190 protein-coding genes, 6 tRNA genes, 1 other RNA gene and 3 pseudogenes (1 of these 200 cut by a window edge) are annotated in these 230,686 nt (G+C 67.6%); 73 read left to right on the forward strand and 127 right to left on the reverse strand.

Annotation, left to right across the window (positions count from 1 at the left end; translation table 11 throughout):
* From GGR71_RS12620 to GGR71_RS12630, 3 genes are all read right to left on the reverse strand, one after another.
* Positions 1-4,103: non-ribosomal peptide synthetase (locus tag GGR71_RS12620; RefSeq protein ID WP_184452011.1), on the reverse strand; the 4,103-nt coding region annotated here is incomplete at its 3' end.
* Positions 4,100-4,384, reverse strand: a complete 285-nt coding sequence (locus tag GGR71_RS12625; protein ID WP_160963385.1) for an acyl carrier protein — start codon at positions 4,382-4,384, stop codon at positions 4,100-4,102. The genes GGR71_RS12620 and GGR71_RS12625, both read right to left, overlap by 4 nt.
* Positions 4,385-4,501: 117 nt before the next feature.
* Entirely contained in the window at positions 4,502-6,247 is a 1,746-nt protein-coding gene (locus GGR71_RS12630; RefSeq protein WP_160963384.1) for a fatty acyl-AMP ligase, read from the reverse strand.
* Positions 6,248-6,524: 277 nt separating this feature from the next.
* Between GGR71_RS12630 and GGR71_RS12635 the strand changes: the two genes are divergently transcribed.
* Together GGR71_RS12635 and GGR71_RS12640 are read left to right on the forward strand one after the other, a co-directional pair.
* Positions 6,525-9,065: a penicillin acylase family protein gene (locus GGR71_RS12635; RefSeq protein ID WP_160963383.1), complete on the forward strand. Its 2,541-nt coding sequence runs from the start codon at positions 6,525-6,527 to the stop codon at positions 9,063-9,065.
* 41 nt (positions 9,066-9,106) lie between these two features.
* Positions 9,107-10,843: a cyclic peptide export ABC transporter gene (locus GGR71_RS12640; RefSeq protein WP_160963382.1), complete on the forward strand. Its 1,737-nt coding sequence runs from the start codon at positions 9,107-9,109 to the stop codon at positions 10,841-10,843.
* 126 nt (positions 10,844-10,969) lie between these two features.
* On the opposite strand, the gene GGR71_RS12645 is transcribed toward GGR71_RS12640, so the two are convergent.
* From GGR71_RS12645 to GGR71_RS12695, 11 genes are all read right to left on the reverse strand, one after another.
* The gene (locus GGR71_RS12645) at positions 10,970-12,187 is read right to left on the reverse strand and encodes an ABC transporter permease (protein ID WP_160963381.1); all 1,218 of its coding nucleotides are present in this window, start codon (positions 12,185-12,187) and stop codon (positions 10,970-10,972) included.
* Between the two features lie 96 nt (positions 12,188-12,283).
* Positions 12,284-13,600 (reverse strand): ABC transporter permease, encoded by a 1,317-nt coding sequence (locus GGR71_RS12650; protein ID WP_160963380.1) that lies wholly within the window; start codon positions 13,598-13,600, stop codon positions 12,284-12,286.
* Between the two features lie 86 nt (positions 13,601-13,686).
* The gene (locus GGR71_RS12655) at positions 13,687-14,403 is read right to left on the reverse strand and encodes an ABC transporter ATP-binding protein (protein ID WP_160963379.1); all 717 of its coding nucleotides are present in this window, start codon (positions 14,401-14,403) and stop codon (positions 13,687-13,689) included.
* A gap of 1,218 nt (positions 14,404-15,621) precedes the next feature.
* Positions 15,622-16,803, reverse strand: a complete 1,182-nt coding sequence (locus GGR71_RS12660) for a vWA domain-containing protein (RefSeq protein ID WP_160963378.1) — start codon at positions 16,801-16,803, stop codon at positions 15,622-15,624.
* Entirely contained in the window at positions 16,800-19,115 is a 2,316-nt protein-coding gene (locus GGR71_RS12665; RefSeq protein WP_160963376.1) for a DUF5682 family protein, read from the reverse strand. The genes GGR71_RS12660 and GGR71_RS12665 overlap by 4 nt, the downstream gene beginning before the upstream one ends.
* Positions 19,116-19,129: 14 nt before the next feature.
* Positions 19,130-20,212: an ATP-binding protein gene (locus GGR71_RS12670; RefSeq protein WP_160963374.1), complete on the reverse strand. Its 1,083-nt coding sequence runs from the start codon at positions 20,210-20,212 to the stop codon at positions 19,130-19,132.
* Between the two features lie 26 nt (positions 20,213-20,238).
* Positions 20,239-21,765, reverse strand: a complete 1,527-nt coding sequence (locus tag GGR71_RS12675) for a DUF5691 domain-containing protein (protein ID WP_160963372.1) — start codon at positions 21,763-21,765, stop codon at positions 20,239-20,241.
* Complete coding sequence (locus tag GGR71_RS12680) at positions 21,762-23,105, reverse strand: SWIM zinc finger family protein (protein ID WP_237474604.1); 1,344 nt, start codon at positions 23,103-23,105, stop codon at positions 21,762-21,764. The genes GGR71_RS12675 and GGR71_RS12680 overlap by 4 nt, the downstream gene beginning before the upstream one ends.
* Before the next feature lie 226 nt (positions 23,106-23,331).
* Positions 23,332-23,532 (reverse strand): hypothetical protein, encoded by a 201-nt coding sequence (locus GGR71_RS12685; RefSeq protein WP_160963388.1) that lies wholly within the window; start codon positions 23,530-23,532, stop codon positions 23,332-23,334.
* A gap of 142 nt (positions 23,533-23,674) precedes the next feature.
* Positions 23,675-24,925, reverse strand: coding sequence for a sensor histidine kinase (locus GGR71_RS12690; RefSeq protein ID WP_160963370.1), 1,251 nt, complete (start codon positions 24,923-24,925; stop codon positions 23,675-23,677).
* Positions 24,922-25,611, reverse strand: a complete 690-nt coding sequence (locus GGR71_RS12695) for a response regulator (RefSeq protein ID WP_048489730.1) — start codon at positions 25,609-25,611, stop codon at positions 24,922-24,924. Before GGR71_RS12695 ends, GGR71_RS12690 begins: the two co-directional genes overlap by 4 nt.
* A 73-nt stretch (positions 25,612-25,684) precedes the next feature.
* Here GGR71_RS12695 and GGR71_RS12700 point away from each other — a divergent pair, with 73 nt between their 5' ends.
* From GGR71_RS12700 to GGR71_RS12720, 5 genes are read left to right on the forward strand one after another with little or no spacing between them, the layout of a single operon-like run.
* A complete protein-coding gene (locus tag GGR71_RS12700) occupies positions 25,685-27,181 on the forward strand; it encodes an efflux transporter outer membrane subunit (protein WP_160963368.1) in 1,497 nt (498 codons plus the stop codon).
* Between the two features lie 28 nt (positions 27,182-27,209).
* Complete coding sequence (locus tag GGR71_RS12705; protein WP_160963366.1) at positions 27,210-28,028, forward strand: MipA/OmpV family protein; 819 nt, start codon at positions 27,210-27,212, stop codon at positions 28,026-28,028.
* Positions 28,029-28,051: 23 nt separating this feature from the next.
* The gene (locus tag GGR71_RS12710) at positions 28,052-29,170 is read left to right on the forward strand and encodes an efflux RND transporter periplasmic adaptor subunit (RefSeq protein WP_160963364.1); all 1,119 of its coding nucleotides are present in this window, start codon (positions 28,052-28,054) and stop codon (positions 29,168-29,170) included.
* A complete protein-coding gene (locus tag GGR71_RS12715; RefSeq protein WP_160963362.1) occupies positions 29,167-32,241 on the forward strand; it encodes an efflux RND transporter permease subunit in 3,075 nt (1,024 codons plus the stop codon). Before GGR71_RS12710 ends, GGR71_RS12715 begins: the two co-directional genes overlap by 4 nt.
* Positions 32,238-34,109, forward strand: coding sequence for a lipase family alpha/beta hydrolase (locus GGR71_RS12720; RefSeq protein ID WP_160963360.1), 1,872 nt, complete (start codon positions 32,238-32,240; stop codon positions 34,107-34,109). Before GGR71_RS12715 ends, GGR71_RS12720 begins: the two co-directional genes overlap by 4 nt.
* 271 nt (positions 34,110-34,380) lie before the next feature.
* Here GGR71_RS12720 and GGR71_RS12725 read toward each other — a convergent pair.
* The 4 genes from GGR71_RS12725 to GGR71_RS12740 all read right to left on the reverse strand — a co-directional run bounded on the left by GGR71_RS12725 (position 34,381) and on the right by GGR71_RS12740 (position 34,888).
* Positions 34,381-34,456 (reverse strand) — tRNA-Glu (locus GGR71_RS12725).
* Between the two features lie 44 nt (positions 34,457-34,500).
* Positions 34,501-34,576, reverse strand: a tRNA-Ala gene (locus tag GGR71_RS12730).
* 114 nt (positions 34,577-34,690) lie between these two features.
* Positions 34,691-34,766 (reverse strand) — tRNA-Glu (locus tag GGR71_RS12735).
* Positions 34,767-34,812: 46 nt separating this feature from the next.
* Positions 34,813-34,888 (reverse strand) — tRNA-Ala (locus GGR71_RS12740).
* A gap of 431 nt (positions 34,889-35,319) precedes the next feature.
* Here GGR71_RS12740 and GGR71_RS12745 point away from each other — a divergent pair.
* The 3 genes from GGR71_RS12745 to GGR71_RS12755 all read left to right on the forward strand — a co-directional run bounded on the left by GGR71_RS12745 (position 35,320) and on the right by GGR71_RS12755 (position 39,917).
* Positions 35,320-35,406, forward strand: a tRNA-Leu gene (locus tag GGR71_RS12745).
* A 169-nt stretch (positions 35,407-35,575) separates the two neighbouring features.
* Positions 35,576-35,956: a response regulator gene (locus GGR71_RS12750; RefSeq protein ID WP_160963358.1), complete on the forward strand. Its 381-nt coding sequence runs from the start codon at positions 35,576-35,578 to the stop codon at positions 35,954-35,956.
* 157 nt (positions 35,957-36,113) lie between these two features.
* Positions 36,114-39,917, forward strand: coding sequence for a PAS domain-containing protein (locus GGR71_RS12755; RefSeq protein WP_237474597.1), 3,804 nt, complete (start codon positions 36,114-36,116; stop codon positions 39,915-39,917).
* Positions 39,918-39,996: 79 nt separating this feature from the next.
* On the opposite strand, the gene GGR71_RS12760 is transcribed toward GGR71_RS12755, so the two are convergent.
* From GGR71_RS12760 to GGR71_RS12770, 3 genes are all read right to left on the reverse strand, one after another.
* Positions 39,997-42,366: a Tex family protein gene (locus GGR71_RS12760; RefSeq protein ID WP_184452013.1), complete on the reverse strand. Its 2,370-nt coding sequence runs from the start codon at positions 42,364-42,366 to the stop codon at positions 39,997-39,999.
* Between the two features lie 95 nt (positions 42,367-42,461).
* Positions 42,462-44,096: a hybrid sensor histidine kinase/response regulator gene (locus GGR71_RS12765; protein WP_160963352.1), complete on the reverse strand. Its 1,635-nt coding sequence runs from the start codon at positions 44,094-44,096 to the stop codon at positions 42,462-42,464.
* A 75-nt stretch (positions 44,097-44,171) separates the two neighbouring features.
* Positions 44,172-44,387: a hypothetical protein gene (locus GGR71_RS12770; RefSeq protein WP_160963350.1), complete on the reverse strand. Its 216-nt coding sequence runs from the start codon at positions 44,385-44,387 to the stop codon at positions 44,172-44,174.
* Positions 44,388-44,565: 178 nt separating this feature from the next.
* On the opposite strand from GGR71_RS12770, the gene GGR71_RS12775 reads away from it, so the two are divergent.
* Entirely contained in the window at positions 44,566-45,777 is a 1,212-nt protein-coding gene (locus GGR71_RS12775; protein ID WP_160963348.1) for an NAD(P)/FAD-dependent oxidoreductase, read from the forward strand.
* Between the two features lie 150 nt (positions 45,778-45,927).
* On the opposite strand, the gene GGR71_RS12780 is transcribed toward GGR71_RS12775, so the two are convergent.
* From GGR71_RS12780 to GGR71_RS12800, 5 genes are all read right to left on the reverse strand, one after another.
* On the reverse strand, positions 45,928-46,383 hold the full coding sequence (locus tag GGR71_RS12780) for a hypothetical protein (RefSeq protein WP_160963346.1): 456 nt from the start codon (positions 46,381-46,383) through the stop codon (positions 45,928-45,930).
* Entirely contained in the window at positions 46,380-46,580 is a 201-nt protein-coding gene (locus GGR71_RS12785; RefSeq protein WP_048489719.1) for a PspC domain-containing protein, read from the reverse strand. The genes GGR71_RS12780 and GGR71_RS12785 overlap by 4 nt, the downstream gene beginning before the upstream one ends.
* 81 nt (positions 46,581-46,661) lie before the next feature.
* Entirely contained in the window at positions 46,662-47,738 is a 1,077-nt protein-coding gene (locus GGR71_RS12790; RefSeq protein WP_160963344.1) for a class III poly(R)-hydroxyalkanoic acid synthase subunit PhaC, read from the reverse strand.
* Positions 47,735-48,859 carry a class III poly(R)-hydroxyalkanoic acid synthase subunit PhaE gene (gene phaE / locus GGR71_RS12795; RefSeq protein WP_160963342.1) on the reverse strand — a complete coding sequence of 375 codons (1,125 nt, stop codon included), beginning with the start codon at positions 48,857-48,859 and terminating at the stop codon, positions 47,735-47,737. Before phaE ends, GGR71_RS12790 begins: the two co-directional genes overlap by 4 nt.
* A gap of 45 nt (positions 48,860-48,904) precedes the next feature.
* Positions 48,905-49,519: a CDP-alcohol phosphatidyltransferase family protein gene (locus GGR71_RS12800; protein WP_160963387.1), complete on the reverse strand. Its 615-nt coding sequence runs from the start codon at positions 49,517-49,519 to the stop codon at positions 48,905-48,907.
* A 141-nt stretch (positions 49,520-49,660) separates the two neighbouring features.
* Between GGR71_RS12800 and GGR71_RS12805 the strand changes: the two genes are divergently transcribed.
* Complete coding sequence (locus GGR71_RS12805) at positions 49,661-50,419, forward strand: 3-hydroxybutyrate dehydrogenase (protein WP_160963340.1); 759 nt, start codon at positions 49,661-49,663, stop codon at positions 50,417-50,419.
* Positions 50,420-50,918: 499 nt separating this feature from the next.
* On the opposite strand, the gene GGR71_RS12810 is transcribed toward GGR71_RS12805, so the two are convergent.
* The 3 genes from GGR71_RS12810 to ppsR all read right to left on the reverse strand — a co-directional run bounded on the left by GGR71_RS12810 (position 50,919) and on the right by ppsR (position 52,938).
* Positions 50,919-51,407 (reverse strand): NUDIX hydrolase, encoded by a 489-nt coding sequence (locus tag GGR71_RS12810; RefSeq protein ID WP_160963338.1) that lies wholly within the window; start codon positions 51,405-51,407, stop codon positions 50,919-50,921.
* 77 nt (positions 51,408-51,484) lie between these two features.
* Positions 51,485-51,991: a DUF1249 domain-containing protein gene (locus GGR71_RS12815; RefSeq protein WP_160963336.1), complete on the reverse strand. Its 507-nt coding sequence runs from the start codon at positions 51,989-51,991 to the stop codon at positions 51,485-51,487.
* A gap of 125 nt (positions 51,992-52,116) precedes the next feature.
* Positions 52,117-52,938, reverse strand: coding sequence for a posphoenolpyruvate synthetase regulatory kinase/phosphorylase PpsR (ppsR, locus tag GGR71_RS12820; protein WP_184447884.1), 822 nt, complete (start codon positions 52,936-52,938; stop codon positions 52,117-52,119).
* Between the two features lie 145 nt (positions 52,939-53,083).
* Between ppsR and ppsA the strand changes: the two genes are divergently transcribed.
* Both ppsA and GGR71_RS12830 read left to right on the forward strand, forming a co-directional pair.
* Positions 53,084-55,459, forward strand: a complete 2,376-nt coding sequence (gene ppsA / locus GGR71_RS12825) for a phosphoenolpyruvate synthase (RefSeq protein ID WP_160963332.1) — start codon at positions 53,084-53,086, stop codon at positions 55,457-55,459.
* 5 nt (positions 55,460-55,464) lie between these two features.
* Positions 55,465-56,415, forward strand: a complete 951-nt coding sequence (locus tag GGR71_RS12830; protein WP_160963330.1) for a mechanosensitive ion channel family protein — start codon at positions 55,465-55,467, stop codon at positions 56,413-56,415.
* A gap of 99 nt (positions 56,416-56,514) precedes the next feature.
* On the opposite strand, the gene orn is transcribed toward GGR71_RS12830, so the two are convergent.
* The 3 genes from orn to mntR form a co-directional block, all read right to left on the reverse strand.
* On the reverse strand, positions 56,515-57,087 hold the full coding sequence (gene orn, locus GGR71_RS12835; RefSeq protein WP_160963328.1) for an oligoribonuclease: 573 nt from the start codon (positions 57,085-57,087) through the stop codon (positions 56,515-56,517).
* A 99-nt stretch (positions 57,088-57,186) separates the two neighbouring features.
* Positions 57,187-57,687: a tRNA adenosine(34) deaminase TadA gene (gene tadA / locus GGR71_RS12840; RefSeq protein ID WP_160963326.1), complete on the reverse strand. Its 501-nt coding sequence runs from the start codon at positions 57,685-57,687 to the stop codon at positions 57,187-57,189.
* The gene (mntR, locus tag GGR71_RS12845; RefSeq protein WP_029562095.1) at positions 57,684-58,148 is read right to left on the reverse strand and encodes a manganese-binding transcriptional regulator MntR; all 465 of its coding nucleotides are present in this window, start codon (positions 58,146-58,148) and stop codon (positions 57,684-57,686) included. The genes tadA and mntR overlap by 4 nt, the downstream gene beginning before the upstream one ends.
* Positions 58,149-58,381: 233 nt before the next feature.
* Between mntR and GGR71_RS12850 the strand changes: the two genes are divergently transcribed.
* A complete protein-coding gene (locus GGR71_RS12850) occupies positions 58,382-59,653 on the forward strand; it encodes an Nramp family divalent metal transporter (protein ID WP_304951793.1) in 1,272 nt (423 codons plus the stop codon).
* 4 nt (positions 59,654-59,657) lie between these two features.
* On the opposite strand, the gene GGR71_RS12855 is transcribed toward GGR71_RS12850, so the two are convergent.
* From GGR71_RS12855 to GGR71_RS12885, 7 genes are all read right to left on the reverse strand, one after another.
* Positions 59,658-59,733, reverse strand: a non-coding RNA gene (locus GGR71_RS12855) — sX9 sRNA.
* Between the two features lie 164 nt (positions 59,734-59,897).
* Positions 59,898-60,128, reverse strand: coding sequence for a hypothetical protein (locus tag GGR71_RS12860; RefSeq protein ID WP_160963571.1), 231 nt, complete (start codon positions 60,126-60,128; stop codon positions 59,898-59,900).
* Between the two features lie 78 nt (positions 60,129-60,206).
* Positions 60,207-60,509, reverse strand: a complete 303-nt coding sequence (locus GGR71_RS12865) for a hypothetical protein (protein ID WP_160963569.1) — start codon at positions 60,507-60,509, stop codon at positions 60,207-60,209.
* 187 nt (positions 60,510-60,696) lie between these two features.
* The gene (locus GGR71_RS12870; protein WP_160963567.1) at positions 60,697-61,011 is read right to left on the reverse strand and encodes a hypothetical protein; all 315 of its coding nucleotides are present in this window, start codon (positions 61,009-61,011) and stop codon (positions 60,697-60,699) included.
* Between the two features lie 114 nt (positions 61,012-61,125).
* Positions 61,126-61,515 carry a hypothetical protein gene (locus tag GGR71_RS12875; protein WP_237474621.1) on the reverse strand — a complete coding sequence of 130 codons (390 nt, stop codon included), beginning with the start codon at positions 61,513-61,515 and terminating at the stop codon, positions 61,126-61,128.
* A gap of 270 nt (positions 61,516-61,785) precedes the next feature.
* Positions 61,786-62,238: a VOC family protein gene (locus GGR71_RS12880; RefSeq protein ID WP_160963563.1), complete on the reverse strand. Its 453-nt coding sequence runs from the start codon at positions 62,236-62,238 to the stop codon at positions 61,786-61,788.
* Positions 62,239-62,319: 81 nt separating this feature from the next.
* Positions 62,320-63,150: a helix-turn-helix transcriptional regulator gene (locus GGR71_RS12885; RefSeq protein WP_184452015.1), complete on the reverse strand. Its 831-nt coding sequence runs from the start codon at positions 63,148-63,150 to the stop codon at positions 62,320-62,322.
* Between the two features lie 576 nt (positions 63,151-63,726).
* On the opposite strand from GGR71_RS12885, the gene GGR71_RS12890 reads away from it, so the two are divergent.
* Positions 63,727-65,241, forward strand: coding sequence for an MASE1 domain-containing protein (locus GGR71_RS12890; RefSeq protein ID WP_184452017.1), 1,515 nt, complete (start codon positions 63,727-63,729; stop codon positions 65,239-65,241).
* Here GGR71_RS12890 and GGR71_RS12895 read toward each other — a convergent pair.
* The 4 genes from GGR71_RS12895 to GGR71_RS12910 form a co-directional block, all read right to left on the reverse strand.
* A complete protein-coding gene (locus GGR71_RS12895) occupies positions 65,225-65,644 on the reverse strand; it encodes a hypothetical protein (protein ID WP_160963561.1) in 420 nt (139 codons plus the stop codon). The two genes, GGR71_RS12890 and GGR71_RS12895, sit on opposite strands and share 17 nt — an antisense overlap.
* 343 nt (positions 65,645-65,987) lie before the next feature.
* Complete coding sequence (locus GGR71_RS12900) at positions 65,988-68,153, reverse strand: ATP-binding protein (protein WP_160963559.1); 2,166 nt, start codon at positions 68,151-68,153, stop codon at positions 65,988-65,990.
* 278 nt (positions 68,154-68,431) lie between these two features.
* A complete protein-coding gene (locus tag GGR71_RS12905; RefSeq protein ID WP_160963557.1) occupies positions 68,432-69,433 on the reverse strand; it encodes an alpha/beta hydrolase in 1,002 nt (333 codons plus the stop codon).
* Positions 69,434-69,550: 117 nt separating this feature from the next.
* The gene (locus GGR71_RS12910; protein ID WP_160963555.1) at positions 69,551-70,438 is read right to left on the reverse strand and encodes a LysR family transcriptional regulator; all 888 of its coding nucleotides are present in this window, start codon (positions 70,436-70,438) and stop codon (positions 69,551-69,553) included.
* Between the two features lie 107 nt (positions 70,439-70,545).
* Between GGR71_RS12910 and GGR71_RS12915 the strand changes: the two genes are divergently transcribed.
* Positions 70,546-72,117, forward strand: coding sequence for a proton-conducting transporter transmembrane domain-containing protein (locus tag GGR71_RS12915; protein WP_160963553.1), 1,572 nt, complete (start codon positions 70,546-70,548; stop codon positions 72,115-72,117).
* 26 nt (positions 72,118-72,143) lie between these two features.
* Positions 72,144-74,579, forward strand: coding sequence for a YbcC family protein (locus tag GGR71_RS12920; protein WP_160963551.1), 2,436 nt, complete (start codon positions 72,144-72,146; stop codon positions 74,577-74,579).
* A gap of 109 nt (positions 74,580-74,688) precedes the next feature.
* On the opposite strand, the gene GGR71_RS12925 is transcribed toward GGR71_RS12920, so the two are convergent.
* A complete protein-coding gene (locus GGR71_RS12925; protein ID WP_160963549.1) occupies positions 74,689-75,588 on the reverse strand; it encodes a LysR substrate-binding domain-containing protein in 900 nt (299 codons plus the stop codon).
* Between the two features lie 114 nt (positions 75,589-75,702).
* Between GGR71_RS12925 and GGR71_RS12930 the strand changes: the two genes are divergently transcribed.
* The 3 genes from GGR71_RS12930 (at position 75,703) to GGR71_RS20910 (ending at position 77,611) form a co-directional block, all read left to right on the forward strand.
* The gene (locus GGR71_RS12930; protein ID WP_160963547.1) at positions 75,703-76,335 is read left to right on the forward strand and encodes a DsbA family protein; all 633 of its coding nucleotides are present in this window, start codon (positions 75,703-75,705) and stop codon (positions 76,333-76,335) included.
* Positions 76,336-76,391: 56 nt separating this feature from the next.
* Positions 76,392-77,222, forward strand: a complete 831-nt coding sequence (locus GGR71_RS12935; RefSeq protein ID WP_202405182.1) for an MBL fold metallo-hydrolase — start codon at positions 76,392-76,394, stop codon at positions 77,220-77,222.
* 191 nt (positions 77,223-77,413) lie between these two features.
* Positions 77,414-77,611 carry a nuclear transport factor 2 family protein gene (locus GGR71_RS20910; RefSeq protein ID WP_221237697.1) on the forward strand — a complete coding sequence of 66 codons (198 nt, stop codon included), beginning with the start codon at positions 77,414-77,416 and terminating at the stop codon, positions 77,609-77,611.
* 20 nt (positions 77,612-77,631) lie between these two features.
* Here GGR71_RS20910 and GGR71_RS12945 read toward each other — a convergent pair whose 3' ends face one another.
* From GGR71_RS12945 to GGR71_RS12955, 3 genes are read right to left on the reverse strand one after another with little or no spacing between them, the layout of a single operon-like run.
* Entirely contained in the window at positions 77,632-78,270 is a 639-nt protein-coding gene (locus GGR71_RS12945; RefSeq protein ID WP_160963545.1) for a DsbA family oxidoreductase, read from the reverse strand.
* A gap of 17 nt (positions 78,271-78,287) precedes the next feature.
* Complete coding sequence (locus GGR71_RS12950; protein ID WP_160963543.1) at positions 78,288-78,941, reverse strand: NAD(P)-dependent oxidoreductase; 654 nt, start codon at positions 78,939-78,941, stop codon at positions 78,288-78,290.
* A 4-nt stretch (positions 78,942-78,945) separates the two neighbouring features.
* Positions 78,946-79,563 carry an FMN-dependent NADH-azoreductase gene (locus tag GGR71_RS12955; protein WP_160963541.1) on the reverse strand — a complete coding sequence of 206 codons (618 nt, stop codon included), beginning with the start codon at positions 79,561-79,563 and terminating at the stop codon, positions 78,946-78,948.
* Positions 79,564-79,672: 109 nt separating this feature from the next.
* Here GGR71_RS12955 and GGR71_RS12960 point away from each other — a divergent pair, with 109 nt between their 5' ends.
* Positions 79,673-80,107, forward strand: coding sequence for a winged helix-turn-helix transcriptional regulator (locus GGR71_RS12960; protein WP_160963539.1), 435 nt, complete (start codon positions 79,673-79,675; stop codon positions 80,105-80,107).
* 814 nt (positions 80,108-80,921) lie between these two features.
* On the opposite strand, the gene GGR71_RS12965 is transcribed toward GGR71_RS12960, so the two are convergent.
* The 7 genes and pseudogenes from GGR71_RS12965 to GGR71_RS12995 all read right to left on the reverse strand — a co-directional run.
* Entirely contained in the window at positions 80,922-82,061 is a 1,140-nt protein-coding gene (locus GGR71_RS12965) for a hypothetical protein (protein WP_160963537.1), read from the reverse strand.
* Positions 82,062-82,076: 15 nt separating this feature from the next.
* Positions 82,077-83,027, reverse strand: coding sequence for a phospholipase D-like domain-containing protein (locus GGR71_RS12970; protein ID WP_160963535.1), 951 nt, complete (start codon positions 83,025-83,027; stop codon positions 82,077-82,079).
* Positions 83,005-84,210, reverse strand: coding sequence for a hypothetical protein (locus tag GGR71_RS12975; RefSeq protein WP_160963533.1), 1,206 nt, complete (start codon positions 84,208-84,210; stop codon positions 83,005-83,007). Before GGR71_RS12975 ends, GGR71_RS12970 begins: the two co-directional genes overlap by 23 nt.
* On the reverse strand, positions 84,185-85,576 hold the full coding sequence (locus GGR71_RS12980) for an ATP-binding protein (protein WP_160963531.1): 1,392 nt from the start codon (positions 85,574-85,576) through the stop codon (positions 84,185-84,187). The genes GGR71_RS12975 and GGR71_RS12980 overlap by 26 nt, the downstream gene beginning before the upstream one ends.
* On the reverse strand, positions 85,560-87,311 hold the full coding sequence (locus tag GGR71_RS12985) for a GNAT family N-acetyltransferase (protein WP_160963529.1): 1,752 nt from the start codon (positions 87,309-87,311) through the stop codon (positions 85,560-85,562). Before GGR71_RS12985 ends, GGR71_RS12980 begins: the two co-directional genes overlap by 17 nt.
* 649 nt (positions 87,312-87,960) lie before the next feature.
* Positions 87,961-88,191 carry a DUF2274 domain-containing protein gene (locus GGR71_RS12990; RefSeq protein ID WP_160963527.1) on the reverse strand — a complete coding sequence of 77 codons (231 nt, stop codon included), beginning with the start codon at positions 88,189-88,191 and terminating at the stop codon, positions 87,961-87,963.
* Positions 88,188-88,613 (reverse strand): annotated as a pseudogene (locus GGR71_RS12995) (TrbI/VirB10 family protein); the annotation flags it as partial. The gene GGR71_RS12990 and the pseudogene GGR71_RS12995, both read right to left, overlap by 4 nt.
* A 195-nt stretch (positions 88,614-88,808) precedes the next feature.
* On the opposite strand from GGR71_RS12995, the gene GGR71_RS13005 reads away from it, so the two are divergent.
* Positions 88,809-89,657: a ParA family protein gene (locus tag GGR71_RS13005; protein ID WP_160963525.1), complete on the forward strand. Its 849-nt coding sequence runs from the start codon at positions 88,809-88,811 to the stop codon at positions 89,655-89,657.
* A 12-nt stretch (positions 89,658-89,669) separates the two neighbouring features.
* Entirely contained in the window at positions 89,670-90,278 is a 609-nt protein-coding gene (locus GGR71_RS13010) for a hypothetical protein (RefSeq protein WP_160963523.1), read from the forward strand.
* 117 nt (positions 90,279-90,395) lie between these two features.
* Here the strand turns inward: GGR71_RS13010 and GGR71_RS13015 are convergent.
* From GGR71_RS13015 to folD, 4 genes and pseudogenes are all read right to left on the reverse strand, one after another.
* A pseudogene (locus tag GGR71_RS13015) lies at positions 90,396-91,653 on the reverse strand (tyrosine-type recombinase/integrase).
* A gap of 302 nt (positions 91,654-91,955) precedes the next feature.
* On the reverse strand, positions 91,956-93,521 hold the full coding sequence (guaA, locus tag GGR71_RS13020) for a glutamine-hydrolyzing GMP synthase (protein WP_160963521.1): 1,566 nt from the start codon (positions 93,519-93,521) through the stop codon (positions 91,956-91,958).
* Between the two features lie 127 nt (positions 93,522-93,648).
* The gene (guaB, locus tag GGR71_RS13025) at positions 93,649-95,106 is read right to left on the reverse strand and encodes an IMP dehydrogenase (RefSeq protein WP_160963519.1); all 1,458 of its coding nucleotides are present in this window, start codon (positions 95,104-95,106) and stop codon (positions 93,649-93,651) included.
* 236 nt (positions 95,107-95,342) lie between these two features.
* Positions 95,343-96,254: a bifunctional methylenetetrahydrofolate dehydrogenase/methenyltetrahydrofolate cyclohydrolase FolD gene (gene folD, locus GGR71_RS13030; protein ID WP_184452019.1), complete on the reverse strand. Its 912-nt coding sequence runs from the start codon at positions 96,252-96,254 to the stop codon at positions 95,343-95,345.
* Positions 96,255-96,305: 51 nt separating this feature from the next.
* On the opposite strand from folD, the gene GGR71_RS13035 reads away from it, so the two are divergent.
* Both GGR71_RS13035 and GGR71_RS13040 read left to right on the forward strand, forming a co-directional pair.
* Positions 96,306-96,602, forward strand: a complete 297-nt coding sequence (locus tag GGR71_RS13035; protein ID WP_017913743.1) for a DUF1244 domain-containing protein — start codon at positions 96,306-96,308, stop codon at positions 96,600-96,602.
* A 2-nt stretch (positions 96,603-96,604) separates the two neighbouring features.
* A complete protein-coding gene (locus GGR71_RS13040; RefSeq protein WP_160960064.1) occupies positions 96,605-97,378 on the forward strand; it encodes an alpha/beta hydrolase in 774 nt (257 codons plus the stop codon).
* 254 nt (positions 97,379-97,632) lie between these two features.
* Here GGR71_RS13040 and GGR71_RS13045 read toward each other — a convergent pair whose 3' ends face one another.
* The 11 genes from GGR71_RS13045 to ndk all read right to left on the reverse strand — a co-directional run bounded on the left by GGR71_RS13045 (position 97,633) and on the right by ndk (position 109,984).
* Positions 97,633-99,480: a monovalent cation:proton antiporter-2 (CPA2) family protein gene (locus tag GGR71_RS13045; RefSeq protein WP_160960067.1), complete on the reverse strand. Its 1,848-nt coding sequence runs from the start codon at positions 99,478-99,480 to the stop codon at positions 97,633-97,635.
* A 425-nt stretch (positions 99,481-99,905) separates the two neighbouring features.
* A complete protein-coding gene (gene moeB / locus GGR71_RS13050; RefSeq protein ID WP_160960070.1) occupies positions 99,906-101,042 on the reverse strand; it encodes a molybdopterin-synthase adenylyltransferase MoeB in 1,137 nt (378 codons plus the stop codon).
* 324 nt (positions 101,043-101,366) lie between these two features.
* Positions 101,367-102,584 carry a molybdopterin molybdotransferase MoeA gene (locus tag GGR71_RS13055; RefSeq protein WP_160960072.1) on the reverse strand — a complete coding sequence of 406 codons (1,218 nt, stop codon included), beginning with the start codon at positions 102,582-102,584 and terminating at the stop codon, positions 101,367-101,369.
* Positions 102,581-103,186, reverse strand: coding sequence for a molybdenum cofactor guanylyltransferase (mobA, locus tag GGR71_RS13060; protein ID WP_160960075.1), 606 nt, complete (start codon positions 103,184-103,186; stop codon positions 102,581-102,583). The genes GGR71_RS13055 and mobA overlap by 4 nt, the downstream gene beginning before the upstream one ends.
* Positions 103,187-103,193: 7 nt before the next feature.
* Positions 103,194-104,591, reverse strand: coding sequence for a ribosome biogenesis GTPase Der (gene der / locus GGR71_RS13065; protein WP_160960077.1), 1,398 nt, complete (start codon positions 104,589-104,591; stop codon positions 103,194-103,196).
* Positions 104,592-104,609: 18 nt separating this feature from the next.
* Positions 104,610-105,965: an outer membrane protein assembly factor BamB gene (gene bamB / locus GGR71_RS13070; protein WP_160960078.1), complete on the reverse strand. Its 1,356-nt coding sequence runs from the start codon at positions 105,963-105,965 to the stop codon at positions 104,610-104,612.
* On the reverse strand, positions 105,965-106,603 hold the full coding sequence (locus GGR71_RS13075; protein WP_048490235.1) for a YfgM family protein: 639 nt from the start codon (positions 106,601-106,603) through the stop codon (positions 105,965-105,967). Before GGR71_RS13075 ends, bamB begins: the two co-directional genes overlap by 1 nt.
* A gap of 64 nt (positions 106,604-106,667) precedes the next feature.
* Positions 106,668-107,540 carry a RodZ domain-containing protein gene (locus tag GGR71_RS13080; protein ID WP_160960079.1) on the reverse strand — a complete coding sequence of 291 codons (873 nt, stop codon included), beginning with the start codon at positions 107,538-107,540 and terminating at the stop codon, positions 106,668-106,670.
* Complete coding sequence (pilW, locus tag GGR71_RS13085) at positions 107,537-108,328, reverse strand: type IV pilus biogenesis/stability protein PilW (protein WP_184452050.1); 792 nt, start codon at positions 108,326-108,328, stop codon at positions 107,537-107,539. Before pilW ends, GGR71_RS13080 begins: the two co-directional genes overlap by 4 nt.
* A gap of 13 nt (positions 108,329-108,341) precedes the next feature.
* A complete protein-coding gene (rlmN, locus tag GGR71_RS13090; protein WP_010342900.1) occupies positions 108,342-109,547 on the reverse strand; it encodes a 23S rRNA (adenine(2503)-C(2))-methyltransferase RlmN in 1,206 nt (401 codons plus the stop codon).
* Positions 109,548-109,558: 11 nt separating this feature from the next.
* Positions 109,559-109,984 (reverse strand): nucleoside-diphosphate kinase, encoded by a 426-nt coding sequence (gene ndk / locus GGR71_RS13095; protein ID WP_002812972.1) that lies wholly within the window; start codon positions 109,982-109,984, stop codon positions 109,559-109,561.
* 214 nt (positions 109,985-110,198) lie between these two features.
* On the opposite strand from ndk, the gene GGR71_RS13100 reads away from it, so the two are divergent.
* The 3 genes from GGR71_RS13100 to GGR71_RS13110 all read left to right on the forward strand — a co-directional run bounded on the left by GGR71_RS13100 (position 110,199) and on the right by GGR71_RS13110 (position 114,609).
* Positions 110,199-110,831: a TetR/AcrR family transcriptional regulator gene (locus tag GGR71_RS13100; RefSeq protein ID WP_160960081.1), complete on the forward strand. Its 633-nt coding sequence runs from the start codon at positions 110,199-110,201 to the stop codon at positions 110,829-110,831.
* A 34-nt stretch (positions 110,832-110,865) separates the two neighbouring features.
* The gene (locus GGR71_RS13105) at positions 110,866-113,238 is read left to right on the forward strand and encodes a 3-hydroxyacyl-CoA dehydrogenase/enoyl-CoA hydratase family protein (RefSeq protein WP_160960083.1); all 2,373 of its coding nucleotides are present in this window, start codon (positions 110,866-110,868) and stop codon (positions 113,236-113,238) included.
* A 165-nt stretch (positions 113,239-113,403) separates the two neighbouring features.
* The gene (locus GGR71_RS13110; RefSeq protein WP_160960086.1) at positions 113,404-114,609 is read left to right on the forward strand and encodes an acetyl-CoA C-acyltransferase; all 1,206 of its coding nucleotides are present in this window, start codon (positions 113,404-113,406) and stop codon (positions 114,607-114,609) included.
* 590 nt (positions 114,610-115,199) lie between these two features.
* Here the strand turns inward: GGR71_RS13110 and galU are convergent.
* The 8 genes from galU to cmk form a co-directional block, all read right to left on the reverse strand.
* On the reverse strand, positions 115,200-116,081 hold the full coding sequence (galU, locus tag GGR71_RS13115) for a UTP--glucose-1-phosphate uridylyltransferase GalU (protein ID WP_160960088.1): 882 nt from the start codon (positions 116,079-116,081) through the stop codon (positions 115,200-115,202).
* On the reverse strand, positions 116,081-117,991 hold the full coding sequence (locus tag GGR71_RS13120) for a polysaccharide biosynthesis protein (RefSeq protein WP_160960091.1): 1,911 nt from the start codon (positions 117,989-117,991) through the stop codon (positions 116,081-116,083). The genes galU and GGR71_RS13120 overlap by 1 nt, the downstream gene beginning before the upstream one ends.
* A complete protein-coding gene (locus GGR71_RS13125) occupies positions 117,991-118,980 on the reverse strand; it encodes an MraY family glycosyltransferase (RefSeq protein ID WP_160960094.1) in 990 nt (329 codons plus the stop codon). The genes GGR71_RS13120 and GGR71_RS13125 overlap by 1 nt, the downstream gene beginning before the upstream one ends.
* Positions 118,980-120,158 (reverse strand): lipopolysaccharide assembly protein LapB, encoded by a 1,179-nt coding sequence (gene lapB, locus GGR71_RS13130; RefSeq protein WP_160960097.1) that lies wholly within the window; start codon positions 120,156-120,158, stop codon positions 118,980-118,982. The genes GGR71_RS13125 and lapB overlap by 1 nt, the downstream gene beginning before the upstream one ends.
* A gap of 6 nt (positions 120,159-120,164) precedes the next feature.
* Positions 120,165-120,464, reverse strand: a complete 300-nt coding sequence (locus GGR71_RS13135) for a LapA family protein (protein ID WP_160960100.1) — start codon at positions 120,462-120,464, stop codon at positions 120,165-120,167.
* 73 nt (positions 120,465-120,537) lie between these two features.
* A complete protein-coding gene (locus GGR71_RS13140; protein ID WP_010342890.1) occupies positions 120,538-120,843 on the reverse strand; it encodes an integration host factor subunit beta in 306 nt (101 codons plus the stop codon).
* An 80-nt stretch (positions 120,844-120,923) separates the two neighbouring features.
* Complete coding sequence (rpsA, locus tag GGR71_RS13145; protein WP_010342889.1) at positions 120,924-122,603, reverse strand: 30S ribosomal protein S1; 1,680 nt, start codon at positions 122,601-122,603, stop codon at positions 120,924-120,926.
* A gap of 227 nt (positions 122,604-122,830) precedes the next feature.
* The gene (cmk, locus tag GGR71_RS13150) at positions 122,831-123,502 is read right to left on the reverse strand and encodes a (d)CMP kinase (protein WP_048490247.1); all 672 of its coding nucleotides are present in this window, start codon (positions 123,500-123,502) and stop codon (positions 122,831-122,833) included.
* Positions 123,503-123,675: 173 nt separating this feature from the next.
* Between cmk and ykgO the strand changes: the two genes are divergently transcribed.
* From ykgO to GGR71_RS13175, 5 genes are all read left to right on the forward strand, one after another.
* Positions 123,676-123,801 carry a type B 50S ribosomal protein L36 gene (gene ykgO / locus GGR71_RS13155; RefSeq protein WP_010342887.1) on the forward strand — a complete coding sequence of 42 codons (126 nt, stop codon included), beginning with the start codon at positions 123,676-123,678 and terminating at the stop codon, positions 123,799-123,801.
* Between the two features lie 127 nt (positions 123,802-123,928).
* The gene (locus GGR71_RS13160) at positions 123,929-124,258 is read left to right on the forward strand and encodes a hypothetical protein (RefSeq protein WP_048490248.1); all 330 of its coding nucleotides are present in this window, start codon (positions 123,929-123,931) and stop codon (positions 124,256-124,258) included.
* Between the two features lie 169 nt (positions 124,259-124,427).
* Positions 124,428-125,465 carry an agmatine deiminase family protein gene (locus GGR71_RS13165; RefSeq protein WP_160960103.1) on the forward strand — a complete coding sequence of 346 codons (1,038 nt, stop codon included), beginning with the start codon at positions 124,428-124,430 and terminating at the stop codon, positions 125,463-125,465.
* A gap of 144 nt (positions 125,466-125,609) precedes the next feature.
* Complete coding sequence (locus GGR71_RS13170) at positions 125,610-126,494, forward strand: carbon-nitrogen hydrolase (RefSeq protein ID WP_152245731.1); 885 nt, start codon at positions 125,610-125,612, stop codon at positions 126,492-126,494.
* Positions 126,495-126,641: 147 nt separating this feature from the next.
* Positions 126,642-127,934 (forward strand): TraB/GumN family protein, encoded by a 1,293-nt coding sequence (locus GGR71_RS13175; RefSeq protein ID WP_160960106.1) that lies wholly within the window; start codon positions 126,642-126,644, stop codon positions 127,932-127,934.
* Between the two features lie 301 nt (positions 127,935-128,235).
* On the opposite strand, the gene GGR71_RS13180 is transcribed toward GGR71_RS13175, so the two are convergent.
* The 3 genes from GGR71_RS13180 to GGR71_RS13190 are packed head-to-tail and all read right to left on the reverse strand — an operon-like array spanning position 128,236 to position 135,943.
* Positions 128,236-131,322 carry an efflux RND transporter permease subunit gene (locus GGR71_RS13180; RefSeq protein ID WP_160960109.1) on the reverse strand — a complete coding sequence of 1,029 codons (3,087 nt, stop codon included), beginning with the start codon at positions 131,320-131,322 and terminating at the stop codon, positions 128,236-128,238.
* Entirely contained in the window at positions 131,319-134,825 is a 3,507-nt protein-coding gene (locus tag GGR71_RS13185; RefSeq protein WP_160960112.1) for an efflux RND transporter permease subunit, read from the reverse strand. The genes GGR71_RS13180 and GGR71_RS13185 overlap by 4 nt, the downstream gene beginning before the upstream one ends.
* Complete coding sequence (locus GGR71_RS13190; RefSeq protein ID WP_160960115.1) at positions 134,825-135,943, reverse strand: efflux RND transporter periplasmic adaptor subunit; 1,119 nt, start codon at positions 135,941-135,943, stop codon at positions 134,825-134,827. Before GGR71_RS13190 ends, GGR71_RS13185 begins: the two co-directional genes overlap by 1 nt.
* A gap of 194 nt (positions 135,944-136,137) precedes the next feature.
* Here GGR71_RS13190 and GGR71_RS13195 point away from each other — a divergent pair, with 194 nt between their 5' ends.
* Together GGR71_RS13195 and GGR71_RS13200 are read left to right on the forward strand one after the other, a co-directional pair.
* Positions 136,138-136,521, forward strand: a complete 384-nt coding sequence (locus GGR71_RS13195) for a c-type cytochrome (protein ID WP_048490255.1) — start codon at positions 136,138-136,140, stop codon at positions 136,519-136,521.
* A 7-nt stretch (positions 136,522-136,528) separates the two neighbouring features.
* A complete protein-coding gene (locus tag GGR71_RS13200; protein ID WP_160960117.1) occupies positions 136,529-136,990 on the forward strand; it encodes a c-type cytochrome in 462 nt (153 codons plus the stop codon).
* Positions 136,991-137,429: 439 nt separating this feature from the next.
* On the opposite strand, the gene GGR71_RS13205 is transcribed toward GGR71_RS13200, so the two are convergent.
* Together GGR71_RS13205 and GGR71_RS13210 are read right to left on the reverse strand one after the other, a co-directional pair.
* Complete coding sequence (locus GGR71_RS13205) at positions 137,430-139,151, reverse strand: transmembrane repetitive protein (RefSeq protein ID WP_184452023.1); 1,722 nt, start codon at positions 139,149-139,151, stop codon at positions 137,430-137,432.
* A gap of 13 nt (positions 139,152-139,164) precedes the next feature.
* Positions 139,165-139,761: an NfuA family Fe-S biogenesis protein gene (locus GGR71_RS13210; RefSeq protein ID WP_019800223.1), complete on the reverse strand. Its 597-nt coding sequence runs from the start codon at positions 139,759-139,761 to the stop codon at positions 139,165-139,167.
* Positions 139,762-139,847: 86 nt separating this feature from the next.
* Between GGR71_RS13210 and GGR71_RS13215 the strand changes: the two genes are divergently transcribed.
* The 4 genes from GGR71_RS13215 (at position 139,848) to GGR71_RS13230 (ending at position 143,489) form a co-directional block, all read left to right on the forward strand.
* A complete protein-coding gene (locus GGR71_RS13215; protein ID WP_048490259.1) occupies positions 139,848-140,189 on the forward strand; it encodes a 4a-hydroxytetrahydrobiopterin dehydratase in 342 nt (113 codons plus the stop codon).
* Positions 140,190-140,194: 5 nt separating this feature from the next.
* The gene (locus GGR71_RS13220) at positions 140,195-140,626 is read left to right on the forward strand and encodes an energy transducer TonB (RefSeq protein WP_160960123.1); all 432 of its coding nucleotides are present in this window, start codon (positions 140,195-140,197) and stop codon (positions 140,624-140,626) included.
* An 85-nt stretch (positions 140,627-140,711) separates the two neighbouring features.
* Entirely contained in the window at positions 140,712-141,533 is an 822-nt protein-coding gene (gene zupT / locus GGR71_RS13225) for a zinc transporter ZupT (protein WP_160960125.1), read from the forward strand.
* Positions 141,534-141,659: 126 nt separating this feature from the next.
* Positions 141,660-143,489 (forward strand): DUF3300 domain-containing protein, encoded by a 1,830-nt coding sequence (locus GGR71_RS13230; protein ID WP_184452025.1) that lies wholly within the window; start codon positions 141,660-141,662, stop codon positions 143,487-143,489.
* A gap of 46 nt (positions 143,490-143,535) precedes the next feature.
* Here the strand turns inward: GGR71_RS13230 and GGR71_RS13235 are convergent, their stop codons facing one another.
* Positions 143,536-144,525: an RluA family pseudouridine synthase gene (locus GGR71_RS13235; RefSeq protein ID WP_043090516.1), complete on the reverse strand. Its 990-nt coding sequence runs from the start codon at positions 144,523-144,525 to the stop codon at positions 143,536-143,538.
* Positions 144,526-144,919: 394 nt separating this feature from the next.
* Here GGR71_RS13235 and GGR71_RS13240 point away from each other — a divergent pair, with 394 nt between their 5' ends.
* Entirely contained in the window at positions 144,920-148,507 is a 3,588-nt protein-coding gene (locus GGR71_RS13240) for an Rne/Rng family ribonuclease (protein ID WP_184452027.1), read from the forward strand.
* Positions 148,508-149,111: 604 nt separating this feature from the next.
* Here the strand turns inward: GGR71_RS13240 and GGR71_RS13245 are convergent.
* A complete protein-coding gene (locus GGR71_RS13245) occupies positions 149,112-149,759 on the reverse strand; it encodes a response regulator (protein ID WP_026143418.1) in 648 nt (215 codons plus the stop codon).
* Positions 149,760-150,220: 461 nt separating this feature from the next.
* Between GGR71_RS13245 and GGR71_RS13250 the strand changes: the two genes are divergently transcribed.
* The gene (locus GGR71_RS13250) at positions 150,221-150,685 is read left to right on the forward strand and encodes a GNAT family N-acetyltransferase (protein WP_160960134.1); all 465 of its coding nucleotides are present in this window, start codon (positions 150,221-150,223) and stop codon (positions 150,683-150,685) included.
* A gap of 49 nt (positions 150,686-150,734) precedes the next feature.
* Here GGR71_RS13250 and GGR71_RS13255 read toward each other — a convergent pair whose 3' ends face one another.
* On the reverse strand, positions 150,735-151,922 hold the full coding sequence (locus tag GGR71_RS13255) for a DUF2252 family protein (protein ID WP_160960137.1): 1,188 nt from the start codon (positions 151,920-151,922) through the stop codon (positions 150,735-150,737).
* 338 nt (positions 151,923-152,260) lie between these two features.
* On the opposite strand from GGR71_RS13255, the gene GGR71_RS13260 reads away from it, so the two are divergent.
* A complete protein-coding gene (locus GGR71_RS13260) occupies positions 152,261-152,839 on the forward strand; it encodes a DUF3617 domain-containing protein (RefSeq protein WP_202405059.1) in 579 nt (192 codons plus the stop codon).
* A 149-nt stretch (positions 152,840-152,988) separates the two neighbouring features.
* Here the strand turns inward: GGR71_RS13260 and GGR71_RS13265 are convergent, their stop codons facing one another.
* The 4 genes from GGR71_RS13265 to GGR71_RS13280 are packed head-to-tail and all read right to left on the reverse strand — an operon-like array spanning position 152,989 to position 156,103.
* Positions 152,989-154,293: a hypothetical protein gene (locus GGR71_RS13265; protein WP_160960140.1), complete on the reverse strand. Its 1,305-nt coding sequence runs from the start codon at positions 154,291-154,293 to the stop codon at positions 152,989-152,991.
* Positions 154,286-154,879, reverse strand: coding sequence for a hypothetical protein (locus tag GGR71_RS13270; RefSeq protein ID WP_237474371.1), 594 nt, complete (start codon positions 154,877-154,879; stop codon positions 154,286-154,288). Before GGR71_RS13270 ends, GGR71_RS13265 begins: the two co-directional genes overlap by 8 nt.
* Positions 154,866-155,444: a hypothetical protein gene (locus tag GGR71_RS13275; protein ID WP_160960142.1), complete on the reverse strand. Its 579-nt coding sequence runs from the start codon at positions 155,442-155,444 to the stop codon at positions 154,866-154,868. Before GGR71_RS13275 ends, GGR71_RS13270 begins: the two co-directional genes overlap by 14 nt.
* Positions 155,441-156,103 (reverse strand): hypothetical protein, encoded by a 663-nt coding sequence (locus tag GGR71_RS13280; protein ID WP_237474372.1) that lies wholly within the window; start codon positions 156,101-156,103, stop codon positions 155,441-155,443. Before GGR71_RS13280 ends, GGR71_RS13275 begins: the two co-directional genes overlap by 4 nt.
* Before the next feature lie 313 nt (positions 156,104-156,416).
* Between GGR71_RS13280 and GGR71_RS13285 the strand changes: the two genes are divergently transcribed.
* Complete coding sequence (locus GGR71_RS13285; protein ID WP_160960145.1) at positions 156,417-158,447, forward strand: AAA family ATPase; 2,031 nt, start codon at positions 156,417-156,419, stop codon at positions 158,445-158,447.
* A 109-nt stretch (positions 158,448-158,556) separates the two neighbouring features.
* Here GGR71_RS13285 and GGR71_RS13290 read toward each other — a convergent pair.
* From GGR71_RS13290 to serS, 3 genes are all read right to left on the reverse strand, one after another.
* Positions 158,557-158,646, reverse strand: a tRNA-Ser gene (locus GGR71_RS13290).
* Between the two features lie 210 nt (positions 158,647-158,856).
* Positions 158,857-159,846: a LysR family transcriptional regulator gene (locus tag GGR71_RS13295; protein WP_160960147.1), complete on the reverse strand. Its 990-nt coding sequence runs from the start codon at positions 159,844-159,846 to the stop codon at positions 158,857-158,859.
* A gap of 392 nt (positions 159,847-160,238) precedes the next feature.
* Positions 160,239-161,519, reverse strand: coding sequence for a serine--tRNA ligase (gene serS, locus GGR71_RS13300; protein WP_160960150.1), 1,281 nt, complete (start codon positions 161,517-161,519; stop codon positions 160,239-160,241).
* A gap of 131 nt (positions 161,520-161,650) precedes the next feature.
* Between serS and GGR71_RS13305 the strand changes: the two genes are divergently transcribed.
* Both GGR71_RS13305 and GGR71_RS13310 read left to right on the forward strand, forming a co-directional pair.
* Positions 161,651-162,307 (forward strand): energy transducer TonB, encoded by a 657-nt coding sequence (locus tag GGR71_RS13305; protein ID WP_160960152.1) that lies wholly within the window; start codon positions 161,651-161,653, stop codon positions 162,305-162,307.
* 105 nt (positions 162,308-162,412) lie between these two features.
* Positions 162,413-162,664, forward strand: a complete 252-nt coding sequence (locus GGR71_RS13310; RefSeq protein WP_184452054.1) for a hypothetical protein — start codon at positions 162,413-162,415, stop codon at positions 162,662-162,664.
* Positions 162,665-162,731: 67 nt separating this feature from the next.
* Here GGR71_RS13310 and GGR71_RS21090 read toward each other — a convergent pair.
* Together GGR71_RS21090 and GGR71_RS13315 are read right to left on the reverse strand one after the other, a co-directional pair.
* Positions 162,732-162,872: pseudogene (locus GGR71_RS21090) on the reverse strand (3-phosphoshikimate 1-carboxyvinyltransferase); the annotation flags it as partial.
* Positions 162,873-163,053: 181 nt separating this feature from the next.
* Positions 163,054-164,577: an aminotransferase-like domain-containing protein gene (locus tag GGR71_RS13315; protein WP_221237698.1), complete on the reverse strand. Its 1,524-nt coding sequence runs from the start codon at positions 164,575-164,577 to the stop codon at positions 163,054-163,056.
* Between the two features lie 223 nt (positions 164,578-164,800).
* Here GGR71_RS13315 and GGR71_RS13320 point away from each other — a divergent pair, with 223 nt between their 5' ends.
* The 4 genes from GGR71_RS13320 (at position 164,801) to GGR71_RS13335 (ending at position 172,363) form a co-directional block, all read left to right on the forward strand.
* Positions 164,801-167,356, forward strand: coding sequence for a TonB-dependent siderophore receptor (locus GGR71_RS13320; protein WP_202405060.1), 2,556 nt, complete (start codon positions 164,801-164,803; stop codon positions 167,354-167,356).
* An 85-nt stretch (positions 167,357-167,441) separates the two neighbouring features.
* The gene (locus GGR71_RS13325) at positions 167,442-169,178 is read left to right on the forward strand and encodes an ABC transporter ATP-binding protein/permease (RefSeq protein WP_160960157.1); all 1,737 of its coding nucleotides are present in this window, start codon (positions 167,442-167,444) and stop codon (positions 169,176-169,178) included.
* A 43-nt stretch (positions 169,179-169,221) separates the two neighbouring features.
* Positions 169,222-169,554, forward strand: coding sequence for a thioredoxin (trxA, locus tag GGR71_RS13330; protein ID WP_160960160.1), 333 nt, complete (start codon positions 169,222-169,224; stop codon positions 169,552-169,554).
* A gap of 7 nt (positions 169,555-169,561) precedes the next feature.
* The gene (locus tag GGR71_RS13335) at positions 169,562-172,363 is read left to right on the forward strand and encodes an alpha/beta hydrolase family protein (protein ID WP_221237699.1); all 2,802 of its coding nucleotides are present in this window, start codon (positions 169,562-169,564) and stop codon (positions 172,361-172,363) included.
* Between the two features lie 205 nt (positions 172,364-172,568).
* Here GGR71_RS13335 and aroA read toward each other — a convergent pair whose 3' ends face one another.
* A complete protein-coding gene (aroA, locus tag GGR71_RS13340) occupies positions 172,569-173,885 on the reverse strand; it encodes a 3-phosphoshikimate 1-carboxyvinyltransferase (protein ID WP_184452029.1) in 1,317 nt (438 codons plus the stop codon).
* 68 nt (positions 173,886-173,953) lie between these two features.
* Between aroA and GGR71_RS13345 the strand changes: the two genes are divergently transcribed.
* Positions 173,954-174,169 (forward strand): hypothetical protein, encoded by a 216-nt coding sequence (locus GGR71_RS13345; RefSeq protein WP_160960166.1) that lies wholly within the window; start codon positions 173,954-173,956, stop codon positions 174,167-174,169.
* Between the two features lie 374 nt (positions 174,170-174,543).
* On the opposite strand, the gene pheA is transcribed toward GGR71_RS13345, so the two are convergent.
* A complete protein-coding gene (pheA, locus tag GGR71_RS13350) occupies positions 174,544-175,692 on the reverse strand; it encodes a prephenate dehydratase (protein ID WP_160960169.1) in 1,149 nt (382 codons plus the stop codon).
* Positions 175,693-175,774: 82 nt separating this feature from the next.
* Positions 175,775-176,860, reverse strand: a complete 1,086-nt coding sequence (serC, locus tag GGR71_RS13355; protein ID WP_160960171.1) for a 3-phosphoserine/phosphohydroxythreonine transaminase — start codon at positions 176,858-176,860, stop codon at positions 175,775-175,777.
* 154 nt (positions 176,861-177,014) lie between these two features.
* Between serC and msrP the strand changes: the two genes are divergently transcribed.
* Positions 177,015-177,983, forward strand: a complete 969-nt coding sequence (msrP, locus tag GGR71_RS13360; protein ID WP_160960174.1) for a protein-methionine-sulfoxide reductase catalytic subunit MsrP — start codon at positions 177,015-177,017, stop codon at positions 177,981-177,983.
* Between the two features lie 105 nt (positions 177,984-178,088).
* Positions 178,089-178,718 carry a protein-methionine-sulfoxide reductase heme-binding subunit MsrQ gene (gene msrQ, locus GGR71_RS13365; RefSeq protein WP_160960178.1) on the forward strand — a complete coding sequence of 210 codons (630 nt, stop codon included), beginning with the start codon at positions 178,089-178,091 and terminating at the stop codon, positions 178,716-178,718.
* On the opposite strand, the gene GGR71_RS13370 is transcribed toward msrQ, so the two are convergent.
* Positions 178,687-179,484: an FHA domain-containing protein gene (locus GGR71_RS13370; protein ID WP_160960182.1), complete on the reverse strand. Its 798-nt coding sequence runs from the start codon at positions 179,482-179,484 to the stop codon at positions 178,687-178,689. The two genes, msrQ and GGR71_RS13370, sit on opposite strands and share 32 nt — an antisense overlap.
* Positions 179,485-179,600: 116 nt before the next feature.
* Here GGR71_RS13370 and GGR71_RS13375 point away from each other — a divergent pair, with 116 nt between their 5' ends.
* Positions 179,601-179,876: a polyhydroxyalkanoic acid system family protein gene (locus GGR71_RS13375; protein WP_160960185.1), complete on the forward strand. Its 276-nt coding sequence runs from the start codon at positions 179,601-179,603 to the stop codon at positions 179,874-179,876.
* Positions 179,877-180,513: 637 nt separating this feature from the next.
* Here GGR71_RS13375 and GGR71_RS13380 read toward each other — a convergent pair.
* Complete coding sequence (locus GGR71_RS13380; RefSeq protein ID WP_160960188.1) at positions 180,514-181,233, reverse strand: FFLEELY motif protein; 720 nt, start codon at positions 181,231-181,233, stop codon at positions 180,514-180,516.
* Positions 181,234-181,320: 87 nt separating this feature from the next.
* Between GGR71_RS13380 and GGR71_RS13385 the strand changes: the two genes are divergently transcribed.
* From GGR71_RS13385 to GGR71_RS13395, 3 genes are all read left to right on the forward strand, one after another.
* Complete coding sequence (locus GGR71_RS13385) at positions 181,321-182,586, forward strand: patatin-like phospholipase family protein (protein ID WP_184452031.1); 1,266 nt, start codon at positions 181,321-181,323, stop codon at positions 182,584-182,586.
* Between the two features lie 127 nt (positions 182,587-182,713).
* Positions 182,714-183,364: a phasin family protein gene (locus GGR71_RS13390; RefSeq protein ID WP_160960193.1), complete on the forward strand. Its 651-nt coding sequence runs from the start codon at positions 182,714-182,716 to the stop codon at positions 183,362-183,364.
* Between the two features lie 200 nt (positions 183,365-183,564).
* On the forward strand, positions 183,565-184,581 hold the full coding sequence (locus GGR71_RS13395; protein ID WP_184452033.1) for a restriction endonuclease: 1,017 nt from the start codon (positions 183,565-183,567) through the stop codon (positions 184,579-184,581).
* A 305-nt stretch (positions 184,582-184,886) separates the two neighbouring features.
* Here the strand turns inward: GGR71_RS13395 and GGR71_RS13400 are convergent, their stop codons facing one another.
* The 3 genes from GGR71_RS13400 to GGR71_RS13410 all read right to left on the reverse strand — a co-directional run bounded on the left by GGR71_RS13400 (position 184,887) and on the right by GGR71_RS13410 (position 189,439).
* On the reverse strand, positions 184,887-186,875 hold the full coding sequence (locus GGR71_RS13400) for an SDR family oxidoreductase (protein ID WP_160960196.1): 1,989 nt from the start codon (positions 186,873-186,875) through the stop codon (positions 184,887-184,889).
* A gap of 382 nt (positions 186,876-187,257) precedes the next feature.
* On the reverse strand, positions 187,258-187,989 hold the full coding sequence (gene hutC / locus GGR71_RS13405; RefSeq protein ID WP_160960199.1) for a histidine utilization repressor: 732 nt from the start codon (positions 187,987-187,989) through the stop codon (positions 187,258-187,260).
* Between the two features lie 52 nt (positions 187,990-188,041).
* Positions 188,042-189,439 (reverse strand): formimidoylglutamate deiminase, encoded by a 1,398-nt coding sequence (locus GGR71_RS13410; protein ID WP_160960202.1) that lies wholly within the window; start codon positions 189,437-189,439, stop codon positions 188,042-188,044.
* 63 nt (positions 189,440-189,502) lie between these two features.
* Between GGR71_RS13410 and hutI the strand changes: the two genes are divergently transcribed.
* From hutI to GGR71_RS13445, 7 genes are all read left to right on the forward strand, one after another.
* A complete protein-coding gene (hutI, locus tag GGR71_RS13415) occupies positions 189,503-190,705 on the forward strand; it encodes an imidazolonepropionase (RefSeq protein ID WP_160960342.1) in 1,203 nt (400 codons plus the stop codon).
* Positions 190,702-192,240 carry a histidine ammonia-lyase gene (hutH, locus tag GGR71_RS13420; protein ID WP_160960205.1) on the forward strand — a complete coding sequence of 513 codons (1,539 nt, stop codon included), beginning with the start codon at positions 190,702-190,704 and terminating at the stop codon, positions 192,238-192,240. Before hutI ends, hutH begins: the two co-directional genes overlap by 4 nt.
* Before the next feature lie 109 nt (positions 192,241-192,349).
* Positions 192,350-193,213, forward strand: coding sequence for an N-formylglutamate deformylase (hutG, locus tag GGR71_RS13425; protein WP_160960208.1), 864 nt, complete (start codon positions 192,350-192,352; stop codon positions 193,211-193,213).
* 51 nt (positions 193,214-193,264) lie between these two features.
* Positions 193,265-194,932 carry a urocanate hydratase gene (gene hutU / locus GGR71_RS13430; RefSeq protein ID WP_160960211.1) on the forward strand — a complete coding sequence of 556 codons (1,668 nt, stop codon included), beginning with the start codon at positions 193,265-193,267 and terminating at the stop codon, positions 194,930-194,932.
* Between the two features lie 139 nt (positions 194,933-195,071).
* Positions 195,072-195,896, forward strand: a complete 825-nt coding sequence (locus GGR71_RS13435) for a hypothetical protein (RefSeq protein WP_160960213.1) — start codon at positions 195,072-195,074, stop codon at positions 195,894-195,896.
* A 105-nt stretch (positions 195,897-196,001) separates the two neighbouring features.
* Positions 196,002-196,259 carry an acyl-CoA-binding protein gene (locus GGR71_RS13440; protein WP_010342548.1) on the forward strand — a complete coding sequence of 86 codons (258 nt, stop codon included), beginning with the start codon at positions 196,002-196,004 and terminating at the stop codon, positions 196,257-196,259.
* Entirely contained in the window at positions 196,259-196,885 is a 627-nt protein-coding gene (locus GGR71_RS13445; RefSeq protein WP_160960216.1) for a TetR/AcrR family transcriptional regulator, read from the forward strand. The genes GGR71_RS13440 and GGR71_RS13445 overlap by 1 nt, the downstream gene beginning before the upstream one ends.
* A 39-nt stretch (positions 196,886-196,924) precedes the next feature.
* Here GGR71_RS13445 and GGR71_RS13450 read toward each other — a convergent pair whose 3' ends face one another.
* Both GGR71_RS13450 and GGR71_RS13455 read right to left on the reverse strand, forming a co-directional pair.
* Complete coding sequence (locus tag GGR71_RS13450) at positions 196,925-197,413, reverse strand: GNAT family N-acetyltransferase (RefSeq protein WP_237474373.1); 489 nt, start codon at positions 197,411-197,413, stop codon at positions 196,925-196,927.
* A 77-nt stretch (positions 197,414-197,490) separates the two neighbouring features.
* Complete coding sequence (locus tag GGR71_RS13455; protein ID WP_237474374.1) at positions 197,491-197,904, reverse strand: hypothetical protein; 414 nt, start codon at positions 197,902-197,904, stop codon at positions 197,491-197,493.
* Positions 197,905-198,064: 160 nt separating this feature from the next.
* Here GGR71_RS13455 and GGR71_RS13460 point away from each other — a divergent pair, with 160 nt between their 5' ends.
* Positions 198,065-198,919 carry a tetratricopeptide repeat protein gene (locus GGR71_RS13460; RefSeq protein WP_160960219.1) on the forward strand — a complete coding sequence of 285 codons (855 nt, stop codon included), beginning with the start codon at positions 198,065-198,067 and terminating at the stop codon, positions 198,917-198,919.
* Positions 198,920-199,237: 318 nt separating this feature from the next.
* Here the strand turns inward: GGR71_RS13460 and GGR71_RS13465 are convergent, their stop codons facing one another.
* The 7 genes from GGR71_RS13465 to ligA form a co-directional block, all read right to left on the reverse strand.
* Positions 199,238-201,667, reverse strand: a complete 2,430-nt coding sequence (locus tag GGR71_RS13465) for a membrane-bound PQQ-dependent dehydrogenase, glucose/quinate/shikimate family (protein ID WP_160960222.1) — start codon at positions 201,665-201,667, stop codon at positions 199,238-199,240.
* A gap of 359 nt (positions 201,668-202,026) precedes the next feature.
* Positions 202,027-204,843 (reverse strand): DNA gyrase subunit A, encoded by a 2,817-nt coding sequence (gene gyrA / locus GGR71_RS13470; protein WP_160960224.1) that lies wholly within the window; start codon positions 204,841-204,843, stop codon positions 202,027-202,029.
* Between the two features lie 211 nt (positions 204,844-205,054).
* Complete coding sequence (gene mtnA, locus GGR71_RS13475) at positions 205,055-206,119, reverse strand: S-methyl-5-thioribose-1-phosphate isomerase (protein ID WP_160960227.1); 1,065 nt, start codon at positions 206,117-206,119, stop codon at positions 205,055-205,057.
* A 68-nt stretch (positions 206,120-206,187) separates the two neighbouring features.
* Positions 206,188-206,895, reverse strand: a complete 708-nt coding sequence (locus GGR71_RS13480; RefSeq protein WP_456362622.1) for a DUF3011 domain-containing protein — start codon at positions 206,893-206,895, stop codon at positions 206,188-206,190.
* A gap of 136 nt (positions 206,896-207,031) precedes the next feature.
* Positions 207,032-207,982, reverse strand: coding sequence for an EF-P lysine aminoacylase EpmA (gene epmA / locus GGR71_RS13485; protein WP_160960230.1), 951 nt, complete (start codon positions 207,980-207,982; stop codon positions 207,032-207,034).
* Positions 207,982-208,467 carry a GNAT family N-acetyltransferase gene (locus tag GGR71_RS13490; protein ID WP_160960233.1) on the reverse strand — a complete coding sequence of 162 codons (486 nt, stop codon included), beginning with the start codon at positions 208,465-208,467 and terminating at the stop codon, positions 207,982-207,984. Before GGR71_RS13490 ends, epmA begins: the two co-directional genes overlap by 1 nt.
* Positions 208,464-210,980 (reverse strand): NAD-dependent DNA ligase LigA, encoded by a 2,517-nt coding sequence (gene ligA, locus GGR71_RS13495; RefSeq protein ID WP_160960236.1) that lies wholly within the window; start codon positions 210,978-210,980, stop codon positions 208,464-208,466. Before ligA ends, GGR71_RS13490 begins: the two co-directional genes overlap by 4 nt.
* A 392-nt stretch (positions 210,981-211,372) precedes the next feature.
* Between ligA and GGR71_RS13500 the strand changes: the two genes are divergently transcribed.
* The gene (locus GGR71_RS13500) at positions 211,373-212,503 is read left to right on the forward strand and encodes a pyridoxal phosphate-dependent aminotransferase (protein ID WP_160960239.1); all 1,131 of its coding nucleotides are present in this window, start codon (positions 211,373-211,375) and stop codon (positions 212,501-212,503) included.
* Between the two features lie 278 nt (positions 212,504-212,781).
* On the opposite strand, the gene zipA is transcribed toward GGR71_RS13500, so the two are convergent.
* The 7 genes from zipA to GGR71_RS13535 form a co-directional block, all read right to left on the reverse strand.
* Positions 212,782-213,519: a cell division protein ZipA gene (gene zipA, locus GGR71_RS13505; protein ID WP_160960242.1), complete on the reverse strand. Its 738-nt coding sequence runs from the start codon at positions 213,517-213,519 to the stop codon at positions 212,782-212,784.
* Between the two features lie 114 nt (positions 213,520-213,633).
* Positions 213,634-217,137, reverse strand: coding sequence for a chromosome segregation protein SMC (smc, locus tag GGR71_RS13510; RefSeq protein WP_160960245.1), 3,504 nt, complete (start codon positions 217,135-217,137; stop codon positions 213,634-213,636).
* Positions 217,138-217,465: 328 nt separating this feature from the next.
* Positions 217,466-217,915 carry a 50S ribosomal protein L9 gene (gene rplI / locus GGR71_RS13515; RefSeq protein WP_048492024.1) on the reverse strand — a complete coding sequence of 150 codons (450 nt, stop codon included), beginning with the start codon at positions 217,913-217,915 and terminating at the stop codon, positions 217,466-217,468.
* Positions 217,916-218,112: 197 nt separating this feature from the next.
* Positions 218,113-218,343: a 30S ribosomal protein S18 gene (rpsR, locus tag GGR71_RS13520; protein WP_002804494.1), complete on the reverse strand. Its 231-nt coding sequence runs from the start codon at positions 218,341-218,343 to the stop codon at positions 218,113-218,115.
* Between the two features lie 11 nt (positions 218,344-218,354).
* The gene (gene rpsF, locus GGR71_RS13525) at positions 218,355-218,789 is read right to left on the reverse strand and encodes a 30S ribosomal protein S6 (RefSeq protein WP_160960247.1); all 435 of its coding nucleotides are present in this window, start codon (positions 218,787-218,789) and stop codon (positions 218,355-218,357) included.
* A 311-nt stretch (positions 218,790-219,100) separates the two neighbouring features.
* Entirely contained in the window at positions 219,101-219,646 is a 546-nt protein-coding gene (locus tag GGR71_RS13530; RefSeq protein WP_048492023.1) for a CbrC family protein, read from the reverse strand.
* A 63-nt stretch (positions 219,647-219,709) separates the two neighbouring features.
* On the reverse strand, positions 219,710-220,057 hold the full coding sequence (locus GGR71_RS13535) for a HesB/IscA family protein (RefSeq protein ID WP_048492022.1): 348 nt from the start codon (positions 220,055-220,057) through the stop codon (positions 219,710-219,712).
* 136 nt (positions 220,058-220,193) lie between these two features.
* Between GGR71_RS13535 and asnS the strand changes: the two genes are divergently transcribed.
* From asnS to GGR71_RS13555, 4 genes are read left to right on the forward strand one after another with little or no spacing between them, the layout of a single operon-like run.
* On the forward strand, positions 220,194-221,588 hold the full coding sequence (gene asnS, locus GGR71_RS13540) for an asparagine--tRNA ligase (RefSeq protein ID WP_160960250.1): 1,395 nt from the start codon (positions 220,194-220,196) through the stop codon (positions 221,586-221,588).
* Between the two features lie 22 nt (positions 221,589-221,610).
* Positions 221,611-221,916 (forward strand): hypothetical protein, encoded by a 306-nt coding sequence (locus GGR71_RS13545; protein WP_017907180.1) that lies wholly within the window; start codon positions 221,611-221,613, stop codon positions 221,914-221,916.
* Positions 221,913-222,227: a hypothetical protein gene (locus GGR71_RS13550; RefSeq protein WP_160960253.1), complete on the forward strand. Its 315-nt coding sequence runs from the start codon at positions 221,913-221,915 to the stop codon at positions 222,225-222,227. Before GGR71_RS13545 ends, GGR71_RS13550 begins: the two co-directional genes overlap by 4 nt.
* Positions 222,228-222,237: 10 nt before the next feature.
* Complete coding sequence (locus GGR71_RS13555) at positions 222,238-222,858, forward strand: FMN-binding negative transcriptional regulator (protein ID WP_160960256.1); 621 nt, start codon at positions 222,238-222,240, stop codon at positions 222,856-222,858.
* Between the two features lie 73 nt (positions 222,859-222,931).
* Here GGR71_RS13555 and GGR71_RS13560 read toward each other — a convergent pair whose 3' ends face one another.
* The 9 genes from GGR71_RS13560 to GGR71_RS13600 form a co-directional block, all read right to left on the reverse strand.
* On the reverse strand, positions 222,932-223,642 hold the full coding sequence (locus GGR71_RS13560; protein WP_048492018.1) for a response regulator: 711 nt from the start codon (positions 223,640-223,642) through the stop codon (positions 222,932-222,934).
* Positions 223,643-223,966: 324 nt separating this feature from the next.
* Positions 223,967-224,887, reverse strand: a complete 921-nt coding sequence (locus tag GGR71_RS13565; protein ID WP_456362625.1) for a hypothetical protein — start codon at positions 224,885-224,887, stop codon at positions 223,967-223,969.
* 174 nt (positions 224,888-225,061) lie between these two features.
* Positions 225,062-225,847 (reverse strand): hypothetical protein, encoded by a 786-nt coding sequence (locus GGR71_RS13570; RefSeq protein ID WP_160960261.1) that lies wholly within the window; start codon positions 225,845-225,847, stop codon positions 225,062-225,064.
* A 41-nt stretch (positions 225,848-225,888) separates the two neighbouring features.
* Positions 225,889-226,077 carry a hypothetical protein gene (locus tag GGR71_RS13575; protein ID WP_048492015.1) on the reverse strand — a complete coding sequence of 63 codons (189 nt, stop codon included), beginning with the start codon at positions 226,075-226,077 and terminating at the stop codon, positions 225,889-225,891.
* Positions 226,070-226,528, reverse strand: a complete 459-nt coding sequence (locus GGR71_RS13580) for a hypothetical protein (RefSeq protein ID WP_160960264.1) — start codon at positions 226,526-226,528, stop codon at positions 226,070-226,072. Before GGR71_RS13580 ends, GGR71_RS13575 begins: the two co-directional genes overlap by 8 nt.
* A complete protein-coding gene (locus tag GGR71_RS13585; protein ID WP_048492013.1) occupies positions 226,528-226,788 on the reverse strand; it encodes a hypothetical protein in 261 nt (86 codons plus the stop codon). Before GGR71_RS13585 ends, GGR71_RS13580 begins: the two co-directional genes overlap by 1 nt.
* Positions 226,789-226,834: 46 nt before the next feature.
* Positions 226,835-227,464, reverse strand: a complete 630-nt coding sequence (locus tag GGR71_RS13590; protein WP_048492012.1) for a DUF2589 domain-containing protein — start codon at positions 227,462-227,464, stop codon at positions 226,835-226,837.
* A gap of 12 nt (positions 227,465-227,476) precedes the next feature.
* Positions 227,477-228,055: a DUF2589 domain-containing protein gene (locus tag GGR71_RS13595; protein ID WP_184452035.1), complete on the reverse strand. Its 579-nt coding sequence runs from the start codon at positions 228,053-228,055 to the stop codon at positions 227,477-227,479.
* 70 nt (positions 228,056-228,125) lie between these two features.
* Positions 228,126-228,665 (reverse strand): glycoside hydrolase family 108 protein, encoded by a 540-nt coding sequence (locus GGR71_RS13600; protein WP_160960267.1) that lies wholly within the window; start codon positions 228,663-228,665, stop codon positions 228,126-228,128.
* 168 nt (positions 228,666-228,833) lie between these two features.
* Between GGR71_RS13600 and can the strand changes: the two genes are divergently transcribed.
* The 3 genes in view from can to GGR71_RS13615 are tightly spaced (at most 38 nt apart) and all read left to right on the forward strand, a layout consistent with a single transcriptional unit that may run on beyond the window.
* On the forward strand, positions 228,834-229,496 hold the full coding sequence (can, locus tag GGR71_RS13605) for a carbonate dehydratase (RefSeq protein WP_048492009.1): 663 nt from the start codon (positions 228,834-228,836) through the stop codon (positions 229,494-229,496).
* 38 nt (positions 229,497-229,534) lie between these two features.
* Complete coding sequence (locus GGR71_RS13610) at positions 229,535-230,059, forward strand: 3-hydroxyanthranilate 3,4-dioxygenase (RefSeq protein ID WP_160960270.1); 525 nt, start codon at positions 229,535-229,537, stop codon at positions 230,057-230,059.
* 31 nt (positions 230,060-230,090) lie between these two features.
* Positions 230,091-230,686 carry the 5' end (the start) of an FUSC family protein gene (locus GGR71_RS13615; RefSeq protein WP_160960273.1) on the forward strand. The gene runs 1,549 nt beyond the window's last position, so only the first 596 of its 2,145 coding nucleotides appear in the window; its start codon is at positions 230,091-230,093; its stop codon lies off the right edge, out of view.

A 230,686-nucleotide genomic window follows, 5' to 3' on the forward strand; every position in this document is an offset into this window, starting at 1 on the left:
AGGGTGTTGACGAAGAAGCCGATCAACGGTTCGATCTCGGCACGTTGCCGGTTCGCCACCGGGCTGCCGATCACCACCTGGTGCTGGCCGCTCAGCCGCCCCAGCAGCGCCGACCAGCTCGCCAGCAGCGTCATGAACAGCGTGGTGCCGTGCTGCTGCGACAACCGCTGCAGCTGGGCACTGAGCGCTGGCGGGACCCGTACCGCCACGCGGGCGCCCCGGTAGCGTTGCACCGCCGGCCGCGGGTGGTCGGTTGGCAGTTCCAGTAGCGCTGGCGCGCCCTGCAACTGGTCCTTCCAGAACGCCCGTTGTTCGTCCAGCACAGTTCCCTGCAACCAGCGCCGCTGCCAGGCCGCATAGTCCGCATACTGCACCGGCAGTGCCGGCAAGGGATCCGGCGCGCCGCTACGGAAGGCGGCGTACAACGCGCTGACCTCGCGCACCAGCACCCCGATCGACCAGCCATCGGAGACGATGTGGTGCTGGGTCACCAGCAGCAAGTGCTCCTGCGCGGACAAGGCCAACAGGCGGCCGCGGATCAGCGGGCCCCGCGCCAGGTCGAACGGTGCGCCTGCCTCGGCTAGGCGCAGTTCGGTGACCGCCGCCTCCTGCTCGGATGCTGGCAAAGGGCGAAGGTCGTGCGTAGTCAATACAAAGCCGCTGTCGGGCGGTGCGATCACCTGACGCGGTTCGCCCTCCACGCTGACGAAGGTGGTGCGCAGGCTCTCGTGCCGTGCCACCACCCGGTCCAGGCTCGCCTGCAGCGCCACAGGATCCAGGGTGCCCGTCAGCCGCAGCGCCGCCGGAATGTGATACGCCGCGCCCGCGGCATGATCCAGTTGATCCAGGAACCACAACCGCTGTTGCGCCCACGACAGCGGCAACACCCCGTCCCGCTCCACCGGCACGATCGCCTCCTGCGTCGTGGCCCCCGCCGCGGCCACGCGTGCAGCCAAGGCAGTCAGCACCGGATGGGCGAAGACCTCGCGCAATGCCAGTTCCACCCCCAGCGTCGCACGCACCCGGGTCACCAGCCGCACCGCCAGCAACGAGTGCCCGCCCAGTTCGAAGAAATGGTCCTGCCGCCCCACCCGCTCCAGGTTCAACAGCTCCTGCCACAGCGCGGCGATCGCCTGCTCCACCTCCCCCGCCGGCGCCTCGTAGGCGCGGCTGGCCACGGCCGCCTGGTCCGGTGCCGGCAGCGCCGCGCGGTCAAGTTTGCCGTTGGGCGTCAGCGGCAAGGTCTCCAACATCACGAACGCGCTGGGTACCATGTACTCGGGCAAGGCTTGCGATAGCGCATCGCGCAGCGACGCCACCGCCAACGCACTGCCGACGTCAGGCACCACATAGGCCACCAGCCGCTTGTCGCCCGGCACCTCTTCGCGTGCCAGCACCACTGCCTCGCGTACGCCCGCACACGCCGCCAACCGCGTCTCGATCTCCCCCAGCTCGATGCGGAACCCGCGCACCTTCACCTGGAAATCGTTGCGCCCCAGATACTCGATGTTGCCGTCCGGTCGCCAGCGCCCCAGATCGCCGGTGCGGTAAATGCGGGCGTCGGGATCGGAGACGAACGGATCGGCCAGGAAACGCTCGGCGGTCAGCTCCGGGCGGTTCAGGTAGCCGCGGGCCACACCGGCACCGCCGATGTACAGCTCACCGATCACCCCGATCGGTACCGGCTGACCCTGCGCATCCAGCACGTACACCTGGGTGTTGGCGATCGGCTTGCCGATATGGCCAACGAACCCGGTCTCCCGCGTCATTGCCGTCCAGGTCGAGTAGGTCGTCGTCTCCGAAGGACCGTACAGGTTCGCCACCACCTGCGCCTGGCTTGTCGCGAACACCCGCTCCACCAGCGCTCGCTTCAGCGGCTCGCCGGCCAGGTTCACCGTCGTCACCGAGGCCGGCAGGTCCGCACCGTCCAGCACCGCGGCCATCGCCGAGGGCACCGTGTTGACCAGCGTCGTCCCGTCCAGGGCCTGCCCCGCCGACACCAGGTCCGCAACCAGCCGCACGGTGCGGCCGCTGCTCAGCGGCACGAACAGCTCGAACACGGCCAGGTCGAAATTGATCGACGTCGACAGCAGTGTCGTGGCCAATTGCGCGGTGCTGAAGCTGGCCTGCGCCCAGGCCACCAGATTGACGGCGTTGGCATGCGTGAGCATCACCCCCTTGGGCCGTCCGGTGGAGCCGGAGGTGTAGATCACGTAGGCAAGATGCCGTGCACTCAAGCCAGCCACGACCGGATCGTGTGCCGGCTGGAGGGCCAGCGCAGGATCGTCGTCCACGGCCACGATTGCCACGGCCGTCTCGTCACCGCCAAGAGTACGCACCGTCTCCACCAACCGCGCCTGCGTCAGCAGCGCCACCGGCTCGGCATCGGCAAGCATGTAGGCCAGCCGCTCGGCTGGATACGCCGGGTCCAGCGGCACATAGGCACCACCGGCCTTGAGGATCGCCAGGATCCCCACCACCATCTCCACGCTGCGCGGCAGGCAGATCGCCACGCGCGTATCCGGCTGCACACCCAGTGCGATCAGCCGATGCGCCAGCTGGTTGGCACGGGCGTTCAATGCACCGTAGCTCAGCTGTTGGTCGCCGCAGGCCAGGGCCAACGCCTGCGGCTGCCGCGACGCCTGTGCCTGGAACAAGGCGTGGATCGGCGTGTCCTGCGGCACATCCATCCGCGTCGCATTGAACGTGTGCAGTACCTGTTCGCGTTCGTCCGCCGACAACAACGGCAGGCGCGAGACGGCTTGCGCGTCATCGGCCACCATCCCCTGCAGAAGCATCAGCCATGCATTGCCAAGACGCGCCACCGTCTGCTGGTCGAACACACCATGGTCGAACTTGAATGCGCATCGGATGCCCTGCTCCAGCTCGATCACCTCAAGCAAGAGCGGAATACCATGGTGTGCTCCACTGCGGCATGCTGGATAGGCACTGAGGCCGACGCCACCCCATGCGACCAGTTCCCGACCATGCGTGCCATCCCACAGACGACGCAGGCCGCCGCCGTGTCTGGCATTCTGGAACACGAACATGGTCTGGTAGAAAGGGTGCTGACCTGTCATCCGCGCAGGCTGCAGCTCCTCGACCAGCGATGTGAAGGGATACTCCTGGTTCTTCATCCCGCGCAGCGCGGTCGTGCGCACCGTGTGCAACACGTCCGCCAGACTCGCCGCGTTCTGGAACACGGTGCGCAGCACCACCGGATTGACGAAATCGCCCACCACCGCATCCCATTCCGACCGGGTGCGCCCCGGCATGGGCGACCCGACCGAAATGTCGTCCTGACCGCTGTGACGATGCAACAGAATCATGTAGGCAGCCAGAAGCGTGGTGTACAACGTGCTCCCGTGGCGACGCCCAAGTGCGTGCAGGTCAAGCGCCAACGATAGCGGAATCGTCAACGCGACCTCATCGAACCGACCCGACGCCTGTGACGCCGGCCGGTCCGCTGGCAACGGCAAGTTCTGCGCCGCGCCCTGCAACGCTGCATGCCAATAGTGCCGCTGCGCTTGCGCTTGCGCGCTCTGCAACCATTGCGCCTGCCAATGAACATAGTCCTCGTAGCCGACCTTGGCATCCGCCTCATCGGCCACGGTCTTTCCGCCAAGCAACGTGCCCAGCTCGTCCAGCAAGCGCCAATAGGACCAGCCATCGACCGCAATGTGGTCGAACGCCAGCATCAGGATCTGCGTGTCGTCGTCGCGGCGATACAGCCCGGCCCGAATCGGGGGACACCGGAACAGATCGAAGGGTTCGATCGCATCGTTGCGCACGCGGCGCAACAGCGCGTCAGGAGCGATGGCAGCGGTATCGTCGAGGATCAGCGGCACGTCCGCGGACAGGGACACGGACTGTTCGACTTCGCCGGCATTATCCCGAAACCGGAGACGCAACATCGGGTGGCGTCGGACAAGCGCCTGCAACGCAGGCAACAAACAGTCGGCTGCCAGTGCGCCATGTACAACGGCTGCGAACGCATTGTTGTGTTCACCACGGGCATCTGGCGCCAGGCGGTACAGGAACCAACGGCTGCGTTGCGCAGCCGACAGCGGCATCCATGGTCCAGCCTGAGCATCCAGCTTCATGCCTCGATCCTTCGTTGGTGATCCACAGGCGAGGGCGTGGCATCAAGCGCGCCAAACCGCGAATCCAGGAATTGCGCGAGCGCGTGGATGCTGGGGTGGTCGAACAGCCATTCGAGATCGACCTCGACGCCGAGCGCGTCCTCGAGCTTTCGCGTCAGGCGCAGGCCGATCAAGGAATCCACGCCCTGCTCGGCGAAAGTCCGGGTCGCCGAGATCTGCGCCGCATCGACCTCCAGCACTTCCGACAATGCCTCTTTCAGCCACAACTCGCGCGCGCTCATCGATCACAGCTCCTCAGCCCTGAGAAAAACCGCCAACGCCACCATCAACGTGACAACAGCAACTCCCTTGAGACGCACCTGCATGGCCGCGCGGCAAGCGGCAGGTCGACCACCCGCTCAATGCACCGCAGCACGCTCCAGACCACCGGACAGGTAGTCCATCCGACACTGCGACCGGCGCACCTTGCCGCTGGAAGTGCGTGGCAACGCGCCAGGCTTGATCAACACGATGTCGGCGACAGGCAGCCCATACTCGGCATTGACGGAAGCGCGCATCGCGCCCAGCACCCCGGGCCAGTCGGGATGGCGCCGTAACCATTCACGCTTGAGTTCAAACACCACCACCAACCGTTCGCCGTGCTGGTCGCCGATGGCGAAAGCGGCACCCCCTGCCTGGCGCAAGGCTTCATGACTCTCCTCGCACCTGTCCTCGATATCCTGCGGTGCGTACTTCCTGCCATTGACGATGATCAGGTCCTTGATCCGTCCGGTCACGTACAACTGACCATCCAGCATGAAGCCGAGATCGCCGGTACGCAGATGCCCAGGTCCTGCTCCATCGATCTGCGCATGGAACACGCGCTGGCTCAGCTCAGGGCGCATCCAGTAGCCATGGGCCACGCTGCGTCCTCGGACCCAGATCTCGCCGCTCTCGCCGTCAGCAACCCGCGAGGAAGTGTCCGGATCAACGATCTCCACATGGGTGTTGCCGCGGGCAGCGCCGCAGCCGACGACGTCCACTCCAGCGTACGAGCGGGTCGTCGGCACAGCACCGACGTCGGCCCCGGTGATGAACAGCGTCGATTCGGCCATGCCATAGCACGGATAGAACGCCTCTGCACGCAAACCGTGGGCGGCGAAGCGCTGCGTGAATCGCTCGATGACGGAAGCCCGAATGGGCTCTGCGCCGCAGAACGCAACACGCCAGGAAGACAAATCGATCTCCGCGATCGCCTCGTCCTTGACCGAGCGAGTCGCCAGATCGTACATGAAGTTCGGACCGCCACTGACCGTCATGCGGAACTCTGAAATGACACGTAGCCAGCGTTCTGGATACTGCACGAATTCCGTAGGCGACAAGAAGCCGGCCGAGCAGCCCGAGTACATGAATTGCAAAACGCCCCCGACCAGTCCCATGTCGTGAAACAACGGAAGCGCAGTAAATAACCTGGAATGCTCCGTGATTTGCATTCCATCTTGAATCGAGGCGCAATTGTCTACGAGATTTCCGTGGGTCACGACCACGCCCTTTGGATCTCCCGTCGAGCCGGAGGTGTATTGAAGAAACGCGGGCGTCGACGCATCCACCAGCCCCGGCGTCCACTGTGCAGCGCACATGGCGTCGGCGCACGCGTCTGCATGCTCGCGCATATCAATTCTCAGCAACGCCCCGGTCCCCGATACCAATTCCGCCTGCATGAACTCGGCGGAATCGAAGATCATCGCATGCGCGCCGGCGTCGTGGACGATGATTTGTAGACGATTTTGAGAATTCTGCCGGCGCGGCGGTGACGCAGGCACGGCGACCACCCCCGCCAACAGGCACGCGTAGAATGCCACGACGAAATGTTGCTGCGACTTGCAGACCAACAGAGCGCGCTGCTGCGCGAGACCCAGCGCCTGTAGCTGCTGCGCCAGTGCTGCCGCGCGCCGCCATAACGCCGCAAACGTCATGACTTCATGATCCAGCGCGGGACCTCGAAAAAAACGGCAGGCGACGTCGTCGGGGGTGGTACGGGCACGATGCGCCATGATCTCGGGAAAGCTCTGCAAACCCATCCCCTCCTTGAGAAAGTTCAGATTCCCTGGCACGAAGCCAGCCGTATCGAAGGACGTCAGCGTCTGCACGCTGATCGGCGACATTGCAAATGGCTGAACGATGTTTCCCCTAGCGGCGGCCTGCAGAACATCGAGAGGCCAACCATCTCCCCGATTTACTCTTCCACCGATATCTTGCTTCGTCAAGCCTGCAGCGTGTATATAACCGCGACGGAACTACAGGGACGAACCGGAAGATGCCACGCTCTGCATGTTGCCCTTCGAGATGGACTTCACACTTGACGTTCCCTCCCGATGAGCTCGGGCGCGCCGTTCCATTGGCTCCCCATGCACCAGGCCCAGGTGCTGCCCGCCCCCGGGCATGGCGCAAAGAATCCACACGTGTTCCAAACAACGTGCCGCCTGTCGGATTGCAAACCGATCGAAGGGCAGCAACCGCATCACGGCGACACGCATCCTCGAACCGCGCCGCGTGATGCCGCGGACATCGTTTCCTCTGACGACACGCCTGCTGGCGCTTGTCGTGCTGCCGTTGCTACTCGGCGGTGCGTGGCTGTTCGTCTCGCTGCGGGCGAGCCTCCCTCCCGAAGGTGAGCTTCGCCTCGAGTATGGATCCTCCGCGCCGGTGACGATCACGCGCGACCCCAACGGCGTGCCGCACATCCGCGCAGCAAGTGACACGGATGCGTTCTTCGCCGTGGGCTACGCGCATGCGCAGGATCGTTTGTGGCAAATGGAGCTGCAACGCCGCATGGCGCGCGGACGCCTGAGTGAAATCTTCGGCAAGGAAAGCATCGAGACGGATGTTTGGTTTCGTACGCTGGGATTGTACGAATCGGCCGGATCGGCATGGCCCGCGCTCAGTCCGCAAGCGCAGCGATCTCTGACAGCTTACGCAGCCGGGGTCAATGCATGGATTGCAGAGAAGCATCCACTACCGGCCGAATTCCGCATGCTGGGCATCGCGCCCGAGCGTTGGACCGAACTGGACTCACTTGCCTGGATCAAGGTGTTCGCGCTCGACCTCGGCGGAAACTTTCGCCGCGAGATCGAGCGCTACATTGCCAGCCAGGCATTGACGAACACACAACTTGCTGCTTTTTTTCCGTCCTATCCTGCGGATGCGCCGACCACGGTGACCACGACGGGCGATCCGCAGCGCCTGGCGGCGCTCGCCACGTTCCAACATCACTTGGAAGGCGCGTACGCACTCGGCGGACGCAACGTCGGCAGCAATGCGTGGGTCGTCGCTGGTCGGCATACGAAGAACGGCATGGCCCTACTCGCCAACGATCCACATTTGGGACTGCAGATCCCCTCGCTCTGGTATGCGATCAGCGTCGACGCGCCGACCTACAAGGTGTCCGGCATGAGCTTGGTGGGACTGCCGGTGGCCGTGCTTGGACGAAACGCGCATATCGCATGGGGCGGTACCAACATGATGGCCGATGCGCAGGATCTGTTCTTCGAAAGGCCCGACCAGGCGGGGGAAGGCTACGAAGTGGATGGCCGGTGGCAGCCTTTCCGCACGCGTACCGAGACGCTGCATGTTCGCGCAGACTTTCCGCAGCAGCTACGCAAGCAGTATGCGCCAGTGACCTTCAAGGTGCGCGAGACGCGACATGGCCCGATCATCAGCGACTACTACGGGGTATTCGATCAGCCGGTGGCATTGCGCTGGACCGCGCTCGACCCGGGCGACACCAGCTACGAAGCGTTCTTTCGGCTCAACTACGCCACCGACTGGACAAGCTTCAAGGCGGCGCTCGCGCACCATGTCGCGCCTGCCATGAACCTCCTTTACATCGATCGCGACGGCAACATCGGCTATCTGGGTGCAGGACGCATTCCGATCCGCAAGCAAGGCCAAGGAACGCTGCCCTCCCCCGGCTGGGACAGTGCAAACGATTGGTCCGGACAGGTGCCTGCCGCCGCTTGGCCACAGAGCTACAATCCGCCGTCCGGTTACATCGTCAACGCCAACAACAAGGTCACGCGCGACGATTACCCCTATCTGATCTCCTACGATTGGGCGTCTCCTGCGCGCGCGCGCCGAATCGAGCAACTGCTGCGGCAGCGCATCGACACCGGGCAACGGTTGACAGTCGACGACATGCAACGCATTCAGGCGGACACCACCGACCTGGAGGCGGGCGAACTGATGGACGAACTCAGGCACCGGCTGCCACGCGGAGAGCACGGTGCCCAGGCGTCCGCGTATCTGGCGTCCTGGAACGGCGACATGCGCGGCGACAGCCAGGGCGCCGCGATATTCACCGTCTGGATGCGGCATTTCCGCCAACGCGTCTTCAGCTCGGCGCTGCGCGGGTCTTGGAACACCCCTCAGGCCTCGAAGATTCTGCGCAACCTGCAGGACGACGTCTCGTTGGCCTACCTGCGCGAGATGTTGCATCGCAAGGATCCGCTGTGGTGCGACAACCGCATTACGCACGGCCGCGAAACCTGCGACGCCCAGCTCGCCGCCGCGCAAAACAGCGCACTCTGGGAGCTGCACAAGCTGAAGGGCGACTGGAGCATGTCCAGCTGGCGCTGGAGCGGCATCCAGCAAACAGTCTACGCGCACCTGCCCTTCAGCCAGTCCAAGCCGCTACGCAGGCTGTTCGAGCGCCGCGTGGCGAACGGCGGCTCGGAGAACACGATCAACGTCGCCGGAGCGAGCTTCGCCGGCGCCGAAGGCTACCTGCAGAAGTTCGGAGCAGGTTTCAGGCAGGTCATCGCCTTACGCGGTCAACACGCCGAGCATTACTACATGAACTCGACGGGCCAGTCCGGGAACGTGCTCAGCCCGCATTACGACGACATGGTCGAGCCGTTTCGCGACGTGCGTTACTACAGATTGGATAGCACTTTCGACAAGAGGCGAGCTACCGTCGGGCCCTGAGCGGGTACGCCAGGACGTCGACCGCTCCGAGGAACCGCGTCATGAACATGTTCGCCGAGTTTTCCCGAAAGGCGCCAAACAAGGTGTTCCTATCGATCGTGCTGGGCGGCCTCTCCGGCGTCTGCTACTCGCTGCTGATTCCTTTGATCATGAGCGTGCTGAAGCCCGGCGATACCCGCCTGGACGAGATCGCGACCGCGCCGACTCGCGTGCTATCGCTGGAGATCGCCAATGCGCCGTTCGCAATGATTTTCATCGTTGCATGCTTCTTCATCCTCGTCAGCAGGACGCTGTCGCAAGTGATGCTCAGCCGGGTCGCCATCGACGTTGCGTCGCAGCTGCGGACCGGCCTGTATCGGCAGATCGCCGGCGCGCCACTTTCTGCACTTGAGCGGATTGGGTCAGCGCGTCTTCTCACCGCGCTGACCACTGACGTGCCCCGCATCGTCCTGGGCGCACGCATACTTCCCGACTTGCTGATCAACATGGTCACTCTGATCGGCATGCTCGGCTTCCTGTTGATTCTCAACTCCGACGTATTTTGGTTCGTGCTGGGATGCATCGCATTCGGCGTGCTGACCTACCAAGTGCCGATGATGATCGGCCGCCGCTACTTCATCCGTGCGCGCCGAGGGTTCGATGGCCTACAGGAGTCGATCAATGGCTTGTTGCGCGGCATCAAGGAACTCAAACTCAACGACCGCAAGCGCGAGGCGTACTTCAACGCCGTACTGATGACCTACGAGGGCGAAGTGCAGCGCAACGAGAAGGCCGGCCACACCATCGTGCGGACTGCGAGCAACTACGGCGACCTGCTCAGCTTCTTCGTTATCGGATCGATCATTTTCGTCTTCGTCAACTACCGCGTGGTCAGCAATCAGGAACTCGTCGGCGTCATCATGGCGCTGCTTTACGTGACCGGACCAGTCTCGGCCATCCTGAACTACGTACCGCAGCTGGCCATCTCGCGCGTATCCATGCAGCGCGTGGCCAAACTGTTCGGCGACATCCCGGGCGAGGACATCGGACCAAGCCAGGAGGCGCCGCGGGCGTGGAGCAGCGTACGCTTCGAAGACGTGCGTTATCACTACGACGGCACCGGCAAGGACTTCGCGGTCGGCCCATTGGACCTGGAGTTTCGCAAGGGCGAAATTTCCTTCATCGTCGGCGGAAATGGCTCGGGTAAATCGACGCTCGGCAAACTATTGACGCTTCACTACCGTGCCGATGGCGGAACCATCTACTTCGGCGATCATGCGATCACCAGCGCATCCATCGGCACGTATCGGCAAGCCATCGGGGCGATCTACTCGGACTACTACCTGTTCGATCAGATTCTCGGTGTTGCCGACGAGGGACTCGCGGAGATGGTCGAACACTACCTGCGCGCGCTTCAACTGAACGGCAAGGTCACCTATGCACAGGGCAAGTTTTCCAGTCTTTCGTTGTCAGACGGACAGCGCCGACGCATGGCCTTGCTGGTGGCGATGATCGACGACAAGGAACTGTACCTGTTCGACGAATGGGCAGCCGATCAGGACCCATCATTCAAGTCGGTTTTCTACGACGAGATACTTCCGGCGTTGAAGGCAAAGGGCAAGGCGATCGTGGTCATTACCCACGACGATCGCTACTTCCATCTCGCAGACCAGGTCATCGTGCTCGGCGAAGGACGGGTCAACAGCGTTGACCGTCGGCACGCGCAAGCCACCGACGCCGAGGCATCACGAGTGCCAGCGATGCCGTTGGCGGGTACCGTCGTCGATCCTGCATCTTGACACTGATCGGACACGCTCATCTTCAGTGAGACATCCGACACTGGGCCACACAGAATTCCGTCTCCTGAGCCAGCGCCTGGCAGGAGACCATGGCTTGACCCGCCCTCGCGCACCTCCAGCATCCGCTCAGATCGAACGTGTGGCCGCCGCTGGCGGAATCGAAGCAGCCTGGCGCGCAGGCACCAGCACCGCCAGCTGACCCATCAGCCAAAGCACAATCGCGCCGATCGGCAGATAGCCAAGGGGCAGACGCGGCAACTCGTACTTGCTCATCAGCAGGTAGTTGATGGCATAAGCAAGGAACATCCCGAGCACGATGCCGACCGTGGACAGAAGGAAGTTCTCCGTCTGGAAATAGCGCAGGATCTGTTTACGGGTCGCGCCGAGTGCGCGCCTGACACCGATCTGGCGCGTGCGTTGCTGCACCCAGAAACTGGCAAGCCCAATGATGCCGAGCGCGGTAATCACCAACAGCGCCGCGCAGACGGTCACCAGCAGCCAGGCCATTTCGCGGTCCTGTTGGTAGTAGTTGTCACGCATCTCCTGCACGGTATCCTGCTTGAGGATGATCCGGCTCGGATCGATCCGTTTCAGCACGTCCACGGCGCGTTGCAGCACCTCGGCACGGCGCGAAGGATCATCGACGCGTAGCAAATAGGTGGGGAACCCCCCCTCCACCGGCAGCATGATGGCGTACTCGTAAGAGGACGGATCGTTGAAACCATGCGGCTGCACCAAGTGCTCGACCACGCCGACGACCTTGATGGGCGCGTCGTTCCACGCGTAGAAGGATTTCCCGAGGGGATCCTGATCGGGGAACAGTTTATTGGCCATCGCTCGCGTGATGATCGCCGACGGAATGCCGACGTTGCTGTTGGGGGCGTCGAGCGCGCTCCATTCGATGAACTCGTCGGGCAGGAAGCGGCGTCCCGCGACCAGATTCAATCCCATGGCGTCCAGCAATTGCTTGTCGCCGATGTAATAGGCAGTCTCGAACAAAGGGGATTGGTCGGGCGTCAACTTGACGTCCAGGCTCCTACCCAGCAACCCCAGAGGCACGGAGTTCGAGACTGCCGCAATCTTGACGCCTGGCAATGCGCGCAAGGCAGCGAGGTCTTCCTTGGCACGCGCGCTTGCCTGATCGTCATTCCCGCTCTTGGCCAACTGGATGCGCACCAGTTCGCCCTCCGCCAGGCCTGTCTTGCGGTCCATCAATTGCAAACGACTGTGGATCAAAAACACCGCATTGCACAGAATCGCGCAGCTGACAGCGATCTCCAGCACGATCAGCATCGCAGCCGTCTTGTGCCGGCGTAGTGCCGAGAAAATGGGGCGGATGTCCATGAAGTTCCTCGGTGATGGCGTGCTCCCAAAATTGGCCAGGAGCTGGATCTGGTTGCGTCGGGCCCTTCGCCCGATACTCTGCTGGCCGCCAGGCGGCTAGTCGGTCTTGAGTTGGATTGCCGGCGCGATCTGACAGGCGCAGAACGCGGGCAACAAGCCAGCCAGGACGCTCGTACCGATGGCGAGCACGAAGGTGACAATCAGCATGGCGGGGTCCAGCTGCGCCAACTCCGCGTAACTGGCCGAGCGCTGGCGCACGGCCCATAGGCCGAGCAGCGCGAATCCCAGGCCGAGCGCGCCGCCGGCCAGCCCAATCACGCCTGCTTCCACCAGGTACTGACCGAAGATCGTGCGATGCGAGGCGCCAAGCGCCCGTCGCACCGCGATCTCGCTCGATCGGCGAAGAAACTTCGCCAGCAGCAGACCACTGGTATTGAGCAAACACACGACCAGGAAGCCGAAGGCCAGCCAGACCTGCAGACGTACATCGCTCGGCACCACCTTCTTGTAGTCGAGCCACTCCATCAGACTACGCAGTCTTATGTTGGTCGGCCGCTGGTAGCGGCCGGCGGCCCGCTGTTGGTTGGAGTAATTGGTGAGGTACTGCTTATAGGCCGCCACCTTTTCTGGCGAGTCGAGCTGGACCCAGTACTGCAGCCAGGCACATGGCGCATTGACCCCCGTCGTACCTTCCGGATCCTCTTCCAAGTCGTCCGCTCCCCAACAGTGCATGCGGCCCGATGCGTCCATCTTGAGGTCGCGCGACGTCGAGAAGGGAATGAACACCTGCTCGGTCTCGCCATAGAGGCTGCCGTATGGATCGTAGAACTTCGGGATCGGGCGCCAGTCGTTGAGAACACCAACGATGCGAAATTCGTTCTGGCTCAGCCAGACAGACTTGCCGACGCTGTTTTTTCCGCCGAACAGCTTGTCGTTGAGCGACTTTGCGATGACCACAATGCGACTGCGGCTTTCGTCTTCTGACTTGCCCCAGGCGTTGCCGTAAAGGAATGGCGTGGCGAACATCGGAAAGAAGTCACCGGACGTGTAGCGCGCATCCACCGAGAATGAGCCCAACTCCGCTCGCTCAGGCCTGACCACCACGCTGCCGCGCTTCATCACCGCTTGACGGTCGCCGCGGGCCTGGCGCAGCAGCGTCTCCGCATCGTACCGCGTCATCTGGTCCTCGGGCTCTTCGCCAGGCATGAAGTTTTCCATGTCGGCCGGATCCAGCTGTGGATAAAACAGCGTCTGGCTCCGGCCGGGCAAAGGATCGCCCGAAAGGATATAGAACACCGTCAGTGTCGTCATGCTCGCGCCGATACCCAGCGCGATCGCCAGTACCATCAGCGCGGTCAGCATCCGGTTGCGCTTGAAGCTCCGCAGCGCTAGGTCGAAGTAGTATCCGAACATGTGGTCTCTCTTTGCGCTATCCGTAGGGCGGCGACGATTTCCCGGCACCGCAGCGATCCGATGAAGCGGCAGCGACAAGCGACACGTTACGAGAGCAGGTGCTCCCGCGCCGTAGTCGTGAGGCTTTCTCGTCTTCTGGCCATAACCGTGGCAATGCCATCGACAAAATGGACGTCGCGCTGCGCGCGGGCAACCAGCTCCGCCTCGTGCGTCACCACGACGACGGCAGGGCCAAGTGCCTCGACCTGCTCAATCAGCTCCAGAATGCCCCATGCCATATGCGAATCCAGGTTGCCGGTGTGTTCATCCACCGGTAGCACGCCGGGCTCGTCACACAGTCCGCGCGCGTTCGCCGCACCTTGCGACTGCCCACCCGACAACGCCAGCGGGTAATGCCGCGTGCGCGTGCCGAGTCCGACGTGATCGAGAGCAGTTTCCACCCGCCGCCTGCGCTGTTCTCCGGATATGCCGCAATAGCGCAGCGGCACAGCGCAGTTACCGACCAAATCCAGCTCGGCAATCAGAGTGAAGCCCTGGAAAATGACGCCGCTCTTTCCTCTGCGAAGCGTGGTGCCTTGACGATCGGAGATATCCTCAGCCGCCAGGCCGTCCAGCATGAACTCGCCGCTGCCGAACGGCTGCAACGGGCCGGGGATGTTCAAGAATGCGGTCTTGCCGAAGCCGGAATGTCCATTGATTGCGACGGACTCTTTTGTTTTTGCGTCCAGGTCGAGCAGACGCGCTGGATGCGCTTCGACCATTCCCCTGCGATTGACCTTGCTGACCTGGTGCATCTCGAGCATGTAGGTTCCCTGGCAATAGACCGAGCGACATCACCTGCATGGCAAACGTGCGGGAAGCAAGGCACATCGCGAAGCGCCCCGCACACTGTGGATCGTGACAAGGCAGCAGCGATAACCGCCCGCACGGGGCACCGCCAGCGCGCTATCGCACGGGATGATGAGCGCCCGGGAGCGGGCGCTCACACGCGGGGCGAGCCCCCCCAACGCCCTGTTCCCAAGGCAAGGCGCGAGAGGCGGGTTCGTGGCACGCCCCTCATGGCGTGAGGCGCATGCCCAGCACTTTCGTGCCAGACCGCGCGCATCGCCAGGACCATGCATGCGCTTCCAATCCACCCCCTTGCGCACATGCTTGCCTGCTCGACTCGCTCCTTCCTGGCGATACGTACGCCAAGATCTCTTCCATGCTGAATCATCCGACGGCAGCCGGCATGTCCAATCGATTTGTGAAACCCGGAAAGAGGCGAATGCGGCGTTGATCGTCCATGCGTCTGCCGTCGTTGCATTGGTTGCCCGCCTCACATTAAGCACTATTTGCGTATGTCACAAGTAGACGATGTGCAAAGATGGGATATATTGCGTAAGTGTCCGCCCGGACACCGAACTGTCCGGGCGGACACTCTCGATGAAACTGCGAGATCATTGGCACGGCGCGGCTCACGCAAATCATTGGGCCCAACCTTGGAACAGTGCCTCCAGTTGGGAGCCCGGGCCCGGCAACGGGCGAGGGAATTCCTTTTCGCACGGATTCTCTGGACGGCAAGTGTCGACATGAACAAGGTCAGGGGAACCCATAGGGCCACCATGCTCGGGTTATCGGCGACCCTCCGGATCGGTACAAGGCCGCTTGTAGGCTGCAATCGCATGCATGTCGGAGAACGGCCGGCTTAGCATTCCGCCACGGGCCCGCCCGCGAGTGACGGTTTGCATACCGCCTCTCGCGGCCTCTGATCCAACGCTCCCTTGTTCGCTCGAGCAGCCAGCTTGTCTCTGCTGCGTAAGAGGCAACAGCAGAGGGCACGGGTCGTTGAACGACCTGCTCACCTGATCCGCCAGTGTGGCGCCCTCACAATCATGCCCATTCGCGTGTTGCACGCCCTCGCATGGCGATCGCCACTAGGAGGGACTTGGTGCGGCATCGTCGAATCACTTGCCGATGTCTGTGTCGGGATGGCAACGTGATCAAGCAGCACCGATAGCGGCCATGATGCCCCGCCAACCTCACCGCACCGTCACCAACCCCTGCGCCCCCGCCCATTGCTGGATGTCGTCCCGGCGGATCGCCGCGGCCATCAAGCCTGGGAATGCGTCCGGTGTGCAGGCGAACGACGGCACGCCCAGCGCCGCCAGCTTGGCGGCCAGGGCGCGGTCGTAGGACGGTGTGCCTTCGTCGCTGAGGGCCAGCAGTACGATGAATTGCACGCCCGATTCGATGAGTTCGCGGGCGCGCGCCAGCAGCCGCTCCTCGACGCCGCCTTCGTACAGGTCCGAGATGAGCACCAGGATGGCGTTGTGCGGTTCGCGGATGAGGCCCTGGCAGTAGCTCACCGCGCGGTGGATGTCGGTGCCGCCGCCCAGTTGCACGCCGAACAACAGGTCCACCGGGTCGTCCAGTTGCTCGCTCATGTCGACCACTTCGGTGTCGAACACCACCAGACGCGTGGCGACCGCCGGCAGCGAGGCCATCACTGCGCCGAAGATGCTGGAATACACCACCGAGGCGGCCATGGAGCCGCTCTGGTCGATGCACAGCAGTACTTCGCGTTGCGGCTTCCTGGCCTTGCGACCGTACCCGACCAGGTCCTGCGGCACCACGGTGCGCAGGTCGGGTTGCCAGTGCCGCAGGTTGCTGCGGATGGTGCGGTGCCAGTCGATCTCGGCCAGGCGCGGGCGGCGGTTGCGGCGCGCGCGATCCAGGGCGCCGGTTACTGCCGAGCGCATCGGTTCCTCGAGCTGGCGCAGCAGGTTCTCCACCACCTGGCGCACGACCATGCGCGCGGTGTCCTTGGTCTGCGCCGGAATCACTCGGCTCAGGCCGATCAGGTTGGCGACCAGGTGCACGTCGGGCTGCACCTGCTCGAGCATTTCCTTTTCCAGCAGCATCTGTGTCAGATCCAGGCGCTGAAGAGCGTCGCGCTGCATCACCTGCACCACCGATGACGGAAAGTAGCGGCGGATGTCGCCCAGCCAGCGGGCCACGTTGGGCGAGGAGGCTCCTCGCCCGCCGCGGCGCCCCAGGCCGCCCGGGCCACCGGGTTCGTACAGGGCGGCCAGTGCCTGGTCGATACCCTGCAGCGGCTTGGGCAAGGCGCCGCAACTGGACTCGGCCTCCTGCCCCAGGATCAGGCGCCAGCGCTGTGCGCGCGAGGTGGCCGTGTCGGGTGTGGGTGTCGTGTCGGTCATGCGGGCAATCCCAGCAGTTCGCGCAGCGTCGGCACGGCGCGCTCGGCGCGGGCCACGTTCCAGTCCGGGGCAACGGCGGCCGAGGTGGTCTCCATAGGCGCCTGGCGCACGCGCGTCCCCAGGTCGCGCCGGTCGGCCGGCTGGAAGGCGGCGAAGGTGCGCCGCACCAACGGCAGCACGCGCGCCAGTTGCGCCTCGTCCAGCGCCACGACCCAGGCGTCGATCATCTGCCACACGGCGTCGTCGTGCAGCAGCACGGTGGCGTTGCGGTTGAGGAAGCCGTCCAGCCACTGCGCGGCCTGCAGCGGTTCGGCGCCCGGCGACAGTTGCTGCTGAAGCTGCAGGTGCACGGTGTCGGCCTGCACCGCCTGCGTGTCGAACAGCACCCGCAGCGCCACGCCGCGCAGCAGCGCGCTGCACGCCGGCGACAGCGCCACGCGTCGCAACGCCTGCTGCCAGTTGGCGCTACCGTCCGCATCCCCGCGCAGACCGATGGCGCGATCGGCATCCAGGACGATGCTGCGCGCCTGCTCGGCACGGGCCTCGTCGAGGCTGGACAGCGCCAGTGTCAGGCCGACGACCGCGCGCGCCAGCATGCTGTCGAACAGGTGCGCGACCTGGTAGCCTTCGGTCTGGCGGACATTGCCGTAGCGGTATACGTTGGCCAGCGGCGGCAATGCGCCGAGCAGCGCCAGCGGGTCGGCATCGGTGGCGGCGCGCGCCTCCAGTTCGGCAGCGATCGCGCTGACCGCCTGCGGCAGATCGGCCAGCAGCACCTGGTCCACCAGCGCGGACAGCGCAGGCAGCGCCTCGGCCTTGCGCGCCTGCGCGATGGCCATGCCGGTGGCGGCATCGGCCAGGGTCTGCCCGTGGCGGCTGGCTTGCACCAGATCCACCAGGAAGTGCGGCTGCCAGGCCAGTTGCCAGATCTCGTGGAAAGTGCCGCGTGCAGACTGCCCCGTGCGCGCCAGCCGGCCCCATTCGATGCCGATCAGGCGCAGTCGATGCAGCAGATGGCTACGCGCCAGGTCGGTGTCCTTGCGCAGGTCCAGATCCAGGGTCTTTTCCAGCGCTTCGGGTTTCAGGCGCAGGCGCTTCTGCTGCGCCTCCAGGTCGCGCTGCAGCGGCACTGCCGGCACGCTGTCGGGCACCTGTCCCAGGGAATCGCCGATCATCAGGCGCTCGCGGATGAGCCGCATCGGCGCATCGTCGCCGTTGCAGATAACCGCGCGGCTGGCCTCGGCGATGTCGTCCAGACCGGGTGCCGGATGTCCACGCAGGGCGGCCAGCGTGTCGGCCAGGCGCGTGGCCTCGATCAGGTGCGCCGACGAGCAGTCGAGTCCGTGGTCGCGCAACAACCGCCCCACCCGCGCATACCAACCGACGGCACGCTGGTCGTGGACGCCGCTGCTGCGCCACAGGTGGTCGTACCAGCCCGGCGCCTCCACGCCGGCGCCGTAGCCGCTGTCCATGCTCAGGTGGCGATAGGTCCACGGCACCCAGGTGCTCTGCGTCTTGCGCTTGGGCATGGCCTTGAGCAGGCGGCTGTCGGCGGTGGCGCTGTTGGCGCGCAACGCGTCCGGCTGCAGCGCCGGCACGTGCCAGGCGCCACAGACCACCGCGACGCGTGCGAAGGCCTTGCCGGCACTGCGCAGCGCGCTGCGCATGTGGGCCTCGCGCACGGCCTCGTGTTCGCCACGCAGGCCGGGATTGTCCGGCGTGTGCGCGCGCACGGCGGTCATGGCCTCGGCAATGGCGTCGAACAGCCCCTGTCCGTCGCCACGTTCTTCCACCATGTGGTTCCACCAGGTCTCGCCGTCGGCGTGGCCGGCGGCGCGCGCCAGCCAGTCCAGCGGGTCGGACGAGCGCACCTCGGCGCTGCCCTCCTCGGCTGGGTCGGCGTCGTCCTGCGGCGGTGACGGCGCTTCCAGCGGCGCCGGCGTTTCGTCCACCTGCGCAGCCACGCGCTCGGCACGCGCCTGCGCCTGCCATTCCAGGGTCAAGGCCGGCGGCACATCCATGAAGCGCACCGGCACGCCGTTGCGCAGCGCCCAGTGTATGGCCTGCCACTCGGGTGAGTACGCCGCGTATGGATGGAACACCGCCAGTTGCGGGTCGTCGACGCAGTAGGACAACAACGCCACCGGCGGCTGCATGCCCTCCTCCAGCACATGCGGCAGCAGCGCCTCGGTCCCGGCCGGTCCTTCGATCAGCACGCAGTCCGGCTGCAGCGCCGTCAATGCGGCGACCAGGCTGCGCGCGCAGCCGGGGCCGTGGTGGCGGATGCCAAACAGGGAGATCGCGTCGCTCATCGGTGCCAGCTCGCTCAGGCCTGTTCGCGGAACGCGCGGTACAGGTCTTTCCAGTCCTCGCGCTCCTTCACCACGGTTTCCAGGTATTCCTTCCACACCAGCGCGTCCTGCACCGGATCCTTGACGATGGCGCCGATCATGCCGGCGGCCATGTCGCCCGGGCGCAGCACGCCGTCGCCGAAGTGGCCGGCCAAGGCCATGCCGTTGTTGATCACCGAAATGGCCTCGGCGGTGGAGAGCGTGGCAGTTGGGCTCTTCAGCTTGGCCTTGCCGTCCTCGGTGACGCCATTGCGCAGTTCGCGGAAGATGCGCACCACGCGCGCCACTTCCTGCAGCGCCGGCGGCTCAGCCGGCAGGTCCAGCGCCGCGCCCATCTCGGCCACGCGCTTGCGCACGATCGCCACTTCGTCCTCTTCGCTGGACGGCACCGGCAGGATCACGGTGTTGAAGCGGCGCTTCAGTGCGCTGGAGAGTTCGTTGACGCCCTTGTCGCGGTTGTTGGCGGTGGCGATCACGCTGAAGCCGCGCACCGCCTGCACTTCGCTGCCCAGTTCCGGAATCGGCAGGGTCTTTTCCGACAGCACGGTGATCAGCGCGTCCTGCACGTCGGCCGGAATGCGGGTGAGTTCCTCGATGCGGGCGATCTTGCCCAGGCGCATGGCCTGCATCAGCGGACTCGGCACCAGCGCCTTCTCGCTGGGCCCGTTGGCCAGCAGCTGTGCGTAGTTCCAGCCGTAGCGGATCTGCTCTTCGCTGGTACCGGCGGTGCCCTGCACCAGCAGCGTGGAATCGCCGCTGATCGCCGCGGTCATGTGCTCGGACACCCACGACTTGGCGGTGCCCGGCACGCCGAACAGCAGCAGGGCGCGATCGGTGGCGATGGTGGCCACGGCCACTTCCATGAGGCGGCGGTCGCCGATGTACTTGGGGCTGACCACGAAGCCATTCTCCAGCGTGCCGCCGAGCAGGTAGGTCACCACGGCCCAGGGCGACAGCAGCCAGTTGGCAGGCCGCTGGCGGTTGTCCTGGCGGCGCAGTTCCTCCAGTTCCTCGGCATATTGATGTTCGGCGTGCTGGCGCAGGATGGCAGTGCTCATGAGGTCTCCAGTGAAAGGCGTAAGGATCAGGATGCGGCGTGCAGGGTCTGGCGTAGGGCTAGGAGCTGGCGTGCCTGCTGCACGCAATCGAGCATGGCGGCGGTGGCGTCTGCCGGCGGATCGGCCACCTGTACCTGCGACAGTGCGGCGGGATGCAGGACAGCGAGCAGTTCCAGCAGCGCGTCGCGCAGGGTGTAGTCGTGGCGCAGCGTGGCCTCGCCGAACAGGGCCCCCAGCCCTGGCGCCAACCGCTGCGAATACGCCGCGCTCAGCGTCTCGCCGAGCGCGGTGCTGGCCAGCACGTCGCCGAGCAGGCGCTGTTGCTGCAGGTCTGCGGCGCTGGCCGGCCAGTGCCGTTCGCGTTGCGCTGGCGGCAGCAGGGCCAGCAACTCGCCCAGGCCCAACAGCCGCTGCTCCACGCCGATCAAGGCTTCCACCCAGGCCGGTTCACTGGCATCCACGCGTTCCAGCCAGGCGCGCAGCAAGGCGTCGTACCACTCCGTACTGCGGGCCCAGGCCAGCAGCTCTTCCGGGTTCTTCTCCAGGGTGTTGCTCCACCAGGCAAGCGGCAGTTGCCGCGCCAGTTGATAGAGCCACCAGGCGCGTTCGCCGAGGGCATCATGGTCGGGACGCTTGGCATCGATGGCGGCATCGTTCCAACCGGCGTCGATGGCGGAAGGCGCATCCAGGGTCCAAGTCACCCGGCGCAGCAAGCCGGTGCGCTGTTGCCGCAGCACTCCGAGCATCTGCGCTTGCAGGTACTGCGCATGTGCGGTGCTCGACAGCCGAGCCAGCATCGGCCCGACCAGCAACCGTACCTCGCGGCTGCGATCCTTCAACAGCTGCTGCAACAAGGGCGCGTCGGCCTCGCTCAAGTGCGCCCGCAAGGACTCGACGCAGGCGGCGCGTTCGCGCGCGGACAGCTCCTTGAGCGCGGCTTCCAGGCGCACGCGTGCGCCCGCGGCGTCCTGCGCGCGCAACTGCCGCAGGGCGAGCAGCCGTGTATCGAACGCGCCGTCGCTCCACATCCGCTCCAGGTCTGCAGGCGTCTGCGCCGCCTCTACCGCATCGGCAGCGTAGGCCCACTCCGCGTTGCGCGCCGCCAGCCAGTGCCCACGTGCGCCCAGCACCGGGCGCAAGGCGCTGCGCAGCGCAGCCAGGCGTGCCCCTGCATCCAATGCCTGTGGCAGTAGCGCGACCGGCAGATGCTGGCCGCGAGCGGCCAACTGCAGGCAGGCCTCGTGGCGCAGGCGCTTCAGCCACGCGGGCGGCTGCTGCCCGGCGAACAGCGCCCACAACGACGGCAACCAAGGGTGATCGGCGGGCAGCACCTGCGGGTCGGGCGACACAGGCGGCGGCGACGGCAGTGCTGCGCCAAGACGCAGCGCGGCACGTCTGCACGCTGCCAACGCGCCTACCTGCAGGCTGTAGCCCAGTGCGGCATCCTCCTGCGTGGCGATGGCGGCAAGCACCTCGCCGAGCGCGCCGTCGACCGGGATCCGTTGCGGGCGATCGATGCCGAGCAGGGCCGGCTTCAACCATGCCTCGTTCATGCCGCACTCCTTTCCCAACGCTCGCCTTGCCCGTTCCAGGCGCTGAGCGGCAACAACGTATGGCCATCCCACTCGCCCATCAGACACACCCGGTGGCCGCCCGCGAACGCGAGCAGCGCCCAGCCTTGCAACGCGGATACCTGCAAGGGCAGGCCGCCTTCGGCGTGCTGCGCCCAGGCACTGCGGCCATCGTGCGCGATGTGCACGTCCTGCAAGCGCATGGGCACCTGCGGCAACCAAGGGTTGAGCGCATGCGCGCAGGCGGCGGCGTCGAGGGTGTCGGTGCGTGGCGGCGCGGCGACGGCCTGCGCGCCGGCACCGACCTCGCCAGCCACGGCGCGCAGCGGCACCGTGCCCGGATGGAAATGCAGGCGGCCGACATGCACGTCTGCGTTGCGCCAGTGCTGCTCCCAGCCGCGGCCGCCATGGCTGTAGTCCTGCAGTAGCGCGGGGCGGCCGCTGTCCAGGCCCTGCAGCCACACCCGGCGCTCCAGCAGATTGCCTGGCTGTTCGATCAGGTGCTGGCCCTGGACATGCCAGCGATCGTGCACGGCCTCGCCCTCGCGCAGCACCGTCTCACGATCCAGCGGCCAACCCAGCGCGGCGCGCAGATCCGCCTGGCGCGCGGTCCCGAAGGCGTTGACGCGCGGCACCGCCTGGGCCAGCAGTTGCAGTAGTCCGAGGCGCTCGCCGAGGTCGGCGAGCTGCGCGAGATCGCGCCCGCCCTCGCCCACGGCGCGCTCCAGCTGTGCGCCCAGCCCGGGCGTCTGCGCATCGACCATGCGCGCCATCATGCGCCGCGCGTCTTGCGCGAAATCCGCACCCAGATTGGCCAGACCTTGGCGGAACTGGTCGGCGATCCAGCGCTGCAGTTCCGCCGCACCGACCTGCATGCGCGTCCAGCGCGCCTGTTCGCGCTTGGCCGCCGCCGCGGCCTGGACCTGCGGATCGGGCGGCGGCGTGCTGGCGGCACTCTCCTCCTTGCGCGCCGCGCGCTCGCGGCGTCCCTGCATCCATTCGTCGACCCAGGCCGGGCGGGTGCCCGGCACGCAGCGTGGATTGCCGGCGGCATACAGCAACAGCATGGCCAGGCCATGCTTGCATGGGAACTTGCGGCTGGGGCACGAACAACGGCTCACCAGCGCGGCCAGGTCCACCTGGGTCTGGTAGGGCTTGGCGCCACTGCCCTGGCATTCTCCCCACAGCACCTCGGCGTCGGCGCCGAGCAAGCCCCATTTCCCGTCCGTGGCCAGGCCCGCGGCCGCCTTGGCCGATGCCGCATCGGGCGCAAGCGCGAGGATCTGCTCGCGCGTGAGTCGCACTTCCATATCCGTACTCATCTCAGCGTCGGGGCGATGATAGCCGAGGTTGTGTGGCAATCAGCGATGGACGGGGCCGGACGCGTGACACGCGGATGGCTGCCTTAGATCGTCTGCTGCTTTCGTCTCGGCACTGGCGGCCGGGCGTACGCCGCCGGTCGATCGCGCTTCCCTGGAAACGCCCCTCATCGATCGGCGGGCTGCATGCCCGGCATGGCAGAACTGCCACGCCATGCGGCCTCGGGGTTCAGCCGCCCTGCCCCAACCGCCGCCGGATCTGGGCGCGCTGTTTCGCGCTGAACGCGTCGGCATGCGTTTGCAGCAGCGCGATCACCGATGTATGCGCCGCCGCGGTGCGGCGTTGCAGTTCGCGGACGGCGGCCTGTTCGATGGCGCGCCATTCGGCGGCGGTGGTTCCGGTCGGGGTGGCGGTGCTGGCTACACGCATTGCGAGGTCCGGTTGCGACACGGGGCGGGCCGATGCGGGTGTCGGCCTCGCCGTACTCTATCGCCAAGTGGTCGTCCTTGGCTCGTGTCGCGTAGACGGCCGGATGCAGAGCCGCATCTATGCTCCGCAGCCGTTGCGGATCTTAGGCGTGGCGCTTGCGTGGGGTCGCAGCGGACGCACTGGTGGTCGGCGCATCAGCGTCGCCGACAGGCCCATGCGGCAAACGCACGCGCGCACATAGCCCACCGCCCTCGCGGTTGGCGAATTCCAGCCCGCCACCGTGCGCCTGGCAGATGGCCGCGGCGATCGACAGGCCCAAACCACTGCCGCCGAAATGGCGGGCACGCGAGTCGTCGGCACGCCAGAAGCGGTCGCCCATCCGCGCCAGTGCTTCTTCGTCGACGCCGGGACCGCGGTCGGCCACGCGGATCAGCACGCCTTCCGCATCGGCCTGCGCCTCCAGCGCCAGCTCGCCGCCAGCCGCGGCGTAGCGCAGCGCATTGTCGATCAGCACCGACAGCACCTGGCCCAGGCGGTCGCGGTCGGCGCTGATGTGCAACTGCTCGGGAATGCGCACCTGCACCTGCATGCCGGCCTCCTGCAGCGGCTGCGCGGCCCAGGTCAGGCGTTCGCGGACCAGTGCGCCGAGTGCGAACCGCTGCGGTTCCAGCATCAACTGGTTGGCGCGGGCCATCGACAACAGGTGCAGGTCGCCGACCAGGCGATTGATCTGCTCCAATTGGCGCTGGACCATGCGCAACTGCTCCTCGCTGCTCGGGAACACCTGGTCGAGCATGCCCTGCACCCGCCCCATCGCCGCGTTGAGCGGCGTGCGCAGTTCGTGTGCCAACATCGCACTGGACTCGCGCACCTCGCGCTCGTACTGCTGCAACTGCGCGCTCATCCCGTTGAAGTCGATCGCCAGCCCGGCCAGTTCGTCCGGCGCACCAGGTACCACCCGCGCGCGCGCGGCGAAATCGCCGTCGCTGATCCGCCGCGCCGCCGCGGCGACGTTGGAGAACTGCCGCGACAGTGGCCGCGAGGCGAGCAGGCCGCAGACCACGATCACCGGGATCGACGCCAGGATCATGCCCGCCAGCAGCAGCCAGTCGCGGCTGGCCAGCCCGGGCAGGAAATCGGCCACGTCGTAATACGTCTCGAACAGTTCCCACAGGCGCCGCGCATTGCTGTGCGGATCCTCGCGCAGTTGCAGCATTTCCTGCCGCGCCTGCGGCGGCAGGCGGCTCAGCGTGGACGCATCCCAGATGGCGAAACGCAGCAGCATGCCCAGCGCGATCGCGATGATGGTCAGCACCGCCAGCGCGCTCATGCGCAGGCCCACCCACTGCCACAGCGGCACGTGGCGCTTGCGGCGGAACCAGGCCCAGTTCATCGGAAGCGATAGCCGATCGCGCGCACCGTCACCAACAGCCCGGTGACCTGCTCGTGTTCCAGCTTCTTGCGCAGGTTGTGCACATGCGCATCCACCACCCGCTCCAGCGCGTCGCTGTCGGGCAGGCAGATTTCCAGCAGTTCGCTGCGGGTGAAGGCCTTGAACGGCGTCTTCATCAGCGTCGCGAGGATGTTGAACTCGGTCGGGGTCAGTTCCAGCGCCACCTCGTGGCCGTCGGCAGCGCGCACCGTGGCACGCACGGCCGCGGTATCCACGGTGAGCCGCTCGTGGCGCAGCGGCTCTTCGCTGGCACGGGCCGGCCCGGCGCGGCGCAGCACCGCATACACCCGCGCCACCACTTCCTTGGGACTGTACGGCTTGACCACGTAGTCGTCGGCGCCGTAACGCAGCGCGCCGAGCTTCTCCGGTTCGTCGCCCATCGCGGTGACCATGATCACCGGCGTGTCGCTGCTGCGGCGGATCGTGGACAGCACCTCGGTGCCGCTGAGCCGCGGCAGCATCACGTCCAGCAGCACCAGGTCCGGCTTCCACTGCGCATGCACGGCCACCGCCTTCTGCCCGTCCTCGGCGATGGTGACCTCGAAGCCGTCGCGGCGCAGGTAGGCCTCGAGGATGCTGGCGCTGTCGGCATCGTCTTCGACCAGCAGGATCTTCTTCGCGTGCATTGCCCGGTGCCCGTGTTTGGCGTCTTGATGGAATCTTGAAGATTCCTAGAAGGCGGCTTGAACATGCCCGCCGATGCTGGCCGTCGAGTTCGATCACCCGACCGCCGCCATGATTCTACCGTCCCTGCTGCTTCGCCCGTGTCGCACCCGCGCCCTGCTCTGCCTGCTTGCGCTCGCCCTGGGTGGCTGCTCCCTGGCACCGGTCTACCAGCGCCCGCAACCGGCCCTGCCGCCCACGCTGGGCGCGCCCACTGCGACCGAGGCTGCCGACCCGAACCGTAGCGACAATGCGCTCACCGTGCAGGAACAGCAGTTCGTGCACGCGTTCTCGCCGCAGCACGACCTGACCACACTCGTCACCCAGGCGCTGTCCCACGCCCCGGACTTCCGCAATGCCGTGCTGACCGTGCAGCAGGCGCGCGCCCAGTACCGCATCGAACGCGCGCAGCAGCTGCCGCAGCTCGGCCTCGATGCCCAGGGTACGCGCCGCAGCTACGACGACGCGGCCACGCAGGCGCGCTACGGCCAGAAGCTGAGCACTGTCGCGGTCGGCGTGGACGGCTTCGAACTGGACCTGTTCGGCAAGCTGGCGTCGCTGTCGGCCGCTGCGCAGCAGCGCTACCTGGCGTCCGAGGATGGTCGACAGGCGGCGCGCGGTGCGCTGATCGCCGAGGTGCTGCGTGCCTACACGCTGGAACGCGCGGCCTTGCAGAGCCAGCAGCAGGCGCAAACCATCGCCGAACGCAGCGCCGCGCTGCTGGCGATCGCCACGCGCCAGCAGGCGGTCGGGCTGATCTCCCGCGATGCGCTGGACCGCCAGCATCACGACGACGACCAAGCGCAGGCGCGCGCGCAGCAGGCCGCCAGCGACCACGCCGCCGCCCGTCGCGCCCTGCAAGTGCTCGCCGGCTACGCCACGCCGGACTGCGCCGGCACCGTGCAGGACCTGCTGCCCGGCGCCGAGCAGGAAGACGCCCGCGCCTGGCGCGACCTCGACTCGCAGGTGCTGCTGCAGCGCCCGGACGTGCGCCAGGCCGAAGCCGAACTGCGCGCACGCAATGCCGACATCGGCGCCGCGCGCGCCGCGTTCTTCCCGTCGATCCGCCTGAGCACCTCGCTGGGCACCGCCAGCGAGGCATTGAACGGACTGTTCATGCCCGGCAGCCGCACCTGGAGCTTCATGCCGCAACTGCTGCTGCCGCTGTTCGACGGCGGCCGCAACCGCGCCAACCTGGACATCGCACAGCTGCGCAAGGACGGCGCGGTGGCCGACTACGAGAAGACCGTGGAAGCGGCGTTCCGCGAAGTCGCCGATGCACTGGATGCGTTGCCGGCACTGCAGCAGCGCGAGCGCGGCGAGCGCACCAACCTGGAACGCGAGCGCCAGCGTGTGGCGCGCCTGCAGCAGCGCGTGGCGCAAGGCCTGCAGGACCGCCCCGAGTTGCTGGCGGGCGATATCCAGGCCGCGCAGGCTGAGCTGGCGCACCTGCAGGCGCGCCAGGACTTGCTGCTCGATCGCATCGCGCTGTTCCGCGCGTTCTACGGCGTGCCGCTGCCACACGCGCCCTGACCTTTCCCCCCCGCACGAGGCTGCCCCGATGAAACATGTGCTTTCCATTCTCTCGCCAACGCTGACCGTGGCGGTGCTGGCGCTGCCACCGGCTGCGCACGCCGCAGACCCCGACCCGGCACCCAGCGCCGGCCTGTTCGGCGACCGCACCCAAGTGAGCGTGGGCGCCGGCGCCATGCTGACCCCGCGCTATGCCGGTTCCGCCGACGATCGCGTGCAGGCGGTACCGGTGTTCTCGGTGCAGCGCGGCATCCTGTTCGCGGACACGGTACGCGGCGCCGGCGTGCAGTTCCAGAATGCGCACGGCTTCTCCGCCAGCCAGTCGTTCGGCTACGACCTGGGCCGCCTGCAGCGCAACAGCAGCTGGCGCCCCGGCTCGAAGCGCCTGGCCGGCATGGGCGACGTGCCCGGCGCGATCACCGCGCGCAGCCTGGTCATGCAGCAGCTCACCCCGTACCTGGCGCTGGATGCCGAGGCGGAGTTCACGCTGAAGGACGGCGCGCGCCGCAACCGCTATCGCGCCGGGGCGCGCTTCACCCTGCTGCAGGCCGCGGCCGACAACGTGACCCTGGACCTGGACGCGCACGTCGGCGACCGCCGCTTCAACCAGGCCTACTTCGGCGTCACCGAGGCGCAGAGCGTGACCAGCGGCTTCCAACCGCACCGCGCCGATGGCGGCGTGTACGCCTACACGGTCGGCGCCGAATGGGACCACACCCTGTCGCCGCACTGGACCGCCTCGCTGCTGCTCAACGCCACCCGCTACGTCGGCCCCGCCGACGGCAGCCCGGTGGTGCGTCGCCGCGCGGCTGCCGGCGGCGGCGCCACCGTCACCTACACCTTCTGAACGTTCCCGGGACACCGCCGATCATGACCCTGCGCCTCACCCTGCTTCTCACGCTGTGCCTGCCACTGGCCGCGCTGGCGCTGTCCGGCTGCGCCCGCGAGGCCGTACCGCCCGCCGATGCGCCGCGCGCGGTCAAGCTGGAAACCGTCGGCCGCGATGCCGCGCGCGACAGCACCCGCTACCTCGCGCAGGTGCGCCAGCAACAACGCGCCGACCTCGGCTTCGAGGGTGGCGGCCGCATCGCCGCCATCAGTGTGGACGTGGGCGACCGCGTGCACGCCGGCCAGGTGCTCGCGCGCCTGGATCCGGAACCGAACAGCCTGCGCCTGCAGCAAGCCGAGGCCGGCGTCGGCATCGCCGCAGCCGATCTGCAGCAGCAACAGACCCAGCTCGCCCAGCAACAGGCCATGTTCGACGACGGTGCCGCCTCGGCGGCGACCCTGACTGCCGCCAAGAGCGCCTTCGCCGCGGCGCAGGCGCGGGTTCGCAGCGCGCAATCGGACCTGGCGCTGGCGCGCCGCGCGGTGCGCCAGTCGGAACTGCGCGCCCCGTTCGACGGCAGCGTGGTGGCGCGGCTGCAACAGCCCGACACCTTGGTCAGCGCCGGCCAGCCGGTGCTGCAACTGGACGGCGCCGATCGCGCGCAGGTGCTGGCGACGCTGCCGGCCGATCGCGCGGCGGCGCTGCAACCCGGCCAGCGCGTCCTTGCCTACCGCAGCAGCACGCCGCAGCAGGCCCTCCCGCTGCGCCTGCGCAGCGTGTCTGAACGCGTGGACGGCGGCGCCACCGTGCAGGCGCTGTTCGACAGCACCGGCACCGATGCGACACAACCGCGCAGCGGCGAATCGCTGCTGCTGGCCCTGCCCGATAGCGACGCCAGTCAGGCAACGAGCGTGCCGCTGAGCGCGCTGCTCCCGAGCATGGCCGATGGCCAGACCATGGTGTTCGTGTACCGCCAGGACAACGGCAGCGTGCGCCGCCGCAAGGTCGTCATCGGCCGCAGCGATGGCGACTGCGTGCAGATCCTGCGCGGCCTTGCCCCCGGCGAACGCATCGTCGCCGCCGGCGCCGCCTTCCTCCACGACGGCCAGCACGTCGTGCCGTTCCGTCCCACCACCCGCCTCGGCACTGTCTCGCCATGAACCTGACCCGCGCCACCCTGCAGTCCAGCCGCCTGGCGCTGTTCAGCGCCGCCCTGATCCTGATCGGCGGCATCGTCACCCTCCTCGGATTCCCCTCGCAGGAGGAGCCCAGCGTGACCGTGCGCGATGCGATCGTGCAGGTCGGTTTCCCGGGCATGCCCAGCGAACGCGTGGAGAACCTGCTCGCGCGCCCGCTGGAGGAACGGCTGCGCGAGGTCAGCGGCCTGAAGAAGATCGTCACCACCATCCATCCCGGCAGCGCCATCGTGCAGGTCACTGCGCAGGACAGCGTCAAGGATCTGCCGGCGCTGTGGCAGCGGGTGCGCAGCAAGGCCGCCGAAGCCGGCGCCGAGCTGCCCGCGGGCACCCAGGGGCCGGTGGTGGACGACGACTTCGGCCGCGTCGCCATCGCCTCGATCGCGGTCACCGCACCCGGCTTCAACACCGCCGAGATGCTCGGGCCGCTGCGGCAGATGCGCGCGCAGCTGTACGCCGTGCCGGGCGTCGAGCGGGTCACCTTCCACGGCCTGCAGGACGAGCGCGTCTATGTCGCCTTTGACCGCACCAAACTGGGCGAGGCCGGCCTCACCCCGGCCGCGGTCGCGCAGCAACTGCGCGCGCAGAACGTGGTCGCCGGCGGCGGGCTGGTCGCGGCATCGGGCATGGCGATGACCGTGACCACCTCCGGCGAAGTGCGCGACCTGGACGACCTGCGCAATGCCCCGATCGCCACACAGGGCGCCGACGGCCCGCGGCAGATTCCGCTGGCGCAACTGGCGCGCATCGAGCTGATGCCGGCGGATCCGCCGGAGGCCGGCGCGATCTACCAGGGCCAGCCGGCGGTGGTGGTGGCGGTGTCGATGGCGCCGGGCAACAACGTCGCCGAGGTCGGCAAGGCACTGCGGCACACCCTGGGCGAGACCGCCAAGGCGCTGCCGGTGGGTTTCGCGCAGCACGTGGTCACCTTTCAGGCCGACGTGGTCGAGCGCGAGATGGGCAAGATGCACCACGTCATGGGCGAGACCATCGTCATCGTGATGGCGGTGGTGATGCTGTTTCTCGGCTGGCGCACCGGCCTGATCGTCGGCGCGATCGTGCCGCTGACCATCCTCGGCGCGCTGATCGCGATGCGGGCGCTGAACGTGGAACTGCAGACCGTGTCCATCGCCGCGATCATCCTGGCGCTGGGCCTGCTGGTGGACAACGGCATCGTCATCGCCGAGGACATCGAGCGGCGCCTGGCCGCAGGCGAAGAACGCCGCGCCGCCTGCGAGGCCGCCGGCCGCAGCCTGGCGATCCCGCTGCTGACCTCCTCGCTGGTGATCGTGCTGGCGTTTTCGCCGTTCTTCTTCGGCCAGACCAGTACCAACGAATACATGCGCTCGCTGGCGATCATGCTGGCGGTGACCCTGCTCGGCTCCTGGCTGCTCAGCATCACCATCACCCCGCTGCTGTGCATGTACTTCGCCCGCGCGCATGCCGCGCCCGCCGACGGCCACGGCGACACCTATACGTCCAAACCGTATCGCCTGTACCGGCGCGCGATCGAGGCGTTGCTGGCGCACAAGGCACTGTTCCTGGGCAGCATGCTCGCCCTGCTGGCCCTGGCGGTGACCGTGCTGGTCTCGGTGCCGTACAGCTTCCTGCCCAAGTCCGACCGCCTGCAGTTCCAGATGCCGGTGACCCTGCAACCGGGCAGCGACGCGCGCGAGACCCTGCGCACCGTGCAGTCGATCAGCCAGTGGCTGGCCGACCGCCGGCAGAACCCCCAGATCGTCGACAGCATCGGCTACGTCGCCGACGGCGGCCCGCGCATCGTGCTCGGGCTGAACCCGCCGCTGCCGGCGGCCAACATCGCCTACTTCACCGTCAGCGTGCAGCCGGGCAGCGACATCGACGCGCTGATCGCCAAGGTGCGCACCCACCTGCGCCAGGCCTATCCGGCGGTGCGCGCCGAGCCCAAGCGCTTCTCGCTGGGTTCGACCGAATCCGGCGTGGCGATCTACCGGGTGATCGGCCCGGACGAGGCGCAATTGCGCCGCCTCGCCGCCGGCATCGCCGACGCCTTGCGCGCCCTGCCCGGCACGCTGGACGTCAGCGACGACTGGGACAGTCGCATCCCGCGCTACGTGGTGCAGGTGGACCAGGCCAAGGCGCGCCGCGCCGGCGTCGCCAGCGAGGACATCGCCCAGGCACTGCAACTGCGCTACGGCGGCGTGGACGCCTCGGTGATCCACGACGACGGCAGCAATGTGCCGATCGTGCTGCGCGGCGACAGCGACCCGCATGCGCGCGGCGGCAATCCCGGCAACACGCCGATCTATCCAGCATCAGGCGCCGCACCGCTGCCGCTGTCGGCGATCGCCGACATCCAATTGAGCTCCGAGCCCTCGACGATCCAGCGCCGCAACCTGAGCCGCGCCATCACCATCACCGGCCGCAACCCGGACCTGACCACCGACCAGGTGGTGGACGCGCTGGCCGACAAGGTGGCGGCGCTGCGCCTGCCGCCGGGCTACCGCATCGAGATGGGCGGCGAACTGGAGGACGCCGCCGAAGCCAACCAGGCGCTGCTGCAGTACATGCCGCATGCGCTGGGCGCGATCCTGCTGCTGTTCGTGTGGCAATTCAATTCGTTCCGCAAGCTGTTCATCGTGGTCGCCAGCATTCCGTTCGTGCTGATCGGCGCCTCCCTCGCCCTGCTGGTCACCAGCTATCCGTTCGGCTTCATGGCCACCTTCGGCCTGCTGGCGCTGGCCGGCATCATCGTCAACAACGCGGTACTGCTGCTGGAGCGGATCGAGGCCGAACTGGCCGATGGCCTGGGCCGGCACGAAGCGGTGATCGCCGCCGCGGTCAAGCGCCTGCGCCCAATCGTGATGACCAAGCTGACCTGCATCGTCGGCCTGATCCCGCTGATGTTGTTCGCCGGCCCGCTATGGACCGGCATGGCCATCACCATGATCGGCGGCCTGGCCCTGGGCACGCTGGTGACGCTGGGGGTGATCCCGGTGCTGTACGACCTGCTGTTCGCACGCCGCGCCGGCATGCCGGCGAAGGCCGCGGCATGAGGCGGCAGCGCTGGCACCGCGTGGCGCTGGCCTGCGTCGCGCTTGGCCTGGCGCTGTGCGCGAGCGGCTGCGCCAGCGTCACCCTGCAGCGGGTGGATGCGGCGCGTTACATCCAGGCCAAGCGCTGCGATGCGCTGAGCACCGCGCGCCCCAGCGATGCCGCCCTGCAGACGCTGAACGTCGCCGGCCTGGACGCGGCACGCTGTACGGCGACGGTGCCGCCGTGCATCGACCGGTTGCTCGGCAATGCCAACATGGACCAGGAACGCGCCCTGGCGACGGCGGCGGAGCTGTCGCTCCTGGCCGCGCAAGGCGCTGCCAGACGACACGCGGACAGCGATGCCACCCTGGCCGGCTGGCTGCAGACCGCGCGCTATGCCTACGCCTACCTGTTCTTCAGCGAACGCACGCCCAGCGAACGCGCCTTCGAGGAACGCCAGACCCAGGTGCGCGACTACTACAACTACGCCGTGCAGCAGGCGGTGACCGCTCTGTTCGCGCGCTACCGGCGGCATCCGCCCGCCACCCACGATGCCGATGCGCCCATCGCCACCCTGGCCGACTGGACGGTGACGCTGGATGCCAGCGGCATGGGCAGCCTGCAGGACATGCCGATGCCCGAGGCGATGCTGGCCGCCAGCGGCCTGCGCTTCGACGGGTTGCGCAGCGTGTATCGGCGCGACGGCTTCGGTGCGGAAATGGTTGCGATCCTGCCGCAGCCGGCGGCGGACGCCATCGGCGGTGCCGACGTCGCGCCCGCCTACAGCGACATGCCCACACCCAACCTCACGGTGTTGCTGCGCTTCGACGGCCGCACCCGCGAAGAGGTACTGGCCAGCCACGGCGCACATGTGGAAGTCCACGATCCTTCGATCAGCGAACAGGTGGCGATGGGCGGTGTCGACGTGCCGTTGGCCGCCAACTTCAGCGCCGGCTATGGCGTGTGGATGGCGCGCGCCGGCTTCGCCGCGCAATCGCTGCGCACTCTGCTCGGCCTCGGGCACGGCATCGACCGGCCGCACGTGTTCATGACCCAGCCCTACGACCCACACCGGCGCGTGCTGGTACTGCTGCACGGGCTGGCCAGCAGCCCGGAGGCCTGGGTCAACCTGGCCAACGACCTGCTCGGCGATCCGCAGGTCCGTGCGCGCTACCAGATCTGGCTGGTGTACTACCCGACCAACCTGCCGATTCCCTATACCCATCTGCAAGTGCGAAACGCGCTGGAGCAGACGCTGGACGAGTTCGATCCGCAGCGTCGCAGCGTCTCCGCACACGACATGGTGCTGATCGGGCATAGCATGGGCGGCGTGCTGGCGCGCTTGATGGTGTCCTCGAGCGACGGCGAGCGGTTGTGGCGAACCCTGTTCGACGGGACGGAACTGGATCCGCAGGCGCATCGAGCGCTGCAGGACAGGCTCGGACCGATGCTGCATTTCGCGCCGATGCTGGAAGTGTCGGAGGCAATCTTCCTCGCCACGCCGCAGCGTGGCACGCCCGAGGCGGCCGGCACCGTCGGCGAGCTGGCGCGCGCCGTGATCGGCCTTCCCCGGCGCGTCCTCGATCAGTTCAAGGACATCGCCGGCAAGGACATGCTCGGCGCACTGCCCAACAGCGTCGACAGCCTCAGCGACCGGGATCCCTTCATCCTCGCCGCGGCGCAGTTGCCGATCTCACCAAAGGTGACCTACCACTCCATCATCGGCCAGGAGGATCCGCGCGTGCCGCTGGCGCAGTCCAGCGACGGCATCGTGCCGTACTGGAGCGCCCACCTGCCCGGCGCCGCCTCGGAAACGGTGATCGTCTCCGGACACAGCGTGCAACGCACGCCGCAGGCGATCCTGCAGATCCGCCGGCTGCTGCATTGAGCTGGCGCAACTGTCCCTCACCCATGCAGCACCAGCCCACTGTCCCGAACGGAGAAGGAGTCAAAAGCCCCTCTCCCCTCCGGGAGAGGGGTTGGAGTGAGGGTACGGGCGCAGCCACGCACGCAGTCAGGGAAAGCAGCAGGCACCGCTGCCCAAGAGGCAGGCCGTCCACCCGCTTGTAGCACACGCGCGGCGATCCTCTACGAGGACAACGCCAACGTGCACACCACGCATAAAAAAACACCCGGCAATGCCGGGTGTTTTCGAAGAATGGCGTCCCCACGGGGATTCGAACCCCGGTCGCCACCGTGAAAGGGTGATGTCCTAGGCCTCTAGACGATGGGGACGCGGATAACGATGTTGCTTTGCGGACGGCCTATGTCCGAAAAGTTGGTGGAGCCAGCCGGGATCGAACCGGCGACCTCTTGCATGCCATGCAAGCGCTCTCCCAGCTGAGCTATGGCCCCACGTGTACTGGCAGAAGCGGAATCTTACCCGACTTTCTTCCGATGTACAAACCCCGCACTCACCATGTTCGGCAGAGCCGAACCCGGATGCGCACGAGGAATTCCTGAGAAAAATGGCGTCCCCACGGGGATTCGAACCCCGGTCGCCACCGTGAAAGGGTGATGTCCTAGGCCTCTAGACGATGGGGACGCTGTGTAACGATGTCGCCTTCGCGGACGGCCTATGTCCGAAAAGTTGGTGGAGCCAGCCGGGATCGAACCGGCGACCTCTTGCATGCCATGCAAGCGCTCTCCCAGCTGAGCTATGGCCCCACGTGCTGCGAGGAGCGGAATATTAACGATCGTGATCGGCACACGCAAGCGTTTTTTTGCGGATCGTTGGCGACGTCGCAGCAGCCCTCGCCACGCCCAATGGAATCGGCGCACGCCTGCATTGCGCGAGGTGCGCGCCTCACGCCACACCATCGATGCGATCTGCGTTCGCGACGAAGCGCGGCGCAAAGTCGCCACGGCAGCCACGTCGGCACCCGTCACCTGCGATTGCCGATATCGGCACAACGCGAAGGCGTACCCGGCAAGCGCGCAGCGAAGGAAGCAGCAACGGCGCACCGCTTGTAGATAGATAGAGAGAGAGAGTTCAAGAACGCCTCGATCTCCGCCAACGCCCTCACCTGCCAGGACTCGACAGCGAATGCGGACCCGCTGGCGGCGCGACCGAACTGTCGGCTATACTCCGCGGCCGCGCCGAAGTGGCGGAATCGGTAGACGCAGCGGACTCAAAATCCGCCGCCCTTAAAAGCGTGTGGGTTCGAGTCCCACCTTCGGCACCAGGACTGACGGCAGCTTCGGCTGCCGTTTGTTTTTTGCGCGACCGCGCCGCATACGTCGGCGTCGACGGCGATCACAGGTAAACGCTTCATCTTCCTGCACTCGTTTGTCTAGGCGGCGGCCGTGACGGTCCCGCTATACTTTCCGTTCCCAAACCTTAACGAGCAAGCGATGTCGGCATTGCGGGGCCTGCGTATCCTGGTGGTCGAGAACGACGAGATGAACGCCACGCTGCTGGAGTTGCAGCTTGCCCAGGCCGGTGCCGAGGTGGTCGGCGTCGCCGCCTCCGTGCAGCAGGCCCTTGCACTGATCGACAGCGAACGCCCGGATCGGGCCGTGCTCGACTTCCGCCTTTCCGCCGGCGAAACCAGTGAACCTGTGGCCCGGGCGCTGAGCGAACGCGGGACCCCCTTCGTGCTCGCCACCGGCGTGGCTGCCGATGCCCTGCCCCCCGGCTTCGCCGCCGGCGTGGTGCTGACCAAGCCCTACCTGTCCGAACAGTTGGTCAAGGCGTTGCAGGACGCTCACGCCAAGACCACCGCACGCCCCTGAGAATCCCCGGTTGTAACCCGCCGCCTGGCGGAACGATTCGAGGGACTCAGCCATCAACGCCAAGGACTGTTCGCCGCCTCCTGTCCGGTTTCCCGCCGGCAGCGCTACGGGGGCCTTGCTGCGCGCCATCGATTGGCGTGAGCACGAACTTGGCCCGATGGAGCAGTGGCCGCGGAGCCTGCTGACCGCGCTGTCGATCTGCCTGAACTCGCGGTTCCCGATGGCGGTGCGCTGGGGCGAACGACAGTTCAACCTCTACAACGACGCCTACGTGCCGATCCTCGGGTTGCGGCATCCGCAGGGCTTCGCGCGGCCGATGGAGGAGGTGTGGCCGGACGTCTGGCCGGAGGTGCGGGCCCAGGCCGACCGGGTGATGGCCAGTGGCGAATCGACCTGGAACGAACATATCCCGTTGACGATGATGCGCAACGGCTACAGCGAGCAGGTGTATTTCACCTTTTCCTACAGCCCGCTGTTCGACGACGAGGGCCGCATCGCCGGTGTGCTGTGCGTGTGCACCGAGGACACCGCGCGGATCACCCTGGCGCGCGAACGCGACACGCTGCTGAAGGCGCTGGACGCGCAACGTGCGCAGATGGCCGATGCCTTCGAGCAGTCGCCGGCGGCGCTGGCGATCCTGCGCGGCCCGGATTACGTGATCGAGACCGTCAACCGGCGCTACCAGCAGCTGGTCGGACCGCGCGAGGTGGTTGGCCGGCCGCTGACCGAGGCCATTCCCGAAATCCAGCAGCAGGGCGTCATCGGCCTGCTCGACAATGTCCGTACCAGCGGCCAGGCCTTCATCGACGAGTCGATGACCTTCCAGTTGTGCCGCAGCCCGCACGAAGCGACCTCGGAAACCACGCTGGAATGCGTGTACCAGCCGATGCACGACGCCGAAGGCAAGGTCAGCGGGATCCTGGTGCACGGCATCGACCGCACCGAGCAGACGCGCGCGCAGGCGCACGACAGCTTCCTGCTGATGTTGGAGGACACGCTGCAGAACCTGCACAGTGCCGAAGCGATCTGCGAGACCGGTGCCGCCCTGCTCGGCCAGCACCTGCGCGCCAGCCGCTGCGCCTACGCGATCGTCGAGGCCGATGAGGACGTGTTCGACGTGCGCGCCGACTACGTCGACGGTGCCCGGCACCTGACCGGGCGCTCGCGCTTCAGCGACTTCGGCAGCGACCTGCTGGATTGCATGCGCGAAAACCGCCCGTGGGTGGTGCAGGACACCGAGACCCACCAGCCGCCGATGCGTCTGGACGACCCGAACTACCGTCGCCTGGGCATGCGCGCGGTGCTCACCGCGCCGTTGCACAAGGCCGGCCGCCTGGTGGCGGCGATCGGCGTGCACCAGACCCATCCGCGGGTGTGGACCTCGGCCGAGATCGAGTTGGTGCGGCTGGTGGCGGCACGCTGCTGGGAGTCGATGGAGCGCGCGGGCGCGCAGGGCGAACTGGCCAGCAGCGCCACGCGTCTGCGCGAACTGGCCGATGCGATGCCGCAGATCGTGTTCACCGCCATGCCGGATGGTCATGTCGACTACTTCAATCGCCGCTGGTACGAGTACACCGGGCTGCCGGTCGGCGAGGCCGGCTACGACAGCTGGCGCAAGGTGCACACCGAGGAAGGCCTGGCGCGGGTGAGTGAGGTGTGGCCGGAGGCGCTGCGCAGCGGCAAGCCGTACGAGATCGAGTATCCGCTGCGCCGCCACGACGGCGAGTACCGCTGGCATCTCGGCCGGGCCCTGCCGATCCGCGACGACAGCGGCCGCATCGTGCGCTGGATCGGCACCAATACCGACATCCACGACCGCCGCATGGTCGAGCAGCGGCTGCAGGAAAGCGAACTGCGCTTCCGCCAGTTGTGCGACAACGCGCCGGTGATGATCTGGATGTCCAATGCCGACGGCGATTGCGAATACATCAGCCGCCAGTGGTATCTGTTCACCGGGCAGAGCGAGCAGGAGGCGCTGGGCAGCGGCTGGCAGGAAATGCTCCATGCCGACGACCTCGCCTCGGTCGGCCGCACCCTGGCGCGTGCCTGCGCCGACCGCCGCGCCTACACGCTGGAGTACCGCCTGCGCCGCCACGACGGCGAATACCGCTGGTGCGTGGATACCGCCACGCCGCGCTTCAGTTCGTCGGGCCAGTTCCTCGGCTTCATCGGCTCGCTGCTGGACATCGCCGAACGCAAGCGCATCGAGAATGCCACCGCCGCCGAGCGCGCGGCGCTGGAGATGATCACCACCGGCAAGCCGCTCAACGCCGTGCTGGAGGCCATCGCGCGGGGCATCGAGTCGCAGAGCGATGTCGGCCTGCGCTGCACCATCATGCTGGTCGACGAGCACCGCCAGTGCCTGCTGGAAGGAGCCGCGCCCAGCATGCCGCAAGGCTTCCGCAAAGCGGTGCAGCGCCTGCCGATCGATCCCGATACCGGCTGCTGCGGTCGCGCCGCCTATCTGCGCCGGCAGGTGCTGTGCAGCGACGTGCGGGTGAATCCGCATTGGCAGGACTATCTGACCACCGCCCTGGAGGCGGACATCGTCGCCTGCTGCTCGACGCCGATCCTGGCCAGCGACGGCGAAGTGCTGGGCGTGGTCGCGCTGTACTACCCGTTCGTGCACTACCCCAACCCGCACGAACAGGATCTGGCACGCTCGGCCTCGCACCTGGCCGGCATCATCATCGAGCGCCGCGGCACCGACCTGCGCCTGCAGCAGTTGCTCGCCGCCGAGCAGAGCGCCCGCAGCGAGGCCGAGCGCGCCAGCCGCATGAAGGACGAATTCCTGGCCACGCTCAGCCACGAGCTGCGCACGCCGCTCAACGCGATCCTGGGCTGGTCGCGGCTGATGCAGGACGACGCGGTGCGCGAGAAGGACCTGGCCAAGGGCCTGGAGGTGATCGAGCGCAGCGCGCACTCGCAGGCGCAGATCATCGACGACCTGTTGGACATGAGCGCCATCCTGTCCGGCAAGGTGCGCCTGGAAGCCGGCGAGGTGGATCTGCGCGCGCTGCTGGGCGAGACCATCGATGCGGCGCGCCCCGGCGCGCAGAACAAGGGCATCGACATCGTGCTGGTCGCCGACGAAGCGACCGCCCTGCCCTATCTGGGCGATCGGGTGCGGCTGCAGCAGGTGCTGACCAATCTGGTCGGCAACGCCATCAAGTTCACCCCCAGCGCCGGCACGGTCACGGTGACCCTGGACAGCACCAGCACCCATGTGCGCATCGCCGTTGGCGATACCGGCATCGGCATCGACCCGGCGTTCCTGCCGCACGTGTTCGATCGCTTCCGCCAGGCCGACGCGAGCAGCACGCGCAGCGCCGGCGGCCTCGGCCTGGGCCTGGCGATCGCCAAGCAACTGGCCGAACTGCACCAAGGGCAATTGTCGGTCAGCAGCGACGGCGTCGGCCTGGGTGCGACGTTCACCCTGCTGCTGCCGCGCAACGATCTGCAGAGCCTGGACCCGATCCGCCGCGGCGACGACGCGGCGCTGTCCGGCGGCATGCTGCGTCGTGGCGGCATTCGCCTGGATGGCGTGCGCGTGCTGGTGGTGGACGACGACATGGATTCGCGCGGCGTCACCCAGCGTTTCCTGCAGGAGGCCGGCGCCGTGGTCGAGACCGCGGTCTGCGCCGACGATGCCGAAGCGCTGCTGCGCGAGCGGCCGTATGCGCTGCTGGTCAGCGACGTCGGCATGCCGCGCCGCGACGGTCACAGCCTGATCCGCAGCATCCGCAGCCGCGGCGCCGGAGCGGCCAGCCGCATCCCGGCCATCGCCCTGACCGCCTACGTGCGCAGCGAGGATCGCGCGCTGGCCCTGGAGGCCGGCTTCGATGCGCACCTGGGCAAGCCGGTGGACCCGGTCAAGCTGCTCGGGCTGGCCGCATCGCTGGTGACGCCGCCAACCGCCGCGCTCGCCACCGCCCCGCACCCGCGCGTCGAATCGGCCTGATCCGCCGCGTTGCACGACCGCAGCGAGCGGTCGTCATTGGAGCGACCGGCGCAGGCGCACCGGCGCTCCCCCCGCCACCTCAGCCGCGCTTGGCGCGGGCGAACGCGTCGGCCAGCGCACTGTTGACCGGTGGCGCAGCGGCCGTGGCCGGACGCGACTTGGCGTTGCCGCCGCCCGGGGTGCCGCGCCCGTCGCGCTCGCGCCGCGGCGGGCCGCCGGCACTGCGCGCGCCGCTGTCGCGGTCGGCGGGACGCGCCGGCGCCGGCGTGTCGTCCAGGCGCCGGGTCAGCGCGATGCGCTTGCGCGCCACGTCCACTTCCAACACCTTGACCTTGACGATGTCGCCGGCCTTGACCACGTCGCGCGGATCCTTGACGTAGCTGTCCGAGAGCGCGGAGATGTGCACCAGGCCGTCCTGGTGCACACCGATGTCGACGAACGCGCCGAAGGCGGCGACGTTGCTGACCACGCCCTCCAGCACCATGCCGGGCTTGAGGTCCTTGATGTCCTCCACGCCGTCGGCGAAACGCGCCGCCTTGAACTCCGGGCGCGGGTCGCGGCCCGGCTTTTCCAGTTCCTTGAGGATGTCGCGCACGGTCGGCAGGCCGAACTTCTCGTCGGTGAACTGGTCCGGCTTGAGCCCGCGCAGGAAGCCGCCATCGCCGATCAGCGCCTTGATCGGCTTGCCGGTGGCGCCGACGATGCGCTCCACCACCGGGTAGGCTTCCGGGTGCACCGCCGAGGCGTCCAGCGGCTCCTCGCCATCGGCGATGCGCAGGAAGCCGGCGCATTGTTCGAAGGTCTTGTCGCCCAGCCGCGGCACCTTGAGCAGGTCTTTGCGGCGCTTGAACGGGCCGTTGTCGTCGCGGTGGCGCACGATGTTCTCAGCCACGCTCGACGACAGCCCGGACACGCGCGACAGCAGCGCTGCCGAGGCGGTGTTGACGTACACGCCGACCGCGTTCACGCAGTCCTCCACGCGTGCATCCAGTGCCCGCGCCAGACGGTACTGGTCGACGTCGTGCTGGTACTGGCCCACGCCGATCGCCTTGGGTTCGATCTTGACAAGTTCCGCCAGGGGATCCTGCAGGCGCCGCGCGATCGACACCGCGCCGCGCAGCGACACGTCGAGCTGCGGGAATTCCTTGGCGGCGAACTCTGAGGCCGAATACACCGAGGCGCCGGCCTCGCTGACCACGATCTTCTCCAGTTTCAGCTGCGGGTTCTGCTTGATCAGGTCCGCGGCCAGCTTGTCGGTCTCGCGGCTGGCGGTGCCGTTGCCGATCGCGATCAGCTCCACGCCGTGCTGCGTGCACAGCTGCCGCAGCGTGTGCACCGACTGGTCCCACTGCCGGCGCGGCTCGTGCGGATAGATGGTGTCGGTGGCCACGAGCTTGCCGGTGGCGTCGACCACCGCGATCTTGCAGCCGGTGCGGATGCCCGGGTCCAGGCCCAGGGTCACGCGCGGCCCGGCCGGCGCGGCCAGCATCAGGTCCTGCAGGTTGTCGCCGAACACGGCAATCGCCTCGGCCTCGGCCTTTTCGCGGGCCTGGTTGAACAGGTCCAGCAGCAGGTGCATGTGCAGCTTGGCGCGCCAAGTCATGCGGCACGCATCCAGCAGCCAGCGGTCGCCAGGGCGGCCCTGGTTGGCGATGCCGGCGCGCAGCGCGACACGGCCCTCGGCGTACTGGTGGCCGGCCTCGGCCTCGCTGCCGGGGTCCAGTTCCAGGTACACGATCTCCTCGCGGCGCGCGCGGAACAGCGCCAGCAGCCGGTGCGAAGGGATCTTGGCCAGCGCTTCGGCATGATCGAAGTAGTCGCGGTACTTGGCGCCTTCCTGCTCCTTGCCCTCGGCCACGCGCGCACGGATCACCCCGACCTCGCCCAGCCAGCTGCGCAGTTCGCCGACCAGCGCGGCGTCTTCGCCCCAGCGCTCCATCAGGATCGCGCGCGCGCCTTCCAGGGCGGCCTTGACGTCGGCCACGCCCTTGTCGGCATCGACGAAGCCGGCGGCGAAGGTTTCCGGCACCTGGCTCGGATCGGCCAGCAGGCCGTCGGCGAGCGGCTCCAGCCCGGCCTCGCGGGCGATCTGCGCGCGCGTGCGGCGCTTGGGCTTGTACGGCAGGTACAAATCTTCCAGCCGCGACTTGGTGTCGGCAGCGATGATCTCCGCGCGCAGTTCGTCGCTGAGCTTGCCCTGTTCGGCGATGCTGGCCAGCACCGCGGCGCGGCGTTCTTCCAGCTCGCGCAGATAGGTCAGGCGCACTTCCAGGTTGCGCAACTGCGTGTCGTCGAGCCCGCCGGTGACTTCCTTGCGGTAGCGCGCGATGAACGGGACGCTGGCGCCCTCGTCGAGCAGGGCGATGGCGGCGCGCGCCTGCGCCGGCTGCGCGCCGATCTCGGCGGCGATGGTATTGGCGATCTGCTGGGCGAGCTGAGTGTCGTGCATTGCGTCCGGCCGAAGCCGCCTTGCGGAAAACCCGCATTTTCGCAGTGCGCGCGCCGCCGGGGAACCCGTTGACAGGCGCGCGCCGACCTGTCGCGTCAGCTGACCCCGTTGGGACCGTCCAGCACCATGCGCACCTTGCGGGTGAGCTCCTGGCGGTTGTAGGGCTTGGCCAGCACCTCGAACTCGTTGCCGCCGGCATCGGTGCGCTCGATCGAAGACTCGGCGTAACCGGTGGTCAACAGCACCTTGATCCTGGGCCTGCGCCGCCGCGCCTCGCGCGCCAGCATCACGCCATTGAGGCCCCCCGGCATGATCAGGTCCGAATACAGCAGGTCCACGTGCACGCCGGTGTCGAGCAACTCCAGCGCCTCGCGGGCGTTGTACACCACGTGCGTGGCATAGCCCTGGTCCTCCAGGAACAACCGCGCCAGTTCGGCGATGTCCGGCCGGTCCTCGACGATCAGGATGGTCTCGTCGCCCTGGCGATCGAACGGACGGCGCGTGCGCGAATCGCGCGGCGCCATGTTCTCGACGTTGTCGTCGATCGGGAAGTACAGGCGCACGGTGGTACCGTGGCCATCCTCCGAATACAGGCGCACCGCGCCGCCGGACTGCTTGGCGAACCCGTACACCATGGACAGGCCCAGGCCGGTGCCCTTGCCCTCTTCCTTGGTGGTGAAGAACGGATCCAGCACCCGCGCCAGCACCTCCGGCGGCATGCCGCTGCCGTTGTCGGTGATCGACACGCACACGTAATGGCCGGGCAGCAGGTTGTCGTAGGTGGTGGGCTCGTCGGCGCGCACCGAGACGTTGCGGGTCTGGATCACCAGGCGCGGCGCCGCCTGTTCGGCCATCGCGTCGCGGGCGTTGATCAGGATGTTCAGCAGCGCCACTTCGGCCTGGGTCGGGTCAATGCGGCAGTTGCGCAGGTCCGGCGCCAGCTCCAGCGAAAACGCGATGCCGTCGCCCAGCGTGCGCTCGGCCACATCGCTCATCCCGGCCACCAGGCTATTGAGGTTCAACACCCGCCCTTCCAGTTTCTGCTTGCGCGCGAACGCCAGCAACTGCTGGGTCAGGCGCGCGGCCTGGCCGGCGGCATCGCGTGCGCGCTCCACGCTCTTGCGCAGCAGCGACGGGTTCAGCGGCTCGCTCTCGACCGCATGCTCGATCAGTTCCAGGTACCCGGACATGACCTGCAGCAGGTTGTTGAAGTCGTGCGCGATGCCGCCGGTGAGCTGGCCCAGCGCTTCCATCTTCTGCGCCTGGCGCAGCGCGTCCTCGGCATCCCGGCGACGGCTGACGTCCAACTGCGAACCGAAGAAGTACACCAGCTCGCCGCGGTCGTCATAGACCGGGGAGATGTACAGCGCGTTCCAGAAGCTGGAACCGTCCTTGCGGTAATTGAGGATCTCCACCGCCACTTCGTCATGCGAGGTGATCGCATCGCGGACGCTGCGCACCGTCTCGCGATCGGTATCCGGCCCCTGCAGGAAGCGGCAATTGTTGCCGATCAGCTCATCGCGGCCGTAGCCGGTCATCTCCAGGAACGCACGGTTGACGAAGATGATCGGGTTGTCCGGCTGCCGCGGATCGGTGACGATCATCGGCATGCGGGTCGTCTGCACCGCAGCGAAGAAGATATCGCTGCGCTGGTTCGACATGTCGGTGGGCGCGTCGGGATCGACGGTCGGCGGCGGCGCAGGGCGGTTGCTGGTTTCTGGTGCGGGCATGGGCGATGGCAGGTCGATGCGAACCGTCGCTGGCCCGCCTAGGCGAGCGGCCACACCGGGGTTCGCACGCCGGCGTCAACGCGAATAATACTTGTGCAGGCGTTCTACCACGATATCGTCCTGCAGCGACTCCAGCGCCATGATCCGCACCTGCCGGTCGCTCAACGCCAGCACGCGCTCGACGTAGATCTCCGGGCCTGCCTCGGTTTCCTTCATGGACTTGCGGAAACCGTAGGGCATCACCCCCTTCTCTCCGTCCTTGCTGCCACCGATATACAGAACGACCGACATGACGCTTTCTCTACAGGGGAATTCGTGGAACTGGCGCGCACCATACAGAGCGCCATGTGAGGGACTTCTGCACCGAGGTTAATCGTGGCTGTTTGCCCGAACATGACCTGCGCCGCGCCTCACGCGGACTTCACCGGGCCTGCGCATAAGTCGCACATCCTTTCTGCGCACGGGCGTTATGGATCTCAAGAGCGGTTATCCCTTCTGGTCGGTTCGCAACGGCCTCATGCAGAGTTTTCCGCAGTTGCGCGACGACGTGCGCTGCGATGTGGCCGTGGTCGGCGGCGGCATTACCGGCGCGCTGATCGCCGAAGAACTGAGCACGCACGGGCACGCCGTGACAGTGCTGGAGCAGCGTGACATCGGCTGGGGCAGCACCGCAGCCAGCACCGCGCTCCTGCAATACGAGATCGATACCCACCTGATCGACCTGGCCAAGCGCTATGGCGAACCCGCCGCCGCCCTGGCCTATGGCGCCTGCGCGCAGGCGCTGGAACAGTTGCGCGACCTGGTGCGGCCGCTGCGCGACGTCGACTTCTCCCGCAACGACAGCCTGTACTACGCCAGCAAACGCCGGCACGTGCGGGTGCTGCAGGAAGAGCTGGAGATGCGTGCGCGGCACGGTTTGAACGTGGAGTGGCTGGATGCGCAGGCGCTGGACGCCAACTACGGCATCCAGGCGCATGGCGCGATCCTCAGCCACCAGGCGGCGCGGGTGGATCCATACCGCCTCACCTACCGTCTGCTCGGCCGCGCCTTCCGACGCGGTGTCGGCGTCTACGACCGCACCCGCATCGCGCGGATCGTGGTCAATCGCCGCGGCGTGACCCTGCACACCGACCAGGGCGCGCAGGTACGCGCCGGCCACGTGGTGATGGCCGCCGGCTACGCCAACCAGCATTGGCTGGACCAGCGCGTGGCACGCAACCGCAGCAGCTATGCCTTCGTCAGCGACCCGCTGGACCCGTCCGCGCTCGGCCCGCTGCACGACACCATGGTTTGGGAGAGTGCGCGGCCCTATCTGTACCTGCGCAGCACCGGCAACGGCCGCATCGTCGCCGGCGGCGAGGACGACAGCGTGGATGTGCCGGCGCGCCGCGACGCGCGCGTCGACAGCAAGGCACGCACGCTGTCGCGCAAGATCGCCAAGGCGATCCCCGGGCTCGAGCTGCAGCCGACCTTCGCCTGGGCCGGTACCTTCGCCGAGACCGAGGACGGCCTGCCGTTCTTCGGCCCGCACCCGCAGCACGGACCGCGCGTGCAGTTCGCGATGGCCTACGGCGGCAACGGCATCACCTACAGCATGATCGGCGCCGGCCTGCTGCGCGCGCAGATCGAGCGGCACGCGCATCCGCTCAAGCGCCTGTTCGGCTTCGCCCGGCTCGACTGACGCGAGCCACTAACAAGCGCCATTGGTACATCCGTAGGAGCGGCTTCAGCCGCGACCGGGGCGTTCCCGGGAAAGCCCGTCGCGGCTGAAGCCGCTCCTACGCGACAACGTCATGCCTTGCGAAAGCAGCTGTTTGCTGGCGCCACGCACTCAGCCGCTCCCCGGCCACCAGCCGCGGCCATGCAGCGCGTAGCGATCGGCGGCGCGCTCCAACGGGTTGCGCACGCTGACGCCGCCGCAAGCCAGGTAGACCGGCAGGAACAACGGCCCCAGCAGCATGTACTGCAGCACGTGCGCACGCTCGTGGTCGCCGAGCCGCACCGCCGGATGCCGGCAGCGACCGGCAGCGTGCTCGTAGGTGGCGCAGGCCACGTCCAGATCGTCGGCACTGAGCAGGATCACGTTGCCCAGGGTCATTGCCCCGCGCGGCCGCAATGGCACCCGTTCGAACACCAGCGACAGCTCGCGACGGCTGAAGCGCAGACGCGCACCGAAAAACAGTGCGATGGCACCGGCCAGCACACCCAAGGCGGTGTTGGGCGAGGTCCACAGAACGCCGATGGCGATGCCAATGCGGCGCCAGGCCAGCGGCAGTGGTCGTTTCAATCGGCTTCGTTGGGAATCAGCAGCCACAGGATCAGGTAGACCAGGATGCCGGGGAACGCGGCCGAGACGATCGACCCCACCACGTACAGCACCCGCAGCAGGGTCGCATTCCAGCCGAAGCGGTGGGCGATGCCGCCCATCACGCCCGCGATCATGCGGTCGTTCAACGAGCGCGACAGCGAACGGGATTGCGACATGGCGGCAGCTCCATCAACAGCGGCAATCCACTGTACCCGCGCCGGTGCGGGCGCCGCGTGACGGCGCAAGACGGTCAGCGCTCAGTGTTCGCCATCGCGCTCGGCCAGCCACCGGTGCAGTGCGGCCGGCACCTCGCGCTGGGCGCGGCCGGAAACGTAGATGCCGATATGGCCGCCACGGAAACTCAGCTCGGCGTAGTCGCCGCTGCCGACCACACCGCGCAGGGCCCGCGAGGCATCCGGCGGCACCAGGTGATCCTGCTCGGCATAGACGTTGAGCACCGGCATGGTGACCCGGCCCAGGTCCACCGTGTGCGTGCCGATGCGCGCGCGCCCGTGCATCAGCGCGTTGTCCTGGTAGAACTGCTTGACGAACTCACGGAAGGTCTCGCCGGCCAGATCCGGCGAATCGAAGATCCATTTCTCCATGCGCAGAAAATCCTCCAGCGCCCGCGGATCGTCCAGGATGTCGAGCAGGCCGACATACTTCTGCAGGTTCAGCCGGAAGGGCTTGAGCATCAGGTAGCTGACGTTCATCAGGTCCGCCGGCACGTTGCCCAGGGTGTCCACGAACAGGTCGACGTCGACCTGGCGCGCCCAGTTGGACAGCATGTTGTCCGGCGTGTGGAAATCCACCGGCGTGACCATGGTGATCAGGTTGCGCACCTTCTCCGGCTGCAGCGCCGCGTAGCACAGCGAGAACGTGCCGCCCTGGCAGATGCCGAGCATGTTGATGGGCGCACCGCCATCGGCCACGCGCAGGTGGTCCACCGCGCCGTCGATGTAGCGCAGCAGATAGTCCTCCAGCGTCAGGTAGCGCTCGGACCGGTCCGGGTAGCCCCAGTCGAGCACGTAGACGTCCTCGCCCAGCGCCAGCAGGCCCTGCACCAACGAACGGTCGGCCTGCAGGTCGACCATGTACGGACGGTTGACCAGGGCATAGACGATCAGCAGCGGCACCTTGGCGGTGGGCGGGCGTTCGCCAACGAAGCGGTACAGCACCACCTTGCCGTCGCGCCACACTTCCTGGCGCGCGGTGGCACCGTAGTCCACCGTGTCCAGGCCCGGTAGCACGCGCAGGCCCTCAAGCAACTTGCGCTGCAGCTCCAGGGTTTCCTGGACCAGGTCGTCGCTGCTGAAGCTCAGCGGTCCCTTCATGCGCGGCTCCGGCGTGCGGCCGGCGTGGTGCCGGTCTGCCGCGGCTTGGCGGCGGGCGCGGCCTTCGCTGGCTTGGCGGCGTTGGACTTGGATTTGGATTCGGGCGCGACGGCTGCCACGCGCGCAGCGGACGACTTGGCCGCGGTCTTCCCGGGGCGTCTCTTCGGCGCGGCCGGGGGCGCGGCAACAGGTGCAGGCCCAGCTGCGGCAGTCGCACCCTGCCCCTCGCCGCGCTCCAGCCGCCGCAGCCGCCGTTCCAGGTCGGCGATGCGCCGATGCGCGGCATCCATTTCGGTGCGCGTGGGCAGGCCCACCTGCTCGCAGACCTGCTCGGTCTCGCGTTGCAGCAGGGCGCGCAGGCGCATCTGCGCGTTGGCGACGTCGGCGTAGACCTGGCGGAACTCCGGCGACAGCGCGGCCGCCGCATAGGCCTCTTCGGCCGCGTCGATCCACAGATCGAACATCGCCCGCGCATTGGTCAGTTGCCGGCCCGGATCCTCGTACCCGCGCAGCTTCTGCTCGAACAGGCCGAAGGCGCGGTCGATGGCGCCTTGCAGCAGCCCCAGATAGGCCTGCAACTGCGCCTGGTAGTCCTGCTGCGCCTTTGCCAGCGCCCGCCAGCGTGCCTGGTGGTTGCGTGCCGGACCGAAACCGGGCATCTGCAGCCACGGCCCGCTGTCGCGCTGCAGGCCCTGCAGCAACTGCGCCGCCTGCTGCAACCACGGGTCGATTCCGGCCTGGCCGGCGCCGCGCACCGCACCCAGCAGCCATTGCAGCAACTGCTCGCGCTGGCCTTGCACCTGGCGCTTCCAGGCCTCGGCGACGTCGGCACTGCTGGCGTCGCGGCCGGCGAACTGCGCGGCTACCTGCTGCATCGCGCCCAGCCAGTCGCCGGCCTGCTGCTGGAACTGCGCCACCGCGTCCTCGGCCTGCGGCGCGCTGCCGCGCGGCAGCCACTGGCTCCAGGCCGCGATCACTTCGCGCCAGGAACCCGAGCCATTATCAGACGCGGCCGACGCGGGGGCCGGCGTGCCCTGGCGCAACGCAGCGATCCAGGCCTCCCAGTACTGCCGCGTCATCGCCTCGAAATCGCCGGCGCCACCGCCGCCGCTAGCCTTCATCGCCACTCTCCCGAACTGGCCCGCGATGATAGCAACCCGCTGCGATCAGGGTTTGGGAATGCGCAGCGTCTTGCTGATCATCAGCGAGCCGGACAGCGCGAACAGCAGCACCAGCGGGTGCAGCAGCCACGGCCCCAACCGCCATTCGCCCCACCACAAGGCATCGCCGATATGGCCCAGGTGCGCGGCGATCGCCAGCACGATGACCAGCCCCAGGCTGCTCGGGATGGGCGTGCCCTCGAAGTACGGCACCTTGTCGCCGTCGCCGGCCAGTTGCTCGGCGGTGACGTTGTAGCGGGCCAGGCGGCTGACCCCGCAGCAGACGAAGAAGCTCAGCACCAGCCAGTCCCAGCCGCCCTGCATGCCGCAGGCGTAGGCCAGCGCGGCCGGGGCCACGCCAAAGGAGATCACGTCGGCCAGCGAGTCCAGCTCGCGGCCCAGGGTCGAGGACGACTTGCGCCAGCGCGCCACCCGGCCGTCCAGCGCGTCGAACACGAACGCCAGCGGGATCAGCGCCATGCCGAACAGCAGGTCGCTGCGGCGGCCGTCCTGCAGGAAGCGCATCGCCGCGAACACCGCGCCGGTGCCGCAGAAGGCGTTGGCGAGGGTGAACCAGTCGGCCAGCTGGAATTCGCGCAGCATGGAGAAGTGGCGTTTCATCGGCATAACGTGGCGGATCCGGCGTGAGCGGCGAGCGACGGCACAGGGTAGCGTGGCGCCGCCGCACTGGCGAGCGGCCGCTGCCGGGCGTGGCGGTGCACTGCTACGCTGACCGCTCCCCACTCCGCGCAGGTACTCCCCATGCAGACCGTCCTGATCACCGGCGCCGCCAGCGGCATCGGCGCCGGCATCGCCCATGCACTGGCCGCCGACGGCCGCCACATCGTCGTCAGCGACCTCGACCTCGGCGCCGCCGAGGCGGTGGCCAAGCAGTTGCGCGACACCGGCGGCTCGGCCGAGGCGGTGGCGCTGGACGTGGCCAGCGCGGACAGCATCGCCGCCGCACTCGCCGCCGTGAGCCGGCCGGTGGACGTGCTGGTCAACAACGCCGGGCTGCAGCACGTGGCGCCGTTGCAAGACTTTCCGATGGAGAAGTGGGGCCTGCTGGTGGAGGTGATGCTGACCGGCGTGGCGCGGCTGACCCAGGCGGTGCTGCCGGGCATGCGCGAGCGCGGCTTCGGCCGCATCGTCAACATCGGCAGCATCCACTCGCTGGTCGCCAGCCCGTACAAGAGCGCGTACGTCGCTGCCAAGCACGGCCTGGTCGGCTTCTCCAAGGTGATCGCGCTGGAGACCGCCGACACCGACATCACCATCAACACGCTCTGCCCCAGCTACGTGAAAACGCCGCTGGTCGACAAGCAGATCACCGACCAGGCGCGCACCCGCGGCATTTCCGAAGCCGACGTGATCGCCCAGGTGATGCTCAAGCCGATGCCCAAGGGCGTGTTCATCGCCTACGACGAGCTGGCCGGCTGCGTGGCGTTCCTGGCTTCGCCGGCGGCGCGCAACATCACCGCGCAGACCATCGCCATCGACGGCGGCTGGACCGCGCAGTAACGCTGCAGCGAGCACGCGCGTCCGGCTGCTGGATCGCGCGATCGACGCTGGCGAATTTTTCGCCAGCGCGACGGCGGCCGTTGCGGCACAACGCCGCCGGCACTTTATCCACAGCGTTCGTGCGATTTCATCCACACCGGCTGTGGAGAAGCGCGACCGGGACTGCTGAAATTTTCACCACCCGACAAAATCGGGCAGCCCTTTCAATGACTTGCCACGCTTGCCCACAGGCTTGTGCAGGATCGATCCACAGCCGCTGTGGACAAGGCGGACGCGGCGTCACGCGGGCGGTCGACCGGGCGGCGCGCCGCACCCTCGCCCATCCCCGGGCATGAGCGGGCCCTGTTCCCTTCTCCCCTCGGGAGAAGGTGCCCCGCAGGGGCGGATGAGGGTGCGGGCGCAGCCTCGTGCACCAAAACTCAGCGCATCGCTTTCGCGCCGTACCCTCACCCCAACCCCTCTCCCGGTGGGAGAGGGGCTTCAAGGCAGCGCGAGCATGTCAGACCCGCGAGTAGCGCCAGGACTGCATGCGTCCGTCGCGATACGGCATCACACCGTGGAACGGGCGCGGGTCGCCGTCGAACACCAGCGGCAGGAAGTGGCGGTCGCCCTCCCACAGCGGCAGCGCGTCCATCTGCGCGATCGGCACCCAGGCCAATGTGCCCTCGGCGTTCTCGGCGAACGGCTCGCCCGTATAGGCCTCGATCAGGAACACGAAGCCCAGCCAGTCCTCGCCGTGCTTGCCGAACCCCGGCCAACTGATGGTGCCGCGCAACTGCAGCGCCTCGCAGGTGATGCCGGCCTCCTCCAGGATCTCGCGGCGCATGCCGGCCAACACGTCTTCGTCCGCCTCCACCTTGCCGCCCAGGCCGTTGTACTTGCCCAGGTGATGGTCGCCGGGCCGGGCATTGCGGTGGACCAGCAGCACCTGGCTACGGTCGGGCGAGAGCACGTAGCCCAAGGTGGCGACGATGGGGGTGTAAGGCATGCGGTGACGGCGGATGGCGAGGGGCGCGCAGTATGCCGTATCCGCGCTGTTGCCTGGTCCAGGCGGAGGCTAGGCGGTCAGACCGCCGGCGTCGCGGCGTCGCGCGGCGCATGCGGCAGTGGCGGCGCAGACCGCAGGGTGGCCACCCCGTGGCCACGCTCGGCCAGGTACTCCAGCCACTTGCCGAGGAAGGTGTTCATGCGCATGCGGTGGCTGATCAGCTCCGCCGGCGGCGGATACAGCCCCATCACGTCCTGCCAGCGGCGGCCGACGTAGCAATGGGTGGTCTCGGCCTGGCGCGCGTCCAGGTACAGGCGCACGTAGGCCGACGGGTCGGGCTCGCCGGTCAGCGGGTCGCACAGGTCGTAGGTCAGGCGCAGCTCGACGGTGTAGCGGTGGCGCTCGATCACGTCCAGGCGCAGGTCCAGGCCGTCGCCGATGCTGGACACGTAGCTGCCGGCCTCAAGGTCGGCCGGCACGAACAGGCGATTCAGGTGCAAATAGTTCTCGGCGTACAACCCCATCAGCCAGCCGAAACGGCTGAGCCGGGGGATGCGTTCGCTGCGGGTCATGGCGTGCTGCATGGACCGATCCTACACGCTGGATCGCGCCGGCGGCAGCATTGACGGATCGGCGCCGGCGGCCTACCGTGGAAATCCATGCGACGGCGTGCGGAAATGCCGTTGCCGCCAGGGGCGGCCCCGCCCGCTCAGAACATCTCGCGCTGCAGTCCCAGCGTCGTCAGCACCTTGCTGGAAATCTCCTCGATCGAGGTATGCGTGGTGCTCAGGGTCGGAATCCGCTCCATGCGGAACATGGTTTCGGCCGCCGCCACTTCGCGCCGGCAGGTCTCCGCACTGGAGTAGCGCGAATTCGGCCGCCGCTCCTGGCGAATCTGCTGCAACCGCTCCGGATCGATGGTCAGCCCGAACAGCTTGTTGCGGTAGGCACGCAGCCGCGGCGGCAACCGATCGCTCTCCAGATCCTCGTCGGTCAACGGATAGTTGGCCGCGCGCACGCCGTAATGCAGCGCCAGGTAGATACAGGTCGGGGTCTTGCCCGCGCGCGAGACCGCCACCAGGATCACGTCGGCCTCGTCGTAGGTGAGCGCGATGCCGTCGTCGTGCGCGAGTGCGAAGTTCATTGCGTTGATGCGGCGGTGGTAGGTCTCGAAATCGACCAGACCGTGCGCCTGTCCCACCCGCGAGTGCCGCGGCGCGTTCAATTCGCGCTCCAGCGGCTCGATGAAGGGCGCGAACACGTCGAGCATCAGCGCCCCGCTCTCGGCCAGCAACATGCTCAATTGCGGATCGACGCAGGAGTTGACCACGATCGGCCGAACCTGATAACGCTCCCCTGCGGCATGGATGCGCTGCGCCGCGTCGCGGGCTTTTTCCGGATCGTCGACGAACGACATGCGGTCGGTGACGAAGCTGAAACCGCTGAACTGGGTAAGCAGGCTATGCCCAATGGTTTCAGCGGTGATACCGGTTCCATCGGACACGTAGAACACCGGTCTGATCGTCGACATTGCCTGCATTCTCCTGGCTGAAACCCAACGGATGCGCCCGCTTCGCTTGTGCCGGCTCGGGTGCGCACTGCATCATATCGGCTTCTTCCCTCACGGACGCGGCCATTCAGCCCGCCTCGGGCGATGGCCTAACGGAGCATCGCGCTTGAACGAGAACATCCTGTGGTTGCATGAGCTGCGCCTGGCCGACCTGGCTCGCGTTGGTGGCAAGAATTCCTCCCTCGGCGAAATGATCGGCAACCTGGCGGGCCTCGGCGTGTCCGTGCCGGGCGGCTTCGCCACCACTGCCGAAGCGTTCAAGGCCTTCGTCGCCCACAACGATCTGTACCAGCGCATCTTCGACAAGCTGGCCACGCTGGACGTGGAAGACGTGGGCGCACTGACCGCCGCCGGCAAGGAAATCCGCAGCTGGGTGATCGATGCGCCGCTGCAGCCGGAACTGGATCAGGCGATCCGCGAGGCCTACGCGCAACTGTGCAGCGAGAACGGCGGCGGCGACGTGGCCGTGGCGGTGCGCTCCTCGGCGACCGCCGAAGACCTGCCCGACGCCAGCTTCGCCGGCCAGCAGGAGACCTTCCTCAACGTGACCGGCGCCGACGACGTGGTGCACAAGGTCAAGGAAGTCTTCGCCAGCCTCTACAACGATCGCGCCATCGCCTACCGCGTGCACCACGGTTTCAAGCACGAGGACGTGTTCCTCTCGGCCGGCGTGCAGCTGATGGTGCGCTCCGGCGTCGGCGCCTCCGGTGTGCTGTTCACCCTGGACACCGAGTCGGGCTTCCGCGACGTGGTGTTCGTTACCTCGAGCTTCGGCCTCGGCGAGATGGTCGTGCAGGGCGCGGTCAATCCCGACGAGTTCTACGTCTACAAGCCCACCCTCAAGGCCGGCAAGCCGGCGATCCTGCGCCGTTCGCTGGGCAGCAAGCTGATCCGCATGGTGCATTCGGACGTGCCGGGCGAGCGCGTGCGCATCGAGGACACCCCGGCGCAGCTGCGCAACACCTTCTCGATCAGCGACGAAGATGTGCAGGAACTGGCCAAGCAAGCGCTGGTGATCGAGCAGCACTACCAGCGGCCGATGGACATCGAGTGGGCGAAGGACGGCGTCAGCGGCAAGCTGTTCATCGTGCAGGCGCGCCCGGAGACGGTGAAGTCGCGCGGCCACGCCACCCAGATCGAACGCTTCGCGCTGCAGCAGCGCGGCGAGGTGATCGCCGAAGGCCGTGCCATCGGCCAGAAGATCGGCGCCGGCGTCGCCCGCGTGGTGCGTAGTCTGGAGGACATGAACCGGGTGCAGCCCGGCGACGTGCTGGTCGCGGACATGACCGATCCCGATTGGGAGCCGGTGATGAAGCGCGCCTCGGCAATCGTCACCAACCGCGGCGGCCGTACCTGCCACGCGGCGATCATCGCCCGCGAACTCGGCGTGCCGGCGGTGGTCGGTACCGGCAATGCGATGGAACTGGTCGAGGACGGCAAGGAAGTGACCGTCAGCTGCGCCGAAGGCGACACCGGCTACATCTATGGCGGGCGCCTGCCGTTCGAGCGCACCACCACGGATCTGGGCAACATGCCGCCGGCACCGCTGAAGATCATGATGAACGTGGCCAACCCGGAGCGCGCGTTCGACTTCGGCCAGTTGCCCAACGCCGGCATCGGCCTGGCGCGCCTGGAGATGATCATCGCCGCGCACATCGGCATCCATCCCAACGCGCTGCTGGAGTACGCCAAGCAGGACGCGGCGACCAAGAAGAAGATCGACGAGAAGATCGCCGGTTATGCCGACCCGGTGAGCTTCTACGTCAACCGCCTGGCCGAAGGCATCGCCACGCTGACCGCGTCGGTGGCGCCGCACCCGGTGATCGTGCGCCTGTCGGACTTCAAGTCCAACGAGTACGCCAACCTGATCGGCGGCAGCAACTACGAGCCGCACGAAGAGAACCCGATGATCGGCTTCCGCGGCGCCAGCCGCTATGTCGATCCGAGCTTCGCCGCTGCGTTCGCGCTGGAGTGCAAGGCCGTGCTCAAGGTCCGCAACGAGATGGGCCTGGACAACATGTGGGTCATGATCCCGTTCGTGCGTACCCTCGAGGAGGGCCGCAAGGTCGTCGAGGTGCTGGCCAGCAACGGCCTGCGCCAGGGCGAGAACGGCCTGAAGATCATCATGATGTGCGAGGTGCCGTCGAACGCGCTGCTGGCCGAGGAATTCCTGGAGATCTTCGACGGCTTCTCGATCGGCTCCAACGACCTGACCCAGCTGACTCTGGGCCTGGACCGCGATTCCTCGATCGTGGCGCACCTGTTCGACGAGCGCAATCCGGCGGTCAAGAAGATGCTGTCGATGGCGATCAAGGCCGCGCGCGCCAAGGGCAAGTACGTGGGCATCTGCGGCCAGGGCCCGTCGGATCACCCGGACCTGGCCGAGTGGCTGATGCAGGAGGGCATCGAATCGGTGTCGTTGAACCCCGACACCGTGGTCGACACCTGGCTACGCCTGGCCAAGCTCAAGAGCAAGGGGTGATGCCGATGCAGTCGTGGCTGACGGCACTGACGGCGGCCACGACCGCTGCGCCGGCGACGCGGGCGGCGCGTCCGTTCGACTGGCGGACGCTGGACTGGGCGCAGTACGCGCTCAACTGGGGCGTGGCGATCCTGATCGTGGTGGTCGGGATGTGGATCGCCAAGCGCCTGAGCGAATGGTTGCGTAGCGCCCTGCTGCGCGCACGGGTGGAAGCCACGCTCAGCAATTTCCTGCGCAACGTCGCCTATGCGTTGATGCTGGTGCTGGTGCTGGTCACGGCACTGCAGAAGATCGGCGTGCCGCCGACCTCGCTGTTCGCCGTGCTCGGCGCCGCCGGCCTGGCGGTGGGCCTGGCGCTGAAGGACTCGCTGTCCAACATCGCCTCCGGGGTGATGCTGATCGTGCTGCGGCCGATGCGCGACGGCGACCACGTGGTGGTGGCCGGGCAGGAAGGCGTGGTCGACGAGATCCGGATCTTCCAGACCCGCATCCGTACCTTCGACGAGCGCATGGTGACCCTGCCCAACAGCACCATCACCACCGCGCCGATCGTCAACTACAGCACCCTGCCCAACCGCCGCCTGGAGATCACCGTCGGCGTCGGCTACGGCGATGACCTGAAGAAAGCGCAGGAGCTGTTGCTGCAGATCGCGCAAGAGAATCCGAACATCCTGAAGACGCCCGCCCCGTTCGTGCAGGTCAGCAACCTGGGCGAGAGCACGGTGGACCTGATGCTGTTCGGCTACGCCAAGAACGGCGATTTCGGTGCAGCCAAGAGCAGCACGCTGGAGCAGATCCGCAACCAGTTGCTGGAGAACGGACTCAGCATTCCGTACCCGCAGCGCGACCTGCACGTGTACCACCACGATGCCGACGGCCGTCCGATCGCGGAATTGTTGACCAAGGGCGTCACCGACGACGGCGAGACCAAACCGGGACCGCCGCTGGCGCGCTGAGCGACGGCGTCACTCGCTGCATCCCCTGCCCTGCTGCATCCGCCCGACGACCGTCGGGCGGCCTGTTGCATACGCTGCCTGAAGCATCCGGCGCGCGGATCAGCCCTGGCCCTGCCCGCCCAGCGTGCCCATGAACGGGCGGTAGTAGCGCAGTTCGTCGATGGAATCGTGCACGTCGCTGAGCGCGGTATGCGAGGAGGTCTTGTTCAGCCCGGCCGACACCGCCGGCGCCCAGCGCCGCGCCAGTTCCTTCAGCGTCGACACGTCCAGGTTGCGGTAGTGGAAGAAACGCTCCAGCCGCGGCATCTGCCGGTGCAGGAAACGCCGGTCCTGGCAGATCGAGTTGCCGCACATCGGCGAGGTGCCGGGCTTGCACCACTGGGTCAGGAACGCCATGGTCTCGGCCTCGGCCTGGGCCAGCGTGACCCGGCTGTCGAGTACGCGCTGCCACAGGCCGGAGTGGCGGTGCTGGTTGCGGTTCCACTCGTCCATCGCCTCCAGCGTCTGCAGCGGATGGGCGATGGCGAACTCCGGGCCCTCGGCCAGCACGTTGAGCTGGGCGTCGGTCACCACCGTGGCGATTTCGATGATCGAATCGCGATCGGTATCCAAGCCGGTCATTTCCAGATCGATCCAGATCAGCCGATCGTTCGCCACGTGCGATTGCGCCATATCACCGTCCTGTCGTTCGCGGCGGCGATGCCGGCGCGGAAGTGTCGTATCAAGCGCCAATGATACCGCGCGAACTGCGCGACCGGCAGAGCTGGCCGCTCACGCGCCGAGCGGCGGCTTGCCGCGCTTGGCGCGAAAGTAATTGGTCAGGCGCGTGCTGGCCTCCACCGCCAGCACCCCGCCGCGGACCTGCACGCGGTGGTTGTGGCGCGGATCGGCGAGCAGGTCGAACACGCTGCCGCAGGCACCGGTCCTGGGATCGGTGGCGGCATAGACCAGTTCCGCCACCCGCGCATGCACCACCGCCATCGCGCACATCGCGCACGGCTCCAGGGTCACGTACAGGCGACTGCCGACCAGGCGGTGATTGCCGAGCCGGCGGCCAGCCTGGCGCAGCGCGACGATCTCGGCATGCGCGCTGGGGTCGTGTTCGGCGATGTTGAGGTTCCAGCCCTCACCCAATATCGCATCGTCGGCCGAGACCAGCACCGCGCCGACCGGGATCTCGTCGAACTCGCGCTCGGCGCGTTCGGCCAGGGCCAGCGCATGGCGCATCCAGTGCGCGTCGCGCGCCTGCTGCGCGTCGTCACCAGCGCTCATCGCGACGCGCTGTGCTTGCGCACGAACTCGGCGAACACCGCCAGCGTCGCTTCGCTGACGTGGTGCTCGATGCCCTCGGCATCCCGACGCGCGGTGTCGGCGTCGATGCCCAGGGCAAGCAGGAATTGCTCCACGGTCTGGTGGCGCTGCCGGCTGGCCGCGGCCAGCGCCTCGCCCTCGGCGGTCAGGAACACGCCACGGTAGGGCCGCTGCACCACCCAGCCACCTTTGACCAGCCGCTTGAGCATCTTGGCCACGGTCGGCTGGGCCACGCCCAGGCGCGCGGCGATATCCACCTGCCGCGCTTCGCCGCCGTCGGCGAGCAGGTCGGAAATCAGCTCCACGTAGTCCTCGATCAGCTCCAGGCGGTGCGCCTCGCGCACCTGGCGGAAGCTTTCGACCTGCACTTCGGCGTCGAGCAGCACCGCCGGCGGCGCCATCGACTTCCCGCTTTTCTGCATCGCAACGCCCTTGTCCGGTGCCGGCGCCCCGCCGGCCACCTGCCTATTCTGGCCGAAATCCGGGCTATCGCAGCGATTTGAATTGCCAATGCTAATCCATATAGCAACTGCTATATACTCGTTTGCACCCTGCCCCACCCCCATTTGTTGCCATGGCCGCCCCCCTGCCACTGCCCCATTCCGCTGCCGCGCACGCCAGCCGTGACGAGGCGCGCCGCCCCAGCCTGGGCAGCATGCATGCCAGCGTCGCCGTGCCACGCAGCGGCCTGGGCTGGCGGCGATTCCTGGCCTTCCTCGGACCCGGCTACATGGTCTCGGTCGGCTACATGGATCCGGGCAACTGGGCGACCGACATCGCCGGCGGCTCGCACTTCGGCTACCTGCTGCTGTCGGTGATCCTGCTTTCCAACCTGATGGCGATCGTGCTGCAGGGCCTGGCGGCGCGCCTGGGCATCGCCACCGGCCTGGATCTGGCCCAGGCCTGCCGCGCGCACTATTCCAAACCAGTGAACTTCCTGCTGTGGCTGGCCTGCGAAGCGGCCATCGTCGCCTGCGACCTGGCCGAGGTGATCGGCACTGCGATCGCGCTGAAGCTGCTGTTCGGCATTCCGCTCACCGCCGGCGCGATCATCACCTCGATCGACGCGCTGCTGGTGCTGTTCCTGATGCGCCGCGGCTTCCGCGCGCTGGAAGCGTTCGTGATCGCCTTGCTGATGGTGATCTTCGCCTGCTTCCTGGTGCAGATCGTGCTGGCGGCGCCGCCGCTGCGCGAAGTGCTGGCCGGCTTCATCCCACGCGCGCAGGTGGTGACCGACCCGGCGGCGCTGTACCTGGCGATCGGCATCATCGGCGCGACGGTGATGCCGCACAACCTGTACCTGCACTCCTCGATCGTGCAGACCCGCGCCTATGAGCGCAGCGATCAGGGCCGCCGCTCGGCGCTGCGCTGGGCGCTGGCCGACAGCACCATCGCGCTGAGCCTGGCGCTGTTCGTCAACGCGGCGATCCTGATCCTCGCCGCCGCGGTGTTCCATGCGCACGGCCGCACCGACGTGCAGGAGATCGAACAGGCCCACGAACTGCTGGCGCCGATGCTCGGCGTCGGCCTGGCCTCGACCCTGTTCGCGGTGGCGCTGCTGGCCTCCGGCATCAATTCCACCGTCACCGCCACCCTGGCCGGGCAGATCGTGATGGAAGGTTTCCTGCACCTGCGCCTGCCGCCCTGGGCGCGGCGCCTGCTGACCCGCGGCCTGGCGATCGTGCCGGTGGTCGCGGTGACCTCGCTGTACGGCGAACAGGGCACCGCAAAGCTACTGGTGCTGAGCCAGGTGGTGCTTTCGATGCAGCTGCCGTTCGCGGTGATCCCGCTGGTCCGCTTCGTCACCGACAAGCGCCGGATGGGGTCGCTGGTGGTACGCCGCTGGCTGGCCTGGCTGGGCTGGGCGATCGCAGCGCTGATCGTGGTGCTCAATCTGAAGCTGCTGGCGGATACGCTGCTGCACTAAGAGTGGCGAACGAAACGTCGCGAGCAGTCGCCAGGTGAGTGCGGACGGCGCGGAGGAACTGCAATGTACAAGTGGTACATGAGGATTCCGAGCACCGTCCGCGCCCGCCTGGTGGCTGCGCAGTAGTTTTGTTAGCCGCTCTAAGCGCGCTCGGTTACCGCTGGCCGCCTCGGCGTCGCCTTACCGCAGCAGCCCTGCAGCGCGACGACCCCACTGCACGCGATCGTGCAGTGGGCGATACGGCTCAGGCGCCACTGGCGGGCACGGCCGCGCCATTGCGGGCGAAGAACGCATTGGCCGCCGGGCGGAACAGCAAGAACACGGCCACGGCGAACAGCAGCACGCCCGGGATCAAGGCCAGCGTCATCGGCGAGGTGGCGAAGGCGATCACCATGCCGATCAGGCTCCAGGCGAGGTAGCGCGAACGTCCCCAGACGAGCACGTTGAGGATGGCGATCGCGCATGCGCCCTGCACCAGGAGGCCGACATAGCCGATGACGTACTGGATCGACAGCGGAACGGCCGCATTCCCCCAACGTGCGGTAGCGGAACGTCAGTGCAGGCGCGCGGCGATGATCTTCTCGCACAGGAACACGTCGCTGGTGCCATGGCGCACCCGGCAGTACCTGACGAAGTCCTGCCGGCGCCGGGCATCCAGCGTGACGTACGCATCGATGTCCAATCCACGCCGGGCGGGATTGTCGAAGTACAGCGTCCACGTCGGCTCGGACTTGATGAAAGGCTCCCACAGCACCCCGACCTCGTGATCACCCACGATCTTGTCGAAGCCGATCCACAGCCAGCCGCCGACCATCAGCAAGATCAGGCCAATGCCTACCTTCTGGCATACGCTCATGGCGACGTTGCCCGGACCGGGCAATTGCCGCGCTGACCGGCGTACCAAGCATGACGCTGCTGGCGGATACCGCGCTGCAGGGAATGCTGCCGTGTCGCGGCAAGCGTCGAGGTGTGTATGTCGGCAGCATGTACCCATGCATCAACCACGCTCACGACACCCAGCCGATGCGCACCGGTTCGCCAGATCACCGCCCGAGCAGTCCGACGACGAAGGCAAGCACGAGCGCGATCGGAACGAAGAACACCAGCACCATCACCAGCTTCTGCGGGATTCTGTTTGCGGACAAGCCGAATTCGCGCGCGAAGCGGAGCGCCAACCCCAATGCAAACGGCCAGAACATCAGGTGTCTCAGCAGTTCCGGATCATTCTGTATCTCTCCACTGTCGATCTGCGTGCCAAGGCCATACAGCAACAGGCAAACGAAACCGGATGGCACCAACAGCAACCACAGTAGTGCGCCAATCGTGGGCGGGACGAAGGTGATATTGGCCAGACGCATGGGCTTTCTTCTCGATGACATGACGAACGTGGAGGGGATGCGGCAACGGCGGCATGCGCCTGTCGCGCATCGCCCACCGATCCGACTGCACCCATGGCGCAGTGCCGATGCATGTCAGATTGCGCTGGTGTGATTGGCCGCTCCGCGGCTGGCGAAGAACGCATTGGCTGCTGGGCGAAACAACAGGAAGACGACGACCGCGAACAGCGCCATTCCTGGAATCAATGCCAACGTCATCGGCGAGGCGGCCACGCCGACCGCCGTGCCGACCAAGCCCCAGACGACATAGCGCGCGCGTGCCCATCCGAAGCCGCCGAAGATGCCGGCAGCGCATGCGAGCTGCACCACGGCGCCGTGGCAGCCGAGGGCGTCCTGGATCGACAAGGGAACCGGGTCTTGCCGCATCGCCGCTGCTGCGGCCACGTCGCTGTCGTCGAGCGCGGACAGCAGCAGCGAAAGCACGCACGAGGCAATCAGCAGGCAGGCGATGGCGGTGAGAGACATGGGACGGCGGCACGACATGCTGGACCTCGACCTGATGGGACACGCTGCTACGAAAGGCTGGATGGCCAACGCGTCGTGGCAGGCAGCCCCTTTTCAAGACGCACGACGGCTGCAAATCCCCCACTGCCGGCCGACACCTCGCCTCACCCGATCCTGGATCGACCAGCCCGAGGCTGGCGTGCAGACGCTCCCACGCGCGCTGGACGACGGCGACATGGCCCGTCGAGCGCACCGCGCCCGGCGCAAATCAGCCGCTCTCCGCTGCTCCGATCACACCTTGGCCGACGTATCGAACAGGGCCGTGTAGCGCCGCTGCATCTCCTCCGGCGTCACCGACTCGATCGCGTGGCCGATCAGCCAGCGGTGGCCGAAGGGATCACGCACGGTGCCGGAGCGTTCGCCGTAGAAGTGGTCCTGCATGCCGCGTTCGAGCGTGCCGCCCGCGGCGACCGCACGGGCGACCAGCGCATCGGCATCGTCCACATGCAGGTGCAGCGTGACCGGCGTGGCGCCGAGGTGCTCCGGGCTGCGCACGCCCATCTCCGGATACTCCTCCGACAACATCAGCGTGTGGCCATCGAGATCCACCTCGGCATGGCCGATGCGCCCATCCGGCTCGGTGAGGCGGAACAGTTCGCGGGCGCCGAACGCGCGGGCGTAGAACGCCAGCGCGGCAGCCGCGTCGCGTACGCACAGGTAGGCATAGAGCTCGTGGATCGCCATGGCATGTCCTTGTGTGGGCCAGGTGCCCATTGTGGAACCCCGCACGCGCCGCGTCTTGCAGGAAATTGACCTGCACCGCGATCAGCGCGGCACATGCCGCGGGGTGGCAGGATCGGCCATCCGACGCCAGGCGGAAGGAGTGACACCGGCCACGCTGCGGAACGTGTTGGCCAGGTGCGCCTGGTCGGCGAAGCCACAGGCGTGGGCGATCTCGGCCCAGCCTAGCGATCGATCGCACGCCAGTTCCAACGCCTGCGAGAAGCGTTGCAGCTGCAGCCATGCGTTCGGCGCCAGACCGGTCGCTTGCCGGAACATGGCGATGCAATGCCGGTGGCTGAGTCCGCTGGCGCGCACCATGGTCTCCACGCGCAAGCCCGGATGCCAGCCCCCCGGAAGCAGCACGCGCAGCGCCGGATGCAGCAAGGGCGGGCGGCCGCAGGCGCGGTCGGTCAGCCAGCGTTCGAATGCAGCCAGCCGCGTCGGCGCATCGGTGCACGCGTGCAGTCGCTCCTGCAGTGCATCGACCTCGCCTGCAGGCAGCAGCAGTTGCAGTGGCGTGTGATGCCCAGCCAAGGCCGATTCGGGCACGCCGAGCAGCACGCTGGCGGCGCCGGGACGCAACATCGCACCGACCGAGGCCGCAGGCTGCGCGACATCGCGTACGTGGTACGCCGTACGCACCCCGCCGACCACCGCGTGGCCCAGGCAATGGCCGTGCAGATCGGCCGCGTGGTCGAACACCCGCAATGGTGCGCCGCCGATCCGCACGGCGAGATGCGTGGCACCGGTCGGCAGCACATGTTCGCGCGCAGATGGCCGCGCGGCCGTCTGCGCCAGTGCAGGATCGTGCGCCCACACCGATGTCACCAGGTCGCGCAACGCGGAAACGGGAGGCCGATGGACGGAAGCCATGGCGCGATGCTACGCCTCCCCCTCCCCTGCCGGTAGCCCGCCCGACGCCATGCCTTGCCGTCGCTGTGGACACGATGATCGGTGGCCGACACATACGCTTGAGCACGTCTCTGCACGATGTCGACACGGCATCGCACCGATGCAGGTGCCGAGAATCCGTTTCGCAGCGGGGTTTGACGCTGCACCTCGAGATTGCGGCATCGAAACCCCTTGCGTCAGGACGTCTGGCGCTTCTCGGCGAAGGCCAGCACGCGACTGGTCGCCGCCGTCCGTCGAGCGCTACCGGACCTGCGCGCCGCAGCTGCCGTGTTCGCCCGCTCGGCATCGAAGCAGTCCAGGCTGTGTCGCCGCATGCAAGAGCGGCACGCCTGACCACGCCGGCGCGCCATCGCGAATGGAGGAAGTGGTGGTGGCGCCATCGCAGACACGTCTGCACAGACACGGAAAGAACGAACGCGCGCCTGCGTCCGCTGGTCACTTGCGACGCATCTCACACTGTCGTGCGTACCACCAACTGTCTACCCTCGCCGCAGATCCGGCTTATACAGTAGTCGCGACACACCACGGATGGCGGGGATGGCCGCGGCAAGAGACTTCGCCAAAGGCGTTCTACTGAGCGCCGCTTATTGCGCCGCCTTCCTGCTGGCGTGGCGCTGGTCCGTGGACCAGTGGTATCTGCCGGCAGGTGTACGCGTCGCCAGCCTGCTGTTCCTGCCGGCGCGGCGCTGGCCGTGGTTGCTGGCAGGCGATGCCGCCGCGTTGTTGACGCTGCGCATTCCCATGAGCGAGACCTGGGGCGCGAGTGCCGCCTGGGCGTACCTGAGTCCATTCCTGCTGATGCCGGCCGTGGCGCTGGTGCCGGTCCTGGTGCGTCAGCGCGTTCCCGACCTCGCGCGCAACGATCACTGGCTGCTGCCACTGGCGCTGGCGACCGCGCTGTGGAGCACGCTCTGCAACATCGCCATCAACACCGCCTTGGGCGGCCCGGCCGGGCCGGCGCCGCTCGATGTTCTGCTGCGTTACTGGCTCGGCGATTACCTGGGCACCTTGATGTTCGTGCTGCCGGCGTTGCTGTGGTTGCGCCGCGACGAGCCCACGCAGATGCATGCCTCGCTGTTGCGCGAGGGGCTGGCGTCGATCGCCATGGTCGTCGTGCTGTCGGCGTCGATCGCCGGCGTGGACGATGCACTGCTGCGGCAGTTGCTGATGGTGCTGCTGGTGGTCCCGGCGATCGTACTGACGCTGCGCCATGGTTGGCGGGGCGCGGCGCTCGGCGTGGTCCTGGCGAACGTGGCGGTGGCGCTGTCCATGCCCAAGGTCGTGGCACCCGGGATCCACGACGCCGACGCGTTCGTGGTGCAGATCCTGCTCGCCGCGACGGCCACGGTGATGTTCGCGTTCGGGTCGCGCATCTCCGCGGCCTATCGGCACCTGCGCGACGACGGGCGCCTGCATGAGCAGGCACTGGCCTTTGCGCAGGCCGGCTACCTGTCCGCCGAACGCACGCTGCGCCGGCGGGTGGTTGACTACACCGATCTCAGTACGCAGATCAACAAGCTGCGCCGCGATGTGGTGCAGGATCTGCGCGCACGCGGCCATTACGCCGCCGCGATGCAGATGACCCGCACCGGCGTGATCCAGGCGCAACTGCTGGACGAGTACGTCACCGCACTCTACCCGCTCGGCATCGAGACCCATGGCCTGTACCCCACCCTGCACTCGCCGACCTTCGCCAACCTGTGTGCGACGGAGTTCCGCTGCCGCCTGCATGGCGATCCGCGGCGTCTGTCGCTGGGCCTGCAACTGGTGGCCTATCGCTGCATCCTCGACGCCATCGAGACGCTGCCGGTGGCCCACACCCACCTGCTGCGGGCGCGGGTCTGGCGTGCCAGAGGGCGGCAGGGCATCGCCATCCGCATCACCGCCGATGCCGCGATGCTGAGTGCGTTGCGGCGCCGACCGGAGGCGCCGGACCGGGAACTGGCGGTCCGCCTGCAGGCGCATGGCGGCACCTGCCGGCGCCGCCATGCGTTGAGCTTCAGCTTCCTGGTCTCCGAAAGCCGCGCCGCCGGCCTCACTCCACCGCCGTGACCTCCCACGCGTCGCCGCGCGCACCCGTGCGCAGCCGCACCTCCACATCCGCCGTCCGGTAGATCACGCGTGCAGGTACCGCAGGCGATGCCGTCAACGAGACGCGCCCGACGTCGCTGCCCATTGGCAGCACCCACAACGTCTTGCCGATGCGGCCGACCGCGGCACGGACCACGCCGCTGGCGTCGTTGATCTGCAGGTAGTTCACGCCATCGCGCGAGAACTCATAGACGCGCCAGGCCGAATCCGTGGCGAGATTCAGCGCCTTGGGCACGCTTTCGCCCAAACCTTTGCCCACGACCCCGTGCCCGCCGGAGGGGCAGCACGACTGCGCCTGCGCCTGAAAGGACAGCGCCAGCCCCGCTGCGACCACGATTGCCATGCCCTTCGCCTTCGTTTCCATTCCATCGATCCTTTCCCACCCGGGGAATTCCGCCTGCATCTCAGGCGCGATCAAGGTACGTGGTCCAGGCCGGGAAGCGGTCGACAAACGTCTTCATCAATGCCACGCGTCACTAGCGTCTCCCGCAGAGCCGCCACTGACACGTCGGCAACCAGCCGCAAACAGCGCTTCGCGTCCGAGATGCGGCGCGGACGCAGCGCCGCCCGGCTCCACTGTTTCGGTTTGCTTCAACATGTCCTGGCATCACGCTCCATTCCACGTGCAGCCGTTCCGCAGTGCGTCGCATCACCCCACAGCACCAACGCAACAGACGCCGCGTGCGACTGCGCCAATCCTGCCCTGGTCACGCGAGCCGGGCAAACAGCCCGTGCAACTCCGCAAATCCCACCGGCTTGACCAGATGCGCGTCGAACCCGGCACGCGCCGAATCGCGGCGATCGCCATCCTGCCCCCAACCGGTCAACGCGACGATGGTGATGTCCCTACCCCAGTCGCATTCGCGGATGCGGCGGCACGCTTCGTGCCCGTCCATGCCGGGCATGCCGATGTCCATCAGGATCACCTCGGGACGCATGCGCGCACCGATCGCCAATGCTTCCTCTCCGCCTCCAGCGGTACGCACGTCGTGCCCATCCAGCTCCAACAAGGCGGCCAGCGCCAGCGCGATATCCGCGTTGTGGTCCACCACCAGGATCCGGCGCGGCGCTTGCGCCGGCCTGACATCCCCCGCAGCCGGCACTGCGACCGGCGCGGCGTCGGCGGGAAGCCGCACGACGAACGCGCTGCCCTTGCCGGCCCCGTCACTGCGCGCTTCGACGGTGCCGCCGTGCATCTCGACCAGTTGTCTGACCAGCATCAGGCCAATACCCAATCCACCCTGGGCACGGTCCAGGGTCCGGTCCACCTGGGTGAACAGTTCGAAGATGGCATCGACCTTGTCGGCCGGAATGCCGGATCCGTTGTCCTGCACCACCACCTCGACGCTCCCCTCGGTCGCATCGATCCGTATCTCGATATCTCCCCCCGGAGGCGTGTACTTGCACGCATTGGTGAGCAGATTCCCGAACACCTGGGTGAGACGGACGGCGTCGCCCTGCAGGGGCAACGGCGCCTCAGGCAAAAGGACACGCAAGCGATGCCGCTGCTGATCCAGCGCAGGACGGCAGACCTCGACGGCCTGTTGGATCACCTCCGCCAGCAACAGCGGCTCGCGCCGCAGCTCCAGTTTTCCCTGCTTGATGCGGTTGACGTCGAGCAGATCGTCCACCAGCCGCACCAACTGACGTATCTGTCGCTCCATGACCTCGTGCGCCTTGCGCGACAGCGCCTCGTTGCCATGGGAGCGCTTGAGCACTTCCAGCATGTTGCGCAACGGCGCCAACGGGTTGCGCAGTTCGTGGGCGAGCATGGCCAGGAACTCGTCCTTGCGTCGCCGTTCCTGCGCCAGTTCCGCCTCGATCTGATGGCGTTCCACCAGTTCGGCGGCCTGCCGTGCGAGCAGGTCGATGTAGCGCAGCGCGTCCGTGTCGGGTCCACCCGGCCAGCGGTAATGGTTGTTGAGCATGCCGAGCAGCCGTCCGTCGCGGCTGAGCAAGGGCGTGCACTGGATGGAGCGGATCTGATCCTCCAGCACGATCTCCAGCCCTAGCGTCCCCTGGAGGCCTTCCAGTTTCTCCACATCGGCCACGACCAGGCGCTGGACCTGCTTTGCCGCTTCCCCGCAACTGGCATCCCAACCGTCCTCGCGGAAATGCTCGACCAGCCGCGGCCCCAGGCCCTGGTGCACGACGATCCGCAGGGTCTTTCTGACCGGATCGAAGATCTGGATGTTGCCCTTGTCGGTTCCCGAGATATCGGCTGCCGCCGCGAGAATCTTCTGCAGCAGCGGCTCGAACTCCCCCGGCCCCACCAGCTCGGCACTCAGTTCCTGCAGCCGGGCCAGCGCCGCCATCTCCTTGCGCAGATGCGCGGCCGCCCGTTCCCGCTCCACCACGATGCTGGTCGCCAATGCGCCGAACTCGGCGACCTTCCGCTCCCACGCATTGGTCTGCCGCGCTTCTGAAAGACACAGGAAGAACGATCCGACCGCCTTGCCGCCCTGCCCGATGGCCGGATGCGAGTAACACGCCAGGATGCCGTTTTCCAGGCAAAGCGCGCGCCAGGGCGCGGCCCATTGCGGCGCATGCGCCACGTCATCGCACTCGACCGGATGCCCCTCATGGATGGCAGTGCCGCAAGTGCCGATGAGCGCTTCCCCGATGGGCAAGCCGCGGATGGCGGCAGCGAACGCAGGTGGAAAATGCGACGAGTACCCATCGCCCATCGTGCGGCGGTCCGGGCTCGCCAGCAGCACGCACGCACGGGCGTCGGGGACAAGGCGACCGACGGCATCGGTGAGCGCATCCAGGCACGCCTCCATGGGCGTGCCGGACGCGATCATGAGCAGCGCCTTTCGCTGCTCCGCATCCAGGCACGCATCGCGCTGGGCCTGTGCCAGTTCTCGGTACACGCGCACCTATTTACATGACCGCCGCTGTGTTAATCCATAACACTGGAGACGGTTCGTCGTGAAGGAAACCGAGAGCCATTGAAAGAGCGGCTGTCACGGCTCGGCGGAAGGGGCATGGTGGCATAGGTGCCGTGTGAAGCGTGTGCGACATGCATCAAGGTCTGCAGCGCGCATGCCGGTGGAACCGGTCAACGGCACAGGCTCTACAACGAAGCAGAGGAGCAGGGCCTTCCGTGGATTGTCCCAGAAGGGCCGGACGGAACGGCGGTCAGATGGGCTCACCCGGGGCACACTGCACCCCAGCGTGCCTTGGCGAAACGTACTACCTCATCGGCCAACTCCCTGTCCTCCGGCGTATTTCCCATGAAGCCGCCATGGGGCATCGCCTCGAAGACATGCAGTTCGGCCGGGACACCGGCCCTGCGCAATGCGCGGTGCATGCGCACGGTATTGGACAGGAACAGGTCTCGGGTACCCGACTGCAGGAACATCGGGGGAAGGCCGGCGAGATCGCCGAACAGCGGCGAAAGATAGGGATGCGACAGGTCTGCTGCGCCAGCGTACAGCTGATTGTTCCGCATCAGCGAGCCAGGCAGCACGACATCGACCATCTGGTTGACCTGAAAGCTGTCGCCAGACTCGGTCAGATCGACCTCGGGCGACAGCATGATCGCGGCGGCAGGCATGGGAAGCCCCTCGTCTTTCGCGCGCAAGAGCATGGCGAGCGCCACATTGCCGCCCGCCGATCGGCCGCCGACGATGACGCGCGATGCGGCGTGGCGCTCCAGGACATGGCGATACGCTGCGATGGCATCGTCCAGCGCGGCAGGATGGGGATGCTCCGGCGGCAACCTGTAATCGACGCCATAGCAAAGCACTCCGTGCTGATCCGACTGCATCCTGGCCTGTGCACGGCAAGCCTCGCCGCCACCGAACACCAGTGCGCCACCATGGAAGTCCAGATAGGCGCAGCCATGCTGCAAGAGCGTCTCCGGTGTCGCGACGTGGATGGTCGCATCACCTATGCGAATCGTTTCCACGCTGGACCGCAGCGTCGTGGCAAGTCCTCTGACGGAGGCCGCATAATGCGCGTCGGCCGCACCCTTGACCGCCATCCAACCCGCATGGTCGTCCGGCAACGGCATCGTGTAGCGAGCGTTCAATGGAACGCCATCCGCATCCACCATGCGTTCGAGGTTCGCACGCGCCTCCGGGCTGACCGACGAGGGAAACGGCACCAGGCGTGCCGGCAAGGAAACGCCCTGTTTCTGATTGCTCATATCGGTTGGACATCCTTCTTTTTTGGAATCTGCGCCAACACGGGACATGGTGCCGTTTCGAGCATGCGTCGCCGAAGCAGAGGGTTCGACCCGTCCTAGCGCGCGAGCGGGGTAGAGCTAAAAACCTCCTGTCGCCGATGGCTGCAGCAGCAGCCGCACCAACGGATTCGGGAAGCGCCGCGACATGGTGACGGCGTGGAAGGTCTCCACGATGTCCGGCAGTTGATCGCCTTCCACCAGCACGCCGGCGGCGATCTCGTCCTTGACCACGATCGGCGGGAGCACGGCCAGGCCGATGTCCTCGCGCGCCAGCAGGCGCATCATCGCCATGTCCTCCACCTCGGCCACGATTTGCGGCCGCACGCCCAGGCGATCGGCCAGGGCGTCGAAGCCCGCACGCACGCTGTTGTCCACCGTCGGCAGGATGATGGGGTGGTGGCGAAGGCGATCGGCGATGCTGGCGGCATGGCCCAAGCGATCCGGCGTGCCGACCAGGCTGACCGGGCGCTCGGCGAGCCGATGGGTGACGAACGGGGTCAGTGCGTCGCCGGCGGGCGCCTGATTGAGCAGGACTACGTCGAGGTTGAGGGCCTCCAGTGCCCGCAGTAGTTCGCCCGCACTACCCGAACGCAGGATCAGGTCGATGTCGGGACGGCCGAGCAGCGGCCGCAGGAACTCCAACTGGAAGTTGCGCGACAGCGTGGCCAGCGAGCCGACGCGCAGCGCCTGCCGTGCGGCGCCGGTCTGCCGCAGCGTGCCCAGCAGTTCATCGCCGGTGGCGAAGATCGCGTCGGCGTGGTCGAGCACGATCTGCCCCGCCTCGGTCAGATGCAATTGCCGCCCGCGCCGCTCGAACAGCGCATGGCCGAGACGCTCCTCGAGCTTGCGGATCTGCACCGACAAGGCCGATTGCGTGAGGTTCAGCCGTTCGGCAGTGCGGGTCAGGTTGCCGTCGTGGGCGACGGCCCAGAAGTAGCGCAGGTGGTTGTAGTTCAGGGCGGCCATCGTTCGATAATAACGAACGATATTATGAAAACAATGAATTTTTTTCTGACCCCAGCGATCTCTATCGTGGCGCCGCCCGCCACTGCGCTCGATCCAAGGGGATTGCCTTGTCGCTCTATCTGCTGCCGCTGTTTGCACCGTTTCTGCTGCTGGTCGCCGCCGGGTTCGGCTTCGTTCGCAGCGGCCGGCGTCCCCGCCTGCTGCCCACCGTTGCCGAAGGTGCCGCACTCGGCGCGCTGTGTGTCGCCATCGCCTCGCTGGCGCTGCTGATCGCCCGAGGCCCCGGCGACAGCGGGATGATCGGCTGGCGCGGCATCGGCCTGTCGGTCCGGCTCGACGCGGTGAGCACCACGATGTTGCTGTTGGTCGCCTTCGTCGGCTGGATCGTGGTGCGCTACACCCGCACCTATCTCGATGGCGAGGCACGGCAGGGCTATTTCACCGGCTGGCTGTGCGTCGCGCTCGCGGCGGTGCTGCTGCTCGTGCAGGCTGGCAACCTGCTCCAGGTCATGGTGGCCTGGATCGCGACCAGCATCGCGCTCAATCGCCTGCTGCTGTTCTACCCGCAACGCGTCGCGGCGCAGCGCGCCGCGCGCAAGAAGCGCCTGTTCTCCAGCATCGGCGCCATCGCCCTGGTGAGCGCGGCGGTGCTGCTCTGGAACAGCCTGGGCACGACGGACATCGCCACGATCAACGCCCTGGCCCGCAACGGTCAGCACGGCTGGCCACTGACCGCCGCCGCTGCCCTGCTCGCCCTTGCCGCAGTGCTGAAATCGGCACAGTTCCCGACCCACGGCTGGCTCACCGAGATGATGGAAGCGCCCACGCCGGTGTCGGCGCTGCTGCATGCCGGCGTGGTCAACGGCGGCGGCTTCCTGCTGATCCGCTTCGCCGACCTGATGCTGGCCGCCCCTGGTGTGCTCGCCGTGCTGGCGATGCTGGGCGGGTTCACCGCGCTGTTCGGTGCGCTGGTGATGCTGACCCAGCCCGCGGTCAAGACCTCGCTGGCCTGGTCCACGGTCGCGCAGATGGGCTTCATGATCCTGCAGTGCGGGCTGGCGCTGTTCCCGTTGGCACTGCTGCACATCGTCGCGCACTCGCTGTACAAGGCGCATGCGTTCCTGGCCTCCGGCGGGGCGGTCGAGCAGGTGGCGTCGATTCGCCGGCCCGGGCCGGTGGCGGTGCCGGATGGGGCGGCGGTCGGCCGCGCCTTCCTGATCGCGCTGGCGATCTACATCGGCATCGGCGCCGCCTTCGGGTTCGCCTTCGGCTTCGGGCACAAGTCGCCGCAGGCGCTGGCCCTGGGCGCCATCCTGATCTTCGGTGTGGCCTATCTGCTGGCCCAGGGCCTGGCCGATGCGGCGCCGCGACCGCTCACCCGAACGACCGCGCTCTACGCCAGCGCCGCCGCGGTCGGCTACTTCGCGCTGCAGACCGCGGCCGAATGGCTGACCGCCGGCGTGCTGCCGGCAACGCCGGCGCCGGGCCGGCTGGAGTGGACGCTGATGGCGCTGGCGGTGCTGAGCTTCGGCCTGGTGGCAGTGGCGCAGGCACTGTTCCCGCTCTGGGCGACGCACCCGGCCGCCGTCGGACTGCGCGTGCATCTCTCCAATGGGCTGTATGCCAACGCCACGCTCGATCGCCTGCTCGGCGGCTGGTCCGTCCGCAAGAGCTCGTGACTCCCTAACCGCCAGGACACCCCCCAATGCTGATGACCACGACCGACGCGCCGCCCCTGTCCCACGCGGCGATCATCGCCGCCGCTGCGCGTGCGGCGCGCGCCATCCCGCCGCTCTGGCCGCTCGCCTCGAGCGTGGCGGTCAATCCCTTCCTCGGCCAGACCGGCGAGCCGCTGGCCACGGCGGCGGCGCGTCTGCGCAGTGCCGCCGGCATTGCGCTGACCATGCCGCGGTCCTGGTATGCGCAGCGATTGCAGTCCGGCGAGATCGCCGATGAGGATCTGCAGGCGGCCTGGCACGACGCACCGGCCGCACTGCGTCCGGCGACGGTGTCCGCGCTCAGGTACGCCCTCGAGACCGCGCGCCCTGCCCCACAGGCGATCCCAACCGTCGCCGATCTGGCGCGCGACGCGTCGGCGATCGACTGGCCGGGCATCGTCGACGAGCGCATCGGGCACTGGGCCGCGGCCTATTTCGACCAGGGCCAGGCGCTGTGGGTCGCCGGCCAATCCGGTGGCGCCTACAGCGCCTGGCGTCAGGTCGCGACGCACGATCTGACACCGGAAATTGCCGGACTCACCCGATTCGCCCAGCAGGTCGCGGACGCGCCAGCGAATGCCCAGGACGCGATCGTCGAGGGTGTCGCCCGCCTCGGCCTCGTGCCCGACGCCCTGGACGGCTATTTCCACCGACTGCTCACCACGCTGGGCGGCTGGAGCCAGGTCGCCCGGTATCGGCTCTGGCAGGCCGAGTTGAGCGGCGGAACCGATGCCTGCATCACCGATCTGCTCGCCATCCGCCTCAGTTGGGAAGCCGCCCTGCTGGGCAAGGTCGGTGTGGCGATCGGACCGCAGTGGCGAAGCGCCATCGCGGCCTACGCCACGCCGGTGGCGGCGACGTCGGACGACGTCGTCGACAGCATCCTGCAGGAAGCAGCGGAACGCGCGGCGCAGCGGCGGCTCGACACCCTGCTTGCAGCACCCACCGCGCTTCCGGCGACGCCCGCCCGGATGAAGGTGCAGATGGCCTTCTGCATCGACGTGCGCTCGGAAGTGTTTCGCCGCGCCTTGGAAAGCCTCGATGCCGGCATCCAGACCCTGGGATTCGCCGGGTTCTTCGGGCTGGGCATCGGTCATCGGCGATTCGCCTCGGACGTGGTCGAGGCGCGCCTTCCGGTGCTGCTGATGCCGGCGCTGCACACCTGCGCGGGAGAGGCGACGCCGTCGATGTCCGAGTCCGACCTCGCCGCACGGATCGCGGCCCGCGCCAAGCGCGCCTGGGGCCGCTTCAAGCTGGCCGCCATTTCCTCGTTCGCCTTCGTCGAGGCCACCGGCCCGATCTACGTCGCCAAGCTGCTGCGCGATGGACTGGGACTGACGCGGCGCTCGGCGCCGAACGACCCCGCGCCGCGCCCGGCCGAGGCGCTCGACCTCGACACGCGGCTGAGCATGGCCACGCGCATCCTCAAGGCGATGTCGCTCACCACCAGTTTCGCTCGGCTGGTCGTGATCGCCGGCCATGGGGCCAACGTGGTCAACAATCCGCATGCCAGCGCCCTGCACTGCGGCGCCTGCGGCGGCTACTCCGGCGAAGTAAACGCGCGGCTGCTCGCCGCGCTGCTCAACGACCCCGAGGTACGTACCGGTCTTGCCGAACGTGGCATCGCGATCCCCGCAGACACGCTGTTCCTGGGCGCGCTGCACGACACCACGACAGATGCTGTCACGCTCTACAGCGCCGACCATCCTTCGCCCGAGCATGCCGCCGACATCGACCAGGTGGCGCGTTGGCTGCACGCCGCCGGCGCGCTGGCGCGGGGCGAGCGTGCGCTGCGCCTGCCGCGCGCGCAGCACAGCCAGGATATCGCGCCTCGCGCCCGCGACTGGGCCGAGCTACGCCCGGAATGGGCGTTGGCCGGCTGCCAGGCCTTCATCGCCGCGCCGCGGGCGCGCACGGCGGGTCGCGACCTGGCAGGACGCGCCTTCCTCCACGACTACGACTGGCGCCGCGACGAGGGCTTCGGCGTGCTGGAGCTGATCCTGACCGCCCCGGTCGTGGTCGCCAGCTGGATCAGCCTGCAGTACTACGGATCGACGGTGGCGCCGGAGGTCTTCGGCGCCGGCAACAAATTGCTGCACAACGTCACCGGCGGCATCGGCGTGGTCGAAGGCAACGGCGGCCTGCTGCGTGGCGGGCTGCCCTGGCAATCGGTACACGACGGCGAACGGCTGATCCACGAACCGCTGCGGCTCTCGGTACTGATCGAAGCACCGACGGACGCGATCACCGACATCCTCGAACGCCATCCGCAGGTTCGCGCGCTGTTCGACAATCGGTGGCTGCTTCTGTTCGCGCTGGACGACGAAGGGCGCATGGCGTCGCGCTACACCGGCGAGCTGCGCTGGGAGTCGGGTCATGGCGATGCGCCGTCCAAGCACAATCCGGCGTCGGCGCTCGCCTGACGCCGCGTCTCCCCGTCTCCCGTTCGCGCACGCGGGCGGGAGGCGGACGTCGGTTTCTCTGGCGCAGCATGCAAATGCAGCGCGTGAGCGCGCGCGCGCCGCACCAGCGTCATGCTGCGATCTTGCCGGCGCCAGCAACGAGCATGTCGACGAATGCGGTGACCTTGGATGGACGGAAGCGCGCCGTCGGGTACACCACGTGGATGCCGCCGGCCGGCAACGACCAGTCCGACAGGACCGCGACCAGTGTTCCGGCTGCCAGGGCATCTGCCACCAGGAAATCCGGCAAGACTGACACCCCGCCACCGGCCATCGTCGCCGCCAGCACCGCCGGCGTCGCGTTGGTCGACAGGGCTTGGCGCATGCGCACCGTGCGTCGCTCGAAGTCGTCCTTGACGAAGTGCCAGATCAACGGCTCGCGCAGCGCGCTGTTGGCGACGAACGGAACCTGGGCGAGATCGTCGGGGTCTGCCACCGCCAGGCTCCTGGCCAGTTCCGGCGTGGCGACCAGGCACTGCCGGAAGCCGCCGATGCGCCGCGCATGCAGGCTGGAATCGTCGAGCCAGCCCACCCGGATGGACAGATCGACCTGGCTGGCGACCGGATCGACGCGCGTATCGGCCAGGATCAGCTCGACCTGGCACGCCGGATGGCGCCGGGTGAAGGCGGCGGCGAGCGGCGCGATCCTGGAGGTGCCATAGTCATTTGGAGCAGCCACCCGCAGCACGCCGCTCGGCTCGACATTGGAGCGCGTCACCTCGCCGATGGCATCCTCGACCTGGCGCAGCACGCTCACGCTGCGCGCGTGGAGCAATCGCCCGGCCTCGGTCGGCTCGACCCGACGGGTGGTGCGCATCAGCAACGCCGTCTTCAACTCTGCCTCGAGCTTGGCGACCTGCTGGCTGACCACGGTCTTGGTGATACCCAGCCGTTCGGCCGCGCGCGTGAACGAGCCGGTGTCCACCACGGCCGCGAAATAGGCCAGCCTGTTCAGATTGACGGCTTCCACGCCGACCTCGCCACACTGTAAGCCAATGACTTACAGACTATAGCATTACGCATTATTTATCCGTCAATCTCGGTTCGCTAAGGTGGCCGCACCTCCTCTCAAGCGGACCCCACCATGCGCATCACCTACCTCTTCGATCCTCTCTGTGGGTGGTGCTACGGCGCCATCCCGGCCCTGGACCAGCTTGCGCAGGTCCCTGGCGTCAGCGTGCGGCTCGCCCCCACCGGCTTGTTCGCCGGCGAGAATGCGCGGCCGATGGAGGCGTCCTTCGCCGCCTACGCCTGGCAGAACGACCAGCGTATCGCCCGCCTCACCGGGCAGGCGTTTTCCGAGGCCTACCGTAGCCAGGTACTCGGCGCGACCGGCACGCTGTTCGATTCGGCCCCCGCGACGCTCGGCGTGGTCGCGGTTGGCATCACCGCGCCGGAGCGCGAACGCGAGGCGCTCAAGACCCTGCAACGCGCCCGCTATGTCGACGGCCGCAACACCTCCGATCGCGCGGTCGTGGCAGCGGTGCTGTCCGGCGCAGGCTTTGCCGATGCCGCACAGCGCGTCGTCTCGCCCGATGCCGACGTGCTCGCCGCCTATCGCGCGCGCATCGATGCCGCACGCGGCGAGATGGCGCGTTTCGGTGCACAGGGCGTTCCCACGCTCGTCGTCGACGACGCGCACGGCAGCCGGCTGTTGCCGAGCGATCTGCTGTTCGGCGACCGCGACGCCCTGGCCGCGCATCTGCGCGCCGCCTGAGCTCCCCCGACCCTTCATGCCCACTTCCTGCACGCTCGAATCCAAGGAGACCTGCAATGACCAACGACCGCCAGACGTCCACATTGACCTGGACCCATTTTCCCGCCGGCCAGAACGGCTTCTTCCGCGCGCCGGTGCTGTTGACCGGTGCAACCGAAGCGCTGCTGATCGACGGCGGCTTCACCTACCCCGACGGCAAGGCGGTAGCCGAGGCGATCAAGGCCACTGGCAAGACGCTGACGACGATCTACGTCAGCCAGTCGGACCCGGATTACTACTTCAGCCTCAAGCCGGTGCGCGAGGCCTTCCCGCAGGCCAGGGTCGTCGCCGCCTCCGACACGCTTGCCGCCATCCAGGCCAATGTCGAAAAGAAGCTCGCCGTCTGGGGACCACAGCTCAAGGAAAACGGTCCGCAGACGCTGGACGACATCGTCCTGCCCGAGGCGTTCGACGGCGCCTCGCTGTCGGTCGATGGCGAGACGGTCGAGATCGTCGCCGCCCAGGGGCTGGCCAATCGCCGCTATCTCTGGGTACCGTCGCTGCACGCCGTGTTCGGCGGCGTCATGATCTTCTCCGGCGTGCATGTCTGGACGGCCGATACGCAGACGAAGGCGCAGCGTGCTGCCTGGATCGCCAATCTGGATGCGATCGCCGCGCGCGCGCCGGCGGTCGTCGTGCCGGGCCATCTGACGCCCGACGCGGCGCCCGACCTGTCCGCCATCGCCCACACCAAGGCCTATCTGCTGGCCTTCGAGGAGGAGCTTGCGACGGCCAAGGATGCTGCCTCGCTCAAGGCGGCGATGGAAGCGCGCTTCCCGAACCTCGGCATGGGCATCGCCCTCGAGATCGGCGCCAAGGTCGCCACCGGCGAAATGCCGTGGGGCTGAGATGACCGATAATCGCGAACTGATCCGGAGGACCTACGACGGGTCCTCCGAGGAGAATGGCAAGCAGTTGTTGGCGGTGCTGTCGCCCGATATCGAATGGACGGAGGCCGAAGGTTTCCCCTACGCCGGTACCTATGTCGGCGTCGAGGCGCTGATGCAGGGCGTCTTCCACCGCCTTGCCACGGAATGGGATGACTACAAGGCCAGCGTCCACCTATCTTGCCGATGGCGAGCGGGTGGCGGCCTTCGGCGTCTACTCCGGCACCTACAGGGCGACCGGCACATCCATGACCGCGCACTTCGCGCATCTCTACGAACTGCGCGAGGGCCGGATCGTGCGCATGCAGCAGTATGTCGACAGCGCGATGGTGCGACGCGCGATCGACTGAACGATAAGAAAGGCATCGCATCAGGGAGGAATCGCAGCAGATGCGGCGCGGATTGCCGCCGCGATCTCGTCCTCGCTGCGCCCCCCAGTGATGGCAACGCGTCCCGCGAAGACGAAATGGGGAACCGAACGGACACCGGCATCCGCCGACCTGGCCGCTTCCACCTCGACGCGACGATGCTGCGCAGGATCGAGCGCGATGGCACGCGCCTGGTCGCGGTCGAAACCGTAGTCGGCTGCGATGTCGGCCAGCACATCCGCGTCGGCGATGTTCTTCGCAGCGATGAAGTAGGCATCGGTGATGGCGACGGCGAGCCGGTGCTGCGTGTCGCGTCCAGTGGCGGCCAGGATCAGCGCATGTGCCGCCTGGGTCGGATAGGTCCAGAGCTGGCGACCGAGATCCAGGTCGAAACCCGACGCGCGTGCTTCTCCCTCGGGACGCGCGAAGGCGGCCTTCGGATCGGTGATGCCGTAGCGCGAGCGCAGCAAGTCGGGAATGTAGAGACCGCCCGCCGGCGCATCCGGCAGCAGCAAGACCGGATGCTGCCGGATGTCCACGGCCAGGTCGGGGAAACGCTCCGCCAGCACCTTGTCGAGACGGTGATGTCCGACGAAGCACCAAGGGCAACTGATCTCCGTATAGAGGTCGATTTTCAACATGCCAGATCTCCCCTTCTTCAACCATTGGCGATGCCGGGCGCGGCCCACACGAACTTCTTGTCAGTGATCTGACTCATCAGAAAATCCGCCAGATTTCCCCGGGAAAGTTTCGAACTGAGCTTGGTGCGTCCATACCAACCCACATCGATCTTTCCGTTCGCAGAGCCATCCTGAAGGAACGGAATCCGCACCAGTGTCCAGTCCAAATTCGAGTTGGCGATCAGTTCGCCCGTGGCTTCGATGTCGTCGTACGCTTTGCGGGCAATCACCTTGAACATCAGCGCGTTCGCGCGCGAGCCAAGATCAAACCCATCCTTGGGGTCGCGATAGGCGGCGGTGGAAATCTGGATAAGGCGGCGCACGCCGGCCTGCTGCATCGCGACGATGATGTTGGCCAGACCATGCATGACCGGCTTGTCGCCCTGCACCTTGAAACCGTTGGGGCCAAGCGCGCTGATGACCGCATCCGCCCCTCGAACGCACTGCGCGATGGCGTTGCGGTCCTGTAGGTCGCCGACCACGAGGTCGACCTTTCCCGCGAACGCGGCGAGCTTCCCGGCGTCACGCGTGTAGACCGACAGGTGATAGCCACGCTTCAAGGCGTCCTCGATGAGGTGCCGACCGGTCGGTCCGGTCGCGCCGAACAAGGCGATGCTCTTCTTCGCGGTCATGGGCTCACGCCGCCTTCGTCAGCAAGGCGGCGATGGTCGTTGCGGCCTTGTCGATGGCGGCGTTCACCGCATCGGGGCCGAGCACCGTGCCCTCGACGCGCACCACCTCGACATCGGTCAGGCCGATGAAGCCGAGCAGGTGCAGCAAATAGTTGGTCTGAAAATCGAACGGCGCCCAGGTCCCCTCCGAGAACACGCCTCCCGACGCGGTCACGAGATAGACCCTCTTGCCGGTCAGCAGCCCTTGCGGCCCGGTGTCGCCGTAGCCAAAAGTGACACGCGGCCAAGTGACGTGATCGAACCAGGCCTTGAGCTGCGAGGGCGGGCCGAAGTTGATCATGCCCGAGCCGAGCACGATCACGTCCGCGGCCTGCAACTCATCGACCAACGCCTGCGCGACCTCCACCGCCTCGGCCTGCTCCGGTGTGCGATCTTCGGGGGGCAGAATCCGGCCCTGGATATAGGCCGACGTAATGTGCGGCGGAGGATTCGCCGCGAGGTCGCGCACAGTCAGAGAGCCGCCAGAGCGAGCCTGGATGCCCTCGGCGATCTCTGTAGCGAAGCGCGTGGAGAGGCTGTCCGCCCCGCGCGGGCTGGACGTGACAAGTAGCGTGCGGCGCATGACGACTCCTAGGTATAAAATGAGAACCGAGTAATAAATGGATTCTCACTTACGAATCCATACAAAGGATGGTATGGTCCGTGCCGCTGACCCACAAGAAGGCACACGCATGTCACTTGGTCACATTGAGCCACCCGCCGAGTTGTCCGCGCCTGACGCAGGCGGTTGTCTGGCCACCCGTCAGATCCTGGATCGCATCGGCGACAAGTGGAGTCTCTACATCGTCGCCATGCTGGAGAACGGCCCGCAGCGCTTCAACGCATTGAAGCGTGGCATCGACGGCATTTCCCAGCGCATGCTGACCCTGACCTTGCGCGGACTGGAACGCGACGGACTGATCACGCGCACGCTGTATCCGACGATCCCGCCGCGCGTCGATTACGAACTGACCGACCTGGGACGCACGCTATTGAAGCCGGTCATGGCGCTGGTCCATTGGGCGAACGAGAACCAGGCCGCCATCGCCGAGGCGCATCAGCGCTTCGACGAGCAGCCGGAGCCGGATCAGGTCTTGGTTCAGGGGGTTGTGTACCAGCGTCGATAGGCGAGCGCAGGCTGCTGGCTTGCGCAATGCTGCGGCCTCGCTGGCGTCGTCGCCTTGCGCGGAAACGCGCGCGCGGCAGCGACAACTTGGGCGAGGAGCTGGCGCGTGGCGAACTGCACGCCGGGGATGCTTAGTGCATCGCCCAGCGGCATACGAGCCTGCCTTCCCTCAACTGCCAGCTGGCCGTACCGTCGCTGTCAGCGTGTCAGCGGACAGCAGAAGATGATGCCTGGCGCATGCACTGTGACACGCGCCCGACCACCGTCAAGTCGGATGTGCCTAGCGTCGCGCAAACGCAGAGAGGTCGATGCCTGGCTCGACCGCGGCGAGCACCACGCGCGAACAGCAAGCGACACCGGTGTGGCCGGCGAGCGCTATCCGCGATGATGCTGGCGCAACCGTAACCGATCGCTGGCGATGGTCCCCGAGGAACCGGGATTCACCCCACTCGATCATCAACAGCTCTCGTAAGTCCCTATATTTAAAGGGATTTACGGTGATCGACAGTGACTTTACCGTCTCCGTATACCGTCAAAAAACCGCGCTTAGCATTGGCGCGGATTATGGAGCGGTTTGCGGGGAATCGACGTTCTTACACATATTGTCAATCAGGAATCATCTTAACCCATCGCCGTTATGCTGAGGAACGAGATACACCCGAACAATTACTACCCTGACTGGCGCAACCTCGTGGGCATCGACATCACCCCCAAGGCCGTAATGTGTTCGCACTAGATAGACGCGTCAATGGGGGAGCCAATCGAGGCATGGACTACCAACAGCGTCGCCTCCAAACGTGTTCCCGAACGTCTGGCTAGTCATCAAGAATGAAGTCGAGAATTCCGTTGTCATCCATCACCGCCGAGTCCATAGGACCGGCACCAACGTCAACCTCGGCGAGCCGCATCTCCTCCAGCACCTGTTGCATTGTATTGACAACATCCCGCGGAGTAATCTGGCGCAAGTGCGAAACGATCTCCGCTACAGCGTCCTCGGTCAAGGGGAAGTAGCCTCTCTTCTCAGCCGCACCAAGATCGACCCTGTTTGATTTGAGGTCAAGCACGTCACGAATGAATGTCTTTGCTGCGTTCTGATCAAGGAAAGAAAACTCAATCTTCCTCGTCATGCGCGACAATACGTACTCGGTAAACAAGTGCTGTAGTGTATTGAGCTCGGCCGACGCGCCAATGATTAAACCGAACGCGTTTGGGCAGGCGTCATACAAATGCCGAAGTGTATCGTTTGTCTGCAGGGAGTCTTTTGCGGGCTGCCGGCTCAAATCGTCTAACTCGTCAACAAAGAGATAGACGGCCTGTGTAAATCGCTCCTTGTCAGACTCTCCAATTTCAAGAATAAGCAGGTTAACAATCTTCGAAAAGAGCGTTACTGCTTCATGGTCGCTGCCAAGATGCTTAACCAAAAATGCGGCCAACTGCTCCGTCTTTCCACCAGTTTGATAGATCGATTGCGCGAGAGCTCGTTGGTCTGGTATCTGGAAGAGACGATTGATAGCGTCGTCGGGTTGAATACCTGGGTGCGCTACAGTAACCTCAAGGATTTTCTTAGATAGCCAAGCATAATAATTGTGAAGGTCCTCCGGTAGTTGACCACTCTCAACGACGTCTTCCTTCAGCGCAAGATTTAGAGCGAGCTTTCCTTTGTCGCGCTTCAAAGTGGGAAGGTAGTAAGCCACGCCAGAAGATGTCTTCTTAACCCAATCCCTGCTCCAGAGGAGTGCATGTGACTTGCCCGTGCCCCATGTACCATAGAGCAGCACGAAACTCGTGAGGCCGACTTGGTCTGCCCTTACCCGCTTCAAGAGGCGCTCAAGTGCGGCTTGCTGTTTGTCGTAGCCAACCCAAATTCCGGCGCGGGGGTCATCTACACCGATAGCACTAGGACGAAACGGATTGTCTATGAGATTGCACGAGGCATAGTACTCTTTGGGGGTCATCTGAAATTTTCTCCTTTACTTCGCAAGGCTTGATCGAATAACATCTAGCTCGGTGCTCAGACCTGCTACATGCAAAAGAAATTGCTCAACGTCGGACCAGTCATCGGTTGGAACGTCATAAGACAATTCATATTGAATATTTTCAGATTGCAGACCTTTCGGATTCAACCCCTGCCAAGTCATGTTAGCCGAACCAACTACGATTAGATCTTTGTTTTTCTTCTGATCCGGATTGAGTTCATCTCGGTTGAGGATGAAAGCGTAGACTTTAGCATGCACTTCTTGGCAGAAGAAAACGTTGATTTGGCGCGCAGATAGTTGTTCGAAAAGAGAAATCTCTGAGGCGTTCGGTGGCTTGGAGATGAGCCAAACTGTCGCGCCGCCCTCAATCAGCTCGTCTAACATTTGCCCGAAGGCATGGGTTGGACGAAGAAGATCCATGCTGAGGTAGGGCGACATTAGATACACATCCCGATGCGGGAGAAATCGGCGCCCCAACAAATTTCCGTAAAGGAACCTATCCGCGTGATTGTTTAATAGACGCCTTTCCTTTAAAGAATTTTCCTGAACAACATCCTCAATGGCAAACTGCGCTTCGGCCATTTCTGCAATGGAGAAGTGATTTCCGGGAGCTATCCTCATCGCCTCTCGAATGGGATCTTGGACTATGTGATGACCACTCGTACCGTCGGGTGCCCCGAGGTTATCCTCGACTGAATGTGGGCCCACACGATATAGAAGGACACTATCTCCATTCTTAATATAGATTACTCGATACGCAGCTTTGCCTTGGCTAATATAGCGAATCCAACCATCTTTGATGCCGTGATACCGATGATCGTCCTTTGCTTGGACAATGAACTGACCACCCTTATCAAAGAGCTTTCGCAATACGCGCGATGCAACCTTTGCGTCGCCAATTTCGGTTAGGTTGCCGACGAATTCAGTGTGCAGAGATACTTTCACGACGCTTCACTGTAATAGCTAGCTCGATGGTCTGAGATGTACGGATGACCAAGTCTCCCTCAAGGGAGGCTGCGTCAAGCAGTGATCTCTCAAGAGTCACCGGAGCACCAGTGGTTTCCCCTTCGGCGTACCAAGTTGCACCGAGCACTTCCAACGGTAACTCGTTGCGGATCATGTTTCGGTTCTGGGACAGCGATCTGAAGTCATCGTACACCGCTGCAACATAAGACACGAAGGAGACTCCCGAAGGTGAACTGCTAGATGATGTCGCTGGTCGGCCACGCAGTCCCTCAGCAACAATCCGGATGAAGTCGAGCGTCGACTGGATCGGCATTGTCGAGAAAGTCCTAAGATCGAAGCGCGCTTTAGCGATCTCGAACGAGGTGGGCCAAACTAAGAACGGGCCCGCCCCACACCCAAAGTTGCTTTCCCGAAGCCATGAGAGTAGCCGAATGCCTTCCTCGGTGAGAGATCCGTGATAAAGACCTAGAGCCTCCGCCCAGCCCCGCCGAGTGACGAGAACCTTGTCTAGGTAATCACCCGATGGCTCCTCAAGACGCGTCAGGTCGAGCTTCTGCGGAAGACCGAAACCGGTCGTTCGATCTGTGAGCGGGCGTCCCTTCGCCAGCGAATCGAGGGTTTTTCCACCGGAGCTCCCACGATTCGTCCTCTGCCTGTCGATCGTAACCGCACGAAATACAGCCTCCTTCTCCTGATAGCTACCAAACACTGAAAAAAGAGCTTCTCGTTTGGAGCGGATAGCTTGCTGGAGTGAGCTTCTGAATTCCTCACTTCTAAAATTACTCGCAAGAGCATTGAGAAATATATCGCCGTCTTGTGCTATGACGGCCAGAAGCACCAAGAATCTGACTGCTCGCTCATATCCCTCGCCATCGAGCCGACGTGCAAGTATCCCGAGTGCCTCACCTATTGGACCTGGTATGGGATCGCGATTAACAATACGAACAACCCTCAAAGATGCGAAAACGTCACTGATATTGTCGCTCTTCAGACCCCAGTTTTCATGGACTAGTCGGACCCAATCAGCATAGCGAAAGCTCTCGCGAGCCGCGTAGGCCCGGCCAAAATCACCCGCGCGCACAACGAGGTTCTCCAGACCGACTGAATAGCCGATCTTCCGCATGAATATTGCGAAGTCAGCGGCTTGGGCTGTACCCACCATGTGCGGTAATCCTTGGTCTAATCTTCACAAGTATAGTGCGACTGGTTGAGTGATCTCCGATAAAGCAATCGCCAGAATCTAAATACCTCAAAATGTCGCCAAAATCACCGATCGTGACTCCCCCACTACGCAGTTGGCCAACCGACTTGGTTGGAATTCTCGAAATCGCAGCGTTCACATCGCTTTGGAACGTGAGACGATGGCTGAACGACAAATTTACTTGACTCAATATGCGATCGTCCACAGCAGACGGCTGTTGTGTAGCGAGGACCAATGATAGACCAGCATCTCGGCCTCGTTTGACATACTCAACTAGCGCGTCTCGAGCGGGGCTAGCATCACCTTTTCCAGCAACGACGTGCGCTTCATCAATGATGAGCCAACATCTAGATGGCAATTGTGGCTGCGGATCAGGCAAGTTCTGAAAGCGAGCAAGTTTCCGTTTAACATGATATTCCCCCATTCGATGAAAAAGCATCCTCGCCACGATCGCTGTAACAAGCGACTTATCCACGTCGGAGAGTTCTCGCAGCATTAGCACATTGCAAGAACCGTCCTGCACTAGTTGTTCGAATGTGAGCCCGTTCTTGTCAAAGAGTTGGGACGCTGCGTAGTCCTCGAGCTTATAGATGACAGCGTTGCGGCTGCTGTCTGCGACCCCAATCCAATTTGAGTCGCGCCGAACATCAGAGATGAGGTGGCTAACGTCGAAGTCGCTCCCCGCAAGGCGACCTAGGGCGCTCCTGAGAATGTGGCCCTGCGCGCTGTACACCTCTTGACCCAATAGCATGCACCAGTCACCCAGGGATACATCTCTAGGGCGCAGTGCGAACGCAACCTCTGTGCCAAGGAGACTTTGTGTGCCTCGCGGCACCCAGAGCTTAGCGTCTTTAAGTGCGTTAGGACTTATTTTCCACGACTCAAGACTAGCAATCTGGTCGACATGCTCAGGAACCTTGTCTGAAGGTGGGTGCTTTAATGTCCAAAACTGATTTTGTGTGTCGATAAGTATACTAGCAATCGGCTCTACTTCGCGTTGAACCGCACTATTGCGCGTGAGTTCGGATATTCCTTCAATGAGAACTCCGAGATCGAAACTCTTGCCGCTCCCACGAGTTCCGGTGATGTAGATAACATGGGGAAATGCGACGTCTAGCCATACGTCAGCACCTAACATGTTGGTTGTCGGACATGACTCAAATACCTTACCTATGTAGATCAAGTCTTGATCAGTCGGCTTTGACTTGGAGCTACCGACAACTATTCTGTTTTGTCTTGCAGAAAACGTTGATTTTATGATTGGGTCGAGCACAGCGTACGGGCTGGACTCGACGACGTTTCCGAATGAATCAAATGCCTTTTTCATAGAGACCATCCTGAAACTCCTTCATGCCCATTAGCAGGGTTTCACCGCCGGTGCGTACAACCAGTATGCGCTCTGGCGCCAAATCGGCTACGAAGTGAGAAACGTTTGCTGCTGCCGCCACAAGAACGATTCCATGTTGCTTTGCCAGTCGGCGAATTTGGGTAGAAATGACTGACGCGGTAACTGGATCAAGATTGGAGCAGAATTCGTCGATGACCCAGATATCGGCCCCACTCAGGAGGAGATCAGCGAGCATTGCCCGATATCTCTGTCCCATGCTAAGCATTGAGAAGGGTTTGATAAAGACCATTGCTTCGCTAAGGCCGACACGGCACAGTACGTCGAATGCTCGCTCAGCGCCATAGCGCTCTCCGAAGTACTGTAGTAGCGGAACGCTAGAAGGCAGTGACTCAAGTTCCGCAGCGCGCTTGCCTCCCCGTTCAATCCTTCCACGTAAAAGTAGGCCGTGAGTAGACTTACCGCAAATCGCATCTAGAAGGATGGACTTCCCCGCACCACTTGAGCCTGTAACAAGAAAAATGTTGCCAGCGGCCAACTCAATGTCAACCGGGCCAAGCAGCTTCGTGCGCAGTCTCGGGCTCTCAATACCGAAGCTGTCCATGGCCAATCGGACAAAGGCGGAGAGAGAGAGTTCGTGGTCGACCCATACCTCAATGGCTCTAAGACGGACTTGGGTTTTGTGTCGCTCGTTGACGACCCCTTCAGGAATAGCTTCTTGTGTCGTTGTCACTTGGTAACTTCCGTTGATACTTCTCAGCTTGGCGAGAGACGTGGTGACGTAGGACGCCGCTTGCGAGTCGAGACCGGCCAAGTGGTACGGAATTGGAAAGCGAAGAAGCGGCCGAAAGGCCAGCCATTCATCCGATGGCATTGCGCTGCGCGGATCATGCTTAACGAGAAGTTCCGAAAGAATGACCCGCGCTTCGTCAAAGCTGCGTCCCGTTTGTTCGCAGTATGCGCCAAAGGCCGCGTGATATCTTCGTTGAAGACTCATTATCTGAGACTTGCCAGATGCTCCCCGCTCGATACTGCGGAGATCCTTAAAGATTCGTTCCAAGTTACCTTCGGTGTCACCTATATGCAGGAGACCATGGCGGGTTACGAAGTCAACGTATCGGAGCATCTCCGCTGATATTTCGATAAACAGTGGACGCCTACCCCCGACGTGCCAACGACTGGCGGCATATTGTTTCGCTTGTTCAACCAACTGCGATGATATGCCAAGCCCACGGAACTCAGGATCCACAACGACGCGTGCTATCCGCACGATAAGATTCACATGCTGCTGGCCATCTCCAAGCCATGTCTTCCACTCGATCCCGGTAGCGGGATGGCTAAAGGGGAAGCTGAAGAGATTGTGCCGCGGCTTGCACATCATTAGCGGCATTTGTAGCTCGATATAGCCGACAACGCGGGACTTGCTTCCCACACGAAGTACCGCTAACACGACGCCTTTACGTCCACCTACCCCTTTGAGCCCATCATCTGTAACGCCCGGCTCTGTGTCCGTACTCCGGCCACGGTAGTGAAAGCTCTCGAGCCTTTCGTAGCTTTCATAATCGGCGGCAGACTCAATTTCGCGAAACTCAAGTTCGTAAGAGTCACCAGCCAACTGCATCTGGCCTTTCGCGACGTATGTTGGAACAATTTTGATCCAGTTTTTGCGCCCGACACCCTCCAACTCTACGAGTCGGGTCGTTGCAGGTGAGCGCATGCGAAGACGGTCTCCTGGACCTATCAGCGCAAAGCGCGGCAATACGAGCGTAGAAAGCCCACCAGCCTCGCCTCGGACGCTGATTAGCTTATTGTGATTCTTGGATCGTGTCGTCTGTACAGTGAAGATCGCCATTTTTTAGTTATTCGTTTCTAAGAAATCCTGACTGAAAGCACACACTTTGAATCAATTCCCTCATTTTTGACTAGAGCATCCGGCATTACCGAATCCTTTCCGAAGCTTTTTTGGCGTCAAAGACCGACGTGGCCTAAACCATCCGTTCGTCATTCAGCGCTCTTCCCTTTTTCTCTTGCATGCACCCCCTCTTGTTTTGGGGTCACAGGGCATACCGGTTGGGGCTTCGCAACCATTATCTCACAACCTTGTGGTGGCCATCCCAGTCTTCCGCCTCGCAGTGCCTACGAATTAGCCATTCGAGCATGTTCGCCATACTGCGGCCATCCCGCTCTGCGATGAAGGACAGGGAGGCCTTGACAGTTGAGTCCAAGCGAAACGCGGTAGGCTGATTTCGGATGCTCTTCATAGCTAGCACTGGCATTGCGATCTGCAATACATAAGTGATACATTATCCTCGCTACCTCTGCATTTACGCAACTGCTCGCCGCTTACCGAGATAGTGTTCGCTTCTTCAGGGCTGTTTCGCCGCTGCTTCCTTCTTGAACACCCGATCCCTGACCATAAACGCCTCCAGCATGTGCGGGATCAGCGTCACGGCATCGACGGTCTCACCATACGCCTGCGCGTGCAACGCGGCGTAGCGGTCGAGGTCGGCTTTCAGGCTGGCCGGGCAGGCAAAGGTCAGCTTGATGCTCTCGGTCTTGGGCAGTGGCCCCAGTCGCAGCTTCTTGGACGTGCTCATCGTGAAGTCCCCCGATTGAAGAACAGCGGCTGGTACGGCCGAAGCACCAGATCCCGGTTGACGATGATGCGCACCGGCAGGCCCGGTCGCTCTGTCAGCGTGGGCTGGATGTTGAGGTTGCGCCGGGTCATCTCCTGGCCGACCTGATTGATGCTGTCCTGCGCGCTGTCGCGCCCGGCGATGATGATGCGATCGCCATCCTGGCGGTTTTCCGGCGCGGCCAGCTCGGCGCCAACGCCCAGCAACGTGGTCAGCACCGCACCGGCGAAGATGCGATCCCAATGCCAATCGATGCCATCCTCCAAGCCGGCGTAGCCGGCCGGATCGGTGCCGGCCCGGTTGTCCAGCGTCAGCGAGGACGTGTCCGGCAGGATGATGCGGTTCCACACCACCTGCACCCGGCTTTGCCCATAGCTCACCTGTAGTAAGCTGGCCGAGCTTTGCGAGGTCATGGATGTGCATCCTCTGACGCTGCTGACTCTGGCCTATGCCGGCAACAACACGCAGGATGCTGATAAGTTGCTGGCGCATGTGCGCCAGCAGCTGGGGTGGTGCTGAAAAGATCTGCATCTGAAGGCGCAGAAATAATGGTCCGTGAACCTGACTAAGGAAAGGCGATGGCAAGACCAAACGGCCCACTGGCGTTATGTGTCATCAATCTAAAGGGCGGTGTTGGTAAATCTACCATCGCTGCCTTGCTTGCTCGCGACGCTTTTGGCATTAGGCAGAAGGACGTGCTTGCGATAGACCTAGATCCCCAAGCGAATCTCAGCCAAGCGCTAATGGGGCGCAGCTACAACACCTTCCTCACAGAGCGCCGCCCCTCAATTGTCGAGATTTTCAACGGTTATCAACCGCCCGCGCCCGGCCGAGCATCTACGGCGGCGCTGCCGGCTGATGCTGGCGTGGAGACAATTGCCCGTTTGGGTGATCGATCGATTCAATTGATCCCTTCGCGCTTTGACTTCTCCGACAATCTGACGAACTCTCTTCGACCAGATCCAAAAGTCCTAGCACGCTTCCTTGCGGGGAATTTTCAGCACAAAGACCTGATAATTATCGACTGTGCGCCAACCGAGTCCGTCCTGACACATGCGGCTTATCACGCAAGCGGCTTGGTACTTGTGCCTGTAAAGCCGGAGTTTTTCGCGACAATCGGGTTTCCGCTGCTTCAGCAGTCGCTTACCGACTTCTCGCACCGTAATCGCGGACATAATATTAAGGTTGCCGGAGTCGTTATAAACAATGCTTTCTATGACGGCGGCAATAACGGAGGCCCCGAGAAGGCACGCGCACTGAGAGAGGTGCGGATTGAGGCCAAACAGAATGGCTGGCCAGTTTTCAGAACAGAGATTCCTTTCTCGCGTGGCTTTCCCAAGATCATGCGTGGAGACCACAGTTATTCAGGAAATGCCGTGATGTTCCCGCGCTTTTCCAAAGAATTTTTTGATGCAATCGGATTGTAGGGCAGTAACATAATGAAGAAAAAATCTCATGGTAAGCACGACGATCTATTGGCATCGTTGTTAACACCATTACTACAGGAGTGGGGGCGTGACTCGGTGCTTGCTTGCATTCAGGAGCTCGAAACTTCCTCCTCACTCATAAAGCAGCAACAGCGGCCCAACAAGGTCGCTCAGAGTCAATCTCCTGGCAAGCCTAATGCAGTGGGAATCGCTAGCCGAACTGAGTTGCCCGTAGCAAAGCGTGATGCGCTGCTCAGTCTTGCGTCGCTTTTCGATCAAAAGCATTTCTTGCCTACCGCAGCAGACGTTCGGAGTTTTCTTGAACTGCGGACTCAGCACTCCGGGGCCATTAAGCAGCGACAGGAGGCTTTCCGCAAGGTCCTGACGCTATTAGCCAGTATGACTAACGAAGAGCTAGAACGCCTGATTGGCAGCAGCACTCATGCAGGTCCGACACAGCTCGGCCCACTTTCGGACGCAATCCGAGCCACCGGCGCGGTAATGCGATCCATTGATACTTCAAGCAACGACAGCAACAAGCAATCACCTGCAGGAGAATCAACGTCTGCGACCCACCCCGCTCGCAACCCAGACGATGACCAGAAGAATCCATCTAAATAGAATTTATGACCATGGACAAAAGCCACGGCACAAGTCGGCGTGATGATAGCCATCTGATGTATGGATGCGCACTTAGTTCATTTTGACTTTTTTGGCAGGTCATCATGCGCTCCTCCCTCACAAAGCCGGGCTGAGCACAGGGACCGACACGTCCTCCGGCACCAGCTTCGGCACATGCGTGCGCCCATCGATCCATGCCTCCACCATGTCGACCCACTCCTGGAACATGTGCCGCCGCGGCCCGGCGTACTCGGCCTTGTTGTAGACCGACCGCGACGTCCGGCTGCCTTCTTCGTGTGCCAGGCACTTCTCGATCCAGTCCCCATTGAAGCCCACCTCGTTGAGCAGCGCGGACGCGGTGCGCCGCAGGTCGTGCACCGTGAAGGGCTCCAGCGGCAACACGGCTTCCTTCGCGCGGGAGCCAATGAGCTGGGTCACCCGGTTGAGCGTTGCATGCGACATGCAACGATCGGGGTCATAGCGCGACGGCAGCACGAATCGCGAGCCAGCCGCGCAGGTGTGCAGTGCCACGAAGATGTCCATCGCCTGCCGCGACAGATAGACCACGTGCGGCTTGCGTCCCTTCATCCGCACCTTCGGAATCGTCCAGGTGGCGTTCTCGAAATCCACCTCGCTCTAGGTCGCCTCGACCAGTTCGCTCTTGCGCACCATCGTCAGCAGGATCAGGCGCAAGGCCAACCGGATGGTCGGATAGGACGCGATGGTCTCCAGTTGGTGGAAGGCCAGCCAGATCTCGGCGGGCGACAGCGCCCAGTCCTTGGGAACGAAGGTCGCGATCGAGGCCGCCTTCACATCGTCGGCCGGGTTGGCGAGCCGTTCGCCGTGCAGGATGGCGAAGGCATAGACCTGCTTCACGATGTCGCGGACGTGGATGGCCGTGGCCGGTGCGCCGCGCGCCTTCACCTTGTTGCACGGCGCCCGCAGGTCGTCAGGGGTGACTTCCTTCAGCTTCAGGTTCTGGAAGACCGGCAGGATGTCGCGGTCGATGATGTGCTTGCGCATCGCCCGGGTCTGACGGCCATGCGGGCATCGGCCAGCCAGCGTTCCGTCATCTCGCCGAAGGTCCGGGCGGCCGTCAGTCGCCGATTGGCCTGCTGCTTCTCCAGCGCCGGGGAAGGCCTTGATCGACGGACCGCTTGGCATCGAGTAGTCGCTCGCGTGCCATGGCCAGGGACATGCCGGCCAGCCCGTACCGTCCGAGCGTGAGCGTCTCGCGGCGCCCGTTGAGACGGTAGTCGTAGCGGAAGGTGATGATACCGGCAGTCGATACCGCCACGTACATGCCATCGCGGTCAAAAACCTTATAAATCTTTGACTTAGGCTTGAGATTGCGCAGTGCGGTGTCGGTGAGCATTAAGGGTGTTTCTCCTGTTCGTGACGGCTTTTACCGTCAGGGACCAGGAGACCCGTTGAGGCTCGGAAAGCCGCATGAAATAAGCTTTCCTCAGGAGTTTTTTACCGTCAAAGACCGGTTCGGTCTCAATAGTAAACAGGAAGGTCCGGATCCGACCTCTGGGGGTTTACCGTCAGTTCTGTCGCCGACCTGTTCTGCTGGCCGGCGATAGCCGCCGATAGAAAACGCAAATTATACTTTTAAAATCAATAATTTAAGCCACCTCTATCGATACCTGGCGATAGCCTCCGAAAGACGCTCCGTCACTCCCACTCGATCGTCGCCGGCGGCTTCCCGGAGATGTCGTACACCACCCGCGACACACCGCGCAGCTCATTGATGATGCGGTTGCTCACGGTGCCAAGGAAGTCATACGGCAGGTGCGCCCAGTGCGCGGTCATGAAGTCGATGGTCTCCACCGCGCGCAGCGCGATCACCCATTCGTAGGCGCGGGCGTCGCCGACCACGCCGACCGACTTCACCGGCAGGAACACGGCGAAGGCCTGGCTGGTCTTGTCGTACAGGTCGGCCTTGCGCAGTTCGTCGATGAAGATCGCATCGGCCTTGGCCAGCAGTTCGGCGTACTCGCGCTTCACTTCGCCGAGGATGCGCACGCCCAGGCCGGGGCCGGGGAACGGATGGCGGTAGACCATGCTGCGCGGCAGGCCGAGTTCGACGCCCAGGCGCCGCACTTCGTCCTTGAACAGTTCGCGCAGCGGCTCGACCAAGCCCAGCTTCATGTGCTCGGGCAGGCCGCCGACGTTGTGGTGGCTCTTGATGACGTGGGCCTTGCCGGTCTTGCTGCCGGCCGACTCGATCACGTCCGGGTAGATGGTGCCCTGCGCCAGCCACTTGGCGTTGCTGAGCTTGTTCGACTCTTCGTCGAAGATCTCCACGAACAGGTTGCCGATGATCTTGCGCTTGGCTTCCGGATCGCTGACGCCTTGCAGCGCCTGGAAGTAGCGGTCGGCGGCGTTGACCCGGATCACCTTGACGCCCATGTGCTCGGCGAACATCGCCATCACCTGGTCGCCTTCCTGCCAGCGCAGCAGGCCGGTGTCGACGAACACGCAGGTCAGCTTGTCGCCGATCGCCTTGTGCAGCAGCGCGGCGACCACCGACGAATCGACGCCACCGGACAGGCCGAGGATCACTTCGTCGTCGCCGACCTGGGCGCGCACGCGGGCGATCTGGTCGTCGATGATGTTGGCCGCGGTCCACAGCGTGGCGCAGCCGCACACGTCGACCACGAAGCGGCGCAGCAGGGTCTGGCCCTGCAGGGTGTGGGTCACTTCGGGATGGAACTGCACGCCGTACCAGCGCTTGGCTTCGTTGGCCATGGCGGCGACCGGGATGCGGTCGGTGACGGCGGTGATGGTGAAGCCCGGCGGCACCTGCGACACGTGGTCGCCGTGACTCATCCAGACATTCAAGCGCGACGCGCCTGCATGATCGGTCAGCCCGGAGAACAGTGCGTCAGCGGCGACCACCTCCACTTCGGCATGGCCGAACTCGCGCTGGTCCGCCGCTTCGGTGGCGCCGCCGAGTTGCGCGGCCAGGGTCTGCATGCCGTAGCAGATGCCGAAGATCGGCAGGCCGCTGTCGAACACTTCCTGCGGCGCGGCCGGCGCGCCCGGCAGCGTGGTCGATTCCGGTCCGCCGGAGAGAATGATGCCCTTGGCGCCGAAGCCGGCGATCTCGGCCGGATCGTGGTCCCACGCCCAGATCTCGCAATACACGCCGAGTTCGCGGATGCGCCGCGCGATCAACTGCGTGTACTGCGCACCGAAATCGAGGATGAGGATCTTGTCGCTGTGGATGTTGGTCATCTGGGGCCGGGATTGGGGATTCGGGGGTCGGGATTCGCAACAGCGGGTGGCCGCGCTGCGCACGGCCGCTGGAGACGCGGCGGGCGACGAATCCCCAATCGCGAATCCCCAATCCCGCGCATGGGCATCAGCCCATGCGGTAGTTCGGCGGTTCCTTGGTGATCTGCACGTCGTGGACGTGGCTCTCGCGCTGGCCGGCACCGGTGATGGTGACGAACTTCGGCTTGGTGCGCATGTCCTCGATGGTGGCGCAGCCCACGTAGCCCATGGTCGCGCGCAGGCCGCCGATCAGCTGGTGGATGATGCCGCTGAGCGGGCCGCGGTACGGCACGCGGCCTTCGATGCCTTCCGGCACCAGCTTGTCGGCGTCGGAGGCGTCCTGGAAGTAACGGTCCTTGCTGCCCTTCTCCATCGCGCCCAGGCTGCCCATGCCGCGGTAGCTCTTGTAGCTGCGGCCCTGGAACAGTTCGACCTCGCCCGGGGCTTCCTCGGTGCCGGCGAACAGGCCGCCGACCATCACCGTCGAGGCGCCGGCGACCAGCGCCTTGCCGATGTCGCCGGAGTAGCGGATGCCGCCGTCGGCGATCAGCGGGATGCGGTCCTGCAGCGCCTCGGCGACCATGTCGATCGCGGTGATCTGCGGCACGCCGACGCCGGCGACCACGCGCGTGGTGCAGATCGAGCCGGGACCCACGCCGACCTTGACCGCATCGGCGCCGGCGTCCATCAGCGCCAGAGCGGCGTCGCCGGTGACGATGTTGCCGCCGATCACCTGCAGCTGCGGGTAGGTCTTTTTGACCCAGGCCACGCGCTCGATCACGCCTTGCGAATGGCCGTGCGCAGTATCGACGATGACCACGTCCACGCCGGCCGCGGCCAGCAGTTCGATGCGCTGTTCGGTATCGCCGCCGACGCCCACCGCGGCGCCGACCAGCAGCCGCGTGGCGGCGTCCTTGGCGGCGTTGGGGTTGTCGGTCTTCTTCTGGATGTCCTTGACCGTGATCAGGCCGCGCAGCTCGAAGCCGTCGTTGACCACCAGGATCTTCTCGATGCGGTGGCGATGCAGCAGCTGCAGCACCTCCTCGTCGCTGGCGCCTTCGCGCACAGTGACCAGGCGATCCTTCTTGGTCATGATGTGGCGGACGGGATCGTCGAGCTTCTTCTCAAAGCGCATGTCGCGGCTGGTGACGATGCCGACCAGCTCGCTGCCGTCCACCACCGGCACGCCGGAGATGTTGCGGGCGCGGGTCAGTTTGAGCACCTCGCCGATGGTGGTCTCCGGACCGACCGTGAACGGCTCGGTGATGACGCCGGCCTCGAACTTCTTGACCTTGGCCACTTCGGCGGCCTGCTGCGCCGGGGTCAGGTTCTTGTGGATGATGCCGATGCCGCCGAGCTGGGCCATGGCCACCGCCAGGCGGTGCTCGGTGACCGTGTCCATCGCGGCCGAGAGGATCGGCAGTTTCAGGCGCAGGTCGCGGGTCAGCCGGGTTTCCAGGCTGACGTCCTTGGGCAGGACGGTCGAATGGGCGGGGACGAGCGAAACGTCGTCGTAGGTGAGAGCTTCAGCCTGGATGCGGAGCATCGGCGGACCCGAGTGTGGGGAAGCGCGGCATTTTAACGCATTGGGGCGGGGATTGGGGAGTCGGGAGTGGGGATTCGCTAAAGCGGCGCCTCGCGCGGCCGCGCCGTTTGCCTGGCTGTCAGACGGCCGATTTCAATGCCCGCCTATCCCGGATGCACCCCGGATAGGCGTGCGTGTGCTTCTGCCGTTGCTTCAACGAATCCCGAATCCCCACTCCCCAATCCCGTGCACTGCCTTCAACGAATCCCCAATCCCGAATCCCCAATCCCCGCCGCATCAGCGGCCTCGATCGTGTTCTGCATCAGCGTGGCCACGGTCATCGGCCCCACCCCACCCGGCACCGGAGTGATCCAGCTGGCGCGCTGCGCCGCCGCGTCGAAGCCGACGTCGCCGACCAGGCGGCCGTCGTCCAGGCGGTTGATGCCGACGTCGATCACCACTGCGCCGGGCTTGACCCACTCGCCCGGGATCAACCCCGGCCGGCCCACCGCCACCACCAGGATGTCGGCGTCGCGCACCCGCGCCTGCAGCACCTCCGGCGGGGTGAACTTGTGGCAGCAGCTGACCGTGCAGCCGGCGATCAGCAGTTCCAGCGCCATCGGCCGGCCGACGTGGTTGCTGACGCCGACGATGGTGGCGTTGCGCCCGCGCACCGGCTGGTCTGTGTGCGCCAGCAGGGTGATGATGCCGCGCGGCGTGCACGGGCGCAGGCCGAATTCGCGCAGCGCCAGGTGGCCGACGTTCTCGGGATGGAAGCCGTCCACGTCCTTGCGCGGATCGATGCGGTGGATCAGCCGGCTGGCGTCGGGAATGCCCGGCAGCGGCAACTGCACCAGGATGCCGTGGATCTTTGGGTCGGCGTTGAGCCGGTCGATCAGCGCCAGCAGGTCGGCTTCGCTGGTGCCTGTCGGCAGGTCGTAGTCGAACGCCTCGATGCCGACCTTCTCGGCCGCGCGACGCTTGTTGCGCACGTACACCGCGGAGGCCGGGTCGCCGCCCACCAGCACCACCGCCAGCCCGGGCCGCGGCTGCCCGGCCGCCAGCCGCGCGTCGACCCGCGCCTTCAGCGCGTCGAGCAGGTCTTCGGCGATGCGCCGCCCGTCGAGGATGCGGGCCGGGACGGAGGAGACGGGCGCGGAATCGGTCATTGGGGCGGGCGGGTGTAGAGTCGGGGGATGTCCATTGTCCCCGATTCCGCCATGACCGACACCACCCGCATCGAGGCCGCCGCCTTTCGCCGCCTGCTGCAGCACCTCAATCAGGACCGTCCCGACGTGCAGAACATCGACCTGATGATCCTGGCCGGGTTCTGCCGCAACTGTCTGGCGGACTGGTACCGCGAGGCGGCAGCCGCCGAAGGCGAGGACCTCAGCAAGGAGCAGGCGCGCGAGCGCGTCTACGGCATGCCGTTCGCCGACTGGAAGGCGCAGCACCAGGCCGAGGCCACCCCGGAGCAACTGGCCGCCTTCGCCGAAGCGCAACGCAAGCACGGCTAGCGATGCTGCGCTATGTCGGCATTGCCCTCGCCGTTCTCGCCATCGCCTATCTGAGCGTCTGCGCCCTGCTCTACCTGGGCCAGCGCGACCTGCTGTATTTCCCGCAAGGCACGCGTGTGACGTCGGCGCAGACCGATTTCGCATTGCGGCGTGGTGCGGACGTGGAGCTGCGTGGCTGGCAGGTCAATCCCGGCCACGACAAGGTGCTGCTGTACTTCGGCGGCAATGCCGAGGACCTGCGTTCGGCGCGCGCGCAGTTGCAGGCCGCCCTGCCCGACCACAGCCTCTACCTGCTCGCCTATCGCGGCTACGGCGCCAGCGATGGCAGCCCTAGCGAGGCCGCGCTGGTCGGCGATGCCGTGGCGCTGTACGACCATGTGCGCGCCGCGCAGCCACACGCGCAGATCGCGGTGCTGGGGCGCAGCCTGGGCAGCGGTGTGGCCAGCCAGCTGGCGGCACGCCGCGCGGTGGCGCGGCTGGCGCTGGTGACGCCGTTCGACAGTCTGGTCTCGGCGGCGCAGGCGCACTATCCGTGGGTCCAGGTGCGCTGGCTGCTGCGCGATCGCTACGAGTCGGCGCGGGCCTTGCGCGCCTATCGCGGTCCACTGTTGATCCTGCGCGCTGGCCGCGATCAGGTGGTGCCGCCGGCCAGCACCGATGCCCTGCTCAAGGCGCTGCTGCAGCGCCCGACCGTGGCCGCCTTCGCGCAGGCCGACCATAACGACATCAGCGACGATCCTGGCTACGTGCGGGCGCTGCAGGCGTTCTTGCGCTGAGGCGACATCGCTCGAACGGCGTACTCGGCAGGTAATTGTGGGAATCACCTGTCATGCAGCCGCGACATGCGAAGTGGTGTGTGCTCTCCGATGGCCCAATGCGTCGGGACTAAAGTCCCTCCCACAGCGCACCCGGCGGACTCGCCGCAAGCCCCTGTGGGAGCGGCTTCAGCCGCGACGGGCTTTACCGGTAATGCTTAGTCCCCACTGAAATCGCTCCTACCTAGGCACAGTTGCCAGGTGCTGTGCCGTGGCTAATCGCCGCGATGCTGCTCGCCGGCCTCCACCGGCACGCCTTCCGGATTCAGCGTGCGGCTCTCGCGCCGCGGCGGCGTGAACGGGGTGGGCGTCGGCACCACCGGGGTGATGTTGCCGTACATCAGGCCCCTGCCGGCACGCACGTCGCCGGCAGCGACCTCCAGTTCCAGCCGCTCGGCGTCGCGGCGGCGGATCTCGCGGGCGATGGAGCGCGCCTCGCTCTCGTCCATGCCCAGTTCGATCAGCGCGGCCTGGCCGAACTCCACCGCCGATTCGAAGGTCTCGCGGATGTGGTAATCCACGCCGGCGGCGATCAGCTCCAGCGCGTGCTCGCGGTCGTAGGAGCGCACCAGCAGCTTGGCCTGCGGAAACTCGGTCGTGGCCAGTTCGACGATGCGGTTGGCCGCCTCGCGGTTGTCGACGCACACCGCGATGGCGCGGGCGCTGTGCGCGCCGGAGGCGTGCAGCACGTCCAGGCGGGTGCCGTCGCCGTAGTAGATCTTGAAACCGAACTTGGCCGCGCTCTGGATCATCTCGATATCGTTGTCGATGATGGTCACGTCCACGTCGCGCGCCAGCAGCGACTGGCTGGCGACCTGGCCGAAGCGGCCGAAGCCGATGATCAGCACGCTGCCGGTGAGGCCGTCGGCCGCATCCACGCCTTCCATCGACGGCGCCTCCACCGGCGCCCAGCGCCGGTACAGCAGCACGAACAGCGGCGTCAGCGCCATCGATAGCACCACGATGGCGGTCAGGTTGGCATTGATCTGCGCGTCGATGACGCCGGCGCCGCTGGCCGCGGCGAACAGCACGAAGGCGAACTCGCCGCCCTGCGCCATCAGCACGCCACGATCCAGCGCCTGCGCATGGCCGCTGCCGGTGAGCCGCGCGACCAGGTAGATGCAAGCGGCCTTGGCGACCATGAAGGCGAGCACGCCGCTGAGGATCAGCGTCCAGTTGGCCGCCACCACCGCCAGGTTCAGCGCCATGCCGACACCGAGGAAGAACAGCCCAAGCAGGATGCCGCGAAACGGTTCGATGTCGGCTTCGATCTGGTGGCGGAAGGTCGATTCGGACAGCAGCACGCCGGCCAGAAACGCCCCCATCGCCATCGACAACCCGCCGAGTTGCATCAGCAGCGCCGCACCCAGCACCACCAGCAAGGCCGCCGCGGTCATCACCTCGCGGGCCTTGGCCGCGGCCAGCAGCCGGAACAGCGGATTGAGCAGCCAGCGCCCGGCCGCCAGCAGACCGACGATCGCCGCGGCGCCGACGCCGATACCGATCCAGCGCGATGGTGCCGAAGCGTCCGCGGACACCGGCGCCATCCACGCCACCACGGCCAGCAGCGGCACGATCAACAGGTCCTCGAACAGCAGGATCGCCACGATCTTCTGGCCGGCCGGCAAGGCGATATCGCCGCGCTCGCCGAGCAGTTGCATCACCACCGCGGTGGAGGTCAGCACGAAGCCGGAGGCGGCGATGAAGGCCACTGGCAGCGGGAAGCCGAAGGCTAGTCCGACCCCGGTCAGCACGCTGGCGCAGACGATGATCTGCGCAGTGCCCAGGCCGAAGATCTGCTTGCGCAGGCTCCACAGGTGCGAGGGCCGCATTTCCAGGCCGATCACGAACAGGAACATGACCACGCCCAGTTCGGCGACATGCAGGATCGCCTGCGGATCGGAGAACCAGCCCAGGCCGAATGGCCCGATCGCCAGGCCGGCGGCGAGATAGCCGAGCACCGAACCCAGGCCGAGCCGGCGGAACACCGGCACCGCCACCACGGCCGCGCCGAGCAGCGCCACCACCTTGATCAATTCGCTGCTGTCGGCTGGACTGGTCATGCGCAGATTCTACGCACAAGGCTGGAGCATCCCATGGATCAGGACGCGACCTGAGACGCGGCGCACTGCGTGCTGCGCGCATCGTGCGTCGCGTGACGCATGCATGCGGTCGCGGGACGGCCGGTGTCGATCGTGCGATCAACGCGCAGAAAGCGCCTCCCTTCTCCCACCGGGAGAAGGTGCCCCGCAGGGACGGATGAGGGTACGGCCGCCGCTGCGAACAGCGACACCTAGTGCTGCCTGACATCGCGAGACGCTGCGCGCCGTACCCTCACCCCAACCCCTCTCCCGGAGGGAGAGGGGCTTAAGCGCACGCGACACTGCTTCAGCCATCAAGACCTCGCCTCCCTTCTCCCACCGGGAGAAGGTGCCCCGAAGGGGCGGATGAGGGTACGGCCGCCGCGAACAACGACACCTAGCGGCAGCTAACGCTCAGCGCCGCAGAACTGCGCATAGTCGATGTAACCAGGGAACGACCGCTCCGGCGCGCACAGCGGACACTGCGGATCGGCGGACAGGCGGGTTTCGCGGAAGCGCATCGCTAGGGCGTCGAAGTGCAGCAGGCGGCCGCGCAGCGGCTCGCCGATGTCGAGCAGCAGCTTCAAGACCTCGTTGGCCTGCAGCAACCCGACGATGCCAGGCAGCACGCCGAGCACGCCGGCCTCGGCGCAGTTCGGCGCGAATTCCGGTGGCGGCGGTTCCGGGAACAGGCAGCGGTAGCACGGCGCCTGCCCGCGCCGGCGGCCGGCGTCGAATACGCTGACCTGGCCCTCGAAGCGCTGCACCGCGCCGTATACCAGCGGCTTGCCCAGCTTCACGCAGGCATCGTTGAGCAGGTAGCGGGCAGGGAAATTGTCCGACCCGTCCAACACCACGTCCACGTCCTGCAACAACCGCTCGACATTCTCCGCGGTGACCCGCTCGCGCACCGCCTCCACCCGCACGCCAGGATTCAACGCGCCCAGGCTGGCCGCCGCCGAGTCCACCTTGGCCTGGCCGATCCGCGCGTCGCCGTGCAGGATCTGCCGCTGCAGGTTGCTGCGCTCGACCACGTCGTCGTCGGCGATGCGCAACTGCCCCACTCCGGCCGCGGCCAGGTAGAAACCGGCCGGCGAGCCCAGGCCGCCGGCGCCGACCAGCAGCACGCGCGCGGCCTGCAGCCGGCGCTGGCCCTCGACCCCGACTTCGGGCAGGCGCAGATGGCGCGAATAGCGATCGAAGAAGTCTTCCTGCTCCGGCGCCAGCGCCGGCCGCTGCAGCGGCAAACCCTCGCGCTGCCAGCGCGTCGTGCCGCCCAGCACCGAGGCGACCTGCGGGTAGCCGGCCTGCTCAAGGAACACCGCGGTGTCGTGCGAGCGTTTGCCGCTCTGGCAGATCAGCACCACCTCGGTCTCGGCACCGAGATAGGCGGCCGGGTCGGCCTGCAACTGCGCCCGGGCCACGCCCTGCGCGCCGGCGGCCATGCCGGTGGCGCGCTCGTGCTCCTCGCGGATGTCGATCAGACGCGCGCCTTGCGCCTGCCGCGCCTGCGCCTGTACGGGGGTCAGTTCTCGAATGCCCATACGCGCATTATCGGCGCAAATCGGGCCGGCGTCCGCCGTCGGCGGCGCGGTTCAAGGGCGCTTCAACTAACGACGGAAGCCTCCTGTGGAAGTCAACTGTCATGTAGCCGCGAGGAGCGAAGTCCGAAGCCGCCCGGCACCTTCATGCGTCGGGACTGAAGTCCCTCCCACAATGCGGCCTCCGACGAGGCTGGCACCGCCTGTGGGAGCGGCCTCGGCCGCGACGCGCTTGACCGCGAACGCCCCTCCGCGGCTGACGCCATTCCCACAGGGCAACCTGCATCCGGCTCGATGGTGGCGGATATTGGTGCATGGGGGGTGCCCTCAGTACGGCACCACCTCGACCACGTCGCCGGCCTGGAACTGGCGTGCGCCCTCCTCCAGCCGCAGCAGCACGTCGCTGTCGGCGGCGCCGCGCAGGCGATGCGAGCCGTCCGCGGGATTCGGTTCCGCCCACAACTGGCCGTGTGCGTCGCAGCGCATGCGCCCGCGCAGGAACTCCAGCCGGTCGTGGCGCTTGTCCCAGCCGGCCGCCAGCCGCGCACGCCAGGCCCGGTGCGGTTCGCTGCGTCGCTGCAATGCATCCAGCAACGGCCGCCCGATCGCCAGGAAGGTCGCCAGCACCGACACAGGATTGCCCGGCAAGCCCAGGAACAGGGCGCGGTCCCACTCGCCGAACAGCAGCGGCATGCCCGGACGCATGCGCACCTTCCAGAACAGGATGCGGCCGTGCTCGGCCAGCAGCCGTGGCAGGTAGTCCTTCTCGCCGGCGGACACGCCGCCGCAAGTCAGCACCACGTCGAACGCCGAGGCCGCATCGGCGAGCATGGCCTGGATGCGCTGCGGATCGTCCGGCAGAGTCGGCCAGGCGGTCGGCGCCAAGCCGAGCAGGCGCAACTGCGCCATCAGCATGTCGCGGTTGCTGTTGTAGATCTGCCCCGGCTGCAACGGCAGGCCCGGCTCGACCAGTTCGTCGCCGGTGGCGAACACCGCCACGGTCGGCCTTGCCGCCACGGTCAGTTGGTCCACGCCCAGGGCCGCGGCCAGGCCGATGCGCGAAGGCGTCAGCAGCATGCCGGCTTCGAGCACGCGCTCGCCGGCGCGCACGTCCTCGCCACGCGCCCGCACATGCGCGCCGGCGGCGATGTCGGCCGGGACCTGCACCACACCGCCGTGCTCGTGCACGTTCTCCTTGATCACCACCGTATCCGCCCCGGCCGGCAGTGGCGCACCGGTGGTGACCCGCAGGCATTCGCCGGACCCGAGCGCCTGCTGCCGATCGGCGCCAGCGAACTGCTCGCCGGCCAGGCGCAAGTCGGTCGGCGTCCCCGGCGTCAAATCGGCATGGCGCAGCGCGAAGCCGTCCATCGCGCTGTTGGCGAACGGCGGCAGGTCGATCGGCGCATCCAGCGGCTCGAGCAGGATGCGGCCGTCGGCACGCGAGGCCGCCAGGCGCTCGCTGTTGACGGGACGGGCGCGCGCCGCGGCAGCGACGATCGCCAGCGCGTCGGTGTAGGCGATCCGGGAGGGATAGTCGGTCATGGTGGCGGCAGGATACCCGCTGCGGCCAGGTCCCGCGGCGTGTTCAGATTGCCCAGCACGATCTCCGGCAACGGTACCGGCACCATCCGCAGGCGCTGCTGCAAGGCACGTGGCGCATAGCGGGCGGCAGCCAGGGCCTCCTCCAGCGCCGGGCGCAGCGCGGATAATCGGTACAGCGCGACCAGCGGCTGCGCGCCGGCGTCATCCTCGATCCAGGCGCCGTCATGGTCCGCAGCGGCTGCGACCAGCACGGCAGTGAGGTCCGGCGGCAACCGGCACAGGTCGACCGGGACAGTCAGCAGCCAAGGCGTGGCGCAGACAGCGGCGAGCGCGTCCAGCCCGGCGATCGGCCCCAGCGAACGCTCCGCCCCGGCCGGCGCCGCGACGCGGTCCGGCACGGCTTGCAGGCCGATGTCTGCGTAGCGCGGCAAGCTGCGGTTGGCGCTGACCAGCACCGCGGACACCCGCGGCGCCAGCGCCTGCACCAGCCATTGCACCTGCGCCTGACCGTCGCGTTGCAGCCAGGCCTTGTCGCATCCGCCCAAACGTTGCGCGCGGCCGCCGGCGAGAATGCCGAGGGTGATCGCGCGCTGCGGGTCCATCGTGTAGCTACTTGCCGCGGACGTGCTTCATCAGGCGCCGCTTCTTGGCGATCTGGCGCTCGGTCAGCACGTTCTTCTTGCCTTCGTACGGGTTGGCGCCTTCGCGGAACATGAAGCGCACCGGCGTGCCGACCAGCTTGAAGCGCTTGCGGAAGAAGTTCTCCAGGTAGCGCTTGTACGATTCCGGCAGCACCTTCAGGCGCGTGCCGTGGACGATGAAGGTCGGCGGGTTGCTGCCGCCCGGATGCACGTAGCGCAGCTTGGAGACGTGGCCGCGGATGCTCGGCGGCGGATTGCTCTCGTAGGCGATTTCCAGCGCCTGGTTGACTTCGCTGGTGCTGAACTCGCGCACCGCCGAGGCGTGCGCGCGGTGGATCGCCTGGAACAGTTCGCGCAGGCCCGAGCCATGCTTGGCGGAGATGCGCACCGCCTCGGCCCAGGCCACAAAGCCGAGCTTGCGCGACAGCAGGTCTTCGGCCTGGGCGCGCTGGTAGTCGCTCTGCCCGTCCCACTTGTTGATCGCCACCACCAGGGCACGGCCGGCATCGAGGATCGCGCCGAGCACGGTCGCGTCCTGGTCGGTCACGCCTTCGCCGGCATCGAGCATCAGCACCGCCACCTGGCACTGCTCGATCGCCTGCAGCGTCTTGAACGCGCTGAACTTCTCCACCGCCTCCTCGACCCGGCCGCGGCGGCGCAGGCCGGCGGTGTCGATCAGCCGGTACAGGCGGCCGTCGCGTTCCAGGTCCACTGCGATCGAGTCGCGGGTGGTTCCGGGCACCTCGGAGGCGATCATGCGCTCCTCGCCCAGCAGGCGATTGACCAGGGTCGACTTGCCCACGTTCGGGCGGCCGACGAAGGCGATGCGCATGCGCGCCGGATCGGTGTCCAGGGTTTCGCCGGCGCCCTCTTCCGGCAACCGCTCCAGGACTTCCTCGAGCAGGTCGTCGATGCCATGGCGGTGTGCGGCGGAGACCGCGATGGCGTCGCCGAGGCCGTAGCGCGCGAACTCGGCGCGCACTTGGTCCTCGTCGGTACCGTCGATCTTGTTGATCAGCAGCAGGGTCGGCCGCGCCAGCTTGCGCAGCCAGGCCAGGATCTCGTCGTCGAGCGCGGACGAGCCCTCGCGGCCGTCGACCACGAACAGGATCAGGTCGGCCTCGCCGGCCGCGGCGCGCGCCTGCTCGGCGGTCGCGCCGGCCAGACCTTCCTCTTCGCCGGAGATACCGCCGGTATCGACGATCACGAACGGGGTTTCCGGCTGCAGCCGGCATACCCCGTAGTGGCGATCGCGGGTGACGCCGGGCTGGTCGTGGACCAGCGCGTCACGGCTGCGCGTCAGCGCGTTGAACAGCGTGGACTTGCCGACATTCGGCCGTCCAACCAGGGCGACCAGCGGCAGCATCGCGACATCCTTCTCTTGTTATTGACCCAACCGGAACGCGGTCAGGTCGCCTTTCGTGTTCTGCATCAGCAGGATTCCGTCCGCGACCACCGGCTGCGCCACCAGCGGCTGGCGCCCGACCCGCTCGCGTGCGGCGAACTCGCCGTTGTCGAGCCGGAGCCAGTGCAGATAGCCCTTGTAGTCGCCGACCACGGCGTAATCGCCCTGGATCGCCACGCCGGTCAGCGAACGGCGCGCCAGCGCCGGCTGCGACCACATCGCCGAGCCGGAGGCCTTGTCCAGCGCCCACACGGTGCCGGCGTTATCGGCCACCACCACGTTGCCGGAGCTCACGCCGATGCCGCCGGCGCCGCCATGATCGCGGTTCCACAGCGGGCGGCCGCTCGGGCCTTCCAGCGCCACGGTCTCGTTCTTGAAGCTGCTTGCGTACAGCGTGGTGCCGTCGAGCACCGGGGCGCCGTCGACGTCGGCCATGCGCTCCAGCTCGGTGCGGCCTTCCGGCACGCCGATGGTCTGCTCCCACAGCACACGGCCGTCCTGCATCGCCAGCGCGGCCAGGGTACCGTCGTCGTTGCCGATGAACAGCACGCCCGGACCCGCCACCACCGGCGCGTTGCCGCGCACGGTCAGGCTCGGCAGTTCCTGCGCATTGAACCAGCGCTGCTGGCCGGTGGCGGCATCGAAGGCGGTGGTGCGGCCGTCGTTGCTGCGCACGAACACCATGTTCTGCGCGATCACCGGCGCGGCGATCACTTCGTTGGGTACCTTGGCGCGCCACTTCTCGGTGCCGGTGGCGGCATCGAGTGCGATCACCTCGCCGTCCAGCGCACCGACGACCACCAAGCCATCACCCACGCCCGGGCCACCGGCGAAGCGCGGCAGCGGACGCTTCTTCTCGAGCCGCTTGCGCTCCTTGGCCTGCTGCTTCTCGTTGCGCAGGCGCTGCTTGTAGGCGGCGCGCTCGTCCTTGGACAGGTTCTTGCCGGACTCGCTCTCGACCTGGCTCTTCGGCTGATCCTCGGCCTGCGACAGCTGCTGCTTGCGCGCCTGCTTGGCGTCGTATTCCCAGACCGTCTTGCCGGTCTGCAGGTCCAGCGCGTAGACGGTGCCGGAGGTCGCGGCGGCATACACCTTGCCGTCGGCCACCACCGGATGCTGGCGCACGCCGATACGGCGCTCGCCCTTGCCGGCGTCGGTGGACCACAGCTTCACCACCTTCACCGACGGAGTGAACTTCACCAGTTCGGCCGGCTCGGCAGCCTTCTTGGCGGCCGCATCCTTGCCGGCGAACCAGCCCTTGACCGTGGTGCAGCCGGACAGCGCCAGACCCAGCAGGGCCACGATGGCGACACGCTTGAACATGACTACCTTCATCAGATCGGCTCCGCGGCATTCGGCACGCTGCCGCCCGCATCCATCAATTTCGTTTCGACCACGCGCCGCTGCGGCGAGGCCACGTCCAGGCTGGTCAGCGCCTTGGCGTACGCATCGCGCGCCGCGTCGCGCTTGCCCTGCGCGATCAGCGCATCGCCGCGAATCTCCAGGCCCTGCGAATCGGTGGCCGAGGCTACCAGCGACAATGCGTCCTGCGGCTTGCCGCCGGAAATCAGCAACCGCGCCACGCGATGGTCGACCATCACCTTCATTTCGCCGTCGGTCTTGAGCCCGCGCAGCGTGGTCAGCGCGGCATCGGACTTGCCGGCATCGACCTGCGCCTTGGCCAGGCGCAGCGCCGCCAGTTCGGCGTAGATGTTGGTCGAGCCCTGCTGCAGTTCGGCCATGTCCTTGGCCGCCTTGTCCAGCTGATTGGCCTGGATGCTCTTGAGCACCGCTTCGTAGCGGGCATTGGCCTGGGCCAGATCGTTGGACCGCTGCTTGGTCCACCACTGCCAGCCGATGATCGCGCCAAGGCCCAGGACGATGCCGCCGATCAGGCCGGCGCCGTTCTTCCTGAGCCAAGTGCGGACGCGTTCGCTTTGTTCGTGCTCGTCGAGCAGGTCGTCAATCGCCATGCGTACTCTCGCCCCGCCGCTGCGACGGGACATGAAATGTTGAAAGTGAGGAACCGCGCCGCCGTCACTCGGAGGCGGGCACCACGGAACCGTCAGAGGATACCGCAAAGCGCGCCACGTTTGCGCGCCTGAACGGGGTCAGATCCACGGTACTCCCGGATTGCTGAACCTGGACCGCGGAGGCATTGCCCAACACCACGCGCCCGACCTGGCCCGGCGCATACGTGCGGGTCTCGCCCGCCTTCAGCAGCGCCTTCTCGACCGACGTGCCGTCCGGCGCGAGGATCTGCACCCAGCTGTCGCCCTGGAACGACAGGCTCAGACTGTTCTTTTCCGGCTCCGCTGCCGGACGCGGCATCGGCGTCAGCGAGGCGATGTACGGCGCGGCACTCGGCGCCGGCCGTGCGGCCGCCGGCGCGGCCGGTACTGCCGCAGCGGCGCCATTGGCAGGCGTCGCCGTCGCGGTAGCGGCACCGCCCGGCGCCCCCGGCACCACGTCCAGCGAAGCGGTGCTGGGGCCGTTGTCGTCGGCGAAGTGGCTACGGGTGGCGTACCACACCGGCACCGCCAGTCCGGCGGTGATCACCACGTAGACCATGCGCCGCGTGGCGCTCTCGAGCATGCGTCGCAGCGGCGGGGTATGCGTGTGGCTGATCAATTCGACCGGCTGCACCGGCGCGATCTGCGCGGTCTGCAGCAAGGGCTCCAGATCGACGCCGAGCAGGCGTGCGTAGCTGCGCAACTGCCCACGGACGAACACCGGCGCGCCGAGGCGCTGCCACTGCTCCGACTCGAGTGCCTGTACCACATGCACCGGCATGCGCAGTCGGCTGCCGACGTCGTCGATGCTCAGACCGGCCGCTTCGCGCGCTTCGCGGAGCTGTTGCCCGCAGCCTTTGGCGCCTTCGAAAGCGTTCGGATTGGAATCACTGATCACAATGCACTAGCCCCGGGTGTCGTGGTCGCGGCATCGGGAAACTCCTTGCGCAACCGCTGTTGGTAACGGCCGGCGGCAGCCTTGTCGCCCAGCCTTTGCTCAATCTGAATAGCAAGTTGTAACACGGAAGCGGTGGCAGGCGCAGCCGCCAGACGCCGCTCGGAGAAGGCCCGCGCCTCGAAAAAGCGCCCTTTTGCGACCTCGTTGCGGGCCATCGCCTCGAGTGCGTACGCGTTGTCCGGATCCAGGTCCAGCGCCTTGCGCAGGTCGCGTTCGCCGCGCTCGCGCTGGCCGACCTGCAGCGCGCAGCCGCCGGCATTGGCCAGCGCCGACGCCGGCGTGGCGTAGTCCTGCAGCGCGAGCGCGCGGTCGAACCAGGTCAGCGACTCCGCCGGCGAGCCGTTCGCGCACAGCCAGGCGCCGTAGTTGTTCAAGGTCGCGCCGTTGCTCGGCGCCAGCTCGGCGGCCTTGCGGTAGTACCCGCCAGCGGTCGCGGCATCGCCGCGGCGATCGGCGACCACCGCGAGCACGGTCAGCGCGTCGACCGACTCGGCGTCCACTGCCAGCGCCTTGCGCGCGTGCGTCTGCGCCGCGTCCAGGTCGTTGGAGGCAAGCCCGTTGGCGGCCAGGCCGAGTTGTTCCTGCAAGGCCACGCGCGACTTCACCGCGCGGCTGTCGCGGAAGGAATAATGCGGCTGCACCTGCTCGGCGGTGCGCACGGTGCCGGTCTTGGCGGCGATCCAGTTGCAGCCCGGCAAGGCCAGCACTGTGATCGCCACCACCGCGATGGAACGCCCTTGGCTACGCCGCCGCATCCCGATCCGCCCGCGTCTGCAATTCGCGCTTGAACTCGGCCTGGCGACGGGTGCGGTCCATGACCTGCCCCTTGAGCTGCCCGCAGGCCGCATCGATGTCGTCGCCGCGCGTGCGCCGCACCATGGTCAGCACCTGCGCGTCCAGCAGGATCTTCTGGAACGCGCGGATCTCGGTCTCGCCGGAGCGCTCGTAGCGCGTGCCCGGGAACGGATTGAACGGGATCAGGTTGACCTTGCCGGCGTTCGACGCCTGCACCGCGTTGTCGAACTGGCGCATCAGCCGCGCCAGTTGCCGCGCATGTTCGGGCTGGTCGTTGATCCCCTTCATGAGGGTGTATTCGAAGGTCACCGATTCGCGACGCTTGTTGGCGCGCAGATAGCGCGCGCAGGCAGCCATCAACTCGGCGATCGGGTACTTCTTGTTGAGCGGGACCAGGGTCTCGCGCAGCGCGTCGTTGGGCGCGTGCAGCGACACCGCCAGCGACACGTCGCTCTCGCTGGACAGACGGTCGATCTGCGGCACCAGGCCCGAGGTGGACAGGGTCACGCGCTTGTTGGCCAGGCCATAGCCCAGATCGTCGCGCATCACGCTCATCGCGCGCACGACGTTGTCGAAATTCATCAGCGGCTCGCCCATGCCCATCATCACCACGTTGGTGAGACGGCGCATCTGGTGCGGCACGTTGCCCAGGTGCCGCGCCGCGACCCACACCTGGCCGATGATCTCGGCGGTGGAGAGGTTGCGGTTGAAGCCCTGGGTGGCGGTGGAGCAGAAGGTGCAGTTGAGGCCGCAGCCGACCTGCGAGGACACGCACAGCGTGCCGCGGGTCTTGTCGGGAATGTAGACGGTCTCGATCGCGTTCTTGCCGTCCACGCCCATCGCCAGCAGCCACTTGTGGGTGCCATCGGCGGAGGGCTTGTCGAACACGATGTTGGGGACGACGACCTCGGCATGCTGCTGCAGCTTGGCGCGCAGCGCCTTGCCGAGGTCGGTCATCTGGTCGAAGTCGGTGACGTAGCGGTGGTGGATCCACTTCATCACCTGGTGGGCGCGGTAGCGCGCTTCGCCGAGGGTCTCGGCGAAGAAACGCTCCAGCCCCTCGCGATCGAGGTCGAGCAGATTCTGCTTGGCCGCCGCGCCGGTCCGCACGGGATCGGCGATGGCCAAGGGAGGATGGACGACCTCGTTCACGACGACCTCGCTTAGCGCGAAACCACTTCGGTGGCGGCGAAGAAATACGCCACTTCGTTGGCGGCGTTCTCGACCGAGTCCGAGCCGTGCGCGGCGTTGGCGTCGATCGAATCGGCGAAGTCGGCGCGGATGGTGCCCGGCGCGGCGTCCTTCGGGTTGGTGGCGCCCAGCAGGTCGCGGTGCGCGGCCACGGCGTTCTCGCCTTCCAGCGCCTGGATCATCACCGGGCCGGAGATCATGAACTCGACCAGCGCGTTGAAGAATGGACGCTCGCGGTGCACGGCGTAGAAGCCCTCGGCCTCGCGGCGCGACAGCTGCTTGTACTTGGCGGCCACGACCTTCAGGCCGGCCTTCTCGAAGCGCGAGTAGATTTCGCCGATGACGTTCTTGGCGACGGCGTCGGGCTTGATGATGGACAGGGTGCGCTCCAGCGCCATGGGAAGTTCTCCGTTGGGCGGGCCACTGAAGGCCCGAGGTTAACATGAAAAAAACCCGCGTCAAAACGCGGGTTTAGCCAGAATTGCGATGGACAATTCTATCCAATCGGCGCCGGCTTTGCACGGCCAGGCTGAATCGTGCTGCAAAGCAGCATGACGCGCCTGCCGCCCAGGCCTAGACTCAAACAATCGTTTGATTGATTCTGGCGGCCGCATGGCAAAGCAAGCGCACTTCTCGACCAAGGACCGCATCCTCAGCGCGGCCGAGGAACTGTTCGCGCAGCACGGCTTTTCCGGCACCTCGCTGCGCCAGGTCACCAGCCAGGCCGACGTGAACATCGCCGCGGTGAACTACCACTTCGGGTCCAAGGAAAACTTGGTCAACGAGGTGTTCCGGCGGCGCATGGACGAAATGACCGCCGCGCGCATGGCGCAGCTGGAAGCCGCGCAACAGCAGCATCCCGGCCAACTCGGCCCGGTGCTGGCCGCGTTCGTCGAACCGGCCCTGGCCATGGCCCAGGAGCGGCAGAGCGGCGGCGCCTTCGTGCGGGTGATCGCCCGCGCCTACGCCGAGAACAACGACAGCCTGCGCCAGTTCCTGTCCGACCATTACGGCCACGTGCTGCGCGAGTTCGGCAAGGCCATCGCCGCCTGCGTGCCCGGGCTGAGCAAGCAGGAACTGTACTGGCGCCTGGATTTCCTGGCCGGCGCCCTGACCTACGCCATGGCCGATTTCGGCCTGATCAAACGCCCCGCCGGCGTCAGCGAGGGCGCGCACCGCGCCCACGCCGCCCGCGAACTCATCCGTTTCGCCGAAGCCGGCTTCCTCGCCCACTCGGTTCCCTGATCCCGCAAACGTTGACCCACAGAGGCTGATCGCTATGTCCAATCCCCTGCTCGTCCGCCGTGCCGCCGTCCTGGGCGCGGGCGTGATGGGTGCGCAGATCGCTGCGCACCTGACCAACGCCGGCGTCGACACCGTGCTGTTCGACCTTCCCGCCAAGGAAGGCCCCGCCGATGGCGTGGTGCTCAAGGCGATCGCCAACCTGACCAAGCTCAGCCCGGCGCCGCTGGCCAGCACCGCGCTGGCCGAGGCCATCGCCCCGGCCAACTACGACTCCGGCCTGGAGCAGCTGCGCGGCTGCGACCTGATCATCGAAGCCATCGCCGAACGCATGGACTGGAAACAGGACCTGTACAAGAAGATCGCGCCATTCGTGGCCGACCATGCGGTGCTGGCCTCCAACACCTCCGGCCTGGGCATCAACGCCCTGTCCGACGTGCTGCCGGAGCAGCTGCGCCACCGCTTCTGCGGCGTGCACTTCTTCAACCCGCCGCGCTACATGCATCTGGCCGAGCTGATCCCGGCCAAGCACACCGAGCCGGCGGTGCTGGAAAGCCTGGAAAGCTTCCTGGTCACCACCCTGGGCAAGGGCGTGGTCTACGCCAAGGACACCCCGAACTTCATCGGCAACCGCATCGGCGTGTTCTCGATCCTGTCCACCATCCACCACACCGAGCAGTTCGGCCTGGGCTTCGACGAGGTCGACGGCCTCACCGGCCCGCTGGTCGGCCGTCCCAAGTCGGCCACCTACCGCACCTCCGACGTGGTCGGCCTGGACACCATGGCGCACGTCATCAAGACCATGGGCGACACCCTGCCGAACGATCCGTGGCATGCCTTCTTCAAGGCGCCGAAGTGGCTGGAGGCCCTGATCGGCAAGGGCGCGCTGGGCCAGAAGACCGGCGCCGGCATCTTCCGCAAGGTCGGCAAGGACATCGTGGTGCTGGACCTGCAGAAGCAGGACTACCGCCCGGCCGACCGCGCCGCCGCGCCGGAAGTGGTCGAGATCCTGAAGATCAAGAACCCGGCCGAGAAGTTCGCCAAGCTGCGCGAGAGCCAGCATCCGCAGGCGCAGTTCCTGTGGGCGACCTTCCGCGACCTGTTCCACTACAGCGCCTACCACCTGGCCGACATCGCCGAGACCGCGCGCGACGTGGACCTGGCGATCCGCTGGGGCTACGGTTGGGCGCTGGGTCCGTTCGAGACCTGGCAGGCCGCGGGCTGGAAGCAGGTCGCGCAGTGGATCGCCGACGACATCGCCGCCGGCAAGAGCATGAGCAGCGCGCCGCTGCCGAACTGGGTGTTCGACGGCCGCGACGGCGTGCACGCCGCCGAGGGCTCGTACAGCCCGGCGCGCGACGCCAAGCTGCCGCGCTCGGCGCTGCCGGTGTACAAGCGCCAGCGCTTCCCCGATCCGCTGCTGGGCGAAAAGTTCGCGCAGGGCGAGACCGTGTTCGAGAACGATGGCCTGCGCCTGTGGCACGACGGCGACGACATCGCCGTGGTCAGCTTCAAGACCAAGATGAACACCGTCTCCGACCAGGTGCTGGATGGCCTGCAGGAAGCGGTCGGCCGCGCCGAGAGGGACTTCAAGGGCCTGGTGCTGTGGCAGCACAAGGAACCCTTCTCCGCCGGTGCCGACCTGGCCGGCGCGCTGGGCCTGCTGCAGGCCGGCAAGGTCGACGCATTCGAGGCGATGGTCGCCAACTTCCAGGCCACCAGCCAGCGCATCAAGTATTCGCTGGTACCGGTGGTCGCGGCGGTGCGCGGGCTGGCACTGGGCGGCGGCTGCGAGTTCCAGATGCACAGCGCCAAGACCGTGGCCGCGCTGGAGAGCTACATCGGCCTGGTCGAGGCCGGCGTGGGCCTGCTGCCGGCCGGTGGCGGCCTCAAGGAGATCGCGGTGCGCGCGGCGCAGGCCGCGGGTCCGGGTGGCGACGTGTTCGCCGAACTGAAGAAGACCTTCGAAACCGTCGCCATGGCCAAGGTCTCGACCTCGGCGGTCAACGCCAAGGAACTGGGCCTGCTGCGCGGCACCGACAAGGTGGTGTTCAACAGCTACGAATCGCTGTACATCGCCAAGGCCGAGGCGCGCGCCCTGGCCGAGGGCGGCTACCGCCCACCGCTGCCGGCGCGACGCATCCAGGTCGCCGGCGACGTCGGCATCGCCACCTTCAAGATGCTGCTGGTCAACATGCTGGAAGGCCGCTTCATCAGCGAGTACGACTACGAGATCGCCACCCGCATCGCCACCGTGCTGTGCGGCGGCGAGGTCGACCGCGGCGCCCTGGTGGACGAGGAATGGCTGCTCAAGCTCGAGCGCAAGCACTTCGTCGAACTGGCCCAGCAGGAAAAGACGCAGGCGCGCATCGGACACATGCTCAAGACGGGTAAGCCCCTCAGGAACTGAGATTTGGGAGTCGGGATTGGGGATTCGTTACGGCGGATCCCCAATACCTGATGCCACCCTCGCCTCCCACCATTTATCAGCCGGGCAAGAAGCATTCGACGCCGGGATCCGCTCTGACGAATCCCGAATCCCGAATCCCCAATCCCGGCTTTCGGAGAAAGCCAAATGAGCAAACAGATCCAGGAAGCCTACATCGTCGCCGCCACCCGCACCCCGGTTGGCAAGGCGCCCAAGGGCATGTTCCGCAACACCCGTCCCGACGACATGCTGGCGCACGTGCTGCGCGCAGTGGTGGCGCAGGCGCCGGGCATCGACCCCTCGCGCATCGACGACGCGATCATCGGCTGCGCGATGCCCGAGGGCGAGCAAGGCATGAACGTGGCGCGCATCGGCGTGCTGCTGGCCGGCCTGCCGAACTCGGTGGCCGGGCAGACCATCAACCGCTTCTGCTCCTCGGGCATCCAGGCGGTGGCGCTGGCCGCCGACCAGATCCGCCTGGGCAACGCCGACCTGATGCTGGCCGGCGGCACCGAATCGATGTCGATGGTGCCGATGATGGGCAACAAGGTGGCGCTGTCGCCGAGCGTGTTCGCCGACGACCACGTGGCGATCGCCTACGGCATGGGCATCACCGCCGAGAAGGTGGCCGAGGAGTGGAAGGTGTCGCGCGAGGACCAGGATGCGTTCGCCCTCGCCTCGCACCAGAAGGCCATCGCCGCGATCGCCGCCGGCGAGTTCCGCGACGAGATCAGCCCCTACGAGATCCTCTCGCACCAGCCCGACCTGGCGGGCAACGTCATCGCGCTGCGCAAGAAGCTGGTCGACACCGACGAAGGCCCGCGCCCCGACAGCTCCATCGAGGGCCTGGCCAAGCTGCGCCCGGTGTTCCGCAACGGCCAGTTCGGCGGCAGCGTCACCGCCGGCAACTCCTCGCAGATGAGCGATGGCGCCGGCGCGGTGCTGCTGGCCTCCGAACAGGCGATCAAGGACTACGGACTGACTCCGCTGGCCCGCTTCGTCAGCTTCTCGGTCGCCGGCGTGCGTCCGGAAGTGATGGGCATCGGCCCGATCGAGGCGATTCCGAAGGCGCTCAAGCAGGCCGGGCTGAGCAAGGACCAGTTGGACTGGATCGAGCTCAACGAAGCCTTCGCCGCGCAGTCGCTGGCGGTGATCCGCGACAGCGGCCTGGATCCGTCCAAGGTCAACCCGCTGGGCGGCGCCATCGCCCTGGGCCATCCGCTCGGTGCCACCGGCGCGATCCGCACCGCCACCCTGGTGCACGGCCTACGCCGGCGTCAGCAGAAGTACGGCATGGTCACCATGTGCATCGGCACCGGCATGGGCGCCGCGGGGATCATCGAGGCGCTGTAAGCGCCGCACTTGGGTGGGTGGATTAGCCCCTCTCCCGCCGGGAGAGGGGTTGGGTGAGGGCTGCGGGCACTGAAGCGCCCGCGCTGACCTGTACATGCGAGGCTTCGCCCGGACCCTCATCCGCCCCTGCGGGGCACCTTCTCCCGACGGGAGAAGGGACACGCCATAGCCCCTCTCCCGCCGGGAGAGGGGTTCGGGTGAAGGCCGGGGCACTGAAGCGCCCGCGCTGACCTGCCCATGCGAGGCTTCGCCCGGACCCTCATCCGCCCCTGCGGGGCACCTTCTCCCGACGGGAGAAGGAACACGCCATAGCCCCTCTCCCGCCGGGAGAGGGGTTTGGGTGAGGGCCGGGCGCACTGAAGCGCCCGAGCTGACCTGCCCATGCGAGGCTTCGCCCGGACCCTCATCCGCCCCTGTGTGTCCCTTCTCGCGACGGGAGAAGGGACACGCCATAGCCCCTCTCCCACCGGGAGAGGGGTTGGGGTGAGGGTACGGCGCAAGCACGTAGTGCGGAAACCGGTGCGCAAAAAAGGCAGCCTCGCGGCTGCCTTTTCCTTTTCAACCGGGTTGCCGCAAGGGCACCGCCAGGCTCACTCCTCAGCGAGCATCTGCGTGAGCTTCTCGCGCGCCGGCTTGGCCAGCTTCTTGTTTTCCAGCGCAAAGCGGATGGTCGCCTCGACCAGGCCCAGGTGGGTACCGCAGTCGAAGCGGGTGCCCTCGAAGCGGTAGGCGTCGACCTCTTCGCTCTTCAGCAGTGCGGCGATGGCGTCGGTCAGCTGGATTTCGCCGCCGGCGCCGGTGCCGGTGCTTTCCAGCAGTTCGAAGATCTTCGAGCTGAGCACGTAGCGCCCGACCACCGCCAGATCGCTCGGCGCGTCTTCCGGCTTGGGCTTTTCGACGATCTGCGCGATGCGGCCCTTGCGGCCATCGAAGGCCTCGGTGGCCACGATGCCGTAGCTGGCGGTGTTCTCGTGCGGCACGTCTTCGACCGCGATCACGCTGGCGCCGCTGCGCTCGTTGAGATCGGCCATCTGCTTCAGCGCGCCGTCGCCACGGTTCCAGATCAGGTCGTCCGGCAGCAGCACCGCGAACGGCTCGTCGCCGATCACCGACTTGGCGCACAGCACCGCGTGGCCCAGGCCCAACGCTTCGGCCTGGGTCACGAAGATCGCGCGCACGCCCTCGGGCAGCACGTGGCGGATCATTTCCAGCTGCTCGTGCTTGCCGGCACGCTCCAGCTTCTGCTCCAGTTCGTAGGCCTTGTCGAAATAATCCGCGACCGCGTGCTTGTAGCGGTTGGTGACGAAGATCAGGGTGTCGCAACCGGCCTCGATCGCCTCGTCCACCGCGTACTGGATCAAGGGCCGATCGATGATCGGCAGCATTTCCTTGGGGACGGTCTTGGTGGCGGGAAGGAAGCGGGTACCCAAACCTGCGACCGGGAATACTGCCTTGCGGATTCTCTTGCTCATCAGAGCCTTCTGGCCTCGCGTGCGGGGAATGGAACGATGGTAGCGGAGCCGTCGTGATCGTCTTGCTGACGCAAGGGCGCGAACTCCGGCATGGTCATGCGCAACACCTTCTCGATGGTGTCGCTGTCGTAGTCGGCCACCGCCGCGCGCAATTGCTGCACACCGCGCAACACGTCCTCGCGCGAGAAGCTGCGCACGCCGGCTTCCAGGATCTTCGGATGCGACGTCGGCCGATAGTTTTCGTCGGCGTAGAACAAGGTCTCGTGCAGCTTCTCGCCCGGACGCAGGCCGGTGTAGACGATGGCGATGTCGCGCCCGGGCTGCTTGCCCGCCAGGCGGATCATCTGCTCGGCGAGCAGGCGGATCGGCACCGGCTCGCCCATGTCCAGGGTATAGATCGCGCCATGCGATGCCGAGGCCGCCGCCTGCACGATCAGCTGGCTGGCTTCGGGAATGGTCATGAAGTAGCGGGTCACCTGCGGATCGGTGACCGTCACCGGGCCGCCCTGGCGGATCTGCTCGCGGAACAGCGGCACCACGCTGCCGGCCGAATCCAGCACATTGCCGAAGCGCACCGTCACGAAGCGCGTGCTCACCGCCTGGTCGTCCAGCGACTGGCACACCATCTCGGCATAACGCTTGGACGCGCCCAGCAGGTTGACCGGATTGACCGCCTTGTCGGTGGAGATGAACACGAAGGTCGAGACCTTGGCCGCGACGCAGGCACGCGCCACGTTCTCGGTGGCCAGCACGTTGTTGCGCACCGCTTCGCGGCACTGCCGTTCCAGCAGCGGCACCTGCTTGTAGGCGGCGGCATGGAACACCGCGTCCGGCTCGGCGACCTGCATCGCGTGGCGGATCACCGCCGGATCGCCGCAATCGCCCAGCACGCAGTCGATTTCCAGATCGGGAAAGGTGCGATGCAGGTCGGCATGGATGGTGATCAGCGCCAGTTCGTTGATCTCCAGCAACACGATCTTGCGCGCGCCATGACGCGCGCACTGCCGGCACAGTTCCGAGCCGATCGAACCGCCGGCACCGGTGACCAGCACGGTGCGCCCGGACAGCCAGCCCTTGATCAGCTTCCAATCCGGCGTCACCGGCTTGCGCCCGAGCAGGTCCTCGATCGCGACCTCCTTGAGTTCGCCCGGCAGGTAATGGCCCTCGAGCACGTCGACCAATCGCGGCACGGTGCGGAACGGCAGACCGGTGCTCTCGCAGATCGCCACCACACGCTGCATCCCGGCCGCGTCCAGCGACGGGATCGCGATGACCAGCAACTTGGCCGCGGTTTCCTTGGCGATCGCGCCGGCTTCGTCGATGCGGCCCAGGATCGGCAGGCCCTGCAGCTTGGCGCCGTGCAGGTGACCGGCGTCGTCGACGAAACCAACGGGCTGGTAGGCACCGGACCGCCGCAGGTCGCGCACCAGCGCCTCGGCCGCGCGGCCGGCGCCGACGATCAGCACGCGCCGTGCGGTGTCGTCCGAATGCGCGATCTGATAATCCTTCCACGCGCGGTACAGCAGGCGCGGCGCGCCCAGCAGCGCCGACAACGCGAACGGATACACCATCAGCACCGACAGCGGAATGGCGTCGAAGCGGCTGTAGGCCAGCCCCAGCACGATCGCCACCAGGCCATAGAAGCTGGCCTTGAAGATATTGAGCAGGTCGGGAACGCTGGCGAAGCGCCACAGGCCGCGGTACAGGCCGACCTTCCAGAACACCAGCCCCTGCGCCACCAGCACGATGGCGGTGTTGAGATTCCACAGCGGCAACGGATGCTCGCCGGGAAGCATGGTGTAGCGCGCGGCGTGCAGCAGTTGCCAGCAGATCCAGACGATGGCCAGATCGTGGACGACCACGGAGGCCTTGGGAAACAACTCGGTGACTCGGTCGCGCGTGGAAAGCATCAGTGATCCGTAAGAGTTCGGCGCATCCGGTTGCGCAAGGCCAGCCAAAGCACACCTGCCGAACAGAACCAGGCGATCGTCAGACCAGCCTGCAAACCCACATCCAGCGGTCTGCCCAGCCGCGCAATTGTAATCGCGACAATGCTGAACAAACCGTAGGCGAGCGTGACGACAGTATGGCTACTGCCGGTGTGTACCCAACGCTGATAGAAATGTTGCGCGTGCGGTTGCCACCAGCGTTCGCCGGCGAGCATGCGCGAGGCGAGCGTGAAGCCTGCGTCGATGGCGAAGGCCGACAGCGGCAAGGCCGGCAGCCACGGCGCCTGTCCATCGGCAACGATGCACCAGGCGAACAGCGCGGCGATCAGGTAGCCGAGCGCGCCGCTGCCGACATCGCCGAGGAAAATGCGCGCCCGTGGGTAGTTGAACGGCAAAAATCCCGCGCAGGCCACCAGCACTACCCAGCATGGCCAACGCAACGGCGCGGGCAGCAAGCTGGCGAATCCCAGGGCGGCGAGCATGGCCTGGCTGCCGGCCAAACCATTGATGCCATCCATGAAGTTCCAGATATTGATTAGCGAAACCGTTGCCAACCACATGAGCGCGACCATCCACAGCGGTTGGTTCGCCTTGTAGACAAGTGCAGCCAGCAAGCTTGCGGCCACTGCATGCACCAGCAGTCGCAGTCCCGCCGACAGCGAGCGATGGTCGTCCCACCAGCCAATGCCGGCGACCAGCAGCAGGCCGGCCGCAACGATGGCGATGCCTGCGCCATGCTGCGGCCACTGCAGCGCCGCCCAGGCGCAGGCCAGCAGGACCGCCGCCACGATCGCCACGCCACCGCCGCGCGGCGTCGCCACGGTGTGGCTGCGCCGCTCGCCGGGCGCGTCCATCAGCTTGCGCTTGAGCGCGTATTGGCGCGACAGCCAGGTGCCTGCCGCGCTGAATACCCCGAGCGCCAAGAGCAGCGCGGCTCCTGCGATGGGCACTACACCACCGCGTAGTTGAGCAGCGGCTTGACCGTGCCCCACTCCTTGCAACTGGGGCATTGCCAGTGATGGGTCCGCGCGCCGAAGCCGCAGCGGGTGCAGCGATAGCTGGGATTGCGCACCAGCAACTGGTCGGTGATGTGCTTGAGGTCCTGCAGGGTCGCGGTGGAGTCCGCGCCCTCGGCCAGGGTCAGGTCGATCAGCGCCGACTCGCCACGCACCGACGGCCGGTCCTTGAGCTGCCGGCCCAGGTAGGAGCGCGCGGCGGAAATGCCTTCCTGCGACTCCATCAGGCGGGTCAGCGCCAGCACCGGAGCGATGCCGCGGTAATGCTCGGTCATCTCCGACAGGAACGCGCGCGCGCCGCTGAGATCGTGGCCGCGCCGGTAGCACTCCATCAGTGCCGGCATGATCTCCGGCAGGTAGTCCGGGTCGTGGCGCGCGGCACGCTCGAAGGCGCGGATGGCCGCCTCGTCGTTGCCGTCGTCGACGTCGATGCGCCCTTCCAGGATGCCGGCGCGCACCGACTTGGCGTCGGCCTGGTAGGCGCGCGCGATCGCCGCCCGCGCCAGGTCGTTCTTGCCGGAGGCGCGATAACGGTCGGCGAGCTCGCATTCGAACTGGGCGATCAGCTTGCCCATCGGCTCGCCGGTCACCTCTTCGTAGCGGGTGGCGTTGTCGATGGCCTTTTCCCAGTCGCGTTCGGCCTGGTAGATGCCGATCAGGTGCTTGAGCGCCTGCGGCGCACGCTGGTCGATCTGCGCCAGTTCGGTGAACACGGTTTCGGCGCGATCCAGCAGCCCCGACTTCATGTAGTCCTCGCCCAGCGCCAGCAAGGCCTGCACGCGCTGCGCGTCGCTCAGATCGCCGCGCTGGACCAGGCCCTGGTGCAGGCGGATGGCGCGGTCGACCTCACCGCGACGGCGGAACAGGTGGCCCAACGCGACCTGGGTCTCGAAGGTTTCCTTGTCCAGTTCGGCGATGTGCAGGAACAGCTCGATCGCCTTGTCCGGCTGCTCGTTGAGCAGATAGTTGAGGCCGCGGAAATAGGTGCTGGAGAGCCGGCTGACCTGGGTATCGCCATGGCGCTGGCCGCCACGGCGGCCGATCACCCAGCCGCTCAGCGCCGCCAGCGGCAGGAACAGGAAGAACCAGAACCACTCGGTCAGAAAGTCCATCGAAGATCAGCGTCCGTCCAAGGGCTGGTGGGCATGGGGAGAGACCGGCGCGACGGCCGGCGCAACGGCGCTCGCGGCCTTGTTGGCGCGACGCAGCTTGGCATACAGGGGAATCACCAGGGCCGCCAGCACCAGCGAGGCGCCGATCAGCACGCCGGCGAACAGCGAGACGATGATGGCGATGCCGGAGGTGGTGGCGATGCTGGAGAACACGAAGTTGATCTGGATCGGCTGCGAATTGAGCGACCCGATGACCAGGCCGGCCAACAGCAACACCAGCAGGATCAGCAGTCGTGCAATCTTCATGAGCAACTCCAGCGTCGGGAGACACTAGATTAGCCGAACAGGCGTGGATTCCGGCAAATGCCGGACGCCGGACTCAGGGCGTGTCGGATTCGACCGGAACGACGCCGCTCACGCGCTCGCGCAGCTCCTTGCCGGGCTTGAAATGCGGCACGTGCTTGCCGGGAAGCGCGACGGACTCGCCGGTCTTGGGATTGCGTCCCAGGCGCGGCGGCCGGTAATGCAGGGAAAAGCTGCCGAAGCCACGGATCTCGATGCGATCGCCGCCGGACAGGGCGCCGCCCATCATTTCCAACAACGACTTCACCGCCAGATCGACGTCGTCCGACTTCAGATGCGCCTGCTTGCGCGCCAGGATTTCGATCAGCTCGGATTTGGTCATTTACGGATGCGTGCAGTGGGGTCGCAACCTGGCACGGCCCGGGAACACCGGGCCGTGCCAGTAACGCTGCGTGTGGCGGATTACTCGGACTTGTTGCCGTTCAGCTGTGCACGCAGCAGCGCGCCCAGCTGGGTGGTGCCGCCCGACGCGGACTGGTATTCCTCCAGCACTTCGCGCATTTCGGCATCGTCCTTGGCCTTGATCGACAGCTGCAGGGTGCGGCCCTTGCGGTCCATGCCCACGAACTTGGCTTCGATCTTGTCGCCGACCTTCAGGTGCTGGCTGGCGTCGTCGACGCGCTCGTTGGCGATGTCGCGTGCGGCGACGTAGCCTTCGATGCCGTCGGCCAGGTCGATGGTGGCGCCCTTGGCGTCCACTTCACGCACCACGCCCTCGACCTTCGAGCCCTTCGGGTTGGCAGCCATGTACTGGCCGAACGGATCCTGCTCCAGCTGCTTGACGCCCAGGCTGATGCGCTCGCGCTCCGGGTCCACCGCCAGCACCACGGCTTCCAGCGTGTCGCCCTTCTTGAAGTTGCGCACGATGTCTTCGCCGGTGGTGTTCCAGCTGATGTCGGACAGGTGCACCAGGCCGTCGATGCCGCCGTCCAGGCCGATGAAGATGCCGAAGTCGGTGATCGACTTGATCTGGCCGGACACCTTGTCGTTCTTCTTGTGGGTGGCGGCGAAGGTCTCCCACGGATTGGCGGCGACCTGCTTCATGCCCAGCGAGATGCGGCGACGCTCTTCGTCCACGTCCAGCACCATCACTTCGACTTCGTCGCCGACCTGCACGACCTTGGACGGGTTGACGTTCTTGTTGGTCCAGTCCATCTCGGACACGTGCACCAGGCCTTCCACGCCCGGCTCGATCTCGACGAACGCGCCGTAATCGGTGACGTTGGAGACCTTGCCGAACACGCGGCTGTTGGCCGGGTAACGGCGGGCGATGTTGTCCCACGGATCCTCGCCCAGCTGCTTCAGGCCGAGGCTGACGCGGTTACGCTCGCGATCGAACTTCAGCACGCGCACGTCCAGCTCGTCGCCGACGTTGACCACTTCGGACGGATGACGCACGCGCTTCCAGGCCATGTCGGTGATGTGCAGCAGGCCGTCGATGCCGCCCAGGTCCACGAACGCGCCGTAGTCGGTCAGGTTCTTGACCACGCCCTTCAGGATCGCGCCTTCCTGCAGCTTGTCCATCAGCTGCTCGCGCTCTTCCGAGTGCTCGCTCTCGACCACCGCACGACGCGAGACCACCACGTTGTTGCGCTTGCGGTCCAGCTTGATCAGCTTGAACTCCAGTTCCTTGCCTTCCAGGTAGGCCGGGTCGCGCACCGGGCGCACATCCACCAGCGAACCGGGCAGGAACGCGCGGACATCCTTGATGTCCACGGTGAAACCACCCTTGACCTTGCCGCTGATGCGGCCGGTGATGGTCTCGTTCTTTTCCAACGCTTCTTCCAGCTCGTCCCACACCATGGCGCGCTTGGCCTTCTCGCGCGACAGCACGGTCTCGCCGAAGCCGTTCTCGAGCGAGTCGAGCGCGACCTTGACCAGGTCGCCTTCGGCGACGTCGATCTCGCCAGCGTCGTTACGGAACTGCTCGATCGGCACGATGCCTTCGGACTTCAGGCCGGCGTTGATCACCACCACGTCGCCGCGGACTTCCACGACGGTACCGGTGACGATGGCGCCGGGCTTCAGCTTGGCCAGATTGGCTTGGCTGGCTTCGAACAGTTCGGCAAAAGATTCGGTCATTTGAAATTACTCTAGTGGACACACGGACAGGGCGTTTTCTTCTGGAAAACCGCGACTGCCCACCTGTTAGTCGGCCCGAACAGCGGCCGGGTGTGGAATGGAAAAACCGCAGCGCGGGATTGCGCAGCGGAGCCTTTGACGCTATCGATGGAACATGGATGTTGCGGGTGTTGCGAGGAACCGGCGGCATGCATGCCGCCACTCTGCTGCCCTGCCCTGCGTGCTGCTCAGACCGGCAGCAACTGCAGGACGCGGCCTACCACTTGGTCGATGTCCATGCCGGTGGAATCGAGGAGGACGGCATCGTCTGCCGGCCTCAGCGGGGCCACCGCGCGTTGGGCATCGCGTGCGTCGCGGGCCATGATCTCGCGCAGCAGGTCGTCGAATATAACCGAAACCCCTTTTTCCTTCAACTGCTTATGCCGGCGCTGGGCGCGCTCTTCGGCGCTGGCGGTCAGGAACACCTTGTACGGGGCGTCCGGGAAAATCACCGTGCCCATGTCGCGGCCGTCGGCGACCAGCCCCGGCGGAGTGCGGAAGGCGCGCTGGCGCTGCTTCAGCGCCGCGCGCACCTCCGGAATGGCGGCGATCGCCGAGGCCACCGCGCCAGTGGTCTCCAGGCGCAGCTCGTCGGTGGCGTCGGCGCCGTTGATCCGGACCCGCAGTCCGCCGCCAGCGACCTCGTCGAACTCCACCCGGGTGTCGAAGGTGCAGCGCACCAGCGCGGCGGCATCGGAAATGTCCAGATTGGCCCAGCTGGCCGCGACCCCGACCGCCCGGTACAGCGCCCCCGAATCCAGGTAATGCCAACCAAGGCGGGCGGCGACGATGCGGCTGACGGTGCCTTTACCGGCCCCAGACGGGCCATCGATGGTCAGGACGGGAGCGGGCTCGTTCATGCGGTTCCTCGGACGGGGGGGCGGCGCATTGTAGCGCCGACGCCAGCCGGGCTGGCGCAAGCAGTTGAAACCATGAAGAAAACCAGGCTACAATCGCCGGCTTACTGATCCCGCGCCATGGTTTCGACCGTGCCGCCCTCCTTCGAATCCACAAGTTTACGCCGAGGTGTGCCATGAAAGTCCTGTCCTCCCTGAAGTCGGCGAAGGCCCGTCACCGCGACTGCAAGGTGGTCCGCCGCCGCGGCAAGGTCTTCGTGATCTGCAAGTCCAACCCCCGTTTCAAGGCGCGTCAGCGCTGATCCGACCCGGCCTGCCCTGCCGCGCCGCGCGCAGCGGTGGCCGGTCGTCGACGAAAGCCGCCTTCGGGCGGTTTTTTGTTGCCGAAGTTTGCTGTAATCGGCGTTCGTCCTCTGGGGAGTACACGTGATGAAGCATCGTCTGTCCGTCCTGCCGCTGCTGGCCGTGTTGGGCCTGGCCGGCGGCGCCCACGCCGAGACCCTGCTGGTCGAGCGGGTCAAGGAAGAACCCGCGGCGGCGATGCCGACCCGCGGCCTGAGCATGGCCCAGGTGCAGGCGCGCTACGGCGCCCCGCAACAGAAGCTGGAACCGCGCGGCGGCCAGAAGCGGCAGTGGCCGACCATCAACCGCTGGGTCTACCCGGCCTTCACCGTCTACTTCGAGAAGCAGAAGGTGGTGGACGTGGTCGCCAACAAGGCCGACGCCAACGAGATCGGGCCGAAGCCGGCGATCCGCTGACGCAGTTCCTGCGCCCGGTTGCGCATGTGCCTGGCCGATACCCCGGCGCTGCCGCGTCGCGACCGCCCTGTACCGCGTTCCTGCGCAACGCCCCCACGCCCACCGGTGCGGGGATATGAATGACACACGCCCTGGCGCGATGCCGGGCACAACCTGAGTAAAGGTCGCAATGTCTGATCGCCTTCGCCTTCCCGCGGAATGGGAACCCCAGTCCGCCATCCTGATCGCCTGGCCGCATGCCGGCACCGACTGGGCCGAGCGCCTGGCCGAGGTGGAGGAAACCTACATCGCCCTGGTCGCGGCGATCGTGCGCTTCCAGCGGGTGCTGATCTGCGTGGCCGACGCCGACCTGCAGATCTATGCAGAGGCGCGGCTGCGCTCGGCGCGGGTGGACATGCAGCGGGTGCGCTTCGTCGAGGCCGAGTACGACGACACCTGGCTGCGCGATTCCGGCCCGATCACCCTGGCGCGCGCCGGCGGCGGTTTCCAGTTGCTGGATTTCCGCTTCACCGGCTGGGGCGGCAAGTTCCAGGCCAGCCGCGACGACCAGTTGGTCAGCGTGCTGGCCGAGCAGAGCCTGTTCGCCGACAGCGACGTGCGCCGCATCGAGTTCGCCCTGGAAGGCGGCGCCATCGACTGCGACGGTGCCGGCACCCTGCTGACCACCTGGCAGTGCCTGCACGAGCGGCACCCGCAGCGCAGCCGCGAGTCGCTCAGCCACGACCTGGCCGACTGGCTGGCGCAGCAGCGCGTGCTGTGGCTGGATCACGGCTACCTGGAAGGCGACGACACCGACGCGCACATCGACACCCTCGCCCGCTTCGCCAGCACCGACGCGATCATCTACCAGGCCTGCGACGACGCCGGCGATTCGCACTACGCCGAGCTGCAGGCGATGGGCGCCGAACTGGCCGCGTTGCGTACCGCAGACGGCGCGCCCTATCGCCTGTTCCCGCTGCCGTGGGCGCAGCCGGTGATCGATGAGGGCCGGCGCCTGGCCGCGTCCTACGCCAACTTCCTGATCGTCAACGGCGCGGTGCTGATGCCCGCCTACGGCGACGCGGCCGATGCGCAGGCGCAGGCGGTGATGGCGCAGGCCTTCCCGCAGCACGAGATCGTGCCGATTCCCTGCCGCGCGCTGATCTGGCAGAACGGCAGCCTGCACTGCATCACCATGCAACTGCCGGCCGGACTGCTGGCGGACTGAACCGCCCGCGCCTGCGCCGCACGCCAGCGCGGCGCCGACCACACCCGCGCCGCCACCACGCGCGGCGCGGGATTCATCTCCCCGGAACCTGCCGCGCGGCCATCCGCGCTACCATGCCGGTTTACCGCGAACCTTGATTCCGCAATGAGCCGAAACACTCTTTCCGTCGCGCTGATCCAGGAGCGCAACCACGGCGACGCCGCGGCGAACCTGGCAGCGATCGAATCGCGTGTGGCCGAGGCCGCCGCGCAGGGCGCGCAGTTGGTGCTGCTGCAGGAACTGCACAACGGTGCGTACTTCTGCCAGCACGAGTCGGTGGACGAATTCGACCTGGCCGAGCCGATTCCCGGCCCCAGCACCGAGCGCCTGGGCGCGCTGGCCAAGCGCCACGGTGTGGTGCTGGTCGGCTCGCTGTTCGAGCGCCGCGCCGCCGGCCTGTACCACAACACCGCGGTGGTGTTCGAAAAGGACGGCAGCCTGCTTGGCAAGTACCGCAAGATGCACATCCCCGACGATCCGGGCTTCTACGAGAAGTTCTACTTCACCCCGGGCGATCTGGGCTTCACCCCGATCCAGACCTCGGTCGGCCGCCTCGGCGTGCTGGTGTGCTGGGACCAGTGGTACCCGGAAGCGGCGCGGCTGATGGCGCTGGCCGGCGCCGAGCTGCTGCTGTACCCGACCGCGATCGGCTGGGACCCCAGCGACGAACAGGCCGAGCAGGAACGCCAGCGCGATGCCTGGATCCTCAGCCATCGCGGCCATGCCGTGGCCAACGGCGTGCCGGTGCTGAGCTGCAACCGGGTCGGCCACGAACCCTCGCCACTGGGCGCGTCCGGCATCCAGTTCTGGGGCAACAGCCACGTGCTCGGCCCGCAGGGCGAGTTCATCGCCGAGGCCGGTGGCGAGCCCACGGTGCTGGTCTGCGACGTGGACCTGCAGCGCAGCGAGCACGTGCGGCGGATCTGGCCGTTCCTGCGCGACCGCCGCATCGATGCCTACGGCGACCTGCTGAAGCGCTACATCGACTGACCCGCAGTGGCCGTGCCGGGTCGTTGCGTGCGCTGCGCCGCTGGCTGCGACGCAGCGCGAACCGGCGGCAGGCGCCCATGCCCGTCGCGGCCGATGCCCTCACACCCCCATGCCCGCTGAGCCCCGGCGCCGACGAGGCGCCCTCCGATGAGTGATGGAATGAACGAACTTTCCCAGGCCGACGGCGACGACGCGCTGTTCGACGGCCAGCCCTACCGCATCGTCGAACGCGACGGCATCCGCTACACCCTGCTCGGCACTGCGCACGTGTCCCTGGCCAGCGTCGCGGCCGTGGAACGGGCGATCGGCAGCGGCCGTTTCGATGCGGTGGCGGTGGAACTGGATCCGCAACGCCTGCAGGCGCTGACCGACCCGGACGCGCTGACCAAGCTGGACCTGGTGCAGGTGATCCGCAAGGGCCGCGTGGCCCTGTTCGCCGCCAACCTCGCGTTGGCCGCCTACCAGCGGCGCCTGGCCGAGCAACTGGGCATCGAGCCCGGCGCCGAGCTCAAGCGCGCGGTGCTGCTGGCGCGCGAACGGCAGTTGCCGGTGTACCTGGTCGATCGCGAGGTCGGCCTGACCTTCAAGCGTGCCTCCAGCCGGCTCGGCTTCTTCGGCAAGCTGAAGCTGGCCAGCGGTCTGCTCGGCGGCCTGTTCGCCTCCGACGAGGTCGGCGAGGCGGAGATCGAGAAGCTCAAGCAGGGCGACATGCTCGAGGCCAGCTTCGGCGACTTCGCCAGCGAGAGTCCGGCGCTGTACGACACCATCATCGCCGAGCGCGACCGCTACATGGCCACGCGCCTGCGCGAGGAACAGGCGCAACAGCGCGCGCTGCCGCTGCCCGACAACGCCGAACCGCTGGAGGGCGCGCCGGCCATCGGCGTGCGCGAGGTGCTGGCGGTGGTCGGTGCCGGCCACCTCGCCGGCCTGGCGCGGCACCTGCAGGGAGACCAGGACGACCCGGCAACGCTGCGCACGGCGCTGGAGGAGGTGCACACCAAGAAGAAGGTGCCATGGATCACCCTGACCCTGACCGCGCTGGTACTGGGCGGCGTGGCCTGGGGTTACTGGCACGGCGGCTTCGCCCTGGGCACCGACCTGCTGCTGCAGTGGGTGCTGTTCACCGGCGGCCTGGCCGGGCTGGGCTGCATCCTGGCCGGCGGCCACCCGCTGAGCGTGATCGCCGGCGCGATCGCCGCGCCGCTGAAGCCGTTCCGCCCCGGCGTGCCGGCCGGCGCGTTCAGCGCCCTGGTCGAAGTGCACATGCGCAAGCCGGCCTATGGCGACTTCCTGGCCCTGCGCGACGACGCGCAGAACCTGCGCGGCTGGTACCGCAACCGCGTCTCGCGGGTGGTGCTGACCTTCCTGCTGACCAACCTGGGCAGCATGCTCGGCGTGTGGCTGGCCGGCTTCCGCATCTTCGGTAAGCTGGCGGGTTGAGGAACCCCGCGCGGCGGCCAACGTCGCCGCGCACGTTTCACCCTTGTGGGAGGGGCTTCAGCCCCGACGCCTCAGCGGTACGGCGTCGGGGCTGAAGCCCCTCCCACATGCGAGTTCCAGTAGCCACGTCGCATCCACTCAGTCGACAAGCTGGCGGGTTGAACGACCCGCGCGGCGGCGGCAACGTCATCGCACAGGTTCGCCCTTGTGGAAGGGACTTCAGTCCCGACGCTTCAGCGGTACGGCGTCGGGGCTGAAGCCCCTCCCACAGTTGGTTTTCCAGCAGTCATGGCGCATCCGCTCAGGACGCCATCTGTGCCGGCACACCGCGTCGTCCACGCGCGCGCCGCACCAGGTCCGCCACGCCGTTGCTGAGATCGTCCAGGATCGCGTAGATGGTCGGCAGGAACAGCAGGCTGACCACGGTCGAGAACGCCAGGCCACCGGCGATGGCGCGTGCCATCGGGTAGTAGGCCGGGCCGTCGCCGAACATCTGCGTGGTGGTCAGCGAGATCGGCACCATTGCCAGGATCGCCGTGCCCATGGTCATCATGATCGGCCGCAGGCGCTCGCGCGAACCTTCGATCAGCGCCTCGGTGCGGCACAGGCCGCGCCGGCGCAGATTGTTGATGTGCTCGATCATCACGATGCCGTTGTTCACCACCACGCCCATTAGCACCAGGATGCCGATGAAGGCCATGATCCCGAAGCTGGTGCCGGTGATCCAGAACAGCCAGAACACGCCGAACACCGAGAACAGCACGCCGCTCATGATCGCCACGGGAAACAGCAGCGATTCGAACATCGCCGCCATCACCACGTAGATCATCACCAGCGCGATCAGCAGGTTGAACAGCATCTGCTGGCTGGCCTGGTCGTCGTCCTGCCCATCCGCGCCGTCGAAGCTGTAGCGGTAGCCGACCGGGAAACTGACCGCCTTGAGGGTGTCCTCGATCGCCTGCTTGGCTTCCGGCGCGGTGACCTTGGCGCCGAGATTGGCGGTGATGGTCAGCGTGGTCTGGCGGTTGGTCCGGGCGATCTGGGTGGCGGCCGCGCGCGGTTGCGTCTCGACCAGGCTCAACAAGGGCACGCTGCGTCCGTCCTGGGTGCGCACGTTGAAGCTGTCCAGGTCTTCCGGCGAGGTCTGCTCGGCGCCGGCGAAGCGCACCCATACCGGCACTTCGTTGTCGCCATGACGGAACTCGCGCAGCGACGCGCCGCGCAGCGCCAGACCGACGAAACTGGCGACCTGCTCGGCACTGAAGCCGAACGCGGCGGCGCGCTCGCGGTCCACCCGCACTGCCAACTCGGTGCTGCGATCGCCGCTGTCCACGCGCACGTCGCGCAGTTCCTTGCGTCGCGCCAGCAGCGGCACCACGTCGTCGGCCAGCGCGCGCAGCGCCTCGGTGGAATCGCCGACCAGTTGCACCTGCACCGTCTGCCCGCCGCCGTTGCCGCCATCGCCGCCGTTGCTGTTGCCGACGTGGAAATCCACCCGCGCCGAGCGCGGCAGTTCCTTGCGGATGCGTTCCATGAGCGCCGGCAGGTCGCGGACCTGCTTCAGGTCCACGGTCAGCGTGGTGCTGCTGCCCTCCTCCTCGCTGAACCACGAATACACCTGTGTGACGTGGTACTGCGCGCGGTGCGCATCGATGAAACGCTCGAGCCGGGTCACTTCCTCGGCCATCTGCTCGCGCGTGTAGGCGCCCTTCCACTGGTAGCCGATGAAGACCTGTTCGCCGCCATCGCCGCCGAACATGTCCTTCTTGGTCTGCATCATCGGCAGTACGCTCAGCGCGCTGATCAGCACGATCGCGCACACGCTCCAGCCGCGGTGCGCCAGCGACCAGGCCAGCACCCGCGCGTAGCGGCGCTGCAGGCGCGGGATCAGCCCGTGCGGGGAATGCACCAGCGCCGGGGTGCGCATGCGCGCGGACAGCATCGGGATCAGGCTCACCGCCACCAGCCACGACGCCAGCAGCGACACCGAGATGGTGATGGCGATCTGCGACATGAAGATGCTGATGTTGTTGGTCTCGCCGAACAGGTTCGGCAGGAACACGATGCAATGGCACAGGGTGCCGGCCGACAGCGCGATGGCGACGTTGCGGGTACCAATGATGGAGGCGCGCTGCGGCTGATCGGGCATGCGCTCGCGCTCCTGGTAGATGCTTTCCACCACCACCACGGCGTTGTCCACCAGCATGCCCACCGCCAGCAGCAGGCCCATCATGGTCAGGATGTTGAGGGTGACCCCGGCGAAGTACATGAAACCCAGGGTGATCGCGAAGCAGATCGGGATCGCCAGGGTCACCATCAGCGTCGACGGCCAGTGCCGCAGGAAGAAGAACAGCACCGTCACCGACAGCAGCAGGCCCACCGCGCCAGCCTCGGCCAGCTCCGCCAGCGACGAGGTCACCGCCTTGCCCTGGTTGTCGATGACCTTGATCTGCACGTCGCTCAGCGCCGGCTGCTTGCGGATCTGCTCGACCTCGGCCAGCACCGCGCGCGAGACCTCGACCAGGTTGGCGCTGCGCTCCTTGAACACGTCCAGGCCTACCGCCGGGCGTCCGTCCAGGCGCCGCCCATAGCTCATCCGGGTCGGCTTCAGCCGCACGTCGGCGATGTCGCCCAGGCGCAGGCCCTTGGCATCGATGACCAGATCGCGCAGCTCCTGCAGGTCGCGCAGTTCGCCGACCGGCTGCACCCGCAGGCGCTGGCCATTGTCGTCGATCTGCCCGGCGGACAGCGAGAAGTTGAGCTTGCCCAGGCGCTCGCTGAGCTGGTTGAGGCTGAGGTTGTGCGCGCTGAGCCGGTCCGGGGCGATGGCGATCTCGACCTCGTTCGGCGGCGCGCCCGACACCTCCACCTTGGCCACCCCGGGAATGCGCTCCAGGCGGCGCTTGAACTCGCGGTCGAGCATGTCGTAGGCGCCGGTCAGGTCGGCCGCGCCGGCCAGGCGCACCTTCAGTACCGGCTGGTCGCTGCTGGACCACTTGAACACGTTGTAGCGCCGCAGGTCCGCCGGCAGATCGGCACGGATCGCATCGATGCGCTCGCGCGCGTCGGAGGCGGCGATGGCGATGTCGCGGTCCCAGTCGGAGAACTCGATGAAGATGTTGGCGCCGTCGGCGGTGGCGGTCGAGCGCATGCGCTTGATCCCGGTCATCGTCGCCAGCGCTTCCTCGGTCGGCCGCACCAGGTTGCGCTCGACCTCGTCCGGGGTCGAACCGGTGTACGGCAACTGCACGAACAGGAACGGCGCGGAGATGTCCGGCAAGGCCTCCAGCGGCAGGCGGAAGGCGGCGATCAGCCCGACCACCACCAGCGACACGAAGCACATGATGGTGGTGACCGGACGGCGGATGCTGAACTCGGCGACGCTCATGCCGGTGCGCCCTCGCCATCCTGCAGACGCTGCTGTCCCTGCTCGCGCTGCCGCGCGCGCCGCCCGCGCTCGGCGTAGTACGCGTCGGCGCGGCGGTCCAGGCGGTCGTAGACCACCGGGATCACCAGCAGGGTCAGCAGCGTGGACACCAGCAGCCCGCCGATCACCGTGATCGCCATCGGCGCGCGCACCTCGGCGCCCTCGCCGCTGGCAATCGCCAGCGGCAGGAAGCCGAACAGCGTGCACAGCGTGGTCATCACGATCGGCCGCAGCCGCGAGCGCGCGCCTTCGATCAGCGCCGCGCGCTTGGCCACGCCCTCCTCGCGCAACTGGTTGACCTTGTCGATCAGGATGATCGCGTTCTTGGTCACCAGGCCCACCAGCAGGATCAGGCCGATGAACACCACCACCGATACCGGCTTGCCGGTCAGCAGCAGCGCCAGCACCGCGCCGACCAGCGCCAGGGGGATGGTGAACAGGATGACGAACGGATGCAGCAGCGACTCGAACTGCGAGGCCATCACCAGGTACACCAGGAACACCGCCAGGCCGAACGCGAACAGCAGCGAGCGCGCCGACTGCGCCAGTTCCTCGCCCTGCCCGCCGATGTGCATGCCGACACCGGCACCGAGCGGATCGCGCGCCACCATCTCGCCCACCTCGCGCACCGCCGTGCCCAGGTCGATGTCGCGCAGGTTGGCCGAGACGATCGCCACGCGGATCTGGTCGGCACGGTGGATCTCGCTGGGGCCGGTGGTGGCGACGACGTCGGCGACCGCGTCCAGGGTCACCGGCCGGCTGCTGCCGGGATTGACGATCAGCCGGCGGATGCTGTCGACGCTGGCGCGGTCGCTCTGCTGCGCGCGCACCAGCACGTCGATCTTGCGGTCGCGGAAGCTGTAGCGGGTGGCGACGTCGCCGCGCACCTTCTTCACCACCACGTCGGCGATCTGCCGCGTGGTCAGCCCCAGCGCGCCGGCGCGCTCCTGGTCGAAGCGGATCTGGATCTCCGGGAAGCCCTCTTCCACCGTGGATTTGACGTCGGCGAAGTGGCCGTTGCCGCGCAACAACGCTGCCAGCTTCTGCCCGGCGTGCTGGATGGTCTGCAGGTCCTGGCCGCGCAGTTCGATCTCCAGCGGCGTGGAAAAGCTGAACAGCTCCGGCCGGCTGAAACCGACCTGCACGCCCGGGTGGTTGCGCATCGTCGCGCGCATGCGCTCGCTCTGCTGCGTCTCGAACTGCGCGCTGCCGCCGCCGGCCATGGCGATGGTCAGCTTGCCGATGTTCTCGCCGCTCTCGGTGGGGTTGGCGTCGAGCCGGGTGCCGCTGCCGCTGACGCCGTACAACGCCTGCACGCCGGCGTCCTTGCCGTGCACCTCCTGCAGTTCGCGCACCAGCGCGTCGGTCTGCCGCAGCGGGGTGCCGGCCGGCAGCTTCACGGTCATCTCGAAGCGGTCCTGCGCCAGCTGCGGGATCAGGTCGGCGCCCAGCAACGGCGCCACCGCCAGGGTCGCGGCGAAGGCCAGCGCCGCCAGCCCCAGCACCCAGCCCGGACGCGCCAGCGCGCCCGGCAGCAGTCGCAGGTAGCCGCGCTCGGCCAGCGCGTACGGCGCCATCGCCAGGTCGCTGGCCTTGCGCATCACCGGCGCGATCACCGCCACCGCGCCGCGCCACAGCCGCACGCACAACCAGGCGACGCCGAAGAACGCCCCGCGCACCGCCGCAGCGGCACCGCGCCGGCTCCAGGCCAGCGGCTTCAGCCAGCCGCGCCGCGGCTGCCAGTGGGGCGGCGCCGGTTCCACCGGGAACGCCAGCGGCGCACGCCCCTTCAGCGAGCTGAGCATCGGGATCAGGGTCATCGACACCACCAGCGAGATCGCGATGGCGATCGCCACGGTCAGCGCCTGGTCGCGGAACAGTTGCCCGGCCACGCCCTCCACGAACACCAGCGGCAGGAACACCGCGATCGTGGTCAGGGTCGAGGCGACCACCGCCATGCCCACCTCGCGGGTACCGACGATCGCCGCATCGAGCACGCTCAGGCCGCGCTCGCGCGCCTTGGCGATGCTTTCCAGCACCACGATCGAATCGTCCACCACCAGGCCGGTGGCCAACGCCAACCCGCCTAGCGACATCACGTTGAGGCTCAGCCCGAGCTGGCCCATGAAGAAGAACGTGGTGACGATCGACACCGGCAGCGACAGCCCGATCACGAAGGTGCTCCAGCCATCGCGCAGGAACAGGAAGATGATCAGGATCGCCAGCAGGCCGCCGATCACCGCATCCTTCTTGACGTCGCCGATGGCGTGCTCGATGAAGCGCGACTGGTCTTCCAGCGTGGTCAGCTCGGCGTCGGCCGGGATCTGCGCCTGCAGCTGTTCCAGGCGCTTGCGCAGCGCCGCCGCGGTGGCCACGGTGTTGGCGTCGCCTTCCTTGTAGATGGCCAGCTCCACCGCCTCTTTGCCGCCCAGGCGGATGATCGCCTCGCGCTCCTTGTAGCCCTGCCGCACCTGCGCCACGTCCTTGAGCCGGATTGGCAGGCCACCGGCGACGGTGGTGGTATTGCTGGACGACGCGCTCTGCGCCGCCGAGGCCGCCGCGATCGCGGCTTCCGAACCGGTGGAGGCGGCGATCGCGTACATCTGCTGCAGCGCTGCGTCGGCCGCGTTGCCGCCGGCGCCCTGGGTGGTCAGCAACAGGTTGCGGATTTCGTCCAGGTCGGCGAACTGGTTGACCGTGCGCACCAGGTAGCGCTGCGTGCCCTGCTCCAGGCGCCCGCCGGAGAGATTGACGTTCTCGTCCTTGAGCCGCGCGATCACCGTGTCGATCGGCATGTTGAGCTGCGCCAGCCGTTGCTGGTCGATGTCCACCTGGATCTCGTCCTCCAGGCCGCCACCGACCTTGACCGCGGCCACGCCCGCCACCGGCTCCAGCTTCTTCTTCAGGTCCTCGTCGGCATAACGGCGCAACTGGGTCAGCGCGCGCACCGCCTCGGCGTCGCTGTGCGCGGCGACCTTGCTCGACAGCACCAGGCGCATGATCGGCTGGGTGGACGGATTGAAGCGCAGCAGCACCGGCGCCTTGGCTTCCAGCGGCAGCGACAGCGCCTCCATCTTGTCGCGCACCTCCAGGCTGGCCTGGTCCATGTTGGTGCCCCAGGCGAACTCCAGCACCACGTCGCTCTGCCCGGTGCGTGAGACCGACTTGAGCTTGCGCAGGTTCTTGACCACGCCGACCGCTTCCTCCACCGGCTCGGTCACCAGCGTCTCGATCTCCGACGGCGCGGCGCCGGCGTACTCGGTGCGCACGGTGAGCGTCGGATAGCTCAGATCCGGCAGCAGGTTGACCTTGAGCCCGTGCAGCGCGATCGCGCCGAACAGCAGCATGGTCAGGGTGATCATCGCGATGGTCACGCGACGGCGGGTGGCGAATTCGACCAGGCCGCCGCCGTGCGCAGCAGGGGGCGCAGGCGGTGCGTGCGGGTCGGGACCGGCGCCGTGCATCAGCGCGCTCCGGAAGCGGTCGCCGGTGCGGCAGTGGCGACCTCGCGCTGCGGCGCGATCACCTGCACGCGGCTGCCGTCGCGCAGCGCGACCTTGCCGGCGGTGACCACCTGGTCGCCGGCCTGCAGGCCGTGACGGATCTCCACCCACGGCCCTTCGGCATAGCCCAGCGTCACCGGCACCCGTGCGACCTTGCCGGCGACCACGCGGAACACCGCCGGCTCGCCATCGTCGAGCAGCGCCAGCCGCGGCACCACCAGCGCATCGGTGCGCTGGTCGTAATCGATGCGGATGCGGCCGAACATGCCGGGCTGCAGCGCTTCGGCGCCCTCGTCGAAGGCGCAGACCACGCGGAAGGTGCCGCTGCCCGCATCCACCACCGGTGCGATGCGGTCGACCCGGCCACGGAACTGCTTGCCCGGCAACGCATCGGCCAGCAGGGTCACCGGCTGCCCGGTCTTGAGCGTGGCCAGTTCGCGCTCGGGCACGTTGAGCGTGGCCTCCAGCCGCGAATCGTCGACGATGCGGAAGATCGGCGTGTTGATCTGCACGAAATTGCCGGTCTTGATCGAACGCGAGGCGATCACCCCGGAGATCGGCGCCACCACCGTGGCATAGGACAGTTCCAGCGACGCCAACTGGTGTTGCGCGCGCACGTTGGCCAGGTCGTACTTGATCTGGTCGACGTCGGCGGCACTGACCAGTTGCTGGCCCACCAGCTGCTGCGAGCGCCGGTAGTTGTTCTCCAGCTTGCGCAGCTGCGCCTCGCTCTGCGCCAGCGCCAGGCGCGCACGGTCCGGGTCCAGCCGCACCAGCGGCTGCCCGGCACGCACCTGCTGGCCTTCCTCGGCCAGCACCGCCAGGGCCACGCCGGAGGTCTTGGCCACCACCTGCGATTCGGCACGCGCCTCCAGCGCCGCGGTGCCGCTGTAGCTGGCCGCCACCGCACGGCGGCTGGCCGCCGCCACCTCCACCGGCACGGCCTCCGGCGCCTTCTCGCTGTCGGCGGCCTTGGCCTTGGCTTCGGCGGCCGGCTTGCAGGCGCCGAGCAGCAGCGTGGTGGTGACCAGCAGCGCGGCAGCGCAAGTGGCAGTGCGGCGCGTGAGCGGTCGCGTCATCGTCGTGTCCTTGGTGGATGGCGTGAATGGTGTTGTAGATAAGTAGATCACCAATCGACGTCGCGTCGAATGCCCCAAAGGTCACGGGTCGCCCACCGCCGCCAGTTTCGGAGCCGCGAAAGGTGAGGCTATACTCGGGCCGTTCCGTGTTCCCCCACGCCGGAACCCCAATCCGTCCTCCGGACCACGAAACCATGCGCACGCAGCCGCTAGCCGCTTGTTTTGCTCTGGCCGTACTCGTTTCTGTTGGGGCCGCTCCGGCCATGGCGCAGACCGCGCCGGCGCCCGCCGCTCCTGCCGCCGCAGCCGCGGCGCCCGCGCCCATTCAGGGCAATGCCGCCAACGGTCGGGTGCTCACCTACACCTGCCAGGGCTGCCATGGGGTCACCGGCTACAAGAACGCCTACCCCAGCTACCGCATCCCCAAGATCGGCGGGCAGTCGGCGCAGTACCTGACCCAGGCGCTGACCGAGTACCGGCTCGGCAAGCGCAAGCATCCGACCATGCAGGCCCAGGCGGAAAGCTTCTCCGACCAGGAGATCGCCGACATCGCCGCTTTCCTGTCCACCCTCAAGTAGGCCTCCCATGCCGAACGCCGCGTACGCCTTGCGTCCCGCCCTCGTCCTGCTTGCCGCCCTGTGCCTGGGGGCCTGTTCGCAATCGCAGGTGGAATCCACCAGCAAATCCGCCGGCGACCCCGGCCATGCCAGCGGCGAGCACGGTTCCGGCTCCTCCGCCGGCCTGCCCGGCGGACGCATCGAGGCCGGCGACAAGTTGGCCCACGCCAAGGGCAAGGCCACCGGGCAGAGCTGCATCGACTGCCACGGCGCCGACGGCAATGCGCCGATCGACCCGACCTACCCCAAGCTCGGCGGCCAGTACGGCGACTACCTCGCGCACGCGCTGCAGGCCTACCGTGGCGGCACCCGCACGCATCCGCTGATGAGCCCGCAGGCGGCGCAGCTGAGCGACCAGGACATCGCCGATCTGGCGGCCTACTTCGGCTCGCGCAGCAGCCAGCTGCGCGATTTGCATGGCGTGAACTGAGCGCACCACGCGCAGGCGACCAAGCATGCCGCATGACGCGCGCGGTCGTCTGCACCATAGTGCGCTGAGCAGTGGTGCCGCGACCGCACATTCATGCTCCGGATGCGCCACGGTAGACCCGTGGCTACCTCGCCGCCGCGTTAGAAGGCTGGGTCATCCTGTATCGCTCCGGCCCTATCCAACGACGTGAGGCACACACGTAGGAGCGGCTTCAGCCGCGACGGGGCGTTCGCGATGAAACCCGTCGCGGCTGAAGCCGCTCCTACGAAACAGCATGTGGTGCGCCGCAGCGTGTTGGAGACCTGCGACGACCAGCCCTCGCTGGGAAAGCCATGCCGGCTGAAGCCGCCCGCTCAAAGCAAACCGCGTCCGGTTCGCGTGTACTGAACATTGGTGATGTGCGTCGCCCGCATGTCGGAGCAGGCGGGTATACCGTCGCTCAGCGGCTGCCGTTGTCTTCCTGCAATTCGCGCTTGAACGGCACGTTCGGCGGCGGTCGTGCGCCGGCCGGCTGTTCGTTGAGATTGGGGTCGGTGATGCCGCAGCCGCCGCCCACCTGCAGGATCGAGATCACGCAGGAAATGCTGCTGGTAGTGCCGGGGATCGGGATCTTCACCGACTTGATGCCGCGCCGCACCCACTCTTCCAGCAGGGTCGCGTTCGGCAGCCAGTACTTGTCGAACGAGGTCGGCCTGTAGTCGTACGGCGGACGCTTGAGCCATTCCCCGGCCTTTTCGATGCGCTCGCGCGTCCAGGTGTCGGTCTCGGAACCGGGCGCGCTGCGCGCCGGCGCCTGGTCGTTGCCGCGGCCATCGGCCAGGCGCACGCTGCCGTCGGCATTGAACAGACCGCCGCCCTTGCTGGCGCCGGCACCGGCATCGCCGGGGCGATTGCGTGCGGCCGCGCCCCAGTCGTCGCCGCGCTGCGGCGTGGCCCAGCCGCCATCGCGGGCGACCGGCGCCGGGCCGCTGCCCGGCGTCGCGGCCTGGCTGCCGGGCGGCGCGGTGCCGGCCACGGGTGTGGTCGGCTTGGCAGTCGCGCTGGCCGCAGCGCCGGCAGCGGCGGCCGGTGCCGGCTGCGGGGTCGGCGCGCTCGCCGGCGTGGCGTCCGGGCTGGCAACCGGAGCAGTTGCCGGTGCCGGCGTGGGCGTGGGCGTGCTCGCGGTGGCGGGACTCGGCGTCGGCACTTCGATCTGCCGCACCTGCGGCGCCTCGGCACTGCGCAGCACCGGCGTCGACGCCGGGGTGCGCATCTGCGGTGCGGGAATCTGCACCTGCGGCAGCGGTGCCGGCACCTCGCGTTCGCGCACCTGCACCTGCTGCGGCGCCGCTGGGCGCGGCACCGCGATGTCGCGCGGGCGCAGCTGCGCCACGGTCGGCACGTCGGTGACCACCTCGACGTCGCGGACCGGCACCTGCACATCGAGCGGCACCACCGCGCGCGGTGTCGGCACCGGCACGCGCACGCTCGGTGGCGGCGGCAGCACGAAGTCGCGGGTGGGCGTCGGCGTTTCGGTCACCTGCAGCGGCTGCTCGACCGGCGGCGGCGGTGGCGCGCTGGCCGCGGCCTGCGCCGGTGCTGCCGGGGTCGGCTCCGCGGCCGGTGCGGGCGCCGGCGCTGCAGCGGCTGGCGGCGTCGGCCGCGCGGACGCGGCGCGCTGCGCACGCGACGGGGTCGGCGACGTCGCATCCGTGGACGCGGCCGCCTCGGCCGGCGCACCGCCACCGCTCTCGGCGGGCGTGCCGCGGCCGACGAATTCCACCTGCACGCGGCCGGCCTGGTCTGCATCGGCGCGCGGCGGCAACCAGCGCACGAACGCCACCCACAGCAAGAACACCGCGAACAGCAGGTGCAGCAGCAGACTGAGCAGCACGGCCAGGCGCCGCCACCAGCGCTGGTCGTAGGGCGCCGGATCCCAGTGCTGCCACCACAGGCGGCGGAACGCCTGCCACAGCGGCAACGCCGGCAGGCGCAGGGTCACAGGCGGCTGCGCCGGTGGCATCGCCGCGATCAGCTCGGGGGCCGCGAACGGCCGCGGCATGGCAGGTTGCGCCGCGATCCAGTGCGCCCATGCGTACGGCAGGCCGGTGCGGCGGTCGCGCAGCAGCTTGCGCGGCGTGCGCGCCAACAGCGCGTCGAGGATGTCGGCGGCGCGCGTCACCGGCAGCGGAACGTCAGGCGGCCGAATCGCGCGGAATGTAGGGAGCGCTGCCGCTGTCGTGGTCGGTGGCGTCGCGCACCGCGGTCACCCCCGGCACGCGGCCCATCAGCGTCTTCTCGATACCCTGTTTCAAGGTCACGTCGGCCATGCCGCAGCCGTGGCAGCCGCCACCGAAGCGCAGCAGCACCACGCCATCGGCGGACACTTCCTGCACCGCCACGCGGCCGCCATGCTGGGCCAGTTGCGGATTGACCTCGTTTTCCACCACCCAGCGCACCCGCTCCACCAGCGAGGCCGCCTCGCCCGGGGCTTCGCCCTTGATCTTCGGCGCCTTGATGGTGAGCTGCTGGCCGGTGCCCTGGGTGACGTAGTCGATTTCCGCGCCGTCGAGCCAGGCGACGCTGTCGGCCGCCACATAGAGAGTGAAGCCGGCGCAATCGATCGCCCATTCGTCGCCGGCCAGGTCCGCCGGCTCGGCGAACTCCAGGCGCGCATCGGCGCGTGGCGTGCCGGCATCGACCGCGCTCAGGCGCACGCCCATGCCGGGCACGGCCTCGCGTTCAAGCAACTTGCGGAAATGGGCCTGTGCGTTGTCTGAGATCTGGATCATGCGGGTATTCTAGACCCTTCCACGCCCTGCGCTCATCGCGGGCGGTATGTTGACCGGCCCTGTCCGTTCCACCGCAGAGACCTTCCATGAACGACCTGATCCCGCTCGCCCAGGCCCACTGCTCGCCCTGCAAGGGCAGCGAATACAAACTGACCCAGGCACGCCTGGCCGAACTGCTGCCGCAGGTGCCCGGCTGGGACGTGGTGGAGAACGGCAACGCGATCAGCCGCACCTTCCGCTTCCCCGACTATTACCGCACCCTGGCCTTCGTCAACGCACTGGCCTGGATCGCGCACCGCGAGGACCACCACCCCGATCTGGGCGTGCACTACGACCGCGTGGTGGTGCGCTACTCCACCCACGACGTCGGCGGCCTCAGCGAGAACGACTTCATCTGCGCCGCCAAGGCGTCCGCCCTTCCGGAATGATCCCGATGACCGCTACCGCCCGCCGTCTGCTCCCCCTGGCCTGCCTGAGCGCCGTGCTGCTCAGCGCCTGCGGCCAATCCCAGCAATCGCAGCAACACACCGTGGCGCAGCCGCCGACCGAGGTCGCCGCGGTGAAGACGCCGCCGCCGGACTACCCGATCGACGTGGCCTGCGCCGGACTCGGCGGCACCACGGTGCTGAAGGTGGTGGTCGGCGTGCAGGGCAAGCCGACCGAGGTGGACGTGGTTGCCGGCAGCGGCCAGGCCAAGCTCGACGCCTCGGCGCAGGAGGCCGTGCGCGGCTGGACCTTCAATCCCGCCACCCGCAACGGCCAGGCGGTGCCGTGGACCATCCAGGTGCCGGTCAACTTCAATCCGCCGCAACCGCGCCCGGACCGTTGCTTCGCGCTGGACGCGCAGGCGCGCAAGGCCGGCTGAGCCACGGGCGCGCACCGCGCGCCTTCACGCGACACCCGCACTGCGCCGGGTTTGATCGACGCCTCTTCCCAGGAGCCGCCGGCGCATGCTGGAGATCCCGTTGCACAATGTCCTGGTCGCGCTCGCCGTGACCCTCGGCGCCGGCCTGGCCACCGGCCTGGGCAGCGTGCTGGTGTTGTTCAGCAAAGGCCCCAATCCGCGCCTGCTCGCCTTCGGCCTGGCGTTCTCCGCCGGCGCGATGGTGTATGTGTCGCTGACCGAGATCCTCGGCAAGTCGATCGCCGCCTTCAGCGACGCCTTCGACCCGCGCCTGGGCCAGGCCTACGCCACCCTGGCGTTCCTGGCCGGCATGGTGCTGATCGTGACCATCGACCGCCTGGTACCCAATCCGCACGAAAGCCTCAACAGCCGCGATCCGCTGTTCCGCGACGACAACCGCGCCTATGTCAAGCGCGTCGGCCTGCTCACCGCGGTGGCGATCACCGCGCACAACTTCCCCGAGGGCCTGGCCACCTTCTTCGCGACGCTGGAGAGCCCGGCGGTGGGCATGCCGCTGGCCTTCGCCATCGCCGTGCACAACATCCCCGAGGGCATCGCCATCGCGGTGCCGGTGCATTACGCCACCGGGCGCAAGTCCTATGCCTTCGCCGCCAGCCTGCTGTCCGGCCTGGCCGAGCCGATCGGCGCGCTGATCGGTTACGTCGCGCTGGCGCGCTTCCTGTCCGATGCGGTGTTCGGGGCGGTATTCGGGCTGATCGCCGGGGTGATGGTGTTCCTGGCCCTGGACGAATTGCTGCCGGCGGCCAAGCGCTATGCGCAGGGGCACGAAACGGTGTACGGCCTGATCGCCGGCATGGCCACGCTGGCGCTCAGCCTGGTGCTGTTCCGGCTATCCGCGCCGGTCTGATAGCGGCAGCCGACGCCGGCTGAACGCGCGCTCGCTGGCCCGCGCGACCACGTCGCGCAGAAAGGTCGCAGACACCAAAGGCAGCGCATGCTGCGGCCACCTTCGCCCCGCTCGATGAGGTGTCGCATGGAGTTCCGTCCCCTGCCCCCGGCCAGGCTGGCCCTGTTCACCGCCCTGAGCGTGGTGGCGCTGGGTGCCTGCCAGCGGCAAGACACGCCTGCCCCCGCGGCCCAGGCCGACGCGGCTGCCCCCGCCGCAGCGCCCGTGCCTGCGCCCTACGTGCCGCCCACCGCCGACCAGCTGTATCAACTGGTGGCGCCGATCGCCCTGTTCCCGGACAAGCTGCTGGCGCAGACCCTCGCCGCCTCGGTGTATCCGGACCAAGTGATGTCCGCGCAGGACTGGCTGCGCAACAACCGTACCCTTGCCGCCACCGACCGCCTGCAGGCGGCCGCGGCGCAGCCCTGGGACCCCAGCGTCAAGGCGCTGACCGCCTTCCCCGACGTGGTCGATCAGTTGGCCGGCAACGGCGACTGGACCCGCGCATTGGGCGATGCCTACGCCCACGATCCCAACCAGGTGCTGGACGCGGTGCAGGTGATGCGCCAGCGCGCGCAGGCGCAGGGCCACCTGCGCAGCACGCCGCAGCAGCGCGTACAGGTCGTGCAGCGCACCGTGGTGGAACCGGCGCCGGCCTATGCCGACGCGGTGCCGCCGCCCACCCGCACCATCGTGATCGAACCGGCGCAGCCGGACGTGGTCTACGTGCCGCGCTACGACCCCGACGTGGTCTACGGCGCGCCGGTCAACGTCTACCGCGAGTACCGCTACCGTCCGCCGCGCCCCTATTACGACACCGGCGACCTGGTCACGGCCGGCATCATTTCCTTCGGCGTCGGCGTACTCGTCGGCGACGCGCTCGAACACCATCACCACAGCGTGTTCGGCTGGCTGGAACCGGCCCCGCCGTGGCACAGCTGGGGCTGGAACAACTGGGGGGTGAACTGGAACGCGCCGCCGTCGGCGCCGAACTACGTGGTCTACCGCAACAGCGTGTACGCGCCGCGCACCACCATCATCAACAACCACTACGACAACCGCAGCTACGTGCACAACGACTACCGCGGTGCGCCGCCGCCGGCCGCGCCCATGGGCGGGCCGGGTGGGCAGCAGGCCTTCGCCGCCGCGCATGCGCCGGGAGCGGCGATGGCCGCTGCGGCGATGGCGGCGCGCACTCCGGCAGCGGCGTTCGGGCCGGCCCGCGCGCAGCCGCCGGCGATGCCGCAGACCATGCCCCACTTCACCAACCAGATGCTGCAGGCCGGCCGCCCGGTGGCGGCGATGCCACCGCCGGTGCAACGCCTGCCGGCCCCGGGCACGCCGGCGGCCATGGCCGCCGCCCGCGATCCGCGCCTGCTGCCCGGCTTCGCCCAGCATGCTCCGGCAGCGCAACGCACCGTGGCGATGGCGCAGCCGAATGCGCCGCGCACGGCGCCGTCGATGCCGGTCCCGCAGTTCCATGGCCGGCCGGTCCCGCAGGCGCTGACGCCCACACCGGTGCCGCGCGAGGCGACCGCCAATCGTGGCGGCATGCCGGAAGCGCGCTTCGCCGAACCGCCGCGGCATGGCGACCCGGCCATGCAGCCCTCCGGCTTCGCCCGGGAGATGGCACGTACGCAACCGCCGCGAGAGGCGATGCCGGCCGAAGCCCCGCGCGCCCAGGCCTGGCATGCACCAGCGCCCGAGCGCGAAGCGCGCGCGCCGCAGATGCCGCGCGAGACGATGCGCGCGCCGATGCCGGAACCGCGCCAGGAGCAGCACCAGGAACAGCGCGTGGCCCGATTCTCCCCACCGCCGCGCATGCCTCAGCCCCGCCCGGCCGAGTCGCATCCGGCACAACGGCCAGCCCCCGCCCACCACGACGGGCACCACGATCACGACCATCACGACAGTTGAGCGCGATATCGGGGGCGGCCGCGATGCCGCTCCCGGCGCGTCCGCCTCAGCCGAGGCGGTTCAGCGCCTCGGCCAGTTCGTCGGCCAGCGGCGCGTTCAATAGATAAGGTGTCTTGCCGTCGTCCAGGCTGAACTCCAGCGAGGCGGCATGCAGGAACAGGCGCTTGAGCCCGATCTGCTCGCGCAGGCGCTTGTTGACCGCCGGATCGCCGTACTTGTCGTCGCCGGCAACCGGATGCCCCAGGTGCTGCGCATGCACGCGGATCTGGTGGGTGCGGCCGGTCTCGATCCGCACCTCGCAATAGGAATGTCCGCCGCGCCGCTCCAGCACCCGGAAGTGGCTCAGCGACGGCTTGCCCGCCGCATTCACCTGCACGTGGCGCTCGCCGCCCTGGCGCAGGCCGATGTGCAGCGGCGCGTCCACGCTCATGGTGCCGTCGGGCATGCGCCCGACCAGCAGGGTCAGGTAGCGCTTGCTGATGCCGCGGCCCTGGACCCGGTCGTCCTCGCGCATCAGCGCCTGCAGCTCGGTCAGCGCCGAGCGCTTCTTGGCCACGATCAGCAACCCGGAGGTGTCGCGGTCGAGCCGGTGCACCAGTTCCAGCGACTGGTTGGGACGCAGCGCACGCAGCGTCTCGATGGCGCCGAAACTGATCCCGCTGCCGCCGTGGCTGGCGACACCGGACGGCTTGTTCAGCGCCAGCAGCCGCGCGTCTTCGTAGACGATCGCCGCCTCCAGCCGGGCCATGAACGCGTCCGGCGGCGCGCTCTTCTCGCCCTCCTCGGTCAGCCGCACCGGCGGGATGCGCACCTCGTCGCCGGCTTCGAGCTTGCGCTCGGCCTTGGTGCGGCCGCCGTTGACCCGCACCTGGCCGCTGCGCATCAGCTTGTAGATCAGGCTGCGCGGCGCGCCCTTGAGCTGGCCGAGCAGGAAATTGTCTACGCGCTGTCCGGCCCTGTCTTCCGGGACCTTGAGAATGCGCACCGCGCTGGTCGCGACATCGCGCGGCTTTGGAGGGATCGGGGGGGAAGTCATCAGGCAGTTTATTCTGTTACACTCGGGGGGCGAGATAAGGGTTTGATTTCGTTGGAAGTTAGTTGAGGGCCAGAAGCCCGGCTTACGACGATTCCGGCACAGTGCGCGACCACCGCCCCCGGGGCGGCCATGTTAGCGGCTCACCGGCCTGCCCGGCCATCGCCGGATGCCGCAAGCGTCCGCGCTGAACATGCCCCGTGCGGCGCCCAGCCTGGCTGGAGTCGCCGCCGGTCCTGAACCACCTAAAAGCAAAAAGCGCTCCCGCGGCTCGCCGTGGTGTCGTAGCGCTGGAAACCCAAGACGCCCACCCCGCGCCTGCGCGATGGGCGACGAAGCGTGACCAGAAGCGAAACCCCATGGCGTTCCGCGCGGTAGCAGCGCGAGGAACGCAACAATGAAGCGAATGCTGATCAACGCCACGCAGGCAGAAGAACTGCGTGTGGCCATCGTGGACGGCCAGACCCTGTACGACATCGACATCGAGCAGCCGTCCAAGGAACAGAAGAAGTCCAACATCTACAAGGGCCGCATCACCCGGCTCGAGCCCTCGCTGGAAGCGGCCTTCGTCGAATACGGCGGCGAGCGCCACGGCTTCCTGCCGCTGAAGGAAATCTCCCGCGATTACTTCCAGGCCGGCGTCGACCACAACAAGGCGACGATCCGCGAACTGCTGCGCGAGGGCCAGGAAGTCGTGGTCCAGGTGGACAAGGAAGAGCGCGGCAACAAGGGCGCTGCCCTGACCACGTTCATCTCCCTGGCCGGCCGCTACATGGTGCTGATGCCGAACTCGCCCAGCGCCGGCGGCGTCTCGCGCCGGATCGAGGGCGAGGACCGCGCTGCGCTGAAGGAAGCGCTGGACAAGCTGAACATCCCCGACGACATGGGCGTGATCATCCGCACCGCCGGCGTCGGCCGCGATGCCGAAGAGCTGCAGTGGGACCTGGACTACCTGCTGCAGGTGTGGAAGTCGATCGCCGAGGCGGCCCTGGCCAAGCCGGCGCCGTTCCTGATCTACCAGGAGTCGCGGCTGATCATCCGCGCCCTGCGCGACTACCTGCGCGCCGACATCGGCGAGATCCTGGTCGACACCGCCGAGATGTACGGCGACGCCCAGGAGTTCATGCAGCAGGTGATGCCGCAGAGCCTGCGCAAGCTCAAGCACTACACCGACGACATCCCGCTGTTCAACCGCTTCCAGATCGAATCGCAGATCGAGGCCGCCTACGAGCGCAGCGTGCGCCTGCCGTCCGGCGGTTCGATCGTGGTCGACCAGACCGAGGCATTGACCGCGGTGGACGTCAACTCCTCGCGTGCCACCAAGGGCAGCGACATCGAGGACACCGCGTTCCAGACCAACCTGGAGGCGGCCGAAGAGGTCGCGCGCCAGCTGCGCCTGCGCGACCTCGGCGGCCTGGTGGTCATCGACTTCATCGACATGGCTTCCAACAAGCACCAGCGCGAGGTCGAGAACCGCCTGCAGAACGCGCTCAAGTACGACCGCGCGCGGGTGCAGATCGGCCGCATCTCGCGCTTCGGCCTGTTGGAGATGAGCCGCCAGCGCCTGCGTCCGTCGCTGGGCGAATCCAGCCAGATCGTCTGCCCGCGCTGCGACGGCCACGGCCGCATGCGCAGCGTCGAGTCGCTGTCGCTGTCGATCATCCGCGTCGCCGAAGAGCACGCGATGAAGGAGAACACCGGACAGGTGCTGGTGCAGGCCCCGGTGGAGATCGCCAACTACCTGCTCAACGAGAAGCGCCGCGCGCTCAGCGAGATCGAGAAGCGCCACGACGCGCCGATCGTGATCGTCGCCGACGAGCAGTTGCACACCCCGCACTACGAAGTGACCCGCCTGCGCGAGAACGAGCTGGGCGAGGAAAGCACCAAGCCCAGCTACCAGCGCGGCACCCCGCGCAAGCTGCCGGTGCATGCCCTGACCAAGGCGCAGTTGAACATCCCGGCGCCTGCGGTGACCAATGTGAAGCACTCGCAGCCGGCACCGGTGCGCGAAGTGGTCGAAGAACCGGTCGCCGCGCCGGCACCGGCCCCGGTCATCGCGCCGGCACCGGTCGCACCGCCGGCCACCGGCGTGGTCGGCTGGCTGAAGCGCATCTTCGGCGCTGGCGACAGCCCGGCACCGGCCCCGGCAGCCGCCGAGCCGGCACAGCGCCAGCGCCCGCAGGACGGCAACCGTAACCGCAACGACCGTGGCGATCGCAACGACCGCAATGCGCGCCGCGACGGCAACCGCGACGGCAACCGCGACGGCAACCGCAACGGCGGCCAGGGCGGCAATGCCGCGCGTGGCAACGGCAACAACGGCGGCGGCAACGCGCGCCGCGACGAGCGCCGCGCCGGCAACGGCGCTGCCGCGCCGGCCGGGCAGCAGAACCCGCAGCCCAAGGCGCCGCGCAACGAGCAGGCCGCGCAGCAGGCCAAGCCGCAGCAGCAGCCGCAGACGCCCAAGCCACCAAAGCAGCAGCAGCCGCAGAACCCGCCGCGCCAGCCGAAGCCGCAGCAGGAACCGGCACAGGCCGCCGTGCAGGGCGACAAGCCACAGCGTCAGCCGCGTGCCGAGGAGGCCGTCGCCAAGCAGCCGGCCGCGCCTGTCGCCACCGCACCGGTGACGCCGGCACAGGACGCCACCACCCTGGCCGCCGCCGCGGTCGCCGGTGGCGCGATCGCCGCGTCGCAGGAACCTGCAGCAGCCGTCGACGCTGCAGCCGCAGCACCGGTGCAGCCGGCGCAGACCGCGGCAGCAGCGAGCATCGATGAACGCGAAAGCGCCGCCGAAACCGCGCAGGCCGTGCCCGCCGGCGAAAGCACCGAGGGCGAGGACGGTACCGGCGACGCCGGCGGCCGCCGCCGCCGTGGCCGTCGCGGCGGCCGCCGCCGCCGCCGTGGCAATGGCGAAGCCGGTGCTGCCGGCGATGCCGCCGGTTTGGACGATGCCGACCTGGATGCCGCCGACAGCGACGGCGAAAGCGCGCCCGCGCCGAGCCGCAGCCAGCCGGAGTTCGACTTCGACGACGACGGTGCCACCGATGCACCCGCGCCCAAGCCGCCCGTGCAGGAGAAGCGCGAGCCGCAGGAAAAGCGCGAGCGCCGTGAGCGTCCGGCTGCCGTCAGTGCCCCGGTACCGGCCGACGACGCAGCCCAGGCCCCCGCGCCGATCAGCGCCGACCCCGTGCCTGCACCGGCCACCGCACCGATGCAGCCGGCCGCGCCTGCCGACGCCGTGACCGCATCGCCTGCGCCGACCGCGCCGACCGCTGCAGCCCAGGGCGTCAGCGATGCCGCCGTGGCTCACGCCGACACCGTGATGGCTGCGGAACCCGCGGCACCGGCAGCGGTTGCCGAGACCACGCCGGTTACGCAGCAGACCGTCGCCACCGAGGGCGCTGCTGCGCCGGCCGAGCGTGCAACGACACCGTCCGTCACGCCGGCCGTGTCGCAGCCGCAACCGCAGGCAGTCACCACCGCCGTCGAGCAACCGACTGCCACCGCCGCCAAGGCGCCGGTCGCGGAGCCGGACGCCGCGGATACCGCGACCACGGTCGAGGATCCGGCGGGCGTCACCGCGCCGGCGGCAGCTGCCGTCGTTCCGCCGAGCGCAGCGCCGGCCGTCACCGCCGCGCCCACCGCTCCCGCGGAGCCGCGTGCCGAGGAAGCTGCCCCGGCCAAGCCGGCCTACGCACCGGTGCAGACCACCCTGCTCGATGCCTTCGCCGAGGCACCGGCGCAGGCCCCGCACCGTGGTGAAGCACCGGCCGCAGCGTCGACCGAGACCGCATCGGCCACGCCGGCAAGCGATGATGACACCGCAACGTCCGTCGCTACTCCGGCGACGCCAGCGCAGGCGGAGATCGCGGCTGCGGACGAGGCAGCGCGAAAGGAACGTGCCGCTGCCGCGGCGCAATCCACAACGCCTGCGCCACATGTCGCGGACAAGGCCGACGGCGACGAGCACAAGGATCGCAGCTGATCCCCGCTCCCGTCGCAGCATGAAAGAAGCGGCCTTCGGGCCGCTTTTTTCTTGTAGGCACCCTTGAAGCGCGTCCATCGCTGCCACTCTGGACGATCGTCTTCCACGCGCACTCTCTTTCGCGCCTCGCTTTCGCGCAGCAGCAGCAGTGCCTTCAAAGCCTCGCCAAAACTCGCCTTGCCGTGGCTCAGCGAGATACACCATCACCTCGCAGGAGCGGCTTCAGCCGCGACAGACGTCACCGGTACGGCTGTCGCGGCTGAAAGCCGCTCCTGCGAAACACGCGATGAGTGGAGTACGTGCTGCGCGGAAGGCGGCGACCGGCACACCAACACATGCATGTCCTCGTCGTTGTGCCCTCGCTGCAGTCGTGAGTGATGCATCCGCGCAGAGCGCGCACTCCCTGCTCCACCGCTTTCGCCAAGTGATGCCGTGGCGGCACCCAGCCAGTCAGACCGCGGCACGCGCGAGTGCCCAGGGAGGTCGGCAACGCCGGTGCGCGGTCGCTATTTGATCAGCAGCCGCGAAAAGATCTTTTCCTTGGCCCGCACAACGCAAGAGCGGCCCGAAGGCCGCTCTCGTGCCGGTCGACAGGCGCCATCGCTTACAGCGGGTGCGTCGGATCCAGCAAGCCGTACTGCGTGGCCAGGCGCGCCAGAGCGATGTTGTCCTGGATGCCGACCTTTTCGAACAGCCGCGCCTTGTGCGTGTTGACGGTCTTGGCGCTGAGGCTCAGGCGCTTGGCGATGTCTTCCTGGCGCAGGCCGCGGGTCAGCAGCAGGGCCACTTCCAGTTCGCGCGGCGACAACGCATCGAATGGCGAACCGCCGCCTTCCAGATTGGCCAGCGCCAGGTTCTGCGCGATGTTGGCGCCGAGATAGCGCTTGCCCATCGCCACGTCGCGGACCGCGCGCAGCAGCTCCTGCGCGTCGCCGGCCTTGCCGACGTAGCCGGACGCACCGGCTTCCAGCAGGCGCTTGGGCAGCGGGCCGTCCTCCAGCACCGAGACGATGATGACCTTGGTGCCGTGGTCGCCCTTGACGATGCGCTCGGTGACTTCCAGCCCGCTGACGCCGGGCATGTGCAGATCGCACAGGACGATGTCCGGCTTCAGTTGCCGGATCTGCGGGAGTGCATTTTCGCCGCTGTCGGCCTCGCCGACGATCTCGATATCCGTTTGATTCGACAGGATCAGCTTCATGCCCGTCCGGACAAGAGCGTGATCATCGACCAGAAAAACCCTGATGGCCATCTCGTATAACCCCAACGCAGCGGATACCGCACCATCCAGACTATCTGCGTGAATTATTCAGGGCAATACGAATTCGTAGACAAACGACGACGCTTCACGGAGTGCTCATCTGCACCTCGCGAAACGTCATCGTGTCGTCATGAAAACCCTGCCGAGCTTACTCAAGGCTCGGCACGCAGGGTCGAGTGACCTGCCAGCGCTCTCCCCGTGAGGCGCGCGACGGTCCCTGCGTCAGGCCAAGGACAGTATGCTGACATGAGCGGGAAAGCGTTATCAGGACAATCCTGATCTCACGTCAGAATTATCTGACCCTCCCCCTTCCCGCTTCCGGACAGCACCCCGCTGCGGATCCCGGACAGGCCTGGCGAAATTTTCCGACAACGCGTTCGGAAATGGCCGATGCGGCAGGCCCAACCCGACGCAACCACGACTTGATCGGGCGTCTGCGGCACACTGCACAGGTGAATACCGTCCGTCCGTATGCCGCGCAGGACCACGGCGCCTGTCTGGCGCTGTTCGACAGCAACGTCCCGCAGTTCTTCGCTCGCAGCGAACGCACCGACTTCGAACGCTTCTTGGAGCACGACGCCGACGCCTGGCACTACCTGGTCATCGTCCGCGCGGGCGCGGTCGTGGCCTGCGGCGGCCACGCGCTGAGCGCCGACGGCCGCGTCGCCAGCTTCGGCTGGGGCATGGTCGACCGCCGCCTGCATCGGCAGGGCCTGGGCCGTGCCTTGACCGAGGCGCGGCTCGACGCCTGCCGGCGCAGCGCCGGCGTGGCGCGGATCGAACTGGACACCAGCCAACACACCCAGGCGTTCTATGCGCGCTTCGGTTTCGCCGTCGAACGCGTGGTCGCGAACGGCTACGGCCCGGGCCTGGATCGCTGGGACATGGCGCTGGACCTGGACCGCGCGCGCGGCTGACACGGATCGCGACGCGGCGCCAGTCTGCCACTACTCGCGGCAACTGCCGTCAGGCAGCCAGCGCGTAGCGGCGACAATGTTCGAGATAGCCCGCTTCGTGATGGCCGGCGAGCGCAACCACGCTCTCCCACAGCCACGACGGCGTGTCGATCGCCTTGCGTCGGTCGGCGTCCAGCAGTTTCAGCCACGCAATGCGCGTCCTGGGCTTCATCTGCCGCGCGTGGGCCTTGCCGACGACGAAGGCGAGATAACGCGCCGAGCGCACCGCCTCGACGTGATTGAACTGGTCGACTTCCAGTTTCAGGTCGCGCGGCGAGAGTTCGCGAATGAACAGCGAACGGCCCAGCAGATGCACCGGCAGCATCCTGCTGCCCAGGTACGGCGACAGCGCACGCGCCGCGGCGGTCACGCGTTCGGCATTGTCGGCCGGCATGCGCGCATCGGGCGCCGCCGGCGCGATCGATGCGACCGCTTCCTTCAGATCGACCAGCGCATAGGACCAGTGGCCCTTGCCGGTCTTCAAGGCGACGATCGCCGCATAGCGCAGCAGGCCCAGCGAACTGCAGCCCTTCATCCAGTACGCCGCATCGACCAGGCGCACCTCGCGGTCCTTGGGCTTTCCCTTCAGCGACAACACCATCTGCGCCACCGCCGGATCGGCGAACAGCCGTTCCAGCGCTTCGTGTTCTTCCGGCGCCAACGCCCAGAACTTCTCGCCCAACGGAATGCGCGGCTCCACCGCCTGCAGACGCTCCTTCGCCAGATGGCGCCAGCGCCGGCCGAAAGCCTCGCGGCGGATGCTGCGCACGGTCTCGGGTTCGGCGCCGGGATGATCGCGGGTAGGATCCTCGATGGCGGCGCCATAACCGTCGATCATCGCCTCCATCATCCGCGCCGTGGTGACGCCGGGCAGATCCGAGCCGCGTGCCGCGGTGGCCAGCGACAGGCCCAGGCGGATGAGATCGTGCGCGGGATTCCCGATCACGCCCTGATCGAGGTCGCGGATCTGGATCTCGATATGTCCCTCGCCGTCGGCGACCGGGCCCAGGTTGCCGAGATGGCAGTCGCCGCAGATCCAGATCGCCGGCCCCATCGGCACGCGCCGCGCCGCCGGCGACGCTGCCAGCCATTCGTAGAACTTGAGGGTATTGCCGCGGACGTAGGCGTGGGCGGAGCGGGCCATCTTCAAGGTGCGCTTGCGTTCGAGGATGACGGGGCGTTCGGCGAGACTGGGCATCGAAGGGCGAACCTGGAGCAGATGGCGTGGGGGTCACGCGCGGCGGCGCAGACGCTAGCAGAGCCGAACGCAATGGTCCGTGCACGGCAGGTGCGGTCCGAACGTGCTCCTCTATCGCCGGAATCGCACGGCGTTGCCCGCGTGCGGCCGTGCCTTGGCGTCACGTGATTGCGCATCCTCTTCAGCCGCAGAGCAAGCCTGTGGCGATCTGCCCTCATCTTTCCCGGTGCCGGCCTTATGGCCAGACACCGATCGGCGGCGAGCGCCGGACGTCCACGTGATCTTAATCACGCCCCCGGCTATGCTCCGCGCACCTCACATAACTTAGGGAGAAGTTCATGCGTCTGACCATGCCGGCAACGCTTGCTGTGTGTGTGCTGCTCGCCGCCTGTAGCAAGGGCGGCGACAAGAACGGCGACAACGTCGCCATGTCCAACGCCTCGGTCGCCGACGTGGCCAAGGTGCAGGCGGCCAAGCTGCAGCCCGGCCAATGGGAGATGCGGATCGAGCAGGTGAGCAGCGAGACCACCGGCGGCTCCGGCAACATGCCGCAGATGCCGAAGGTGCCGCCGAGCACCGCCAAGGTGTGCCTCACCGCCGAGCAGATCAACGACCCCGCCAGCCTCTTCGGCAGTGCCTCGCCGATGCAGAAGAACTGCGTGTACGACAGCTTCACCATGAAGGACGGAAAGATCGACGCGAAGATGCACTGCACGATGGGCGACATCAAGGTCGCCGGCACGAGCACCGGTACCTTCAGCGCCACCGAGATGGCCTCCGAATCGCATTCCACGATCACTGGCCTGCCGGGCGGCATGTCCATGAAGACGCACATGAAGCTCGACGGCAAGCGCCTGGGCGAGTGCCAGCCGGGCGACATCAAGGCGGGCGACACCAAGGCGCCGGCCGCCGGCTGATCCTCCGGGTTTCGACGGCGGCGATCAGAACGCGTCGCCCCGATGCCCTGTTCCGCAGCGCCGCGATGTTCAGTCATCGCGGCGCTTTTCTTTGCGCCTTTGCAACCCACAACCGGTGGCTCAGCGAAGACGGCGCAATACGCGCCGGACTACTTCAACGCCCGCCAGCTCCGACCGGCACGGAAAGCACGCTCGAGCGTCGCCGCGAGCAGGCAGATCTTCAGCGTCTGCGGCAGGATGCCGTCGCCGGGATCGCTGGGCGTGCCCAGCACCACCGACAACTGATTGGCGATCGCCTGCCACACCACCTGCGGGTGGGGGCCGATCAGGCGGGTCAGGCCCATCCAGCCCCAGGCCGAGGCCCAGTCCAAGGCGCGATAGAACACGATCAGGGTGACCAGCGCCGCCAACCCGGTGGCACCGGCAAGCTGCACGCTGTTGGCCGCGGCGCGATAGCGCGAGACAGTGCCGGCCCAGAAATGGCCGATGAAGTCGCGCAACCAGGTCGGCAGTTTCCGCCACAGCCCCAGCGTGCCGTCGACCTTGCTCGACCACTTGGCGGGCGCGGTCAATTGGGCGTTGTGCACGTCGTAGCGGTAGATCAGCGCGGCCAGCGCCAGCCAGACCACCGGCAACAAGGCCGAGAAGAAGATCACCACCAGCGTGTCCGCCACGCCCGGCGGCGCCTGCTCCACCGCGCCCGGCAGCGCGGCATGGGCGACGCCGATCGGATGGCTGATGCCTTGCCACAGTTGCTGGCCGAGATCGGCGATGCGCAGATGCGCCAGCCAGCGGAACACCCCGCCCTTCCATTCGGTGAGCACGTACATGCCGACGAAGGTCCAGCCCGCCTCGCACAGCACGATCAGCACGTTCCAGGCCGGATGCGGGCTGCGCTGCTTCTGTTTTTTCGCACCGCGCCGGATCAGCCACAGCAGCGCCACCGACGCCACCAGCCACCAGCCGCCCGACACCTCGAACAATGAGCCGCGGTAGGTCGGGTCGAACGGATTGAACTGCCCCAATCCCTCGCGCCCGTAGGCGCGGATCGTCTCGCCGAGGAAACCCCAGGCAGCGTAGTACGCGAAGAACGGCACCAGTGCCTGCGAAACGATCGCCGACAGGCGGCGCCAGCGCGCCCTGCCCTCGTCCTCTGCTGCCGTCGCGTCGGCCTGTTCGGCCAGCGCCGCACTGGCGATCCCCGGCAAGGCTGGGCGCAGCGTCTCGAACAGCAGCACGAAGATCACCAGCTTGACCAGCACCACCAGCGTCAACGACAACAGCCCGGCCAGCCGGTTCTGGTAGCCGATCCACACCGCGGCCTGCAGCAGCAGTTCGTTGAGCAACACGCCGGCCAGTGCCACGGCGAGCAATTGCGGCAGGTAGCGTCCCCACAGCCGCAACGTGTCGCCGATCAGCCCCAGCGGCCCGCCGCGCAGCGCCAACTCAGTCATGGGCTTGCTCCCGCGCGAAACGCAAATAGTGCGGGCGACCACCGTGCGTGCTCACGGCGAGTTGCAGCTGCGCGGCCACCGCACGCGGCACCAGGTAGTAGCCGTCGATCGCCAACGGCACGCCTGGCTTGGCCGTGGACACGGCCAGCCCATCGCAGGCGACGCCGGGCGGCTCGCCCGGCTTGGCCAGGGTACGCTGCAACAGGTCCGGCACGGTGTCGATCGCAGACCAGGAACGGCCGCTGCCGTCGACCAGCTTGAGCGTGCAATCACTCCACTGCGCACCGGAGGCACCAGGCACCAGCGTCAGCCGCGTACGCACGAACGTGCGGTCGGCGGGCAGGCCCGCCTCGAACGGCAGCACGTCGACCGACGCGAGCCGGACGGCGGCACCGTCGTAGACCACGGACTGCGCCATCGCCACATCCACCGGCCGCCATTCGCGCGCATGCAGTAACTCCCGCGCGTCGCGCCAACCGGTCGCGGCCATCGTGCACGGCACCAGCACGACCAGCGCCGCAAGCGCGAGCCAGCGCATGCGGCGTTCGGAAACGGCCGGGGCCACGTCGCGGTCAGAGGCGTGCATGCAGCGCATCCAGATCGAGCACTTCGGTGACCGCCGCTGCGGGCGAGAGCGGTGGATAGCGCACCTGCGCTTCGGCCGTCAGCTGCGGGTCGCGGTCTTCCGACAGCACCAGCGTGCCGCCTGCCCGGGCGAGCGCGGACGGCAACTCGAAGACCAGCACATCCTTGCGTTCCAGCCCGGGTTGCAGCGTCTTGATCGACGACAGCACTGCATCACCCATCTCGGCGCGGCCGCTGGCGCGATAGCGGCGGCCATCGGGCGTCGCCCAGACCCGGCCGTACACGCGCGCTGTCGCGCGCGCGACCTTCGACCGCACGGGCACCACTAGCCACACGCCGCCGCTGTCACGCTGCTGGGCCGCACCCGCCGCCTTGAAACGGATCGTGTGCGCGAGTTGCGGCGTGCCGGCGGCCACGGCCAGATTGTCGGCCTGCACCCAACTGCCCTGCGCCCCGGACACCGCGATCGGGCCGGTGATGCGCTCGTAGCGCGGCATCGTCCAGCGCATGCCGGCAAGCAGCACGAAGCCGAGCAGCAGGATCGCAATGGCGGCCAGCCGCTTCATGGTTCACCCGCCTGTGCGCCGGCACGCGACACGCCAAGCGGCAGCTCCACGACCCCGACCGGATGCGGATCGGTCCACAGCGGCTGCGCGTAGAGATTGTCGAAGGCCTTGAAGGTCCTGGCGGTGACGTCGAAGCGCACGCGCGCTACGGTTTGCTCCGTCGCCGGATAGGTCCAGACCAGGGCGATCTGTTCCGGCAGGCCCGGCTGCAATTCGGTGGTCGCCGCGCGATCGCGCAAGAGATAGGCGGTCGGTCGCGCATCGGCCCCGCGCGGCGGCGCCTTCAACGCCACCGCCTGCACCAGCGAGCCGCTGGTCTGCGTGGTGCGATTGGTCGCCTGCAGATACAGCACGATCGCCTTGCGACCGTCGCGCGACACCACCTCGCCATTCGGAAGCCGGTCGCTGGTCTCCACGTGGTCGAAGCGCAGCGACCATTCGCCTGCGGCGACATCCTTCCCGGCCTGCAGCGGGGGCGGCGCCGGCACCTCCTTGGCCTCGAACAAGCCGATGCCCCACCCCACCACGATCGCGGCAATGCCACCGATCCCGGCCAGCATCCGTGTCCGCCACTGTCCTAGAGACGCTTTGCTCGCCAAACCCGGAAGTCCTTTTGGAAGCTGGGCCGGAACGTAGCACTGCCATGCGAAAAGATGCAACCAGATCTCGCAGTGGGTTTAACCACGCATCTCAGGAGCGTGTACAGTCATCAACCGCGACGCACCGGCTACGCTGGCAGCGGGTTGCGTCCGGGCGTTCCGCTTCCCAAACAAGCTCGAAATGCGGCAGAAACGCGGCTACGGCCGGATTCGCTAGATAGCCTCGTGTCTGGACGTTTCTGGCCCCCTCAGGGCTGTCAACGCGGAGCCTGCTGGTCGATAGTTAGCGATGTTACCCATCCCCCCAAGATCGGCTTGTTAAACCGGAACGGCACCCCCAATATATCTCTAAAGATGGCGACTAGGGGCCGACATGCGATTGGAATCGTTTGGCGTAAGTAATTACCGCTCTATCAATGCCAGTGGAGAGGTCAAAGTATCACGCATCACTGCGTTGCTGGGCCGAAATGAAAGCGGGAAATCCAACCTTCTTAAGGCACTAGAAAGCCTCAAGCCAGCTGGCGGAATTAAGCAACTCAATTCAACCAAGGACTTTCCTAGAGATAGGAAACTTTCGGATTGTACAGACAGCACACGAGTTCTCGACTCACGCTGGGAGTTAGACGACGATGACCGAAACGCTCTCGCAGAGGTTTTTCCTCGAGCTGCGAAGGCGACCCATACCATCGTTGGTCGACGTTACGGCACAATGCTATACATCGACTTCGAAGGCTTGTTGCCGCTAGAGTTCAATGCAACGGAAGCCAAGCAATCGATAAAGAAAATTGCAGCCGCAGCAAAAGCAGCGGCAGACAAGCTGGAAGAAGGCCCGAAGGCGAATCTCACAACGGCCGCAGAGACTTTTGAAGCGCAATCATCGTCCAACAAAATTGACGTTGAGTTAGCGCAGGAGCTATCCGCCGCCATCAAAAATTTTCGGAAGGCACTGGCAGGCGCAGATGCAGAACTAACGCCCAAGCAAGATGAAATTCTTGACGCATTGGACTCGTCATGCGACTCGCGCATCAACGATGAAAATGAAGATGTGGCCGGCAAGAAGTGGATCTCATCCAATCTCCCCGTCTTCGTATTGATCGATGAGTATCCCGAGCTACCCGGTAAGCAGAACATTGCTCAATACCTATATCGGAAGCAGCACGGCCAGCTTACTGATGAAGATCGATGTTTTGAGAAGCTCTGCAAAGTTGCCGATCTTGATCCAGCCAAGTTGCAACAACTGCTAAGCAAGGCGGATGCCGAAACACGAAACCAGCTCGTCAATCGTGCAGGCGCGCTTGTCACGAAAGAAATTCGACGACTGTGGAAGGATCGCGCACTCAAAGTTCGATTCAACATTGATGGCGACTATTTCGAGACGTTGGTGTCCGACCCAAATGCAGTCTACGATGTGGAGGTAAACCTCGAAGATCGAAGCCGCGGCTTCCAATGGTTCTTCGCTTTTTACATAGTATTTGCAGCAGATACCCAGGGTGGTTCCGCCGAAGACGCAATCCTGCTTCTTGACGAGCCCGGCCTGTATCTGCACGCACGCTCTCAGGGAGACTTGCTTAAGCATTTTAGAGAAGATTTCAGTAACCAGATCATCTATTCGACCCACTCGCCTTTCATGGTGCCGACGAATAATCTTGATTCTGTACGAACCGTAAACATCACTGAAAATAGCGGTACGACCGTATCCAACGATCCATCCGGTGACGCGCGGACTCTATTTCCGCTTCAAGCGGCACTTGGTTACGACCTCGCCCAAAGTCTTTTCGTTGGACCGAACAACTTGGTGGTCGAAGGAGTCACCGACTACTGGTATCTAAACGCCGTAAGCAGCCACTTCGCCGACAGCGAGCTTCCGGCACTCAATTCCGAAATTGTGATGACACCAGCTGGAGGAGCGCAAAAGGTCTCCTACATGGTCGCCCTACTGACCTCCGAAGAATTGAATGTTTTGGTGCTGCTCGATTCTGAGAAGGAAGCCAAAACCACGAGAGATGAGCTAGTAAAGCACAAACTTATCGCAGAGCAGAATGTACTATTCGTCGGTGAATCTTTTCAGACAGCACCTGCCGAGGCAGACATTGAGGACATGCTCGCTCCAGGGGTGTTTGAGCAGCTTGTTAAGGAGTCATATCACGCGGAGCTGAAAGGAAAGAATCTCGTTCTAAATGCTAGCATCCCACGCATCGTGAAGCGATTTGAAGTCGCATTCGCAGATCTTGGCATCTCGTTCCACAAGACTCGTCCGGCCCGTTTGTTTTTGAAGAAAATGGCTACTGAGCCGGATAGGGTTCTGCCCGAGGAGAGCTCCGACCGATTCGCAAAACTGTTCAAACTGGTCAACGAGAGACTCAGCAAATCTAGTGCAAGGGGCAGCAAGCCCTTTAATGCTTAATAACGAAGAGAACTCCTCCGAGCAATCCTCAAGCCATTATCCATTAAGTAGTTCAAGAAACGGAAAAACCCTATAGCCACTAGAATCTCTCCACAATTTCCTGATGATATGGCGGAGAGAGTGGGATTCGAACCCACGGAAGGTTTGACCCTTCGCCGGTTTTCAAGACCGGTGCCTTAAACCGCTCGGCCATCTCTCCGTTTGCGAACGCCGCGGTGCTGCGGAAGAACGTCGCAGCCGCTTGAAGCACAACGCCGCGGAAGCGCGACGCTGCAGTGCCTGCCCCGCCTGAAGCGATCGGTGCCTCTGACGACACCCAGTGCACCCGAACCCAGGATCACCGGCACGGGCGCGCATTTTCGCACGCCCGCGGCGGTTTTGCTCGACCGACGTGCTCGGCCGACTTCGCTCAGCCCGCCTCGACCGCCATCGCGCCCAGGGTCGAGTGCCGGGCTTTGGTGCGTTCGGGGCAGTCGCCGCCGCAGTCCAGGCGCGAGGCTTCGATCTGGCGCGGCAGGTGTTCGGCGAGGAAGTCGATGAACACGCGTACCGCCGGCAGCAGGCCGCGACGCGAGGCGAACACGGCGTGGCAGATGCCCTGCGGCAGCGACCATTCCGGCAGCACCACTTCCAGTTCGCCGTTGCGCACGGCTTCGGCGCAGACGGTCTCCGGCAGCAGGGTGATGCCGAAGCCGTCCTTGACCATGGACTGCAGCAGCGGGAAGTCGAAGCCGGCCACGCGCGGCTGCAGGTCGACGCGGCGTACTTCGCCGGCCGGGCCATGCAGTTCCCAACGCTGCCGCGCCTCGTCCTCGCTGATGCTGAGGGTGACGTGCGAGGTCAGTTCCTCGGGGTCCTTGGGGCGGCCGGCGCGGTCCAGGTACTTGGGGCTGGCCACCAGCAGTTCCTGCACCTGGCCGAAGCTGCGCATCACCAGGCTGCCGTCGTCGTCCAGGCGCGAGCGCACGCGCAAGGCGACGTCGTAGCCTTCGTTGATGATGTCGACGCGGCGGTTGCTGATGTTCAGTTGCAGCCGCACCTTGGGGTACTGGTCCAGGAACATCGGCAGCAGCTTGGGCAGCTGCATCTGCGCCAGCGACACCGGCACGCTGACCCGCACCAGCCCACGCGGCTCGGCGCTGAGCCGGTCGACCACTTCGCGCGCGGCCTGTGCCTCGGCCAGCATGGTCTGTGCGTGGCGGTGCACGCTCATGCCCAGGTCGGTGACGGCGAAGCGGCGCGTGGAGCGCTGCAGCAGGCGCACGCCCAGGTCGCTCTCCAGTTGGCTGATACGACGGCTCAGGCGCGACTTGGGAATGCCCAGGGCGCGCTCGGCGGCGGCGAACCCGCCGTGGTCGACCACCATGGCGAAGTAGTACAGATCGTTGAGGTCGTGCATGTTCTTTCGATATTTAGAACGATGGGGACAATCGGATCCGATTCATTCTACTCCTACAACGATTTGCGCTGCAGGGACGCCGGTCGCGCTCGCGCGGCGGCTCAGGCACGAAGGTAGAGGCGCGCAGGGTAACCCCGGCCGGGCTAGCGCGAAGTGACGGGGACGGGGGTTTGGCGCACGCGGAGCGCTGCTAGCGGCAGATGCCACACGGCATCCATCGGTGCACACAGGCACAGGCATGCCCTGCCCCCTGTCAGGTAAAGACATACGGACGCAAAGCGGAACGTGTTTGCATGACTGGCATGAGCCTGCGCGCCGTCACAAGCACAGCGCGTCGCCGCAATCACGGCGACGCCAGACCCGCCCGGGGCGAACGCCCCAGGCCTAGGCAATCAGCCGATCCGCTCGGCCCCACCCATGTACGGGCGCAGCGCGTCGGGCACGGTGATCGAGCCGTCGGCGTTCTGGTAGTTCTCCATCACCGCGATCATGGCGCGGCCGACCGCGGTGCCGGAGCCATTGAGCGTGTGCAGCAGCTCGGGCTTGCCGGTGGCCGGGTTGCGCCAGCGCGCCTGCATGCGCCGCGCCTGGAAATCGCCGCAGTTGGAGCAGGAGGAGATCTCGCGATAGGTCTGCTGCGACGGCAGCCAGACTTCCAGGTCGTAGGTCTTGCTGGCCGAGAAGCCCATGTCGCCGGTACACAGCAACATCTTGCGGTACGGCAGGCCGAGCGTCTCCAGCACCACTTCGGCGCAGCGGGTCATGCGCTCGTGTTCGGCGGCGCTGTCCTCCGGACGGCACACGCTGACCAGCTCCACCTTCTCGAACTGGTGCTGGCGGATCATGCCGCGGGTGTCGCGGCCGCCGCTGCCGGCCTCGGAGCGGAAGCACAGCGAGTGCGCGGTCATGCGCAGCGGCAGGCGCTCGGCCTCGACGATCTCGTCGCGCACCAGGTTGGTCAGCGAGATCTCCGAGGTGGAGATCAGGTAGCGCTTCTGTTCGCCCAGTGCGGTGGCGAACATGTCTTCCTCGAATTTCGGCAACTGGCCGGTGCCGTACAGGCTGTCGGCGTTGACGATCACCGGCACGTTGGTTTCCTGGTAGGCATGCGGGCCGGTGTGCAGGTCCAGCATGAACTGCGCCAGGGCGCGGTGCAGGCGCGCGATCGGCCCGCGCAGCACGGTGAAGCGCGCGCCCGACAGCTTGGCCGCCGACTCGCCGTCCAGCCAGCCATGGCGTGCACCGAGTTCGACATGGTCCTTGACCTCGAAATCGAAGCTGCGCGGGCTGCCCCAGCGCTGCAGTTCGACGTTGTCGGCCTCGTCCTTGCCGGCGGGCACGTCGGCCTGCGGCAGGTTGGGGATCTCCAGCGCCAGCGTCTCCAACTGCGCACGGATCTCGTCCAGGCGCTGCTCGGAGGCCTTGAGCTCGTCGCCAAAACCGGCCACTTCGGCCATCAGCGCGGCCACGTCCTCGCCCTTGGCCTTGGCCTGGCCGATCGCCTTGGAACGGCTGTTGCGCAGGCTCTGCAGTTCCTGGGTCCGCACCTGGATGCGCTTGCGGTCGGCCTCCAGGGCCTCCAGGACGGCCACGTCCAGCGCGTAGCCGCGGCTGGTGCGCAGGCGCTCGGCGAGGTCGGCGGGCTGTTGGCGAAGCAGGGCGGGATCGAGCATGAGCGCGGGGTGCCAGGGGAACGAACCCGGGATTATCGCCTGTCCGTCGCGGTTTTGCCGACCCGCTGCCGCCGCGGCGCGCGATTCACCGCGGCTATGCCAGAATCGAGCGGTTCCCTACGGTGAGTCCCATGTCCACGTCGCCCCCGTCCTCCAAGTCCGGCATCGTGCTGCATCTGCCGCGGCGCCTGCTCGCGATCGTCGGCATCGCCTTCGCCGTCGGCCTGCTGCTGTTCCTGGTGGTGTGGCTGGTCGGACGCAAGGACAACGAGTTCTACAAGCCGCAGCCTGCGCAACAGGTGCAGCAGGACACCGAACAGGTGAAGCCGCTGCCCGAACCGTTGCCCGCCGGCAGCGCCGCCAGCAGCATGCCGCAGGCCAAGCCCGCGCCCGCCGGCGACGCACCGAAGCTTGTGGAGACCGCGCCGTCGCCGCCGCCGACCACGGAAGCGCCGGCACCGGCCGCAGGCGGCGATGCCGCCGGCAACACGGCCACCGCGCTGGCCCCGGGCGACCGTCCGGTGCCGCTGGAAGGCCAGACCCCGCCGCCGCGCTATCCGCCTGCGGCGCTGCGTCGTGGCGATGCCGGCACCGTGGTGGTGCGGGTCGAGGTCGATGCCAGCGGTTCGCCCGCCGGCGTCGCCCTGCTCCGCCGCAGCGGCTCGCGCGACCTGGACCGCGCGGCGATGGAAACCGTGCGCCGCTGGAAGTTCCGCCCGGCGCAGCAGAACGGCCGCGCGGTGCCGTCCAGCATCGAGATCCCGTTCGACTTCAAGCCGGGGCCGTAACTGAATCGCCGCCCGGACGCGCGGGCGGCGTTCACATGGGGGTGACACCCCTGAGGCGAGTCCTGGGCGACACTGGACCCGTCCCACGGCACCGGAGTTGCCGCCATGCCCACCCCGTACAAGTCGACACAGCCGCTGGATGCCTGGAAGCGCCCGGCCCGCCCGTCGTCTGCGCGCCGGGAACCGCATGCACGCGCCGATCATGGGTCGCCCTGGGCCTGGATGATCGTGATTGCGCTGGCCCTGGCCGTCGCCGGTTGGTGGCTGGCAGTGGATCGCGACGACGACGGCCGCAGCGACCGGGCGACGCAGTCGACGCCTGCCAACGATCCGCCTCGCCCGCAGCCGACGCACTAATTCCTCGAATCCACGACACGATGCCTGCATCGGCCGCGTTCGCACGCGGCCGGTGCCATTAGCGCGCTTACGCAGTGCGCAATCCGAAACCGGTGCCGCGCGCCAGCGCGTCGAAGCCCGGGAACGACGTCGCCACGTTCGCCACATCTTTGATCCGCACCTCGCCCTGCATTCGCTGCCTGGCGAAGGCGATGCTGATGCGGTGGTCGGGTCGCGGCGGCTCCCGAGAATGTCCGCGCCCAGTTTGATGCGTGACGCCGCAGAGCGTTTATATCCAGCGGCGCATTGCCGTGGGTCCATCGCCACCGGTTGGCAGGATCTGCCCGAGTGGCAAGACAGATCGCCAGGCGTCCGCACGCCTGCCGTCAGGAGATGGCGTGCCGCCGCGGCTATTGGGCGACCTTGGCGACCGCAGCGGCGATCCGATCGAGCATCGCGTCGTCGGTACGCGCGACGTTGAGGCGCACGTGCCGATCGGCGCCATCGCTCGAGAACACGCTTTCGGTGGCAAGCATCATGCCGTCCGCGCGCAGCACGTCCGCAACTGCCCTAGCATCGACGTCTTCGCCGAACGACGTCCACAGGTACATGCCCGCTTCGGTGTCGCGCGCCTGCCAGCCGCGGGCCCGGACCTTCGCCAGCAGCGCCCTGCCGCTGGCGGCCAGCTTCTTGCGCAGCTTCTCGCAGTGCGGCTCGTAGCCACCCTCGGTGAGCACGTGGTGCACGAGTTGGTCGGTGAGCAGCGAGGCGTGGATGGCGCCGACCGATCGCATCAGCAGCAGGCGCTCCATGCGCTGGCTGTTGGCCGCCAGGAATCCCGACCGCAGGCCGGGCGCCAGGGTCTTGGAGAAGCTGCCGACGTGGATGACGCGCTCGAAGTGATCGAGCGCCGCCAGGCGCGTGACCGCGCCCTGCCGAGCGCGCGGGAGCAGGTCGCCGCAGGCGTCGTCGTCCACGATCCACAGGTCGTGCTGCTCGGCGAGCCGGAGCAATCGATGCGCATTGCGCGGAGACATGCTGGTGCAGGTTGGGTTCTGCAACACCGAGCTGCAGAACAATGCCTTGGGCCGGTACTGCTCGCATAGCTGCGCGAGCTGCTCCAGATCGGGGCCGTCCTCGAGGCGGCGCACGCGCAGGATCCAGAGGCCATTGGCCAAGAGCCGCTGGGTGTGGATGAAGGGCCCAGGCTCCTCCACCACCACATACTGGCCCTGGTAGAGGAACGACCAGACGATCAGGTCCAGGGCGTCGGCAGCACCGGCCGTGGTCACGATCTGCTCGGCGGCGACGCCGATCCCGGCCGTGCGCAATCTGGCGCTCAGCGCCTCCCGCAAGGTCAGCCAGCCCCGAACGTCGGCATAGTCGAACAGGCTCCTGCGCGGCCGGGCCGCCACGGCCCGCAGCGCCTCCGACAGCACATCGGCCCCGCCCCATTCGGCGGGCAGCGTGCCGAGCGCCGAGCCGTCATGCGGCCCGTCCGCCTGCAGCAGATGGCCCCAGGCGACCCGAGCAGAGGGGCCGTTCCATCGCTGCTGCGATGCCGATGCCCCCGCCTGACGGGCACCGGGCGACACATAGAAACCCGATCCGCGGCGCGCTTCCAGATAGCCCGCCGCCGTGAGCTTGTCGTAGGCACGCAGCACGGTCTCGTTGCTGATGGCCATGCTGGCGGCCATCGCCCGGACCGACGGCAGGCGCTCGCCGATCTCCAGCGACTGCTGCTCGATCCGGGTCCTGACGTCGTCGAAGATCCGGTCGATGAGAGCCCCGCTGGCGCGGGCAGCTGGCGGGGCTGCCTTCCGCGTGCGCTTGGCGCCGGTCTTCGAGGGAGGAGAGGCTGGCATGGGCGGGGAGCAATGGGGGAAGGCGAACAGCCCAGGATGATAGACCGTCGGCAGCACCGGCTGGCGCATGCGACAAATTGATGCGGCCAATTGCGCGGCGCCGTGTTGCGCCGCAGCGGTGCGCGGACCACACCACCCTGGGGCGCAACACTGCCGTCGCCTGCACTTCCAAGCCTCTACCGCGCCCCAGCGAGGTGCACTGCGGCGCAGGCGGCCGGGCTTCTACATCCCACCCCCTACACGCGTGTGACATGCCGTGAATTTCAACTGTACCAAACACTTTTGACGTGGCATGCTCGGCCCGAAGCACTTTCCGGCAAGCCACACGCGGCAGGGGATCGCCCGAGGTAGATCGCATGAAAAGTGTATGGAACACCCCAGTTGCATCCATGGATCACGAATTGCGTCCGTCGGTCGCGATTCCGCACGCCACGCCATCGCAGAGGATTCCGCCGTGTTTCCCATCAAGTCCCTGACGCTTCGCCCGGTACCGTCCCGTTCGACCACGCTCTATGCGGCCCTTGTGCTCGCGCTGTCGGGCGTCGCGCACGCCCAGCCGCAGCACAGCGCCGGCGCGGCCAGGCAGGCCGCGCCGGAAAACCTGAACTTTTCCATCCCGGCCGGCCCGCTGTCCGTCACCCTGCAGGCGATCGAGCGGGTCAGCGGAACGCGCATCCAGTTCCAGGCGTCGGACGTGAAGGACATCCTCGCCCCGGCCATCGCCGCCCAGACGTCCGCGCAAGGGGCCGTGCAGGCGGCGGTCTCGGGCAGTGGCCTGACCATGGCATCGGCGCCCGACGGCTCGATCCGGGTCTTCGTGCAGCAACTGGACTCGGTCGTGGTCACCGCCAAGCGCGACGAAGCCGAAACCGGCTTCCGCGCCTCCAGTTCTCCCACGGCGACGCGCGGCAATGCCGATCTGCGCGACGTGCCGCAGTCGGTCACGGTGCTGACGGCCAAGGTGTTCGAGACCCAGCAGACGGCCACGGTGGAAGACGCGCTGCGCAACGTGGCCGGCGTGGTCGTGCGCCCCGGCGCGCAGGGTACCAGCGGGTTCAACATCCGCGGCTTCGGCACGGCCAGCAGCACACTGTCCAATGGCTTGAGCGATCCCAACTCCGTCAAGACCAACATCGCCGGCGTGGAACGCGTCGAGGTGCTGAAAGGGCCGCAGGCCCTGCTCGCCGGCGCCAACGCGCTGGGCGGCACCCTGAACATCGTGACCAAGAAGCCGACGACCGACCCCATCCGCGACGTGACGCTCAGCTACGGCAGCCATGCCGAACGCACCGGCACCGTCGACCTGGCCGGCGCCCTGAACGACAGCAAGGAACTCAGCTATCGGCTGATCGTCTCGGGCACGCGCGCCGGCAGCAGCGCCGGAGGCTACGACGGACGCACGCAGAACTACGGATTGGGTGAGATCCGCTGGAAGAATGCGGACACCGATTTCATCGCCGGCATCTCGGCCGACCTGTCCCACGTTCCACCGGACCGGTACACCGTGGCCATCCGCGGCTTCATCGAGTCCCCGGCCCCCACCCGGCCCGGCAACCGCGCCGATGGCGGAGATACCGATACGCACTCGGCGTTCTACACCCTGGAGCATTCCTTCAGCGACGCGCTGCAGTTCACCAGCCGCATGCAGCGCACGCGCAACGACCTGGATCTGGCGATATGGACGGCGCAGTACCCGGTCGACACGGCCACCCTGCTGCTGAACTACAGCGGCACCGTGGCCCGAACGACACAGACGACCACCAGCGGCGACCATTACCTGAGCTACACGTTCAATATCGGGCCACTGGAGCAACGTCTGGTGGCAGGCGCCAACCACATCGACTACGACTTCGATACGACGCAGTACTCGAGCGTGCGGATCAACAACCGATTCGATGCGCCCACGCAGTACCTGTTCCCCAAGCTCGAACGCAGCGATGGCAGCCGCTCCTTCGGCAGCGCCCAAGCGCAATCCCAACGCGGCCTGTACCTGCAGGACACGCTGAAATGGGACAAGTGGACCCTGGTGGCAAGCCTGCGTCATTCGAGCATCGACATCGGCCAGGGAACGACCATCGTGTATCCGGCGCCGCCGGCGCCCGGCGCCGTGCTCTCTTCGAGGGCGCGTTCGCTCAGCAAGAACACCGTCAATACCGGGCTGATCTACAACCTGAGCTCGAACACGTCCGTCTACGCCAGCTACGCCGAAGGCTTTTCGCCGCTGTTTTCGGATCTGGTGGTCTGCGGCACCGATTCGACGTCGACCCCGCCCACCCAGTCGAAAAGCAAGGAACTTGGCATCAAGAGCAACAACGCGGACAACACCTTTTCCTGGACGGCCGCCGTCTTCCAGATCGACCAGCTCAACCTGCTGCAGCGCAACCGCCCGCGCAACTGCAACGACCTGATCGACGGCCAACGCTCCCGCGGTGCGGAACTGGAAGCCTCGGGCACACTCATGCCCGGGCTCAATCTCATCTTCAACTACTCCTATGTGAAGCTGGAGAGCCTATTCGATCCGACCCTGCGACCGGGCGGGCAGCCGCGCACCCAGGTGAGCCTGTGGAGCACCTACGACTTCCAGTCCGAACGCCTGCGCGACCTGAGCCTGGCCTTCGGCATCAGCGGCTGGAGCGATTCCATCCTGGGAGTCCGGGAAACCGACCCGCGTTCACCGGGCGGCGCCCGCCTCGATGCCGGCATCGCCTATACCCGGCCGACGTGGTCGCTGCGGCTCGGTGCGAAGAACCTGGCGAACCGCACGCTGTACGGCTACTCCACCAGCAGCGGGTACGTGCCCATCTCCGACAAGCGCACCTTCACGCTGACGTACGAACGCAAGCTCTGACGATCCAACCGCCTGGCGCGCGGCAACGCCGTGCGCCGGGCACTCCACGGCTTGTCTCTGCGCCCCTCCCAGGTTGCCAACTGCCATGAACGCCCCCTATCACCGCCCCCGTCTGCGCGACCTGATCCTGCCCTATTGGACATCGAGGGAAAGCTGGCGCGGCTGGATCCTGCTCGCGATCAGATTGACGCTGATGTTCACCAGCATCTACCTGGCGGTCTGGAGCAACCAGCTGCAGGGCCAGGTGGTGGATGCGCTGGTGAAGCGGCAGTGGCACGACATCTGGCACAGCCTTGGCCTGTCCTGGGTCGCCGGCATGCTCGCCATGCTGGTGTCGATGGTGCTGGCGTTCGTGATCACGCAACTGCAGCAGTACGAATGGCGCACCGCCATGACGCGCTGGCTGCTGCGTGCTTGGACCCGTCGACGGACGTACTACGCCATCGAGCGCGACGGACGCCTGGACAACGCGGACCAGCGCATCTCGCAGGACGTGGCGCGCTTCATCGAACTGACGCTGCAGCTGTTCCTGGATCCGATCCATGTGCTGGTGTCGGCCATCTCCTTCACCGTCGTCCTGTGGAACCTGTCCGGCACGCTGCACTTCACGCTGTGGGGCATCGATTTTGCGATTCCGGGGTACATGGTCTATCTGGTGTATGCATACTCGGCCGGCATGCTGCTGGTGTCGCACCTCACCGGGCGGCCGCTGATCCATCTGTTCAATCTCCGCCAGACCGTCGAGGCCAACTTCCGCTACCGCGGCATGCAGTTGCGCGAGAACGCGGAGCAGATCGCCTTCTACGACGGCGGCGCGCAGGAGCACAAGCGCCTGGACGACGCATTCGAACAGGTGCGCGCCAACTGGCGGGACATCATCGCGCGCAACGCCAAACTGATGCTGGCGCGCGAAACCTACAGCAACACCTTCTCCTCCCATCTCCTGCCGACGGCGGCGGCGATGCCGCGCTACCTTTCCGGCGCCATCACAATGGGCGACGTGACGCGCGTGGGCGGCGCTTTCAGCGCCGTCAGCAGCAGCCTCGCCTTCTTCAGCCAGGCCTACGTCACCTTCACCGAGTGGTGGGCACTCGGCAACCGACTGCGCGACCTGCTGGGGGCGCTGCAGGATGTCCACGCACAGCCTACTGGCATCCACGTCTCGCAGACGCCCGAGCCTGCCATCGCCACGCATGGCCTGGCCCTGCGACGACCCGATGGCGCGCCGCTGGCCACCATTCCCGCGCTGCAGATGCGCCGTGGCGAGCGCTGGCTGCTGCGCGGCGCCTCCGGTGCCGGCAAGAGCACGCTGCTGCGCGCCGTGGCCGGCATCTGGCCCTATGGCGAGGGCGAGATCGGCAAACCCCGGGACGGCCGGCTGATGTTCCTGCCCCAACGCAGCTACATTCCGCAGGGCACGCTGAAGGCGGCGCTGTGCTATCCCGGGCAACCCGAGGACTTCGACGACGAGCGCGTGCAGCGCGTGCTGGATGAGGTCCGTTTGTCGACGCTGGCCGGACGGCTGCACGACAGCGACCGCTGGCAGCAGAAGCTCTCCGGCGGCGAGCAGCAACGGCTGGCGATCGGCCGCGCTCTGCTGCACCGCCCCGACTACCTGTTCCTCGACGAGGCGACCAGCGCGCTCGACCCGGACACCGAGCGGGCGCTCTACCAGGCCCTGGTGCATGCGCTACCGGGCAGCACCCTCATCAGCGTGGCGCATCGCGAATCGCTGACCGCCTACCACGACCACGTGCTGGACCTCGCCCCGCCCCACAACGATGGCAGCAACGGCAGCGAACGCCCCCTGGCCCCTGCCTGACGCCTCCCGCCGCTCCGCTTTCCCTCCACTTCCGGAATCCGACATGACCGCCTCCGTTATTGCCCTCACCGACGCGACCTTCGACGAACACGTCCTCCACGCGCAGGGGCCCGTCCTCGTCGACTGCTGGGCCGAATGGTGCGCCCCCTGCAAGCAGTTGCTGCCGATCATCGACGACATCGCCGAGGAGTACGCCGGCGAGGCCCGCATCTGCAAGATCAACGCAGACGAGAACAAAGCGTTCTCGCAACAGTTCGGCGTGCGCGGCCTGCCCACCCTGATCCTGTTCGTGGACGGCAAGGAAAAGGCACGGATCACTGGCCTGGTGTCCAAGACCCGGATCGCCCAGATGATCGACGACTGCCTGGAGGCCTGAGATGGGCATGCACGCATACCATGGCAACCCACAGCTGCGACAGCAGGCGATCGATCGACTGTATGGCCTCGAACACGCGGGCCGGTGGGAGCATCGGCCCCTTTACTGGAACGGCGAGGTCGGCAGCTTCGTCGGCAGTCTGTTGCAGGGCGAGGATCTGGACCGCTGGGAGGCGGACGTCGGTCTGCCGAAATGGCTCGCCCTGGCGATCGATTCAATGGTCGCCGCCAACCCGATCCTCGGCGTGGCCTGGGCCATCCACCTGCTGCAGGGCATCCCGCCCGGCATGCCGATGGACACGGTGGGCAGCCGCAGCCTGCTGGAACTGTTGAAGGGCGAGACCCACGGGCTTCATCACGTGGAGGCTGCCGCTGGCCTGGCCGAGGCGCTGGAAGGCGTCGCCGCGCTGCATGCGGCACGCCTGGCCGGCCAGGACGTCGACAGCGCCAGCTGGCGCAAAGCCCGACGCGCGGCCGTCGAGCAGACCAACGCCCAGGAGCCCGGATCAGTTGCTGCGGCCGTGGGTTCGTGCATCGAAGCCGCCGCGTGGGACCCGATGCAGTCCCGCAGCGCCGTGTCCGACACGTTGCGCGGCTGGATGAACGCACGCATCGCGGCGGACATGGCCGCCTATCCCTGGGGCAAGACGGACGATGACGAAATGCGGGGCCTTCTGTCGGCCATCCGCGATGAGGCGCAGGCGGGCCGCCCACCCGGTGACGCCGGATTCATCAACGTCTTCGACCTGCTGGAAGAAAAGCATCCAGACCAAGCCAAGCGGCTGCGGACCTACAACAGATATCACAGGAGCCAGTACGCCACGCAATGGCGCCAGGCAGCGCTGCTGCTGCAGAACGTCGTGCATGCGGCCGATGGTTCGGCGCCGGCCGTGCTCATCCCGCGCAAGCACCTGTTCGCCAACCCTGCCCGGGCCGCCATGAGCATCAGCCCGGACGGTCAGTGGCTGGCCTGGCTGGCCGACGGCGATGGCGTGATGAACATCTGGGCTGCGCCCAGCAGCAACCCGCAGGAGGCACGGCAGATCACCCGCGACGCGCGGCGCGGCATCCAGGCCTTCGACTGGACTTATGTCCCCGGCATGCTGCTGTTCTCGCAGGACCGCGACGGCGACGAGAACTTCCAACTGTTCGGTGCCGACCTCGCCGACGGCACCTTGCGCGCCCTCACGCCCGCCGCGCCGGGCGTACGCACGGGTGTGCACAGCATCAGCCGGCAGCGGCGCGACGAGATCGCGCTGATCTCGAACGCGCGCGACGCGCGTTTCTTCGATGTGCAGTTGCTGCATCTGCGCACCGGCGCCCTGCAGTGCCTGGAAGAAAACCCTGGCTTCGCCGGCTTCGTGCTGGATGGGCGCTACGAGCGCAAGCTGGCCGTGCGCAACACCCGCGATGGCGGCAGCGAGTGGCTCCGGCGCGATGCCGCCGGACGCTGGCAGCCGTGGCAGGCGTTCTCCGCGGAAGACGCGCGCAGTTCGGCCCCCTCCCACTTCGACGAACAGGGCCGCACGCTGTATGCCTACGACAGCCGCGGCCGCGACACCGCCGCGCTGGTGGCGATCGATTGGGACAGCGGCGCCATCAGCGTACTGGCCGAGGACCCGCGCGCAGACATCGGCGGCATGCTCACCGACGCCGCCAGCCGCCGTCCCCTGGCTTACGGGGTCACCTACGAGCGCTTCAAGCTGCACCTGCTGGACGACGCCATCTGGCGCGACATCGAGACCCTCGACGCCGCGGCCGGCGACGGCGAATGGCGCATGACCGCACGTACCGAAGACGACCAGCGCTGGATCGTCGCCCTGTCGTCGGACACGCGACCTTCGTCGTCCTGGCTGTACGACCGCCAGGCGCGCACGCTGCAGCACCTGATGGACCTGCGGCCGCGGCTGACCTGGGCGCCGCTCGCACGGATGCAGCCGGTGGTCATCCCCGCGCGCGATGGGCTCCCGCTGGTGTCCTACCTCACCGTGCCCGTGGAGGCCGATGCGGGCGATCTCCGTACCGCCGCGCCGCTGCCGCTGGTGCTGCTGGTGCACGGCGGCCCCTGGTCGCGCGACAGCTTCGGCTTCAATCCCATGCACCAGTGGCTGGCCAACCGCGGCTACGCGGTGCTCAGTGTCAACTTCCGCGGCTCGACCGGTTTCGGCAAGCGCTTCGTCAACGCGGGCGACGGCGAGTGGGGCCGCAAGATGGACGAAGACCTGGACGACGCCGTGGCCTGGGCGCTGGAGCGCGGGATCGCCGATCCGCAGCGCCTGGCCATCTTCGGCGGCAGCTACGGCGGCTACGCCGTGCTGTCGGCGCTCACGCGCTATCCCACGCGCTACGCCTGCGGCATCGACGTGGTGGGGCCTTCCAACCTGGAGACGCTGCTCGCCTCCATCCCCGCCTACTGGGAAGCGGACCGCGTGCGCCAGCACCGCGCGCTGGGCGACCCCGGCACCGACGCAGGCCGTGCGCAATTGCGCGAGCGCTCGCCGCTGCACCACGCCGCGCAGATCCGCACGCCGCTGCTGATCGCCCAGGGCGCCAACGATCCGCGCGTGAAGCAGGCGGAATCCGAACAGATGGTGGCCGCGCTGCAGCAAAGCGGCATCGCGGTGAACTACGCGCTCTACACGGACGAGGGCCACGGCTTCGTGCGGGAGGCCAACCGCATGTCGTTCAACGCGCTGTGCGAGGACTTCCTGAGCCACCACCTGGGGGGCCGTGCAGAAGCGTGGTCCGAAACGGACTATCCGGGCCATTCGCTGCAACTGACGCGGCATTCCGCACGCAAGGTCGCATGATGGATGCCGGCGCCGCCGCTCCACTGCGCGCTGCGTAGCCGGGTGGCGGCCGAGCCCGCAAGCGAGCGTCTCGGCAACATCCCGCGCCCCGCGACGCCTGCCAAGGTGTGCCGCCCGCTCGAGGCGGCACCTTCGCCCGAGGCGCTGCGTATGACGCGATCGATGCACGCACCGCGGCCTGCGCTCGGCAGGCCGCAGTCATGCCTCAGCCGGCAGCGCGCAACCCGAAGCCGGCACCGCGCGCCAGCGTGTCGAAGCCCGGGAACGACGTCGCCACGTTCGCCACGTCCTCGATCCGCACCTCGCCCTGCGCCAGCTGCCCGGCGATGGCGAAAGCCATGGCGATGCGATGGTCGCCGTGGCTCTCGATGGTTCCCGCACCCAGCGTGCCGCCGTGGATGGTGGCGCCGTCCGGGGTCTCGTCGACGACGATGCCGAGGCTGCGCAGCCCGGTCGCCATCGCCGCCAGGCGGTCCGATTCCTTGACCCGCAGCTCCGCCGCGCCGCTAACCACGGTCTGGCCTTCGGCGGCGGCCGCAGCCACGAACAACGCCGGGAACTCGTCGATCATGTCCGGCACCACGCTCTCCGGAATCGTCGCACCACGCAGCGGCGCGTAGCGCACGCGCAGGTCGGCGACCGGCTCGCCGCCGTGCTCGCTGTGGTTGTGCTCGACGATGTCCGCACCCATCAGCCGCAGCGCGGCGAGCAGGCCGGTGCGGCGCGGATTGAGCCCGACCGCCTTCAGGGTGATGTCCGAGCCGGGAATGATGCTGGCGGCGACGATGAAGAACGCCGCCGAGGAGAAGTCCGCCGGCACCGCGATGTCGGTGGCGCGCAGGCGCTGGCCGCCGCGCAGGCGCGCCTGGCCGGGCGCGAATTCGATATCCACGCCGAACGCGGACAACATGCGCTCGGTGTAGTCGCGGGTGGGATGCGGCTCCTGCACCGAAGTGACGCCCTCGGCATACAGCCCGGCCAGCAGCACCGCCGACTTGACCTGGGCGCTGGCCACCGGCGAGACGAACTCGATGCCGCGCAGCGTCTGCCCGCCGTGGATGCGCAGGGGCGGCACGCCATTGGCCTCGGTGTCGATACGCGCGCCCATCAGCGCCAGCGGCTCGGTCACCCGCCGCATCGGCCGCTTGGACAGCGACGCATCGCCGACCAGCACGCTATCGAACGGCTGCGCCGCGAGCAGCCCGGCGAGCAGGCGCATGCCGGTGCCGGCGTTGCCGCAATCCAGCTCGCCTTGCGGCGCCTGCAGCCCATCCACGCCCACCCCATGCACGACGCGCTGCGACGGCGACGGCGTCTCGATCCGCACCCCGAGCCGCGCGAAGATCGCCGCGGTCGACCGCGTGTCCTCGCCCTCGAGAAACCCCTCGATCCGCGACGTGCCATCGGCCAACGCCGCGAACATCACCGCCCGGTGCGACACCGACTTGTCCCCCGGCACCGTCAGCGTGCCCTGCAGCGCAGTGCCGCGCGTTGCGATCCAGCCTTGCTCGTTGCTCATCATCGTTCCTGAAAGTCCAACCACCCGAAGATCCACCACCGCCCGAGGTCACCGCCGCCACTACCGAGCGCTTGCGCTACCACGACGACGCCTACACCCAGTCAACCAGAGCCACCGCTGTCGCTGCTGTTCTTGCTGCTGTTCTTGCTGCTGTTCTTGCTGCTGTTGCCGTTGCTGTTGCCGTTGCCTTTGCTGTTGTTCTTGCTGTTGCTGTTGTTCTTGCTGTTGCCGTTGTTCTTGCTGTTGCCGTTGTTCTTGCTGTCGCTGTTGCTCTCAATCCCCCGTGAGGGCTGGCGGGCACGGCGGGTAAAACCCCGTTAGGGGCGACGCGCAGGATGCGCGTCGTTTTCGGCAGGCACATGAATGTGCCTTCCGAAAATTCCCGTCGTGACCGCGGACCCCGCGCGCAGCGCGGGGCATCCCGCCCGGGGTGTGCTTTCTTTTGGTTACTTTTCTTTGCACAAGCAAAGAAAAGTGACTCGCGCAAAGCGCGAAAGCTTTTGCTGTTGCTGTTGCCGTTGAAGTTGTTGCTGTTGCCATTGAAGAAGCGATTTCACCCGAAGAACGCCTAGTCGCGGCTGAAGCCGCTCCTACACGTACACCTCTCTGTGTGATCAAAGCGCCCAGCCGCGGTCAGAGTCCAAGCAACCGCGCAACCACCTCAAGGCACCGCCACCGGATACGACCCCAACACCTTGATCTGCGCCGAATGCGCCTTCAACTCCGCCAACGCCAACTTCATCGCCTCATCCTCCACATGCCCGGCCAGATCGATGAAGAACCCGTATTCCCACTTCGCCTGATGCGATGGCCGCGACTCGATCCGATTCATGCTGATCCCATGCCGCGCGAACGGACTGAGCACATCGAACAGCGCACCCGGCTTGTCGTGGATGAACACCAGCACCGACGTGCGATCGTGCCCGGACGGCGGAAAGATCTGCCGCCCGATCACCAGGAAGCGCGTGGTGTTGTCCGCGTCGTCCTCGATCGACTTCATGATGACCTTCTTCAGCGCATATACGTGCGCCGCACTCTCCCCGCCGATCGCCGCCGCATCGTCGGCATTGCGAGCACGGCGCGCGCCCTCGGCGTTACTGGAGACCGGAATCTTCTCCACCTTGGGCAGGTTCGCGCGCAGCCAGCCGGCGGTCTGCGCGAACGACTGCGGATGCGCGTAGATCCGCTCGATCGCGTCCAGCCGCCCGCCGCGCGAGAGCAGGAACTGGTGCACGCGCAGCTCGGTCTCGCCGCAGATCTTCAGGTTGGAGGTCAGGAACATGTCCAGGGTGACCTGGATCGTGCCCTGCCCGGAGTTCTCCACCGGCACCACGCCGAAGTCGGCGTTGCCGCTTTCCACTTCCTGGAACACTTCCTCGATGGTCGCCATCGGCAGGCCCACCGCCGAGCGGCCGAAGTGCTTGAGCACCGCCTGCTGGCTGAAAGTGCCTTCCGGCCCCAGGTAGCCGATCTTGAGCGGCTCCTGCTGCGCCAGGCAGGCGGACATGATCTCGCGGAACACGTGCACCAGCACTTCGTCGCTGAGCGGGCCCTGGTTGCGGTCCACCACCATGCGCAGCACCTGCGCCTCGCGCTCGGGCCGGTAGTAGTCCACCGCCGCAGCAAGCTTGCCCTTGGCCTTGCCGACCTGATGCGCGAACTGCGCGCGCTCGGCGATCAACGCCTGGATGGTACGGTCGATCTCGTCGATCTTGGCGCGCACGTCGGCCAGCGCCGGCGTGGCGGCGGGCTTGGCCGGCTTGGACGATTTAGGGTCGGCGGCGGGAGATTTCTTCGGCTTTGCGGCCATGGATCGGGTTCCTCGGGGTTTCGGAGGCGCGCCCGCGCACTCCGGTCGCGGCTAAAGCCGCTCCTACGACAACAGGGGCGACTCAGCCGTGGCGCTGCTGGAAGTCGCGCATGAACGCCACCAGCGCCTGCGCGCCGGCCAGGGGCATGGCGTTGTACAGCGACGCACGAATGCCGCCGACCGCCTTGTGGCCCTTCAGCGCCAGCAGGCCGGCCGCCTTGGATTCGGCAACGAAGCGCGTGGTCAGCGTCTCGTCCGGCAGGAAGAACGGGATGTTCATCCGCGAGCGCACCGCCGCCGCGACCTCGTTGCGGTAGAAGCCGCCGGAGGCGTCGATCGCTGCGTACACCAGCGCCGACTTGGCCTGGTTGCGCTCGGCGAACGCCTGCACCCCGCCCTCGGCCAGCATCCACTTGAACACCAGCCCGGCCAGGTACCAGTTCCAGGTCGGCGGGGTGTTGAGCATGGAGTCGCGCGCCACGTGCGAGCGGTAGTCGAAGATGTCCGCGCGCGGCTGGCCGGCGCGTTCGAGCAGGTCGCGGCGAATGATCACCACCGTGACGCCGACCGGGCCGAGGTTCTTCTGCGCACCGGCATAGATCAGCGCGTACCTGGACACGTCGATCGGCTCGGAGGCGATGCTGGAGCTGAAGTCGGCGAACAGCGGCACCGCGCCGACGTCGGGCGTGTCGCGGAACTCGACGCCGTGGATGGTCTCGTTGGCGGTGATGTGTACGTAGGCGGCATCGTCGCGCAACTGCCAGGCGGCACGCGGCGGGATGTCGCGGAAGCCGTCGGCCTCGCTGCTGGCGGCCACGTGCACGTCGACGTAGGGCCCGACCTGCTTGATCGCGGTCTTGCCCCAGTGCCCGGTCACCACGTAGTCCACGGTCTGCCCGGGCGCTGCGAAGTTCAACGCCAGCAGCGCCTGCTGGGTGGTGGCGCCACCGGCCAGGAACAGCACGGCGTAGTCGTCGGGAATGCCGATCAGCCGGCGCAGGTCGGCGTCGGCCTGCGCCGCCACCTCCATGAACTCGGCGCCGCGGTGGCTCAGCTCCACGATCGAGGCACCCACGCCGTTCCACTCCAACATCTCCGCCTGCGCCTGGCGCAGGACCGATTCCGGCAAGGCAGCGGGGCCGGCACTGAAATTGAACGCGCGCGTCATGGGGCACCTATCGGACAGGACCCCTAGTATGCCGCAGCGCAACAGCTTGCGGCCCTAGCAATTTAGGTTGCATTTGCATCCATTCGCCCGGCGCATGCGTAGTCTGTGTTGAAGTTCCAGTCACCCGCTCGCCCCTTCGCTCCAGGAGTCCGCCATGTCGTTGCGCGATGCCCTCACCGTCCCCAGCCGCGAGATCACCGACGAGGCGGTCTACCGCGACCGGCGGCGCCTGCTGCAGGCCCTGGCGTTGACCCCACTGTCCGGCCTGGTCGGCTGCGCCGATGCCGAGCCGCCGGCCCCGCCGAAGACCGTGGTGACACCGGAGCAGGCGCGCAGCGGGTTCCGCACCAACGAGGAGCTGACCCGCTACGAGGACGTGACCAGCTACAACAACTTCTACGAGTTCGGCACCGACAAGACCGATCCGTCGAAGGCGGCCAAGACCCTGCGCACTTCGCCGTGGTCGGTGAAGGTGTCCGGCGAATGCGAGAAGCCCGGCACGCTGTCCCTGGACGACCTGCTCAAGGGCCAAACGCCCGAGGAGCGCATCTACCGCCTGCGCTGCGTGGAAGGCTGGTCGATGGTGATCCCGTGGCTGGGCGTGCCGCTGGGCGAGGTACTGAAGCGCTTCGCGCCGACCTCCAATGCCAAGTACGTGGCCTTCACCACCCTGGCCGATCCGCAGCAGATGCCCGGCGTCCGCTACAGCTCGATCGACTGGCCGTACAAGGAGGGCCTGCGCATCGACGAGGCCATGCACCCGCTGACCCTGCTCGCCACCGGCCTGTACGGCAAGCCGCTGCCGCAGCAGAACGGCGCGCCGCTGCGGCTGGTGGTGCCATGGAAGTACGGCTTCAAGAGCATCAAGTCGATCGTCGAGATCCGCTTCGTCGAGCGCATGCCGGAGACCGCCTGGCACGAGCTGCAGCCGTCCGAGTACGGCTTCTTTTCCAACGTCAATCCGGCGGTGGACCACCCGCGCTGGAGCCAGAAGACCGAGCGCCGCATCGCCGGCAAGGCCAGCAAGCTGTTCGCCGAGCGCATCCCCACCCGCCCGTTCAACGGCTATGCCGACCAGGTGGCGTCGCTGTATGCGGGGATGGATCTGAAGAAATGGTACTGAGCGGGGATTGGGGATTCGGGAGTGGGGATTCGTGGAGCGGTCGCTGCGCGCGGCGGGTCTACGCATCCTCCCTGGCATCGTTGGCGCATGCTGGTTTGAGGGCGCATGGCTAAGACATCCGCTTCACTGATCGCCGCCAAGGCGGTGGTGCATGCACTGGCGCTGGCGCCGATGGCGTACCTGGGCTGGCAGTTCTGGCAGGTGTGGCAGAGCGGCAGCGATGCGCTCGGCGCCGATCCGGTGGCCGAGGTCGAGCACCGCACCGGGCTGTGGGCGCTGCGGTTGGTGCTGTTGACCCTGGCGATCACGCCGCTGCGGCAACTCACCGGGCAATCGGTGCTGCTGCGCTTCCGGCGCATGCTCGGGCTGTACGCGTTCTTCTACGCGACCGTGCATCTGGCGGCCTACCTGGGGCTGGACCTGCGCGGTTACTGGACGCAGATCTTCGAGGAGATCGTCAAACGCCCGTACATCACCGTCGGCTTCCTGGCCTGGCTGCTGTTGGTGCCGCTGGCCATCACCTCCACCCAGGGCTGGATGCGCCGGCTCAAGCGCAACTGGGGCAAGCTGCACAAGGCGATCTATACGATCGGCGTGCTCGCCGTGCTGCACTTCTGGTGGCTGGTGAAATCGGATATCCGCGAACCGCTGCTGTACGCGGCGATCCTGGCGGTGCTGCTGGGCTGGCGCGGCTGGCGGGCGCTCAGCGCGCGCCGAACCACAGCAGGCCGCTGAGCGCAGCGGCAAGGAGCAAGGCGCTGAGCAACAGCCACGGCCAGCGCCGCACGGTGGCCGGGCGCGGCGCCACCGCGGGGGTCAGCGCCAGCGCGGCCAAGGCCGGGTCGTCGCGCAGCGGCTCGGCGCCGACGACCTGCGGGACTTCCAGCACGAACCGGTGCTGGGCATCGAACACCACCTGATCGCCGGGCTGCAGCCAGCAGCTGCGCACGGCGATGCCGTTGACCTGGGTCTGCGCATCGCCGAAGCCGCGCAGCAGCACCCGCTCGCCGTGCCGTTCCAGGCGCGCATGTTGCTCGGCGCAGGCCGGATCGTCGATGCGGATGTCGCACTCGCGCAGGCGGCCGATGCTGCGCACCCGGTCCACGGTGAAACTGCGGCCATGGTGCGGACCGCCGACGCCGCGCAGCACCAGGCGCGGATCGTCGTGCTCGGCCTCGCTGACCTCGGGCAGGCGCTGCAGCGGCTCGCACTTGCCCTGCACCACCATCTCGACGCCATCGGCGTAGACCGCATCGCCGGGGCGCAGCAGGGCCATGCGCCGCACCGGGCGGCCGTTGACGTGGATGCCGCGGCTGCCGTTGGCGACCTGCAGCCACAGGCCGCGCCGGTCCAGACAGAACTGCGCCAGCAGCAACGCGCCCTGGGTGTCGTCGACCACGCTGACCTGGCCGGAGGCCAGCCGCACGATGCGATGCACGCCCGCGCGCAGGGGCCGGTCGGGATGTTGGCGGTTGCTGAAATGGACTTGCAGATCGTGCACGGCGGGCAGCCTAGCAGGTTGCCTGCGCGCGCAGAAGCGCGCGTGCTGGACAATGCACGGCGCATACGCACAATGCCTGATCGTTCACGCGAGCACCCGCCCGCACAGGAGCCAGCATGTCCAGCATCGACATCCGCCACGACCACAGCAAGACCCCCGCGCAGGCCCGCAAGGCCATCGAAACCGCCGCCAAGAAGCTGTCCGAGCGCTTCGACCTGGAATCGCACTGGGATGGCGACGCCCTGCTGTTCTCGCGCTCGGGCGTGGACGGACGCATCGAACTGCTGCCCAAGCAGGTGCACGTCACCGCCGAATTGGGCTTCCTGCTGTCGGCGATGAAGGGCACGGTGGAAAGCGAGATCCGCCGTGTGCTGTCGGAGAAGCTGGGCTGACCAGTGAATCGAGCCCCTCTCCCCTCGGGAGAGGAGTTGGGGTGAGGGTGCGGAGCGCGCAGCGCCTGCACCAATCTGGCGACACACGGCTGCGCCCGTACCCTCATCCGCCCCTGCGGGGCACCTTCTCCCGAGGGGAGAAGGAACAGCGCTAGCCCCTCTCCCACCGGGAGAGGGGTTGGGGTGAGAGTCCGGCGCCAAGCGCTGCTGGAATCAACTGCACGAGGCTGCGCCCGTATCCTCATCCGCCCCTGCGGGGCACCTTCTCCCGGAGGGGAGAAGGAACAGCATTAGCCCCTCTCCCACCGGGAGAGGGGTTGGGGTGAGGGTGCGACGCCACGCGTTGCTGGAATCAGCTGCACGAGGCTGCGCCCGTACCCTCATCCGCCCCTGCGGGGCACCTTCTCCCGAGGGGAGAAGGATCAGCGCTAGCCGCTCTCCCACCGGGAGAGGGGTTGGGGTGAGGGTCCGGCGCCAGGCGCCGCTGGAATCAGCTACGCGAGGCTGCCCCCGTACCCTCATCCGCCCCTGCGGGGCACCTTCCCCCGAAAAGGGGGCCATGGTCCCGAGGGGAGAAGGAACAGCGTTAGCCCCTCTCCCGCCGGGAGAGGGGTTGGGGTGAGGGTGCGGCGCCGACTCACTCCAACGCAAACGGATCCGGATCACCCGCAAACAACCGCTGCGATACGGCACGCTCGGTGGTCTCGATATCGCCAATGAACCCCTCGGCGTCGCCCAGGGTGGAGAACGCGTCGAAGCCGCGTTCCAGAAACCCCTGCAGTTCCGACAGCCCGGCCGCCTTGGCCGGGCCGCGGGCGAAGCGCAGCAGCATGCGCACCCCCGGCGTGTGCACCGCCTTGGCCAGGCCCAGGCCGACGCGGGCGATCAGGTCGATCTGGCGCTGGCGCAGCCGCGGCAGTCCGGTCTGCCGATAGGCCTCGGCATACAGCGCTTCGTCCAGGCGCTTGCGCCGCGGCGCCAGAGCCTGCAGCGCCTCGGCCATGCGCAGGTCCAGGGCGTGGGTCAGCGCACCCAGTTCGATGCCGTCGGCGACGGTGTCCAGCAACGACGCCGGCATCAGCCGCTGCATCATCGGCAACACCTTGACGATGTCGGCGTCGCGGCGGCTGAAGTCGCGGTCGCCATAGACGTCGGTGAGGAAGAACATTGCCGCCGGGCGCCGCTGCGGATCCTCCAGGAAATGCTCGAAGCTGCGTTCCAGCCGCTGCGATTGCCAGCGCCGCAGCTCCTGCAGCCAGCGCAACGCGTTGCGCGGTTCGCGCGCGGGGTCGTGCAGCGCCTGGTGCCATGCCAGGCGGCGGCCGAGTCGTTCCAGGACGGGAGTGCTGCGCGCCATGGGCGCCGATGATGGTCGCAGCCCGGCACGACCGCAAGCGTCACGGCGCTCGGCTACACTCGCGCCACTGCCTCCTGCGGACCGCGCATGCTTTCCCTCCACAGCGCCTCGCCCCGTCCCCATTCCAACGGCCGCATCGGCCTGGCCATCGCCGGCGGCGGCCCGATCGGCGGCATGTACGGCCTCGGTGCACTGCGCGCCCTCGACGAGGCATTGGACGGACTGGACCTGACCCGCCTGGATTGCTACGTGGGCGTCAGCTCCGGCGCGTTCCTCACCGCCGGCCTGGCCAACCGGGTCAGCAGCGCCGAGATCTGCCGGATCTTCGTCACCGGCAACAGCGACGATGCACGGTTCCGCCCGGAAGATTTCCTGCGGCCCAACGTCTACGAATACCTGCGCCGCGCCGCGACCCTGCCTGGGCTGGCCTACGGCTGGTGGCACGACCTGCTCACCGAGCCGCGCAAGACCCGCTGGTCGGACCTGATCACCCGTTTCGGCGGACTGGTGCCCAGCGGCCTGTTCGACAACGCCGGGGTCGAGCGTTTCCTGCAGGACGTGTTCAGCCGTCGCGGTCGCAGCAACGATTTCCGCGATCTGGACACCAACCTGTTCGTGGTCGCGGTGGATCTGGACAGCGGCCGCGCAGTGCGCTTCGGCGAGCCGGGCATGGACCACGTGCCGATCTCGCTGGCGATCCAGGCCAGTGCCGCGCTGCCGGGGCTGTACCCGCCGGTGCAGATCGACGGCCACCATTACGTGGACGGCGCGCTGCGCCGCACCATGCACGCCTCCACGCTGCTGGAGCGCGGCATCGACCTGATGATCGGGATCAACCCGCTGGTGCCCTACGACGCCACCCACGCGCCGCGCCGCAACGGCCACGTCGACCGCGCGCGGCTGCTCGCCGGCGGCCTGCCGGCGGTGCTGTCGCAGACCTTCCGCACCCTGCTGCAGTCGCGCATGCAGGTGGGGCTGGAGAAGTACGCGCGGCAGTACCCGCAGGTGGATCAACTGGTGTTCGAGCCCAACGCCGACAATGGCGAACTGTTCTTCACCAATCTCTTCAGTTACGCGGCGCGCCACCGCGTGTGCCAGCTCGCCTATCGCAACACCCTGTCCGACCTGCGCCGCAACGCGCAGACGCTGGAGCCGCTGCTGGCCGCGCACGGCATCGCGCTGCGCCACGATATCCTCAATGACCGCAAGCGCACCTTCCTCGATGGCGTGGACGTGCAGCCGCGGCGCATGACCGAGACCACCGCGCGGTTGCGGCGTGCGCTGGACGACGTCGACCAGGTCATCGCCAACCGGCGCGCCAAGCGCCGCACCCGCCGTTCGCCCGAGGCATAACCCATGCCGCGTCGGCCGACGTCGCCATCCCGCCGCGCGCACCGCATGCGCACGCTGGTGTGATTACTCTAGTCAACCTCCCGAGTCTCGACCTCCGCCACTCACCCGCCGAAGGAACCGCACCGCCATGGCCACCTTGAAGAAATCCGCCCGCAAGAAGCGCAGTACCGCCACTGCCGACGACACCCTGCAGGCGCAGGCGGAGAAACTGTCCAAGCGCCTGGGCGAATCGGCGCAGCAGGTCTGGCTGGCCGGGGTCGGTGCGTTCGGCCGTGCCCAGGCCGAAGGCGGCAAGCTGTTCGAGACCCTGGTCAAGGAAGGACTGAACCTGGAGCAGAGCACCCGCAAGCTGGCCGGCGGCGGCGTCGACGCGGTACGCGATGCGGTGGAGAACCGGGTCGGCCAGGCCCGCGAGCGCGCCGCCGACACCTGGGACCGCCTGGAGAAGGTATTCGAAGACCGCGTGCAGCGTGCGCTGCGCCGCCTCGAGGTGCCCAGCCGCGAGGACCTGGGCGCGCTGATCGAACGCGTGGACGCGCTCAACGGCGAACTGCGCCATCTGCGTGGCGGCCGTGCAGCGCAGACGTCGGGCAAGGCGACGGCGGCGAAGAAGGCCGCCAGGAAGACGGCCGCATCGTCCACCGGCACCGCCAAACGTGCGGCACCGGCGCGCCGCCGTGCCGGCCCGGTGGTCGCCAAGGTCGCGCCAGCCAAGAGCGCCACCGCGCCCAAGCGCGCCAGCCGCAAGCGCAATGTGGCACCCACCCCGGCCGAGTAACTGGATTGTTGCAAAGCAGCACGTTTTTCCAGACAATCGAAACGGACCCGCCAGTCCATCAGAAGACCGTTTGCTCCCCTCCCCTCTCGGCTTCGGACTGGCGGGTCTTTTTTGTCCGCCTTCCACCGCTGTCGCCTTGCCGGCGCCGTGACACGCTGGCGATACACTGACTTCTTTACGGCGCGTGTGCGGGTGCGAGCATGTTTTCCTGGATAGCGGCAGCGATCTTGGCAGTCGCGGCATGGCTGGCAGCCAGTGGCTACCTGTGGCTGGTGCGGCGCCGCGAGAACGAGGCCACGGCCGGGCTGCATGCACTGGCCGGCCTGCACTGGCGCGATTTCTCCTACATGGTGCGGCGCGCGATGCGCGAGCAGCGCGACCTGCAGGACGCGGCCATGGACGAGCATGCGAGCCAGGAACCGCAGAGCGACTTCGTGATGACCCGTGGCGACGCGCGCTGGCTGCTGTCGTGCAAGCACGGCCGGGCCTACCGGATCGGTTCGGCCGCGGTCAACGAACTGGGCGCGGCGGCGCGGCTGATGGGCGCGCAGGGCGGCATCCTGATCACCGAGGGCAAGGTGCAGCGCGACGGCATCGCCGCGGCCGAGAAGCAGGCGGTGGAAATCCTCGACGGCCGGCGCATCTGGCCGATGCTCAAGCCCTACCTGCCCAGCGAACTGGAAGACGGCGTGATCGGCGCCAGCCGTCGCCGCGCGCAGCGCCACATCGCCATCGCCGGCCTGGCGTCGCTCGCCTTGGGCGTGGTGACCGGCGTCGGTGCACTGGCGCTGCAGCAACCCGCAGAGCCGCCGGCTTCCGCGGCCGTGGCGGTGCCACCGCCTGCGCCCGCCGCCGCTGCCGCGCCCACGCAGTCGGCGGCGATGCAGGCCGCAGCCACGCCGACGAGCACCGCCGCCGCCGCGCCGCGACCGGCGCTCGACGGCGCCAGCGACTTGGCCGAACCCGACCCCGCGACCGAGCAGCGCAATCGCCAGGAACTCTCCAAGGCCCTGGCCGGCACCCCGGGCGTGATCCGCGGTATCTGGCAGACGCAGATGACCCTGGTGGTCGACCGCAGCGGCGACGACGCCCAGGTGTGGCCGCGCATCTGCAAGGAAGTGGAGCGCTATCCGTCCCTGCGCACGGTCCGCATCCAGCTCAATCCCCGCCCCGGCCACCAGGAACCGGTGCGCTGGCGGCAATGTAGGACGTTCTGATGAGCCGGGATTGGGGAGTCGGGATTGGGGATTCGCAAAAGCGGGTCACTGCCGCGGATGGGCTATTGGAAAGCCACGGCTCCCAAAGCAGCGCTCAATGAAAGCAGCGATCGCGCGGCAGCCTAGCAATTGCTATCCATCTAAATCTCCCGCCTCTGAGGCAGTGCTGCTCCAGCCAAGACCAACACCTGTCCCGCCGCGTCCCCACGAAACGTCCGCGAGACCTTAGGCCACGCGGACGCGCATCCGATACCAGGGACCCGCTTTTGCGAATCCCCAATCCCAACTCCCCACTCCCCGCCCCATCACCAATGCACGCCCCGCATCAGCGCGGCAAACGCGATCTGCTCCTGGCTCGGCTTGGTCTCGCGTAGCGCCTTGCGGTCGCCCTTGGCCGCGGCCGAGTCCGGGAACAGTTCGAAAGCGGTGTTCATCACCACCTCGTAGGCCTTCGGTGCCACCGCGTTGACCAGGGCGGCGAAGATGCCCAGGCGCGTGGCCACGCGGCTGGGGCGTTCGATGATCGCCTTGACCATCAGGTCGGCGGCCTCGTCCACGCTCAGCGTCGGCACGCTGTCGTACATCTTGGTCGGGGCGATCATCGGCGTCTTCACCAGCGGCATGTTGACCGTGGTGAAGCTGATGCCCTTGCCCGACAGCTCACCCTGCGCGCAGCGGCTCCAGGCATCCAGCGCGGCCTTGGAGGCGACGTAGGCGGAGAAGCGCGGCGAGTTGGCCAGCACGCCGATCGAGCTGACGTTGATGATGTGGCCCTTGCGTCGCGCGGTCATGCCTGGCAGCACGCCCATGATCAGGCGCAGGCTGCCGAAGTAGTTCAACTGCATGGTCCGCTCGAAATCGTGGAAGCGGTCGTAGCTGAGTTCGATCGAGCGGCGAATCGAACGGCCGGCGTTGTTGATCAGCACGTCGACATGGCCGTGCGCTTCCAGCACGGTCGCGATCAGGCGGTCGCAGTCGGCCAGGTCCGACAGGTCGGCGGTATAGGCGAAGACCTTGCCGCCCTTGGCGTTCATGGCGTCGCGCGCGGCATGCAGTTCCTGCTCGCCGCGGGCCACGATGACGGTGATGGCGCCGGCCTCGGCGACGCGCTGCGCGGTAGCCAGGCCGATGCCGGAGGAACCGCCGGTGATCAGCACCACCTTGCCGCGGACCTTGCCCTTGAGCGAGCGGTCCACGAACAGGTCCGGGTCCAGGTGCCGTTCCCAGTGATCCCACAGGCGCCAGGCGTAGTCTTCCAGGCGCGGCACGGCGATGCCGCTGCCCTTGAGCGCGCGCTCGGTCTCGCGGCTGTCGAAGCGCGTGGGATAGGTGATGAACTTCAGCACCTCGCGCGGGATGCGGAAGTCGCGCAGCAGCATGCCGGTGAAGCGGCGGATCGGCGGCAGGCTGCCGACCGCGGCGCGGATGCTCGAGGGCACGAACGCGAACATCCGCGCATCCACCCGCAAGGTCATCTCCGGGGCGTGGCCGGCGCGGCAGAACACGTTGAGCACCTCGCCCACGCGCAGCGGCTCGGGGTCGGTGAGGTGGAAGGTGTGGCCGTCGAGCTTGGGCTTGTGCGCGATGTGGTCCATCGCATCGGCGACGAAGTCCACCGGCACCAGGTTGATCCGCCCGCCCTCGATGCCGAGCATTGGCGCCCACGGCGGCAGCAGCTGGCGCATTTTCTTGATCAGCGGGAAGAAGTAGTACGGGCCGTCGATCTTGTCGATGGCGCCGGTGCGCGAGTCGCCGACCACCATCGCCGGGCGGTAGATGCGCCATTTGATCCGGGTCTCGGCGCGCACCAGCGCCTCGGCGTCGTGCTTGGTGCGCAGGTAGGGGTCGTCCAGCCCCTCGGCTTCCTCGAACATGTCCTCGCGGAAGATGCCCGGATACAGGCCGGCCACCGCGATCGAACTGGTGTGGTGGAAGATGCCGGCGCCGAATTGCGCGGCCAGTTCCAGCGCGTTGCGGGTGCCGTCGAGGTTGGCGACGCGCTGCTCCTCGGCCTTGGCGGTGAGGTCGTACAGCGCGGCCAGATGGAAGAAGTGCTTGACCTTGCCGTGCAGCGCCTTGCGCTGCGCCGCACTCAGCCCGCAATACTCGGCGCCGACGTCGCCGTGCAGCACCACCAGACGCTTGGGATCCCAGCCCTGCTCGCGCACCAGCGCGTCGAACTTGCGCTGCGACTCCTTGCGCAGCAGGACATGCACGACGCCCTTGCGCCGCATCAGCTTGGCCATCAGGTAGCGGCCGATGAAACCGGTGGCGCCTGTCACGAAATACGTCATGCCGAACCATCCCTCGTTCCGCGGCCACGGCCCCTCGCCCGGCCCCGGCGCTAACTTGCCAGAGTGCGGCGGGCAGGACAAACGCACGCCGGCGTATGGCGCGCGTGCGGCAATGCAGCATCGCGCGCCGCCGACCTGTTTTCGTCAGAACGTCCGTCGCCGCTCGAGCGGATCTCCCCTCACCCCGGGCATGGACGCGCAGGCACGGCGTTTGTCCGCTTTGCTGGCTTCGCCGCGGCGAGGCTGTCCGTGGAAAGCCGTCGTGGCTGACGCCGCGCGTACGTAATGACGTGATGCGCGACGAACGCAGCTTTGATGAGGTGCACTGCAGACGCGCCAAGACGATGCGTCCGCCGTACTGGAACCGCCTGGCGCACCGCGCTCAGCGCGCGCCAGGCGAGAATCGCGCGACCAGGTCGTAGGTATCGCCGAGGAACACCTGGCGCACGAAGGTCACCGCCTGTTCGCCGCGCCAGGTGCGGCGGTCGATCAGTAGACAAGCGGTGCCGGCCGGCACCTGCAAGCGCGCCGCCTGCGCGGCACTGGCACCGACCGCGCTGATGCGGTGTTCGGCGCGGGTCCAGGGCACGTGCTGCAGCAGCCAGCTGCCGGGCACGGTGACCGCGAAGTCCATCTGCAGGGCCTCGGGCACCGCCACCGGATTGATCACCCGCTCCTCCAGCGCGAACGGACGGCCGTCGGCGTAGTGCAGGCACTGCAGCGCCAGCAGACTGCCGCCGGCGGCGACCTCGGCTTCCTGCGGCAGCGCCGCACGCGGTGCGCGCTGCTGCCGCTCCAGCAGTTCGAAACGATAGGCGTGGCCGCGCGCGGCGACCTCGACCGGGATGTCCGGGATCTCCAGCGCCACCTGCTCCATGTGCGGATGCGGGCGTGCCACGAACGAGCCGGCGCGGCGCCGGCGCTCGATCATGCCGGCATCGGCGAGCAGCGCCAGCACCTTGTTGACGGTCATCCGCGAGCAGCCGTACTGCGCCATCAGCTCGTGCTCGAACGGAATGCGATGGCCGGGCGGCCACTCGCCGCTGCGGATGCGCGCCTCGATGTCGCGGCGGATGCGCTGGTTGAGCGGCAGCGTCGGCTCGGCAGGACTCATTGGCGCTCCGCACTGCGGCAGCAACTGCACAAGGCCAGGCGACCAGCGCGCCTCATGCGTCCAGCAACCGGGCCAGCGCACACGCATAGCGGGCCGCGACCGCTTCGCGCTGCAGGTGGCGCCCCTCGCGTACCAACGCGCGGCCGTGGCGCCAGACCGAGCGCACCGCGCCACCACGCGCGGCGAACAGCCAGCTGTCCAACCAGGCGTCGCCGTGGCGCGCCTGCAATGCCGGGTGTGCGGCGTCCAGTTCGACCAGGTCTGCCGGGGCGCCCACGCCCAGGCCCTGGGCGACGCCGAGCGCCTGCGCCGCGCCTTGCGCTGCGGACTGGAACAGGAAACGACCGCTGGACAGCGCGGTGTCGCCGGTGAGCACGTTGCGCCCACGCAGGGTCAAGCGCTGGCCGTACTCGAGCAGGCGCAGTTCCTCGGCCGCATCGATCAGCACGTTGGAGTCCGACCCCACACCGAAACGGCCGCCAGCGCGCAGGAAGTCCTGCATCGGGAACAGCCCGTCGCCGAGGTTGGCCTCGGTGATCGGGCACAACCCGACCACGGCGCCACTGGCGGCGATGCCCTGCACTTCGGCGGCGTCGACATGGGTGGCGTGGACCAGGCACCAGCGCGCATCCACCGGCGCGTGCGCCAGCAGCCACTGCACCGGCCGCTGCCCGCTCCAGGCCAGGCAGGCGTCGACCTCACGGGTCTGCTCGGCGATATGGATGTGCACCGGGCCGTCGCACAGCGGCAGCAGCGCGCTCAGTTCGTCCGGGGTCACCGCGCGCAGGCTGTGCGGGGCCAGGCCCAGCACCGCATCGTCCAGCCCCTGCAGCGCGCGACGGCTGCCATCCAGCAGCGCGGCGAAGCCGTCCACGTCGTGCAGCAGGCGCTGCTGCGCCGGGTTCGGCGCGGCGCCGCCGAAGTCGGCGTGCGCGTAGAACACCGGCAGCAGGGTCAGGCCGATGCCGCTGGTCTGCGCCGCCGCGGCCAGGCGCTGCGCCAGCTCGGCACGGTCGGCATAGGGCCGGCCGTCGGCGGCGTGGTGCACGTAATGGAACTCGCCGACCCGGGTGAAGCCGGCCTCGAGCATCTCCACGTAGGCCTGCTCGGCGATGGCCTGCAGATCGTCCGGACTCAGCCGCTGCAGGAAGCGGTACATCAGCTCGCGCCAGCTCCAGAAGCTGTCGCCGCTGCGCCCGCCGATCTCGGTCAACCCGGCCATCCCGCGCTGGAAAGCGTGGCTGTGCAGATTGCCCAGCCCGGGTACCACGATGTCCAGGCGCTGATCGCCCAGTGCCGCGGCCATGCCGCTGTCCACCGTGACGATGCGGCCGCCGCGCACGCCGATGCGCACGTCGCGCGCCCAGCCTTGCGGCAGCAGCGCGTGCGCGCACCAGAATTCGCCCGATCCCACCTTGCCGCTGGCCTGCTGCTGCGCCTGGGTCTGCACTGGACACCCTCCATCGACCACAATATTGTATATACAAAATAACCGACGAGCCCGCCCGTGACCATGCCCTGCGACACGCTCTGGCACAACGCGCACCTGATGACGCTGGACGCCGAGGACGGCGGATTGGGCCTGGTCCACGACGGCGTGGTGGCCTGCCGCGATGGCCGCATCGTCTACGCCGGCGCCGCCGCGCAGTTGCCCGGCCCCCTGTCGGCGCAACGCAGCATCGACTGCGGCGGGCGCTGGATCGGCCCCGGCCTGATCGACTGCCACACCCACTTGGTCTATGCCGGCAACCGCGCCGGCGAGTTCGAACAGCGCCTGCTCGGCGCCAGCTATGCCGACATCGCCCGCGCCGGCGGTGGCATCGTCTCCACGGTGCGCGCCACCCGCGCCGCCGACGAGGACGCCCTGCTCGCCGCCAGCCTGCCGCGGCTGGACGCGCTGCTGGCCGAAGGCGTGACCACGGTGGAGATCAAGTCCGGCTATGGCCTGACGCTTGAGGACGAACTGCGCCTGCTGCGCGTGGCGCGGCGCCTGGGCGCGCTGCGCGCGGTGGACGTGTCGCCGACCTTCCTCGGCGCGCACGCGGTGCCGCCCGGTGGCGAGGCGCAGGCCTACATCGACGAAGTGTGCGAGCGCATGATTCCCGCGGTCGCCGCGCAGGGCCTGGCCGAAGCGGTGGACGTGTTCTGCGAGCACCTGGCGTTCACCCCGACGCAGACCGAGCAGGTGTTCCAGGCCGCGCAGCGCCACGGCCTGGCGCTGAAGATCCACGCCGAGCAGCTGTCCAATCAGGGCGGCGCGGCGCTGGCGGCGCGCTACGGCGCGCGCTCGGCCGACCATGTCGAATACCTGGACGAGACCGGCGTCGCCGCGATGGCCGCCGCCGGCACCGTCGCGGTGCTGCTGCCGGGCGCGTTCTATTTCACCCGCGACACCCAACTGCCGCCGATCGCCGCGCTGCGCGCCGCGGGCGTGCCGCGCGCGCTGGCCACCGACTGCAACCCCGGCACCTCGCCGCTGACCAGCCCGCTGCTGGCGATGAACCTGGCGGCGACGCTGTTCCGGTTGACCGTGGCCGAGTGCATCGCCGGCTTCACCCGCGAGGCGGCGCGTGCGCTCGGGCGCCAGGAGCAGATCGGCCGGCTGCGCGCCGGACTGGCCTGCGACCTGGCGATCTGGGACATCGTCGAACCGGCCGAATTGGTCTATCGCATGGGCTTCAACCCGCTGCATGCGCGTATCTGGAGAGGACAATGAGCGACGACGAGATCCTGCTGCGCCCCGGCGCGGTGAGCCTGGCGCAGTGGCGCGCCGTGTACCGCGGCGCCGGCGTGCGGCTTGACCCGGCCTGCAACGACACGGTGCTGCGCAGCGCGCAGACCGTGGAGGCGATCGTCGCCACCGGCGCACCGGTGTACGGCATCAATACCGGCTTCGGCAAGCTGGCCAGCGTGCGCATCGAACGCGATGACTTGGAGGCCCTGCAGCGCAACATCGTACTGTCGCATGCGGCCGGAGTCGGCGCGCCGATGCCGGTGCCGGTGGTGCGGCTGATGATGGCGCTGAAGCTGGCCAGCCTGGCTCAGGGCGCCTCCGGCGTGCGCCCGGAAACGCTGTCGATGCTGGAAGCGCTGCTGCAGCACGAGGTGATCCCGGTGGTGCCATGCCAGGGCTCGGTCGGCGCCTCCGGCGACCTGGCGCCGCTGGCGCACCTGGCCACGGTGATGCTCGGCGTCGGCGAGGCCTTCGTCGGCGACGCGCGCCTGCCGGCCGCGCAGGCACTGGCCCAGGCTGGGCTGCAACCGCTGACGCTGGGCGCCAAGGAGGGCCTGGCGCTGCTCAACGGCACCCAGTATTCCACCGCCTATGCGCTGGCCGGGCTGTTCGAGATCGAACGCGTGTTCCATGCCGCGCTGGTCGCCGGCGCGCTGTCCACCGAGGCCGCGAAAGGCTCGGACACCCCGTTCGATCCGCGCATCCATGCGCTGCGCGGCCAGCCCGGGCAGATCGCGACCGCCGCCACGCTGCGCGACCTGATGCACGCCTCGGCGATCCGCGATTCGCATCGCGACAACGACGTGCGCGTGCAGGACCCGTACTGCCTGCGCTGCCAGCCGCAGGTGATGGGCGCAGCGCTGGACGTGATGCGCCAGGCCGCCACCACCCTGGCCACCGAGGCCAACGGCGTGTCGGACAACCCGCTGGTGTTCAGCGACACCGGCGAGGCCCTGTCCGGCGGCAACTTCCACGCCGAGCCGGTGGCCTTCGCCGCCGACATGCTGGCGCTGGCGGTGTGCGAGATCGGCTCGATCAGCGAGCGCCGCGTCGCCATGCTGGTGGATCCGGCGCTGTCCGGGTTGCCGGCGTTCCTGACGCCCAAGCCCGGCCTCAACTCCGGCTTCATGATCCCGCAGGTGACCGCCGCCGCACTGGTCTCGGAGAACAAGCAGCGCGCTTATCCGGCCAGCGTCGATTCGATCCCGACCTCGGCCAACCAGGAAGACCACGTGTCGATGGCCGCGCACGGCGCGCGCCGCCTGCTGGCGATGGCGGAGAACGCGGCCAATGTGGTCGGCATCGAGCTGCTGGCAGCCGCACAGGGCTGCGACTTCCACGCGCCGCTGCGCTCCAGCGCCGCCCTGGAAGCGGCACGAGCGCTGCTGCGTGCCCGTGTGCCGACGCTGCAGGACGACCGCTATTTCCACCCCGACATGCTGGCCGCCACCGCGCTGGTGCGCGACGGCGCACTGGCCGCGGCGGTGGGGATGCGCTTGCCCGAGGCCAGCGCCTGATCCGAAGAACCCGTCGTAGGAGCGGCTTTAGCCGCGACCGGGCTTTCCCGGCAATGCCAGGTCGCGGCTGAAGCCGCTCCTACAGCACAAGCACAACCCGCGAGGCCGTATGACATCCCTGCCCGATTGGCTCACCGTGCACCGCGGCGATGCGCCGCTGATCGTCAGCTTCCCGCACACCGGCACTGAGTTGCCGGAGGCGCTGACCGACCGCTTCGTCTCGCCATGGCTGGCGCAGCGCGATGCCGACTGGTGGGTGCACCTGCTGTACGACTTCGCCAAGACGCTCGGCGCGACCACCGTGCGCACCGCAATCTCGCGCTCGGTGATCGACGTCAACCGCGACCCGGCGGGCGTCTCGCTGTATCCCGGGCAGAACACCACCGGGCTGTGCCCGCTGACCACCTTCGACGCGCAGCCGCTGTACCAGCCCGGCGCCGAACCCGACGCCGCCGAGATCGACGCGCGCCGCACGCGCTGGTTCGCCCCGTACCACGCCGCGCTGGACGCGGAGATCGCACGCCTGCGCAAGATGCACCCGGCGATCGTGGTGTACGACGCGCATTCGATCCGCTCGCGCATTGCGCACCTGTTCGACGGCGAGCTGCCGCAGTTCAACATCGGCAGCGCCGGCGCCTCCGGCGCGGTGGATGGCAGTTGCGCGGCGGCACTGACCGATGCGGTCGAACGCGTCTGCGCCGGCAGCGGCTTCAGCCACGTGCGCAACGGCCGCTTCAAGGGCGGCTGGAGCACCCGCCACCACGGTGCGCCGGCCGACGGCGTGCACGCGATCCAGATGGAACTGGCCTGCCGCGGCTACATGCACGAGCCGGACACGGTCGCCCCCAGCAACTGGCCATCGCCGTGGCAACCCGACCACGCCGCGCCGCTGCGCGCGGTGCTGCAGCAGGTGCTGCAGGCCTGCCTCGACTTCGCCCGCAGCCCCGCCGCATCCGCCCGCACCTCCGACTGACGCGCGCGCGCCGCGCCTCCGCCTTCCGCGCATCCACCTGAGGATTCCCGCATGACCCGCCTCGATGCCACCCGCACCATCCAAGCGCCCACCGGTAGCGCCATCACCTGCAAGAGCTGGCTGACCGAAGCGCCGCTGCGCATGCTGATGAACAACCTGCACCCGGACGTGGCCGAGCGCCCGCAGGAACTGGTGGTGTACGGCGGCATCGGCCGCGCCGCGCGCGACTGGGAGAGCTTCGACGCCATCGTCGAGACGCTCAAGCGGCTGGACGACGATCAGACCCTGCTGGTGCAGTCGGGCAAGCCGGTCGGGGTGTTCCGCACCCACGCCGACGCCCCGCGCGTGCTGATCGCCAACTCCAACCTGGTACCGCGCTGGGCCAACTGGGACCACTTCAACGAGCTGGATAAAAAGGGCCTGGCCATGTACGGCCAGATGACCGCCGGCAGCTGGATCTACATCGGCGCGCAGGGCATCGTGCAAGGCACCTACGAGACCTTCGTGGAAATGGGCCGGCAGCACTACGGCGGCGACCTGTCCGGCAAGTGGCTGTTCACCGGCGGCCTCGGCGGCATGGGCGGCGCGCAGCCGCTGGCCGCGGTGATGGCCGGCGTCTCGTGCCTGGCCGTGGAATGCCGCAAGAGCAGCATCGACATGCGTCTGCGCACCGGCTATCTGGACACCTGGACCGATAATCTGGACGAGGCGCTGCGCCTGATCGCCGAATCGTGCACGGCGAAGAAGCCGCTGTCGGTCGGCCTGCTCGGCAATGTCGCCGACGTGCTGGACGAATTGCTGGTCCGTGGGGTCAAGCCGGACCTGCTGACTGACCAGACCTCCGCACACGACCCGGTCAACGGCTACCTGCCGCAGGGCTGGAGCGTCGAGCAGTGGGACGAAAAGCGCGCGAGCGCGCCGAAGGAAGTCGAAGCCGCCGCGCGCGACTCGATGGCCAACCACATCCGCGCCATGCTCGCCTTCCACGCGCTGGGCGTGCCGACCGTGGACTACGGCAACAACCTGCGGCAGATGGCGCTGGAAGAAGGCGTCGCCAATGCCTTCGATTTCCCCGGGTTCGTGCCGGCCTACATCCGCCCGCTGTTCTGCCGCGGCGTCGGCCCGTTCCGCTGGGCCGCGCTGAGCGGCGACCCGGAGGACATCGCCAAGACCGACGCCAAGGTCAAGGAACTGATTCCGGACAACCCGCACCTGCACCGCTGGCTGGACATGGCCGCCGAGAAGATCAAGTTCCAGGGCCTGCCGGCGCGCATCTGCTGGGTCGGCCTGGGCGACCGCGACCGCCTGGGGCTGGCGTTCAACGAGATGGTCGCCAATGGCGAACTGAAGGCACCGGTGGTGATCGGCCGCGACCACCTGGACAGCGGCAGCGTCGCCTCGCCGAACCGCGAGACCGAGGCCATGGCCGACGGCTCGGACGCGGTCTCCGACTGGCCGCTGCTCAACGCCCTGCTCAACACCGCCAGCGGCGCCACCTGGGTCTCGCTGCACCACGGCGGCGGCGTGGGCATGGGCTTCTCGCAGCACGCCGGCATGGTCATCGTCTGCGACGGCAGCGAGGCGGCGGCCAAGCGCATCGCCCGGGTCTTGTGGAACGACCCGGCCACCGGCGTGATGCGGCATGCCGACGCCGGCTACCCGATCGCCCTCGATTGCGCCCGCGACAAGCAGCTGGATCTGCCCGGCATCCTGCGCTGATCTCCGCGCGCCGTCCGCCGCACCGAGCGGCGGGCGGCGCGCGCCGGCCCGAACCGGAACTGCGTCACCCCTCGAACGATAGACCCTCAAGTTCGGCCGAAACACGCCGACAAGGGATGCATCGTTTCAAGGAGCCTGCATGGGCATCCTGATCTACCTCACTCCTGCCGTGGCGCTGTGGGCTGCCGTTGCCACAGCGTTCGCGCATGGCTTGTTCCAGCGTCTGGGGCATGCCTATCGGCGCGACGCGACTGCGAAGGAGACCATCGCGCGGTATCAGGCGGCGCTGAGCCAGCTGAAGGCGCAGGCCGCCGCCAGCGCGCAGGAGCTGGAAACGCTGCGCCAGGACCACGAACGCCTGCGCGCGACCTACGAGTACGAAGCGGCACCCGCTGCAGGCGCGTCCGCCACCGCCGCGCCCGCGTCTGCGCCTTCGACGGCCGCAGCGAAGGCGGCGCCCGTACCGGCTCCAGCCCCGGCCGCGCCGCCGTCGACCATCGCCCTGGCGCAGATCGACATCGCCGACGAGGTCGGCACCCTGCTCGCGCATGTCGCGCGGGTGGCGCGCAGCATCCGCCGCTACAGCGCCTATAGCCGCGGCCACAACGGCCCGGAGCCGGCCAGCGCGCGCTACGACCTGCACTGGCTGTCCGACTGCCTGCACAACCTGGACCAGGTCGGCCACGCCCTGGCCCGCAACAACATGGAAACCCTGACCGCGGCCTGCACCGAACTGCTGACCATGTACGAGCAGTACCTGCGCGACGGCTCCGGCTACAACAGCCGCGACACCTTCCAGCGGCTCAGCACGCAAGTGCCGCTGGCCGAAGTCACCGATGCGATCCGTTCGATTGCGGCCAAGGCCTCGCTGGCGCGGCAGGCCCAGGCCGCGCAGGAACAGGCCGCGTACGCGCACGAACGCGTCGCCGACAGCCGCCAGATCGACGCGCTGTCGATGCTGTGACGGCGGCGGCCGTGCCGGCGTGCGCCAGCACCGCCACTCGCGGTCCGCGTTGACCCGGCCCCTCGCCCGTGCTGTGATGCCTGCCGGTCAGGGCGGAGCGGGATCATGGCGGACAGCAAGGCGGCCTTCGAGAAAGCGGTCCAGGACATCAAGCAGCGCGCCGAGCGCCCCGACAACGACACCCTGTTGCGGCTCTACGCGCTGTACAAGCAAGGCTCGGAGGGCGACGTGAGCGGCGCCAAGCCGGGCTTCTTCGACTTCGTCGGCACCGCCAAGTACGAGGCCTGGGCCAAGCTCAAGGGCATGCCGCAGGCCGACGCGCAGAAGAAGTATGTGGACCTGGTGAAGAAGCTGCTGGCCTGATGGCCCGCGACACCCGGCGTCGCATCCTCGAGACCGCCCTGGCGATGTTCAACGCGCAGGGCGAGCCGCACGTCACCACCAACCACATCGCCGACGAGCTGGAGATCAGCCCCGGCAACCTGTACTACCACTTCCGCAACAAGGACGACATCATCGAGCACCTGTTCGCGCGCTACGAGGAGCGCATGGACACGGCGCTGGCGCTGCCGAGCGCGCGCCTGCCCGGGCTTGAGGACATCTGGCTGCAGTTGCACCTGGTGTTCGAGTGCATCTGGGACTACCGCTTCCTGTACCGCGACCTGGTCGAGATCCTCAGCCGCAGCCGGCGCCTGCGCCTGCGCTTCGCGCGCATCCTGCGCCGCGCCGACGCCAGCGTGCAGGCGGTGTTCCAGGGGCTGGCGCAGACCGGGGCGATGCGCGCCAGCACCCAGGAATTGGCGGGCGTGGCCACCAACGCGCTGGTGGTGGCCACGTTCTGGCTCAACTACGCGGCCGCGCGCGGCGAAAAGGACGAGCAAGTGGCGATCCGCCACGGCATCGTGCAGGTGATGCGACTGATCGCGCCGTTCCTGCGCGAGGCCGAACGCGCACACCTGGCCGCGCTGATGGACGCCTATCTGGATTGATCCCCTGCCCTGCGCGTCGATGCGCGCACGACGCGCCGCTCAGCCGGCAGCGGTGTGGACGACCGAACCGTCGAGTACGTAGACCTTGCACACCAGGCCCGGCGGCGTGCGGTAGGTGCGAAAGCCGACGGCTTCGTAGTACGCCTGCCCGAGCGCATTGTCGGCGGCGATGGTAGCGTCGATCTGCGCCAGCCCGGCACCACGCGCCGCCGCGCAGGTGGCGCGGAACAGCGCACTGCCGACACCACGGCGGGCGGCGCGCGGATCGACGTGGGTGCCGATGATACCCCAGCCCTCGGCGACGTCGTAGGTATTGCCGGGCCGCGCGATGCGCAGCGACTGGAAGCCGAGGACACGTCCGTCGGCATCCTCGGCCAGCACGCACTGCAGACGATCGGGATGCTGCAGGTAGGTCGCGCGCACCGTCGCCAGGTCGGTCGGCGCCTTGCGCAGGCCGGCGGCGAAGATCGCGTTCTGTACCGCGACCATCGCCTCGGCATCATCGAGCGTCGCGGGCCGGATCTGCATGGTGTCGACGTCTCGAAGGGTTGCACGCGAGTATGCCCGAGCGCGGCCTGCCGCTGTGCGCCGCGGCAAACGCTGCGTCAGCTGCCGGTGCGGCGTGCCCTGCCCGCGCTGGCCGTGCGTTTGCCGGCGCGCTTCTTGCCGACACGCTTCTCGGCGCCGGGCTTGCCGGTGGCCGCGCGCTTGCGCGGTTGCGGACGTGGCTGCAATCCCAGCTTGACCAGCACCGGCTGCAGGCGCGCCTCGACCTCGGCGCTCAGCGGCTGCACCTGGCCGCGCAGCGCTGCGGCGCCCTCGCGCACGCTGCTCTCGGCCTCGTCGGCCAGTTGCGTGGCCAGCGCCTTCAGGGTCGCCGCGCCTTGCGCGGCATCGGCGGCGGCGGCCAGCGCGCGCTTGCGGGTCAGCGCGACAACGCCCAGCCCGGCCAGCCACAGGTGCCGCGGGTTCAGCCGGTCCGGCCGCAGCGCGGAGGTGGAACGCTTCTTGGTCGCCATTGCACGATCTCCAACTGGGCCGGCAGTGGCCCCGATGTGCGCCATGCTGCCGCCGGCGGCTTGAGCAAACACACTATCGGTGGCTGCCCTTGCCACGCGCCCGCCACAGCGCCATGCTCGGCGCGGACGCCGTGGCCCGGCGCCGCACAGGGAGATCCGCATGGCAGCAAAATCGGGCGCGTGGGCGCCGTTTCCGTACGACGCCAAGGCCTACGCCTACGCCGGCGATGCGTTGAAGAAGGCCTGGCCCAAGCTGCACGCCGGCGATCGCGAGCCCTACCCGGACCCGGCACGCGCGCAGGCGCTGCTGGACGCCGCCGGCAAAGCCGGCAAGGGCCACGACGCGCAGACCCTGTCGGCGGCGCTGATCGAGGCCTGGCGGGCCTTCCACCACGGGCAGTTCCAGCAGGCCTACGAGGCCGGCAAGGCGCTGGGCGTGTTCGGCGCCTCGGTCGCGGTCAAGGCGATCGGCATCCACGCCGGCTACCTGGTCCACGACGAAAAAGAGCAGTTGCAGCGGCTGCAGCAGGCCGCGGCGCTGGCCGAGGCAGCGATCGCCGCGCTGCCGGACGAAGCCAACAGCCACTACCGCCATGCGTTCGCGCTGGGCCGCTACAGCCAGGGCTTGAGCATCGTCAAGGCGCTCAAGCAAGGCATCGCCAGCAAGGTGCGCGCGTCGTTGGAAGCGGCACTGGAACTGGAGCCCAAGCATGCCGAGGCGCACATGGCGCTGGCCCTGTACCACGCCGAAATCATCGGCAAGGTCGGCGCGATGATCGGCGGACTGACCTACGGTGCCAAGGCCGCCACCGCCGAACAGCACATCCAGCAAGCGCTGAAGCTGGTGCCGGACGCGCCGATCGCCCATATCGAACACGCCAACGTGCTGCTGTTGCTGCATGGGGACAAGCGCGAGGACGCCGCCGCCGCGGCGTTCGAGAAGGCCGCCAAGCTCAAGCCGCGCGATGCGATGGAAGCGCTGGATGCGGCGTTCGCGCGTGACCAACTGGAGTAAGCACAGCCTGGGGCGTGGCGGGCGCGACATTGCGTAGGCGGACCTCTGCCGCCGCACCTGCATCCACGATGGCGATGCACCACCCGCGATCCCATCTCATAGGAGCGGCTTCAGCCGCGACAGGCTTCTCCGAGAACGCCTGTCGCGACTGAAGCCGCTCCTACCTGCAGGTTGCAAATCGCACATGCCTCGCACGGACAGATCGCGACGCAATGCTGCTCGCGCGATCGGCGGCAGGGCGGCGAACACGTCATCCCCCGCCTTGGCCACGTCCCGCCGCCGCGAAGCCGCACCGCGACCTCGCAGCGGCGGCCAACATCACGCTGCGGGCGGCAGCGCGTAGGCGATGACGTAGTCGCCGCGCTTGGTCTCCATGAAGTGATGGCCGGCGGCGACGATGACCAGATACTCGCGCCCATCGACCGCGTACACCATCGGTGTGGCCTGGCCACCAGCCGGCAGCTTGGCCTGCCACAGGGTCTTGCCGCTGGCCAGGTCGATCGCGCGGATCATGTCGTCGGTGGCCGCGGCGATGAAGATCAGGCCGCTGGCGCTGACCACGGCGCCGCCGTTGTTGGGCGTGCCGATCTCGATCGGCAATCCGGAGTGGATGCCGAACGGACCGTTGCCGCGCGCGCTGCCGAACGGACGGTCCCACAAGGTCTTGCCGCTGGCCAGGTCGATGGCGCGGATGCCGCCGTAGGGCGGCTGCTTGCACAGCAGCCCGGTGAACGGCAGGCGCCAGCCGGCGTTGACATTGATCGCGTACGGCGTGCCCACCTGCGGATCGCCCGCGCCCTCGGCACCACCGCTGTCGCCGCGCACCTGATCGCGCGGCGCCCAGCCCATCTTGTCGGCCTTGGCCCGCGGCACCAGGCGGTTGTAGTTGGGCATGTCGTTGTAGTTGGCCACGATCACCCCGCGCCGGGGGTCCACGGCGACGCTGCCCCAGTCCGAGCCGCCGTTGTAGCCGGGATACTCGATCGAATGGCGATCGGCCTCGGGCGGGGTGTAGATGCCCTTGTAGCTGGCGCTGCGGAACTGGATGCGGCACACCAATTGATCGATCGGGGTCATGCCCCACATGTCGCGCTCGGTCAGGTCGCGCTTGCGCAGCGAGTGATACAGCGAGAACGGCTGGGTCTTGGCACGGCGCTGCGGCTCCACGCCGCCGCCCGGCACCGCGCGTTCCTCGACCCCGACCAGCGGCGTGCCGGTGCGCCGGTCGAGCACGTACAGCTCGCCCTGCTTGCTCGGCAGCAGCACCGCCGGCACGGTCTTGCCGTCGTGCGGAAAATCCAGCAGGGTCGGTTGCGAACCCAGGTCGTAGTCCCACACGTCGATGTGGGTGGTCTGGAAATTCCACACCGGCTTGCCGGTGGTGACGTCCAGTGCGACCAGCGACGTCGCGTAACGGTCCTCTTGCGGGGTGCGCGAACTGCTCCAGTAGTCGGCCGAGGAATTGCCCATCGGCAGGTACACGTAGCCGAGCTGTTCGTCGCCGGCCGCGCTGGTCCACATGTTCGGCGTGCCGCGGGTCCAGGTCTGTCCCGGCGGCGGTGCGCCATTCCAGTCCGGATGGGTCATGTCCCAGGCCCAGCGCAACGCGCCGGTCACCGCGTCGAAACCCTGGATCACGCCGGACGGTTCGTAGCGCATCTGTCCGTCCAGCACCTGATGGCCGGTGACGATCACGCCACGCACGATGGTCGGCGGCGAGTTGATCGAGACATAGCCTGGCGGGGTCTCGCCCATGCCGACGGTGATGTCGACCTGACCATGCTGGCCGAAGTCCTCGCAGGGCTTGCCGTCGGCCGCATCGACCGCGATCAGGCGCCCGTCCAGGGTGCCTTCGATGATGCGCTGGCGGCACGTGGTCGACGCCGTCGCCTGGGCGTCGGGCACCGCGTAGTAGCTGACCCCGCGGCAGGCGGCGGTATACGGGATCGCCTTGTCCGCCACCTTGGGATCGTAGCGCCAGCGTTCGCGGCCGCTGCGCGCATCCAGCGCGATCAGCTGATTGCGTGCGCTGCACAGGTACAGGCTGTCGCCGATCTTCAGCGGCGTGGTCTCCGCGCCCCAGCGCTTGTCCGGCAGGTCGCCGGTGCGGAAGGTCCAGGCCGTACGCAGCTGCGCCACGTTGCCGGGCGTGATCTGATGCAGCGGCGTGTAGCGGCTGCCGGCGTTGTCGCGGCCGTAGGCGGCCCAGTCGGCATCCGCAGGCGCGTCGGCCGGCTGCGCGGCGGTACGCGGGGTGCCCAGCGCCGCAGCCATGCCAGCCGCATGCGCGAGTGTGCCGTCGGCCTCGGTCACGCCATACGGCAGGAACGCCAGCGCGAACGCGCCGACGAACACCAGCGCCAACACGGCGGCGAGCGTACGCGACAGCGTGCGCGAGAACGGCCGCTCCAGCCGCGGCAGCAGCAACGCCAGCAGCAGCGCGAGGAACACCATCAGGCCCATGCGCGGCACCCAGCGCCAGTAATCGGCGCCCGACTCCCACGCCGCCCACAACAGCGACAGCAGGAAGGTCACGGCGAACCACAGCGCGCCATTGCGGCGGCCACGCCACAGCTGTACGCCGGACACCGCCAGGCCGAAGCCGGCGACAAGGTAGTACCAGGAGCCACCCAGCGCCAGCAGCCAGGCGCCCCCGATCGCCAGCACCGCGCCGATCAGCACGCAGGCGCCGCCGAGCAACCGCAGCGGCCAGCCGCCACGGCGCTCGGTTCGTTCGAATTCGTTCATTGCCATTCCTCGCAGGACACGGCCACGCGGAACATCCGCCGTGGCAGCGGCGCATGTGCGCCGCGCATCCTTATCCCAGGCAGCCGGTGAATGCCGCGCGTTTCCCGCTGACACACGCTGACACGCAACCTTGCCGTCCTCGTGATCCAGCATCGACCTAGGCATCACGCGGCCTGTGTAGTCGAGGGCGACGACGACCGACGACATGTGTAGTCGGTGTGGCGCAGCGATCGTACAAAATGGCTGCCTTGGCGCCGCGTGCATACGCTCGCAGAAGATCATCCACATCGTCGCGGTGGCCATCCCTAAAAACGACGACGCCGGCACAAGGCCAGCGTCGTCGTTCGCTCAGGAGCGGATCACTCCTGCGGCGGTGGTGCGTCGGCTGCGCCTTCGCCGACGCCGTCCTCGCCAGGCAGCACGTCCTCCTCGACCAGCGAGCCGTCCAGGCGTTCGACCGCCTGCAGCTTCTCGCCTTTGGACAGGCGGATCAGGGTCACGCCCTGGGTGTTGCGGCCGACACGGGAGATCTCCGAGGCACGGGTGCGCACCAGGGTGCCGCCGTCGGAGATCAGCAGCACTTCGTCGCGCGTGCTCAGCAGCACCGCGCCGACCAGCTTGCCGTTGCGCTCGCTGGTCTGGATGCCGATCACGCCCTGGGTGCCACGGCCCTTGCGCGGATACTCGCCCAGCGGGGTGCGCTTGCCGTAGCCGTTCTCGGTGGCGGTGAGGATGTAGGCATCGGCCTCGTCGCCGTTGCGCGCCTCGGCATCGACCTCGGTGTCCGCCGCGGCGTCGACATCCTCGACGTCCTCGTCCTGGCCCACGGCCGGCTCGGCCACGATCAGGCTGACCACGTACTCGCTCTTGGCCAGGCGGATGCCGCGCACGCCGCGGCTGCTGCGCCCGGTCGGCTTGACGCCGCCGCGGCTCTTGCGCCGCGCGCCGCGGGCGTCGTCGCCCTCCTCGCCCGCCGCCTCGTCGTCGGCCACGGCGGCCTCGTCGGCACCGGCCTCGTCGATGACCGCATCATCGGCCTCGTCGTCCTTGGGCCGCTCGGAGAAACGCACGGTCTTGCCGTTGGAGGCGAACAGCAGCACGTCGCGCTCGCCGTCGGTGAGCGCCACGCCGACCAAGGCATCGCCCTCGTCCAGATTGATCGCGATCTTGCCGATCTTGCGCTGGAACGCGAACTCGCTCAGCGGGGTCTTCTTGACCATGCCGTTGCGGGTGGCGAAGAACACGTAGCGGCCTTCGGCATACTCACGCACCGGCAGCACCGCCTGTACGCGCTCGCCGTTCTCCAACGGAATCCAGTTGACGATCGGACGGCCGCGCGCGTTCGGCCCGGCTTCGGGCAACTGGTGCACCGGCAGCCAGAACACCTTGCCGCTGCTGGTGAAGGTCAGCAGCGTGTCGTGGGTGTTGACCAGCCACAGCTGGTCGATGAAATCCTCTTCCTTGGTCGCCGCTGCACTGCGGCCGCGGCCGCCGCGGCGCTGCGCGCGGTAGGCACTGACCGGCTGGCGCTTGGCATAGCCGGCATGCGACAGGGTCACCACCACGTCTTCCGGCGCGATCAGGTCGAGGATGTCCAGGTCCTCTTCGCTGTGGCGGATCTCGGTACGGCGCGCATCGCCGTATTCCTCGCGGATGTTGACCAGTTCCTCGCGGATCACCTGCAGCAGCACGTCCGGGTTTTCCAGGATGCGGATCAACCCGGCGATCGCCTCCAGCAGCTGCTTGTATTCCTCGGTCAGGCGCTCCTGCTCCAGGCCGGTCAGGCGGTGCAGGCGCATTTCCAGGATCTGCGTGGCCTGCACCTCGGTCAACTGGTAGCCGCCGTTGACCAGGCCGACACCGCTGGGCAGGTCTTCCGGACGCGAGGCCTCGGCGCCGGCCGCGCCGAGCAGCGCGCCGACCAGGCCCGGTTGCCAGGTCTTGGCCAGCATGCGCTCGCGCGCTTCGTTCGGGTTCGCCGAGGTCTTGATCAGCTCGATCATCTCGTCGATGTTGGCGAGCGCGACGGTCAGGCCTTCCAGGATGTGCGCGCGGGCACGCGCCTTGCGCAGCTCGAAGATGGTGCGGCGGGTGACCACTTCGCGGCGGTGGCGGACGAACGCCTCCAGCATCTGCTTGAGGTTCATCAGCTGCGGGCGGCCATCGACCAGCGCCACCATGTTGATGCCGAACACCGACTCCATCTGGGTCTGCTGGTACAGGTTGTTCAGCACCACGTCGGCGGCTTCGCCGCGCTTGACCTCGATGTAGATGCGCATGCCGTCCTTGTCGGACTCGTCGCGCAGTTCGCTGATGCCCTCGAGCTTCTTTTCCTTGACCAGCTCGGCGATCTTCTCGATCAGCCGCGCCTTGTTGACCTGATACGGGATCTCGGTGACCACGATCGCTTCGCGGCCGTTGTCCTGGATCTCGATCTCGGCCTTGGCGCGCATGCGCACGCGGCCGCGGCCGGTGCGGTAGCCGGCGACGATGCCGGTGGTGCCGTTGATAATGCCGGCGGTCGGGAAATCCGGGCCGGGGATGTGCTCCATCAGCCCGTCGACGTCGATCTGCGGGTTGTCGATCAGCGCCAGGCAGGCATTGATCGACTCGGTCAGGTTGTGCGGCGGGATGTTGGTGGCCATGCCCACCGCGATGCCGGCCGAGCCGTTGACCAGCAGGCTCGGGAAGCGCGTCGGCATCACCGACGGTTCCTGTTCCTTCTCGTCGTAGTTAGGCTGGAAATCGACGGTCTCCTTGTCGATGTCGGCCATCATCTCGTGCGCGAGCCGCGACATGCGCGCCTCGGTGTAACGCATCGCCGCCGCGGAGTCGCCGTCGACCGAACCGAAGTTGCCCTGCCCGTCCACCATCAGGTAGCGCAGCGAGAACGGCTGCGCCATGCGCACCAGCGTGTCGTACACCGACTGGTCGCCGTGCGGGTGATACTTGCCGATGACGTCGCCGACGATACGCGCCGACTTGTAGTAGGGCTTGTTGCTGTGCGCGCCCAGCTCGTTCATCGCGAACAACACGCGGCGATGCACCGGCTTGAGGCCGTCGCGCGCATCCGGGAGGGCACGCCCCACGATCACGCTCATGGCGTAATCGAGGTAGCTCTTGCGCATCTCGTCTTCCAGGTTGACCTGGATGATTTCCTTGGCGGATTCTGCCATTCGGGTTCCGTAAGTCTGGTGGCGGATCGACCACGACGCCGGCCCACGACAGGCGGGCCCGCCGCGGCCGCACGCCTACGGCGCACGGCGGTCGATCGAACCGCCGGATTCTAGCATGACGGGCGCCCGTTTGCCCGGTTTTTGCGGGCCCGAACAAGCACTTGCGCGCCATCGGCAGCGTTTGCAGGGCGCTGTGGCGCTCCCCCGGAGCTCAGCCGCCGAAGGCGGCGCGCATGCGTGCCGGGTCCGGCTGCGCGATCACCCCGCGCTCGGTGACGATGGCGTCGATCAGCGCGGCCGGGGTCACGTCGAACACCGGATTCCAGGCGGCGATGCCGTCGGCCACGGTGCGGGCGCCGCCGACGCCGAACAGTTCGCCCGGATCGCGCTGCTCGATCTCGATCTGCGCGCCGTCGGCGGTGTCCATGTCCACGGTGGACGACGGCGCCACCACCATGAACTTGACACCATGATGGCGCGCGGCGATCGCCAACTGATAGGTGCCGATCTTGTTGGCGGTGTCGCCATTGGCGCAGATGCGGTCGGCGCCGACGATCACCCACTGCACCGCCCCGGTCTTCATCAGGTGCGAGGCCGCCGAATCGGCGATCAGGGTCGCGTCGATGCCGTCCTGCTGCAATTCCCACACGGTCAGCCGCGCGCCCTGCAGCCACGGCCGGGTCTCGCCGGCGAACACCTTGGCGATGCGCTGCTGGGCGACGCCGGCGCGGATCACGCCCAGCGCCGTGCCGAAGCCGGCGGTGGCCAGCGAGCCGGTGTTGCAATGGGTCAGCACGCCGCTGCCCGGCGCGATCAGGCCGGCGCCGAGCGCGCCCATGTGCCGGTTGGCGGCCAGATCCTCTTCGGCGATCGCCTGCGCCTCGCGCTCCAGCACCGCCTGCCAGTCGCTGCCGGCTGCACCGAGTGCGGCGCGCATGCGCGCCAGCGCCCAGGCCAGGTTGACCGCGGTCGGGCGCGCGGCATTGAGCCGCTGCAAGGCCGGCTCCAGCTTCAGCAGCGCCTCGGCACCGTGCTCGGCCTGTACCTCGCGTGCGGCCAGCACCGTGCCCCAGCCGGCGGCGATGCCGATCGCCGGCGCGCCGCGCACGGCCAGGGCGTGGATCGCCGCGGCGACCTGGTCGCTGTCGGTGCAGCGCACGTGCTCCACCGCGAACGGCAGCTTGCGCTGGTCCAGCAACTCCAGCGCGTCGCCGGTCCACAGGATCGGGCGGATATGGTCGTAGCGGGCGTAATCGATATCGAGGGCGGCGTTCATCGCGCCATTGTAAACGCCGGCGATTGCGGATTGAGGACGGCGCGCGGCGCGCAGCGCCCGCCCGCGCTTCAGTTGACGCTGAACTCGGCGCGGCAGCCCTTGTCGACCCAGATGCCGTCGCGGTCCCAGCCCCAGCTCTCGTCCTGCACACAGGCGGCGCCGGACAATTGCCGGCGCAGTTCGACGTGATGCTGGACGCTGACCCCACAGCGGCGCCGCGCCTTGCCCTTGGACTCGCACAACACCGGCCGCGGACCGGCAGGGAACCCGGAGCCGTCGGCCGCGCCGATCTCGAACTCGCCGCGGCAGCCGCGCGCCACCCAGATCTCGTTGCGACGCACGCCCCAGCTGCGCTCCTCGCGACATGGCACCGAGGACAGCTGCCGCATCAGCCGCACCGGCGCCCCACGCAGCATCACCGGGCAGCTTTCCAGGCGTCCGTCGGACTCGCAGCGCAACACGCGGCGCATGGCGCTGCGCGGCGCTTCCTCCGGATTGGGACGGAACTCGGCGCGGCAGCCCAGGGTCACCCACACGCCGGTAGCGTCGGAGCCCCACTCGCTGCCGCGGATGCAGTCGTTGTCGGACAGTTGCCGCACCAGTTGCACGCCCTGCGCGGTCGGCATCGGGCAGTGCACCCAGGTCATGTCGCGCGACTCGCAGCGCACCACCGCGGCGTCGTACGCATCGGCGTCCTGCGCCGGCGAGGGCATCGGCCACACGCTTGCCGCCAATCCCAGCCAATACCAGCCACCGAGCCCGTACGCCCACTTCATGCTTGGCTCTGCCCCTATGCCTAGAACCTGAACAACGAAGACCTGCTGGCGCGCCATGTGCGCATGCCGTGTCCGATCAAACCATCATCGGTGTGGACAACGCAACAACGCGGCGCGGCGCGCCGTGACGGCCGGTTCAGGCATGCGCGAAATCGTAGGCGAGTACCTCGCCGATCTGCGCGGTGCCGCGCATCGCCATCAACAGCCGATCCACGCCGACCGCGACACCGGCGCAATCGGGCAGATCTGGCAGCGCCTGCAGCAGGCGTTCGTCCAGCGGCGGCAGCACCGCACCGCGCGCCTGGCGCAGCGCATGGTCGCGCAGGAAACGCCGGCGTTGCTCGGCGGCATCGTTGAGCTCGTGGTAACCGTTGGCCAGTTCGTAGCCGCCCAGGTACAGCTCGAAGCGCTCGGCCACCGGCGGGTCGCCGTCGCGGATGCGCGCCAGTGCGCATTGGCTGGCCGGCCAGTCGTGGACCACGGTAAGGCGGTCGGCCGGGAATGCCGGCTGCAGACAGTGGGTCATCAGCAGGTCCAGCCAGTCGTCACGACCGAGACCGTCGGCGTCGATATGGATATCGCATAGCGGCTGCTGCAGCGCTTGCAACGGCGCAGTGAATGGATCCAGCTTCAGTCCCTGCTGGAACAGCTCGCGATAACTGAGCACTTGCAGCGTGGCACTGCGCCCGACCAGGGCCAGCGCGGTGCGCACCAGCTCCACGGTCTCCTCGATCAACTGCCGGTGATCCCAGCCGACCCGGTACCACTCGAGCATGGTGAACTCGGGATTGTGGCGGCCGCCGGCCTCGCCGTTGCGGAACACCCGGCCGAGTTCGTAGCAGTCGCCGATGCCGGCGGCGAGCAGCCGCTTCAACGGGTACTCGGGCGAGGTACGCAGCCAGCGCAGCGCCGGGCCGGCGTCGACATGGCCGCTGAAGCGGGTCTGGAAGCTGTCGATGTTCGGCTCGGTGTTGCCAGCCGCCGACAGCATCGGCGTCTCCACTTCCAGCACGCCGCGCGCGGCGAAGAAGCCGCGGATGGCGGCATTGAGCCGGGCGCGCACCTGCAGGGCGGGCAGCAGGTCCATCAGCGCACCATGTCGAGCCGGCGGCTCAGCTGGTCGCGCGCGTCGTCGAGGTAACCCAGGCCCAGGTACAGGCGCTTGGCGGCGGCGTTGTGGTGGTTGACCTCCATTCGCAGCACGTCCGCACCCAGCGCGCGGGCGCGCGCCTCGACCAGCGCCACCGCGCGCCGGCCCCAGCCGCGGCCGCGTGCGGCCGGGCCCAGGTACAACTCGTCGAGCAGCAGATAGGGCCCGCCCAGTTCGACGCTGAAACAGGCGGTGATCAGCGCATAGCCGACCACCGTACCGTCCGGCGCCAGCCACAGCAGCGCCTCGCCCAGTGCCGGCTGCGTCAGCAGCGCCTGCAGGCCGCGCGTCACCCGCTCGGCATCGAAGGCGATGCCGTCCTCGGCGTAGAACGCCTGCAGCATCGCCATCAAGGCCGGCTGGTCGGCCACATCGGCGGTGCGCCAGCGCAGTTCCTCCTGCGCCGTGCCGAGCGCACTCATGCGCCCTGCCCTTTCGATTGCAGGAACGCCAGCAGCTGCGCCTCGTCCCACACCGCCACGCCCAGTTCCTGCGCCTTGTCGAGCTTGGAGCCGGCGGCCTCGCCGGCGACCACGAACGCGGTCTTCTTCGACACGCTGCCGGCGACCTTGGCGCCCAGCGCCTCCAGTTGCGCCTTGGCCTCGTCGCGGGTCAGCGCGGTCAGGGTGCCGGTCAGCACCACGGTCTGCCCGTCCAGCGGGCCGGCGCGGCGCTGCGTCTGCGCCGGCGCCGCATCGAGCAAGCGCTGCATGGCCGCCTCTGCCTCCAGCAAGGCCTGCTTCTGCGCCGGGTCGGCCAGGTATGCGGCCAGGTTGGCAGCGCCGGCCGTGGACAGGCCCGCCCCGGTCCAGCCGCTTTCGTTGGCGCGCAGCAGGGCGTCCAGGGTGCCGTAGGTGGCGGCCAGGCGCTGCGCGCTCTTGCCGCCGAGCTTGTCCACCGGCAGCGTGCCGAGCAGATGCGCCAGGTCCAGCCGCTCGCGCAGTTCCGCCGGCGGCGTGCCCTCGTCGGAGAAGCCGATGCCGGCGTCGATCAGGCCATCGATCACCGCGGCGTTGCCGCGCTGCTCGAAGAACGTCGCGATCGAGCGCGCCACTTCGCCGCCGATGTCCGGCAAGGCCTGCAGCAGCACCGCCGGGGTGCTGCGCACGAACGCCAGCGAGCCCAGCCAGTAGGCCAGCGCCTTGGCCGTGGTCTCGCCCAGGTGCGGAATGCCCAGCGCGAACAGGAAGCGCGGCAGCGTCGTGGCGCGGCTGGCATCGATGCCGGCGACTAGGTTCTCCGCCCACTTGCTCGCGAGCTTGCCGCCCAGGTCCACCGTCAGATGCGCGCGCAGGAAGTCGGCGCGCCGCCATGCCGTGGCCTCGTCCTCCAGCGCCGCGCGGCCAGCCGCATCCAGCACCAGCGCACCCTTGCTGTCCTCCACCGCCTGCAGCAGGTCGGCAGCGGTGGCCGCGTCCAGCGCGGCCTTCATCCGCACCAGATCTTCCACGCTCAACGCGTACAGATCGGCCAGCGACTGCACGAAGCCGAACTCGACCAGGGCATCGGCCTGGCGCTCGCCCAGGCCTTCGATGTCCAGCGCGCGGCGCGAGGCGAAGTGGCGCAAGGCTTCCTTGCGCTGCGCGGCACAGGCCAGGCCGCCGCTGCAGCGCCAGGCCACCGCGTCCTCTTCCTTGACCAGCTCCGAGCCGCACACCGGGCAGGCCGCCGGCATCGTCCACGGCACGGTGCCGGGCGGGCGCCGTTCCTCGATCACCCGCACCACTTCCGGAATCACGTCGCCGGCGCGGCGCACGATCACCGTATCGCCCTCGCGCGCGTCCAGCCGCGCGATCTGGTCGGCATTGTGCAGGGTGGCGTTGGTGACAGTGACGCCGGCGACCTGCACCGGCTCCAGCCGCGCCACCGGGGTGACCGCGCCGGTGCGGCCGATCTGCACCTCGATCGCGCGCAGCACGGTGGACTGTTCCTGCGCCGGGAACTTGTGCGCCAGCGCCCAGCGCGGCGCGCGCGAGACGAAGCCCATCGCCTGTTGCTGGTCGTAGTCGTCGAGCTTGTAGACCACGCCGTCGATGTCGTATGGCAGGTGGTCGCGGGAGGCGCCGATGCGGCGGAAATAGGCGATCAGGCCGTCGAAGCCGTTGGCGGTATCCGCCTCCGGCGCCACCGGGAAGCCGTAGTCGCGCAGCAGTTGCAGCGTCTGCGAATGGGTTTCGGGCAACTCCAGGCCGCGCACCTCGCCCACCGAATAGGCGAAGAACGCCAGCGGCCGGCGCCGGGTGACCGCCGGATCGAGCTGGCGCAGCGAGCCGGCGGCGCCGTTGCGCGGATTGGCCAGCAGCTTCTCGTTGCGCTCCAGCGCCTGCGCGTTCCATGCGGCGAAGGCGGCGCGCGGCATGTAGATCTCGCCGCGCACCTCCAGCACCGCCGGCGGCGGCGTGCCGAGGTCGCGCAGCTTCAGCGGCACCGAGCGCACCTGGCGCAGGTTGGCGGTGACGTCCTCGCCGGTGCTGCCGTCGCCGCGGGTGGCGCCCTGCACGAACACACCTTCCTCGTAGCGCAGGCTGATCGCCAGGCCGTCGAGCTTGGGTTCGACCGAGAACACCGGCGCGGCCAGCTCCAGTTCGCGCTCGATGCGGCGCTCGAAATCGGCGACCTCGGCGAAGCGCGTGCGGTCGTCGGCGTCCTCGGCCACGCCTGGGGTCTCGAAGGCATTGGCCAGCGACAGCATCGGAATCGCGTGACGCACTTCCGGGAAGCCGCCGTCCGGCCGCGCACCGACCTTGCGCGTCGGCGAGTCCGCACTGGCCAGCTCCGGGTGCGCGGCTTCCAGGGCCTCCAGGTCGCGCATCAGCGCGTCGTACTCGGCATCGGGAATCGTGTTGTCGTCGAGCACGTAGTAGCGGTGGTTGGCGTCGTCGATGCGCTGGCGCAACTCGGCGGCGCGCTGCTGGGGATCGGGAGTTACGGTCATGCGCAGCAGAAATACGGGTAACGGAGAGGGGGCGATAGTAGCTGGAAGGCGGGATTGGGGAGTCGGGATTGGAGATTCGCGGAAGCAAGCTCTGGATTGCGGGCGTTCGTGGCGCTCGCACCCTCATCCGCCCCTGCGGGGCACCTTCTCCCGAGGGGAGAAGGGAGAGGCCGAAGCCCCTCTCCCATCGGGAGAGGGGTTGGGGTGAGGGTACGGGGCGCGCAGCGCCATCGACGTCAGCACCCGGCTTTTACCGATCCCCAATCCCGATTCCCCAATCCCACCCTCAAGCCAACCCCAAATCCCAAATTCCGAATCCCTGCCCCTCGCTCCCTTGCCCCGCCATTAACACCTCGTTAACGTTGCGATCCCCGCCCGCTCTGGAGAGCTCCGTGTCGCTACCGGTCTCGCGCCGTTCCTTCCTGTCCCTGGCCACCTCCGGCCTGGCGCTCGGCGCCGTGGGCCTGGCGCCTGTCGCCGAGGCGGCGCGGCGCAAGGCGGCCACCGCCGCAACCGCGACACCCGGCGTGGCGCCTGCGGCCGGCACGGTGTACCTGAACTTCAACGAATGTCCGTTGGGTCCCGCGCCCGCGGCATTGGCGGCAGCGCAGGCGATCCTGCCGCGCAGCGGCCGCTATCTGTTCGAGTTGTCGGACGAGCTGATCGCCGCCTTCGTCGGCCAGCAGCGCCTGCCGGCCGACCATGTCGCCGTGTATCCCGGCTCCAGCGAGCCGCTGGCCCGCGCGGCGCGCGCCTTCACCTCGGCGCGCGCCAGCGTGGTGGTCGCCGATCCGACCTTCGAGGCGGTGGCCGATGTCGCCGCCGCGCATGGCGCGCCGGTGCGGCGGGTGCCGCTGCGCGCCGACGGCGCGCACGACGTCAAGGCCATGGCCAGCGCCGATCCGAATGCCGGCCTGATCTACCTGTGCAATCCGAACAACCCGACCGGCTCGATCACCAAGCGCGCCGACATCGAATGGCTGCTGGCCAACAAGCCCGCCTCCAGCGTGCTGCTGGTCGACGAGGCCTACCTGCACTACAGCGAGGAGCCGTCGGTGATCGACCTGATCGGCCAGCGCCAGGACCTGCTGGTGCTGCGCACCTTCTCCAAGCTGTACGGCATGGCCGGGCTGCGCCTGGGCCTGGCGGTGGCCGCGCCGGGGCTGCAGACCAAGCTCGCCGCGTTCGGCCAGAATCCGGTGTCGGTGCCCGCCTTGGCCGCCGGCATCGCCAGCCTGCAGGACCTGCAACTGGTCCCGACCCGTCGCGCCGAGAACGCGCGCATCCGCAACGACACCATCGCCTGGCTGCAGAGCAAGGGCTACAAGTGCCTGCCGTCGCAGGCCAACTGCTTCATGGTCGACGTCAAGCGCGACGGCGCCGCCTTCGCCGCGGCGATGGCCAAGCAGGGCGTGATCGTCGGCCGCAGCTGGCCGATCTGGCCGAAGCTGGTGCGCGTCACCGTCGGCACCGAGGCGGAAATGCTGCGGTTTCGGGAGGCGTTTATGAAGGCGCGCAAGTAGCGCGCCTGGGATTGGGGAGTTGGGATTGGGGAGTCGCTTAAGGGCTGGGATTCGGGATTCGGGATTAGAGATTAGCGAGAGCCAAGGCCACGTGTTTCTGACGTCGGCGGCGGTCGTACCCTCCTCCGCCCTTCGGGCACCTTCTCCCGATGAGAGAAGGGAACAGCGCGCCGGGCGATCAACACTCGGGACTCGCTTTACGAATCCCCAATCCCGAATCCCCAATCCCAGCCTTTAAGCGACTCCCCAATCCCGGCGCCGCGCCGCCAGCGCGGCGCTCACCAGCGTGGGGCTTTCGTCAACGGCGGCGCCTGATGCTGACGGTCGTAGGCGCGCAGGTCGTCGCGGATGTGGGCGATGCGCTGGCGGCCGAGCGCGTTGCGGCTGTCGTCCAGGACCACGCCATCGAGCAGTTCGCCCATGCGCTGCACGGTCGGCAGCATCTTCTCCCAGGCGTCGAGCGCGGTCAGCGGCGCCGGCAGGGTCAGGAAGAAGGCGATCGCCGGGGTCTCCATCTCGCGGATGTGCGCCATGTCGAAGCTGCCCGGCTTCATGATGCTGGCCATGCTGAAGATCGGGCCGCGCTCGGGATGCCCTTCCACCAGGCGGTGGAACACGTTCATGTGGCCGAAGGTCAGGCCGGTCTTCTCCGCCGCGACCACGATGTCCTCGCCGCGCAACACCTGCCCGGCGCGGGCGGCGACGTACAGCGAAACGATCTTGTCGAAATCCTGGCTCGGACGCTTGCCGAGTTCGGCGCCCGGTGCCTCCGCCGCGGGCAGGCCCAGGTCGGGCTGGTGCGCTTCGCCATCCGCGCCGGACGCGACCAGCGCGTCATCGCCGGCGGCCGGGGCGGCGTCGCCCAGCGAGGGTTCGCGGCGCGGCGCGGCCGGATCGGCCGCCTCCACGCGCCGGCCCTGGCTCGGTTTCTTGGGGCGGCCGAACAGGAAGATCGCCGCAATCAACAGCAAGCCGGCGGCGAGGATGCCGATGCGTAGCATTGCCATGTCGGACATTCAGGGGTTACTCCGGCAAGGGTACACAGGGGGAAAACAACTGCTGGGTGCGCATCGGGTCCGCCAACACGGAAACCCGGCCTCGACGCGCATCACGTCCTTTAGCATGTCACGTCAGGCCGCGCCCGCCAAACGCGCGGCCTCCTCGAGATCCACGCTGACCAGACGGCTGACGCCGGGCTCGCGCATGGTGACGCCGCTGAGCTGGTGCGCCGCCTCCATCGTCGCCTTGTTGTGGCTGACGAACAGGAACTGCACTTTCTCGCTCATTTCCTTGACCATCGCCGCCAGGCGGCCGACGTTGGCTTCGTCCAGCGGCGCGTCCACCTCGTCGAGCAGGCAGAACGGCGCCGGGTTGAGCTGGAAGATCGCGAACACCAGCGCCACCGCGGTCATCGCCTTCTCGCCGCCGGACAGCAGCGAGATGCTGGACACGCGCTTGCCCGGGGGCCGCGCCATGATCGCCACGCCAGTGTCCAGCAAGTCCTCGCCGGTCAGCTCCAGATACGCGTGGCCGCCGCCGAACAGGCGCGGATACAGCGCCTGCACGCCGGAGTTGACCCGGTCGAAGGTGTCCTTGAAGCGGCCGCGGGTCTCGCGGTCGATCTTGCGGATGGCGTCTTCCAGGGTTTCCAGCGCGGTGTTCAGGTCGACGTCCTGCGCTTCCAGGTACTCGGCGCGCTGCGCGGCCTCGCCGTACTCGCTGATCGCCGCCAGGTTGACCGGCTCCAGCCGGCGCATGCGCGCATCGATCTGCTGTACCGCCTGCTCCCACTCCGCCGGATCGGCGTGCTCGGGCAGGCTGTTGATCACGTCCTCGAGCACGAAGCCGGCCTTGACCACCGCCGCCGACAGCTGCTCGGCGCTGAGCACCAGCGCCTGCTGGTCGAGCCGGCGCTGGGCGATGCGCTCGCGCTGGGCCAGCGCCTGTTCGTCGCGCTGCTGGCGGGTCTGCTCCAGCGCGCGCAGTTCGTTGTCGATGCCGTCCAGCAGCGCACGCGCCTCGCCGAGCGCGCGGTCGGTGCGCACGCGCTCGCTCAGCGCGGCCTGGTGCTCGGCCTCCAGGGCCAGCACCGGCGAGTCGCCCTCGTTCAACTGCGCGCTGAGTTCGCCCAGGCGCGCGTCCAGCTGCCCGCGCTGGTTGCCCATGCGCTCCAGCGCCTGGCTCAGCGAGGCGATCTGGGTGCGCTGCGACTCCAGGGTCAGGGCCAATGCATGCGAGGCCTCGCGCACCCGCCGCGCGGCGTCGCGGGCCAGGTCGCGGGCCTCGGTGAGCTGGCGGCGCTCGCTTTCCAGCGCATGCCGCACCGACTCCAGGTCGCCCATGCTGGTGACCGCGTCCTCCAGCTTGGAGCGTGCCTCGCGCGCCTGCTCGCGGCTGCTGTCCAGGGTTTCCAGCAGTTGCGCGACCTCCAGCTCGATGCGCTCGATGCGGGTGCGCGCGGCGTCGACCTTGCCCTGCTGGCTCTGCAACTGCCCGGCCAGTTCTGAGGCGCTACGGTGCGCCTGGTACAGCTGGCGCTGCGCGTCCTCGCGCTGCTGCTCGCCGGCCAGCAACTGCGCGCGCAGCTCGCCCAGGCGGTGTTCGAGGTCGGCCTCGCGTTCCTGCAGCGTCTCGATCTGGCCGCGCAGGCTCTGGATCTCGCGCTCGCGCAGCAGCGCGCCCTGCTTGGCCGCACCGGAGCGCGACACCCGCAGCCAGCCCTGGCCCAGGCGCGCGCCATCGCGGGTGACGATGGAATCGCCCTCGCCCAACTGCGGCAGCAGCGCCCGCGCTGCATTCAAGTCCTCGGCCGCATGCAGTCGCGCCAGCAGCCGGCGAATCGCAATCGGGCCCTGCACCTTGGCCGCGAGCGAGGTCGGCGCGAAGGTCTCGGCCGCCTCGGCGCCGCTGACCAGGGCGATGCGGCCTTCGCCGAGTTCGCCAAGGGCGTCGACCAGGGTTTCCGGCGCCTCCACCAGCACACCTTCGATCAACTGCCCGAGCGCACCTTCGACCGCGTTCTCCCAGCCGCTCTCCACGCTGAGCCGCTCGCCGACGCGCGCCGCCGAGTCCAGCCCGCGCGCCTGCAGCCAGGCCACCGCCGCACCCTGCTCCTGGCCGAGCGCGGCCTGCTGCAGGGTTTCCAGCGACGACAGCCGGCCGCGCGCGGCCTGCGCCTGCTTGCGCACGTCGGCCAGTTCGGCCTGCGCGCTGCGCTGCTGGTCCTGCAGCGCCGCCACCGCCTGCTTGCGCGCCTCGACCTGCTCGGTCAGTCCATCCAGCGCGGCGCGCTGGGTCTCATGCTGCAGTTCCAGTTGCGCGAACGCCTCGGCCAGCGCGTCCAGGTCCAGCCCGGCGCGCTCGGCGACCAGCGCCTCGCGGCGGCGCTCGGCTTCCAGCGACTGCCGGTCCAGGTAATCGACGCGGGTCCGCTCCACTTCGCCGGCGCGCGAGGCTTCGGCAGTGTTGCGCTGATGCGATTCCCAGCGCTGCTGCCAGTCGGCCAGGCGGGCCTCGGCCTCGCGCAGCGCTTCCTGCTTGTATTCGTTGTCTTCCTGCAGTTGCTCCAGCTGCGGGCCGGCCACGTCGACCGATTCGCGCAACAGCGCCAGCTTGGCCTCGTCGGTGCCGATATGCTGCCCGAGCTCGGCCAGTGCCAGCTGCGCCTCGTCGCGCGCCTTGTGCAGGCGCTGCGACAGATCGCGCTGGTGCTGGATCTGCTGTTCGATCCGGGCCAGGGTGCTGCCGACCTTGTAGACCTCGGCCTGCGCGGTGCTCAGCGCCTCGGCGGCCTCCTCGCGACGCACGCGGCCGGTCTCGATGCGCGCCTCGGCATCGCGCTGCTCGGCGATCAGCTGCTGCAGGCGCGTCTCTTCCTGGCCCAGCGCCTCGCGCAGGCCCTGCAGGCGCCCGTCCAGGCCGCGGTACTCCAGCGCCTTCCATTGCGCGTCCTTGATCCGCCGCTCTTCCTGCAGCGCCTGGTACTGCTCGGCCTGGCGCGCCTGCCGCTTGAGGTGCTCGAGCTGCTTGCCGATCTCCTCGCGCAGGTCGCCCAGACGCTCCAGGTTCTCGCGGGTGTGGCGGATGCGGGTCTCGGTCTCCTTGCGCCGCTCCTTGTACTTGGAGATGCCGGCGGCCTCCTCCAGGTACACGCGCAGGTCCTCCGGGCGCGCTTCGATGATCTGGCTGATCATGCCCTGCTCGATGATCGAGTAGCTGCGCGGGCCCAGGCCGGTGCCCAGGAACAGGTCGGTGATGTCGCGGCGCCGGCACTTGGTGCCGTTGAGGTAGTAGCTGCTGCTGCCGTCGCGGCTGACCTGGCGCTTGACCGAGATCTCGTTGAACGAGGCGTACTCGCCGGCGATGGTGTGATCGGAGTTGTCGAAGATCAGTTCCACCGTGGCCTGCGACACCGGCTTGCGCGCCGAGGAGCCGGAGAAGATCACGTCGGTCAGCGAATCGCCGCGCAACCGGCTGGCCGAACTTTCGCCCATCACCCAGCGCACCGCGTCGATGATGTTCGACTTGCCGCAGCCGTTCGGACCGACGATGCCGGTCATGTTGGTCGGCAGGTGCAGCGTGGTCGGATCGACGAAGGACTTGAAGCCGGACAGCTTGATGGTCGACAGGCGCATGGTGCGGGCAATCCATGGCAGGCGCCGCCGGCATTCCGAGCTGCGCTGCCGCTAATGAAGATCCAGGTGAGGTCCTGCTTCCAACCCATTGATGCGGCTACACCACCGGGTCGACATCGGACACGAGTCGCTGAGTATAGCGGCCCCCGAGCGGCGCCGGGGCCGCCTGCGCCGGGGGGCGCCGATGCGACGGCGGTCGCACATGCAGGCGACCGCCCCCGCCAGCCATGCCAGCCAGGGCCGCACGACCCGCCGACGGCGGCGCCGGTCGGCGAAAACGACACGGGCACCTTGCGGTGCCCGTGTCGGTACAGCGATGACGCAGGGATCAGGCGTCGGCTTCGACCACGACCTTGACCGTGGTTTCCACGTCGGCGTGCAGGCGCACCAGCACCTCGTACTCGCCGATGTTGCGGAACGCACCTTCGCCCAGCACCACTTCGCCCTTCTCCAGCGGCAGGCCGGCGGCGGTGAAGGCCTCGGCGATGTCGCGCGGGCCGACCGAGCCGTACAGCTTGCCTTCGGTCGACGCGTTGGCCTTGACGGTCACGCTGGCGCCTTCCAGCTTGGCGGCACGGGCTTCGGCGTCGTCGTGGATCGACTTGGCCTTGGCTTCGTACTCGGCGCGCTTGGCTTCGAACTCGGCGATGTTGGCGGCGGTGGCCGGCACGGCCTTGCCCTGCGGCACCAGGTAGTTGCGGCCGTAGCCCGGCTTGACGTCGACCTTGTCGCCGAGGCCGCCCAGGTTGGTCACTTTCTGCAGAAGAATCAATTGCATGGTCTTGCTCCGTTATTCGTTAGCGCACGCCCCGAAGGCGCCCGCAACGCTTGCTGTCCGAATAGGAGAAGCCGGGATTGGGGATTGGGGAATCGGGATTTGCGCCCCGATCGGCACCGCATTCTTTGATCGCCAGACTTCGGTTGAATGCCCGCACCGGGAGGTGCGGGCGGTGTTGCGTTCCGGGAAACCCGGAATCAAACGTCGTGGTTGTCCGTGTACGGGATCAGCGCCAGGAAACGCGCGCGCTTGACCGCCGTGGCCAGCTGGCGCTGGTACTTGGACTTGGTGCCGGTCACGCGGCTCGGCACGATCTTGCCGTTCTCGGTGAGGTACTGGCGCAGGGTGTTGAGATCCTTGTAGTCGATCTCCTTGACGCCCTCGGCGGTGAACTTGCAGAACTTGCGACGACGGAAGAACTTGGACATGAGCGTGCTCCTTAGGCGGCTTCGGCGGCGTCGCCGTCGGTTTCGGTGGCGGCGGCGGGCGCATCGCCCTCTTCGTCGTCGCGACGACGGCGCTCACCGCGCTCGGGCTTGTCGGCCTTCTCGTCCTTGCTCTTCATGATCAGCGACTGCTCGGTGTCGGGACCGTCGCGCTTGATCACCAGGTGGCGCAGCACCGCGTCGTTGAAGCGGAAGCTCTCGACCAGCTCGCTCAGCACGGCCTGGTCCACTTCGATGTTCAGCATGACGTAGTGGGCCTTCACCAGGTTCTGGATCGGGTACGCCAGCTGGCGGCGGCCCCAGTCTTCCAGACGGTGGATGGTGCCCTTGCCGTTCTCGACCAGCGACTTGTAGCGCTCGATCATGGCCGGGACCTGCTCGCTCTGGTCCGGGTGGACCAGGAACACGATTTCGTAATGACGACTCATGGTGTTTACCTTTCGGATGTGGCCTTGCGGCCGGACAGCCCCCCGCGGTGATGACGGCGGTGGGGCAAGGACTCCTGCCAGGAAGGCAGGAAGCCGCACATTATGGCGTAGAAGGGCCGCCGCGGACAAGGTGCCGGGGCTGGAGGCGGGATGATGTCCTGGCTTGCTAAAGCCGGGACCCGGGGCCCGGGACCCGTAAACCCTGACTAGCCGGCCTTTTCATAGCGAAATGCCCAGGCCCAACAGCACCGGCAAGGGCATCCGGCACCGTTCTTCCGGGTCCCGAGCCCCGGGTCCCGGGTCCCGGCTTCTCACCCCATATCGACATGCAGCCGATGCTGACCGCACTGCAGGCAACGGAACAGACAGCCGACCAGCATGCCGTCGCGGGACAGGCGCGCCAGCAGCCAGTCCGTGTCGCGCGGGGTGACCTCGGCGATGTCGGGCATGACCTCGTCCAGGATCGGGTCCAGATCGTCACGCCCGGCATAGCCCAGGAAGGCGCAGGGCCGGTCGCAATGGCTCAGCCACACCGGCTGCTGCCAGGCCGAATAGCCCGGGGTGCGCGTGCAGATCTCCTGCAGCAGCGCTGCATTGATCGCCGGCGGTGGGTCGCCCGGATCGGACGAGACGCCCTCGATCTCGGTCCAGCCGGTGAACTCGCCCTCGAAGCGGGCCGCGGCGCGGCCATCGGCGATGCACCAGGGACACAGGAACTGCGGGCCATCGCCAGCGCAGTAGAACGGCCCCCGGTAGCGCCATGCACGGGTTTCGCCGCAGCAGTCGCACACGCCGTCTTCCTGCGCGAAGCACAGCGCATAGGCGTTGGGGTGATGAAGGAACTGAGGCAGCTGCATGGAAACCGATACCACGCTGCCCTGCGCCCTCGAGGAAGGCGCCGCCGGGCGGAGCGGCGACGCTCAGGGCGCGCCGGCGTGCGCGGCGTCGGTGGTGAAGCTCTCGCCGCAGCCGCACTCGGCGGTGGCATTGGGGTTGCGGAACACGAAGGTCTCGCCCAGGCCCTGCTTGGCGAAGTCGATCTCGGTGCCGTCCACCAGCGGCAGGCTGGTCGCATCGACATAGATACGCACACCGTCCTGCTCGAACACCGCATCGTCCGGACGCGCCTCGCGCGCCAGGTCGGTGACGTGGCCCCAACCCGAGCAGCCGGTGCGCTCGACTCCGAAACGCAAGCCCAGCGCGCCAGGCGTCTGCGCGACGAAGCGCTGCACGCGGGCGTGGGCGACGGGGGTGAGACGGATGGTCATGACGAACGACTCCGGCGACTGCGAGCGGACATTATAGGAAGGACGGCGACCGATCGCCGCATGCCTCGCAAGCGCTGCGCTCCAGCCAGTACACTTGCCCCTTCCATATCGAGTCGCTGCGGCGAGGATTCAAGTCATGACGGTGGTGAGCGTTGCACATGCGCTGGCGGGGAAGATCCCGGAAGGCGGCGAAGTCACGGTGCGGGGATGGGTGCGCACGCTGCGCGGATCTGCCGGACTGGCTTTCATCAATGTGAGCGACGGCTCCTGCTTCGCCCCGATCCAGGTGGTGGCCACCGATGCCCTGCCCAACTTCGATGAGGTCAAGCGGCTCACCGGCAGTTGCTCGCTGATCGCCAAGGGCGTGCTGGTGAAATCGCAGGGCAAGGGCCAGTCGTACGAGATCCAGGCCAGCGCGGTCGAGGTGGTGGGCTGGGTCGAGGACCCGCTGACCTACCCGATCCAGCCCAAGCCGATGTCGCCGGAGTTCCTGCGCGAGGTCGCGCACCTGCGCCCGCGCACCAACCTGTTCGGCGCGGTGACGCGCATCCGCAACTGCCTGGCGCAGGCGGTGCACCGCTATTTCCACCAGAACGGCTACAACTGGATCAGCACGCCGATCATCACCACCTCCGACGCCGAAGGCGCCGGGCAGATGTTCCGCGTCTCCACCCTGGACATGGCCAACCTGCCGCGCGACGCGCAGGGCCAGGTCGACTTCGGCCGCGACTTCTTCGGCAAGGAGACCTTCCTGACCGTGTCAGGCCAGCTCAACGTCGAGGCCTACTGCCTGGCGCTCAGCAAGGTCTACACCTTCGGCCCCACCTTCCGCGCCGAGAACAGCCACACCACCCGCCACCTGGCCGAGTTCTGGATGATCGAGCCGGAGATCGCCTTCGCCGACCTGGCCGAGGATGCGCGCGTGGCCGAGGACTTCCTCAAGTATCTGTTTCGTGCGGTGCTGGACGAGCGTGCCGACGACCTGGCGTTCATCGCCGAGCGCGTGGACAAGACCGCGATCAGCAAGCTGGAGACCTTCATCAACTCGCCGTTCGAGCGCATCGAGTACAGCGACGCGATCGGCCTGCTGCAGAAGTCGGGGCAGAAGTTCGAATTCCCGGTGGAATGGGGCCTGGACCTGCAGACCGAGCACGAGCGCTGGCTGACCGAGCAGCACGTGGGCCGCCCGGTGGTGGTGACCAACTACCCCGAGCACATCAAGGCCTTCTACATGCGCCTGAACGACGACGGCAAGACCGTGGCGGCGATGGACGTGCTGGCCCCCGGCATTGGCGAGATCATCGGCGGCAGCCAGCGCGAGGAGCGCCTGGATGTGCTCGACGCGCGCATGCAGCAGTTCGGCCTGGATCCGCAGCACTACGGCTGGTACCGCGATTTCCGCCGCTACGGCACGGTGCCGCACGCCGGCTTCGGCCTGGGCTTCGAGCGGCTGGTGGTGTACGTGTGCGGGCTGAGCAACATCCGCGACGCCATCCCCTACCCGCGCGCGCCAGGCAGCGCCGAGTTCTGAGCATGGCCAGGGAGCGCGCGCCATGATCCTGTTCTTCGCGCTGTGCTTCGTCGGCGTGGCGATCGCCGGGGCCAGCGCGTTCCTGATCTTCTGGCCGCTGACCCTGGTGCACATCCGCGACCGTCATCCGCCGCTGGTGGCGGCGTTCGGGCCGGGCGCCTTCCTCAAGCCGGTCGCGCTCGGCTGGCTGCTGGCGCGGCGCTACCGCCCGCTGGGCGACCGCGGGCTCTCCGGGTTGGCGACGCCGGCCTGGCTGTCGCTGATGACCATCTTCTTCGGCCTGGGCATGGCCGCCCTGCTCTGGCTGCTTTCCCTGGTGATCCCATGACTTCAGTTTCTCCCGCCCACGATCAGTGGTACCTGGCCAGTCTCGGCCGCCTGCTGGTGTGGGCGCGCCTGCGCGTGCGCGCCGCCGGCACCGCCGAGGTGCTGGACAGCGACGGCAACACCCTCAGCTACGACAGCGAGGACACCGCCCGCGCGGCGCTGTTCGATGCCGAGTTCGTCGCCTTCGATGGCCTGGACGAGGACGATGCGCGGGCGCGCGGCTTCTCGTTGGGCGAGGTGTCGCCGCCGCAGGCCGACGACGACGCCGGCCTGCGCGGGCGCATGACCCAGACCCTGGGCGCGCGCGCCTGATCCTGCTGCGATGCATGTTCCGCCCGCCTTCGCCGAACACGACCTGGGCGCGCTCGACGCGCTGATCGCGGACCACCCGTTCGCCACCCTGGTCACCGTCGCCGACGGCCTGCCCTGCGCCACGCCGTTGCCGGTGCTGTACCGGCGCGACGGCGAACGCATCCTGGTCGAAGGCCATTGGTCGCGGGCCAACCCGCAGGCGCGGCACGCCGGGCCGGCCTTGCTGATCGTGCACGGCCCACACGCCTACATCTCGCCGGGCTGGTATCCGGACAAGGAAGCGATGGCGCGGGTGCCGACCTGGAACTACGCCACCGCGCACCTGCACGGGCAGCTGCAGCCCAGCGACGACGAGACCGTGCTGGCCGATGTGGTGGCGCGGCTGAGCGAACGCCACGAGCGTACGCTGGGCAGCGACTGGCGCTACGAGCCGGACAACGACGCGCACCGGCGCCAGTTGCGCGGCATCGTCGGTTTCCGCTTCCAGGTCGAGCGGATCGAGCTGAAGTTCAAGCTCAGCCAGAACCATCCGCCGGCGAACCAGGCCGCGGTGCGCGAAGCGCTGCAGGACCAGGCCGATGCCGGCGCGCAGGCCGTCGCGGCGCTGATGCGCGCGCGACGTCCGGACTGAATCACGCCGACACGCAACACGGCTGACGCGATGTCGTGCGTGGTCACATGGCTGCACGCGGCGCCCCACCGCCTCACCCGCAACGGCTGGCCGGTCCCTGCCGGTCGTGCTCGGCACGGCGGGCACTGGCTCGCCCTCCTTCCAGCGGCGACAGGCCTTCGCGGATCGCATAGCGGGTCAATTGCGCGATGCTCTGCATGCCCAGCTTGAGCATGATGTGCTCGCGATGGGTGCCGATGGTCTTGACGCTGATGTGCAGGCGCGCGGCGATCTCCTTGGTCGACAACCCCTCGGACAGCAACTGCACGATCTCGCGTTCGCGCGAGGTCAACAGGGTGTAGGCGGAGACGGCGTCGCCGGGCGGACAGCGGTACTCGCTGACCAGGGACTGCGACAGTTGCGGACTGATGTACAACTGGTCGTTGCCGACCTGCTGGATCGCGCGCAGCAATTCATGGAAGGTGCTGTTGCGCGCCAGGTAGCCCTTGGCGCCGGCGTCGATGGCCGCGCGCACATTGGCCGCGGCATCGGACGCGGCGATGCAGATCGCCTTGCTGCGCGGGCTGCGCTGCAGCAGCCGGCGGGTGGCCTCGATGCCGTTGAGGCCAGGCAGCATCACGTCCATCAGCACGACGTCCGGCTGCCGTCGGGTCACCAGTTGCACGCACTCCAGTCCATCGACCGCATGGCCGACCACGTCGATGTCCGGCGTGTTGTTCAACAGGGCCACCATGCCCTCCAGCACGATGCTGCGTTCGGCGGCAATCACGATACGTGTGTTCATTCTCTACCTGTGTTGGCAATGGAACTCCCAACGCGCGACCGCGCGGCAACCCGCGTCCGCTGCAGTGCGACGCGCCCCTTTTTTTTCAACCGATGCGACAGCGCTGAACCTGCGCTTGCGTTACGTCCTCAGCTTGTCACGCCGTGCCATGGCGGCCATCGGCTTCAGGCTGATATGGATGGCGACGACGGCTGAACTTGTGCGGATTGCCGCATTAGTCTCGGTTTGTAGACAGAATCCCGTGCTAGGGCGCGCACGCTGTGACGCAGAACGAAGTCCTGCGCTGACGAACGATGGTGGGACGCCGGCGTTGCGCCGGCATGCTCACTCCGCAGCAGCGGTTGGCGGCGGTGGTGGCGGCAACCGGGCGGCCTCCACCTGCAGCATGGCGCGGGCGAACTCGGCGAGCCGCTGCTGGATCGCGGCCGGCGGCGTGCCGGCCTCGATCGACTGCTGCAAGGTCATCAACTGCGCGGCCAGCTCGCCCTGCCAGCGCATGCGCTCGGTGTCGTTGCTGGCGCGCTGCACTTCCAGCGACGCCTGCGCCTGCGCCGAGGTGTCGCCACGCACCAGTGTCTCCATCAAATCGACCAGGCGTTGCAGCAGACGGTACACCGCGGTGGCGGAGAAGCCGCCCAGCATCGCCAGGGTCGGCTTGCCGAAACTGCGCATGCTGCCGCTTTCGAACAGATCCGGCGGCAGCACTTCGACCAGGATCAGCCCGGCGATCAGGCCCAGGATCATGCGCGCGCCGTAGGACGCGTCGTACTTGGGGTCGTAGCTGGCGTCGGCGACGTAGCGGTGCACCTGGAACAGCGAGGAGAACGAGGCCCCCAGGCCGGCGCAGAACAGCAGGAACAGCGCGTTCCACAGCAGCACGCTGCCCGAGGAATCCAGGAACCCCAGGCGCACATTGTCCGCGCTGACCTTGCTGGACAGGGCCGTCGCCACCACCGCGAACAGGAACAGCAGCGAGGTCGCGGTCAGTGCGCGCACCAGCGGCAGCGGGCCGAGCAGGGTCGCCCAGTGCGGGCGGCGACGTTCGGCATCGAGCAGGAACACCGCCTGCGGCGTCGCCGGGCGGATCAGTTGCGCCAGTCGCCGGTGGGTGACCGCCAGTTCGTGCGAGTGCACCTCGATCTCGCCGCCATCGGCGTCCGGCACGCGGGCGCCCAACAGTGCCGACAGGCGGGCGATCAACTCCGGCGGCACCGCCATGCCGTGTTCCAGCGCATAGCGCGCCATCGCTTCGCACTCGGCGCGCAACTGCGGCAGGATGCCCGGCGGCGGCAGCCGCGGCCCGGCCCGGCGGGCCGCGATCAGCCGGCGCCACGCGGCGCCGGCCAGCGTCTTGATCCAGACGAGGTTCATCGCACGACTCCTGGGCGGAAACGAGGGCCGGCGCGTCCGCGCGACGGATTACGGGCTGGCGGGGGCGCGTTCCAATAGCGCGCTGTCCCGACGCATCCCGGCGCGGTCCAGGGTCTGCAGTTCGAGCTTGCCGTCCGGCCTGGCGCGCAGGGTCAGTTGGCCGTCGCTCAGGAGATCGCAATAACCGCCACGGGCGATATCCAGCGAATACACCGACGTTCCTTCGCGCATGCCGGCGTAAGAGGCCTGCACTCCGCACTCGCGTGGCGCGCCGTAGCGCAGCTGCACCATGGGTTTGCCCGGTGCCTGCGGCGTCGCGGCGACGCTCAGGTCCACGGCAACGTCCCGATCGCCGCGCTCGGGGTGCGCCATCCCGCGCCACTTGCCCTGCAACGGGCTGGGCTGGCCCGGATCGCCATGCAGCACCACCGGCAGGTCCTTGCCGTCGACCGTCAAGCGCAGGTCGTCGCCACTGCGCTGCACGCGCAATTGCTTGCTCATCAGCTTGTCGCAATAGGCGCCGCCGTTGATCGAGTCCAGCGCGAAGCCAGCGCCCGCCTCCGGCCTCACCAGCAGCGCGCAGTTGAGCGGCGAGCCGAACATCAGCCTGGCCTTGCCGTCGCGCTGGACCAGGCGCACCGCCACCAGGCGCTGCGCGTCCAGCGTCATGCTGCCGTTCCACTCGCCGGGCGGCAGCGCTTCGGCGTTGGCCGCGGCAGTCGGGGCGGCAGGCGTGGGCACCTGCGGCGCGGCGCCGGCGGCGGCGGACGGCATGGCCAGGCACAGCGCCAGCCAGAACGGGAAACGCGCAACACCACGCGAACGGATACGCATGCGACTCTCCTGTTGGATATGAAGGAAAACGATGTGCACGGTCAGGACAGACCGAACCGGATCAGCGCCAGGACGGCCGCCACCAGGCACAGTACGGCAAGCAGCCACAGCGCCCGGCGTCGACGCCGGCGCAGCCGTTGCGCGCGGGCCAGCGAGCGCAGGTCGATGTGCAGTTCTCGGCACCACAGGTCGGTGTCGTGCCGGGACAGGATGAAGCCGTGTCTACGCATGTGCGGTCTCCTGGGCGGGATCGTGCGGAGCGGGCGCATCGGACAGATGCCACAGCTTCAGCCGCTGGCCATCGAACAGCACCTCGCCGACCGGGGTATGGGTGCCGCGGAACAGGATCTGCAAGCGGTGGCCGGGCCGCCGTGGCCGGCGCGGCTGCACCTGCAGCAGCAGGCGCGGCGCCTCGTTCGGTGCGTCCATTACGTCCAGTTCGACGTCGAAGGCCAGGGCCAGTTCGCCGATCTGCGGCAACTGCCATGCACGCAGCTCCCACAACGGGATCTGCAGCGACGGCGGCTCGGCCGCGTCCGTCTCCACCTGCAGCGTCTCGCCCGCGCCGAAACACGCGCGCAATGCCTGTGCGTGACGCGCGCGGCAGCGCCGCTGCGCATCCAGCAAGGCCGCCGACAGCCCCTGCAGGAACAGGTCGAATTCGCAACGCAGCCTGGCCATCAGTCGTCCTTCAGCCAGCCGGGCTTGCGCGGGAAGCCTACGTGGTAGCACAGCCACTGCATCACCACCTGGTGCTCGCCGATCTGCAGCACGGCGAAATTCTTTTCGGTGCCGATGATCGCGCCCTTCGGCGAATCGCTCAGGCAGCGGTTGAGCAAGGCCCGTGCCGCCTCGATCTGCTCGGGCGACTGCATCTGCGTCGGGTTGTCGCTACCGACCACGACCCGCTTGACGAACTTGACTTCGGTAAGGTCGAACATCGTTGACGAGTCCCCCGACGAGATGGTTCAACAGGCCGCTATGGACTTACGCGGCGACCGGCACCGGCGCGCCGACCTTGCGCGGCGCCACCGAGCTCTGCAGGATGTCCATCACCCGCGCCAGCCCTTCCGGCATGCCCTTGTCGGCGGCGTGCACGGCGACGTGGTACTTGGCCGAGTTGTCGGAGCTGCGCGTGTTTTCCTTGTGCGTGGCGACCGAACCCTGGATGTGCACCTTGGCCTTGAACATGCCCCAGCCGAATTCCATGTCCGCCGACAGCGACGCCGAGGCATCGGTGGAGGACTTCTCGGAGAAGGACGACTTCACTTCCATGTCGAAGGTGATGTCCACGGTCTGGATGCTCAGGCTGGGCACGTTGACGATGGCCAGCAGCGGCACTTCCAGTTCGACCTCCTCCTCGGCGATGCCGCCGGCGGTGGTCGGGTCGTCGACCGGCCGCTTGAAGCGGAAGCTGGCGGTGCGGGTGGCGCCGGTCGCCTGCGGATCGTTGCCGCCGGCATCGGGCGGCAGAAAGCCGATGACGCGGATGAAATCGGCGGTGGCGCGGGCCAGCTTGACCTGCGCGTCGCAGGCCGCATCCAGCGGGCCGCCGATCAGGTCGCCCATCGGCAGACCCTTGAATTGACTTGACATGTTGACGAGTTCGTCAGCCATTGCAGTGACTCCTTAGTTGGTGGGATTGGTTACATCGTCCGTGCCCGCGACGTCCGGCTTGTCGGCCGTGACCGTCTTGAACACGCCCTGCGTCTGCGCCAGATGGTTGAGCAATCTGGCCGCTCCGTCAGTCGGTTCGGTCCCCTCCACGCGCAGCACGACGTGGACGGCACTCTGGCGCTGGCTCCGCGCGCTGGCGCTGGTATCCACGCGCACGCTGGAACGGGTGGCGGTGCGCTTGGCCTGCCAGGCCGCTTTCGGGCCGGGCGGCTCCGGCGCGAAGAAGCCGTCGGCCGACTGCAGGCCGCCGAGGTCGCCGAGCTGCGCATCGAAGCTGATCTCCACGTCCTTGATCCGCAGCACGTTGGTCGAGACCAGCGGCAACAGCGGCGCGCGGTAGTAGTCCTCGTCGCCTTCGGCGGCCTGCGGATGCTGCGACGGCAGGCGGATGATCACGCTCTTGGGCCGGTGGAACTCGTCGAAGTAGTCGCCGAGGTTGGCCATCTGGTGCTGCTCGATGCGGTCCTGCGCCTCGATCACCGCGCCGGCCAGCGCCTCGATCAGGTCGTTCAATGCGGTCGGTCCAGCCATGGTCGCTCCTGGGGAAAGAAGGCCGCCGTCGGCGACGGCGGCGGATCGGCGGCATGCGCCGCACGCGCGCTCAGCTCAGGTCGGGAAAGGAATCGGTGCGCGCCAGCCAGCCCTTGAGGAACTTGGCCAGCGGCGGCCTGGCCGCGACCAGGCGCTGGTAGTAATCGCGCCGGCCCTGCTTGTAGCGCGCGTACAGATCGCGCTGGTCCGCCGCCTTCAGCGCGGCCAGGGTGGCCGGGCCGAGCTTGCCGTCCTCCGGCAGCTTCAGCGCCGCGGTCTGCGCGTTGAGCACGCGCTGCAGCAGCTTGATGGCGTTGTTGCCGGCATTGACCTGGAAGTCGAACAGGATGTTGGCCAGCGGCTGCAGCGCGATCTCGTCGCCGTGCACCGCATTCCAGTAGCAGGTCTTGTAGATCACCCCGGCCTGCGCGTCGGTGAGCACACGCAGGTTGTCCAGGGTCGGCTCCAGTTGCAGCAGGCTCTTGGCGTAAACCCGGAACGTCGCCAGGGTGATGCCCTTGTTGGTGGCGCCGCCCGGGTCCACCGGATCGTTGACGAAGCCGCCCTCGTGCTTGAGCAGGGTCGGAAAGAATGCGTTGAAGTCGGCCATGGGATCCTCCGCTGGTGCCCGTGGTGGGCGTGGAGGAAGTCTGCGCAGCGGGCCGCACCGGCGGGATCGGCAAAAGCCCGATCCGGCGGCGCCTGCGCACTGAGCCGCCGCGGTCGTCGTGAGCGCCGGCTGCGCGCGGGCGGCGGGGTTCTGGAATAATGCCGGGCTATGAGCAAAATCGCGCAACTCCTGGACAACAACCGCTCCTGGTCCGAACGCATCAATCGCGAGGATCCCGAGTTCTTCAGCCGTCTGTCCACGCAACAGACCCCCGAATACCTGTGGATCGGGTGTTCCGATTCGCGGGTGCCGGCGAACCAGATCATCGACATGGCGCCGGGCGAGGTGTTCGTCCACCGCAACATCGCCAACGTGGTCGTGCACACCGACCTCAACTGCCTGTCGGTGATCCAGTTCGCGGTCGAGGTGCTGAAGGTGCGGCACATCCTGGTGGTCGGCCACTACGGCTGCGGCGGCGTGCACGCCGGCCTGACCCGCGCGCGGCTGGGCCTGGTCGACAACTGGATCCGCCACGTCACCGACGTGGCCGAGAAGCACGAGCACTGCCTGCAGCAGGCCGGCGAGCTCAACGTGCAGCATGCGCGCCTGTGCGAGCTCAACGTCCTCGAGCAGGTGGTCAACGTCAGCCGCACTTCGATCGTGCTCGACGCCTGGGCGCGCGGCCAGGAACTGACCGTGCACGGCTGGGTCTACAGCCTGCGCGACGGCCGCGTGCACGACCTGGGCATGGAACTGGACCGCATCGACGACCTGGCGCCGCGCTACGATGCGGCCCTGGCGCGCATCAGCCAGGACCGCGAGGACCGCTGAGCGGCGCGCCGCCCAGCCCTCTCCGTCAAGGATCGCGCATGCTCCCCGGCCCGCTCAACCTGCACGCCTGGATCGACGCCCACCGGCACCTGCTGAAGCCGCCGGTGGGCAACAAGTGCATCCACGCCGGCGACTTCATCGTGATGGTGGTCGGCGGGCCGAACGCGCGCAGCGACTACCACTACGACGAAGGCCCGGAGTGGTTCTACCAGCTCGAAGGCGAGATGGTGCTGAAGATCCAGGAGGACGGCGCGGTGCGCGAGATCCCGATCCGCGCCGGCGAGACCTTCCTGCTGCCGCCGAAGGTGCCGCACTCGCCGCAGCGCGGACCGGCGTCGGTCGGCCTGGTGATCGAGCGGCGCCGCCTGCCGCACGAACAGGACGGCCTGCTGTGGTTCTGCGAACGCTGCAACCATCTGCTGTACGAAGCCTACTTCCCGCTGCAGAACATCGAGACCGACTTCCCGCCGGTGTTCGCGCGGTTCTACGGCTCCGAGTCACTGCGCACCTGCGCCCGCTGCGGCCACGTGCATCCGCGGCCGGCGGCTGCGGACGCGCGGTGACCGCCCTGCGCCCGCGTCATTGCGGATCGCGATGCTGCGCAGCCTGATCGCGCTCAAACCGCGCGACGTGCCGGTGCGCGTGGCCCTGCGCAACACCGCCGCGGTGGTCGCGCCGCTGGCGCTGGGCGTGGCCACCGGCCATGCCGAACTGGGCCTGGCGATGTCCACCGGCGCGCTCAACACCATGTTCTCCGACCAGCCCGGCCCGTACCGGGCGCGGATGCAGCGCATGCTGATGGCGGCGCTGGCGGCCGGCGTCGCCGCGCTGCTCGGCATGCTGATCGGCGCGCATACCGTGGCGCTGGCGCTGTGTGCGCTGCTGCTCGGTCTGGGCGGCGGCCTGCTGGTGGCGCTGGGTCCGGTGGCGGCGCGGGTCGGGCTGACCAGCATGATCCTGCTGGTGGTCAGCGCCGACGTGGGCCTGCCGCCCCTGCAGAGCGTGGGCGTGGCCGCGCTGATCTTCGCCGGCGGCGTGCTGCAGATGCTGATGGCGCTGGCAGCGTGGCCGCTGCAGCGCTACCGCCCGGAGCGCTTCGCCCTGGCCGACCTGATGCGGCAACTGGCCGGCCTCGCCCGGCAGCGGCCGAGCGCGGCCGCGGCGCCGCCGGCCACCGAGGCGGTGCTGGA

Source organism: Xanthomonas sp. F1, assembly GCF_014199855.1.

Bases quoted from the DNA above. Each gene is read 5' to 3' on its own strand.
- GGR71_RS12625 (WP_160963385.1), bottom strand. From the start codon at position 4,384: ATGAGCGCGCGCGAGTTGTGGCTGAAAGAGGCATTGTCGGAAGTGCTG.
- GGR71_RS12630 (WP_160963384.1), bottom strand. From the start codon at position 6,247: ATGTCGCCGATCAGCGTGCAGACGCTGACGTCCTTCGATACGGCTGGC.
- GGR71_RS12635 (WP_160963383.1), top strand. From the start codon at position 6,525: ATGGCGCAAAGAATCCACACGTGTTCCAAACAACGTGCCGCCTGTCGG.
- GGR71_RS12640 (WP_160963382.1), top strand. From the start codon at position 9,107: ATGAACATGTTCGCCGAGTTTTCCCGAAAGGCGCCAAACAAGGTGTTC.
- GGR71_RS12645 (WP_160963381.1), bottom strand. From the start codon at position 12,187: ATGGACATCCGCCCCATTTTCTCGGCACTACGCCGGCACAAGACGGCT.
- GGR71_RS12650 (WP_160963380.1), bottom strand. From the start codon at position 13,600: ATGTTCGGATACTACTTCGACCTAGCGCTGCGGAGCTTCAAGCGCAAC.
- GGR71_RS12655 (WP_160963379.1), bottom strand. From the start codon at position 14,403: ATGCTCGAGATGCACCAGGTCAGCAAGGTCAATCGCAGGGGAATGGTC.
- GGR71_RS12660 (WP_160963378.1), bottom strand. From the start codon at position 16,803: ATGACCGACACGACACCCACACCCGACACGGCCACCTCGCGCGCACAG.
- GGR71_RS12665 (WP_160963376.1), bottom strand. From the start codon at position 19,115: ATGAGCGACGCGATCTCCCTGTTTGGCATCCGCCACCACGGCCCCGGC.
- GGR71_RS12670 (WP_160963374.1), bottom strand. From the start codon at position 20,212: ATGAGCACTGCCATCCTGCGCCAGCACGCCGAACATCAATATGCCGAG.
- GGR71_RS12675 (WP_160963372.1), bottom strand. From the start codon at position 21,765: ATGAACGAGGCATGGTTGAAGCCGGCCCTGCTCGGCATCGATCGCCCG.
- GGR71_RS12680 (WP_237474604.1), bottom strand. From the start codon at position 23,105: ATGAGTACGGATATGGAAGTGCGACTCACGCGCGAGCAGATCCTCGCG.
- GGR71_RS12685 (WP_160963388.1), bottom strand. From the start codon at position 23,532: ATGCGTGTAGCCAGCACCGCCACCCCGACCGGAACCACCGCCGCCGAA.
- GGR71_RS12690 (WP_160963370.1), bottom strand. From the start codon at position 24,925: ATGAACTGGGCCTGGTTCCGCCGCAAGCGCCACGTGCCGCTGTGGCAG.
- GGR71_RS12695 (WP_048489730.1), bottom strand. From the start codon at position 25,611: ATGCACGCGAAGAAGATCCTGCTGGTCGAAGACGATGCCGACAGCGCC.
- GGR71_RS12700 (WP_160963368.1), top strand. From the start codon at position 25,685: ATGCTGGCCGTCGAGTTCGATCACCCGACCGCCGCCATGATTCTACCG.
- GGR71_RS12705 (WP_160963366.1), top strand. From the start codon at position 27,210: ATGAAACATGTGCTTTCCATTCTCTCGCCAACGCTGACCGTGGCGGTG.
- GGR71_RS12710 (WP_160963364.1), top strand. From the start codon at position 28,052: ATGACCCTGCGCCTCACCCTGCTTCTCACGCTGTGCCTGCCACTGGCC.
- GGR71_RS12715 (WP_160963362.1), top strand. From the start codon at position 29,167: ATGAACCTGACCCGCGCCACCCTGCAGTCCAGCCGCCTGGCGCTGTTC.
- GGR71_RS12720 (WP_160963360.1), top strand. From the start codon at position 32,238: ATGAGGCGGCAGCGCTGGCACCGCGTGGCGCTGGCCTGCGTCGCGCTT.
- GGR71_RS12750 (WP_160963358.1), top strand. From the start codon at position 35,576: ATGTCGGCATTGCGGGGCCTGCGTATCCTGGTGGTCGAGAACGACGAG.
- GGR71_RS12755 (WP_237474597.1), top strand. From the start codon at position 36,114: ATGGAGCAGTGGCCGCGGAGCCTGCTGACCGCGCTGTCGATCTGCCTG.
- GGR71_RS12760 (WP_184452013.1), bottom strand. From the start codon at position 42,366: ATGCACGACACTCAGCTCGCCCAGCAGATCGCCAATACCATCGCCGCC.
- GGR71_RS12765 (WP_160963352.1), bottom strand. From the start codon at position 44,096: ATGCCCGCACCAGAAACCAGCAACCGCCCTGCGCCGCCGCCGACCGTC.
- GGR71_RS12770 (WP_160963350.1), bottom strand. From the start codon at position 44,387: ATGTCGGTCGTTCTGTATATCGGTGGCAGCAAGGACGGAGAGAAGGGG.
- GGR71_RS12775 (WP_160963348.1), top strand. From the start codon at position 44,566: ATGGATCTCAAGAGCGGTTATCCCTTCTGGTCGGTTCGCAACGGCCTC.
- GGR71_RS12785 (WP_048489719.1), bottom strand. From the start codon at position 46,580: ATGTCGCAATCCCGTTCGCTGTCGCGCTCGTTGAACGACCGCATGATC.
- GGR71_RS12790 (WP_160963344.1), bottom strand. From the start codon at position 47,738: ATGAAGGGACCGCTGAGCTTCAGCAGCGACGACCTGGTCCAGGAAACC.
- phaE (WP_160963342.1), bottom strand. From the start codon at position 48,859: ATGAAGGCTAGCGGCGGCGGTGGCGCCGGCGATTTCGAGGCGATGACG.
- GGR71_RS12800 (WP_160963387.1), bottom strand. From the start codon at position 49,519: ATGAAACGCCACTTCTCCATGCTGCGCGAATTCCAGCTGGCCGACTGG.
- GGR71_RS12805 (WP_160963340.1), top strand. From the start codon at position 49,661: ATGCAGACCGTCCTGATCACCGGCGCCGCCAGCGGCATCGGCGCCGGC.
- GGR71_RS12810 (WP_160963338.1), bottom strand. From the start codon at position 51,407: ATGCCTTACACCCCCATCGTCGCCACCTTGGGCTACGTGCTCTCGCCC.
- GGR71_RS12815 (WP_160963336.1), bottom strand. From the start codon at position 51,991: ATGCAGCACGCCATGACCCGCAGCGAACGCATCCCCCGGCTCAGCCGT.
- ppsR (WP_184447884.1), bottom strand. From the start codon at position 52,938: ATGTCGACGATCAGACCGGTGTTCTACGTGTCCGATGGAACCGGTATC.
- GGR71_RS12830 (WP_160963330.1), top strand. From the start codon at position 55,465: ATGCAGTCGTGGCTGACGGCACTGACGGCGGCCACGACCGCTGCGCCG.
- orn (WP_160963328.1), bottom strand. From the start codon at position 57,087: ATGGCGCAATCGCACGTGGCGAACGATCGGCTGATCTGGATCGATCTG.
- tadA (WP_160963326.1), bottom strand. From the start codon at position 57,687: ATGAGCGCTGGTGACGACGCGCAGCAGGCGCGCGACGCGCACTGGATG.
- mntR (WP_029562095.1), bottom strand. From the start codon at position 58,148: ATGCAGAAAAGCGGGAAGTCGATGGCGCCGCCGGCGGTGCTGCTCGAC.
- GGR71_RS12850 (WP_304951793.1), top strand. From the start codon at position 58,382: ATGCATGCCAGCGTCGCCGTGCCACGCAGCGGCCTGGGCTGGCGGCGA.
- GGR71_RS12865 (WP_160963569.1), bottom strand. From the start codon at position 60,509: ATGAGCGTATGCCAGAAGGTAGGCATTGGCCTGATCTTGCTGATGGTC.
- GGR71_RS12870 (WP_160963567.1), bottom strand. From the start codon at position 61,011: ATGCGTCTGGCCAATATCACCTTCGTCCCGCCCACGATTGGCGCACTA.
- GGR71_RS12875 (WP_237474621.1), bottom strand. From the start codon at position 61,515: ATGTCTCTCACCGCCATCGCCTGCCTGCTGATTGCCTCGTGCGTGCTT.
- GGR71_RS12880 (WP_160963563.1), bottom strand. From the start codon at position 62,238: ATGGCGATCCACGAGCTCTATGCCTACCTGTGCGTACGCGACGCGGCT.
- GGR71_RS12885 (WP_184452015.1), bottom strand. From the start codon at position 63,150: ATGGCTTCCGTCCATCGGCCTCCCGTTTCCGCGTTGCGCGACCTGGTG.
- GGR71_RS12890 (WP_184452017.1), top strand. From the start codon at position 63,727: ATGGCCGCGGCAAGAGACTTCGCCAAAGGCGTTCTACTGAGCGCCGCT.
- GGR71_RS12895 (WP_160963561.1), bottom strand. From the start codon at position 65,644: ATGGAAACGAAGGCGAAGGGCATGGCAATCGTGGTCGCAGCGGGGCTG.
- GGR71_RS12905 (WP_160963557.1), bottom strand. From the start codon at position 69,433: ATGAGCAATCAGAAACAGGGCGTTTCCTTGCCGGCACGCCTGGTGCCG.
- GGR71_RS12910 (WP_160963555.1), bottom strand. From the start codon at position 70,438: ATGGCCGCCCTGAACTACAACCACCTGCGCTACTTCTGGGCCGTCGCC.
- GGR71_RS12920 (WP_160963551.1), top strand. From the start codon at position 72,144: ATGCTGATGACCACGACCGACGCGCCGCCCCTGTCCCACGCGGCGATC.
- GGR71_RS12930 (WP_160963547.1), top strand. From the start codon at position 75,703: ATGCGCATCACCTACCTCTTCGATCCTCTCTGTGGGTGGTGCTACGGC.
- GGR71_RS12935 (WP_202405182.1), top strand. From the start codon at position 76,392: ATGACCAACGACCGCCAGACGTCCACATTGACCTGGACCCATTTTCCC.
- GGR71_RS20910 (WP_221237697.1), top strand. From the start codon at position 77,414: ATGACTACAAGGCCAGCGTCCACCTATCTTGCCGATGGCGAGCGGGTG.
- GGR71_RS12945 (WP_160963545.1), bottom strand. From the start codon at position 78,270: ATGTTGAAAATCGACCTCTATACGGAGATCAGTTGCCCTTGGTGCTTC.
- GGR71_RS12950 (WP_160963543.1), bottom strand. From the start codon at position 78,941: ATGACCGCGAAGAAGAGCATCGCCTTGTTCGGCGCGACCGGACCGACC.
- GGR71_RS12955 (WP_160963541.1), bottom strand. From the start codon at position 79,563: ATGCGCCGCACGCTACTTGTCACGTCCAGCCCGCGCGGGGCGGACAGC.
- GGR71_RS12960 (WP_160963539.1), top strand. From the start codon at position 79,673: ATGTCACTTGGTCACATTGAGCCACCCGCCGAGTTGTCCGCGCCTGAC.
- GGR71_RS12965 (WP_160963537.1), bottom strand. From the start codon at position 82,061: ATGACCCCCAAAGAGTACTATGCCTCGTGCAATCTCATAGACAATCCG.
- GGR71_RS12975 (WP_160963533.1), bottom strand. From the start codon at position 84,210: ATGGTGGGTACAGCCCAAGCCGCTGACTTCGCAATATTCATGCGGAAG.
- GGR71_RS12980 (WP_160963531.1), bottom strand. From the start codon at position 85,576: ATGAAAAAGGCATTTGATTCATTCGGAAACGTCGTCGAGTCCAGCCCG.
- GGR71_RS12985 (WP_160963529.1), bottom strand. From the start codon at position 87,311: ATGCGCTCACCTGCAACGACCCGACTCGTAGAGTTGGAGGGTGTCGGG.
- GGR71_RS12990 (WP_160963527.1), bottom strand. From the start codon at position 88,191: ATGAGCACGTCCAAGAAGCTGCGACTGGGGCCACTGCCCAAGACCGAG.
- GGR71_RS13005 (WP_160963525.1), top strand. From the start codon at position 88,809: ATGGCAAGACCAAACGGCCCACTGGCGTTATGTGTCATCAATCTAAAG.
- GGR71_RS13010 (WP_160963523.1), top strand. From the start codon at position 89,670: ATGAAGAAAAAATCTCATGGTAAGCACGACGATCTATTGGCATCGTTG.
- guaA (WP_160963521.1), bottom strand. From the start codon at position 93,521: ATGACCAACATCCACAGCGACAAGATCCTCATCCTCGATTTCGGTGCG.
- guaB (WP_160963519.1), bottom strand. From the start codon at position 95,106: ATGCTCCGCATCCAGGCTGAAGCTCTCACCTACGACGACGTTTCGCTC.
- folD (WP_184452019.1), bottom strand. From the start codon at position 96,254: ATGACCGATTCCGCGCCCGTCTCCTCCGTCCCGGCCCGCATCCTCGAC.
- GGR71_RS13035 (WP_017913743.1), top strand. From the start codon at position 96,306: ATGACCGACACCACCCGCATCGAGGCCGCCGCCTTTCGCCGCCTGCTG.
- GGR71_RS13040 (WP_160960064.1), top strand. From the start codon at position 96,605: ATGCTGCGCTATGTCGGCATTGCCCTCGCCGTTCTCGCCATCGCCTAT.
- GGR71_RS13045 (WP_160960067.1), bottom strand. From the start codon at position 99,480: ATGACCAGTCCAGCCGACAGCAGCGAATTGATCAAGGTGGTGGCGCTG.
- moeB (WP_160960070.1), bottom strand. From the start codon at position 101,042: ATGGGCATTCGAGAACTGACCCCCGTACAGGCGCAGGCGCGGCAGGCG.
- GGR71_RS13055 (WP_160960072.1), bottom strand. From the start codon at position 102,584: ATGACCGACTATCCCTCCCGGATCGCCTACACCGACGCGCTGGCGATC.
- mobA (WP_160960075.1), bottom strand. From the start codon at position 103,186: ATGGACCCGCAGCGCGCGATCACCCTCGGCATTCTCGCCGGCGGCCGC.
- der (WP_160960077.1), bottom strand. From the start codon at position 104,591: ATGCTGCCGCTGGTCGCCCTGGTTGGACGGCCGAATGTCGGCAAGTCC.
- bamB (WP_160960078.1), bottom strand. From the start codon at position 105,965: ATGAAGGTAGTCATGTTCAAGCGTGTCGCCATCGTGGCCCTGCTGGGT.
- GGR71_RS13075 (WP_048490235.1), bottom strand. From the start codon at position 106,603: ATGGCGATTGACGACCTGCTCGACGAGCACGAACAAAGCGAACGCGTC.
- ndk (WP_002812972.1), bottom strand. From the start codon at position 109,984: ATGGCGCTGGAGCGCACCCTGTCCATCATCAAGCCCGACGCCGTCGCC.
- GGR71_RS13100 (WP_160960081.1), top strand. From the start codon at position 110,199: ATGGCAAAGCAAGCGCACTTCTCGACCAAGGACCGCATCCTCAGCGCG.
- GGR71_RS13105 (WP_160960083.1), top strand. From the start codon at position 110,866: ATGTCCAATCCCCTGCTCGTCCGCCGTGCCGCCGTCCTGGGCGCGGGC.
- GGR71_RS13110 (WP_160960086.1), top strand. From the start codon at position 113,404: ATGAGCAAACAGATCCAGGAAGCCTACATCGTCGCCGCCACCCGCACC.
- galU (WP_160960088.1), bottom strand. From the start codon at position 116,081: ATGAGCAAGAGAATCCGCAAGGCAGTATTCCCGGTCGCAGGTTTGGGT.
- GGR71_RS13120 (WP_160960091.1), bottom strand. From the start codon at position 117,991: ATGCTTTCCACGCGCGACCGAGTCACCGAGTTGTTTCCCAAGGCCTCC.
- lapB (WP_160960097.1), bottom strand. From the start codon at position 120,158: ATGGACTTTCTGACCGAGTGGTTCTGGTTCTTCCTGTTCCTGCCGCTG.
- GGR71_RS13135 (WP_160960100.1), bottom strand. From the start codon at position 120,464: ATGAAGATTGCACGACTGCTGATCCTGCTGGTGTTGCTGTTGGCCGGC.
- GGR71_RS13140 (WP_010342890.1), bottom strand. From the start codon at position 120,843: ATGACCAAATCCGAGCTGATCGAAATCCTGGCGCGCAAGCAGGCGCAT.
- rpsA (WP_010342889.1), bottom strand. From the start codon at position 122,603: ATGACCGAATCTTTTGCCGAACTGTTCGAAGCCAGCCAAGCCAATCTG.
- cmk (WP_048490247.1), bottom strand. From the start codon at position 123,502: ATGAACGAGCCCGCTCCCGTCCTGACCATCGATGGCCCGTCTGGGGCC.
- ykgO (WP_010342887.1), top strand. From the start codon at position 123,676: ATGAAAGTCCTGTCCTCCCTGAAGTCGGCGAAGGCCCGTCACCGCGAC.
- GGR71_RS13160 (WP_048490248.1), top strand. From the start codon at position 123,929: ATGAAGCATCGTCTGTCCGTCCTGCCGCTGCTGGCCGTGTTGGGCCTG.
- GGR71_RS13165 (WP_160960103.1), top strand. From the start codon at position 124,428: ATGTCTGATCGCCTTCGCCTTCCCGCGGAATGGGAACCCCAGTCCGCC.
- GGR71_RS13170 (WP_152245731.1), top strand. From the start codon at position 125,610: ATGAGCCGAAACACTCTTTCCGTCGCGCTGATCCAGGAGCGCAACCAC.
- GGR71_RS13175 (WP_160960106.1), top strand. From the start codon at position 126,642: ATGAGTGATGGAATGAACGAACTTTCCCAGGCCGACGGCGACGACGCG.
- GGR71_RS13180 (WP_160960109.1), bottom strand. From the start codon at position 131,322: ATGAGCGTCGCCGAGTTCAGCATCCGCCGTCCGGTCACCACCATCATG.
- GGR71_RS13185 (WP_160960112.1), bottom strand. From the start codon at position 134,825: ATGCACGGCGCCGGTCCCGACCCGCACGCACCGCCTGCGCCCCCTGCT.
- GGR71_RS13190 (WP_160960115.1), bottom strand. From the start codon at position 135,943: ATGACGCGACCGCTCACGCGCCGCACTGCCACTTGCGCTGCCGCGCTG.
- GGR71_RS13195 (WP_048490255.1), top strand. From the start codon at position 136,138: ATGCGCACGCAGCCGCTAGCCGCTTGTTTTGCTCTGGCCGTACTCGTT.
- GGR71_RS13200 (WP_160960117.1), top strand. From the start codon at position 136,529: ATGCCGAACGCCGCGTACGCCTTGCGTCCCGCCCTCGTCCTGCTTGCC.
- GGR71_RS13210 (WP_019800223.1), bottom strand. From the start codon at position 139,761: ATGATCCAGATCTCAGACAACGCACAGGCCCATTTCCGCAAGTTGCTT.
- GGR71_RS13215 (WP_048490259.1), top strand. From the start codon at position 139,848: ATGAACGACCTGATCCCGCTCGCCCAGGCCCACTGCTCGCCCTGCAAG.
- GGR71_RS13220 (WP_160960123.1), top strand. From the start codon at position 140,195: ATGACCGCTACCGCCCGCCGTCTGCTCCCCCTGGCCTGCCTGAGCGCC.
- zupT (WP_160960125.1), top strand. From the start codon at position 140,712: ATGCTGGAGATCCCGTTGCACAATGTCCTGGTCGCGCTCGCCGTGACC.
- GGR71_RS13230 (WP_184452025.1), top strand. From the start codon at position 141,660: ATGGAGTTCCGTCCCCTGCCCCCGGCCAGGCTGGCCCTGTTCACCGCC.
- GGR71_RS13235 (WP_043090516.1), bottom strand. From the start codon at position 144,525: ATGACTTCCCCCCCGATCCCTCCAAAGCCGCGCGATGTCGCGACCAGC.
- GGR71_RS13240 (WP_184452027.1), top strand. From the start codon at position 144,920: ATGAAGCGAATGCTGATCAACGCCACGCAGGCAGAAGAACTGCGTGTG.
- GGR71_RS13245 (WP_026143418.1), bottom strand. From the start codon at position 149,759: ATGGCCATCAGGGTTTTTCTGGTCGATGATCACGCTCTTGTCCGGACG.
- GGR71_RS13255 (WP_160960137.1), bottom strand. From the start codon at position 151,922: ATGCCCAGTCTCGCCGAACGCCCCGTCATCCTCGAACGCAAGCGCACC.
- GGR71_RS13260 (WP_202405059.1), top strand. From the start codon at position 152,261: ATGCGTCTGACCATGCCGGCAACGCTTGCTGTGTGTGTGCTGCTCGCC.
- GGR71_RS13265 (WP_160960140.1), bottom strand. From the start codon at position 154,293: ATGACTGAGTTGGCGCTGCGCGGCGGGCCGCTGGGGCTGATCGGCGAC.
- GGR71_RS13270 (WP_237474371.1), bottom strand. From the start codon at position 154,879: ATGCACGCCTCTGACCGCGACGTGGCCCCGGCCGTTTCCGAACGCCGC.
- GGR71_RS13275 (WP_160960142.1), bottom strand. From the start codon at position 155,444: ATGAAGCGGCTGGCCGCCATTGCGATCCTGCTGCTCGGCTTCGTGCTG.
- GGR71_RS13285 (WP_160960145.1), top strand. From the start codon at position 156,417: ATGCGATTGGAATCGTTTGGCGTAAGTAATTACCGCTCTATCAATGCC.
- GGR71_RS13295 (WP_160960147.1), bottom strand. From the start codon at position 159,846: ATGCACGACCTCAACGATCTGTACTACTTCGCCATGGTGGTCGACCAC.
- serS (WP_160960150.1), bottom strand. From the start codon at position 161,519: ATGCTCGATCCCGCCCTGCTTCGCCAACAGCCCGCCGACCTCGCCGAG.
- GGR71_RS13305 (WP_160960152.1), top strand. From the start codon at position 161,651: ATGTCCACGTCGCCCCCGTCCTCCAAGTCCGGCATCGTGCTGCATCTG.
- GGR71_RS13310 (WP_184452054.1), top strand. From the start codon at position 162,413: ATGCCCACCCCGTACAAGTCGACACAGCCGCTGGATGCCTGGAAGCGC.
- GGR71_RS13315 (WP_221237698.1), bottom strand. From the start codon at position 164,577: ATGCGCCAGCCGGTGCTGCCGACGGTCTATCATCCTGGGCTGTTCGCC.
- GGR71_RS13320 (WP_202405060.1), top strand. From the start codon at position 164,801: ATGCTCGGCCCGAAGCACTTTCCGGCAAGCCACACGCGGCAGGGGATC.
- GGR71_RS13325 (WP_160960157.1), top strand. From the start codon at position 167,442: ATGAACGCCCCCTATCACCGCCCCCGTCTGCGCGACCTGATCCTGCCC.
- trxA (WP_160960160.1), top strand. From the start codon at position 169,222: ATGACCGCCTCCGTTATTGCCCTCACCGACGCGACCTTCGACGAACAC.
- GGR71_RS13335 (WP_221237699.1), top strand. From the start codon at position 169,562: ATGCACGCATACCATGGCAACCCACAGCTGCGACAGCAGGCGATCGAT.
- aroA (WP_184452029.1), bottom strand. From the start codon at position 173,885: ATGATGAGCAACGAGCAAGGCTGGATCGCAACGCGCGGCACTGCGCTG.
- pheA (WP_160960169.1), bottom strand. From the start codon at position 175,692: ATGGCCGCAAAGCCGAAGAAATCTCCCGCCGCCGACCCTAAATCGTCC.
- serC (WP_160960171.1), bottom strand. From the start codon at position 176,860: ATGACGCGCGCGTTCAATTTCAGTGCCGGCCCCGCTGCCTTGCCGGAA.
- msrP (WP_160960174.1), top strand. From the start codon at position 177,015: ATGTCGTTGCGCGATGCCCTCACCGTCCCCAGCCGCGAGATCACCGAC.
- msrQ (WP_160960178.1), top strand. From the start codon at position 178,089: ATGGCTAAGACATCCGCTTCACTGATCGCCGCCAAGGCGGTGGTGCAT.
- GGR71_RS13375 (WP_160960185.1), top strand. From the start codon at position 179,601: ATGTCCAGCATCGACATCCGCCACGACCACAGCAAGACCCCCGCGCAG.
- GGR71_RS13380 (WP_160960188.1), bottom strand. From the start codon at position 181,233: ATGGCGCGCAGCACTCCCGTCCTGGAACGACTCGGCCGCCGCCTGGCA.
- GGR71_RS13385 (WP_184452031.1), top strand. From the start codon at position 181,321: ATGCTTTCCCTCCACAGCGCCTCGCCCCGTCCCCATTCCAACGGCCGC.
- GGR71_RS13390 (WP_160960193.1), top strand. From the start codon at position 182,714: ATGGCCACCTTGAAGAAATCCGCCCGCAAGAAGCGCAGTACCGCCACT.
- GGR71_RS13395 (WP_184452033.1), top strand. From the start codon at position 183,565: ATGTTTTCCTGGATAGCGGCAGCGATCTTGGCAGTCGCGGCATGGCTG.
- GGR71_RS13400 (WP_160960196.1), bottom strand. From the start codon at position 186,875: ATGACGTATTTCGTGACAGGCGCCACCGGTTTCATCGGCCGCTACCTG.
- hutC (WP_160960199.1), bottom strand. From the start codon at position 187,989: ATGAGTCCTGCCGAGCCGACGCTGCCGCTCAACCAGCGCATCCGCCGC.
- hutI (WP_160960342.1), top strand. From the start codon at position 189,503: ATGCCCTGCGACACGCTCTGGCACAACGCGCACCTGATGACGCTGGAC.
- hutH (WP_160960205.1), top strand. From the start codon at position 190,702: ATGAGCGACGACGAGATCCTGCTGCGCCCCGGCGCGGTGAGCCTGGCG.
- hutG (WP_160960208.1), top strand. From the start codon at position 192,350: ATGACATCCCTGCCCGATTGGCTCACCGTGCACCGCGGCGATGCGCCG.
- hutU (WP_160960211.1), top strand. From the start codon at position 193,265: ATGACCCGCCTCGATGCCACCCGCACCATCCAAGCGCCCACCGGTAGC.
- GGR71_RS13435 (WP_160960213.1), top strand. From the start codon at position 195,072: ATGGGCATCCTGATCTACCTCACTCCTGCCGTGGCGCTGTGGGCTGCC.
- GGR71_RS13440 (WP_010342548.1), top strand. From the start codon at position 196,002: ATGGCGGACAGCAAGGCGGCCTTCGAGAAAGCGGTCCAGGACATCAAG.
- GGR71_RS13445 (WP_160960216.1), top strand. From the start codon at position 196,259: ATGGCCCGCGACACCCGGCGTCGCATCCTCGAGACCGCCCTGGCGATG.
- GGR71_RS13450 (WP_237474373.1), bottom strand. From the start codon at position 197,413: ATGCAGATCCGGCCCGCGACGCTCGATGATGCCGAGGCGATGGTCGCG.
- GGR71_RS13455 (WP_237474374.1), bottom strand. From the start codon at position 197,904: ATGGCGACCAAGAAGCGTTCCACCTCCGCGCTGCGGCCGGACCGGCTG.
- GGR71_RS13460 (WP_160960219.1), top strand. From the start codon at position 198,065: ATGGCAGCAAAATCGGGCGCGTGGGCGCCGTTTCCGTACGACGCCAAG.
- GGR71_RS13465 (WP_160960222.1), bottom strand. From the start codon at position 201,667: ATGAACGAATTCGAACGAACCGAGCGCCGTGGCGGCTGGCCGCTGCGG.
- gyrA (WP_160960224.1), bottom strand. From the start codon at position 204,843: ATGGCAGAATCCGCCAAGGAAATCATCCAGGTCAACCTGGAAGACGAG.
- mtnA (WP_160960227.1), bottom strand. From the start codon at position 206,119: ATGAACGCCGCCCTCGATATCGATTACGCCCGCTACGACCATATCCGC.
- GGR71_RS13480 (WP_456362622.1), bottom strand. From the start codon at position 206,895: ATGAAGTGGGCGTACGGGCTCGGTGGCTGGTATTGGCTGGGATTGGCG.
- epmA (WP_160960230.1), bottom strand. From the start codon at position 207,982: ATGGACCTGCTGCCCGCCCTGCAGGTGCGCGCCCGGCTCAATGCCGCC.
- GGR71_RS13490 (WP_160960233.1), bottom strand. From the start codon at position 208,467: ATGAGTGCGCTCGGCACGGCGCAGGAGGAACTGCGCTGGCGCACCGCC.
- ligA (WP_160960236.1), bottom strand. From the start codon at position 210,980: ATGACCGTAACTCCCGATCCCCAGCAGCGCGCCGCCGAGTTGCGCCAG.
- zipA (WP_160960242.1), bottom strand. From the start codon at position 213,519: ATGTCCGACATGGCAATGCTACGCATCGGCATCCTCGCCGCCGGCTTG.
- smc (WP_160960245.1), bottom strand. From the start codon at position 217,137: ATGCGCCTGTCGACCATCAAGCTGTCCGGCTTCAAGTCCTTCGTCGAT.
- rplI (WP_048492024.1), bottom strand. From the start codon at position 217,915: ATGCAATTGATTCTTCTGCAGAAAGTGACCAACCTGGGCGGCCTCGGC.
- rpsR (WP_002804494.1), bottom strand. From the start codon at position 218,343: ATGTCCAAGTTCTTCCGTCGTCGCAAGTTCTGCAAGTTCACCGCCGAG.
- rpsF (WP_160960247.1), bottom strand. From the start codon at position 218,789: ATGAGTCGTCATTACGAAATCGTGTTCCTGGTCCACCCGGACCAGAGC.
- GGR71_RS13530 (WP_048492023.1), bottom strand. From the start codon at position 219,646: ATGCAGCTGCCTCAGTTCCTTCATCACCCCAACGCCTATGCGCTGTGC.
- GGR71_RS13535 (WP_048492022.1), bottom strand. From the start codon at position 220,057: ATGACCATCCGTCTCACCCCCGTCGCCCACGCCCGCGTGCAGCGCTTC.
- asnS (WP_160960250.1), top strand. From the start codon at position 220,194: ATGACGGTGGTGAGCGTTGCACATGCGCTGGCGGGGAAGATCCCGGAA.
- GGR71_RS13545 (WP_017907180.1), top strand. From the start codon at position 221,611: ATGATCCTGTTCTTCGCGCTGTGCTTCGTCGGCGTGGCGATCGCCGGG.
- GGR71_RS13550 (WP_160960253.1), top strand. From the start codon at position 221,913: ATGACTTCAGTTTCTCCCGCCCACGATCAGTGGTACCTGGCCAGTCTC.
- GGR71_RS13555 (WP_160960256.1), top strand. From the start codon at position 222,238: ATGCATGTTCCGCCCGCCTTCGCCGAACACGACCTGGGCGCGCTCGAC.
- GGR71_RS13560 (WP_048492018.1), bottom strand. From the start codon at position 223,642: ATGAACACACGTATCGTGATTGCCGCCGAACGCAGCATCGTGCTGGAG.
- GGR71_RS13565 (WP_456362625.1), bottom strand. From the start codon at position 224,887: ATGGCGCGCTATGCGCTGGAACACGGCATGGCGGTGCCGCCGGAGTTG.
- GGR71_RS13570 (WP_160960261.1), bottom strand. From the start codon at position 225,847: ATGCGTATCCGTTCGCGTGGTGTTGCGCGTTTCCCGTTCTGGCTGGCG.
- GGR71_RS13575 (WP_048492015.1), bottom strand. From the start codon at position 226,077: ATGCGTAGACACGGCTTCATCCTGTCCCGGCACGACACCGACCTGTGG.
- GGR71_RS13580 (WP_160960264.1), bottom strand. From the start codon at position 226,528: ATGGCCAGGCTGCGTTGCGAATTCGACCTGTTCCTGCAGGGGCTGTCG.
- GGR71_RS13585 (WP_048492013.1), bottom strand. From the start codon at position 226,788: ATGTTCGACCTTACCGAAGTCAAGTTCGTCAAGCGGGTCGTGGTCGGT.
- GGR71_RS13590 (WP_048492012.1), bottom strand. From the start codon at position 227,464: ATGGCTGACGAACTCGTCAACATGTCAAGTCAATTCAAGGGTCTGCCG.
- GGR71_RS13595 (WP_184452035.1), bottom strand. From the start codon at position 228,055: ATGGCTGGACCGACCGCATTGAACGACCTGATCGAGGCGCTGGCCGGC.
- GGR71_RS13600 (WP_160960267.1), bottom strand. From the start codon at position 228,665: ATGGCCGACTTCAACGCATTCTTTCCGACCCTGCTCAAGCACGAGGGC.
- can (WP_048492009.1), top strand. From the start codon at position 228,834: ATGAGCAAAATCGCGCAACTCCTGGACAACAACCGCTCCTGGTCCGAA.
- GGR71_RS13610 (WP_160960270.1), top strand. From the start codon at position 229,535: ATGCTCCCCGGCCCGCTCAACCTGCACGCCTGGATCGACGCCCACCGG.